This is a genomic window from Microbacterium sp. Marseille-Q6965, from assembly GCF_946151065.1.
In the GTDB taxonomy this organism is placed as follows: Bacteria; Actinomycetota; Actinomycetes; order Actinomycetales; family Microbacteriaceae; genus Microbacterium.
Genome location: NZ_CAMGZA010000001.1, coordinates 731,756 through 957,962, shown reverse-complemented (window position 1 = coordinate 957,962; position 226,207 = coordinate 731,756). Strand labels below are relative to the sequence as shown.

The window sequence follows — 226,207 nt, the reverse complement described above, 5'->3', positions numbered from 1 at the left end:
CGCGTGCTGCGCGCCTTCCAGCGCCCGCTCGCGGACGTGCGCGTGCTCGTCGTCGGCCAGGATCCCTATCCCACCCCCGGTCATCCGATCGGCCTGTCGTTCGCGGTCGAGCGTCACGTGAGGCCGCTCCCGCGCAGTCTCGCGAACATCTACCGCGAGCTCGAGGACGACCTGGGCATCCCGCCCGCCCCGCACGGCGACCTGTCGTCCTGGGCCGACCAGGGCGTGATGCTGCTCAACCGCGTGCTCACGGTGCGTCCGGGCGCGCCCGCCTCCCACCAGGGGTGGGGCTGGGAGCGCGTGACCGAGCACGCGATCCGCACCCTCGCGGCCCGCGGCGGCCCGCTGGTCGCGGTGCTGTGGGGCAACCAGGCCCGCTCGCTCGCGCCGCTGCTCGGAGACGTCCCGCGCGTGGAGTCGGCGCACCCGTCGCCGCTGTCGGCCAGCCGCGGCTTCTTCGGATCCCGCCCCTTCTCGCGCGTCGACGAGCTGCTGCGCGCCCAGGGCGCGGGTCCCGTCGACTGGCGCGTGAACTAGACCGCCGCCCGCGGCAACGTTCCCGTCGGGCGGCAGCGAAAACCGCTTGCCGGCGGGCAACAAGGTTGCCGCGCGCCGTCACGGACGGATGCCGTGTTCGAGCAGGAAGCGGCGGAAGCGCTCGCGGGTGGCGATCTCCGGCCATCCCCAGCGCAGCATCCGCTTGCCCGTCGCGGCGCGGACGCGGTCCTCGCGGCGCTTCTCATCCCACACGACCTGCTCGGCCGACCGGGCCCCGCGCATCCCGGCGTCGAGATACTTGGCCGCGCCGTCGAACTCGCCCAGGATGCCGGCGAACTCCAGGTCGACGACGTACACCGAGCCGCCCGCGGCCACGGCCACCTGCACGCCGATGCCGCGGAATCCCAGATCGTGCAGGTGCAGCCGGCTCACGCTCTCGCCGGGCGACTCCGCACGCGGATCCGCGAGCCCGATCACCTCGCGGGCGCGGCGGATGCCCGGGGCGCCGCGGGCGTCGTCGGCGAGGGCGAGCGCGTCGCGTCGGAGCGCCTCCGCCGCGCCGATGTCGAGCGCGCGGGTCCCTGGGATGAGCCCGACGCGGCGGAGGGCGGCGTCCGCGCACGCCAGGGCGGTGGTGCGGCGAGTGCAGCGCGCGACGTCCAGCACGGTTCGCGCCAGCGGGGTCACCCGGAGCCCCGCGAGCTCGACGGAGCATCCGTCCCAGCGGTCGCGGTGGCGAAGGACGGCCGCGTTGGACCCGCCGGATCGCGACTGCCTGGCCATCACGTGCGCGCGGTCGGCGTCGTGGTCGACGAGCGGGAGACCGTGGAGTGCCGCTGCCGTGGTGTGGGAGAAGACCGGCGCGAACCGCGCGGCGGCATGGGCCGCCTGGGCCAAGGCGCGTTCGTGCGCCTCGGCGTAGCCGGCCGACCAATCGGCGGCGTCGGCGCAGAAACCCCGCCTGATGCGACGCAGCGCGCCTTCGCGCACCGCCGCCCGGATCGCGCGGTCGCTCAGGCCGTCGGCGGCCAACAGTCGGCGCGGGGTCGGGATCATGGGCCCCAGCATGCCCGCGGACGCCCCGCTGGCGAGGATGCCTGTGGACTCTCGCCGCGCGGCAACGTTTGTGCCGCGCGGCAGCGAGAAATGCTTGCCACGGGACGGGAGCGTTGCCGCGCGGGGATGCGGCAGCGCGAGATGCTTGCCGCGCGACCGGATCGTTGCCGCGCGGGGGCGCGGCGGCGAGCGCGTAATCTGAGTGCATGCTCGACGAGTCGTACGAGAGGCGCCGCAGGAACCACCTGCGCACCCGGCAGGCGGGCGACGAGCGCCCGTTCTCGTACGAGATCCGCGCCGCACGGCTCGAGGACATCCCCGACATCCGGGAGATCTACAACTACTACGTCATGAACTCGGTCGTGACGTTCGACGAGAAGCGCTGGACGCACCGGCAGTGGGTCGAGAAGTTCGAGCACCTGCGCAAGCTGGGCCTGCCCTTCCTCGTGGCCGTCGCCCCGACGGGGCAGGTGCTCGGCTATGCGCTCGTCTCTCCGTGGGCCGGCAAGTCGGCGTTCCGCTACACCGTGGAGAACTCCGTCTACCTCGGGCAGGCCGCCACCGGGAAGGGACTCGGTCGCGCGCTGCTCGAGGCGCTCATCGAGGCCTGCGAGGAGGTCGGGCTGCACCAGCTCGTCGCGGTCATCAGCGACAAGGGCGCCGAGGCCTCGATCGCCCTGCACCGCAAGCTCGGCTTCGTCGAGGTGGGGCGGATGGGGCGCGTCGGCTTCAAGTTCGGCCGCTGGCTGGGCACCGTGTATCTGCAGAAGCAGCTCAAGCCCCGCAAGAAGCCGGGCGTGCTGTCCCGCATCTTCGGGCGAGGCACGTCGGAGCAGCCTGAGAACGCGGCGGACGAGCTCAGCGGCGACGCTCCTGCCCGCTGAGCGGCGCTGCGCCGCGGCGGCCGAGGCGGTGAGACGTCAGCGGCGCGGCTGGACCGCGGCACGCGGGGCGACGGGCGCCGGCTGCGTCAGCAGCGTCGGCAGATACGACAGCGGCACGGCGGGGGAGACCAGCTGCTCCCACGGCCAGCGGTCACGCGCCTCCGCGAGGTAGGCCACCGCCTCGGTGAGGTGCCGCGGCTCAGCGCCGAGGACCCCCGCGACGGAGAGCCGCCGCTCGACGAGCCGGGCGGTATCGAGCGTGAGCGGTTCGGCGGCGGCACGCGCGCCGACGAGCGCGAGCGTGCCGCCGATCGCGAGCGCATCGAACGCGGGGGCCGGCGACATCCGGAACACGATCGCGATGTCGACATCCGGCAGGGCGGCGCCGGGGGCGACCGCCTCGGTGGCGCCGAAGGCGCGGGCCATGGCGCGGCGGGAGGCGTCGGGATCGACGGCGACCACCGTGGAGGCGCCGCGGTCGGTCGCCACGGCCGCGGCGGTGAGGCCCAGCATGCCGGCGCCCCCGACGAGCACCCGCGCGCCGCGCATCGGGCCGACGACGTCGAGCGCGGCCATCACCGTGGCGGCGGCGCAACCGGCGGACGCCGCGACGGCGTCGCACAGCACGTCGGGCACGCGCGCGACGGCGGCGCCGCGCGGCAGCAGCAGGTGCGCCGAGAACGACCCGGACAGCGGCCACCCGCCGTCGACGGGTTCCTCTCCGAACCGGCGCAGCATACGACAGGCGGACGTGCGGCCGCCGCGGCAGCGGTCGCACCGGCCGCACGAGACGGTGGGCGCCCACACGACCCGATCCTTCACGCCGGCGGGGGCACCCGGACCGGCCGCGATGACGCGTCCGATCCCCTCGTGGCCCAGCACGCGCGCGGGGCCGGAGGTCGGTGTCGTGCGGTCGGAGGCGCACACGGTCGCGAGGTCGACTGCGACGAGCAGCTCACCCTGGCCGGGTTGCGGCAGCGCGAGGCGCTCCACCGAGACCATGCCGTCGCGCACCACGGCGGCGGCCGTGGTGCCGGTCGTCACCTCGCGTACGCTCACGCCGCCACCCCCTCGCTCGCCGACCGCGTCTCCCCAGGGTCGCCGCTCGTGCGGAACGCACCCGGTATGTCGGGTGAACGCGAGGTGAATTGCACGGATCGGATTCCCGACCCGGCCCGATGCGGGCGGGGCTCAGATCGTCGGGATCGACGCGAGCAGGCGGCGCGTGTAGTCCTCGCGGGGGCGCCGCAACACCTCGGACGTGGGACCGGACTCGATGACCGCGCCGTCCTTCATTACCACGACCGTGTCGCAGAGGTTCTGCACGACGCCGATGTCGTGCGACACCATGACGAGCGTGAGGCCCTCGCGCTCGCGCAGCCCGCGGATCAGTTCCAGGATCTGTGCGCGCACGGTCACGTCGAGCGCCGACAGGGGCTCGTCGCCGAAGAGCACCTGCGGTCGGTGGGCGATCGCGCGCGCCAGGGCGATACGTTGGCGCTGTCCGCCAGAGAACTCGTGCGGATGCCGCGCCGCCGCCTCGGGGTCGAGCCCCACGTCGGCGAGCACCTCCCGCACGCGGGCCCGGTGATCGCCGTCGACGCCCAGCGCCCACAGCGGCTCGGCGACGATGCGCTCGACGGTCATGCGTGGATCCAGCGACGCGTACGGATCCTGGAAGACGATGCCGGTCATGCGGCGCAGCCAGTGCAGCGAGCGGGCCGAGGCCCGCGCGTCGACGGCCCGGCCGTCCACCTCGACCGTGCCGGAGGTGGGGCGGTCGAGCCCCAGCAGCAGACGCACGAGCGTCGACTTGCCCGACCCCGACTCCCCGATCACGCCGACGGCCTCGCCGCGCGCGATCTCGAGGTCGGTCGGCTGCAGGGCCGTGGTGACGCGGCGGGGCGAGAAGGCGGTGAGCCGCAGCGCCGCGTACTCCCGGCTCAGGCCGCTGGCCCGGATCAGCACCTCGCTCATGCGCTCGCGCCCCCGTCCTGTTGCGCGCCGCCCCGCCACAGCGTCGCCGTGGCATCGCGGAGCAGCCCTCGCGTCACCGGGTGCTCCGGCGCGGTCAGCAGGCGGGGCACCGGCGCGGACTCGACGACGCGGCCGTGCTCCAGCACGATCCCCTCGGTCGCGACCTTCGAGAGCACGGCGAGGTCGTGGGTGATGAACAGCAACGACATGCCGGCATCGTCGACGAGGCCGAGGAGCAGATCGAGGATCTCCGCCTGGATCGTCACGTCCAGTGCGGTGGTGGGCTCGTCCGCGATGAGCAGGCGCGGGCCGCATGCGAGCGCCATGGCGATGGCGACGCGCTGGCGCTGCCCGCCGGAGAGCTGATGCGGGTAGCGGTGCACGATCGACTCCGGATCGGGCAGCCGCACGCGCGCCGCCTCCGAGACCGCGATGCGCCGCGCCTGCGCGCGCGAGACGCCGCGGTGAATCCGGACCGCCTCGGCGATCTGCCTGCCGACGGTGCGGATGGGGTTCAGCGCCGTCTGCGGCTCCTGGAACACCATCGCGAGCTGATCGCCCCGCAGGCGCGCGAGGTGCCGCTCCGGCATGCCGAGCAGTTCCGCGCCGTCCCAGCGGACCGATCCGGTCGCGGCGGCGCCCTCGGGCAGCAGCCCGAGGATCGCCAGCGCGGTGAGGGACTTGCCCGATCCCGACTCGCCGATCAGGCCGACGCGCGACGCGTCGGGCACGTCGAACGAGACGCCGTCCACCACGCGCCGGCCGTCGATGTCGATCGTGAGGTCACGGACCTCGAGGCTCACGCGACCACCCCCGGCGTGGTGTGCGGGATCCGTTGACGGTCGCCGTGACGCAGCGTGGGATCGGTCGCCTCGCGCAGCGCGTCGCCGAGCAGGTTGAGCGCCAGCACCGTGAGGGTGATCGCCAGGCCCGGCCACAGCACCGACGTGGGGTGGAGGGCGATGTAGCGCTGCAGCTCGCTCAGCAGCAGCCCCCATGACGGCTCCGTCACCGTCGCGCCGAAGCCGAGATACGACAGGCCCGCCTCGGCGAGCACCGCCACGGCCATCCCCCACGACAGCTGCACGATGAAGATCGGCGCGACGTTGGGCAGCAGGTGCCGCGTCAGGTTCTGCCACGGCGTGAGCCCGGCGGCGCGGCCCGCGAGCACGAAGTCGCTGCGCTGCACGCGCCGCAGCTCGGGCCGGGTGACGCGGGCGATGTTGACGCCGAACCCGATGCCGACCGCCCAGACGACCACCCACAGCGAGCCGCCCCACACCGACGAGATCATCATCGCGATGAGCAGGACGGGGAAGGCGATGAGGATGTCGATGAGCACCGCGACGGCCTCGCGCGTCCAGCGGGGGGTGAGCGCCCCGAGCGCCGCGAGGACCAGGCCGAACAGCGTGGCGACGAGCCCGGCGCCGACGGCGACGAAGACCGTGGTGCGCGCGCCCACCATGAGCAGGCTCAGCACGTCGCGCCCGGTGTTGTCGGTTCCCAGCAGGTGGGGCCAGCTCGGGCCGGCCCAGCGGGCGCTGGTGTCGACGGCGCGCGGGTCGAACGGCGTCCAGAACAGCGACACGACGGCCGTGGCCGCGACCGCCGCCACCACGAGGAGCCCGAAGCGGCCGGTGCTTGAGCGCCAGAGCCTCGCGAGCGCGCTCATGTCGCCTCCCGCTGCCGGGGGTCGACGGCATGGTGCAGCAGGTCGACGAGGAACCCGATGACGAGCACGAAGCCCGTGAGCACGAGCAGCTCGCCCTGCACCTTCTCGAGATCGCGCGCGCCGACATCGGTCACGAGCATGCGGCCGATGCCCGGCAGGTTGAACACCTGCTCGATGACGACGGCGCCCACGATGATCCCGGCCACCTGCACGCCCAGCACCGTGACGACCGACAGGCCGACGCTCGGCAGGCCGTGGCGCACGAGCGCTCGCGTGCGGGTGAGGCCCTTCGCCGCTGCGGTGCGAACGAAGTCCTCACCCATCGCCTGCAGCGTCGCGCTGCGCACGAAACGCAGCAGCACCGCGCCCTCGACGATGCCGATGGTCAGGGCGGGCAGGATGAGCGACCGGAGTGCCTCCCCCGGGGTGGACCAGCCGGTGCGGGTGGGGAAGCTCTGGGAGGGCAGCCAGCCGAGGCCCACCGCGAAGACGACGACGAGCATCATGCCCGCCCACACCACAGGCACGGCGGCCAGGCCCTGGGCGATCACGCTGATGGCCGTGCCGGAGGCCGTGCCGCGGCGAAGGGCGGAGAGCACGCCGAGCGGCAGCGCCACCAGCAGGGCGACGAGCAGGGCGAGCAGCCCCAGCGGCACGGTCACCTCCGCCTTGCGGACGAGCTCGTCGGCCACCGGCGCGCCGGTCAGGAAGGACGAGCCGAGATCGCCCCGCAACACTCCGGCGATCCAGTCCGCGTACTGCGTGAGCAGCGGGCGGTCGAGCCCGAGCTCGGTGCGGATGCGTGCCGCCTGCTCGGGGGTGCCGTTGGTGCCGGCGATCAGTTGCGCCACGTCGCCGGGCAGCACCCTCAAGGTCAGGAAGATGATCGCGCTCGCGACGACGAGGCCCACCGCGAGCAGCAGCAGCCTCGTCAGCGCGTAGCGGATCACGTTCGCTCCCCGTCCGCCGTCAGCCCGCGAACGTCACGCCGGCCAGCGGCAGGCGCGTGCTCGTGGCGTCGGCGGGGAAGCCCTCGACTCCCGGGGCCACCGCGACGATGTCGGCGCGGGTGTAGAGCCAATCGGCCGGGTGGTACTCCGCGACGATCCGGGCGGCCTCCGCCAGCAGCTGCGCCGACGCGTCCGGATCGGTCTCGCGCATGGCATCGGCGTACAGGCCCTGCACCTGCGTGAGGACCTCCTCGTCCGAGATCGCGTAGTAGTAGTCCGGGTCGGTCCAGGTGTCGAAGTCGCGCGGTTCGACGTGGTTGACGTAGCTGAGCTCGTAGTCCTGGTTGGTGTACACGTCGTTCAGCCACGTGGAGAACTCGACCGGCTCGACGCTCAGCTGAACGCCGATCTCGTCGAACGCACCCACGAGCAGGGTGGAGACCGTCGTGCCGTACACATTCGGGATCGTCAGCTCCAGCTCGATGTTCTCCGCACCGGCCTCGGCGAGCAGCTCGCGCGCGGCCTCGGGGTCGTAGCCGACGACGTCCGACAGGTCCTCGTAGCCCGGGTCGAGCTCGGGGATCGGGCCGAACTGAGGGGTGCCCGCGCCGACCGTCTCGACGATCGCCTGATGATCGATCGCCATCCGCAGCGCCTCCCGCACGCGGGGGTCGTCGAGCGGCGGCGCGGCGTCGTTGAAGGCGAGGATGAACTTGTCGGTCGTGAGCCCCTCGCTCACCTCGAAAGAGCCCTCGAGCTCCGGGACGAACTCCGGGTCGACGGCCGTGATCGCGTCGAGGGATCCGTCCAACCCGGCGTTGACGAGCGCGGTGGCCTCGGGAATGTACTGCAGCACCACCTCCGCGACGCCCGCCGGGTCGCCCCAGTACGCGTCGTTGCGCGCGAGCGTCACGTGGTCGCCGTCGACCCACTCCGCGACCGTGAACGGTCCGGTGCCGTTGGCGGCCGTGCGGAGGTCTGTCTCGTCGCCCTCGTCGAACACGAGGCCGGCGCGCCCCGCGAGCGCGAAGAGGAAGTTCTGGTTCGGCTCGTTCAGCGTGATCACCACGGTCGTGTCGTCCGGCGCCTCGACCGACGCGACATTGGCGAGCACTGCATGATCGACGTAGGACTCGTCCGCCCGCACCGCTTCGAGGGACGCGACGACGTCCTCGACCGTGAGCTCCCCGCCGTCGTGGAACGTCACGCCGTCGGCGATCGTGAAGGTGTAGGTCAGGCCGTCGGGGGAGACCTCGTACTCCGTTGCGAGGCGCGGCACGACCTCGCCCTGCGGCGTGCGACTGACGAGGCCCTCGTAGACGTTGTCGATCAGGGCCTGCTCGAGCGCCGCTCCCGAGGTGCGGCGGATGTCGAGGTTGTCGGGCTCCAGGACGAGGCCGACTCGCAGCGTGGCGTCCGCATCGGGCTCGGTCGGTTCGGGAGAAGGACCGCTCGCGGAGCAGGAGGCGAGGGCGAGAGCCCCGGCGAGCACGGAGGCGATGGCTGCCGCGCGGATGCCGCGGCGAGGAGTGAGCGACATGGTGTCCTTTCGGGGGAGCGCGTCAGGCGACGCCCTCCGGTGCGGTCGAGGAGAGCGTGGAGCGGATGAGCGCGGCGAGAGCGTCGGGCGCGACCTCCTGCACGTTGTGGGGAGCCTCGAGCTCCACGACATCGGCCTGGGGCAGTCGGGATCGGAAGCGGTCGAGGGCGGCAGGCGAGACGAACCCGCGGGTGCCGCGCACGAGCGTGAGGGGCGCGCGCACCGCCTCGAGGTCTGCCCAGCGCTCGCCGTCGTCCGTGCGTGCTGCCGGCGCGAGGGCCGAGGCCGCGATGCGGGCGAAATGGTGCTTCCACTCCACCGTGCCGTCGGGCAGCACGCGCGAGTTCAGCACGACGCCGCGTCGGGCCTGCTCGCGCCCGCCGCCCAGTCCGAACGCGACGACATGGTCGAGCAGGTCTTCGCGGGAGGGGAAGGTGAGGCGCTCGTAGAAGCGGCGCAGCTCCGCGGGGCCGGATTCGTCGATGCCCGGGACGATGTCGACGAGCATGACGGCGCGCACGAGATCGGGCCGGGCGGCGGCCACCGCGGCGGCCGTGGCACCGCCGAGCGACTGGCCGACGAGCACGACGGGGCCGGCGGCCCACTCCTCGATGCCGCGGACGACGTCCGGGGCGAGCAGGCGCGGCGCATAGGCGGCGTCGTCGCGCCACGACGAGTCGCCGTGCCCCGGCAGGTCGATCGCCACCGCCGGCGCGCCCAGGGCCAGCACCGTCGCGTCCCACGTGTGGGCGTTCAGTCCGGCGCCATGCAGCAGTACGACGCGCGGCGCACCCTCGCCGAGCGCCACGCCGCTCAGCACGCGGCCGTCGGGCAGGGTGAGGTCGAGCCGTCGGGCCGCCGGCACGGCGACGCCGAGGTCGGCCGCCTGCTGCGCCAGAAACGAGAACTCGTCGATGTCGTCGTGGCGCGGGCTGTCAGAGCTCACAGCGGGTCCCTTCGTGGCTGGCCGTGAATCGCTCCATTGTGATGCCAGCACGTGCTCGCGTGGAAATCGCGGATCAATCTGCCACATTTCGGCGCGTGAACATTAGGCGAAATGGCACCGAATCGGTCGCTCTAACGTGCATACTGATTTCGGCCTTCCTGCGGCACGCGCGCGGTACTGTCGTCCCAGGCGTCCACGACGGCCGCAGAGCGAGGAGGATCGATGTCCGAGAAGCGCGTGCACCTGTCGAAGGCGGCGCCGGCGGCGTACCAGGCGCTCGACGCCTTCGCCGACACGGCGGCGCGGATCGCGCGCGAGAACGGCGTCGACGAGCGCATGAAGGAGCTCGTGTTGCTGCACTGCTCGCAGCTGAACGGCTGCGCGTACTGCGCGCGCGTGCACGCCGACCGCGCCGCGAAGGCGGGGATCACGTACGACGACCTCGCACAGCTGCCGGTGTGGCGCGAGTCGGGTGTGTTCTCGGAGCGGGAGCGTGCGGCGCTCGAGCTGGCGGAGGCGCTCACCTTCATCCACCGCGGCGGCGTCTCGGACGACGTCTATGACCGCGTGGGCGCGGTGCTCACCGAGCCGGAGTACGTGGGCGTGAGCTGGCTCGCCGTCCAGATCAACGCGTTCAACCGCATCGTCATCGCCGGTCGCTACCCGGTGCCGCCGCGTCCCTGATCCGCGCCGATCACAGGTCGTCGAGCAGCCGCCGCTGCTCGACGGTGAGACCATCGCGCAGCTCGCGCCGCCCCGCCTCCGCGGCCGGGTTCGGTCCGGGCGCCGCGGGGGGCGCCTGCGGCGCGCCGCCCGTCGCGCGGTCGTACAGCGCGCCGGTGTGCGCCTCGATCCGGTCGTCGACGACGTCGTAGATCGCCCACCCGATCAGGAGGATGAACGGCGGCAGGATCCACCCGCCGAAACCGCCCGCGTCTGAGCCGGAGAAGAGGAGAGTCACGACCCAGATGCCGAGCGCGACGAGGTAGACCACGGCGTACTCGGTGAGGCGTTCGCCCATCCCGGCGCGGCGGGCCATCCCCGCCGTCGCGCCCCGGAAGACCCTCGCCAGCAGGGGCTTGAGGAAGATCGTCGCGAGCGTGAGGATCACCGCCGACCACAGCGCATTCCAGCCCACGCGCGCCGGCGTCAGCCAGCCGGCCACCAGCAGCACGAGCACGTTGAACGCGTACATGCTCCCGAAGCGCACGACCCAAGCCCTCATGACGTCAGGATGTCACGCCCCGCTCGCCGCTTCCAGCGAGGGTCAGCTCTCGGCGTGGCGCTCGAGGAACTCGAAGACCGTGCTGTCGTCGACGCCCGGAAAGGTGCCGCGCGGCAGCGGCGTGAAGATGTGGGTGTGCACGCGCGCGCTCGGCCATGCCTTGCCGCGCCAGCGGTCGGCAAGCTCGTTCGGCGCGCGACGGCAGCACGACTCGTCGGGGCAGGTGGACGTGGCGCGATTGTGGGTCTCGCGCCCGCGCCACCACCGTGCGTCGTCGAACGGCACGCCCACCGTGATCGAGAAGTCACCGTCGTCGCGCGACCCCGTCTGCGTCGAGCACCAGTAGGTGCCCGCCGGGGTGTCGGTGTACTGATAGTGCTCGGTGGTGCGGTTCTGCTGCTCGAACGCGTCGCGTGCGGAGAACTTGCGGCACACGATCTGGCCCTCGATCGATCCGGTCACGTCCTCGGGCAGCGGCAGGCCGTCGTTCTCGTAGACGCGCTCGATCTGGCCGGCCGACCCGACCCGCAGGAAGTGCAGCGGCATGTCGAAGTGGGTCGTCATGAGGTTGGTCATGCGCATCGCCGCCGCCTCGTGAGTGACGCCGAAGGCGTCACGGAAATCCTCGACGGCGAGATTGCGGTCCTTCTTGGCCTGGTTCAGGTAGGCCACCGCCGCGGTCTCGGGCACGAGGCAGCACGACGCGTAGTAGTTGATCTCCAGACGCTGCTGCAGGAAGTCGGCGTAGTCGGTGGGCGGCTTGTGCCCCAGCAGGCGGTGGGCCATCGCCTGCAGCGCCATCGACCGCAGACCGTGGCCGCCCGGGATCGACGCCGGAGGCAGGTAGATGCGGCCGTTCTCCAGATCCGTGATCGATCGCGTGGCGGCCGGCAGGTCGCTCACATAGATGAGCTCGAACCCGAGCTGCTCCGCCATGATGCTGACGGTGCGGTGACTCAGCGCGCCGGCCGTGTGGCCCGCGGCGGCCAGCTGCTTCTCCGCGAGCCTCTCGATCTCGGGCAGGTAGTTGTTGCGCTCGCGCATGCGCAGCCGCAACTCGGTGTTGGCGCGGCGCGCTTCCTCGGGGGTGGCGATCGCCTCGCTCTCGCGGCGCTGCAGTTCCCGGTGCAGTCCGAGGATCGACTCGATGGTCTCGTCGCTGATCGACTTCGTCACCCGCACCGGGGGGATCCCGAGTTGGCGGAACACGGGACTGGACTGCGCCCGTTCCAGCTCGAGCTCCAGCGCGGCGCGGCGATTGGGCGGCCCGCCCGAGATGAGGTCGGCGACGCTCGTGCCCGTCGCCTCGGCGATGGCCTGCAACAGTGAGAGCTTCGGTTCGCGCTTTCCGTTCTCGATGAGGCTCAGCTGGCTCCCCGCCACTCCCACCGCCGCGCCCAGCTCGTCGAGGGTGAAGCCCTGCTGGGTGCGGTAATGGCGGATGCGGTGGCCGAGCGTGCGCAGCTCGAGCCCCTTCGAATCGGGCGCCGGAGTCATTCCTTGAGCATATCTAAAGATCGTGAAATCTTTCGGTGGCTTTCGCCGGTAAGCGGCCGCGAAGGGCGCTCATCCTGGAGTTACCCCCTCGTCCATTCAGCGAAGGAGCTCACGTGACGATCGACACGCACCCCGCCCCGACGGCCTCGGCGACCGCCCCGGCCGTCGCGGGTCCCGGCATGGCCGAGCTGCTCGCCTGGGTCGACGAGGTGGCCGCCCTCACGCGGCCCGATCGCATCCGCTGGGTCTCCGGCTCCGCCCAGGAGCACGAGGAGCTGCTCGCCGAGATGGTGGAGCGTGGCACCCTGCTGCGGTTGAACGACGCGAAGCGGCCGAACTCCTTCCTTGCTCGCTCCGATCCGGACGACGTGGCGAGGCTCGAGTCGCGCACCTTCATCTGCTCCACACGGGAGGAGGACGCCGGCCCGACCAACAACTGGGTCGCTCCCGACGACATGCGCGCCACCCTGAGCCCCCTGTTCGAGGGCTCCATGCGCGGACGCACCATGTACGTCGTGCCCTTCTCGATGGGGAAGGTCGGCGGTCCGATCTCACAGCTGGGCGTGCAGCTCACCGACAGTCCGTACGCGGTGGCATCGATCGAGATCATGACCCGCGTGGGCGACGAGGTGGTCGAGCTCATCGCCGAGGGGACGCCGTTCGTGCGCACCGTGCACAGCGTCGGCGCACCGCTCGTCGAGGGGGCGGACGACGTGCCCTGGCCCTCGAACCCCGAGAAGTACATCGTCCACTTCCCCGACTCGCTCGAGGTGTGGTCCTTCGGGTCCGGCTACGGCGGCAACGCGATCCTCGCGAAGAAGTGCTACGCGTTGCGCATCGCCTCGGTGCTCGGGCGCGACCAGGGCTGGATGGCCGAACACATGCTGCTCATCCGCGTGGTCGATCCGCAGGGGCGCGCCTTCCACGTGGCCGCAGCGTTCCCGTCGGCCTGCGGCAAGACGAACCTCGCCATGCTGCGCCCGACGATCCCCGGATGGAGTGTGGAGACGCTCGGCGATGACATCACCTGGATCCGCCCCGGCGAGGACGGGCGTCTGTGGGCGATCAACCCCGAGGCGGGGTTCTTCGGCGTCGCCCCCGGCACGGGCGCTGCGACGAACGTCACGGCCGTCGAGACGCTGCGGCGCGATGTCATCTTCACGAACGTTGCCCTCACGGACGACGGCGACGTGTGGTGGGAGGGCCTGACCGACGAGCCGCCCGCGCACCTCATCGACTGGCGCGGCGACGACTGGACGCCGCAGTCCGGGCGCCCCGCGGCGCACCCGAACTCGCGCTTCACGGTCTCGGCCGCTCAGGCGCCGTCCATCGCGGCGGACTGGGAGGAGGCCGTGCCGCTCGATGCGATCCTGTTCGGCGGCCGCCGCGCGACGAACGTGCCGCTCGTCGTGGAGGCCTTCGATTGGGAGCACGGGGTGTTCCTGGGATCGACCATCTCGTCCGAGCGCACGGCCGCCGCCGAGGGAACCGTGGGGGAGCTGCGCCGCGACCCCTTCGCCATGATGCCGTTCTGCGGCTACAACATGGCCGACTACTTCGCGCACTGGGTGGAGATGGGCCGCCGGGTGACGGCGCCGCCCGCCATCTTCCAGGTCAACTGGTTCCGCAAGGGCGCCGACGGCCGCTTCCTGTGGCCGGGCTTCGGCGAGAACGCGCGCGTGATCGAGTGGATCGTCCGGCGCCTGACGACCCAGACCGGTGCCGTCGCCTCACCGATCGGGCGCCTGCCCGAACCCGGCTCGCTCAACCTCGACGGCATCGAGGTGCCGCCGCCCGATCTCGAAGAGCTGTTCGCCATCGACCCCGACTCCTGGTTGGCGGAGACCGACCTGGTCGAGGAGTTCTTCGACACGTTCGGCGACCGTGTGCCCGCCGAGCTGCGCGCGCAGCTGGCGGCACTGCGCCGCCGCCTCCGAGCCGCGAAGGCCTGACCGCACGCAGGTCTTCGCCCGCGAACCCGGACCGCACGCCGGGATCGCGGACACAGCGGCCCGCCCCCTCTCCGATCCGGGGGCGGGCCGCTTCTCTGCGCGGGTGGCGGGTAATGTCGGGGCGATGAGGTTGTGGTCGCTGCATCCGCGATACCTCGATCGACAGGGCCTGACGGCCTGCTGGCGCGAGGGTCTGCTCGCCCAGGCGGTGCTCGCCGGGGGCACCCGTGGCTACACGCGCCATCCTCAGCTCGAGCGCTTCCGCACCTGCCCCGATCCGTTGGGCGCCATCGGCGCCTATCTTGAGGGCGTGGCGAGCGAGGCCGATCGCCGCGGGTATCGCTTCGACCGCAACCGCATCCGCGCCGCCGCCGATTTCGAGGGGCCGCTCACGGTCGCCGACGGGCAGCTTCGGTTGGAGTGGGCACTGCTCCTGGCGAAGCTCGGCGCGCGCAGCCCCGACACGGCGACCGCCTGGCGCGGGCTGCGCGAGCCCGACCCGCACCCGCTGTTCGTGCGCGTGCCGGGTGGCGTCGCCAGCTGGGAGAGGGCGGCCTGGCCGTCGGGGGAGGACGCGAGCGGCCCCGTATGATGGGCAACCGAGGGGAGTACTCCCGTTCGCGGTCAGCCGTCACCACGGATGCGTCGTCGCATCCCGGATGACCGGCCCGGTCCTCACCGGGTGGAGGAGACCTTGACGTCCGGGCCGTCCCGGCGCCGTGTGCGCCGACGACCCCGCGGAAGGGAACCTCATGAGCAAGCTGTCTCGTTTCATCGGCATGGCATCGAAGGCCATCGACAAGGCCGCGTCCTCGAGCGCCGCGCCCTCGTCCGGCTCGCCGACGAACGGGAGGGCGTCGGGCGCCGACTGGCGCTCGGTGGTCCGCACCATCGCCGACACGGTCACCGGCGACGCCGGATCGGCGCGACCGGACGACCCGGCGGCCGGCGCGACGTCGTCGAACCCCCACCGGTCGCATCGGTCGGGCCGCGAGCAGGCGGTGCCGTCGGCGCCGGCCGGGTTCCGGCACGGGCTCGTGCCCCCTCCGGCCGGCGCGACGGACGACGGCCGCGCCGTCGCCCGCTACCAGTACCTGCTGCGCACGGCCGAGCCGCACCAGGTCGAGCAGATCCACCGCGAGGCGTTCGAGCGGCTGACGCCTGCGCAGCGCGCCGAACTCGAGGCGGCGATGCGCTCCGAACTCGACCCTGCGGAACAGCCTCGCACCGCGGCCCCGGCCGATCTGGCGCGGGCGGCGACTCGGGCCGAGGTCCGCCGGCCCGGGCGGTTGGCGGGCCTGCTGGCGCGCGCGGGACGGGGCGGGCGCGCGAGGGGCGCCGCCTCCGGCCTCGCCGGAGCGGGCGGCCTCCTCGCGGCGGTGGCCGGGGGCGCGGTCGCGACGGCAGCGGGCGGCCAGCTGATCGAGCAGGCCCTCGCCGGCGGCATCGACGTCGATGCGCTCGCCTCGGGCGTCGACCTGCAGGGCCTCGCGGAGGGCGTCGGTGCGGATGTGGATGTCGCCGGCATGACCGAGGGGATCGGCGATGTCGCCGCGGGAGCCGGGGAGCACCTGAACGGACTCGGCGACCAGGTGTCCGGCTGGGGCGAGCACCTCTCGAACCTGCGGATTCCGGGGATCGACGACCTCTTCCGTCCCTGACCCCTCACCCTCCGGGCCGGTGCTGCGCGGGGGAGGAGCGTGTCACCCGTGGTTGCCTCGCGCCGCTCGCCTATCGCGGGCCCCAGAACACCCCGAGGGTCCCCAGCGCGGGAGCGGCACTCCACACCGCGATGACCGCCAGGGCGGCGCAGGCGAGCCACAGCCACCACCGTCGCGCCGCGTTCGCCACGGCGAGCCCCAGCAGGACCGGGACCGCCAGCTCCAGCGCCGCGATCCCGAGCAGCATCAGCGGGAAGCCGGCGGACCCGCCCACTGCGCCGCCCGCGACGAGCGTCAGGGACGGCGCGATGGAGAAGAGGGTCCACAGCACGCCCACCGTCGCCACCGCCCACCCCGCGAGACGCCGCGCGGCCACGTGCCGAGAGCCCTCGCCGCCCGTCATGCGCACGCCCACCCGACGGGCGCGCCGCTCGAGGGCGGGCGGGGGACGTCACGCGGGGTGCGGGCGAAGGAGGTCCCCGGGCCATGCTGGCGGAAGACGCAGCCGGCGGACAAGCACCACGGCCGGCGCCGTCATCCGTTCTGGCCGAGCACCTCCGGGTAGCCGCGCCGGTCACCGAGCACGTGCTCGGCGAGGAACGCGAAGATCGTCTCGTACCAGACCTTCGCGTGCTGTGGGGTGAGGACCCAGTGGTTCTCGTTGGGGAAGTACAGGAATCGGTGGGGCATCTCACCCTCGGGCGTGGCGTGGTGCGCGTAGAGGTCGCTCCACAGCCGCAGGCCCTCGCCGATCGGTACGCGATAGTCCTTGTCGCCGTGGATGACGAGCAGCGGGGTGCGGATGTTCTCGACGTGGCGGTGCGGCGAGTTCTCGACGAGGCCCTCGGGGGTGAACGTCGAGCGCCAATAGGTGGGGACATCGGTCGTGCCGCTGAACTGGTCCAGCGCCCACAGGCTGGCGTGCGTGACGATCGCCCGGAAGCGGTCGGTGTGACCGGCGACCCAGTTCGCCATGTACCCGCCGAACGAGCCCCCCATGGCGGCCGTGCGGGCGTCGTCGATGTCGTCACGCGCCACGACGGCGTCGGTGATCGACATGAGGTCGGTGTACGGCTTGCCGCCCCACGCGTTCCATCCGCGCGCGATGAAGTCGAGGCCGTAGCCCGTGGACAGCGCCGGATCCGGCAGCAGCACGGCGTAGCCCTTGGCGACCATGAGCTGCGGCGTCCACCGCCAGCTCCAGGCGTTCCAGCTGTTCAGCGGTCCGCCGTGGATCCACAGCAGCAGCGGGGAGGGGCTCGTCGCGCCTGCCGGCCTCAGCAGCCAGCCCCGCACGCGGGCGCCGTCCTCCGCGGTCGTCTCGACCTCCTCCATCGTCGCGTTCGGCGCGGGCACCGGGGCGGGCGTCGGCAGCGGCACGACCGAACCGTCCGGTCCGATCCGTACGGGGTGCGGCGGCTCGATCCAGTTCGAGCGCAGCGCCGTCATCGTGCCGTCGTCCGCGATGTCCAGCGAGGAGTAGGCGTAGTCGTCGTGGGTGAGCTGCGCCGGGGCGGATCCGTCCAGCGGGATCCGGAACACCGGTCCGCGGCCGTCGTGATCGGCGGTCGCGATGAGGGCGGCGTCGTCGGCGGCGAAGCGGAACGACGAGGGCCAGCGGTCCCACTCGGCGGCGAGGCGAACGGGATCGGAACCGTCGATCGCGGCGACCCACAGCTCCGAATCCGACGGCCCCTGGGGCGTCGTGCGTGCCGAGCGGATATACGCCACGCGGGTGCCGTCGCGGCTCACGACGGGGCTCTCGTACTCGAAGCCCGGCTCCGAGAGGATCGTCGCGCGCTCGCCGGTGGCGACGTCGATCGCGACGAGATCGCTCGTGAAGGCGCGGTCCTCCACCCGTCGGACGGAGCTGACGAGCGTGCGACCGTCGGGGGTGATCGACTGCTCGGCGCTGTCGAGCGACCGGCCCGGCCTCGGCGTGAGGTCGCGCAGCGCGGGGCGCGCGTGCTCACCCGCGGCGACCGCGGCCGCGAGGTCGCCGTCGACCGCGAGCAGGTGCGGCTCGGCGGGGCCGAGGTCGTGATCCCACAGCCGCACCGGCAGCGTCTCGTGCAGGATCGCCTGCACCTTGAGGTCGGCGCGCCTCTTGCGCAGTTCGCCCTCGCCGTCGAGGGTCTCCGCGCCGGGCAGCAGACCGGCGGACACGATCACGGTGCCCGCCTCTCGCGCGATCGCCGCGATCTGCCCCACCCCGCCCGCGAGCGACGTGAGGGCGCGGGCCTCGCCGCCCTCGCGCGGCAGCAGCCACAGCTGCGGCTTGTCCTCGGGTGCGTCCTTGTCCTCGGCGTCCGGCCGTGCGGAGGTGAACAGCAGATCGCCCGTCGGCAGGAAGGCCGCGCCGGCCTCGCCCTTGGCCGAGCGCGTCAGACGCACCGGTCGACCCTCGCCGCGCACCGGGACGCGCCAGATCGCGCGCTCCCACGCCGTCTGGTCGGCGCTGAGCGTGGCGACGGTCGCCGCCGCCCAGGAGCCATCCGGTGACAGCGCGAGCGATTCGACGCGAGGGAGGGCGATGAACTGGTCGAGGTCGTCGTACGGCGAGGTCATGCACTCACGCTAACGGAGCGCGCGTCGCCGTCGTCACGCCCAGCCGCCGGCGCCGACCCGCGCAGCGCCGCCATGGCGTGATCCAGCGCGGCCCGCACGGCCTCCTCGGGTGCGGGGCGGATCAGCTCGAACGTCGGCTCCGCGCTGGCGCGCTGGGTCGGCGGAGGGGGCTTCCACAGGCCGACGACCTCGCCCTCGTGGAGGAGCAGGGAACGCACCATGCCGTTCGCCCCCGGACCCGCCGCGCGCATCACGTCGAACGAGGCGACGCGGGAGCGGTCGGCGTAGGCGATGTAGTACTCCTCGAACGTCGGCAGAGCGTGCGTCGCGGGGGCGCCGGCCGAACGGCGCGGAGGCGACGACGACACGAAGAACGTGTCGCCCCCGGCCTCGACCATGCCCAGGCGATGCGCGGCGGCGGCCGCCGCTCGGCGGGCGTCGGTCTTCGTGATGCCCGCCCACCACGCGAAGTCCTCGGCCGTGGCGGGGCCGTGGCCCTCGACGTAGCGGGCGAACATCTCCGCGAGCGGATCCTCTGGCGCATCGTGGTCGGTGATCCACTCGTCGATCAGCACGATTCGCTGCTCCCGCGGCTCCAGCCCGTCGCGCCGGATCGCGGGTCCCCAGCAGATCACGCCGCTCAGTGCGATGTGGAACAGCAGGTGATAGCCGCGCCCACCGGACGTGGGGATGCCCGCGGCGTCCCACAGCGCGAGCGCCTCGGCGCGACTCAGCGCGCCACCACCGCGCAGCGCGCCGACGAGGGCCTCGCGTGCCCTCGCGACGGTCGCGTCATCCAGGCCCAGCTGAGCGCGTCGTGTGGCGCTCTGCGCGAGGGTGCGCTCCGCGGTGACCGACAGCACCCAGCGCAGGTCCCGCGCCGGCACGGTGTGGAGCGTGCCACGCTGCGTCCAGGCCCGCACCAGCTCGCCGCGATCGTACGCGGCGTCGACCTGACCGGCGATGCCGCCGCGCGCCCGCAGCGCGAGCGCGAGCCGCCCGCCCCAGTAGTCCTGCGACTGGACGCACAGCAGGTGCCGGGCGGCCGCGCTCACGCTGCGTGCCGGGGCGGTCAGCCGGTGGTGCCGCAGCCGGAGGGCGCGCAGCCTCGCGAGGTCCATGCGCCCATCATGCCGTCGGGGCCCGACATCGCGGACGCCTTAGACGAGCAGCTGGTGCTTCGCGAGCTCGCGGTAGAGCGGCGTGGACTCGACGAGCTCGCTGTGCGTGCCCTGCCCCACGACGCGGCCGCGATCCAGCACGACGATCCGGTCGCTGTCGACGACCGTCGACAGGCGGTGCGCGATAACGAGGAGGGTGCGCCCCTCCGCCACGGCATCGATCGCCTCGCGCATGCGCTGCTCGTTGACGCCGTCGAGCGAGGAGGTCGACTCGTCCAGCAGCAGGATGGGCGGCGCGGCCAGCAGGGCGCGCGCGATGGCGAGGCGCTGACGCTCGCCGCCGGAGAGCATCACGCCGTCCTCGCCCACGGCGGTGTCGATGCCCGCGGGGGAGCGGTCGATGACGTCGCCCAGGTTCACCTGCCGCAGCACGCGCTCGCAATCCTCGTCGGTGGCATCGGGCGAGGCGAGCCGCAGGTTGTCGGCGATGGTCCCGGCAAGCGTGGGAGCGTCCTGCTCCACGTAGCCGAAGCGGCGGCGCAGCTCGGCGCGCGGCAGATCGCGGATGTCGATGCCGCCGATGCGGATCGTCCCCGCCGTGGCGTCGTAGAAGCGCTCGATGAGCGCGAGGATCGTCGACTTGCCGGCGCCCGACGGTCCGACGAGCGCGACGCGAGCGCCGACGGGCACCTCGAACGAGACGCCGCGCAGTACCTCGTTCGGCTCGCCCGGCGCGGTGATCGACTCGGTGTCGAGGTGCGCCTCGGCTGCCAGGCTCAACGCCTCCTTCTCGGCCTCCGCACGCGCGGCGACCGCCGCCTCGGGATAACGGAACCGGACGTCCTCGAACGCGATGGCCGGGGCGTCCGCGCACAACGAAGGAGATCCGGCCGTTGCCGTGTCGGTCTCGGCCCCGCCGGTGCGCGCAGCCGGGCGGTCTTCCTTCGTTGCGCCGCCGGCGGTTTGGTCGCCGTCGTCCTCCAGGGGCAGGTCGAGCACCTCCTGGATGCGCCCGAGCGCGCCCAGAGCCTGGCCCACCGACGTCATGGCGCCGAAGAACGAGGCCAGCGGCATCACCATGAGGAACAGGAACATGACGAAGGTGATCAGGCTCGCGATCGAGATCGCGCCCGACGCCACGCGGAACCCGCCGACGCCGAGCACGACGAGCATCGAGGCCTGCAGGGCGATGCTCGCCACCGGCACGACGAGGGCCGAGGCCTTGGCGACGCGCACGCCGGCACCGTATGCCGCCTCGGCCATGCGTGCCACCGACTCCTTCTCGCGTTCGGTCGCCCCCGCCGCCCGCACGGTGCGGATCGCCCCGATCGCGCGCTCCACCCCGGACGCGAGCTCGCCCACGCGTTCCTGCTGCTCGGCCGTGGCCGTTCGGATCCGCCCGCTGAGCGATACGACGAGGGCGACGGCGACCGCGAGCACGCCGACGATCGACAGCAGCAGGATCGGATCGATGAAGATCATTGCGACGAGCGCCCCGATGAACAGCAGGGCGTTGCCGACGCTGTCGGCCAGACCCTGCGTCAGCACGGCGTAGAGCATGGTGGTGTCGGTGCCCACGCGCGAGACGAGGTCGCCCGTGCGACGGGCGTCGAACTCGCTGATGGGCAGGTGCAGCAAACGGCCGATGAGGCGCCGGCGGCTGGAGTACACGATCGCGGTGCCCGTGCGCTGCAGCAGGTAGTGCTGATAGGCGCCGACCGCGGAGGCGATGACCACCAGCCCGACGAGCAGCCACACGATGCCGCCGAGCGCTTCGCCGACCTGCACCCGCTCGATCCCCTGGCCGATCAGCAGCGGCTGGACGAGCGTGAACACCGCCTCGATCACGCTGAGCACCGCCACCACCGCGAGCACGGCCTTGTGCTCGAAGAGGAAGGGCAGCAGCTGCCGGAAGGTCGCGCGGGGGCCCTCGTGGGGCGGGGCGCGGCGGTGGGAGTGGCGGGGTGCGTCGGTGCTCACGGCTCTACTTTCGTCCGAACTTCTTGTGAGCCGCCTGCTTGCTCACGCCGAGCGCCATCGCGATCGCCTCCCATGAGTACCCGAGCACGCGGGCGCGCCGCACGAGCGCCTCCTCCTCGCGACTGAGCTCGCGGCGGCGCTCGGCGAGCCGGCGAAGTGCGCTGAGGGGCTGCTCCGGCCCCTGTTCGGATGTGGCGGTGGCGACCATGCGTCAACAGTAGTTGACGGCGCGGCGGGTCGTCAATCCTGGTTGACGCCGTGGTGGTGTGGCGGCTCGACCGATCCGGTCGCCGGGGCGGGGAGTTCTGCCCATGTGCGCTGGCGGGAGGGGCGAACGCGCCCTGGTTGACTGGTGCACGGCGCTCATCCGCGCGACCTCAGGGGGAACCAATGAAGAAGTCTGCACCGTTCGCTGTCATCGCCCTCTCGGCGCTCGCTCTCACCGCCTGCAGCGGTGGCGGATCGGGCGCGACCGGTGGCCCCGAGGTGGGCACGGAGCCGCCTGTGTCGTTCAGCGCGGCGGAGTGGGCGCTGCCCGTCGAGCCGCAGGGCACGTGGCTGAACTCGATGGCCAACGACACCGTGCGGGTGGACTTCTACCAGCTCGGGATCGAGGCGGCGACGGAGGACTCGGCGTGGGCCGATACCGAGACCGACGAGCCGCTGTTCGTCGCGGGCGACGACGTCGTGCTGCTGCAGACGGTCATCACGAACGTGGGCGAGGAGGAGGTCGTGCTGCCCCACGGCCAGGGTGACGGTCTGTTCGACTTCGCGGAGAACGAGTACCTGCAGGTCAGCCCCGAGTCGTACCTGACGGGGCTGCTCGAGGAGTACGGGGTCCCGTCCGACTCGCGGGATTTCGACAGCCCGGCCGTGCAGGAGCAGACGGGCAACGACAACATGGCGCTCGCGGCGGGCGAGTCCGCCTCCTACGGAGAGGTGTACTGGTACGCCGGAGAGCAGGACTACACGATGGGCTTCAGCATCGACCGGGTGGTCGACGGCGAGGTGCCCGACTATGAGGACCACATCATCTCGGGGAACGTGCCGCTGCCCATCGAGCCCTGACGCGCGAGCAGAGCGCAGCGGCGTCGGGGAGCGCGACCGCCCCGTTGTGCGCCGCGTGCAGCGCCCGTAGCGTCGGCGACATGCAGACGCGTGAGGTGGATGTCGTCGTCGTCGGTGCGGGACCGGTCGGCGAGAACGTGGCGGACCGCACGACGCGCGGTGGCCTGGAGACGGTGATCGTCGAGGCCGAGCTCGTCGGAGGCGAGTGCTCGTACTGGGCGTGCATGCCCTCCAAGGCCCTGTTGCGCCCGGGGGCCGCCCTGCGCGCCGCCAGAGCCGTCGCGGGCGTGACCGGCGGCGAGCTGGAGCCGGCGGCGATCCTCGCGCGACGAGACGCGTTCGCGGCGCACTGGCACGACGACGGTCAGGTCGAGTGGCTGCGCTCGGCCGGCATTGAGCTGATCCGCGGACACGGCCGGATCGCGGGGGAGCGCGTCGTGCGGGTGACGGGCGAGGGCGGCGAGACGGAGCTACGGGCGCGACATGCGGTCGTCGTGGCGACCGGGTCGGACGCGCGCATCCCCGACACGCCCGGGCTGCACGAGGCGCGCCCGTGGACGAGCCGCCACGTCACCTCCGTACGCCAGCCGCCCGCCCGACTCGCGGTGATCGGCGGTGGCGTGGTCGCGGTCGAGGCGGCGACATTCCTCCACGACCTCGGCAGCGCGGTGACCGTGCTGTCGCGCGGGCCGCTGCTGCGCGGGATGGAGCCCTTCGCGGGTGAGGCGGTGCGCGACGCGCTGCGCGCGCGGGGTGTCGAGGTGCGCGAGGGGGCGTCGGTCGCGTCTGTCGAGCGCGCCACAGAGGTGCGCATCGCGCTCGAGGGCGGCGGGGTCGTGAGGGCCGACGAGGTGCTCGTGGCGACCGGGCGCGCACCGCGCACCGAGGATCTCGGGCTCGAGAGCATCGGGCTCGCGCAGGGCGCCCCGATCGACGTCGACGACACGCTGCGTTCGACGCGGGTGCCGTGGCTCTACGCGGCGGGCGACGCGAACGGGCGCGCGCTGCTGACCCACCAGGGCAAGTACCAGGCCAGAGCCGCCGGCGAGGCGATCGCCGCCCGTGCCCGGGGCGAGCGGATCGAGGGGGAGGGCTGGACCCGCCACGCGGCGCCCGCGGATTACGATGCCGTACCCCAGGTCGTCTTCACGGATCCGGAGGTGGCCTCGATCGGGATCACCGCGGCGCAGGCGCGCGAGCGGGGCCTGCCGCACCGCGTGATCGACTACGACCTCGGGAGCATCGCCGGTGCCGGGCTGGTCGCCGACGACTACGCGGGTCGGGTGCGCGCGATCGTCGACGAGGACCGCCACGTGCTGGTCGGTCTCACGCTGGTGGGCGCCGGCGTGGGGGAGATGCTCCACGCCGCGACGATCGCCGTCGTCGGCGAGGTGCCGCTGGAGCGCCTCTGGCACGCCGTGCCGTCGTACCCGACGGTGAGCGAGTTCTGGCTGCGCCTGCTGGAGGAGTACGGGCTGTGACACGCACGAGGGGCGGCCGCGCGGCGCTCGCCGGCGCGACCGCCCCTCGTGCGCTCAGCCGAGGGCGGCGCGGCGGGCGGCCTGCTCCACGGGGTCGGGCACGGGCAGCGAGGCGATGAGCCGACGCGTGTAATCGTTCCGCGGGTCGCCGAGCACCTGGGCCGTCGGGCCCTCCTCGGCGATCTCGCCGTGGTGCAGCACCGCGACGCGGTGGGCGAGCAGGTCGACCACCGCGAGGTCGTGCGTGATGAACAGCGCCGCGAAGCCGAAACGCTCCTGCAGCTCCTGGAAGAGCTCGAGCACGCGCGCCTGCACCGACACGTCCAGCGCCGACGTCGGCTCATCCGCGATGAGCAGCTGCGGGTTGAGCGCGAGCGCGCGCGCCAGGCTCGCCCGCTGGCGCTGGCCCCCCGAGAGCTCGTGGGGGAAGCGATCGCCGAACTCCTTGGGCAGCTGCACCGCCTCCAGCAGCTCGTCCACACGATCGCGGGCGTCCGCGGGGGAGGAGGCCTCGCGGTGCACCACGAGCGGCTCGGCGATCGCGTCGGCGATCGTGAGCATCGGGTTGAAGCTCGAGGCGGGGTCCTGGAACACGAAGCCGAGCTCGCGGCGCGAGCGACGGAAGTCCCGTTCCCGACGGCCGTTCATCTCCGTGCCGAGCACGCGCAGCGAGCCGCCGGTGACGGGGGCGAGGCCGGCCATGGCGCGGCCGATCGTCGTCTTGCCCGATCCCGACTCGCCCACGAGCCCGAGGACCTCTCCGGGACGGATCGTGAAGTCCACGCCCTTGACCGCTCGGAACGGCTTCTGGCCGAAGCGCCCCGGGTACTCGATCTCGAGCCCCTTCGCCTCCACGATCGGAGGTGCTTCGGGGTCGCCGAGGTAGGCCCGATCGGCGACCTCCAGACGCGGCACGGCCGCGAGCAGCCGCTGCGTGTACTCGTGCTGAGGCGTCGCGAACAGCTCCCGCACGGGAGCCGTCTCGACGATGTCTCCGCGGTACATCACGGCCACGCGATCGGCCAGGTCGGCCACCACGCCCATGTTGTGCGTGATGAGCACGATGGCGGTGCCGAACTCCGTGCGCGCGCGCCGCAGCAGGTCGAGGATCTCCGCCTGCACCGTCACGTCCAGCGCGGTCGTCGGCTCGTCGGCGATGATCACCGAGGGCCGCAGTGCGAGCGCCTGTGCGATGACGATGCGCTGCTTCTGGCCGCCCGAGAACTGGTGCGGGTAGTGATCCACGCGCGTCTCGGGATCGGGGATCCCCACGCGGCCGAGGATGTCGATCGCGCGCCGCCTGGCCTCCTTCTTCGAGACCTCACCGTGGGCGCGCAGGCCCTCGGCGATCTGCCACCCCACCGGATACACCGGGTTGAGCGCCGTCATCGGCTCCTGGAAGATCATGGCCGCGTCGGGTCCACGCAGGGCGCGCAGCTTGTCGGGAGCGAGGCCGACCACGTCGGTGCCGTTGAGGACCACCGCGCCGCCGAGGCGCGCCGTCTCCGGCAGCAGGCCCAGGATCGAGCGGGCCGTGACGGTCTTGCCCGATCCGGACTCGCCGACGATCGCCAGCACCTCGCCCGGGCTCACATCGAGCGAGATGCCCTTCACGGCCGGCACGTCGCCGGCGTCGGTGGCGAAGGTGATGGACAGGTCGCGGATCTCGACCGCGGGTGCGATGCCGGTCATTCGACCTCTCCGATCTCGTTGCGGGCGGCGGGAGTGGTGGCGGCGACGGCGTCGGCCGGGGTGGCCGCCGCCGCCCGGCGGCGGGTGCGCAGGCGGGGGTCCGCCAGGTCGTTGAGCGACTCGCCGACGAGCGTGATGCCCATCACGACGAGCACGATCGCGATGCCGGGGAACACGGCGGTCCACCAACGACCCGCGGTGACGTCCTCGATGGCGCGGTTGAGGTCGTAGCCCCACTCCGCGGCCGCGCTCGGCTCGATGCCGAAGCCGAGGAAGCCCAGACCGGCGAGGGTGAGGATGGCCTCCGACGCGTTCAGCGTGAACACCAGCGGCAGCGTGCGCGTGGCGTTGCGGAACACGTGGCGCGCCATCACGCGCCAGGTCGAGGCGCCCATCACCTGTGCGGCCTCGACGAAGGCCTCCGACTTGATGCGCACCGTCTCCGCGCGGATGACGCGGAAGTACTGCGGGATGAACACCACCGTGATCGAGATCGCGGTGGCGAAGATGCCGCCCCACAGATCGGAGCGGCCGCCCGAGATGATGATCGCGCTCACGATGGCCAGCAGCAGCGACGGGAAGGCGTACACGGCATCGGCGATCACGACGAGCACGCGGTCGACCCAGCCGCCGATGTAACCGGAGACGAGGCCGAGCAGCACGCCCAGCAGCATCGACATGAGCACCGAGATGACGATCACCAGCAGCGCGGTGCGCGCGCCCCACAGCACGCGCGAGAACACGTCGTAGCCGGCGATGGTGGTGCCCCAGATGTGCTCGGCACTGGGCGCCTGGCGCGGGGCGAAGGTCTCCCCGGCCGCGTCGCGCAGCTGGTTGAACTCATACGGCGCGATGAGCGGCGCGAAGATCGCCGTGAGCAGGAACACGCCGCAGATGACGAGTCCCGCCGTGAGCATGCCCCGCTGCAGTCCCACGGACTGTCGGAACTGGTGGACGATGGGCAGCCGCGTCCAAAGGGGCGGGCGGCGCCGGCTTGCGGTCTTCGGCACGTCAGTACCTCACCCTCGGATCGATGAACGCCGCGATGATGTCGACGATGAAGTTGGTCAGCGCCACGATCACGGCCAGCAGCGCCACGATGCCCTGCACGGCGACGTAGTCGCGCGCCTTGAGGTACTCGCTCAGCTGATAGCCCAGGCCCATCCATTCGAACGTGGTCTCGGTCAGCACCGCGCCGCCGAGCAGCATCGCGATCTGCAGGCCGATCACCGTGATGATCGGGATGAGGGCCGGCTTGTAGGCGTGCTTGCGCACGAGGCGGTACTCGCTGATGCCGCGCGAGCGGGCGGCGTCGACGTAGGGCATCGCCAGCGTGCCGATGACGTTGGTGCGCACGAGGCGCAGGAACACGCCCGCGGTGAGCAGGCCGAGTGCGACGCCCGGGAGGATCGCGTGCTGGAGCACATCGCCGATGATCGCCGGGTTGCCCGTGCGGATCGCGTCGATGGTGAAGATGCCGGTCGAGTTGTCGAGCCGGTTCAGCTGCAGCTCGATGCGGGGCGACGCGCGTCCCGACGAGGGCAGCACGCCCAGCCACACGGAGAAGACGAGCTTCAGGATCAGGCCCGCGAAGAAGACCGGCGTGGCGTAGCAGAGGATGGCGAACACGCGCAGCACGGCGTCGCCCCAGCGGTCCCGCAGGGCCGCGGCGAGCATGCCGAGGGGGATGCCGACGACGAACGCCACGATGAGCGCGTAGAACGCCAGCTCCAGCGTGGCGCCGCCGTAGCGCGCGAGCACGCCGACGACGGGCTGGCCGTCGAGGGTGGTGCCGAAGTCGCCCCGCAGGATCTGACCCAGGTACTCGAGGTACTGCACGATGAGCGGCCGGTTGTAGCCGGCGGCCTCGATGCGCTCCTCGAGCTGAGCGGGGGTGAGCTGCCCGCCGAGCGCGGCCGTGATCGGGTCGCCCGTCACGCGCATCATGAGGAACACGGTCGTGACGAGGATGAAGATCGTCGGGAAGATCAGCAGGAAGCGGATGAGGACGTAACGCCAGAGCGTCGCCCCGCCACGCGCGCCCTTGCGGGCGGCGGCGGGAACGGCCTCGGGCGGAGCCGTTGCGGTGTCTGCCACGGAGGAATCCTAGTCGTGAGGAAGGGGCGGTCCCGATTCGGGACCGCCCCCTCGTGAGAGTGGATCAGCGGGTGAGCGACGCCATGCGCAGCTTGAACGAGGCGTCGAGGACGATGCCCTCGACGTCCGAAGCGCTCACCGCGACCTGGGCGCCCTGCAGGTAGGGCACCGTCGAGAGGTCCTCGGCCACGAGCTGCTGGATCTGCTCGATGAGCGCCTCACGCTCGGCCTGGTCGGGCGTCGACGCCTGCTGCAGGATCAGGTCGTTGACCTCCTGGTCCTCGTAGTGGTTCACGAGGAAGTTCTCGATCAGGAAGAACGGCGTCAGGTAGTTGTCGGCGTCCGAGTAGTCCGGGAACCAACCCAGCTGGTACGCGGGGTAGACGTCGTTGACGCGGTCGTCCGAGTACTGCGTCCACTCGGTGCCGGCCAGCGTCACGTCGAACAGGCCGTCGGCCTCGAGCTGCTGCTCGATGAGCGCGTACTCGTCCGCCGAGCTCGGGCCGTAGTGGTCGGGGCTGTACTGCAGCGCCAGCGGCACGGGGGTCTCGACGCCGGCGTCGGCCAGGAGCTGGGCGGCCTTCTCGGCCGAGGGGCCGCCCTCACCGTCGCCGTACAGCTCCTTCAGCGGCTCGATCGCGCCCGCGAAGCCCTGCGGAACGTGCGAGTAGAGCGGGGTGTAGGTGCCGTCGTACACGTCCTCGCTGAGCGCCTCGCGGTCGATCAGCGACGCGACCGCCTGGCGCACGGCCAGCGCCTTGGCCGGGTCGGCCTCGTCCGTGGTGGCGCCGTAGGGCTGCGTGTTGAAGTTGAAGACGATGTAGCGGATCTCGCCACCGGGGCCCTCGTGCACCGTGAGGTTCTCGTCGCCCGAGAGGTCGGCGACGTCGCTGGCCGACAGGCTGCGGTAGGCCACGTCGACCTCGCCCTCCTGCACGGCGAGCTTCAGGTTCGACGACTCGGCGTAGTAGTTGATGATGACGCCCTCGTTCGCGGCGGCGTCGTGCAGGCCCTGGTAGTTCTCGTTCGGGGTCAGCTCGACGAGCTCGTTGAACGTGTAGTCGGTGATCGAGTACGGGCCGCCGAAGGCGTTCGCCTCGACGATGTACTCGTCCGGGGTGACCGCGTCGGCCGCGAACGTCTCCTCGTCGACGATCGCGCCGGGGAACGAGGTGAGGACCATGGGGAAGGTCTGGTCGTTCTCGCTCTTGAGGTGGAACACCACGGTGGTCTCGTCCGGCGCCTCGACCGAGTCGAGGTTGAACAGCAGCGACGAGGGGCCGTTCGGGTCGGCAATGGCGAGCTGGCGGTCGAACGTGAACTTGACGTCGCTCGACGTGAGGTCGTTGCCGTTGGCCCACTTCAGGCCCTCGGGCAGCGTCACCGTGTACTCGGTGGGGCCCGTGAACTCGGCCGTCTCGGCGAGGTCGGGCACGACCTCGGTGCTGTTCTCGGCCGTGTTGACGAGGTACGGGAACACCTGCGTCTGCAGCGTGAGCGAGCCGTTGTCGTACGAGCCGGCGGGGTCGAGGTGCGTGACGGCGTCGGTGGTGCCGACGAGGATCACGTTGTCGCCCGCGGCGTCGCCGCCGTCGGTCGAACCGCCGGCGCAGCCCGCGAGGGCGAGCACGGCCACGGTCGGGAGGGCGACGGCCACGGCGCGCGAGCGCGCCTTGTGGGGGAGTGTCATGCGGTGTCCGCTTTCTGATCAGGACGGCTGTGTCTTGGTGCCCGCACCGGGTTGCGGGCGCACGCGTCGCGGGAACGGCACGTGTGTGAGCGATCTTCGCACATGCCGCGACGGGTGTGTGCGTCGGTGCACGATTCGACACATGGCCGAAACGTTGCGTGACGCGCGCGAGGGCGCAGCGCCGCCCGGTCGAGACGACGGAGCGCCCTCGGCGGTGCCGGGGGCGCTCCGTCGTCGGAGGTGAATCAGAGCATCGCGGCTTCCTTGGCCGCGAACTCCGCGCCCTCGTCGCCCTCGTCGGTTACCCCGTCGTCGTCGATGTCGATGTCCTTGGTCTCCTTGCCGAGGATGAGCGCGATGAGCGTCAGGGCACCGGAGGCCGACAGGTACACGCCCACGAGCCAGGGGTTGCCGTCGCCGAGCTCCCACAGCCACAGCGCGACGATCGGCGCGAGCGCGGCGCCCAGGATCGATGACACGTTGTACGCCACGGCGGAGCCGGTGTAGCGCACGTTGGTCGGGAACAGCTCGGGCAGCAGCGCGCCCATCGGCCCGAACGTCATGCCCATGAGCAGGAAGCCGAAGATCAGGAACGACTGCGTGAGCGCACCCGTGAACTGCGTGTCGCCCTGCGGCAGCAGGAACAGCGGGAACAGCAGGCCGAGCACGATGATGAACGACGTCACCCAGATGAGCAGCTTGCGGCGGCCGATCGCGTCGGCCAGCGGGCCCGAGGCGAGCGTGCAGATGCCGAAGAAGATGACGCCGATGATCTGCATCAGCACGAAATGCACGTACGTGAAGCCGAGGCCGGGCACGAACGTGTCGGGGTCGACGCCCTCCGGGGCGACCTGCGCGCGCGTGCCGTACGTGAGCGTGAAGTTCGTCATCAGGTAGAACAGCACGTACGTCGCGAGCATGAAGAACGTGCCCAGGATCAGGTGCCACCAGTGCTTGCGGAACACGTAGCCGATCGGGGCCTTCTTGATCTGGCCCTTCGCCTCGGCCTTCTTGAACGCGTCGGACTCGACGAGCTTCAGCCGCACCCACAGGCCGATGATGACCATCACGGCCGAGAAGAGGAACGGGATGCGCCAACCCCAGCTGAGGAACGCCTCGCTGGCCGCGCCGGCCTCACCGGGCAGCGCGAAGTTGATGACGAGGAACAGCGAGTTGGCGATGATGAAGCCGATCGGGGCGCCGAGCTGCGGGAAGGTGCCGAACAGCGCGCGGCGTCCCTTCGGGGCGTTCTCGGTGGCCACGAGGGCGGCGCCGGACCATTCGCCGCCGAGCGCGAAGCCCTGCGCGAGCCGGCAGAGCAGCAGCAGCATGGCGGCCCAGACGCCGATCTCGTTGTGGGTGGGCAGGCAGCCGATGAGGAAGGTGGCGATACCCATCGTCAGCAGGGAGGCGACGAGGGTGCCCTTGCGGCCGATGCGGTCGCCGAAGTGGCCGAAGACCACCGCGCCGACCGGACGGGCGATCATGGCGGCGCCGAACGTCGCGAACGAGGCGAGGAGCGCCGCGGTCTCGTTGTCGCTGGGGAAGAAGAGGATCGGGAACACGAGCACGGCCGCCGTGGCGTACGCGTAGAAGTCGTAGAACTCGATCGTGGTGCCGACGAGGCTCGCCGTGATCACGCGACCGCGTGAGTTCGCCGGCTTCGGCTCGGTGGATGCTGTGGACGTCATGATGCCTTCTGAAACAGAGCGAGGTGAAGCCGAGGGGCCTGCCCGGGTGTGCCGCGCCTCGTGCTCGGGGGTGCCGGACGCGGCGCGCCGCGGGGTGATGCGGCTTTCGCGTTCCGGTCGACGCCCCGCGCGGTGAGCGGGACGCAAAGGACCATCCTATCCCTCCGGTTGAGCAATCTGCGCACCGTCGCGCGCGGGGCCGGCCCGCACGTGAGGCGGATCGGGGCGCAGAACGCCCCCGCCGATCAGATTGACCAGCGGGGGCGTGCGAGCGGGGTGATTGCTTCATCGGCGTGGTGCGACGCGGCGCACCGCGCCCGTCATCGCCAGATCAGTGCGAGTCCGGCGTTGAGCAGGGTGAGCGCGCCGATGAGCCAGAACACTGCAGACGGCAGCGGGTTTCCCTTGCGCGCGCGGCTCGTGCTGATGCCCACGAGCGCGCCGATGACGATCAGCACCACGAGCTTGATGCCGATCTTCACGTAGTTGAGGTCGTGGTCGAGCCCCCACGGCGCCGCCAGCGCGAGCCCCGCGACGCCCGCGACGAGCACGCCGAGGTCCATGAGCCGCGTCGCCTGATACCGCCGCGACGCCGCCTCGACGACCCATGCGCCGAAGAGGATGGCGAAGCCGGTGAGATGGACGAGCAGGACGACGTTCCGCAGGATCTCCATGACTTCTACCTTATGTAGAGAACGTCGTCGGGCCGTGCACGACGCGCGCGTGCCACGGGGCGCGCGGGGGACGCTCAGCCGCGCAGCGCGCGGAGGGTGAGGGCGGTACGCAGCGCCGCGTCGGCGGCCTCGGCGCCCTTGTCCTCCTGGGAGCCGGCCAGGCCGGCGCGATCCAGGCCCTGCTGCTCGTCGTCCAGCGTCAGCACGCCGAAGCCCACCGGCTTGCCCGTGTCGAGCGCCACCCGGGTGAGGCCGTCGGTGGCCGCGGACGAGACGAACTCGAAGTGCGGCGTGCCGCCCCGGATGATCACCCCGAGCGCCACGACCGCATCGGCGCCGGCCTCAAGCGCCGCCTTCGCGACGACGGGCAGCTCGAACGAGCCGGCCACGCGCACGAGACGATGGTTCGCCCCGGCCGCCTCGAGCGTGCGCCGTGCACCCGCAATCAGGCCGTCCGTGATCTGCTCGTGCCAGGTGCCCGCGACGATGACGACCTCCAGGCCCTCGCCGTCGATCCGATCGCGCTCGGGCGCGCCCTTTCCGCTCACTTCGCCTCTCCCGTCTGCACGGTGTTCTCGTGCGCTCGTGCGGTGTCCTCGTCCGCCTGCATCTGCGCGATCGCCTCGGCCAGCTCGGTCTCGCCGATGATGTGGCCCATACGGTCGCGCTTGGTCTCCAGGTACTGGTGATTGTTGGGGCCGACGCCCACGATGAGGGGCACCTGCTCCGCCACGTCGAGGCCGAAGCCGCGCAGCTGGCGCACCTTGTCGGTGTTGTTGGTCAGCAGCCGGATGCGCGAGACGCCGAGGTCGGCGAGGATGCCCGCCGCGGCGGCGTAGTCGCGCGCGTCCGCGGGCAGGCCGAGAGCCGTGTTCGCGTCGACCGTGTCGAGCCCCTCCTCCTGCAGCGCGTATGCACGCAGCTTGTTGATGAGCCCGATGCCGCGGCCCTCGTGCCCGCGCATGTAGATCACCACGCCGCCCTCGCGATCGATCGCGTCCAGCGCCGCCTCGAGCTGCGGCCCGCACTCGCACTTGAGCGAGCCGAAGGCCTCACCCGTGAGGCACTCCGAGTGCACGCGGACGAGCGGGGCGGGGTTCGCCGACAGGTCGCCCGAGACGACGGCCATGTGGTCCGTGCCCGTGATCCGATCCTTGTAGGCCAGGAACCGGAACGTTCCGTGCGATGTCGGCACCAGCGCGTCGGCACGCAGGCTGACCGCGCGCCGCGCGGGCGCCTCGTCACGGTCGCGCGGGTCGACCTCGTCGAGGTGCGCGACGAGCTGCTCGATCGTGATGACGGGCACGTTCTCGCGTGCGCCCATGTCGATCAGGCCCGGAAGGCGCATCATGCTGCCGTCCTCGGCCACGACCTCGGCGATCACCCCGACGGGCTGCAGGCCCGCCAGCCGCATGAGGTCGACGGCGGCCTCGGTGTGGCCTCCGCGCTGCCGCACGCCGCCCGGCACGGCCCGCAGCGGAAGGATGTGACCGGGGCGGATCACATCGGCCGGGCCGGCGTCGGGGTCGGCGAGCACCGTGAGCGTGCGGGCGCGGTCGGCCGCGCTGATGCCGGTCGTGACCCCCGAAGCGGCGTCCACGCTCACCGTGTACGCGGTGCCGCGCGCGTCCTCGTTGTTGGTCACCATGGGCGGCAGGTCGAGGCGGTCGGCCCAGTCCTGCGGCATCGGCGCGCACAGGTACCCCGACGTGTACCGCACGGTCCATGCGATCCACTCGGGCGTGGCCAGCTGCGCCGACAGGATGACGTCGCCCTCGTTCTCGCGGTCGGCGTCGTCCGCGACGATCACGGGGCGGCCGGCGCGGAGCGCGTCGAGCGCCTCCTCGATCGTCGACAGGGGCAGGGGGTCGGTCAGGCTCATCGGGAGCCTCCTTCGAAGGGTGCGGAGAGGATCGTGTAGTCGGCGGGCGGCACGTCGGTCGTGCTGAAGGCGCTGTCGGGTCGGCGGCGCGTCGGGTCGGGCTCCGGTGCCGGCACCGGCGCGGCGCGGAACGCCAGCAGGCGCTGCACGTGACGCGCGAGGATGTCGGTCTCGAGGTTCACGTGCTGTCCGGGCGCGAGCGCTCCCAGCGTCGTTGCCTGCAGCGTCTCGGGGATGAGCGACACCTCGAACCAGGGGGTGGGGGAGCCCGCCGGGCTGACGGCGCTCACGGTGAGCGACGTGCCGTCGACGGCGATGGAGCCCTTGTCGACCACGAGCGGCGCGAGATGCGCGGGCAAGCCGATCCGGATCACGCGCCACTGGGCGCCCGGACGCACCTCGGCCACGGTGCCGGTGCCGTCGATGTGGCCCTGCACGATGTGGCCGCCGAGGCGACCGCCCGCGGCCGTGGCGCGCTCGATGTTGACGCGGGCGCCCGGGGCGAGCAGCCCCAGGGTGGACATGTCGAGGGTCTGCCGCATCACGTCGGCGGTGAAGCCGCGGGCGTCCCACGCCACGACCGTGAGGCACACGCCGCTGACGGCGATCGAGTCGCCGTGCTGCACCCCGTCGATCGCTTTCGGCGCGATCACGCTCAGGCGCACGCCGTCCCCCGACGGCTCCACGGCGGCGACCTGGCCGATCTCCTCGATGATCCCGGTGAACATCAGCTGTCTCCCTCGTGCAGGCGGGCTTCGAACAGGACGTCGGCGCCGAGCGGCACCATGCTCTCGACGACGAGCCGGCGGGCGGCGCCGATGGTCTCCACGCCGATGTCGTCGAGCGCCGTGCGCGGCCCGCCCAGCAGGACCGGGGCGACGTAGGCGAGCACCCGGTCGGCCAGGCCCGCGCGGAGGAAGGCGCTGGCGAGCGTCGGACCACCCTCGACGAAGACGCGGTGCAGCCCCCGTTCGCGCAGATCGGCGAGCACGGCCGCGAGGTCGCGCGTGGCGTAGGCCAGCGGCTCGCCCGTCTCGGCGACGGCGGGATGGGAACGCACGGCGGCGTGGGGCGGAACGGGGCGCGTGCCGATCACGACGGGTACCGGCTGTGCCGGCGCGAGCGCGCCGTCGAGGCGCGCGGTGAGCTGCGGGTCGTCGGCGAGCAGGGTGCCGGTGCCGATGACGATCGCATCGGCCTCCGCCCGGCGGCGGTGCACGTCGGCGCGGGCCTCGCCGCCCGTGATCCACTGGCTCGTCCCGTCGGCGGCCGCGGCGCGGCCGTCCAGGCTCTGCGCCCACTTCACCGTGACGTGTGGACGCCCGAGGCGCGTTGCGGTGATCCAGGGGCCCACCAGGGCGTCGCCCTCCTCCGCCATGAGGCCACCCTCGGCATCGACACCGGCATCGCGCAGGCGCCGGGCACCGCCGCCCGAGATCACTCCGGGGTCGGTCACGGCGTAGACGACGCGCGCGACGCCCGCGGCGATGAGCGCCTCGGCGCACGGCCCCGTGCGGCCCGTGTGGTTACAGGGTTCCAGGGTCACCACGGCGGTGGCCCCGCGCGCGCCGCCCTCGGGCAGGTGCGAAAGCGCGTCGACCTCGGCGTGGGCGGTGCCGGCGCCGCGGTGCCAGCCTTCCGCGAGGACGTCGCCGTGGGGGGAGAGGATGACGGCGCCGACCTGCGGGTTCCGGCTGCGCGGACCGCGGGCGGCCAGCTCGAGCGCGCGCGCCATCGCGCGGCGCTCCGCGTCGCTGAATGCCATCCGTTCCTCCGGTTCTGGGCGCCCGGGGTCGTCGAACGGCGTCGCGCGGCTGCGCCGCGCGGTCGCCGCGTGCTTCCTCTCATCCGGACTCGCAGGCCCTGCCTGCATCACCGTCGGTCCCGGAATTCCACCGGATCGGCCTCGGGATCGCTCCCTCGGTTCGCGGACTGTCACCGCCGGTTCGGATTCTCACCGACCCCGGAGCACGTGTGCTCTTTCAGCCTAGTCAACGCGCGCGGCCCCCGCGTATTCCGCTACTTCAGAAGACGCGAGAGTCGCCGGTCGGCCAGCGGCTTGCCGCCGGTCTGACACGTGGGGCAGTACTCCATCGATCGGTCGGCGAAGAAGACCGATCGCACGGTGTCGCCGCACACCGGGCACGGGTGACCGGCGCGCGCATGAACCGCCATGCCGCGGCGCTTGGCGTCCTTCAACTCGGCCGGCGGCCTGCCGGACGCCGCCTCGACGGCCTCGGTGAGGACCGAGCGCATCGCCGCGTACAGCCGCGCCACGTCATCGGCGCCGAGCGTCGCCGCGATGGCGTAGGGCGACATGCGCGCCGCGTGCAGGATCTCGTCGGAGTAGGCGTTGCCGATGCCGGCGATGACGGACTGCTCGCGCAGCAGGCCCTTGATCTGGGTGCGGCGGCCGGCGACCGTGCGGGCGAACGCCTCCTCCGTGAACGCCTCGTCCAGAGGATCGGGACCGAGGCTCGCGATCCCGGGCACCTCTCCCGGCCCGCGGGCGACGTACACCGCGAGGGACTTCTTCGTGCCGGCCTCCGTGAGGTCGAAACCGGATCCGTCGTCGAACCCCACGCGCAGCGCGATGGGGGAGCGGCCGGGCTTGATCACCGTGTCGGGGAGGCGATCGGACCACCGCAGCCACCCCGCCTTCGCGAGGTGGAAGATCAGATGGAGCTCGTCGCCCAGCACGAGGTCGACGAACTTGCCGTGCCGCTGGGCTCCCGTCACGGCGGCGCCGACAACCGCGGTGACCGGCGGGTCGAAGGTCTTCAGCGCGGCGACCTGCGCCACCTGAGCCTTCGCCACGCGCAGTCCGGCGGTGCGTTCCCGCAGGAACCGCACCAGCCCCTCCACCTCGGGCATCTCCGGCATGCCGCCATCCTGCCACCACCCGGTGACATCCCGCCCTGCTGCTTCGCCGAGATGCACAACGAAGGAACGCGGTTGTTGCTCGCCCCTCCCCGCCCGCCGATCCCGGCCGAACGGGCGTTCTCGGCTCGATTCTCCTTCGTCGTGCAGATCGACCGTCGCATCACCGCCCGCTTCGGCGGCAGAAAGCGTCCACCGACCCGGCTATCGTGGCGGGATGGGGGATCGACGGTGGCCGGCGGCGACCGCGCGGCTGCGATTCCGGGAGCTCGAGGAGGCCGACCTCGACGACATGGCCGCGCTGCTGGGCGATCCGCGGGTGATGGCGTTCTACCCCGCGCCGAAGACCCGCGACGAGGCGGCCGGATGGATCGCGCGCAACCGGGCGCGGTACGCGGAGGAGGGCTTCGGGCTCTGGGCCGTCGAAACGCATGAGGGCGACTTCGTCGGCGATTGCGGGCTGACGTGGCAACAGGTGAACGGGCGCCGGGTGCTCGAGGTGGGCTACCACGTGCGCGCCGAGTTGCAGGGCCGCGGTTACGCCACCGAGGCCGCTCGCGCGTGCGTCGAGGAGGCCCGCCGCCGCTTCGCGACGGGGGTGCTGACGGCGATCATCCACCCCGAGAACATCGCGTCGCGTCGCGTGGCCGAGAAGCTCGGCATGGCGCACACGGAGGACGACCGAGCGCACCCCTGGATCGTGCGCGCGGTGATGTCGCTGCGCTTGGGCTGAGTCAGATCGGCCAGGGCTGTGGGGTGCGCGCGTCGGCGGCCAACAGGCCGGCGATGTGCCCGTCGCGGCGCTCGTTGCCCGGTCCGATCCGGCCCAGGCCCAGTCGCAGCATGCCCTCGTACCGGAAACCGAGCTTCTGGGCGATGCGCATGGACGCGGGATTGTCGGTGACGGCGCGCCACTCCACGCGCTGCAGCCGCATGGGGCCGAACGCGAAGTCGAGCACGGCGTGGGCGGCCTCCGTGAGGTATCCGCGGCCGCGCGCGGGTGCGGCCACCCAGTAGCCGATCTCGGCGGCGCCGTCGCGCACGCCGTGCAGCGCGATCATGCCGACGAGGGCGCCCTGCGTCCGGATCGCCCAGGTGCACTCGTCGCCCGTGGCCCACCACGCCGCCACGAGGTGGACGAACGCCTCCGCGTCGGTGCGTTGGTAGGGCGCCGGCACCGTCGTGAAGCGCTGGATGTCGGGGTCCTGGCACGCCGCGTAGATCGCGTCGATGTCGGCCTCGGTCGGGGCGGAGAGGACGAGGCGCTCCGTTGCGAGCTCGACGGGATCGGCCATCACACCGCCCGCCGCAGCAGCCCGACCTTGCCGTACACGTCGGCGAGTGTCGCGTCGGCGACCGCCTCGGCCTTGGCGGCGTTGACGGCGAGCACGCGGTCGAGCTCGGCGGGATCGTCGAGCAGCTCGAGCGCGCGGGCGCGCACGGGCTCGAACTCCGCCACGACCACGTCGCGCAGGCCCTTCTTGAAGTCTCCGTAGCCGCGGCCGGCGTACTCGTCCTCGATCGCGGAGACCGGGCGGCCCGTGAGGGCGGCGTAGATCGTCAGGAGGTTGGACACGCCCGGCTTGGCCTCACGGTCGTACCTCACGACGCCGTCGTTGTCGGTGACGGCGCGCATGATCTTCTTCGCCGTCACGTCCACCTCGTCGAGCAGCCACAGCACGCCCGCGTGCGACTCCGCCGACTTGGACATCTTCGCCGTCGGGTTCTGCAGGTCGTAGATGCGCGCGGTCTCCTTCTGGATGACCGGCTTCGGGATCGTGAAGGTCTCGCCGAAGCGCGCGTTGAACCGCTCGGCCAGGTCGCGGGTGAGCTCGACGTGCTGCTTCTGGTCGTCCCCGACCGGCACGACGTCGGTCTGGTACAGCAGGATGTCGGCGGCCATGAGGATCGGGTACGTGAAAAGGCCGACGCTCGCGTTCTCGGCGCCCTGCTTCTGCGACTTGTCCTTGAACTGCGTCATGCGCCCGGCCTCGCCGAAGCCGGTGATCGTGGAGAGGATCCACGCCAGCTCGGCGTGCGCGCGCACGTGCGACTGCACGTACAGCGTGGACTTCGAGGGCTCGATGCCGGCGGCGATGTACTGCGCGGCCGTGCGCCGGGTCTTCTCCCGCAGCTCAGCCGGATCCTGCGGGGCGGTGATCGCGTGCAGGTCGACGACCGAGAAGAACGCGTCGTACTCGCTCTGCATCTCGCGCCACTGCAGCAGGGCCCCGATGTAGTTTCCGGCCTGGAGTGAGTCGGCCGAGGGCTGCATTCCGGAGTAGAGGCGCTGCTGAGTCACCCGTCGATCCTACGCCGCACCGCGCAACCGCCCGATCGCGCCGGCGTCAGCCGATCGCGTAGTCGGCCACGACCGGGGCGTGGTCGCTCCACCGTGTGTCATACGACGGCGCGCGATGCACGCGGTAGTTCGAGGCGCGGGGAGCCAGCGCGGGCGAGGCGAGGTGGTAGTCGATTCGCCAGCCCGAGTCGTTGTCGAAGGCCTTTCCGCGCATCGACCACCACGTGTACGGGCCATCCACCTCGCCGGCCGCGGCCCGGCCCACGTCGACCCAGCCGAGGCCGGTGGCTCCGGCGCTGAAGGCGCGGGTGTCGCTCAGCTCGGCCACCATGCCGCGGCCGATGCCCTCCTGACCCGTCACGGGGCTGCCGGCGGGGGTGAGGATGCGGTCGAAGTAGGCGCGCTCTCGCGCGAGGAAGCCGGCCTTCTTGACGTTGCCCTTCCAGTTCCGGATGTCGAGCGGGCGGTGCCCCACGTTCAGATCGCCCGTCACGAGTGCCAGCGCGCCGTCGGACGACAGCTGCGACATCCGGTGCTCCATCGCGTCGAGGAACGCCCACTTCGGGTCCTGCTTGGCGGGGTCGTCCGCCTCGCCCGTGAAGACGTATGCGCTCACGACGGTGAGCGTCTCGCCGCCGACCTCGAAGTCGGCCTCGATCCAGCGGCCATGGGACTCCAGGCCGTCGTCCCCCAGCTCCACGCGCGAGATCGCGCACTCCTCGCGCGATGCGATGGCGACGCCCGCGCGCCCCTTCTGCAGCGAGGCGTCGGCGATCACCCGCCAGCCGGGCAGCGCCTCTTCGAGGTGCTCGAGCTCGCCGCGCACCTCCTGCAGCGTGAGGATGTCGGGCGCGGACTCCTCGAGCCAGGCGGCCATGCCCTTGCGGGCCGCCGCGCGGATGCCGTTGACGTTGACGGAGGCGACGCGGAGGGAGCGAGAGGTCATGATCTCCACCCTAGGTCGGGCGTCCGACACCGGCCGGCGTCGGGAGCGCCGCCAGCAGCGCCCGCGTGCTCAGCCTTCCCGGACCATCCGTGCCAGCTCCTCGAGCACCTCTCGCCGCCGCTCGGCGGGGAAGGGTGCCTGGAGCGTGGCCTCGTCGAGCCAGATGCCGTCCGCGGCGACGAGCGCCACCTGCTGTCGGACCGTGAGATCGGCGACATCGCCGACCCACCGGTCCCGCAGCTCGCGCCAGCGGCGCACATACCGCTCGTCACGCGCGACGTCGACCATGACCATGAGATCGGCCGTCGCGTCGAACTCCGTCCCCGACTCCGTCGCGGCGAGCAGGAATGCCACGATCCGCTCCTCGCGCGTGGCGGTCTCGAACGGCTTGCCGAGGTGCCGCAGCGCGTCGGCGTCCCAGGCGCCGATGAGCTCCGCGATGACGGCCTCGATCAGGTCATCCTTGGAGGGGAAGTGATAGAGCACGCCGCCCTTTGTCTTGCCCGCGGCCTCGGCGACCGCCTCGAAGGTCAGCGCGCGCGTGCCCACCCGGCCCGCCAGGCGCAGCGCGGCCTGGACGACCTCGTGCTTGGCGCTCGGGCGGTTCATCGCTCTCCTCCTCGCGGGCGGGTGCGCCCGGATCGCTGGGAGGCCACGTTACCGCGAGCTGCTCAGGAGCCGCCCAGTTTCTAAACTGACCGGACGGTACAGTAATCGATATGTCTCACACCGCCACGATCGTCGCGCGCCGCGCGGGCGCCCGGGAGTGGGTGGCCCTCGTCGTGCTCACCCTCGCCGTCATGCTGCTCGCCGTGGACGCCACGGTGCTCGCGCTCGCGGTGCCGGCGCTCACCGAGGCGCTGCGGCCCACGGCCCTCGAGGTGCTCTGGATCGGCGACATCTACTCGTTCGCCATCGCCGGCCTTCTCGTCACCATGGGGAACGTGGCCGACCGCATCGGCCGCAAGCGCCTGCTCATGATCGGTGCCGTCGCGTTCGGGGCTGCCTCGGTGCTCGGCGCGTTCTCGGCGACGCCGGCGGTCCTCATCGCCGCCCGTGCCCTGCTCGGCCTCGCGGGCGCGACGATCATGCCGTCCACCCTGGCGATCATCCGCGACATGTTCCGCGACGACCGTCAGCGCACGCAGGCGATCGCCGTGTGGTCGGTGGGCTTCACGGTCGGATCGGCCGCGGGACCGCTCGTCGGCGGGCTTCTCCTCGAGCACTTCTGGTGGGGGTCGGTCTTCCTCATCAACGTGCCCGTCATGGTCCTCGTCGTCGGCCTCGGCATCTTCCTGCTGCCCGAATCGCGCAACCCGAACCCCGGCCCCATCGATCTGTGGTCCTCGGCGCTGTCGCTCCTCGCGATCGTGCCGGTCGTGTACGGCATCAAGCACGCCGCCAAGGGCGATCTCGGCGCGCTCACGTTCGCCGCGTTCGCGCTGGGCATCGGGGCAGGATGGGCCTTCGTGCGGCGGCAGCGGCGGCTGGATCATCCGCTCGTCGACGTCGAGCTGTTCCGCAACCCCGCCTTCAGCGGCGCGATCGCCGCCAACGTCGTCTCGATCTTCGCCGGGACCGGCCTGCTGTTCTTCTTCTCCCAGTACCTCCAGCTCGTGCGCGGGTTCTCACCGTTGCAGGCCGGGCTCGGCGAGCTGCCCATGGCGATCGGCGCCGTGACCATCGTGGCCGCGGTCGCGCTCCTCGTGGCCCGGTGGGGGCGCGGGAACGCGATGGGCGCGGGACTGGCCGTGATGGCCCTCGGCCTGGCTGCGCTCGTCGTGGCCGAGTCGCTGCCCGGCTACGCGTGGTTCGCCGTGGCGCTCGTCGTGATCGGCACCGGGATGGGCCTGGCGGGCGCGGTCGCCACCGACGCCGTCGTCGGAGCCGTGCCGAGAGAGCGCGCCGGAGCGGCCTCGTCGATCTCCGAGATGGGGATCGAGCTCGGCGCCGCCCTGGGAATCGCGGTGCTGGGTTCGCTGCAGACGGCCATCTACCGCGGCGCGCTCGCGCTGCCGCCGGACGCTCCCGCGCCGCTGCGCGCGGCGGCGGGCGAGTCCCTGCCGCAGCTGGCGGATGCCGCGCACCGGACGGGCGGTGCCGAGGCGGTGCTCGCGGCGGGGCGTGAGGCGTTCACGGTGGCCATGCAGTCCGCCACGGGCATCGCGGCGGTGCTGACCGCGGCGGCCGCTGTCATCGCGTGGCGGTTCGTGCCCTCCGAGAGGCACGCGCCGTCGGCCGCGCACTGATCGCGCGAAAACGACGCGAGCCGAGGCGGGGACGAATCCCGGGCCTCGGCTCGCGTGGGGGAGCGCGGGGTTCAGCGGCTGCCGCGGAGGACGGCCTGCTTCACCTCGGCGATCGCCTTGGTCACCTCGATGCCGCGCGGGCACGCCTCGGTGCAGTTGAAGGTCGTGCGGCAGCGCCACACGCCTTCCTTGTCGTTGAGGATGTCGAGGCGCACCTGCGCCTCGTCGTCGCGCGAGTCGAAGATGAAGCGGTGGGCGTTGACGATCGCGGCCGGGCCGAAGTACTGCCCGTCCGTCCAGAACACCGGGCACGACGTGGTGCACGCCGCGCACAGGATGCACTTGGTGGTGTCGTCGAAGCGCTCGCGGTCGGCGATCGTCTGCAGGCGCTCCTTGCCCTTCTCGGGCGCCGACTTCGCCTGCAGGAACGGCTGCACCTCGCGGTACGCGTCGAAGAAGGGATCCATGTCGACGATCAGATCCTTCTCGAGGGGCAGACCCTTGATCGCCTCCACGTAGACGGGCTTCGAGATGTCGAGGTCCTTGATGAGCGTCTTGCACGCCAGGCGGTTGCGGCCGTTGATCCGCATGGCGTCCGAACCGCAGATGCCGTGCGCGCACGAGCGGCGGAACGCGAGCGATCCGTCGATGTCCCACTTGATGCGGTGGAGGGCATCGAGCACGCGATCCGTCGAATACATCTCGACGTCGTAGTCGACCCACCTCGGCTCGCTGTCGACCTCGGGGTCGAAGCGGCGGATCATGAACGTGACCAGGTAGGACTGGATGGCCTGCTCCTCGGCGGGAGCCTCGGGTGCGGCGGACGACATCAGTACTTCCTCTCCATCGGGGCATAGCGGAGCTCGCCGGCGTCATCCTTCGTGAACACCACGGGCTTCCAGTCGAGCTTGATGTGGTCCTCGGGGTCCGGCGAGTGCGGGTCGCCGGTGAGGTACGCCATCGTGTGCTGCATGTAGTTCGCGTCGTCGCGGTCGGGGAAGTCCTCGCGCATGTGACCGCCGCGGCTCTCCTTGCGGTTGCGCGCCGCATAGGCGACGATCTCGGCCAGGTCGAGCAGGAAGCCCAGCTCCACGGCCTCGAGCAGGTCGGTGTTGTACCGCTTGCCCTTGTCGTCGACGTACACGTTCTGGTAGCGCTCGCGCAGGTCGTGGATCGTGCCGAGGACGTTCGTGAGCGTCTCCTCGGTGCGGAACACCTGGGCGTTCTTGTCCATCTCCTCCTGGAGCTTCGTGCGGATGTCCGCGACGCGCTCCGTGCCCTTGCGGGTGCGGAGCGTCTCGAGCATCTCGCGCACCTCCTTGGCGGGGTCGTCCGGGAGGGGGACGAAGTCGGCGCTCTGCGCGTACTTCACGGCGTTGATGCCCGCGCGCTTGCCGAACACGTTGATGTCCAGCAGCGAGTTGGTGCCCAGGCGGTTCGCGCCGTGCACCGAGACGCACGCGCACTCGCCCGCGGCGTACAGGCCGGGGACGACGGTCTCGTTGTCGGCGAGGACCTCGGCGTCGTTGTTCGTCGGGATGCCGCCCATCGCGTAGTGCGCGGTCGGCATCACCGGCACCGGCTCGACGACGGGGTCGACGCCCAGGTAGGTGCGGGCGAACTCCGTGATGTCCGGCAGCTTCGTCTCGAGCACCTCGGCGCCCAGGTGGGTGCAGTCCAGGTACACGTAGTCCTTGTTCGGACCGGCGCCGCGGCCCTCGAGGACCTCCTTGACCATGCAGCGGGCGACGATGTCGCGCGGCGCGAGGTCCTTGATGGTCGGGGCGTAGCGCTCCATGAAGCGCTCGCCCGAGGCGTTGCGCAGGATGGCCCCCTCGCCTCGGGCGCCCTCGGTGAGGAGGATGCCGAGGCCGGCGAGGCCGGTCGGGTGGAACTGGAAGAACTCGATGTCCTCGAGCGGCAGGCCCTTGCGCCAGATGATGCCGACGCCGTCGCCCGTGAGGGTGTGGGCGTTCGAGGTGGTCTTGAACATCTTGCCGAAGCCGCCGGTGGCGAACACCACCGACTTGGCGTGGAAGACGTGCAGGTCGCCCGTGGCGAGCTCGTACGCCACGATGCCGGCGATGCGCGTGCGGCCCTCGTCGTCCTTCACCGTGATGAGGTCGAGCGCGTAGAACTCGTTGTAGAACTCGATGCCCAGCTTCACGCAGTTCTGGAACAGGGTCTGCAGGATCATGTGGCCGGTGCGGTCCGCCGCGTAGCAGGCGCGGCGGACGGGCGCCTTGCCGTGCTCGGCCGTGTGGCCGCCGAAGCGGCGCTGGTCGATCTTGCCGTCGGGCGTGCGGTTGAACGGCAGGCCCATGTTCTCGAGGTCGATGACGGCGTCGATCGCCTCCTTGGCGAGGATCTCGGCGGCGTCCTGGTCGACGAGGTAGTCACCGCCCTTGATGGTGTCGAAGGTGTGCCACTCCCACGAGTCCTCCTCGACGTTCGCGAGCGCCGCGGCCATGCCGCCCTGCGCCGCGCCCGTGTGCGAGCGGGTGGGGTAGAGCTTGGTCACCACCGCGGTCTTGGCGCCGGGGCCGGCCTCGATGGCCGCGCGCATGCCGGCGCCGCCCGCGCCGACGATCACGACGTCGTACTGGTGGTGGTAGACGCCGTTCTTCAGCTCGGCGTCGGGGTACTTCGTAGTCACAAATCCGCCTTACGCAGTCGGGAGGGTCACGCGGCCTGGCAGGCGTCCCACAGGACGCTGTCCGGGGTCACGCCGAGGCACGCGTCGAAGGTGAACACCACGAGGGTGCCGAGGACGATCATCAGCGCCGACGCGAGCCAGACCGCCCACACCAGCGCGCGCCGCAGCCGGCGGCCCTGCACGTAGTCGTTCACGATCGTGCGCATGCCGTTCGCGCCGTGGATGAAGGCCAGCCACAGCATCAGCACGTCCCACCACTGCCAGAACGGCGAGGCGAGCTTGCCGGCGACGAACGCGAAGTTGATCGCGTGCACGCCGCCCTCGGGGATGATGAGGTTCGAGATGAGGTGCCCGAAGATGAGCACCACCAGGAGCACGCCGGAGACGCGCATGTAGAGCCAGCCCCACTTCTCCCAGTTCGCCCCGCCGTTGCGGGCCGAGCGCGGAGCGGCGATGGTGTCGGCGGTCATCAGTGTCCACCTCCCGTGAAGACGTTGATGAGGTGGCGCGGGGTGAAGCCGGCCATCACGACCACCCAGACGGCGATGACGCCCCAGAACAGCCACCGCTGGTACTGGGTGCCCTTGGTCCAGAAGTCCACGAGGATGATCCGCAGCCCGTTGAAGGCGTGGAACACGATCGCGCCGACGAGTGCGACCTCGCCGAGGCCCATGATGGGCGTCTGATAGGTGCCGATGACGGCGTCGTACGCCTCGGGCGAGACGCGGATGAGGGCGGTGTCGAGCACGTGCACCAGAAGGAAGAAGAAGATGGCGACGCCGGTGATGCGGTGCAGCACCCACGACCACATTCCTTCGCGGCCGCGGTAGAGCGTGCCCCGCGGCGTCTTCGAGGTGGTCTCCGACACCGACAGCGTCTGACGTGCGCTGGTAGACACGACGGCCTCCTTGTCGATGCGAGGATTCGCGGACGGCGGAACCGAAGCGTCCCTGCCGAACGTCTTCATCCTATTCCCGCCCGGGGGATGGGGCGACGAAGGGGACCCTAAGTATCTCGACGTCGAGATGAATCCGTGACCGTCGCCCGGGTCCCGAGCAGGCGCGCGGGTGGCGGCGGCTAGCCTGGTCGGCATGACCGACACGATCCCCGACTTCTTCGCCGTCATCCCCGCGGGGGGCATCGGCTCGCGGCTGTGGCCGCTGTCTCGGGCGGAGGCGCCGAAGTTCCTCCACGATCTCACCGGGTCGGGGGTGTCGCTGCTGCGGGAGACGTGGGACCGCCTGTTGCCGCTGACCGGGCCGGAGCGCATCTCGGTGGTCACGGGCGTCGCGCATGGCCCGGCGGTCGAGAAGACGCTGCCGGACATCCCGGCGGTCAACGTCTTCCACGAGCTCGACCCGCGCGAGTCCGCCGCGGCCATCGGCCTGGCGGCCGCGGTGCTGCACCGCCGCGATCCGCACGTCGTGATCGGGTCGTTCGCCGCCGACCACGTCATCCGACGTCAGCGCGCGTTCGAGTTCGCCGTCCGCCAGGCGGTGGCGGTGGCGCGCGAGGGGTTCATCTGCACGATCGGCATCACCCCGTCCGAGCCCTCGGTCGGCTTCGGCTACATCAAGACGGGCGAGGAGCTCGACATCACCGACGCGCCGATGGCGTCGCGGGTGGAGCGCTTCGTCGAGAAGCCCGATCTCGACACGGCGCGCCAGTACTACGCCGACCGCTCCTTCCTCTGGAACGCCGGAATGTTCATCGCCCGCGCCGACGTGCTGCTGGGCGAGCTGGAGGCCAACGAGCCGGGGCTGCACGCCGGACTGGTCGAGATCGCCGCGGCCTGGGACACCGACGCTCGCGACGAGGTGCTCGGGCGCGTGTGGCCGTCTCTGAAGAAGATCGCCATCGACTACGCCGTCGCCGAGCCCGCGGCCGAGAAGGGTCGGCTCGCGGTGGTGCCCGGCCAGTTCGACTGGGACGACGTGGGGGACTTCGCCAGCCTCTGGAACCTCGTCTCCAACGGCCGCCGCCACGAGATGTCCATCCTCGGCGACAACAGGGGAGTGCTCGCGGACGAGTCGCACGGTCTCGTCGTGTCGCAGACCGACCGCGTGATCGCGGTCGTCGGGCTCGACGACGTCATCGTCGTGGACACCGCGGACGCGTTGCTGGTGACCACGAGCGCCCACGCACAGCGCGTGAAGAGCGTCGTCGGCGCCCTGCACGAGCGCGGGCGCGACTCCGTGCTGTAGCCCTCTCCCCGCCCCCGCGGGACGAGGGGCGATAATCGAGCGATGGACATCGACTGGGACCGGCTGCGCGACGCGGCCACCGCCATGCTTGAGCGGGCATACGCCCCCTACTCCCGCTATCCCGTGGGCGCCGCGGCGCTCGCGACCGACGGGCGGATCGTGACGGGCTGCAACGTCGAGAACGCCTCCTATGGTCTCGGCCTCTGCGCCGAGTGCGGGCTCGTCTCGAACCTCGCGGCCACCGGCGGCGGGCAGCTGGTGGCGTTCGTGTGCGTGAACAAGGACGGTGACGTCATCATGCCGTGCGGCCGCTGCCGGCAGCTGCTGTACGAGTTCTCCGTGCCCGGGATGCTGCTTGAGACGGTGTCGGGCATCCGCACCATCGACGAGGTGCTGCCCGACGCGTTCGGGCCCCGCGACCTGGAGACCGTGCGGTGACGGAGCCGTTCGACGCCGTCGACGTCATCCGCGCCAAGCGAGACGGCGGCGAGGTGCCCGAGGCCGCGCTGCGATGGATGATCGACGCCTTCACCCGCGGCTACGTCGCCGACGCGCAGATGTCGGCGTTCGCGATGGCGGTGCTGCTCAACGGCATGACGCGCGACGAGATCCGCGTGATGACCGACGCGATGATCGCCTCGGGGGAGCGGATGAGCTTCGCGGGTCTCGGCAGGCGGACGGTCGACAAGCACTCCACCGGTGGCGTGGGCGACAAGATCACCCTGCCGCTGGCGCCGCTCGTGGCCTCGTTCGGCGTGGCGGTGCCTCAGCTGTCGGGGCGCGGCCTCGGCCACACCGGCGGCACGCTCGACAAGCTCGAGTCGATTGCCGGCTGGCGGGCGGCGATGTCGAACGACGCGCTCATGGCGCAGCTGCGCGAGGTGGGCGCGGTGATCTGCGCGGCGGGCGCCGGCCTGGCGCCCGCCGACAAGAGGCTCTACGCGCTGCGCGACGTGACGGGCACCGTCGAGGCGATCCCGCTGATCGCCTCGAGCATCATGTCGAAGAAGATCGCGGAGGGCACCGAGGCGCTCGTCCTCGACGTCAAGTCGGGCTCAGGCGCCTTCATGAAGGACCCCGAGCGCGCTCGCGAGCTCGCCCGCACGATGGTGGAGCTCGGCGAGGACTCCGGCGTGCGCACGACGGCGCTTCTGACCGACATGGACACGCCCCTCGGCCTGGCGATCGGCAACGCCAACGAGGTGCGCGAGGCGGTCGAGGTGCTGGCCGGCGGCGGCCCCGCCGATGTGGTGGAGCTCACCGTGACCCTCGCGCGGGAGATGCTGGCCCTCGCGGGGCTGCCCGACGCCGACCCGGCGGCGGCGCTGCGCGACGGGCGAGCCATGGACACGTGGCGAGCGATGATCGCGGCACAGGGTGGCGACCCCGAGGCGCCAATGCCGGCGCCGCGGGAGACGCACACCGTGACCGCGCCCCGAGCCGGCGTCGTGGAGCGGATGGACGCGCTGGGCTTCGGCGTGGCGGCCTGGCGCCTCGGCGCCGGCCGGGCGCGGGCGGAGGATCCGGTCGCGCACGCGGCCGGGATCGATCTGCACGCCAAGCCCGGCGATCGTGTCGCGGCCGGCCAGCCGCTTTTCACGCTGCGCGCCGACGATGCGTCGCGCTTCGAGCGTGCGCTCGACGCGCTGCGCGACGCGTGGCAGGTCGCCGACGAGGCACCCGATCCCCGTCCGCTCGTGCTGGGGCGGATCGCCGCGTGAGCGGGGCGATCGGCGACCTGCCCAAGGTCTCGCTGCACGATCATCTCGATGGGGGCCTGAGGCCGCAGACCCTCCTCGAGCTGGGCGAGGAACTCCGCCTGGAGCTGCCCGCCTCCGAGCCGCGCGCGTTGGCGGACTGGTTCGTGCGGGCGTGCACCTCCGGCTCGTTGCCGGAGTACCTGCGCACGTTCGACCTCACCCTCGCCGTGATGCAGACGAGGCGCGGCCTGGAGAGGGTGGCGCGCGAGTTCGTGGAGGACCTCGCGGCGGACGGCGTCGTCTACGGCGAGGTGCGCTGGGCGCCCGAGCTGCACCTTTCCGGCGGGCTGACGCTCGAGCAGGCCGTGGCGGCCGTCGCCGACGGCTTCGCCCAAGGGGAGCGGGCGGCCGCCGAGGCGGGGCGCCCGGTGCGCGCGCGCCAGCTGCTGACGGCGATGCGGCAGGGTACGCGCTCGAGCGAGATCGCGCGCCTGGCGATCGCGTCACGCGACGCCGGCGTGGTGGGCTTCGATCTCGCCGGGCCGGAGGACGGCTTCCCGGCCTCCGCCCACACCAAGGCGTTCGACCTGCTCGCCGACGCCCTCGTGCCCGCGACGGTGCACGCGGGCGAGGCGGCCGGCATCGACTCCATCCGATCGGCCCTGCACGACGGGCGCGCCGTGCGCCTGGGGCACGGCGTGCGCATCGCGGACGACCTCGCCGTGCCCGGGGAGCGCAGGGGCGCCGCCCGGCGCGGTCGCACCGATGAGGCGGCCGTGCGGCTCGGCGAGGTGGCCGCGTGGGTGCGGGACCGGCGCATTCCGCTCGAGCTGTCGCCGTCCTCGAACGTGCAGACGGCCGGGTTCGCCGCCTGGGGTGCGGAACTCGCCGACCACCCCTTCGACCTGCTGCGGCGCCTCGGCTTCGCCGTGACGGTGAACACGGACAACCGCCTCATGAGCGGCACGTCGCTCACGCGAGAGCTGACCCTGCTGAGCGAGGCCTTCGACTACGGGCTGGCCGAGCTGGAGCGATTGCAGCTCAACGCGGCCGAGGCCGCGTTCCTGCCGCTGCCCGAACGCGAGGAGCTCGCCGACCTCATCCGCGCGGGCTTCCGCTCCTGAGCGAGGCCCCGCGCCCGACGTGCGCCTCGCGGACCCGTGAGGATCGGGGAGATCTCCCCGCCCGCCGGGGCGGACGAGGCAGGGCGCGCGCGCTACCGTGAGAGGGTCCCGCGCACCGCATCGCGCGGCCCCGCACCTCCGACATCCGGGAGAACATCATGAGCAACGACTATCCGCCGCCGCCGCCGTCCCCCGACAACTCCGGCTACCCCGGTGCGGGCGCCGGGCAGCACGGCCAGCCGGTGCCGCCGGCGTACCCCGAGCAGGGCGGCTACCCCGGCTCGTACGGCCAGCCCGGCTACGGCCAGCCCGCCTACGGTCAGCAGGGGTACGGCCAGCAGGCGTACACGCCCGATGACTACCCCGGCAAGACGCTCGGCATCGTCGGACTCGTCTTCGCGTTCGTCTTCGCCCTCGCCGGACTCATCATCTCGGCGATCGCGCTGAACCAGTCCAAGCAGGCCGGCTTCAAGAACACGCCGGCGAAGATCGGCCTGATCCTGAGCATCGTGTTCCTTGTGATCTCGATCATCGCCATCATCGCCTGGGTCGCGTTCGTGGCGTGGGCCTTCTCGCAGTACCCCTACGGCTACTGATTCCCCGCCTACGCAAAGCGGCCGCCCGGAATCCCGGGCGGCCGCTTCGTCGTCGGGGTCGCGTCACCGCGCGGCGATGACCACCTCGACGAGGCGCTCGAAAAGCGGGTGCGACGGCTCGAGGCCCGACACGCGCTCGACGAACGCAGGCGGGTCGAGCTCGCCGAGCAGCCGACGCATCTCGACGGCCTGGTCGTCCTCAGGGTCGTCGAACGCCAGCGCGGCGCCGACTGCGGCGAGCAGAGCGTCGACGGTCAGACCGCGCTCCGCGGCCTCGGCCGCCGGGCCCACGAACCGCTCGTGCCGCGACAGCTTGCGCAGCGGCTGGCGGCCGACGCGCCGCACCGTGTCGGGGAGGGCCGGGTTGCGGAACCGCCCGAGGATGGTCGCGCGGTACTCCGCCAGATCCGCCGCGCTGAAGCCGTGCTTGGCCTCCAGCAGCGCCGAAGTTTCCTCCAGCGCCGCGGCCACACCGGCCGCCACCGCCTCGTCCGCGAGGGCGTCGGCGATGCGCTCGACGCCGGCCCGAGCCCCGAGGTAGGCCGCCGTCGCGTGACCGGTGTTGACCGTGAACAGCTTGCGTTCGATGTACGGCCCGAGGTCGTCGACGAAGTGCGCGCCGGGGATGTGCGGCGGGGTCTCGCCGAAGGGGGCGCGCTCGATCGCCCACTCGTAGAACGGCTCGACGGTGACGTCGATGCCCGCGCCGGTCGGCTGCCCGGGGACGATCCGATCCACGGCGGTGTTCGCGAACACCGCGCGCCGGGCCAGCTCATCCCACTCGTCGCCGGCGACCGCCGCCATCTCGGCCCGCAGGCTGTCGGTGGCGCCGATCGCGTTCTCACACGCCATCACCTGCAGGGGAGCCGCGGCCGGATCCCGCCGGCGCAGCCCCGCCACGAGGTGCGGCGCGATGAAGCGCAGCACGGTGGGGCCCACGGCGGTGGTGGCGACGTCAGCCGCCGCCACCTCCGCCGCGACCGCATCCGGGTCCTGCGCACTGTCGACCGCGCGGAAGCCGGTGACCACGTGGTCACGGCCGCCGTCGCCCACCTCGTGCACCGTGTACTCGTCGGCGGCGTTGATGGCGTCGACGAGCGACGCCGCCACGTCCGAGAACACGAGCTCGTAGCCGCCCTGGTGGAGCAGCAGCCCCACGAAGCCGCGGCCGATGTTGCCCGCGCCGAAGTGCACAGCCTTCATGCGATCAGCCCTCGTTCACCGTCTGGAGCAGCGCGTACAGCTCCTGCGGGGTCGAGGCGGCCTTGAGCCTCGCGATCTGCTCCTCATCCGAGAACAACGTCGCGACGTTCGACAGCAGCGCCAGGTGCTCGTCGCCCTTGCCGGCGATGCCCACGACGAAGGTCGCCGTGTCGCCGTCCCAGTCGACGCCGCCGTCGTAGCGCACCACGGTCAGGGCCGAGCCGAGCACGGCCGACTTCGCGTCGTTCGTGCCGTGCGGGATCGCCAGCTCGTTGCCCATGAACGTCGACACCGTGCGCTCGCGGGCGAGCATCGCATCGAAGTACGCCGGGGTGACCGCGCCGGCCGCCTCCAGCATGTCGGCTGCCTCCCGCAGGGCCTCCTCGCGCGTGGCCGAGCCGGAGTGGATGCGCACGCGCTCGAGCGAGAGCACACCGCCCGCGCCGGCGGCTGGGGCGGCCTGCGCCTCGGCGGCGCCCGTTGCCTCGGGCTCACCCGCCGCGCCGCCGCCCTGCTGCTGCTGCACCAGCAGCTGGGTGATCTCGTCGTAGCGCGGCGAGTTCATGAAGTTGTCGACCGAGACGTGCAGGGCCGCCTGCTCGCGCTGCTTGGCGCGATCGGTCAGCTGCTGCTGCGTGACGACGAGGTCGGCCGTGCCGTCGAGCGCGGCGATCGCCTTGTTGCTGACGGTGACCCCCTCGATGCCGGCCGCCTTGAACTTGTTGCGCAGCACGCTGGCGCCCATCGCCGAGGAGCCCATGCCCGCGTCGCACGCGAACACGACCTTCTGGATCGGCTTGGTCGCCGTGGCGGTCGCGCCGCCGACGAGGCCGCCCAGCACGCTCGACGAGCGGCCCTTGTTGGCCTCGGTCTGGGCGACCGCGGCGGCGAAGCCGTCGCCGCCGGCCGCCTCGGCCGCGAGGTCGCGCTTCCGGCTGGCGAGCAGGAACAGCATGCTCACGAGGAAGGTCACGCCGGCCGACAGGATCACCGAGAGGATGACGCCGATGTGGCTGCCGGGGGCGGTCTGGATGAGCACGGCGAAGATCGAACCGGGCGAGGCCGGTGCGACCAGGCCCGACTGGAAGATCACGTTGGTCAGCACGCCCGTGGCGCCACCGGCGATGAGGCCCACGAGCAGGATCGGCTTGGCGAGGACGTACGGGAAGTACACCTCGTGGATGCCACCGAGGAACTGGATGATCCAGGCACCGGGGGCGGTGGCGCGCGCCGCGCCGACGCCGAACAGGGCGATCGCGAGAAGCAGGCCGGCGCCGGGTCCGGGGTTCGCCTCGACGAGGAACAGCAGGCTGCGGCCCGTCTCCGTGGACTGCTCGCTGCCGATGGGCGTGAACACGCCGTGGTTGATGGCGTTGTTCAGGAACAGCACCTTGGCGGGCTCGACGATGATGCTCGCCAGCGGGATCAGGCCGGTCTCGACGAGCCAGCCGACGACGGCGCCGAGCAGGTCGGTGAGCCACCGCATGACGGGCGCGAGCCAGAAGAACGCGGCGAGAGCGGTGAAGAACGCGACGAACCCGGCGGAGAAGTTGTTGACCAGCATCTCGAAGCCGGTCTTGATCTTGCCCTCCCAGAGCCGCTCGACCTGCTTCAGGATCCAGGCGGCGAGCGGGCCGGCGATCATGGCGCCGAGGAACATGATCGTCCCCGCCGCGCCGATGATGACGCCGAACGCCGCGACGGCTCCGACGACGCCGCCGCGGTGGCCGAAGACCATCTGGCCGCCCGTGAAGGCGATGAGGAGCGGAAGGAGGTACGTGATGATCGGGCTGACGAGACCGATCCACTCGGTGCCGTCGGGGGTGGTGCCCCCGCCGAGCATGGCCGAGTCGGCCCAGCGCCAGGCCTCGACTGGGCCGGTGTTGCCCAGCCAGCCGGTGTCGATGAAGAGGGCGGTGAGAAGACCCCAGGCGATGAAGGCCGCGATGTTCGGCATGATCATGCCCGAGAGGAACGTGCCGAACTTCTGCACGCCCACGCGAACGGCGCCCGGCGACTTCGCCGGAGCTGCGGTGTCGGTCATTGGTGACTCGTCTTTCTGAATGGGTATGGGGTTATCGGGTAGGGGAGGAAACGATCAGGCGACGGCGGTGCGCGCGGCCTCGCGGGCGGCCTCGGCGTCGGTGGTGGCGAGGGCGGCGCGCGCGATGCGCCGGGCGTCGTCGAGGGAGTGCTGCTTCAGCTCGGCGCGCACGTCGACGAGCGCGCGCGGCGACATCGACAGCGTCGTGGCCCCCAGGCCCACCAGCACCACGGCCAGCAGCGGATCGGCGGCCGCCTGGCCGCAGATGCCCACGGGCTTGCCGTGCCGCTCGCCGGCGGCGCCCACCTCGGCGATGAGCCGCAGCACGGCCGGGTGCCACGGGTCCTGGAAGGACGACACCGTGCCGAGCAGGCGGTCGGCCGCCATCGTGTACTGCACGAGGTCGTTCGTGCCGATGGACCCGAAGTCCGTATGCTGCAGGATGGCGTCGGCCAGCAGGGCAGCGGCGGGCACCTCCACCATGACGCCGGCCGTCTTCAGCCCGTGCTCGTGCGCGAGGTCGGTGAAGTACCGCGCCTCCTCGACGTTCGAGACCATGGGCGCCATGACCCACAGGTCCGCGTCGGTGGCGGCGTCGGCCTGCGCCAGCGCGGTGAGCTGGTCGCGCAGGATCTGCTCGTGCGCGCGCAGGCTGCGCAGCCCGCGCAGTCCGAGCGCGGGATTCTGCTCGTCGTCGTCGGTGAGGAACTTCAGCGGCTTGTCGGCGCCGGCATCGAGCACGCGCACGACGACCTTCTTGCCGGGGAACGCCGTCAACAGCTTCTCGTACGATGCGCGCTGCGCCTCCACCGTGGGGGCCTCGTCGGCGCTGAGGAAGAGGAACTCCGTGCGGAACAGGCCCACGCCCTCCGCGCCGAGCTCGACCGCCTCGGCCGCCGCGTCCGGGCTGCCGAGGTTGGCCAGCAGCGGGATCGCCGTGCCGTCGGCCAGCTCGCCGGGGGTGACGGGGGCCGCCGCGGCGGCGCGGCGGCGCGCGGTGCGCTCGTCGGCCTCGGTGAGCTGTTCCTGGGTCGGGTCGAGCACGACGAGGCCGGCGGCGGCGTCGACGAGCGCGGTCGCGCCGTCGACGAGATCGGGGTGCTCGCCCGTGCCGACGACGGCGGTGATGCCCTTGTCGCCCGCGAGGATGGCGGTGTGCGACGTCGGCCCGCCCTCGGTCGTGACGACGGCGAGGACCTTCTCGAGGTCGAGCAGCGCGGTGTCGGCCGGGGCGAGATCGTCCGCGACGAGCACGAACGGGTGGTCGAGCTCGGGCACGCCCGGCGCGGGCACGCCGCGCAGCTGGGCGATCACGCGCTGGGAGACGTCGGCGAGGTCGGCCGCGCGCTCGCCGAGGTAGCCGCCCATTTCCTGCAGCGTCTGCGCGAAGCCGGCGAACGCCGTGTGGACGGCGTACTCGGCCGTGTGGCCCTCGTCGATGAGCGCGCCCACCTGCTCCTCGAGGGTGGGGTCCTCGGCCATCATCGCCTGAGCCTCGAGCACCTCCTGCGCCGCGCCTCCCGCGCGCTCCCCGCGCGCGTTCAGCTCGGCGGCCACGGCGGCCACGGCCTGCGCGGCCGCCGCCTTCTCCTCGTCGGGGGTGCGGGTGCTGCGGGCGTCGCTGGGCGCCTCGAGCCGCGGCGCCATGCGGGCGATCGGGCCGTGGGCCACGCCCTGGCCGATGCCGACGCCGCGGATCTCGGTCATGGCGGTCACTCCGCGTCCTGGTCGGTCTCGAGCATCGCGACCAGGCGGTCGAGCGCCTCCTCGGCGCCCTCCCCGGTCGCCTCGAGGGTGACCTCGTCGCCCGTGTTGGCGCCGAGGGCGATCACGCCGAGGATGCTCGCGGCGTTGACCGGCTTTCCGTCACCCTTGGCGATCGTGACCTGGACGCCGGAGTCCTTCGCGGCCTGCGAGAACAGCTTGGCGGGGCGCGCGTGCAGGCCGTGCGAGGCGGCGATGCGGACGGTGCGGGAGATGGTGCTCATGGGCATCCCTTCGTCAGGCGGACGCCGGGTCGGCGCCCTGATCGGCGACGGCGCGGGCCAGCGCGAGAGCGCGGCTGCCGTCGAGGTCGGTGAACACGTCGTCCGGGAGGACGCCGACGGCCACGCCGCGCGGGGCCGCCAGGGCGCGCACCTCATCGAGGGAGCGATGCAGGTGCGGGCCGAGCAGCACGACGTCCGTGGAGTCGAGGTCGATCGGGAGGGAGCGCTCCGTGCCGGCGAACGCGGCGAGGTCGAGCCCCGCGGCGTGGGCGGCGCGGCGGATGCGAAGGGCGACGAACGTGCTGGACGCGCCGGCGCCGCACACCACAAGGATCCTCATCGATCTCCAACTTTCCCTTCCGATCGATCCTCCGCGCGCGCGGGGGCGGCCGGCAACCAGGCTTCTTTCCTCCCGTGCGGAAGATCGGGTCGCGGTCGCGCGTGATTGACTGATCGGGACGACGGGAGAGGCGCACATGACCAGGCGACGGCAGGACCGGATGCTCGGCATCCTGCTGCGTCGCGGCGACTGGGTGACCGCGGCGACGCTGGCCGATCAGCTCGGCGTCACGCCGCGCAGCGTGCGCTCGTACGTGACCGCCGTGAACGCGCGTGTGCCCGGCGGCGACGCGATCGAGTCGGGGCCGGCCGGCTACCGCGCGCTGCCCGGCGCGGCCGCGGCGCTGCGCGCCGACGCCGAGCCCGGCACGCCGCGCCAGCGGCTGCACGAGATCGTGCGCGCGCTGCTCGAGACCGACGGCGGCATCGACGTGTTCGACACCGCCGACCGTCTGCACGTCAGCTCGGCGACGTTGGAGGCCGACCTGGGACGCGTGCGCGGGCTGCTGAGCGGAGCCGGCCCGGCGGCCGAGGGAACCGGCCTGGCGCTGGAGCGACACGGATCGCGCCTGAGGTTGACCGGTTCGGAGCTGGCCAGGCGCCGGTTCGTGAGCCGCCTCGTGCACGACGAGATGGAGGACGGCGCCTTCGACCTCGCGTCGCTGCGCCGCGCGGCCGATGCCCTCGCCATCCCCTCCGGCGCGCTCGGCGCGTTCAAGGCCGACCTGGTGGCCGCGCTCGGGCGGCTGGGTTACTTCGTCAACGAGTTCGCCGCGTCCGACGTCGTGCTGCACGCCGCGATCGCCGCCGACCGCGTCGCGCAGGGGCACGCCCTCGAAGCCGCGCACGGTGACACGGACCCCACCAGGGAGCGGATCGCCGACGCGATCGGCGATCTCGCGCGCACGCACTTCGGCGTCGAGCTCGGCCGCGGCGACCGGGTGCACCTGGCCGCGCTCGTGCTCACCCGCATCGTCGTGCCGGGCGCGCCGGGAGAACCCGGCGGTGCACGCCCCGATCCCCAGATCGCGGCGGCCGTGTCGGCGGCGGTGACGCGCGCCGCGGAGGGGTATCTCGTCGACATCGCGCACGAGGACTTCGTGCAGCGGCTCGCCCTGCACGTGCAGAACCTCGTGTACCGGGCGCGTGAGCAGGCGTGGTCGCGCAACCCGCTCACCCGCACCCTGAAGTCGGCCTACCCGATGATCTTCGACGTGGCCGTCTCGATCGCCGGCGAGCTGTCCGAGACCCTCGGAGTGCCGATCCGCGATGACGAGATCGCCTACATCGCCATGCACGTGGGTGGTCGCCTCGAGCGCAGCCGCCGCGCCGAGACCGTGCTGAGCGCCACGATCGTGTGCCCGGGCTACTACGAGCTGCACGAGCTGCTGCGCTCGAGCGTGGACCGCTCGCTGGGCCGCGCCGTGGAGGTGACGAGCGTCGAGACCCGGGTGGACGTGGACTGGGACGACATCGGCACGGACCTCGTGCTGACGACGATCGACCCGCCCGTGCCGTCCGACCGCATCGTGCGCATCCAGCCCTTCCTCACCGACGCCGACGTGGAGCGCGTCACCGCCGCCGCCGCCCGCGTGCGCCGGGCGCGGCGCCTGGGGCGGCTGCGCGCCGAGCTGGCCCGCTACTTCGCCCCGGGAGCGTTCGTGCGAGGACTCGACGCGGACGGCGGCGAAGAGGGCGTCATCCGTCGACTGGGCCAGTTGCTCGTGGCGCAGGGCGTCGTCGGCGAGGACTACGTGGAGAGCTCCATCGAACGCGAGCGGCTCTCGTCGACCGCGTTCACCGAGACGCTCGCCGTGCCGCACGCCCTCCGGATGACCGCCACGCGCACGGCCATCGCGCTCGGGATCGCGGAGCAGCCGATCCCGTGGGGCGACGGGCGCGTGGCCGTCGTGGCGCTCGTGGCGTTCAGCGAGAGCGACCGCGAGGCGTTCCAGACGGTGTTCGAGCAGTTCGTGGAGGTGTTCGGCGAGCCGGAGAACGCTCAGCGTCTCATCCGCCGCGGCACCGACCTGTCGTCGTTCCTCGACGAGCTCGCCGCCGTCATCGACGGCTGAGCCGGAAGAGCGCTCGTCGAGCAAGGACCGGCGCGGATGGTTGCGGTCGCCCGGTGTCGCGCCCGGGTCAGCCGGCGGAGCCGGGCGCGAGGATCGCGGCGGCGGCGTCGAGGGCCGCCTCGGCCGCCGGGCCGTCGGCGTCGAGGACGACGCGCATGCCCGGCGCGAGCTCGAGATCCATCACGGCCAGCACGCTCGCGGCGTCGACCACGCGGTCACCGACCGACAGGCGCAGCGCACCGGGCAGACCCTGGGCGAGCTGAGCGAGCTGGGCGGCGGGACGCGCGTGCAGCCCATCCGGCGCCGTCACCACGATGATCCGCTGCACGCCCCCACGCTACCGCCCCGCCCGCGCCGCGAACCGGCCGGGATCGGCCCGTCCGGGAAAGAGCGGCCCGGTGAGGACGACGGTTCGGCCCGGGCGATCAGGAGAGCCTACTGAGCAGGTCGCGCACGGCGGCGTCGAGCGCGGTGAGGCGGGCGGCGGCCTCGGCGGCGTCCGCGCCGCGCACGTCGAGGTAGACCTTGAGCTTCGGCTCGGTGCCGCTGGGGCGCACGATGACCCGCGAACCGTCGTCGATGGCGTAGCGGAGCACGTCTCCCGACGGGAGCCCGGCGGCACCGGCCGCGAGGTCGTCGCCGCGCACGACGGCGCGCTCGCCGAAGGCCGCGGGCGGGTCGGCGCGCAGCGCGGCCATGATCCGCCCGATGACGGCCACATCGTCCACCCGGATCGATACCTGACCGTCGCGGTACACGCCGATCTGCGCCGTCAGCTCGTCGAGCAGGTCGGCGATCGTGGCGCCGCGGCCGCGCGCCTCGGCGGCCAGGCCGAGCACCGCGACCGCGGCGGAGACGCCGTCCTTGTCGCGTACCGTCTCGGGGTTCACGAGGTAGCCCAGCGCCTCCTCGTACCCGTACACGAGGCCGGGGGCGCGCGAGATCCACTTGAACCCGGTCAGCGTCTCGCGGAAGTCGAGCCCGTATCGCTCGGCGATCGCCGCCAGCCCGGGGGACGACACGAGGGAGCATGCCAGCGTCGCGCGCGCCCGGCCCTGCGCGCGGCGTGCCGCGCGCAGCCCGAGCAGAAGACCGATCTCGTTGCCGGTGAGGCGTCGCCAGCCGTCGCCGTCGGGGATGGCGACAGCGAGGCGGTCGGCGTCGGGATCGTGCGCCAGCACGAACTCCGCGCGGGCGGCCGTCGCGGTCGCGAAGACGAGATCCATGGCCCCGGGTTCCTCCGGGTTGGGGAAGGCGACGGTCGGGAAGGCCCCGTCCGGCTCGATCTGCGGGGTCGTCAGCGCGGGGCGGGGGTAGCCGGCCGCGTCGAGCACCCGTGCGAACGTCTCCCATCCCACGCCGTGCATCGCCGTGTACGCCCAGTTCATGCCGTCGGCGGCATCGGGCGCCGGCGCCACGGCGGCGGTGGCGGCCACGTAGGCGTCGACGACCGATTCTGGCGCGAGCTCGTACTCGCCGCGCGGCAGGTCGCCCACGCGCGCCGTGTCGGCGATCCGCTGGATGTGGGCGGCGATCTCGGCGTCGGCGGGCGAGACGATCTGCGAGCCCCCGTCGTCGCCGCCCAGGTAGACCTTGTACCCGTTGTCGTCCGGCGGGTTGTGGCTGGCCGTCACCATGACCCCCGCGTCGGCGCCGAGGTGACGCAGCGCGAACGCCAGCACCGGCGTGGGCAGCAGCCGCGGCAGCAGCACCGCTCGCAGCCCGGCACCGGCGAACAGCTCGGCCGAGTCCCGCGCGAAGACGTCGGAGTTGCGGCGCCCGTCGTAGCCCACGACCACGACCGGGGTGCGGTCGGGGATGCGCTCGCGCAGGTACGCGGCGAACCCGGCGGCCGCCTGCGCCACGAGCACCCGGTTCATGCGTCGCGGCCCCGCCCCGAGCGCGCCGCGCAGGCCGGCGGTGCCGAATTGCAGCCGGCCCGCGAAACGCGCCTCCAGGTCCGCCGCCGCGGCGGCATCGCCGGCCTCGGAGGCGGCGATGATCGCCTCGAGCTCCGCGCGCGTGGCGGGATCCGGATCCTGCGCCGCCCACGCGCGCGCGCGATCGAGCGCCGTCACGATGCGACCCGCCCGATCACGTCCGCCAGCAGGCGGGAGATCCGGCCCTCGGCCTCGCGGCCCGCCTCGATGACCTCCTCGTGGCTGAGAGGGGTCGGCGAGATGCCCGCGGCGAGGTTGGTGATGAGCGAGAAGCCGAGCACCTCCATTCCGGCCTGGCGCGCGGCGATGGCCTCGAGCGCCGTCGACATGCCGACGATGTCGCCACCGATCGCGCGTGCCATGCGCACCTCGGCCGGCGTCTCGTACTGCGGCCCGCGGAACTGGCAGTACACGCCCTCGTCGAGAGTCGGATCCACCTCGCGCGCGACGGCGCGCAGGCGAGCGGAGTACAGGTCGGTCATGTCGATGAACGTCGCGCCCTCGAGCGGGGTGTCGGCCGTGAGGTTGATGTGGTCGCTGATGAGCACGGGTTGGCCGGGCGCCCACGTCTCGCGGATGCCGCCGGCGCCGTTGGTGAGCACCATGGTGGTGGCCCCCGACGCGGCCGCCGTGCGCACGCTGTGCACCACCCGCCGCACCCCGTGGCCCTCGTAATAGTGGGTGCGCGCGCCGATCACGAGCACGTGGCGTCCCTGCGCCGTGCGCACGGAGCGCAGCGTGCCCACGTGACCCTCCAGCGCCGGCCGGGAGAACCCGGTGACCTCGGTGGCGGGGACCGTCGCCACCGTCTCGCCGATGAGATCGGCGGCCTTGCCCCACCCGCTGCCGAGGGTGACCGCGATGTCGTGCCGCTCCACGCCCGTGAGGCTCGCGATGTCGTCCGCTGCCCGGCGGGCGACCTCGAACGGGTCGGCCGGGGGATCGAGGGGATGCGTCATAGGGCAACGATAGTCACGCGCCACGCCGTCGGTGGCGGGCGGGCGCGGGGAGCGTGGGGCGGAGAGGGGATAGGGAAGAATGGGCGGCATGACCTTCGACTTCGAGCGCAAGCAGCGGATCGCGATCATCGGGGGCGGCCCCGGCGGATACGAGGCGGCGATCGCCGGCGCGCAGCTGGGCGCCGAGGTGACGCTCATCGAGAGCACGGGTGTCGGGGGATCGGCCATCCTCACCGACGTGGTCCCCTCGAAGACCCTCATCGCCACGGCCGACGCGGCGCGCTCGATCGGTGACGCCGGCGACCTCGGGGTGCAGTTCTACGCCAGGGGAGAGAACGGCAAGCCGCTCAAGCCCGAGGTCGCCATCAACCTGCTCGCCGTGAACAAGCGCATCCTGGCGCTGGCCGGCCAGCAGTCCGAGGACATCCGCGAGCAGCTCCTGGAGGCGGGGGTCAAGGTCATCTCCGGTCACGGTCGGCTCGAGGGCGACGAGGCGGTCGTCGTCTCCACCGGCCCGAAGGGCACCGACTTCGACCGGATCGAGGCCGACACCTTCGTGATCTCGGTGGGCGCCTCGCCGCGCGAGCTCCCCAACGCCCGCCCGGACGGCGACCGGATCCTCACCTGGAAGCAGCTGTACGACCTCGAGTCCGTGCCCGAGCACCTCGTCGTCGTCGGCTCGGGCGTGACGGGCGCCGAGTTCGCCTCCGCCTACATGAACCTCGGGTCGCAGGTGACGCTGGTCTCCAGCCGCGACCAGGTGCTGCCCGGCGAGGACCCCGATGCCGCGAAGGTGCTCGAGAAGGTCTTCCGGCGCGGCGGCATGAAGCTGCTCGCGAAGTCGCGGGCCGAGAAGGTCGTGAACACCGGCGAGGGCGTCATCGTGACCCTCTCCGACGGGTCCACCGTGGAGGGGTCGCACTGCCTCATGGCGGTCGGGGCCGTGCCGAACACGAAAGACCTGGGGCTCGAGACCGCGGGAGTGCAGCTCGCCGACTCGGGTCACATCATGGTGAACAAGGTCGGCCGCACGTCCGTCCCGAACATCTACGCGGTCGGGGACTGCACGAACCTCGTGCCGCTGGCCTCCGTCGCCGGCATGCTCGGGCGCACCGCGGTGTTCCACGCGATGGGCGACGCGGTCATCCCGTTCTCCGAGCGTCGGATCGCGTCCAACATCTTCACCAGCCCCGAGATCGCCACGGTCGGCTGGACGCAGGAGGAGGGTGCGGCCGTCTACAAGCTCCCCCTCGAGGCCAACGCGCGCGCCAAGATGATGGGCGTCAAGGACGGTTTCGTGAAGCTGTTCGCGCGCGAGGCATCGGGCACCGTGATCGGGGGCGTGGTCGTCGCGCCCAAGGCGAGCGAGCTCATCTTCCCGATCGCCATCGCGGTCGAGCGCCGACTGACGGTGGATCAGGTGGGGCGCGTGTTCGCGGCCTACCCGTCGCTCACCACGTCGATCACCGACGCCGCCCGCGCCATGCACGGCGTCGACCTCCGCGGCCGCTCCTGACGCCGCGGGCTCAGTGGCCGTCGGCGGGAGGGCACCCGCCGTCCGTGATGATCCCGCCGACCCCGACGTTCGCTCCCTAGCAGCAGCGCCGCCGCGGCCACGGCCAGGACGACGGGAACGCGGTGCACCCGCTCACGGGAGCGGTCGCGGGCGTGGGCCGGAAGCGCTCGTCGATCCCGCCGTCGCGCGAGCTGCCGCCGCGCGGTCGGCGTCCCGGGAAATCAGACGATCTGCAGGAGCTGGTGGCCGGCCGGGACGGTGGTTCCGGGCGTGGCGTCGACCGCGGCGATGACACCGTCCTTGTGTGCCTGCAGAGGCTGCTCCATCTTCATCGCCTCGAGCACCACGACGAGGTCGCCCTTGACGACCTGCTGGCCCTCCTCGACGGCGACCTTCACGACCGTGGCCTGCATCGGCGACTTCAGCGCGTCGCCGGACGCGCCGGTCGAGACCGACCCGGTGCTGTGCGAGCGGCGCGACGGGGGAGCGGCGGCCGGGCGGCCGGCGGGCGCGACGGAGGCGGTGATCCGATCGGGCAGGCTCACCTCGAGGCGCTTGCCGGCGACCTCGACGACCACGGTGTGGCGCGGCTCGGGGGCGGCCGGCGGCTCGAGCTCGCCATCCCAGGCCGGGATGTCGTTGTCGAACTCCGTCTCGATCCAGCGGGTGTAGACACCGAAGGTGCCGTCCTCGGCCGTGAACGCCGGTTCCCGCACCACCTTGCGGTGGAAGGGCAGCACGGTGGGCAGGCCGGTGACCTCGAACTCGTCGAGCGCGCGGCGCGAGCGCTCGAGGGCCTCGGCGCGGTCCTTGCCGGTGACGATGATCTTCGCCAGCAGCGAGTCGAAGGCGCCCGAGACGCTGTCGCCGGCGGTCACGCCCGAGTCGAGGCGAACGCCCGGGCCGCCGACGGTGGTGAAGACGTGGATCGGGCCGGGCTGCGGCAGGAAGCCGCGACCCGGGTCCTCGCCGTTGATGCGGAACTCGATGGAGTGGCCCTGCGGCGTCGGGTCGTCGTAGTCGATCGTGCCGCCCGCGGCGATGCGGAACTGCTCGCGCACGAGGTCGATCCCCGTGACCTCCTCGGAGACGGGATGCTCCACCTGCAGTCGCGTGTTCACCTCGAGGAACGAGATCGTGCCGTCCGCGCCGATGAGGAACTCGCAGGTGCCGGCGCCGGTGTACCCGACCTCGCGGAGGATCGCCTTGGACGCGTCGTAGAGGATGCGGTTCTGCTCCTCGCTGAGGAACGGCGCCGGGGCCTCCTCGACGAGCTTCTGGTGGCGCCGCTGCAGCGAGCAGTCGCGCGTGGAGATGATGACGACGTTGCCCTCGGCATCGGCCAGGCACTGGGTCTCGACGTGGCGCGGCTTGTCGAGGTACTTCTCGACGAAGCACTCGCCGCGGCCGAAGGCGGCGATCGCCTCGCGGGTGGCCGACTCGAACAGCTCGGGGATCTCCTCGAGCGTGCGAGCCACCTTCAGACCTCGGCCGCCGCCGCCGTACGCGGCCTTGATCGCGATCGGCAGGCCGACCTCCTTGGCGAAGGCGACGACCTCCTCGGCGGTGTCGACGGGTCCGGGCGTGCCGGGCGCGAGGGGCGCTCCCACCTTCTCGGCGACGTGGCGCGCGGTGACCTTGTCGCCGAGGGCCTCGATCGCCTCGGGCGAGGGACCGATCCAGATCAGGCCGGCGCCGATCACGGCGCGGGCGAAGTCAGCGTTCTCCGCGAGGAAGCCGTACCCGGGGTGCACGGCGTCGGCGCCCGAGCGCCGGGCCACGGCGAGGATCTTGTCGATCTTCAGGTAGGTCTCGGCGCTCGTCTCCCCGCCGAGGGCGTATGCCTCGTCGGCGAGCTTCGCGTGCTGCGCGTCGCGGTCCTGGTCGGCGTACACGGCGACCGAACCGAGACCGGCGTCGCGGGCGGCCCGGATGATGCGGACGGCGATCTCGCCACGGTTGGCGATGAGGACCTTGCGGAGCGCACGAGCGTCGGACATGGATTTCAGCCTAGTAACGGTGGCCCCCGCTCCTTTGAGCGCCCCCGACAACAAAGCGCCGAAATCGTGTCGTGATGTCTACGACCGGTGTCCGCGCGAGGCCGGAACCGCGGATAGTGCGGGCGTCGCTCGCGGCGCGGGCACGTGTGCCGATCGTGCCCGCTCGTCAGGCCCGGTTCCAGAGGTCGGTCCAGGTGATGCCGAGGTCCCGGACGAGGCGGCGGACCGTGGACAGCGACATCCCCACGACGGTGGAGGGGTCGCCCTCGACGCGTTCGATGAAGGCGCCGCCCAGGCTGTCGACCGTGAAGGCGCCGGCGACCTGCAGCGGCTCTCCCGTGGCGACGTAGGCGGCGATCTCGGCGTCGTCCACGTCGGCGGCGAACGAGACCGCCGCCTCTGCCACGGCATGCACCTCGCGGGGTTCCGCGCCGGGCGAGACCCGGATGACGCTGTGGCCGGAGTGCAGCACGCCGGTGCGGCCGCGCATCTCGTGCCAGCGCGCTGTGGCCCTCTCGGAGGTGTGGGGCTTCCCGTAGACGACGCCGTCGAGCTCGAACATCGAGTCGCCGCCGATCACGATCCCGTCGAAGTCCTCGGTGGCAAGCCTGGACGCGACGTCCCGCGCCTTGAGGCGCGCGAGCACGAGCACGTGCTCGCCGGGCGGAAGGGTGCGGCTCTCGGCGGCCTCCACCGCGGCGATCTCCGCCTCCTCGTCCACCCCGGGCGCCTCCAGGCGCGGTTCGATGCCGGCCTGGCGCATGAGCATGAGGCGGGCGGGCGACGTGGAGGCGAGGCAGACCTGCATGGCTCCACGGTATCGACCGGGCGGCGCGGAGGGCGGTGGGCGCCGCCATGAAGCCCGGGTTGCGTCGTCCTCCCGCGGAGGAGTGGGGCGCCGTCCTCATCGGGCGGCGCCCGGCAATTCACGCGGGTGCGCCGCCCTAGACTTGAGGCCTATGAATCCCGATGCCCTCGCCGCCGCTCTGCTCGCCGTTCTCACGCCGATCGCCGAGCGACGTCGACCGGGCGAGGAGCTGGGGATCACGGCGGCCGACATCGCTTTCGAGCGCCCCAAGAACCGCGACCACGGCGACTGGGCCACGAACACCGCCATGAAGTTCGCCAAAAAGCTCGGCACGAACCCCCGGGAGCTGGCGCAGGAGATCGCCGACGGTCTCGTCGCCGTGGATGGGGTGGCCGGCGTAGAGGTCGCCGGGCCGGGCTTCATCAACATCCGCCTCGAGGCGGCCGCCGCCGGTGCGCTCGCGAGGACGATCGTCGATGCCGGCGCGTCGTACGGCACCGGCACGGCGTTCGCCGGGCAGAAGATCAATCTCGAGTTCGTGTCGGCGAACCCGACGGGGCCGATCCACCTCGGCGGCACGCGCTGGGCCGCCGTGGGTGACTCGCTCGCGCGCCTGTTGGCCGCCCAGGGTGGCGACGTGACGCGCGAGTACTACTTCAACGACCACGGCGCGCAGATCGACCGCTTCGCGCGCAGCCTCGTTGCCGCATACCGGGGCGAGCCCACCCCGGAGGACGGATACGGCGGGGCGTACATCGGTGAGATCGCGCAGCGTGTCGTCGCCGCATACGACGGCGACCTGACGGCGCTCGACGCGGACGAGCTGCAGGAGACCTTCCGCCGGATCGGCGTCGACTTCATGTTCGACGACATCAAGAAGAGCCTCCACGAGTTCGGCGTCGACTTCGACGTGTACTTCCACGAGAACGATCTGCACACCTCCGGCGCCGTGGCCCGGGCGGTGCAGCGGCTGCGCGACCTCGGTCGCATCTTCGAGCAGGACGGTGCGGTGTGGCTGCGCACCACGGACTACGGCGACGACAAGGACCGGGTCGTCATCAAGTCGGACGGGAAGCCGGCCTACATCTCCGGCGACCTCGCCTACTACCTCGACAAGCGCGAGCGCGGCTTCGATCGCTGCATCATCATGCTCGGCGCGGATCACCACGGCTACGTCAAGCGACTCATGGCGATGTGCGCGGCGTTCGGCGACGAGCCGGGCGTGAACCTGCAGATCCTCATCGGGCAGATGGTGAACCTGCTTCGCGAGGGCCAGCCCGTGCGGATGTCGAAGCGCGCCGGCACCGTCGTGACCCTCGAGGACCTCGTCGAGATCGTGGGCGTGGACGCCGCCCGCTACGCGCTCGTGCGCAGCTCGACGGATTCCAACCTCGACATCGACCTCGACGTGCTGCAGCGCCGCACCAACGACAACCCGGTGTTCTACGTGCAGTACGCCCACGCGCGCACGCACAACGTCGCGCGCAACGCCGTCGACGCGGGGGTGACCCGCGACTCGTTCGCCCCCGAGCTGCTCACGCACGAGACGGAGGCCGCCCTGCTGGGCGCCCTGCAGGAGTTCCCGCGCGTCGTGGCGTTCGCCGCCGAGCAGCGGGAACCGCACCGCGTCGCCCGCTACCTGGAAGAGATCGCCGGCCTGTACCACCGCTGGTACGACAACTGCCGCGTCACGCCGAAGGGCGACGAGCCCGTCGAGCCGGTGCACAACACGCGCCTGTGGTTGAACGACGCCACCGGGCAGGTGCTGCGCAACGGCCTCGGCCTGCTGGGAGTGAGCGCCCCCGAGCGGATGTGAACCGGTGTCGGACTCGGCGCCGCCGTCTCGGCCGGCTCCGGGCTCGGTGTGAGAGGGTGCCGCTATGAGGCGTCGTGGGCGGTGGGGATGGGTCGTCGCGGTCGTCGTGGTGATCGCGATCGCGGCCGGCGCTTTTGCCGCCGGTGAGGCCATCGCGCGCTCCGTCATCCGCGACCGCGTGCAACAGGCCGTGGAGGAGGCCGGCGCGCGCGTCGGGAGCCTCGACGTGGACATCCCGGGGCTCGTGATCCCGCAGCTGATCGGCGGCCGGATCGAGCACGCGCGCGTCACGGGTGAGCGGGTGGAGTACGAGGGCGTCACCGCAGACGTGCGCCTGGCGCTGCAGGGGGTGGACGTGCACGGCATGACCGCCGACGACGCGACGGCGACCGCGTCGCTCGAGGCCGCCGCCCTCGAGACCCTCGTGAGCCGGGCGAGCGCGGGCAGCGCGTGGGAGGCGCTCGGCGGGGCCGCCGCGATCGCCCTGGCGGAGCCCGATGTCGAGGTCTCCGGCGACGTCCCGATCCTCGGCGCCCTGCACCTCACCCTGCGCCCCTCGGCCTCGGAGGGGCGGCTCCTGCTGTCGCCCACGGAGGTCGCGCTCGGGCAGTGGCGGCTCGAGCTGCCGGGGGCACTGCCGCCCGGTGTGCCGACGACGCTCACCCAGCCGATCCCGGTGTGCCTGGCCGAGGCGTTGCCTGCGGGCGTCACGCTGTCCGACGCGCGCGTCGAGGGGGAGCGGCTCATCGCTCATCTCGTCGTCGACGGCGGGCTGCTGAACGATCCGACGCTGCAGCGGCCCGGCGGCTGCGCATAAGGCTCAGTGCGCGCCGGGCCCCCGGCGGAGTCGTCCTAGACTCGTCGGGTGACTCACAGCTCCGCCGGGGCCGTCGCGCCCGAGTGGCTCGCCGTGCCCGACGACCCGAACGATCTCGCCGAGGCGGTGTGGCCCGCCGGCGCGGACCGGGATGCCGACGGCGTGCTGCGGATCGGCGGCATTCCCGCCTCCCAGCTCGCCCGCGACTTCGGCACGCCGCTGTACGTGCTCGACGAGGATGGCGTGCGCGCGCGGGCGCGCGAGGTGCTCGCCGCGTTCCGCGACGCCGCGGCTCGCCACGGCACCCGCGCCCGCGTGTACTACGCGGGCAAGGCGTTCCTCAGCGGCGCGGTCGCGCGCTGGGTGCGCGAGGAGGGCCTCGCGATCGACGTGGCCACCGGCGGGGAACTCGCCATCGCGCTCGCCGCCGGCGCCGACCCGCAGTACATCGGCCTGCACGGCAACAACAAGTCGGTCGCCGAGCTCGAGCACGCCGCGTCGGTGGGCGTGGGATCGGTCGTCGTCGACAGCGCCATCGAGATCGAGCGGCTCGCCGCGGTGGCCGAGCGCCTGGGCGTCGTGCAGCGGGTGCTCGTCCGCGTGAACAGCGGCGTGCACGCCGAGACGCACGACTTCCTCGCCACGGCGCACGAGGACCAGAAGTTCGGCTTCGCGCTGGCACAGGCGCCCGACATCGTGGCGCGCATCCGCGAGCTGCCCCACCTGCGGTTCGCGGGGCTGCACTGCCACATCGGATCGCAGATCTTCGGGCCCGCCGGATTCGCCGAGTCGGCCGCACGCCTCGTCGAGGTGCACGCGCGGTTGCTCGAGGGCGGCGACGTGCCGCAGCTGAACCTGGGCGGCGGCTACGGCATCGCGTACACCCGTGCCGACCACCCGACCCCCATCACGCAGCTCGCCGGTGACATCGTCGACGCCGTGGCGCGGGAGTGCTCGGCCCGCGGCATCCCGGTGCCCGAGCTCGCCTTCGAGCCGGGGCGCGCGATCGTCGGCCGCGCCGGCGTCACGCTGTACGAGGTCGGCACGGTCAAGCCCGTGCAGGTGAGCGACGCCCTCAGCCGCCTCTACGTGAGCGTGGACGGCGGCATGAGCGACAACATCCGCACCGCCCTGTACGGCGCGCAGTACTCCGCGCGGATCGCGTCGCGCACCAGCGGCGCCGCGCCCGCGCTCGCGCGCGTCGTCGGTCGCCACTGCGAGTCGGGCGACATCGTCGTGGACGCCGAATACCTGCCCGGCGATGTCGAGCCCGGTGACCTGCTGGCCGTGCCCGCGACGGGCGCGTACTGCTACTCGCTCGCCAGCAACTACAACGCCGTGCCTCGCCCGCCCGTGGTGGCGGTGTCGGGCGGATCCGCCCGCGTGATCGTGCGCGGCGAGAGCATCGACGACCTGCTTGCCCGCGACCTGGGCCTGGACCCGCGCGCGGCGCGCCCGAACGAGGAGAAGGCATGATCGAGAAGCGCACGCTCCGGGTCGCGCTGCTGGGCGCCGGCTCGGTCGGATCGCAGGTGGCGCACCTGCTGCTCACCCATCGCGAGGAGCTGGCCGAGCGTGCCGGCGCCGAGCTGGAGCTCGCGGGCATCGCCGTGCGGAACCTCGACGCGCCGCGCGACGTCGAGCTGCCGCGCGAGCTGCTCACCACCGACGCCGAGAGCCTCATCGTCGGCAGCGATATCGTCATCGAGCTGATGGGCGGCATCGAGCCCGCGCGCACGCATCTGCTCACGGCGCTCACGTCGGGCGCCGACGTCGTCACCGGCAACAAGGCGCTCCTGGCCACCCACGGCGCGGAGATCTTCGACGCCGCCGATCAGGTCGGCGCGAGCGTGTCGTACGAGGCGGCCGTGGCGGCCGCGATCCCGATCATCCGGCCGCTCAAGGACTCGCTCGCGGGCGACCGGATCCAGCGCATCTTCGGCATCGTCAACGGCAGCACTAACTTCATCCTCGACAAGATGGACCGGGAGGGGCTGAGCGCCGAGGAGGCCCAGCGCATCGCCACCGACCTGGGCTACCTCGAGGCCGACCCCACGCTGGATCTCGAGGGCTACGACGCCGCGCAGAAGGCGGCGATCCTCGCCAGCCTCGCGTTCCACACGAAGGTGTCGCTGGAGGACGTGCACCGCGAGGGCATCGAGAACGTCACGGCCGACATGATCGAGGGGGCCCGCAGGGCCGGGTTCGTCGTCAAGCTGCTGGCCGTGTGCGAGCGCCTCGAGGACGAGGGCGAGGAGGCCATCTCGGTGCGCGTGTACCCCGCGCTCATCGAACGTGACCACCCGCTGGCCAGCGTGCACGGCGGCAACAACGCCGTCTTCGTGGAGGCGGCCGCCGCCGGCGCGCTCATGTTCTACGGCGCGGGCGCCGGCGGTCTCGAGACCGCCTCGGCCGTGCTCGGCGACGTCGTCTCGGCCGCGCGTCGCCACATCGCCGGGGGTGTGGGGGTGGGCGAGTCGCCGCGCATGAGCCTGCCGACCGCACCCATCGGGCGCATCCTCACCCGCTACCAGGTGCGCCTCGAGGCCACGGACGAGCCCGGTGTGCTCGCGACGATCGCCGGCATCTTCGCCGAGGGCGGGGTGTCCGTCGCCACGGTGGACCAGAGCCAGGGCGACGAGGGGCTGGCGTCGATCGTGATCGGCACCCACCGCGCTCGGGAGCAGGCGCTGAGCGACACCGTCGCCCGACTGGCCGCCAGCGACGCCGTCGAGCGCGTGGTGTCGGTGCTGCGCGTGGAAGGGGAATGAGCGCCGCAGCCGCCGAGACGCGCACCGTGCACGTGCGCGTCCCGGCCACCAGCGCCAACCTCGGTCCGGGCTTCGACACGCTCGGGCTCGCCCTCAGCGTGTACGACGAGGTCGAGGTGACGGCACTCCCGCCCGGCGAGCTCGAGATCGAGGTCTCGGGCAGCGGCGCCGAGCACATCCCGCGCGACGACTCGCACCTGATCGCTCGCACCATCCGGTACTGCTTCGAGGCCGCCGGCCGCCGGGCGCCTGGCCTGCGGATCGTCGCACACAACGGGATCCCGCACGGCAAGGGCCTGGGATCGTCGGGGGCCGCGGTCGCCGCGGGCGTGCTCGCGGCCAACGGGCTGCTCGACGGGCAGCTCACCGACGCCGACCTGCTGCGTCTCGCGACCGAGCTCGAGGGACACCCCGACAACGTCGCGCCGGCACTGTTCGGCGGGCTGACGATCGCGTGGACCGAGAACGGCGTTCCCCAGCACAAGAAGCTGCTCGTGCATCGCGGCGTGGCCCCCGTGGTGTTCGTGCCTGACCGCACGATGTCGACGTCCATGGCGCGCAGCGTGCTGGCCGCCGAGGTGTCGCGCGAGGACGCCGTGTTCAACGTCTCGCGCTCCGCGCTGCTGATCGCGGCGCTCACGCAGAGCCCCGACCTGCTGATGTCGGCGACCGAGGACAAGCTGCACCAGGAGCGCCGGGCGCAGGCGATGCCCGAGACCTTCGCGCTCGTCAACGCGCTGCGGGCCGCTGGTTTCGCCGCCGTCGTGTCCGGGGCTGGCCCCAGCGTCCTCGTGCTCGCCGACGGTCCCGGGCGCCGCCTCGAGGCCGCCGCCGTCGCCGCGGAGGCGGCGGACGGATCGTGGCAGCCCCTCATGCTGGCCGTCGACTTCTTGGGCGGGACGACCTGGACGGCAGACGACCCCAGAATGGACATGTCCCGCACGGCGGGATGACGCGAGGAGCGGATCGATGAACTACATCTCCACCCGGGGCGGTGCCGAGCCGCTGACGTTCAGCGAGGCGCTGCTCGAGGGGCTCGCCCCCGACGGCGGGCTCGCGGTGCCCGCGGCCTTGCCGGAGGTGGACGGCGAGACGCTCGAACGCTGGCGGGCGCTGACCTACCCGCAGCTGGCCACCGAGGTGATCGGCCTGTTCGCGACCGACATCCCGCGCGAGGACCTCGCGCGAATGGTCGCCGCGGCATACGAGCCGTTCCCGGCGGAGGTCGTGCCGCTGCGCCGGATCGGCGAGGGGATCGAGCTGGTGGGCCTCTCGGAGGGGCCGACGCTGGCGTTCAAGGACCTCGCCATGCAGTTCCTCGGTCAGGTGCTGGAATACACCCTCGAGCGTCGCGGCGCCGTGCTCAACGTGCTCGGTGCCACGTCGGGCGACACGGGATCCGCGGCGGAGCACGCCCTGCGCGGCAAGGAGCGCATCGCCGTGTTCATGCTGTCGCCGCAGGGGCGGATGAGCGCCTTCCAGCGCGCGCAGATGTTCTCGCTGAACGACCCGCACATCCACAACATCGCGATCGACGGCGTCTTCGACGACTGCCAGAACCTCGTCAAGCAGCTCGCCGGGGACCTGCAGTTCAAGCGCGAGCACAGCCTCGGTGCCGTCAACTCCATCAACCTCGCCCGCATCACCGCTCAGGTCGTCTACTACTTCTGGGCGTGGCTGCGCGCCACCGACGCGGGCGGCTGGACCGAGCTGTCGTTCACCGTGCCGTCCGGCAACTTCGGCAACATCCTCTCCGGCTTCTACGCGCGGCAGATGGGCCTGCCCATCCGCCGGCTCGTGCTCGCGACCAACGAGAACAACGTGCTCGACGAGTTCTTCCGCACCGGCATCTACCGGCCGCGCGGCGCCGCTGAGACGCTCGCCACCTCGAGCCCGTCGATGGACATCTCCAAGGCGTCCAACCTGGAGCGCTTCATCTTCGAGCTCGCGGGCCGCGACGCCGCGCGCGTCCTCGCCGCCTGGCGGGAACTGGAGGGCGGCTCGTTCGACTTCTCGAGCGAGCAGCCGCGGTTCGCCGAGGAGTTCGGCCTCGTCAGCGGCACGTCGACGCACGCGGACCGTCTCGCGACCATCCGCTCCGTGCACGAGGCATCGGGCGACATCATCGATCCCCACACGGCGGACGGCGTGAAGGTCGCCCGCGAGTACGTCGAGCCGGGCGTGCCCATGCTCGTGCTCGAGACCGCGAAGCCCCAGAAGTTCGCCGAGACGATCCGCGAGGCGATCGGCGTCGACCTGGAGCTTTCGCCCGAACTGGGCGAGATGATGGCCGCACCGCAGCATGTCGTCGAGATGGCGAACGACGCGCGGGCGCTGCAGGACTACATCGCGTCGTCGGCGCTGCGACAGGTGGTACAGTGAGGATCACAGCGGAGGGTGCCTCAGAGCACGAATTCTGACCTCCGTCGCAATCTGCGAAGCCCCGCACGGTCACCCGACCGTCCGGCCGAGTGTGTTCTCTTCGGTGCGGCAACCGGTTGACCGGCGCACGACGTGGCGCGCGCACGGCGGATCCTTCTGACGGATCCCCCTGCGGATGGCTGAGAATCCACGACCCGATGAGGAGTCACGTTGGAGTCCATCTCCGAGATCCAGTCCGAAGCCCCCGAGGCGAAGGGCGACGAGAGCGGCACCGCTCTCGCTACTGCTGAGGCCCCCGCGGCCGAAGCGCCGGCGAAGGCGCCGCGCAAGCGCGCCCCGCGTCGCGCGAAGGCCGCTGCGAGCGACGCGGCCGTCGAGACCGTGACGGACGAGGGCGCCGCCCCCGCCGCTGCGAACGCCGACGCGGCCACCGCCGACGCGCCCGCCGCCGAGGCGCCCGCCGCCGACGAGGCGCCCGCCGAGAAGCCGAAGCGTGCCCCGCGCCGCCGCGGCAAGGCCGCCGAGGCGGAGGCGCCCGAGGGCGAGAAGCCCGCCGCCGAGGCCGACGCGCCGACCGCGGTCGCCGACACGCCCGCCGAGGGCGAGGAGCCGGCAGACGCCGGCAAGCCCGCCAAGGCTCCGCGCTCGCGCGGAGGCCGCGGCACCAAGGCCGCCGCGAGCGACGCCGCCGAGGCGCCGCGGACCGACCAGGCCGAGGGCGACGCGGCTCCGGCCGAGGCCTCGAACGCGGAGGCCGCGAAGGGCGAGACCGCGAAGGCCGACGCCGGCAAGAACGAGGCCGAATCCGGCGACGAGCAGGACGGCGAGGGCGGCGAGGAGGGCTCCGGCCGCAGCCGCCGCAGCCGCAGCCGCAGCCGCAACCGCAACAAGAACAAGGGCGAGGCGCCGCAGAACGGCGGCCAGCCCGCGCCGGAGGCGCAGCCTCAGGAGGAGCGCAACCGCCGCGGCAAGCGCACGCGCGGGGTGCAGCAGGACGAGTTCGAGCCGGAGATCGGCGAGGACGACGTGCTCATCCCGATCGCGGGCGTGCTCGACGTGCTCGACAACTACGCCTTCGTGCGCACCACGGGCTACCTGCCCGGTCAGCAGGACGTGTACGTCTCGCTCGGCCAGGTCAAGAAGTACAACCTGCGCAAGGGCGACGCGGTCGTCGGCGCCATCAAGCAGCCCCGCGAGGGCGAGCAGCAGGGCCGCCAGAAGTACAACGCGCTCGTCAAGGTCGATTCGATCAACGGCCTGTCGGTGGACGATGCGGCGAACCGCGTCGAGTTCGGCAAGCTCACGCCCCTCTACCCGCAGGACCGCCTGCGCCTCGAGACGGCCCCCGAGAAGCTGACCCAGCGGATCATCGACCTCGTCGCGCCGATCGGCAAGGGACAGCGCGGCCTGATCGTCGCGCCGCCGAAGGCGGGCAAGACGATCGTGCTGCAGCAGATCGCGAACGCGATCGCGCAGAACAACCCCGAGGTGCACCTCATGGTCGTGCTCGTCGACGAGCGCCCCGAGGAGGTCACCGACATGCAGCGCACGGTCAAGGGCGAGGTCATCGCCTCGACCTTCGACCGCCCCGCCGAGGACCACACGACCGTCGCCGAGCTCGCCATCGAGCGCGCCAAGCGGCTCGTCGAGCTGGGCCGCGACGTGGTCGTGCTGCTCGACTCGATCACGCGCCTCGGACGCGCCTACAACGTCTCGGCGCCCACCTCGGGCCGCGTGCTCTCGGGCGGCGTCGACGCGTCGGCGCTGTACCCGCCGAAGCGCTTCTTCGGCGCGGCGCGCAACATCGAGAACGGCGGATCGCTCACGATCCTCGCCACGGCGCTCGTGGAGACCGGGTCCAAGATGGACGAGGTCATCTTCGAGGAGTTCAAGGGCACCGGCAACATGGAGCTGCGCCTGTCGCGCCAGCTCGCCGACAAGCGCATCTTCCCGGCGGTCGACGTGAACGCGTCGAGCACCCGCCGCGAGGAGATGCTGCTGAACCCGGACGAGGTGAAGATCACCTGGAAGCTGCGCCGCGCGCTGGCCGGCATGGACCAGCAGCACGCGCTGGCGGTCATCCTCGAGAAGCTCAAGGAGACGCAGTCGAACGTCGAGTTCCTCGTTCAGATGCAGAAGAGCATCCCCTCGGCCGGCGGGCGCTCCTCCGGATCCGAGAACGAGATCCGCTGACCCGCGCGTGTTCGAGTCCGTCGATGCGCTGATCGACGAGCACCGCCGGGTGCAGGAGGAGCTCTCCGACCCGGCGGTGCACGCCGATGCCGCGCGCGCCAAGCGCGTCAACCGGCGCTATGCCGAGCTGTCGCGCATCGTCGCCGCGCACCAGGCGTGGGTGGGCGCGGGGGAGGACCTCGAGGCCGCGCGCGAGCTGGCCCGTGAGGACGAGGCGTTCGCCGACGAGATTCCCGCGCTCGAAGAGCACCTGGCCGAGACACAGGAGAGGCTGCGCCGGCTGCTGATCCCGCGCGACCCGGACGACGCTCGCGACGTGATCATGGAGATCAAGGCGGGGGAGGGCGGCGCGGAGAGCGCCCTGTTCGCCGCCGACCTGCTGCGCATGTACCTGCAGTACGCGGCCTCGCGCGGGTGGAAGACGGAGATCCTCGAGCGCGACGAGTCCGACCTCGGCGGCTACAAGAACGTGCAGGTGGCAATCAAGGGGTCGTCGTCCGACCCCGCACAGGGCGTGTGGGCGCACCTGAAGTACGAGGGTGGCGTGCACCGCGTGCAGCGGGTGCCGGCCACCGAGTCGCAGGGCCGCATCCACACGTCGACGACCGGCGTACTCGTCTTCCCCGAGGTGGACGAGCCCGAGGAGATCGCGATCGATCCGAACGACCTGAAGATCGACGTGTTCCGCTCCTCGGGGCCGGGCGGGCAGTCGGTGAACACGACCGACTCCGCCGTGCGCATCACGCACCTGCCCACCGGGATCGTCGTGTCGATGCAGAACGAGAAGTCGCAGCTGCAGAACCGCGAGGCGGCACTGCGCGTGCTGCGTGCACGGCTGTTGGCGAAGCAGCAGGAGGAGCTGGCCGCCGTCGCGGCCGACGCGCGCAAGTCGCAGATCCGCGGGATGGACCGTTCCGAGCGGATTCGCACCTACAACTTCCCCGAGAACCGGATCGCCGATCACCGCACGGGCTACAAGGCCTACAACCTCGACCAGGTCATGAACGGCGCACTCGAGCCCGTCATCCAGTCCTGCATCGAGGCCGACGAGGCCGAGCGCCTCGCCGCCCTCGGCGACTGACCCGCTCCCCGCCGGGCGTCGCCTCGGCATGCGCCGGAAAGAAGCGCACGCCCACGTATCAGGCGCGGCGGGCGGCACTCCTCACGCATGAGGAGCGCCCGCATCGGGGTGGGCGCCGGAGGGGACGGGTCGACGTGCACGCCATGATCGGTGCCGCAACGGTCGCACTGCTGCTGGGTCCGGGGTCCGCGGCGGGTGTGGATGATGGCCTGTACGCGCCCTACCAACCCCCCGGCGAGACGGAGCCGTCGTTGAACGCCACGGCGCACGCGGAGTGCATCCGCGACGCGCCATGGATCTTCTACGACGTCACGCTCGTCGATCCGGACGGGCTCGCCACGTCGAACGACGTGTCGCTCGTCTTCTCGGAAGGCGCCGAGCGTGTCGCTGTCCCCCTCGGCACGCTCGGCGCCGACAACACGCTCTCCGGCAGCGTCCTCTGGCCGGGCGCGGGCGTGGACGAGAGCGGGACGGGCGTGCAGTGGCCGGGCTGGGTCACGCATCCCGACGGTTCGTATGAGGACGTGGGCGATGCGAACCACGGCTGGACCCGGCAGGGCGCGGGGGTCTCGATCGTGGTGAATCCCGAGATCGCGGTCGCGGTGAGCTACCCGCCGGGAACGCCGACGTGTTCCGTCTCGCCGCGCATCGACGGTGCGCCGTCGACGGTCGAGGCCGCGCTTCCCGCTACCGGTGTCGATCCCGCGGGGCCGCTCGTGCTGGGCGGCGCGCTGCTGGCCGGGGGCGGACTGCTCACCTGGATGGCCCGCCGTCGCCGCGCCCGCCGATGACCGACAAGCCGGCGCTCGCCAGCGGGTCTGATGCCCGTCGGCGGACACCGTCCCGGCGCCGAGTGATGCGACGCGTCGCCGGTGCCTTCGGCCTGGCGCTCGTCGCCGCGCTCGCGTGGCTCGGCGTGAGGGCGGTGCTCGCCGCCGGTGAGGCGGTGGCGCTCGTCGACACGGCGGGGCGCCTCGAGGCGACGGCGACGGCCCCGACCCTCGATCTCGGCGCGGTGCGGGAGGAGGCGGCGCAGCTCGCGTCGCACGCCGAGGCGCTGGCCGGGCACACCGCCGATCCGCTGTGGCGGGCCGCCGAGCTCGTGCCGGGGATCGGGCCGACCCTGGCCGCGGTGCGGGTCACGGCCGGTGCGGTCGACCATGTGGCCGCGCGTGGGGTCACCCCCACCGCGGCGGCCGCGGCGGATGTCGTCGCGGCCTTGCGGCTGGACGGCGAGCGCGTCGACGTGGGAGCAACGGACGAGCTGGCGGTGGCGCTCACTGCCGCGAGGCGGTCCGTCGACGTGGCACGCGACGACCTGGCGCGGCTGGACATGACCGGAGTCGTCGGTCCCGCCGCCCGGCTGGTGGAGCGGGTGGACACGGCCCTCTCCGCCGCGCAGCCCGTGCTGTCGTCCGTGGAGCCGGCGGCGCGGCTGCTGGCCGCGTTCCTCGGGGACGGCGAGCCCCGCCGCATCCTGCTGATGGTGCAGAATCCCGCGGAGCTGCGGGCGGCCGGTGGCCTCACGGGTACCTTCCTCTCGCTTGAGGCCTCCGACGGGCGGATCGAGCTCGTCGACCATGCCGACGGTGCGGCCTTCCCCGTCGTCGATGCCCCCGCGATCCCCCTGCCGCCCGACACCCGGGCGGCGCGGCGACGGGGCGCTTCGTGCAAAACCTCACGATGACCCCCGACTTCCCCCTGTCCGCGCGCCTGGCCGCGCAGTTCTGGCGACTCGAGAAGGGCGAGGGCGTCGACGCGGTCGTGTCGATCGACCCGATCGTGCTGCGGGAGGGGTTGCGGGTGACCGGCCCCGTCGAGGTGGGCGGCGTGGCGATCGGCGCCGAGAATCTGCTCGACGAGCTGTTGCGCGCGCCCTACCTCCGCCTCACCCAGGACGAACAGACCGGCTACTTCCGGGAGGTCGTGCGCGCCGCCACGGAGCGGCTGATCGCGTCGGCCGGACAGCTGCCGCGCCTCGGCGCCATGCTCGGCCCGCTCACCGACGCGGGGAGGATCGCCGTGTGGAGCGCGGACGCCGACGAGCAGCGGATCCTCGCGCAGACCTCGGCCGCGGGCATGCTCGCCCGGCTCGACGCCGCGGGGGAAGACGGCTACGGCCTGCTGCTCGACAACGTCTCGGGCAGCAAGCTCGACGCCTACCTCGACGCCTCCTTCGCCGCGGAGTCGGAATGTAGGCCAGACGGGCGCGCGGCCGTCACGCTGACCGCGACGATCCGCAGCGGGGTGCCGGCCGGAGTCGACTTCCCCTTCACCATGGCGCCGGGGTTCTCGGGGGTCGAGCGCACCGACCTGGGGCTGCACGTGACCGCGCTCGCGCCGCCCGGCGGTGTCGTCGAGGGGGTGTGGATCGACGGTACGCCCGCACAGGCGTCGTACGGGACCGCGCACGGGCACCCCTCCGCAGGCGCCCGCGTGACCGTCGACCCCGGGGCGGACGCGACCGTGTCGTTCCGGATCGTCGCCCCGGCGCGCCGGGGAGCCGCACCGGTGCTCATCCATACGCCGCTCCTCGTCGACCCGGCCGTGCACACCGGGGAGGTGGCGTGCCGATGAGCGTCGACCACGTCCTCCTCACGCGCTTCAACCTGCCCTCCGCGGGACGGGAGGGGGTCATCCGGGCCCAGGAGGGCTGGCTGCGCGAACGCGTGGAGCTCTTCCTGCGCTACACGGTGCCCACGGTGGCGGCGCAGACGGCGCCGGTGAGCTGGGTCGTGTACTTCGACCCGGCGAGCCCCGAGTGGCTCCGCGCCCGGCTCGCGCCGCTCGTCGAGGCGGGTGCCTTCGTCCCGGTGTACGCCGAGGCGGTGACGTCCGCCCAGGTGGCAGACGACGCGCGTCGCGCGAGCGGCGGCCGGGGCCGCATGCTGCTGACGACGAATCTCGACAACGACGACGCGATTGCCATCGACTTCGCCGAGCGACTGCAGCGCCTCGTCGTGCCGGGAGAGCGGCGTGCCCTCTACCTGGGCAACGGGCTGATCCGGCAAGGCCCGCGCGTGTACCTGCGCCGCGACCGGCACAACGCGTTCGTCTCCGTCGCCGAGGGCTGGCATGCCCCGCGGACGGCATGGTGCGACTGGCACACCCTCGTGCCCCGCCACATGCCCACGGTCTCGACCGGCGGGGCGCCGGGCTGGATCCAGGTGGTGCACGCACGCAACGTGAGCAATCGGGTGCGCGGACGGCTCGCCGACCCCGCTCGCCACCGCGCGCTCTTCCCCGGCATGCTCGACGACCTCGACGCCGCCCGACGCGCGGACGTGCTCGCAGACGCTCTCGTGCGGCGGCCTCTGCGCGAGTCGCGGGAACTGGCGCGGGGCGCGGTGAAGGGAGCCGTCATGGCGGCGGTGGGACGGGACGGACTGGATCGGCTGAAGGACCGCGTGCTGCGGTGAGGCCGTATCAGAAGCGGCATCGCCTGCTCCTGACGGGGGTGGGGACGACAAGGGGTGAGGGATGAACCGGACAGGGCAGAGCGCGGTGCTGGGCGCCGTGTGCGCGGCGCTGCTGACGAGCGTGATGGGAGCGCCCACGGCGGCCGCCGCGGAACAGCGCACCCCACCGGAGATCGAGGTGGGTCCCGCCCAGCTCGTCTTCTCGGCCGTCGAGGGAGAGGCGTGCCCCGAGGAGCAGCTGCTGTCGGTCGTGACGTTCGTCCTGGCGGAGTTCGCCTGGACGGCGCGCAGCGAGGCCCCGTGGGCATCGCTGCCGGAGCCCGCGGGGATGACGCCCTCGCAGGCGCCCGTCGTGGCCGACTGCGCCGGCCTGCCGGTCGGGGTGCACGAGACCCGCATCGTCGTGACGAAGGACGACGACCCCGAGGTGACGGCGGCGATCCCCGTGGTGGCGATCATCAACCCCGCCGTCCCGGTGCGCGCCGCCACCTGGCGCGACGGTCACGCCGGGGCCTTCAGCGCCTCCACGGATGACGGGCGCAGCTCGGGCGCCCTCGACCTCACGATCAACGGCGCCTCCGGCACGTTCGTGATGAACGGCACGCAACCGCCGCCGGACTACGCGGCGCTGCACGCGGACGGACACGAGATCGGATCGCACCTCGTGAACCATCGCTGCGCGAAGACCGACTATCAGACCCTCATCGACGACATCGTTCCGAGCATCGACGGCGCGGCGCTGGCCACCGGAAACGCCGACGAGGTGGTCTCCCTCGTGTGGCCGTGCGGGTGGCGCGACGCCGAGTTCGGCGTGGTCGCCGACGACTACTTCCTCTCCGCCCGTGGCTACAACATCAACGCGCTCGAGGACGCCGTCCCGCAGGACTACATGAACCTGAAGAGCTTCAACTCGCACGAGCACACGCCGTACCCTCCCGCCGACCTGAAGACGATCGTCGACGCCGCCGAGGCGCAGGGGAAGTGGGCCAACCTCGTGCTGCACGACATCCCGAACGATGACGGGGCCATCACCTATGCCACGGAGCGGGACGTCTGGGTGGCGCCGATCGGCGATGTCGTCCGCTACATCCTGCAGCGCGAGCGCACGGTGCTCTCGGCCTATGCGGCCGCGCCCGGCGAGGTCTCCTTCGCCTTCCATCGCATCGGGATGCCGCCCTCCCCGGTCCGCGACTTCGAGCGTTCGCTCTCGCCGGAGGACGTCGTCACCTTCGAGACGGATCTGGGCGCGGGTCAGCACGCGGCGGACGTGAGGATCGGCGACGCCTCGGTGCCGTTCACGCAGGACGGATCGACGGTGACCTTCTCGGCGCCGGTGGGACACGACCCGCAGACCGCTCGCATCGCGGTGGGGTCCGCTCCCGCGCCCGCCGTCGCCGTCGACGCGGCGGAACTGCGCTTCGTCGCGGACGACGCCGGCGCCGCGCCCCAGGAACTGACCATCACCGAGGCGGCCGGGGGAGCGCTGCAGTGGACGGCGACGAGCGCCGAGCCGTGGCTCTCCGTGTCGCCCGGCGCGGGCGCCGACGGCGAGCGCGCGACCGTGTCCGTGGACGCGAGCGGGCTGGATGAGGGGGTGCACCGCGCGGTGGTCACGGTCGGATCCACGTCCAACGCGAACACCGTCACCGTGCCGGTGACGCTCATCGTGCGCGGTGGGGCCGCGGAGGTGCTTCCGCTGGACTATGCCGACGCCGCGGCTCTCGCCGCCGACGGTTGGGACTTCCTCGGGCGCACGCGCGACGGCGCGGCCCGCGACACCGAGACGGGGGTCGCCCTGCGCTTCACGCGGGAGGGCGTGCGCGTTCCGGTCGACACCGGCGACCTGTGGCGGTCGGCGAACGACACGCGCAACACCCTGTTCCGCGACCTGCCCGAGGACTGGTCGCGCGTGCAGGTGCGGGTGCGGTTCGAGCCGTACCAGCACGCGCAGCACGCGGGGATCGCCATCTACGGTTCGGACGACGACTACGCCGAGATCTCGAGGGCGTACAACGCGTATGCCGGCGGGAACGGCGTCGTGACCATCACGGAACGCGACGGCGACGCCGCCGACGCGGGACGGGTGCCGACCGGCGCGCGCTCGCTGCTGCTGCGGCTCGAACGACCGGCTTCGGGCGAGATCTCCGGCTCCTTCTCCACGGACGACGGCGCCACCTGGACGGCCGTGGGCGGCGCGATGCCAAACGTCGACGACGCCCGTCTCGCCCTCGTGACGGCCGCATCGCCGTCCGGGTTCCCGTATGCGACGTTCTCGGATCTGCGGGTCGCGGCAGGTGGGCAGGGGCCCGAACCGACCCCGACGCCGACCCCCACGCCGACCCCACGCCGACCCCCACGCCGACCCCGACACCGACGCCGACCCCCACACCGACGCCGACACCCACCCCGGTGCCGGGGGAGGGGTCGACCCACACCTTCGATTACGCCGATCGGGCGGCACTCGTCGCCGACGGCTGGGACTTCGTCGCGCGCACCTCCGCGGGCGCCCCGCGGGACACCGAGATCGGCTGGGGCTACGGCGTGGTCTACGGCGACGACGGCCTCGACGTCCCCGCGTTGCCCGGCGATCTCTGGGAGGGCCCGAACAACACGTACAACACCCTCTTCCGCGATCTGCCCGAGAACTGGAGCAGCGCCCAGGTGTCGCTGAGCTTCGCGCCCGAGGCGAACACGCAGCACGCCGGGATCGTGCTCTACGGCCACGACGACGAGTACATCGAGCTCACCCGCGCGTACAACTCGTGGGTCGGGGGCCACGCCATCGCGCTGATCGACGAATCCGGTGGGCGCGCCACCGACCTGCCGCGGCTGCCCAGCAACGCCACAGAGCTGGTGCTGCGTCTGCAGCGCGACGCGGGCACCCACACGATCGTCGCCTCCGTCTCGACAGACGACGGCTCAACGTGGACGCAGGTGGGCACCGTGGCGCGCGACATCTCCGGGGCGCGGCTCGCGATCAACGTGGCGGGCTCCTCCGGCGTCGGCCCGATGGCGACCATCCACGAGGCTCGCATCACGACCGACTGAGCGCGAGATGCGTGCTGCCGCCGGACGTGCCGGCAGCGGCCGCACCGCGCCGCCTCCGCGCCCACTCAGCGGGCGTCGACCGCCTGGAGCGCGCCGTCGGTCTCGCGGTATCGCTCTCCCGTGACGGGGCACGCCCACTCGCCTCCGCCCTCCGCGACGAGCGGGCGGCCCGCCGGATCGGATGGGTGGGGCGGCACCCCGACGACGAGCGCGTGCGCGGGCACGTCGCGCGTGACGACGGCTCCGGCGGCGACGAGCGCCCACGCGCCGATCCGCACGGGCGCGACGCAGACGGCACGGGCGCCCACCGAGGCGCCGCGCTCGATCGTCACGCCCACCGCCGTCCAGTCGGACGCGTCCTTCAGGCGTCCGTCCGGCGTGACGGCGCGCGGGAACTCATCGTTCGTCAGCACGACGGCGGGGCCGATGAAGACGCCGTCCTCGAGCCGGGCCGGCTCGTACACCAGCGCGTGGTTCTGGATCTTGCAGCCATCGCCCACCTCGACGCCGGGTCCGATGTACGCCCCGCGGCCCACGATGCAGTCCGCGCCGATCCGGGCACCCTCGCGCACCTGTGCGAGATGCCAGATGCGCGTGCGCTCGCCCACCCGGGCATCGGGTGAGACGTCGGCGGAGTCGGGGATCGCGGGAAAGGTCATCGGCGTCTCTTTCGTATCAGCGGCGGCGGGCGCCGCTCTGTGTAGTCGTGGCCCGCTGGGGCCGCAGCCCCGGACCGCGGCGCCAGGCGCCGTCCCCCGATAGGAGAACAGCTGTGACGGAGAGATACAACGCGGCGGTCATCGGCGCCGGCTACTGGGGACCGAACCTGGCGAGGAACCTCCGCGCCGCCGACGACTGGAACCTCGCCGGCATCTGCGACCTCGACCGGGCGCGCGCGGCGCGGGTGGCCGAGTCCGTGGGCGGCGCCCCCGTGTGGACCGATATCGACGAGGTCCTCGGCGACCCGCTCATCGACGCGGTCGCCATCGCGACGCCCGCGCGCACGCATCGGGCGTTGGTGTGCCGCGCACTGGAGGCCGGCAAGCACGTCATGGTCGAAAAGCCGCTGGCGGACGGTCGCGAGGCGGGCGAGACGATGGTCGCTCTCGCCCGCGAGCGCGGCCTCGTGCTCATGACCGATCACACGTACTGCTACACGCCCGCGGTGATGAAGATCCGCGAGCTCATCGCGCAGGGCCGACTCGGCGACATCCTCTACGTGGACTCGACCCGCATCAACCTGGGACTCGTGCAGTCCGACGTCGACGTGTTGTGGGACCTCGCGCCGCACGACCTCGCGATCCTCGACTTCGTGCTGCCGGGAGGCCTGCCCCAGACCACGGTGTCGGCGCTGGGAGCGGATCCGCTCGGCACCGGGCGCGCCTGCGTCGGCTTCCTCGCCATGCCGCTGCCCGGTGGTGGCATCGCGCACATCCAGGTGAACTGGCTCAGCCCCACGAAGATCCGGCGCATGGTGATCGGCGGCACCCGCAGCACCCTGGTGTGGGACGACCTCAACCCGCAGCAGCGCGTCAGCGTGTTCGACCGCGGCGTCGACCTCGCCAGCCACGGCGTGGAGGCGGTGCGGTCGGCGCAGGTGTCGTACCGGATCGGTGACACCTGGTCTCCCGCGCTGCCGGAGCGGGAGGCGCTCGCCGGGGTCGTCGCCGAGTTCGCCGCGGCCATCCGTGGTCGCCGTGCGCCACGCACGGACGGCGCCTCGGGACTGCGAGTGCTGTCGGTGCTCGCCGCCGCCACGCAAAGCCTCGAGCGTCACGGCGAACCCGTCGCGGTGGCCGCGCCCACGCCCGTCCCCGCCGCCGTTCCCGCACTCGAGGGCTGAGGGGGCGTGCGATGTTCAACCGGCTCATCGATGTGACGCGGCTCGACCTCAACGCCATGCGGGTCCTGCGCGCCGCGGGCCTGAGCGGCAAGGTGTACCGCGAGACCCGCGTCGGCCTGCACGGCGAGCTGCGTGGCAGCGGCACCCTCAACATCGGCGTGAAGTGGGAGGCGCTCAAGACGACGCCGCTGCCCGGCACGTTCTACCTCTCCCGAGGTGCCACGCTCATCGTCAACGGCAGCGTGGACGTGCACGCCGGGTGCCGCGTGATCGCCGATCCCGGCGCCACCCTCGAGTTCGACCGCTCGCTCGGCATGAACAACGGCGCGCGCATCCTCTGCTTCGAGGAGGTGCGCATCGGCAGGGGGACCGGCCTGGCCGACGAGGTGATCGTGCGCGACAGCGACAGCCACGCCATGGAGGGGGGCCGCGGCGTCATGTCGGCTCCGATCATCATCGGCGACGACGTGTGGATCGGCACGAGGGCGGTCGTCCTCAAGGGCGTGACGATCGGGGACGGCGCGGTCGTCGCGGCAGGGGCGGTGGTCACCAAGGACGTGCCGCCCCGAACGCTCGTCGGCGGCGTCCCCGCCGTCCCGCTTCGCAGCGGCGTCAGCTGGGCGCTGTGACATGGCAAGCATGACGCCCCTGTCGTCTGCCACCTCGCCGCTGGGCGGCACGCCCGCCGCGCGTGCGCACGGCTCGGACGACGAGCTGCGCCACAACGACGCCGTGATGCATGCCGCGCTGCGGATCGCCGAGCGGCGCCTCGCGAGCGGTCGGGCCGTCACCGCCATGGAATGGTGCCGCGTCGCGATGACCTTCGCCATGACCAACCCGACCGGCCGGCTGCGCTCGGCTCGGTTCGAGCGCGTCGCCGACCGCATCGCTCAGCGGGCGCTGGCGCCGTCCGCCCCCGTCGCGCCGCGCGCGGGCGGGCGGCGACGCGTGCTGCACGTGCTCACCGAGGCCGCGTCGATCGGCGGGTTGAGCAAGCTCGCCGAGCGCTGGATCCGCCGCGACACCGCCAGCCGTTCCGACGTCGTCGTGGTGCGCCAGGACGACGTGACCGCCGGGCTGCGCGAGGCCTGCGCCGCCGTCGGCGGCACCGCGCGGGCGCTCGGCGCCGGCGATCCCCTCGCCCGGGCCGCGAGGCTGCGCGAGCTCGCCGGGGGCGTCGACATGGTGGTGTGCCACCTGCAGCCGGACGACCCCGTGTCGGCCGTCGCCTTCGGCAGTGGGTACGCGGGCGCGCCGGTGATCGTCTTCGACCACGCCGACCACCTCATGCTCGCCGCGCCGACGCGTGCGACGACGATCGCCGAGTTCCGGGCGGCGGGCGCGGCCCTCACGCGGCGCCTGCGCGGCTACGACGACGACGCCGTGGTCCGCCTGCCCCTGCTGGTGCCGGCTGTCCCCGACGTGCGCCCGGCAACTCGCGAGGAGCTCGGCATGGCACCGGGCACCGTCGTGGCGATGACCGTCGCACGTGCGGTGAAGTTCGGCGACACGCGGATGCGGCCCTCGTTCGGCGAGCTCATCGCTGCGGCGCTCGAGGCCGAGCCCTCGCTGGCGTTCTGCGCGATCGGCCCGGGCGAGGACGACGGTCCGTTCCCCTGGCTGCGCCGCCGCTTCCCGGGCCGCGTGCGGGCGCTCGGGCCCGTGACCGATCCGGCACCGTACCTGCGCGCCGCCGATCTCTACCTCGACACGTTTCCGTTCTCGTCCCTCACCTCGCTGCTGGAGGCGTGCGGGGCCGGCCTGCCGGCGGTGACCCTCGACGCGCACGAGGGGCATGCCCGGGCGCTGGGGATCGCGGACTTCGTCGTCGATGAGCGTGACCGCCCCCGCGACCCGGACGCGCTCGTCGCCCGGATCGCGCAGCTCGTGCGCGACGCGGGCGAGCGCGCCGAGGCCTCCGTGCGGGCGCGCCGCGCCGCCGACGCGCTCGCGGCCGAGGAGGAATGGCTCGCGTGGCTCGAGGTCGCCTACGCAGCCACAGCTGAGCGCGCAGCCCGCGGTGCCCGGCTGACCGACGCGCCGCCGCCCAAGCCCGACGACGACGCCAGGGCGTACGGCCGGGCGCTGCTGGCGATCGAGGCGAACGCACCGCTGCTGTGGCGCATCCAAGAGGCCCTGCCGCGCTTCGACCGGCGCGATCGGCGCGCCCTGCGGGCCCGCGCGGTGCTGGTCCGCGTGCTGCGCAAGATCGCCGCCGTCGCGGGCGCGTCCCCCCGGCCCCTCGACCGCATCCTGCTGCCCGGGCAGCGGCTCGCCACCGGTGGCCACCGATGAGCGTGCGGCGGCACATCGCGATGTGCGTGGACCGGGACTTCGCGCTGCCACTCGCCGTCGCGCTGGCGAGCATCGACGCCTCGCCGGGCGCGGAGGACATCACCGTCCACATCCTGCAGCCGGGCCTGCCCGCCGATGTGCGCGCGCGGGTGCAGGCAGGCGTGGCCCGCGCCACGGTGTCGTGGATCACGGTGGACGAGGCGCGGCTGCGCGGCGCCCACTACACGACCTCACTGTCGATCGCGGCGCTGTACCGCTTGCTGCTCGACGAGCTCCTGCCCGACGAGGTCGAGCGGGTGCTCTATCTCGATGCCGACACGGTCGTCGAGGACGCGCTGGATGAGGTGTTCGCCGCCGACCTGCGCGGCGGCGTGCTCGGGGCGGTGCGCGATGCCAACACCCCGTGGGCCGCCACGATGAACGGCTCTCCGTGGCGGCAGCTCGGGCTGGACCCCGGCGGGCTGTACTTCAACTCGGGAGTGCTGCTGATCGACCGAACGGCCTGGCGAGACGCCGACGTCGGCTCGCGCTGTCTGCGCCTGCTGCGCCGATCCCCCCTGCGCTGGGGCGATCAGGACGCGCTCAACGGCATCGTCGGGCCCGGTTGGACCGAGCTCCCCCTGCGGTGGAACGTGCAGACGAGCCAGTACCGGGGCGACTGCGCCGGGTGGGCGCTGTGGCCCGACGAGGTGGCGCGAGCGATCGAGCACCCCGGCGTCATCCATTTCACCGAGACCGCCAAGCCGTGGCACCACGGCAGCGAGCATCCGGCGGCCGCGCGCTGGGAGCGCTGGCTGGAACGGACCGCATGGGCGGGGTGGCGGTCGCTTCCGATCCGCGATCCCGCCGCCGTGCGCGCGGCCCGGCGTCTTCTCGCGGCGTTGCGACGGGCTCGTGCCGCGTCGCAGCGCCGCGCCCTGCGCGGGGTCGGATCGTGACCGCATCCCAGGCGTCGCGCGCCGCCTCGGGCGGCGAACAGGGGCTGGCGGGGAAGGCCGCCACGAGCGCGGCGTGGACGATGACGCAGCAGTGGGCCGTGCGGATCTTCGGGTTCCTCACCGTCGCGGTGCTCGCCCGCCTGCTCACGCCCGAGGACTTCGGCCTCGTCGCGCTCGCCGGGTCGCTGCTGCCGCTCGTCCACACGCTTGCGGACCTGGGGTTCTCGACGTACCTCGTGCAGGCGGCCGACCCCCGCCCGCGCACCTTCCGCACGGCGTTCTGGTACGCGGCGGCGGTGGGCCTGGCGCTGAGCGCTGCGCTCGCCCTCGCGGCGCCCGCGATCGCCGCCGTGCTGCAAGAGCCGGCGGCCGCCGACGTGATCCGCGCGCTCGCACCGGCGGCGTTCATCGTGTCACTCAACGCCGTGCCCATGGCGATCCTGCGGCGCGAGTTGCGGTTCCGCGCCATCGCGATCCAGTCGGTCGCGGCGGGCGTTGCCGGCCAGGCGGTCGCGATCGTGCTCGCGTTCGCCGGGTGGGGCGTGTGGGCGCTCGTGTGGCAGACGCTCGTCTACCAGGTGATCGTCATGGTGATGGCGTGGACGGCCGCGCGCTGGCGCCCCGGCCTCGGCTTCTCGTGGCGGGAGTTCCGGGAGATGCTGCACTTCGGCAGCAAGGTGATCGCGGCCGACCTCGTGGGCCAGGGGCGTGTCTGGCTCGAGAACGCGATCGTCCTCCTGTTCCTCGGCGTGCAGGGGCTGGGATACCTCAACGTCGCGCAGCGCCTCGTCACCATCGCCTACGAGCTCACCGCGAACGCCGTCCAGCCGGTGTCCGTCGTGCTGTTCGCTCGCATCCGCGACGCCGCCGACCGGTTGGCGGCCGGCTACATCCGCGTGCAGGGCGTCGCCCATGCGCTCGTCGTGCCGGTGATGGTCGGCATCGCCGTCTCGGGCGCGCACCTGTTCCCGCTCGTCTTCGGCGAGCAGTGGGATGCCAGTGTCGTCCCCGGAGCGATCTACGCCGTCGCCGGTGCCTTCGCGCTGAGCGGGATGGATCGGGGACTGCTCTCGGGCGTCGGCCGACCCGGCGTGTGGCTGGCGTACGTCGTCGTCGTCGACGCCGTCACCGTCGTGACCACCTGGTTCGTCGCCCCGCACGGCCTCGCCGCCGTCGCGACGGGCTTCCTCGCCGTGGCGATCGCCGCCACGGCCACGCGCTGGATCATCGTCTCGCGCGTGCTCGGGATCCCCTGGTGGACGGCGGCGTCGCCGCTGGCGCGCACGCTTCCCGCCGTCGCGGCAGCTCTCGCCGCGGGGGTGCCCATCGCCCTGCTCTGCGACGACCTGCCGCATCCGGCGGCGGTCGGGCTGATCGCGCTCGGGATGATCGCCGCCTACCTTCCCGTCGCGCGCTGGACGATGCCCGCGGTGTTCGGCGAGCTGCAGGGCCTCGTCGCACGCGTGACAGGGCGCCTCGTCACCCGGCGTCGACCCGCGCCGTCCGACCCCGCTCCGTCGCCTGTCGACGGCACCTCGTGAGGAGCAGAACCATGGCAATCAGCCTGCGCACCACCGTCCCGTTCGTCGACCTCGTCGCACCCTCGGAGGAGGTGGCGGACGACGTGCTCGCCGTGTGGCGTCGGCAGCTGCTGTCGGCGGAGTTCATCGGCGGCGAGGAGATCGCCGCGTTCGAGCGCGAGTACGCCGACTTCATCGGCGTGGCGCACGCCGTCGGCGTCGGCAACGGCACCGACGCGCTCGAGCTCGCCTATCGCGCCGTGGGCGTGGGCCCGGGCGATGAGGTGATCCTGCCGGCGAACACCTTCATCGCCACGGCCGAGGCGGCCTCCCGCCTGGGCGCAGTGCCGGTGCCGGTCGACGTCGACGAGGAGCACCTTCTCATCGACCCCGATGCCGTCGAGGCGGCCGTCACACCGCGCACGCGGGCGATCGCGCCCGTGCACCTGTTCGGGCAGACAGCGCCGGTGGAGGCGCTGCACCGGATCGCGCGGCGGCACGATCTGGCGATCGTCGAGGACGCCGCGCAGGCGCAGGGGGCGTCGTCGGCCGCGGGGCGCGCGGGCGCGCTCGGCACGGTGGCCGCCACGAGCTTCTACCCCGGCAAGAACCTCGGTGCCGCGGGCGATGCGGGAGCGGTGCTCACCGACGACCCCCTCATCGCCGAGATCGTGCGCAGCACGGCAGCCCACGGCAGCACCGTGAAGTACGTGCACGACCGCGTGGGCATGAACTCGCGGCTCGACGCCGTGCAGGCCGCCGTGCTGCGGGCCAAGCTGCGCCGTCTGCCCGCGTGGACGGAGGCGCGCCGCCGCGCGGCCGCGCGATATGACGAGCTGCTTCGCGATGCGCCCGGTGTGCGGGTCCCGTCGGCGCGAGCCGGCAACGACGACGTGTGGCACCTCTACGTGGTGCGCGTCGCCGCGCGCGACCGCGTCAGGGCGGTCCTCGAGGCCGAGGGCATCGGCACCGGCATCCACTACCCGACGCCGCTGCATCTTACGGGCGCCTACGCCCACCTGGGCCTGGCCCGCGGCAGTTTCCCGGTGGCCGAGGCAGCGGCCGATCAGATCCTGTCGCTGCCCATGCACGCGCACCTCACGGCCGCGCAGCAGGAGCGCGTGGCGGAGGCGCTGTGCGCGGCGACGGCGACAGGGGCGAAGCGGTGAGCGCCCGCCGGCTGCGGGTGGGCCTCGTGCAACCCCACCGGGGCGCCATCACGCCCGACCTGTGGTCGGGAACACCCCACGGGCTGCTGGGCGGGCTGCGGCAGCACGGCGCCGACGTGGTCGAGATCGGCTACGACGTGCCCCGCGCGGTCACGGCGCCGATCCACCTCGCCGCCACCCTCCGCCACCGCGAACCGGGCGCCGCGGAACACGACGCGCTCAAGATGGCCGCGCGCGAGGCGGCGTTCACCCGAGCGATCCTTCGCCGCGGGCCCCTCGACCTCGTGCTCGCGACGGGCACCGACGCCTACCGCCTGGATCGCGTGCGCACGGCGGGTGCCATGGTCGCCACGTATGACGATGCGACGCTGCAGAGCATGTGGGCGCACGAGCACTCCGACACGCGCGCCGCTGGTTTCCGCGCGGCCGCGGTGGCTCGCTGGATCGCGGTGCAGCGACGATCGTCCCGCCGGGCGGACCTCAACCTCGTGAGCACCCGCTGGGCCGCCGAGACGCTGCGCGCCGACTACGGCATCCCTGCCGATCGGGTGCACGTGGTCGGCATGGGACACCGGCCGCGCGCCACCGCGCGACGGCCGGCGCGGGGCGCCGCTCCCGTGTTCCTCTTCGTCGGTGTCGACTGGCGGCGCAAGAACGGCGAGCGGGTGCTCGAGGCCTTCCAACGCGTGCGGGCCGTGCGTCCCGACGCGGTGCTGCACCTCGTCGGCCGGCACGACCGCGTCGAGGCCCCGGGCGTCGTCGACCATGGCCTGCTGCCGCGCCACGACGCGCGTGCCCAGGCCGTCCTGGACGGGTTGTACGCGCAGGCGACCGCGTTCGTCCTGCCGAGCCTGTTCGATCCGTCGCCCATCGCCTACCTGGAGGCCGCCTCCGCGGGGCTGCCCGTCATCGCCACGTCGCAGGGCGGGGCCTCCGAGATGCTGGGCACGGGCGCGATCGTCGTCGACCCGTGGGACGAGCGAGCCCTTCACGCGGCGATGCTGGCGCTGTGTGATCGGCGCGAGGCCCAGCGCAGGGGAGCGGCCGCGCGGGAGGCGGCGTCGCGCGCCACGTGGGCGGATGTCGCGGAACGGATCCTCGAGACCGTCCGCGAGCATCCTCGGGTATCAGGGGGCGCACTCGTCCACTCCTCGTCATAGGACGAAGGGGGAGTGCGGCGAATGGACGGCGCGGGCGCCACGGCGCTGAGGGGGATGCGGGTGCTGGCCCGCGAGGGATCGCGTGGCGTGCTGCGGCGCGCCGCGAGCCGCCTCGCGGGAGCCCTGGGCGACGCGGGGAGCGTGCTCGGGCTGCCCGACGCCGACATCGCCGATTCCGCCGACCTGCGGCTCGCCGCCCCCACAGCGGCCCCACCCCACGGCGTGCCCCTCGCCGTGGGGTGGGTGCTGACACCGCCCGGTCCCGGATCGGGCGGCCACACCACTCTCTTCCGCATGGTGGAAGCGGTCGAGGCGCGGGGGCACCGCTGCGTGCTGTTCCTCGACGAGCGGCACGGCGGTGACCCCGCGGAGCGCGCGCGGGTCATCCGCGAGTGGTGGCCGGCGGTGCGAGCCGAGGTGCGCGACGCCCGTGACGGCATCACCGGCGTCGATGCCGCCGTCGCCTCCTCATGGGAGACGGCCCACGTGCTGGCCGTGCACGGCCGTGCGCCGATGCGGCGACTGTACTTCGTGCAGGACTTCGAACCGTGGTTCCACCCCCGCGGCGCCGCGTACGCGCTGGCCGAGGACACCTATCGCTTCGGTTTCCGCTGCGTCGCGCTCGGGGAGGCCGTCGCGCACGCCCTGCGCACGGAGGTGGGCATCGAACCCGATGTCACCTCGTTCGGCTGCGACACGACGGTGTACCGGGCGGCGCCCGATGCGCATCGCGACGGCGTCGTCGCGTACGCCCGCCCGGGCGTCGCGCGCCGCGGGTGGGAGCTCGCGCGGCTCGCGCTGACACGCTTCCACGCCGCACGGCCCGAGGTACCCATCCACGTGTACGGCGAGCACGTGCGCGACCTGCCGTTCCCGGCGACGCGGCACGGCAGACTCGCACCCGCCGCGCTCAACGAGCTGTACGGACGCTGCGTGGCGGGCCTGGCGATGTCGTTCACCAACATCTCCCTCGTGGCCGAGGAGATGATCGCCGCGGGCGTCGTGCCCGTCGTCGGCGACACGCCCTCGGCGCGTGCCGATCTGCCGGGCCCGGCGCCGGCATGGGCGCGTCCGACCCCTGCCGGCATCGCGGCCGCCCTCGTCGCGGCCGTCGACCGGCCCGACCGTCAGGCGCACGCGCTCCGCATCGCCGCGACGGCGCGGTCGGGGTGGGACCGGGCGCAGGCCGACATCGTGCGCATCCTCGAGGACGAGGTGTGGGGCGCCGGCAGGCCGGGCGCGCCCGCGGCCCCGGGCGACCGGGCGGAGGCATCGTGACGCTGCGTGAGCTGCTCGTCACCCTGGGTCGGCGGTGGTACGCCGCAGCTGCGGCGCTGGGTGCCACCGCGCTGCTCGCGTGGTACCTCGTCGCCTCCGCTGCCGGCGGCGTGTACACGACGCGCACCACCGTCATGTTCCTGTGGGGCACCGACAACGCGTTGGGCGTGGAGCAGTCGATCAAGGATCAGAACGTGATCGCGTTCGCGGGCGCCGTCGCCTCGGAGGTGGTGCCCGGCCAGCCCACCGTGCGATACGCCCGCGCCGACGCCCCCTACCACGGCGCCGGGCTGCGCCAGGGCGTGCAGGTGGGGCTGACCGATTACGGCAACCAGTGGAAGCCGAGCTACGCGGCGGCGGAGATCGTGGTGCAGATCGTGGGCCCTTCTCGCGCATGGGTGGAGGAACGCCAGCGCGAGGCGCTGGCCCGGATCTCGCACAGCACCGCGCTGCACCGACAGCCCGGCCAGATCACCGACATCAAGGCCGAGGTCGATCCGCTCAGCACGCGCATCGACCACATCGCGCCGTCGCGCACCGGCCAGCTCGCGGGGCTCGGCGCTCTCGGAGCGGCGGGCCTGATCGCCGCCGGAGGCGCGGCGGTCGCGACGGATCGGGCCGCCCACGCGTGGCGCCCGCGTGCGAGGACGAATGCTCGCGAAAGGGGAGACGAATGAACATCGCAGAAACGCTTCGAGGGCTGGTGCGGAGGTGGTACATCGTGCTGCCGGGCGCCCTCCTGGCCGCGGGCGCGGCGCTGGCGGTATGGACGCACACACCGCCGACGTATCAGCGCACCGCGACCCAGATGCTGCTGCCCGGCGAGGCAAGCATGCCGGTGACCGTGGTGGAGGTGGACGGCGAGGAGGTGGAGACGGAGCCGAACCCCTTCCTCTACCTCGGCGGCCTGGGCACGGCTGCGGACGTGCTCGTGCGGGTCGCCGGGGCGGAGGCCTCCGTCGCCGAGGTCCTCGAGCCGTACGACGGCGCCGAGGTGCAGGTGGCGCGCGATCACACCAGCTCCGCGCCGATGATCCTCATCACGGCGAGCGCGGCGGACGACGGCGACGCCGCCCGGATCGTCGACGAGATGCTGCAGCGCACCGAGCACGTCTTCGGAGAGATCCAGGACGAGCAGGAGGTCTCCTCCGAACTGCGGATGAGCATCTGGACCGTCGCCGTCTCGTCCGAGGGCACCCTGTCGAACCGTGACCGACTCATGGCCGCCGGCCTCACGGGAGCCGGCTCGCTGCTTCTCGTGCTGCTCGTCGCGGCCGCGGTGGACGGGCTCGCGCGCAGGCCGCGTCGCAAGCGGGCGGTGAGGGGCGACGAGCCGGATGACACGACCACCGGGGCCGAGGCCGTCCGTTCCGAGGTGACCACGGCTGAGGAGGACGAGGGCGTCGACGTGGAGGTCGACGTCGACGAGGCGATCGAACGAATGCTCGTGGAGGAGCGCCCCGCACCGGTTCCCGCGCGCGGCGACGGCGGACGGGCGGGACGACGGCGATGAGCTCGGGCCGCCCGGTCGCGCTCCCGCCCCCGGTCTCGGCCGCATGGGGCCGGTGGGTGCGCCCTGCGCGCACCGGCACGGCGTTGACGATGATCACCGTCTACGTCGTGCTGCTGTTCGCCGTCCCGTCGAATCTCGTGATCGCGGGGCTGGGCTCGATGGGGCGGCCCGCCATGCTGTGGGGGCTCGTGCTGCTGCTGTGGTGGGTGATCGCCCGCCTGCAGGCGCGCGAGGTCGACGTGGTGCGCGCGGCCCACCCCGTGCGCTGGGCGCTCGCGGCGCTCCTGCTCGTCGCGCTGGTCAGCTTCGCCGCCGCGATGCTGCGCGGGCAGCCGCACGACCAGATCGGATCGGCCGTGTCGGCGATCGCCCGCCTGCTGTCGTGGACGGGCGTCGTGCTCGTCATGATCGACGGCCTGCGCACGCTGCGCGACGTGGACGCGTTGCTCGGGCGCATCGTCGTCGCCGGCACGCTCGTCGCGCTGCTCGGCCTGGCGCAGTTCGTGACGAATCAGACGCTGCTGGATGTGACCGCGCTGATCCCGGGCGTGCAGGTGGAGGACGGGGGCGTCATCGCCCGGGGGGAGTTCACCCGGCCCACGGGCACCGCCACCCATCCCCTGGAGCACTCCGCGGCGATCTGCTCGATCGTGCCGCTGGCCATCACCATGGGCGTGACGCGAGCCGAGGCCGGTCGAGGGCGCCTGCCGTGGACATGGCTGCCGGCCGCCCTCATCGTCTTCTCCGCGATCCTCTCCGTCTCGCGCTCGAGTCTTGTCGGACTGGCCGCCGCGATCGTGCTGTCGCTGCCCGCGCTGCCCGCCGCGTATCGGGTGGCGGTCGCCATCGGCGCCGCTCTCGCCGGCGCCGCCGCCGTGGTGGTCGTGCCGGGCCTGTACGGCACCATCGTCGGCCTGTTCCTCGGCATCGGGAGCGACCCCAGCACGGAGTCCCGCACCGACGGCCTCGCGCGCATCCCCGAGTTCCTCGCCGCCAGCCCGGTTCTCGGCGTCGGCCTCGGCACGTTCCTGCCCCGGTACTACATCTTCGACAATCAGTGGGCTCTGCTGCTGCTCGAGCTCGGGGTGCTGGGCGCGCTCGCCGCCGGCGCGGTGGTGGTGGCGGCGCTGTGGGGCGCCGTCCAGACGATCCGTCGCTCTCCCTACGCCGACATCGCGGCCCTCGGCCGCGGGATCGCGGCGGCGCTGGGCACGACCGTCATCCTGTTCGCGTTCTTCGACGGCCTCAGCTTCCCCATCTCGGCGGGCATGTTCTTCCTGCTGGTGGGGCTCGCGGGCGCGGTGCGCGCGATCGGGCGCGCCGATGAGTCGCTGGCGCGTTCGCACCGCCCCGTACGCGCCGCCGCGCTGCGAGGCATCGCGTGACCGGCTTCATCGCGCGTGCGTCGCCGCCCGGTCGCCGCGCGCGGCGCTCGTCGGACGGGCGCGTCGCGGCTTCCGCCGCGTCATCCCGCAGGCCCCGCGTGCTCGTGCTCGCCAACACGCTGTTCCCGACGCCCGACCCGTCGATGCCGGGCGGGGGGCCGCGCTCGTGGATGCTCGACGTCGACGCAGACATCGTCTACGTCGACCGTGCCCTCGGCACCGATCCTCCGCGGTGGCTGCGCGCCCTGTACCGGCGTGTGCCGATGAGACTGGTTCAGGTGCTGGAGGCGCTGCGCGTCGGTCCACGCTTCGATGCCGTCTTCTGCTGGAGCGTGGCGGACGTGGCCCTCGTCCTCGCACTGCTGTGCCGGATCTCGCGGCGGCGCATGCGCATCGTCGCGCTGCTGACCCGGATCTCGGAGCGCAAGAAGGCGGTGCTGCTCCGCGCGGCGCACCCGCGCCTGGACCGCATCATCCTGCCGCCCGTGACGCAGCGCGAGTTCGCGGTGCGATCCGTCGGCGTGCCGGCCGACGCGCTCGTCGCGTTGCCCTGGACGCTCGATACCGCGTTCTGGGCGCCCGTTCCCGCCGACGGGCTCCACACGATCTGCGCCGCGGGGGGCGAGATGCGCGACTACCCGACGCTCGTGCGCGCACTGGACGGACTCGACATCCCGTGCCACATCGCCGGGGTCCTCGACACCTCACGACCGGACTGGTGGAACGCCGCGGACGGCGACCGCCGCGGCGAGGCCGACGCTCCGCCGCACGTGACCTTCGGCACGATGAGCGCCGAGGAGCTGCGCGACCTGTACGCGCGCTCGCGCTTCGTCGTCGTCCCGCTGCGCCCCACCGACAGCGACAACGGCATCACCTGCATGAACGAGGCGTGGGCGATGGGTAAGGCCGTCATCGTCTCGGCGGTCGCCGGGCAGCGCGGCGCGTTCGTCGACGGCGTGGAGGGCGTGTGGGTGCCCGCCGGCGATCATGCGGCGCTGCGGCAGGCGATCCTCGCCCTGTGGCGCGACCCCGAGCGCGCGGCACGCATGGGGGCGGCGGGACGGCGCAAGGTCGAGGCCGCGCGTGACCACCGCGTGTTCAGCGAGGGTGTGAGCGCCGTGCTGCACGAGGTGGCGGGGCTGTCGCGACGCGCGGACCGCGCCGGGGCGATCGCGCCCCCGCCGTCGACCCACTCGGCGTGACGCCCTCGTCGCCCCTCACGCGGCCGCGACGCGGCTGGACGCGTCGCGCTCCCACGCGCCCGGTCGAGAGCGGCTCGCTCGCCGTCGGGCGACGGCGGCGAGCACCGCGTAGACGACGGCGTCGCGCGCTGATGCGGGGCCCGCGATCGTCCGCAGGAGGCCGCGCATCGTGCGCCGCCCGGTGTCGATGCCGAGCTCGGCCGGGCCCCGGCGGACGCGCACCAGCGTCGCCAGCAGATCGCGCGTCGTGGTGGGCACGCGCACGCGCACGGCGGCGAGGGGAGGGATCGCCGTCGTGCCGGCCAGCGTCGTCTCGACGTGCACGTCATCGGCGGTCACGAGCGGAAAGGGCGCAACCCGGCGTTCCCCCTCGGGGGCGAGGGCGTAGACGCCGGCGCCCCACATGGCGGCGCTGAGCTCGGGCACCCGGGTGCGCGCTCGATAGTAGGCGCGCACGAGCGGCCCGGCCGACGAGACGTCGTATGCGAATGGCGGCCGGGCGGCGAGCACGGCCGGGCGGCGCAGGGCCCGCAGGACCCCGGGGATGGCGCTGGGCGGTAGCTCGATGTCGGCGTCGAGGACGATGACGGGCCGCACCCGCGCCGCCGCGATCCCGGCATTCAGCGCTCGGGGCTTGGAGCCCTCCGTCATCTCGAGCACCCGCACGCCGGTGAAGCGCCGGGCGCGCGCGGCCGTGTCGTCCGTGCAGCCGTTGCACACGACGAGCACCTCGAGGGAGCCGGCGGCCGCCGGCTCGCGCAGCCGCGCCAGCGTCCGCTCGATGACGGCGGCCTCGTTGTGGGCGGGGATGACGACGGCGGCGGCGGGGGAGCCGTCGCCGCGCCAGGTGGCCGCCGGCAACCGGTCCCATCGCGACTCACGGCACAACGCGGCCACGAGGTGGCGATTCCGCGCCGACCACGGTGCCCGCAGCGCCGTGCCCAGCAGTCGCGCCGCGCGATAGAGGCCCGCTCGCCGCGGCGCGTGCGCGCGCATGTACCGCACGCGATTCACCTCGAGGAGGCACTCCAGCGCGCTCGACGTTCCCGATCCGCCCTGGGCATGCGCGACCACCGCGGCCGGGGTGAAGTGCACACGCCATCCCGCGTCGCGCACGCGGCGCAGGTAGTCGGTCTCCTCCGAATAGAGGAAGTACCGCTCGTCCCACTCGCCTACGCGCGCCATGGCGGTCGCCGAAAGGAGGATCGCCGCCCCGGTGGCCCAGTCCACGTCGTGCGCGCGCTCATACGCCCGCGGGTCGCGGACGGATTCCGACAGGGCGGGCGGTCGCCGGCGCCACAGCCGCCCGAGCAGCGCGTCGCCGAGCGCTCGGCTCAGGGTGGGCTCGCGGAACAGCGATGCCGAGGTGCGGCCGCCCGCGTCGACGATCCGCGGCACCACGGCCCCACGACGGGCGTCGGCGCGAAGGGCGCCCAGCATCGCGTCCAGCGCGCCCTCGCGCACGCGCAGGTCGGGGTTGAGCACGAGCACGCTCTCGGCGTCGCCCACGTGCTCGGCGCCGGCGTTGATTCCCCCGGCGTAGCCGAGGTTGCCGCCGGTGGGCACGGCGATGACGTCGGGATGCGCGCGGGCGACGCGCAGCGTCGCGTCGTCGGGGGAGTTGTCGGCGACGATCACCCGCAACGCGAGCGTGGTGGCCTCACGGCGCAGCGTCGCCAGCAACGGCCCCAGGTCGCGCGCGCTGTCGTAGGTGACGACGATCGCGGCGATGTCGGCGTGCCCGTCGCGGGCGAACGAGCCGTCCGCCTCACGCACCGCGCACCCCCTCACGAAGGGCGTGGGGCGACCGGTGCAGCGCCACATAGGCAGGCGGGCCCTGCACAAGATAGCGACGCGCGAGCCGTCGGGGCTCGCGCGCGAGCCGCCAGGCCCACTCGAGGCCGGACTCGGAGACCCATCGCGGGGCCCGCGCCGCAGCGCCCGCGAGGAAGTCGACCACGGCTCCGAAGGCCAGGAGCGCGCCTGCGCCGGTGCGTGCGCCGTGCGCGCCGATCCACGTCTCCTGCCGCGGCTTGCCGAGGCAGACGAGCAGGATGTCGGGCCCCGCCGCGCGGATGCGCCGCGTCAGCTCGGCGGCCGCGGCGGGGTCGTCCAGCTCCGCCGGGGACGGCGTCCAGTGACCCGCGAGACGCAGGCTCGGCCAGCGCTCGGCGAGCCGCCGCCGCAGCGGCTCCGACACCGAGGGCCGCCCACCCAGCACGGCGACGGAGAGGCCGCGCTCGCTTGCGCGATCGAGGACGGCGTGGACGAGGTCGCTTCCCGACAGCTTGGGGTGCGCCTGCCCCGTCGCCCGGCGCGCGAACGCCGCGATGGGAGAGCCGTCGATGAGGTTGAGCCACTCGACGTCGTCGGACGGCGGGCCGGAACGGCGCGTGTGGCGGCCGAAGTGGTGCAGGTGGTCGAGGTTGATCGAGGCGACGGCGAGAGGACGCTGTGGATGTCGCTCCGCGGCCGCGACGATGACGTCGAGCGCCGGGACGGCCGCCACGAGGTGGATCGGCACGCCGTCGGTGTCGAGCGTGGGGATCGCCGCGGTGAACGCGGGGGCCTGCGTCATGATGCTCCTCCTGCTCGGGTGCGCGCAGCCGCGCGGGGTGCTGCCGCTGCCGGCGTGCGCTGCGAAGGATCACGCGGCGCCCCGTCTGATACGAGGGACCCGGGCACCCGCACCGACTGCTTGCCCGATCCACGCCGGCCCGGGCACACTATGGGGAGCAGTAGCCCGACATTCGCTCCGACGATTCGGCGGTCGATACCCGCGCCGTGATCTCGGCTGACGCGGGAGGTGCCGATGCCCATGGAGGTGGATGCCGCGCCCGCGGACGACATCGGCGAGTCCGCCCCGCGGTGGGAGCAGGCGGCGCGCTGCTTCGTGCGCTGGCGAGACGGTGACTCCCGGGCTTTGGACGAGCTGGTGAGGATCATGACACCGGTCCTGTGGCACACCGTCCGGGCGTACGGGCTCTCGACGTCGGCTGCCGAGGACGTCGTGCAGTCCACCTGGCTCGCCTTCGTGCGTAAGCACGATTCCGTGCAGGATGCGCAGGCCGTCTCCGCCTGGCTCACGATCACGGCCCGACGCAACGCGTGGCAGTCGGTGCGCATGGCGTCACGATCGGACGCGACCGAGGACGAGATCCTCGAGGTACGGCTGCCGGCGCAGCCGTCGGCGGAGGATGAGGCGGTCGAGAGCGTCGCCGCGCAGCGCCTGTGGCGCGCGGTCGGCGAGCTGGATGACCGGTGCCGTCGCCTGCTGCGCGTGGTCGCCTTCGACGAGCGGCCCGATTACCGCCGCATCGCCGACGATCTCGGCATGCCGATGGGCAGCATCGGACCGACGCGCGGTCGATGCCTGGCGAAACTCCGAGGCCTCATTCAGGGGACCGGACTGGATTCGGGAGCAGAATGACGTCTGTGGAGAGTATGTCGACCGGCGGTGGCACGGATGAGGAGCTGTTCGCGGCCATCCGCGAGCTCTGGGAGCGCCGCGACGCGCCGCCGGCGGACCTCACCGAGCGCATGATCGCGTCGGTGGCGATCGACGATGTCTCGCGCGAGTACGCGTTGCTCACCCTGGAGAGCTCGCTCGAGGGCGCCGTCCGCAGCGAGCAGTCGCGGCTCACGTTGCAGTTCAGCGACGGCGAGACGAGCGTGCTGCTGCACGTGTCGGTGACCGAGTCGGGCGGGCGCCGCGTCGACGGTTGGTCGGATCCGGCCGTGCTGGCGGCCCGGATGACGCAGGACGACGGGGAAGACCGCGTGGCGGAGGTCGGCAGCGAGGGGCGGTTCGCGTTCCCCGAGGCGGCCCCGGGTCTCGCCACGGTACGGGTGATCGTGCGACAGGACGGGGAGCTGAGGGAGTTCGTCACACCGCAGTTCGAGGTGTGATCCCTCCGCGCCGCGTGTCACCGGGGAGGGGTGAGCGCGATGGTGGGAGAGGGCGCCCAGCCGCCGGGCTGGACGTGGCGTGACCGCGCGGCCGGCTCGATCCCTCCGGGACGCATTCTGGAACCCACCGCGGAGGACGCACCCGGGATCACCCCCTTCCCGACGGTCTATGTTCCCGACCGGCTGCTCGTCACGGGCGACACCGCCGCCGCCCGCGGTGCGAATCTGCGCGCGCTGGCCGATGCGGCCGGAGAGCTCGGCTGGGTTCTGACCGCGGAGAGCCTGCGCGGCGAGGTGCTGCCCGAGCTGGGGACGCAGCCCGCCCCGTTGCTGCCCGGTGTGCCGGGCGTGACCCGGGTGATCCTCGCCGCGGACGCGGACCGTCGCGACCCGCTCGCCGCGCCCGACGCCTGGCGCCTGTTGCAGCGGGCTCGGCGGCTCTCGCGGTCGCCGCTGACGGGGGTGGGCCTGGACCATCTCATCGCGATCGATCCGGTGGGCGTGAACCCCTTCACGAGGGCGAACCCGTTCACATCCTCCAACCCGTTCACCTCCTCGAACCCCTTCACGTCCAGCAACCCGTTCACATCGAGCAACCCGTACGGGGCCGCCGAGTACGCGCGAGCGGGCTGCGGCGGCCGTCAGCCGGTCGCCCGGATCGGCGCCGCGCCGGCTCGCGCCGCGGTGCCGCCGGGGCACCGGCGTCCCGTCGTGGCGGTCCTCGACACGGGATGCGGTGCCCACGACTGGTTGCCGGATGACGTGGTCACGCGGCACCTCGAGATCGACGGGCGCCCGATCGGACTTACGGACGACGCCGATCCGGAGCGGTTCGGTGACCTCTACGGGCAGCTCGACGGCGCCCTCGACCCCGTCGCGGGGCACGGGACCTTCATCGCGGGGATCGTGCGCCAAGTGGCGCCGGACGCCGACATCGTCTCGGTGCGCGTGGCGGACGCCCTGGGGCTCGTGTCCGAGAGCGCGCTCCTGGCCACCCTCGCCGACGTCGTGGAACTCCTGCGCCGCCACCAGGAGGGCGCGCGTGACGGCCTCGCGGTCGACGTGCTCAATCTCTCGCTCGGCTACTACCACGAGACACCGGAGGACGGGCACTACTCGACCACGCTGTTCGACATCCTGCGCGTCGCCCGCGAGCTCGGATGCGTCGTCGTCTGCTCCGCAGGCAACGACGCGATCGATCGGCCGGCGTTCCCCGCCGCCCTCTGGCCGTGGCCCGGCTCGGACAACGGCATCAAGCCCGACGAGTTCGCGGATCACGTCTCGGTGGGCGCCCTCAACCCCGGCGGCGACTCCGTGGCGCTGTTCTCGAACGTGGGGCCCTGGGTGCGCGTCTACGCTCCGGGCGCCGCCGTGGTCAGCACGAGTCCGGACTTCGAGGGTGGCAGGCAGGCGACGACGCGCTCGGATGAGTACCGGCTCCGTCGCGAGACGATCGCTCCCGAGAGCTTTCGCGGCGGGTTCGCCGTGTGGAGCGGCACGTCGTTCGCCGCACCGTACGTGGCGGCGATGATCGCCGCGGAACTCGCAGCGCAGCCGGTCAAGCGCGAGCGGAACGCTGCCGCGCGCGTCGCCCGGTCGCGGCGCGCGACCCACGCGGCGCTCGCGGCCAGGGGAATCGACGGCGGATCGACGACCCCGCAGGAGTCTCGGTGAGCGCGACCGTGGTCTGGGTGAAGGGCATCAGGGTGGACCTTTCCGTGCAGCCGACGCATGACGCCGGGAGCGGTGTGACGCTGCGCGTGTCGGGTGTCGCGAGCGTCGGGGAACATGCTGCTCCCGATTCCCACCGGGGCGGAAGAGCGCGCTCGGCATTAGGCAGTTCTGCCCGGGCACTGCGATTCCGAGCGGCATGAAACATGGGGCGGACACCCGAGGAGCTGCACGAGCGCGGCATCACCTTCATCAATCAGGGGAGGGTGGCTGAAGCGTGGCGGGCGGTTTCCGCGGCGTACGAGCGCGCGGAATCGCTCGAGCTGGAGGCGCGCATCGCGGGCACGCTCGCGTACATCCTCACCCGAAGCGGTCAGCCCGACCTGGCCCTCAGGATCTGCCAGGAGGCGCTGGAGGCGGGGCGCGCGGCGGGCCTGAGCGACGCGACGATCTCGGTGCTGGAGGGGCAGCTCGGGGCGATGGCGGTCGAACGCGGCGACTACGCCGAGGCGCTTGCACGGCTCGGTCGCGCGCTCGCGACGCAGCGGGATCCCGTCCGGCGCGGCCACATGCTCATCAACAAGAGCGTCGCGCTGATGCACCGCGGCCGACTCGCCGAGGCGCGGCAGGCGCTCGACGAGGCCGCCCGTGCCTTCGGTGAGGCCGGCCTGGAGCAGGACCGCGCCCGTGCCATCCACAACATCGGCTACGTCGCCTTGCTCGAGGGTGATCTCATCACCGCGCTCGAGCGCATGGCGGAGGCCCGTCCGCTCGCCGCGTCGTCTCCCGTGAATGCCGCGATCTGCGACCTCGACCGTGCGGAGGTGCTGCGCGAGGCGGGCAACATCGTCGACGCCGAGCGGACGCTGGCAGAGGTCGCGCGCTCCTTCGGGGCGGCGAGGGTGCCCCAGTCGCGGGCCGAGGCGGAGCTGCAGCTGGCGCGGTCGCTCGTGACGCACGACCGGCCGCGGGCGGCGACGACGGCGGCGGCCGCCGCGCGCCGCTTCCGTGCCCTCGGCAGCACGACGTGGGCCGCCCGCGCGGAGGGCGTGCGACTGCGCGCGCTCCTCGAGCTCGGTCCCGCCGCGCGCCGTCGTGCCCCGTCGGCCGAGCAGGTGGACGAGGCGGCACGGGAGCTGGAGCGCACGGGGTTCCGCGAGGAGGCGCTGTCGCTGCGGCTTGCCTGGCGCATCGCCCGAGCGCGAGCGGGCGATGCGTCGGGACCGCCGCTTCGCCTGCGGTCTCGGGATCCGCTCACCGTCCGGCTGCTCGTGCACGAGGCGCGGGCGGCCCGAGCCGCAGCCCGCGGCCGGTACACCGAGGTCAGGCGTCACGCGGCGGAGGGGCTGGAGAGCCTCGCACGCTGGCAGCGCTCGTTCGGATCTCTCGACATGGCGTCGTCATCGGGCATGCACGGCGCACAGCTGATCTTCGACGGTCTCGATGCGGCGATGCGCTCGCGTCGCCCCGAGATCATGTTCGACTGGTCGGAGCGCGCCCGGCACTTCGCCCACCAGGTCACACCGGTCCGCCCGCCACCGGACCCCGCGCACGCGCGGGACCTCGCCCAGTTGCGCCTGCTCTACGACGAGGTGGGGGAGCAGGATGCGGCGAGCGACCCACGGATCCGCGCCATCCGTGAGCGGCTGCAGAACCGGCAGTGGGCCACCGTGGGCGGCCCCGAACCCATCCCGCGAGCCGATCTCGACCAGGTGAGGGCGGGGCTGGATCGCGAGACCGCCTTCGTGACCTACCTGTTCAGTCGCGGGCGGCTCGCCTGTCTCGTCGTACCGCAGGAGCGCCCCCCGCGCGCTTTCGAGATCGCCTGGCCGCAGGTGCGGCGTGAGCTGCAGGGCCTTCGGGCGGACCTCGACGTGTCGGCCGCGATCCGCTCCGGTCCCATGGCGCGTGCGGTCGCCGCGGCGCTGGACGCGCGCCTGGCCACCCTGTCTCGCCTGCTCGTCGAGCCCGCGCTGGATGCGGCCGGCGATCCGCGCCGCGTGCTCATCACGGCACCGGGCTCGCTCGCCGGGATGCCATGGGCGATGCTGCCCGCCACGCGGGGACGCGCCGTCACGCTTGCGCGGTCCGCTTCACGCTGGCTCGCCTCGCGCGGCGCGTGGGCCTCTGCTCGCTCGGTGGGGTTCGCGGTCGGCCCCGCCGTCGCTCGCGGCCTCGAGGAGGTCGAGCGCGCCTCGTTCGCCTGGGAGGTCGAGCGTGGTCCGGTCGCCAGTGGGCGCGCCGATCCACCCCGGGTGCTGCACGGGCCGGACGCCCGCGTCGACGCGGTGACGGGGCTCGCGCACGAGGTGGAGGTGCTGCATGTCGTGGCCCATGGACGGCACGCGCCCGGCTCTCCGATGCTGTCGGGTCTGAGCCTGGCCGACGGCACGCTCTTCGGCTACGACATCGACCTCATCCCCGATCCCCCCGCCACCGTGGTGCTGTCGGCGTGCGAGCTCGGGCGCTCGTCCGTGCGATGGGGGTCCGAGGCGCTGAGCATGGCCAACGCCTGGCTGCACGCGGGCGCGGTCAGCGTGGTCGCCGCCCCCGTGATGGTCGCCGACGACGTGGCGGCCGAAGTGCTCAGCGCGTTCCACGGCGGCCTCGCGGCCGGCCTCGCCCCCGCGGAGGCGCTCGCCCTGGCCGGACAGGAGACCGGGCTCGCCTCGCCGTTCCTGGCCCACGGCAGCGGCTTCACCCCGGCCTGACCCTCGGGCGACCGCCCGCCGGGTGTCAGATCTGAGATCCGGCTTGCGCCGGCCGGTATTCAGTGTCACTATGTAGTAGTAGTCAGCATTGCTAGGTACTAGTACGTAGCAACACCGAGTAGCAGGAGGACGATATGGGCAGGCAGACGACGGAGATGCTCAAGGGCGTGCTCGAGGGCATCGTCCTGGGGATCCTGTCGGCGCGCCCCGCATACGGATACGAGATCACCGCTTGGCTGCGCGACCGGGGCTTTGCCGGGATCGCGGAGGGCACCATCTACGCCCTGCTCGTGCGCATCGAGCAGCGCGGGCTGGTGGACGTGGAGAAGGTCCCGTCGGAGAAGGGGCCGCCTCGCAAGGTGTACTCGCTCAACGCGAGCGGGCACGAACGACTGAACGAGTTCTGGAACGACTGGAGCTTCCTGGCCGCACGGCTGGAGGAGCTCCGCACCGACAAGGGAGAGAAGTGATGGCTGCGGGTTGGATCGAGAAGCTCACGGGCTCGCTCGAGCAGAAGAAGCAGTATCGGCAGTACAAGGCGCGGGTGGAGGCGCTGCCCGGCGAATACCGCACGGCGGCGCAGGCGCTCGACCGCTACGTCATGTACGCCGGCGGTGTGGCCGACGGCGAGGTCGTGCTCCGGATGCTCGGCGACCTCGCCGACCTCTTCGAGGAGCATGCCGCGAACGGCACGCCGGTGCGCGACATCGTCGGGGATGACCCGGTGGAGTTCGCGGAGGAGTTCGTCGCGAACTATTCCGACGGCGCCTGGATCAACAGGGAGAAGGAGCGCCTCAAGAAGGCGATCGATCGTGCCGAAGAGGGGACGGAATCATGACCGCCGCCATCCGGGTCGCCGGGATCGAGAAGTCGTTCGGCGAGCTGCAGGTGCTTCGAGGCGTCGACGTCGAGGTGGAGCAGGGCAGCATCTTCGCCCTCCTCGGCTCGAACGGGGCGGGCAAGACGACGCTCGTGCGCATCCTCAGCACGCTGCTGAGGGCCGACGCGGGCACGGGCTCGGTCATGGGGTATGACCTCGTGGCCCAGTCGCGGGAGGTGCGCGAGGCGATCAGCCTCACGGGGCAGTTCGCGGCCGTGGACGAGGTGCTCACCGGGCGCGAGAACCTCGCGCTCGTGGCACGGCTGCGGCACCTGCCCGCCCCGGGGAGGATCGCGGATGAGCTGCTGAAGCGCTTCTCGCTCACGGAGGCGGGCGACCGCCGGGCCGGAACGTACTCGGGAGGCATGCGCCGCCGGCTCGACATCGCCATGAGCCTCATCGGGGAGCCGCCCGTCGTGTTCCTGGACGAGCCCACCACCGGACTGGACCCGGAAGCGCGCATCGAGGTCTGGGACGCGGTGCGCGAGCTCGCCCGCCGCGGCACGACCATCCTGCTCACCACGCAGTACCTCGAGGAGGCCGAGCAGCTGGCCGACCGCATCGCGATCCTGCACGAGGGTCGGATCCTCGTGCAGGGCACACTCGCCGACCTCAAGGCGCTCATGCCGCCCGCGAAGGTCGAGTACGTCGAGAAGCAGCCGAGCCTGGAGGACGTGTTCCTGCGGCTCGTCGGAAGGAAGGAGGCCGCCTGATGGCCATGGCACACGCGCTCGGCGACACCGCCGCGCTCACGGGGCGTTCGATGCGACACATCCTGCGCAGCCCCGACACGATCATCACCACGGCGGTCACCCCCATCGCCATCATGCTGCTGTTCGTCTTCGTCTTCGGGGGCGCGATCGACACGGGTTCCCAGCCGTATATCGACTACATGCTGCCGGGCGTCCTGCTCATCACGATCGCCTCGGGCATCGCCTACACGGCGTACCGGCTGTTCCTCGACATGCAGGGCGGGCTCTTCGAGCGCTTCCGCTCCATGCCGATCGCGCGTTCGAGCGTGCTGTGGTCGCACGTGCTCACCTCGGTGGCCTCGAACCTCGTGTCGGTCGCCCTCGTGATCGGCGTGGCGCTCCTCATGGGCTTCCGCACGGGTGCGAGCCCGCTCGCGTGGCTCGGAGTGTTCGGGATGCTGGCGCTGTTCACGCTGGCGCTCACCTGGATCGCGGTGGTCGCCGGGCTGTCGGCCAAGTCGGTGGACGGGGCGAGCGCGTTCTCGTACCCGCTCATCTTCCTGCCGTTCGTCAGCTCGGCCTTCGCTCCCACCGATTCCATGCCGGGGCCGGTGCGCTGGTTCGCGGAGAACCAGCCGGTCACGTCGATCGTCGACTCGATCCGCGCGCTGTTCTCGGGCTCGCCGGTCGGCGGCGAGATCTGGGTCGCGCTGGCGTGGTGCGTCGGCATCCTCGCCGTCGCGTGGATCGGCGCCACGGTGATCTACCGCCGCAAGGCCAACTGAGCCGCCCACGCCGCGAAAGCGCCTCTTCCTCGGAAGGGGCGCCTTCGCGCGTCTACCGCCAGGGGCGGCCGAAGCGCGCCAGGCAGTGCCAGACCTGCTTCAGGTCCTGCGGGTCGTGCGCGCCCGAGACGCGGGCGCGGGCGAGGACGGCCGGGGTCAGGCGGCCGCCGACCGCCAGGAGCGACGCCAGCCGCACGATCGCCGCCCCGCGATAGCCGGGATCGATCTGCTCGGGCGAGACGAGATAGCCCCCGTGCCGCTCGACGCGAATGCCGAGTCGGCGGGCAGCGGCGAGCGCCCCGTCGTCCTCGAAGGAGGGGTCCAGCACGACCGCCTCCACGTCGTCCGGCACACGGACGCCGCCGTGAACGTGCGCCTCGACGTAGTGGTCGAGCGGGTCGCCGATGGCGGCGCGCCGGAACTCCGCAAGCACGCCGAGGCGATCGGGCACGCCGAAGTGCGCCGGCCCCCACGCGCTGTCGGGATACGCGAAGGTGGTGCGCGACAGCACGGTCGGGCGCAGACGGAGGTACGCCGGGCCGAACCGTGCAGCGGCGCCATAGCGGTCACCGTTCAGCAAGAGCGCGCCGTACACCGGACGATCCTCGGCAGCGGCGGCGTCATAGGCGCCGTCGAAGAGGCGGGACTCCCAGAGCCAGCGTGCCCCGCCCGGCATCGCCGTGAGGCCGCCGTTGCTCGTGCCGGTGACGAACTGGGGGAGGTAGCGTCCCGATTCGAGAATCCGGATGAGCACCGCATCGCCGCGCAGATCCGCCTCCGGGTGGAAGTGCAGCACCACCCGCGCGTGCGGCGGGAGCGCGCCCCCGGGCGTCGCGCGCGACCGCACGCTGGCCACGGCGGCACGCGCTTCCGCTCCCAGCCGATCCATGCCCCCGAGTGTCGCATGCCGCCGACGGGGTCGAGCGAACGCGACCCCGTCCCGCCGGTCGCGAGAGGATGGCGGGGTGGAGCTGCACGAACTCGGGTTGATCGGTCTTGCGGAGGCGCTGCGGCGCGGGGAGGTGTCGCCGCGCGAGGCGGTGGATCACTTCCTCCAGCGCATCGCCGAGCGGGATGGTGCGCTGGCGGCCTTCGTAGAGGTCACCGCCGATCGTGCGCGAACGGCGGCCGCCGGGCTGCGGGCACCCGGGCCGGACGCGCCACCGCTGTGGGGTGTGCCGCTCGCCGAGAAGGACCTCACCGCCCGCGCCGGGGTTCCCACCCGCTACGGATCGCGGGCGTTCGCCGATTTCGTGCCGGAGGTGTCGGACCCGATCGCGACCGCCCTGGACCGCCTGGGCGCGGTGAGCCTCGGCAAGACCAACACGCCCGAGTTCGGCCTCACCGGCTACACCGAGTCGCTGGTCGCGCCGCCCGCACGTAACCCGTGGGACACCGCGACGGGCGCCGGCGGCTCGAGCGGGGGAGCGGCGGTCGCGGTCGCCGCGGGCCTGCTGCCGGCGGCCCCCGCCTCGGACGGGGGCGGTTCCATCCGCATCCCCGCCTCCACGGTCGGCGTCGTGGGCCTGAAGCCGTCGCGGGGAAGGCTGCCGGTCGGATCGGGCATGGATTCCCCGGGCGGTCTGGCCGTCGCGGGACCCGTCGCCCGCTCCGTCGCCGACGCCGCGTACCTGCTCGACGCCCTCACCGCATCGGAGCCGTACTCCTACGCCACGCGCGCGCCCGGAGCCGGTCCGTTCCTCGACGCCGTGCGGCGCCCGTCGCGAGGGCTGCGCGTCGGCGTGACGACGGCCACGCCGTGGGACGGGTGGACGGACACGACGCTGTCGGCGTCGGCGCGCGACGCACTCGACCGTGCCGCAGGCATGCTCGTGGAGCACCACGTGGAGCCGCTCGACTGGCACCCCCGCGGCTACCCTGAGCTGTTCACCACGATCTGGCGGGCTTCCGCCGCGCGGATCCCCGTCGCGGAGGAGGATCTCGACGCGCTCACGGAGCCGCTCACGGCGTGGCTGGTGCGGGAGGGGCGCGCTCTGCCGGCCGAACGCGTCATCGGCGCGTATCAGGCCGCCACCGCGTTCGAGCGCGACACGATCGCGGCGTTCGCGCCGTTCGACGCCGTGCTCACCCCCGCCCTCGCGCGGGATCCGCAGCCCGTCGGGTGGTTCACCGACGGCACCGACCCCGAGCAGAACTTCGCGCGGCAGTGCCAGTACGCACCCCACACCAGCTTCGTGAACGTGGCGGGCCTTCCCGCGGTCACCGTGCCGGTGACGGCGGCGCCGGGGGAGCGCCCGGTGAGCGTACAGCTGATCGGCCGGCCGGGCGGGGAGGCCGCGATCCTCTCGCTCGCCGCCGAGCTGGAGTCCCGGAGGGGGCCGCTGCCGTGGCCGTCCGTGGCGTCGTGGGGCAGCGCGGCGAGCGCCGCACCGCTTTCGACGGGTACCTCTGCACCCTGAATGGGCGCGGCGCCGTCACCCGAGGCCGGTGGCGTCGTTCGGCGTGATCGGGTCGGGAAGCGACCGTCGTTGCACGCGCCGCCGGTCCGCCAGATGCGCCAGCCGGAGCGCCTGGAGGGCGCTGTCCAGCGTCGCCGCGCCAGGGTTCACGATGCAGATCCATCCGAAGGGCCCGTACACCGGGTGAGGGGTGATGACGTCCTCGGCGCTGTAGTCGACGTCCGACTCGTCGATCCTCTCGGGCGGGTACCCGAGCAGTTCGGCGAACACGCGCGATCCGACGTGGACGTTCAGCCTCCAACGGCCGGGTCGGTCGAGCCCGGAGCGCGCGTCTTCGGGGTAGTTCTTCGTGACGATCGTCGCGTAGGGCTGACGGTTGCGCGGCAGCTGGCCGTCAGGGGCGTAGTAGAAGAAGTGGTCGCCCCACGAGAGCTCCGGGTACTCGCTGCCCACCGTGGGAGCGAGCTCGAGGACGCCGTCGTAGGTTCGGACTTCTGACAGGATCCGTTCCATCATGGTTCAAGTGTGAAGTTGAAGCGCTAGTGGAGGGTTTCGGTCATGGAGGATCCGGTGGAACCCGGTCCCGCGCGGTACACGACGAGCGGTCTCGCCGCCGCCGCCGGCTGCTCCGTCCAGCAGGTTCGCGATCTCGAACGACTCGGCGTGATCCCCCCGGCGGCACGACGGCCCAACGGCTACCGGGAGTTCGCCGGCGCACACGTGACCGCGCTGCGCGCGTATCGCCGCCTGGCGATCGCCGTCGGACCGGTCATCGCGCGCGCCACGCTGCGTGAGGTGCGCGGTCTTCCGCACGACGAGGCCATCGCACGCATCGTGGCACTGCACGCGGGCCTTGCGCGCTTTCGCGACGACACTCTGTCGGCCCTCCGCGCCCTCGACAGCATCGTCGACGAAAGCGCCCACGAGGCGGCTCCCGCACCGGAGGATTCGATGAGCATCACCGAACTGTCGACGGCGCTCGGTGTGCGCGCATCCACCCTCCGCTTCTGGGAAGAGCAGGGCCTGATCACTCCGCAACGGCTGACGCGCGGCGGCGCCCGACGCTATCCACCCGACGCCGTTCGGGACGGACGCATCGTCGCCGCCCTCCGTGCCGGTGGTTACGGCATCCCGGCGGTGCGGGCGGTCATGGCGTCGCTGCGCGAGGTGGCCGCCACGGCGGACGCGCGCGCGGCGCTCCAGGCGCGCTTGGAAACCATCGCGTCACGATCTGAGGCGCTGCTCATGGCCGGATCGGACATCGTCGCGCTGCTGCGCCTCCGCGAGGCGACGACTGGTCCTCCTGCGGCGAGCTGACTCTGCCGGCGGGCCCGCACGGGGCCGCCGCGCCGGCCGGTCAGATCATGTACTCCGGGGCCTGCAGATACCGGCGGGCGTCCTCGCCGGTGCCGAGGGCGCGTACCTTCGCGGGGATCCCGAGCAGCACGCTGTGCTCGGGAGCGTCGCGCGTGACCACGGCGTTCGCCCCGACGACGGAGTGCGCGCCGATGGTCACCGGACCGAGGACCTTCGCTCCGGCGCCCACCGCCACGCCGTCACCGAGCGTGGGGTGTCGCTTGCCCTTGCTGAGCGTGCGGCCGCCGAGGGTGACGCCGTGATAGAGCATGACGTCGTCGCCGATCTCGGCCGTCTCGCCGATCACCACCCCCATGCCGTGGTCGATGAAGAAGCGGCGCCCGATGCGGGCGCCCGGATGGATCTCGATCCCCGTGAGCCAACGCGCGAGCTGCGACCCGGCGCGCGCGGCGAAGCGCAGCCCGCGCCGCCACAGCCAGTGGTTCACGCGGTGCGCCCACACGGCGTGCAAGCCGGGGTAGAGCAGCGCGATCTCAAGGAAGCCGCGCGCCGCAGGATCCCTGCGGCGCGCGGCTTCGACATCCTCCCGGATGTGCAATCCCATGGAGTCGATTATTCCGGGATCAGTCCTCGCGAAGGTCCTCGAACAGCGGCGTCGTGATGTAGCGCTCGCCGGTGTCGGGGATGACCACGACGATGGTCTTGCCCGCGTTCTCCGGCTTCTTGGCCTCCTGGATCGCCGCCCAGGCGGCGGCTCCCGACGAAATGCCGACGAGCAGGCCCTCCTGCGCGGCGAGGGCACGCGCCGTGGCGATCGCGTCCTCGAACTCGACGGTGGCGACCTCGTCGTACACCTCGGTGTCGAGGATCGGCGGCACGAAGTTCGGGCCGATGCCCTGGATCTTGGCCGGCCCGGGCGTGCCGGTCGACAGCAGCGGGGAGGCCGTGGGCTCGACCGCGACGATCTTGACCTCCGGGTTGCGCTCCTTGAGCACCTGGCCGACGCCCGTGATGGTGCCGCCCGTGCCCACGCCTGCGACGAAGACGTCGACGGTGCCGTCGGTGTCGCGCCAGATCTCCTCGGCGGTGGTGCGACGGTGGATGGCGGGGTTGGCGGCGTTCTCGAACTGCTTCGCCATGATGGCGCCCGGAGTGTCGGCGACGATGCGCTCCGCCTCGGCGACGGCGGCCTTCATGCCGCCCGAGGGGTCGGTGAGCACGAGCTCGGCGCCGAAGGCCTTGAGCAGCACGCGGCGCTCCTTCGACATCGACGCGGGCATCGTCAGCACCACCTTGTAGCCGCGTGCCGCGCCCACGAGCGCGAGGGCGATGCCCGTGTTGCCGCTCGTGGCCTCGACGATCGTGCCGCCCGGCTTCAGGGCGCCCGCCTCCTCCGCCGCGTCGACCAGCGCGATGCCCAGGCGGTCCTTCACGCTCGATCCCGGGTTGTAGTACTCGAGCTTCGCGAGCACCGTGGCGCCCGCGTCGCCGGTGACGCGGTTCAGCCGGACGAGGGGGGTGTTGCCGAACGCAGAGGTGATGTCGTTGTGAATTCCGGGCATCGTGGGCCTTTCGCACGATCGGGTGGGGTCCCCGCCAGATTAGGACCAATCGGACGGCTGAGGGAGGAGATGACGGAAAACGACGCGTTCGTGCAGCGGGCGGGGATAGGCTTCCCCCTCGTGACCACCGCCGTCGACCCCGCTTTCGAGGCGGCCGTGCCCGTGCGCGCTGCGCTCGGGGCCGCGGCCGAACGCCTCGCGGTGGCCGGCGTGCCCGATCCGACCGTCGACGCGGAGCTGCTGCTCGCGCACGTGATCGGCGCGGGCCGCGGCGAGGTGCAGGCTGCCGCGCTGCGCGGCGACGAGCTGGACGGGGGCGAGGCGGCGGCGTTCGCCGATGCCGTCCAGCGGCGCGCGAGCCGCGAACCGCTGCAGCACATCACCGGTGTCGCGCCGTTCCGCCATCTCGAGCTGCTCGTGGGGCCGGGTGTGTTCGTGCCGCGCCCCGAGACCGAGATGGTCGCGCAGCTCGCGATCGACGCCTTGCGGGCCGTTCCCGAGCCCGACCCCGTGGCCGTCGACCTCTGCACGGGCAGCGGAGCCATCGCGCTGGCCCTGGCGACGGAGGTGCCGCACGCCCGCGTGCACGCCGTGGAGAACTCGGTCGACGCCTTCATCTGGGCGAAGGAGAACGCCGCGCGCGTCGGGGCCCCCAATCTGCGGCTCGTCTTCGACGACGCCACGCGCGCCCTGCCCGAGCTCGACGGAACGGTGGCCGTGCTCGTCACCAATCCGCCGTACGTGCCGGACGACGCGATCCCCCGCGACCCCGAGGTGCGCCTGCACGACCCGGAGGCGGCCCTCTACGGCGGGGCCGACGGGCTCGACGTCGTGCGCGGCATCAGCCGGCGCGCGCTGGCCCTCGTGCGTCCGGGCGGATCGCTCATCATCGAGCACGGGGAGTGGCAGGGCGAGTCCATCCGCGAGCTGCTCACGGCCGATGGGTGGCGTGCCGCCGCCACCCATCCCGACCTCACCTCGCGTGATCGGGCCACGACCGCGCTCCGCCCCTGATGCGTCCTCTCGGTGGCGCGGGGCGCGGGAAGTAGACTGAGGCCGCTATGTCCCCTGTCTTCGACTGCGCCGATGAGGCGCAGCTGCTCACCGGAATGCGCCAGGCGCGCCAGGCCATCGCGCGCGGGCAGCTCGTCGTCATCCCCACCGACACCGTCTACGGCGTCGCCGCCGACGCCTTCAGCCCCGCCGCGGTCGCCCGGCTGCTGAAGGCGAAGGGCCGCGGCCGGCAGCAGCCGCCGCCCGTGCTCGTCGCGGGCCGAGCCGCCCTGGCCGCGCTGGTCGAGGCGGTTCCTCCGGAGGTCGACGCGTTGGTCGAGCGGTTCTGGCCGGGCGGGCTCACGATCGTGTTGCCGGCGCAGGCGTCGCTCACGTGGGACCTCGGCGACACCGAGGGGACGGTCGCGGTGCGCATGCCCGACCACCGCATCGCGTTGGAGCTGCTGGAGGAGACGGGTCCGCTCGCGGTCTCGAGCGCCAACCTCACGAAGAAGCCCGCGGCGGTGACGGCCGGCCAGGCTCAGGACATGCTTGCCGACTCGGTGGCGGTCTACCTCGACGCGGGCCCCAGCGAGACGGGCATCGCCTCGACGATCATCGACGCCACCTCCCTGGTGACCGCGGCGGGCGTCGAGGACCGACAGGTGCGGGTGCTGCGCGAGGGTGCCGTGTCGCGCGACCAGTTGCGCGAGGTGCTGGGCGACCTTCTCGCCGCGGCCGACGACGACGAGCACGCCGACCACGCACACCCGGACGGTGCGCGCAGCGGCGCCGAGGAGGCGCCGTCGCCGTCCGCCGCCGCCCCGGCCGACCCCCGCGCCGCGTTCGCGGCCGCACTGCGCCGCAGCCAGGAAGGCGAGCAGGGCCGCGGTGAGGCGGCCGAGCAGGGGGACGGTCAGGGGAGCGCGTGAGGCAATACGTCTTCACGCTGATCCTCACGGCGGCGCTCACCCTCGCGCTGGCCTGGGGGATCTGGCGACTCGCGCTGCGCTTCAAGCTGTACCCCGGCATTCGCGAGCGCGACGTGCACACGGTGCCGACGCCCCGGCTGGGCGGCGTCGCGATGTTCGTCGCGATGGTCGTGGCCATGCTCGTCTCGGCGGCCAATCCGTTCTTCGGCATCGTCTGGGCCGACCCGCGCGTGATGTGGTCGATCCTCGCGGCCATGGGCCTCACGGTCGTCGTGGGCGTGCTCGACGATCTCCTCGACCTGGACTGGATGATCAAGCTGGCCGCCCAGTTCCTCGCGGCCGGCATCATCGCCGTCGGCGGCGGCCTGCAGATCTACGCGCTGCCGCTCGGAGATCTCTGGGTGGGGTCCAGTTGGCTCAGCATCGCGCTGACGATGTTCGCGATCGTCGTCGTGATGAACGCCGTGAACTTCATCGACGGCCTGGACGGCCTCGTGGCCGGCGTGTGCCTGATCGCCAACACCGTCTTCTTCGTGTACTCGTACGTGCTCGTGCGCGACATCGGGGCGAGCACCTACTTCAACCTCGCCACCTTCCTCGCCGTCGTGCTTGTGGGCGCGTGCGCGGGCTTCCTGCCGATGAACTGGAACGGCGCCAAGCTGTTCATGGGCGACGGCGGCGCCCTCGTGCTCGGCCTGCTCATGGCGACCAGCGCCATCGCGATCACCGGCGTCCTCGACCCCGCCATGTTCGCGCAGGATGAGTTCGGCCGCTCGCAGCTGGTCGGTGCCTTCCTGCCGATCCTGCTGCCGATCGTCGTCGTCATGCTGCCGCTTCTCGACTTCGGGCTCGCGGTGATCCGCCGGCTGCGGGCGGGCAAGTCCCCGTTCTCGGCGGACCGCAAGCACCTCCACCACCGGATGCTCGACATGGGCCACAGCGACCGCGACGCCGTGCTCATCTTCTACGCCTGGACCGGCGTCGTCAGTCTCGCGGTGCTGCTGATGTACCTCGGCGCGCGCGAGGACTGGCCGGGGGAGTATCTGCCCGGCGTCGCCTTCGGCCTGCTCGGCGTGGCCGCCTGCCTCGTCGTGACCCTGACCCCCAGCCGGCGCAGCGAGCCGGCGCGACCCGCCCACAGCCACCCGACCCCGTGAAGGCCCCCTGATGCCCCGCAAGACCATCTCCAGCAATCCCACCTTCCGCGCCGGACTGATCTGGACGACGGCGGCCGGCGTCGTCGTCCTCGTGGCGGCGGCCGTCATCGGTCTGCTCGTCGACGGGTCTCAGGGCCTGTGGAGCGGCGTCCTGGGCGCCCTGATCGGGGCCCTGTTCCCGATCATCACCGTCGCGAGCATGCTCTTCGGCAATCGCTGGTACGGCACGCCACGCTTCCTGACCATGTTCTTCGGCATCACGATGGGCGTCTTCATCGTGAAGGTCATCGTGTTCCTCATCGCGATCGCGGTCGTCGTCGGCCTGCCGTGGGTGAACCTGCTGGTGTTCTACTTCGCCCTCGTCGCCGCCGCCGTGGCCTCGCTCGTCATCGACGTCATCACCGTCACGCGCATGCGGATCTCCGGCGCCAGCGACGTCGCCCTCCCCGGCGACGACGACTGACGCGCGGCGTCACCACCGGCGCCGTTCGATTTCTACAGCGTGTCAAAAGGCGCGCCGAACTTTGATAGGGTGGAGTAGTCACCGTGGCTGGCGAGCGGCGCACAGCGCTGTGGTCCCGCGAATGACACCCCCACCACCGACTTACCCGCCTGGATACCCTCTGGGCGAGAAGCTGGAGCCACTGAGTTGACTCAAGCGACGATGATCGTCCCGATGGCCGACGGCAACGAGTTCACCCCGCCGTCGATCACCGACTTCTTCCCGGACGCGATCCTCACCATCGGTGGCGTCGACATCATGACGCGCATCAACCTCGCGCAGGTGCTGGCGACGATCGTCCTGGTGATCATCCTCGTCCTCGGCACGCGCCGGCTCACGGTGGTGCCCGGCCGGTTCCAGAGCGTGCTCGAGTTCGGCTTCGGCTTCGTGCGCAACAACATCGCGTACGACCTGCTGGGCGAGAAGGACGGCAAGCGGTTCGTGCCGCTGCTGACCGCGATGTTCTTCACGATCCTCTTCATGAACGTCACCGGCGTGGTGCCCGGCATCAACCTGGCCGGCACCTCCGTGATCGGCGCGCCCCTGGTGTTCGCCATCGTCGCGTACGTCGTGTTCATCTACGCGGGCATCAAGAAGCACGGCGCCTTCCACTTCCTGAAGGCCTCGCTGCTCCCGGGCGGAGTGCCGATCTACCTCGCCCCGATGATCATGGTCATCGAGTTCATCTCGACCTTCATCGTGCGGCCGGTCTCGCTCACGCTGCGACTGCTCATGAACATGATGGTCGGCCACTTCATGCTGTCGCTGTTCTTCGCGGCCACCAACTTCTTCATCCTCAGCGGCACCTGGATGTCGCTGTTCTCGGTGGGCTCGGGCGTCATGGGCCTCGCCTTCATGCTCTTCGAGCTCTTCGTCGCCTTCCTGCAGGCCTACGTCTTCACGATCCTCACCGCGGTGTACATCCAGCTGTCGCTCGCGGACGAGCACTGACGGTCAGTCAACCGGCTGATCGCCCTACGAAAGGAAATATCCAGTGGACGCAACGACGGTTCTCGCCGCCATTGAGGGAAACATCGCCACCGTGGGTTACGGCCTCGCGGCGATCGGCCCGGCCATCGGTCTGGGCATCCTCTTCGGCAAGGTCATCGAGTCGACCGCCCGTCAGCCCGAGCTCGCCGGCCGGTTCCAGCAGACCATGTGGATCGGTCTCGCCTTCATCGAGATCCTGGCGCTGATCGGCATCGTCACGCCGTTCATCTTCGCCGCGGTCTGATCCCCTTCCGCGACTTCACAGATAAGGAGACAGGATGCTGAACGCTCTTGTCACCGTCGCGGCCGAGGACGGTCACAGCGCGAACCCGCTCCTTCCGCACGGGTACGACATCGTCTGGTCGGCGATCTGCCTGGCGATCGTGCTGCTGGTCGTGATCTTCGTCGCCCTGCCGCGCCTGAACAAGGTGCTGGACGCGCGCGCCGAGGCCATCGAGGGCAACATCGCCAAGGCTGACGCGGCGCAGAAGGAGGCCGAGGCGGCGCTCGAGGAGTACACCAAGCAGCTCGCCGAGGCCCGCGTGCAGGCCGGCGAGATCCGCGAGGCAGCTCACGAGGACGCGAAGAAGATCGTCGCAGAGGCGAAGGCCACGGCATCCGCCGAGGCCGAGCGCATCGCGGCGTCCGCCCAGGCGCAGATCGAGGCCGAGCGCCAGGCGACCCTGATCTCGCTGCGCGGCGAGGTGGGCGGCATCGCCCTCGACCTCGCGGGCAACGTCATCGGTGAGACGCTGAGCGACGACGAGAAGGCGAAGGCGGTCGTCGACCGCTTCCTCGCCGACCTCGAGGCGGCTCAGGAGACGGCGAAGTAATGGGCAGCGCGACCACTCAGGCCCTCGCGGCATCGGCCGCCGTGCTCGACAAGCAGCGGGTCGGCGCCGCCACGGCGCGCGACCTGTTCGCTGCCGCGCGCGCCGTGGCCGGCTCGCCGCAGCTGAGCGGCGCGCTCGCCGATCGCACCACGGCTCCTGACGCGCGCGCGGCGCTCGTCGGCGCGGTGTTCGGCAAGCTGTCGGCCGGCGCCCGCAACGTCGTCACGGCCGTCGTCTCGCAGCGCTGGTCCGACACGACGGATCTCGTCGACGCGCTCGAGGAGCTCGCGATCCGCGCGGCCGCGAAGGCGGAGAAGACCGCGGATCTGTCGGGCGAGCTGTTCGGGGTGTCGCGCGTGATCGCCTCCAACCCGGAGCTGGAGCTCGCGCTCGGCAGCACCCTGGGCGACCCGGCCGCCAAGGTGGCCCTCGTCGAGAAGCTGCTGTCGGGCCGCGTGAGCGACGCCACCCTGCTGATCGTCTCGGAGCTCGTGCGCGAGCTGCGCGGGCGACGCCTGCGTGGACTGCTCAACCACGTCATCCGCGTGGTCGCGGCGCAGGCGGACCGCACGGTCGCCACCGTGACCACGGCGCGTCCGCTCACGGACGAGCAGGCGGATCGCCTCACGGCGAGCCTCGCGCGCCGGTACGGCGGCCAGATCGCGCTCAACCAGATCATCGACGCCGACGTGGTCGGCGGCATCCGCGTGCAGATCGCTGACGACATCATCGACGGCAGCATCTCCTCGCGACTCACCGACCTGCGCCAGAGACTGGCCGGCTGACACCGACTTCCCGCCCCGGCGGAGACTTCGGGACCCAGGGTCCCACGAACGAAGGAAGACAATGGCAGACATCACCATCAGCCCCGACGTCATCCGTGACGCGCTGAAGGACTTCGCCGCCGCGTACGAGCCCAGCGGCTCGCCTGCGACCGAGGTCGGCACCGTCGTCGACGCCGCTGACGGCATCGCGCACGTGGAGGGCCTGCCCGGCGTGATGGCGAACGAGCTCATCCGCTTCGAGGACGGCACCCTCGGCCTCGCGCAGAACCTCGACGAGCAGGTCGTCGGCGTGGTCGTGCTCGGCGAGTTCGCCGGCATCGAGGAGGGCCAGCAGGTCACCCGCACCGGCCGCGTCCTCTCGGTTCCCGTGGGCGAGGGCTACCTCGGCCGCGTGGTCGACCCGCTCGGCAACCCGGTCGACGGCCTCGGCGAGATCACGGGCATCGAGGGCGAGCGCGAGCTCGAGCTGCAGGCCGCCGGCGTCATGCACCGCAAGTCGGTGCACGAGCCGATGCAGACCGGCATCAAGGCGATCGACGCCATGATCCCGATCGGCCGCGGCCAGCGCCAGCTGATCATCGGCGACCGCCAGACCGGTAAGACGGCCATCGCGATCGACACGATCATCAACCAGAAGGCGAACTGGGAGTCGGGCGACCCGAACAAGCAGGTCCGCTGCATCTACGTGGCGATCGGCCAGAAGGGCTCGACGATCGCGTCGGTCAAGGGCGCGCTCGAGGACGCCGGTGCGATGGAGTACACGACCATCGTCGCGGCTCCCGCGTCCGACCCCGCCGGCTTCAAGTACCTCGCGCCGTACACCGGCTCGGCCATCGGCCAGCACTGGATGTACCAGGGCAAGCACGTCCTGATCGTCTTCGACGACCTGTCGAAGCAGGCCGAGGCGTACCGCGCCGTGTCGCTGTTGCTGCGCCGCCCGCCGGGCCGCGAGGCGTACCCCGGCGACGTCTTCTACCTGCACTCCCGTCTGCTGGAGCGCTGCGCGAAGCTGTCGGACGAGCTGGGCGCCGGCTCGATGACCGGTCTGCCGATCATCGAGACGAAGGCGAACGACGTCTCGGCGTACATTCCGACCAACGTGATCTCCATCACCGACGGCCAGATCTTCCTGCAGTCCGACCTGTTCAACGCGAACCAGCGCCCCGCGGTCGACGTGGGCATCTCGGTCTCGCGAGTCGGCGGTGACGCGCAGCTGAAGCACATCAAGTCGGTCTCCGGCACGCTCAAGCTCGAGCTGGCGCAGTACCGCTCGCTCGAGGCCTTCGCGATGTTCGCGTCCGACCTCGACGCCGCGTCGCGTCGTCAGCTCGACCGCGGTGCGCGCCTGACCGAGCTCCTCAAGCAGCCGCAGTACTCGCCGTACCCGGTGGAGGAGCAGGTCATCTCGATCTGGGCAGGAACCAACGGCAAGCTCGACACCATCCCGGTGGAGGACGTGCTGCGTTTCGAGCGCCAGCTGCTCGACCACGTGCGCCGCAACACCTCGATCCTCGACACCCTTCGCGAGACGGGCAAGCTCGAGGACGCGACGAAGGCGGAGCTCGAGAAGGTCGTCGACGCGTTCGTGCTGGAGTTCCAGTCGGGCAAGGGCGTGAGCATCGCGGCCCCCGGCAGCGAGGAGTACGAGGCCGCCGAGCAGCAGGACGTGGGCCAGGAGCAGATCGTCAAGGGCCGCAAGGCGTAACGCCTTCCGGAGAAGACGCATATGGGCGCACAACTCAGGGAGTACAAGCAGAAGATCGCTTCTGCTCAGACGACCAAGAAGATCACGAAGGCGATGGAGCTCATCGCGGCTTCGCGGATTCAGAAGGCGATGGCGCGCGTGCGCGCGTCGTCGCCCTTCTCCCGCGCGGTCACGAACGCGGTGTCGGCCGTCGCCACGCACAGCGACGTGGATCACGTCTTGACGCGCGAGCCCGAGTCGATCACGCGATCGGCGATCGTGCTCATGACGAGCGACCGCGGCCTCGCCGGCGCGTTCAACTCGCAGGTGATCCGCGAGGCGCTGGAGCTCGCCGAGCTCCTGCGCTCGGAGGGCAAGGAGATCGTCTTCTATCTCTTCGGTCGCAAGGCGGTCGGCTACTTCCAGTTCCGGCGCATCGCGAGCGCGCAGCAGTGGACGGGCGACGCGGACACCCCGCACTTCGGCACGGCCGAGGAGATCGCCCAGGCGGTGCTCGACGCCTACCTTCTGGACGAGTCCGAGGGCGGCGTCAACGAGATCCACATCGTCTACAACCGCTTCGTCAGCATGATGACGCAGTCGCCCGAGTCGGTGCGCCTGCTGCCGCTGCAGGTCGTTGATGCGGACCAGGCCGACGTGCCGACAGAGCCGGAGGTCTCGCCGCTGTACGAGTTCGAGCCCGATCCGGACGCGGTGCTCGACAAGCTGCTGCCGCTGTACATCCAGAGCCGCATCTTCAACGCGCTGCTGCAGTCGGCGGCCGCGAAGCAGGCGGCCACGCAGAAGGCGATGAAGTCGGCCAGCGACAACGCCGACAAGCTCATCACCGACTACACCCGCCTGCGCAACAACGCGCGCCAGGCCGAGATCACGCAGCAGATCGCCGAGATCGTCGGCGGTGCCGACGCGCTGGCCTCCTGAACGCGACATTCGATTTCCAAGAAGGAAGAGACAACATGACCTCCACCGCCACGGCTGAGACCAGCACCGCGGTCGTCGGGCGCGTCGTTCGCGTCACGGGGCCGGTCGTCGACATCGAGTTCCCGCACGACTCGATTCCCGACATGTACAGCGCCCTGAAGACCACGATCACGATCGGCGAGACGTCGACCGAGATCACGCTTGAGGTCGCCCAGCACCTCGGCGACGACGTCGTGCGTGCCATCTCGCTGAAGCCGACCGACGGCATGGTCCGCGGCCAGGAGGTGCGCGACACGGGCGCGCCGATCTCGGTTCCCGTGGGCGACATCACCAAGGGCCGGGTGTTCAACGTCACGGGCGAGGTCCTCAACCTCGGTGAGGGTGAGACCTTCGAGGTGACCGAGCGCTGGCCCATCCACCGCAAGGCGCCGAACTTCGACCAGCTCGAGTCGAAGACCCAGATGTTCGAGACCGGCATCAAGTCGATCGATCTGCTGACCCCGTACGTGCAGGGTGGCAAGATCGGCCTCTTCGGCGGCGCGGGCGTCGGCAAGACGGTCCTCATCCAGGAGATGATCCAGCGCGTGGCGCAGGACCACGGCGGCGTGTCGGTGTTCGCCGGTGTCGGTGAGCGCACCCGTGAGGGCAACGACCTCATCCACGAGATGGAGGACGCGGGCGTCTTCGACAAGACCGCCCTGGTCTTCGGCCAGATGGACGAGCCGCCGGGGACGCGTCTGCGCGTGGCGCTGTCCGCCCTGACGATGGCGGAGTACTTCCGCGACGTTCAGAAGCAGGACGTGCTGCTGTTCATCGACAACATCTTCCGCTTCACGCAGGCGGGCTCCGAGGTGTCGACCCTGCTGGGCCGCATGCCGTCGGCCGTGGGCTACCAGCCCAACCTCGCCGATGAGATGGGTGTGCTCCAGGAGCGCATCACCTCGACGCGCGGCCACTCGATCACCTCGATGCAGGCGATCTACGTGCCGGCCGACGACTACACCGACCCGGCGCCGGCCACGACCTTCGCGCACCTCGACGCGACGACCGAGCTGTCGCGCGAGATCGCGTCGAAGGGTCTGTACCCGGCCATCGACCCGCTCACCTCGACGAGCCGCATCATGGACCCCCGTTACCTTGGCGAGGACCACTACCGCGTCGCGACGGCCGTGAAGCAGATCCTGCAGAAGAACAAGGAGCTGCAGGAGATCATCGCGATCCTCGGTGTCGACGAGCTCTCGGAAGAGGACAAGATCGTCGTCGCCCGCGCGCGCCGCATCCAGCAGTTCCTCTCGCAGAACACCTACATGGCCAAGAAGTTCACGGGCGTCGAGGGCTCGACCGTGCCGCTCAAGGAGACCATCGAGTCGTTCGACGCGATCGTCAAGGGCGAGTTCGACCACGTCGCCGAGCAGGCGTTCTTCAACGTCGGTGGCATCAGCGACGTCGAGGCCAAGTGGGCGCAGATCCAGAAGGAGAACGGCTGATCATGGCCCTTCAGGTCAGCCTGGTCTCCGCCGAGGCGGAGGTCTGGACCGGCGAGGCGAAGCTCGTGGTCGCCACGACCACGGAGGGCCAGATCGGTTTCATGACCGGTCACGAGCCCGTGCTGGCGCTTCTCGGCGACGGCCCCGTGCGCATCACGCAGGAGGACGACACCGTCGTGGAGGCCTCCGCGCGCGATGGCTTCGTCTCGGTGGAATCCAATCGGGTGACGATCGTCGCGGGTCACGCCGCGCTCGCGTCCTGACCACGATCCTGCTGCCCCCTTCGGAGACGAAGCGGGCAGGCGGATCGGGCGAGCCGCTCGCTTTCGACGGCCTCGCACTGCCGGTGCTCGCACCGCAGCGCGAGGCCGTCGTGGCGTCTCTGGTTGCCCTCTCGGCCGATCCCGAGGAGGCGGCGCGCGTGCTGAAGCTCTCGGAGCGCCAGCGCGGCGCCATCGCCGACAACGCCGCGCTGCGCAGGGCGCCGACCATGCCGGCGGCCGATCGCTACACCGGCGTGCTCTTCGACGCCCTCGACGCGTCGTCGCTGGACGACGCGTCGCGCGCCTGGCTCGGCACGCACGCGCTCATCCATACCGCGCCCTTCGGTCCGGTCGGCGCCCTTGACGCGATCCCGGCGTACCGGCTCGCCGCCGGGGCCTCCCTGCCCGGCCTGCCGTCGATGCGGCGCGTGTGGTCCGAGCCGACCAGTGCCGCGCTGGCGGAAGTGGCTCCGCTCGTGGTCGACCTGCGCTCCGAGGCCTACGCGTCACTGGGACCGGTGCCCCCGGGCGTGCCCTCGACGTACGTGCGGGTCGTGACGGAGGGCGCCGACGGGGCGGTGCGCGCCCTGAATCACTTCAACAAGAAGGCCAAGGGCGAGCTCACGCGCCGCCTGGCAACCGACCGCCCGCGCCTCACGACGCCCGCCGATCTCGTCGCGTGGGGGCGAGCGGCCGGCCTGAGGCTGCGCCCGGGCGCGCGGGCGGGCGAGACCGAGCTCGTCGTCTGAGCCCGTCGGCGCCGCGGCACGCCGGCGCCGGGCGGCCCGTGTGCCGGCCCCTGTGGGCGGTCGGCCCGCTCGGTAAGGTGGGTCACGGCGCCGCGGCGCGCGGCCCTGCGACCTCACCAGGAGGAGAACGATGAGTCCGTACGACGACGACTTCACAGCCGTCTACGCCGCCGCGCTGGTCGCCGCGGCCGTCATCACGATCGCGGTGTGCGCGGTCGCCTACCTGCTCTGGTCGTGGTTCGCCATGAAGCTGTACGAGAAGGCCGGGGTACAGGGGCGCTGGCGCGCCTGGGTGCCCGTCTACAGCCAGATGATCTTCCTGAAGCTCGGCGACGTGAACCCGTGGCTTTTCCTGCTGCACTTCGCCTGGATCCTCCCTCTCGTCGGTCCCTTCCTGGGCTCGGTCGCGAGCCTCGCCGTGACGGTGCTGATGTTCATGGCGGCTTACCGGATCGGGCAGAAGCTCGGCAAGGATCCCGCGTTCACCGCGCTCTTCCTTCTTGCGGTCATCTGGCTCGGCATCGTGGCGCTGGACAGCTCCCGCTGGAACCCGCACGTGCCCCGCGCGCCGTGGGCGGGCACCGGGCTGCTTCGCGACAGCACCCGGTGGGACGGCGTGCCCTCGCCGTCCGACGCCGTCGGCGCGGCGGCGTACCCGCCCGCACCCGGCTACCCGGCAGCCGCTTTCCCCTCCGCGGGCATGGGATACCCCGGCACGGGACCGGCTCCGGCGCCGCCGTATGGCGTCACGCCGCCGCCTCATGACCCGACGACGCCGCCCCCGGGACCCCGGCGCCGCCGACGCAGCCCCACGCAGCCTCCCGCGCCGCCCATGCAGCCTCCCGCGCCGCCCACGCACCCGCCTGCCTGATCCGGCGCGGATCGCCGCGACGCCGTCGCGCCACGGGCGCCCGATGCGGCGTCGCGAGGCAGCCCGACAGGCCCGCGACGACGCGATGGAACGACAGTCGTCGTGTTTCGCCATGGGCGGTACTCCCCATGGTGCGGCAGGGGGTGACGGTCGCCTCGCGACTATGATGTGAGCACCGACGTCGCCACGCCCGCACGGGATTCCATACGAGCGGGGTCGACCGATTCAGGAGGCCGATTCGTGCCCGACGCCACCATCACGGCACAGTCGCAGACGGTGCCGCTGCCGAGCGGATCCTCGGTGCTGCTCTCCTGGGCAGGCACGACGCACCGCGGTCGCAAGCGCGAGGCGAACCAGGACGCGATCCTGATGTCGTGCCCGCTGTTCGTCGTCGCGGACGGCATGGGCGGGCACATCGGCGGCGAGATCGCGAGCGCCCGCACGGTCGCCCGCCTGAGCGACATGGCGGACGCCGGCGACGTCACGACGGACGGCATCGAGGCGGCCCTGGACGCCGCCGTGCGCGACATCGCGGACCACCCCGACACGACCGATGACGGCACCGGCACGACGGTGACGGGGCTCTACCTCGACCCCCACGCGGAGCAGCCCTCGTGGGTGGTGCTGAACATCGGCGACTCCCGCGTGTACCTCATGCGCGACGAGGCGCTCGTGCAGGTGACGACCGACCACTCGCTCGTGCAGGAGCTCGTGCAGGCGGGGCGCCTCAGCCCCGAGGAGGCCGAGAGCCACCCGTACGGCAACGTCATCACCCGTGCCGTGGGGCCGACGGAGAGCGTCGTGCCCGACTACGTGCGCGTCGACGTGGTCGACGGCGACCGCTTCGTCGTGTGCTCGGACGGCCTCACCAAGGAGCTCACGGATTACGGGATCCTGCACTTCCTGCGGGAGAACCGCGATCCGGCCGCGGCCGTCGAGGCGATGCTGGCTGCCGCGCTCGAGAACGGCGGGCGCGACAACGTGTCGATCGTCGTCGTCGACGTCGCGGTCGACGCCGCCTCGCGCTCCACGGACCGCGCGGCCGACGCGGAGGCGGCGCCGGGGACCGGCGGCGGCTCCGACCGCGACGGCGGCCCAGCGGACGCATCCGCGACCGACGCGGCGGCTGAGCACGGTCCCGGCGTCGACTAGGGTCCGCGCCTGCGGCGCCCGCGACCTTCTGCGCCCGCCCACAGCCGTTCCTCCTCCCGGACGCCCTCCACACCCGCCCGCACGGCGTGGCGGGCGTGGTGCGCAGCCGCTGGGCTGGTCCCATGACAGACACGCCCGCCGTCACGCCCATCGTCCTGCCGACCTCGCAGGAGCCGCCACGCCGCGGCCCGCTGCCGCTCGTGGCATCGGTCGTGCCCGTGCTCGCCGCGGTCGTGATGTGGCTCGTCACGGGCTCGGTCCTCATGCTCTGTTTCGCTGCGCTCGGCCCGCTCATGGCCATCGCCTCGCTCGCCGACGGCGCCCGCGGCCGCAGGCGGGACCGGCGAGCGGCGGCGCGGCAGCTCGACGAGGCGTGCGACCGCGCCGAGGCGGAGATCGAGCGCCGGCATCGCTCCGAGCGGATGCTGCTCGAGCGCTCCCGCCCCGATACGGCGGGGCTCGCGGCGGAGAGGGCGTCGTGGGCGCGCGGGCCGCACGAGCTCGTCGTGGGCAGGGGGCGCGTCGCGGCGCAGACACGCGTGAGCGGGGGAGAGGGGGAACGTGCCGAGCGGCTTCGCGAGCGCGCCGGGTGGATCACGGACGCCCCCGTGGTGGTTCCGGCCCGTGGCGGCGTGTGCGTGCAGGGCGAGGTCGTTGCCGCGCGCGCCGTGGCGCGTGCCCTGCTCCTGCAGTTGTGCTTGCGCGCGGCGCCGGAGGACCTCGCCGTCGTCGCCGTACCGGAGACCGAGGAGGGGGCGCTGGGGGAGCTGCCGCACGTGCGTTCGGGCGCCGCGCTGCGCACCGCGCTGGCGTGGGGAGCCGCGCCCTCGGGCGGCGCCGACATCCTTGTCGTCGCGGTGGGGCCGGGCGAGGCGGCACCGGCGGGTTGCGCGCGGGTCCTCGAGCTGGACGCGCGGCAGCCGTTGACAGCACGCATGCATGATGCGCAGGGGGAGGAACGGGAGGTGGCGGTCGAGGCGCTCTCGGCCGCGCAGGCGGGTGCGCTGGCCCGGAGTCTGCACGGACGGGCGCGCGGCGGGGTGCCCGCCCCGCTGACGCTCGCGGAACTGCCCGATCCGACCGGCGACGGCAACGACCTCTCGGCGACGATCGGACGCGCGGCGAGCGCCGAGGCAACGGTAGACCTCGTGACCGACGGCCCCCACGCCGTCGTGGTCGGCATGACGGGGTCAGGCAAGAGCGAGTTGCTGACGACCTGGGTCGTGTCTCTGGCGCGGCGGCTCGGACCCGAGCGGGTCACCTTCCTGCTGGCCGATTTCAAGGGCGGCACGGCGTTCGAGGCGCTCGCGGCGCTCCCGCACGTGACGGGCGTCGTCACCGATTTGGACGGCGCGGGGGCGCGCCGGGCCGTCGAGAGTCTGCGCGCGGAGCTCCGACGCCGAGAGGCGGCGCTGGCGCGCGCCGGCGCGCGCGACGTGGCCGACCCGCGCGTCGCGATGCCGCGGCTCGTCATCGTCGTCGACGAGTTCGCCGCGCTGCTACAGGATCATGCCGATCTGCACGCGGTCTTCACCGACATCGCCGCGCGCGGCCGAGCGCTCGGCATGCACCTCATCCTCGGCACTCAGCGGGGCGGGGGCGTGCTGCGCGAGGCGCTGTTGGCGAACTGCCCGCTGCGCGTCGCCCTGCGGGTCGCCGACGCGGCCGACAGCAGGCTCGTGGTCGGCACCGATGCGGCCGCCGCGTTGGCGGGCGACCCGGGCTCTTGCGGCGTCGCGCTGATACGGCGGGCTGGAGACGCGGCGCCTCGACTGTGTCGGATCGCCCGGACGCAGCCGTCCGACCTGTCGCGGATCGCCCCGGCCGGAGCCGTGCCCGCTGCTCCGTGGTTGCCGCCGCTGCCGGCGCTCCTGTCGCTCAGCGACCTGCGCCAACGCCACGACGCCGGTGCCGGCATCCTGCTGGGGCTGGCGGACGAGCCGGAGCAGCAGCGGCAGGTTCCCGTCGTCCTGCGCCCCGGCGCCGATCGTGGGCTTGCGATCCTCGGGGGCGCGGGGACGGGCCGCACCGCCGCCATCCGGCTCGTCGCCGCGCAGGCCGAATCCGCCGGTGTGGGCGCGCTCGTCCTGCCGGCTGATCCCGAGGCGGCATGGGATGCCGTCGCGGCGGCGGCACGGCGACCCCCGGGCATCGTCGCGGTCGACGACCTCGACGCGCTTCTCGCGCGGTTCCCGGCCGACTATGCCGGCGAGCTGCTGGCACGCGTCGAGGCGCTCGCACGCGATGCCGGTGCGCTCGGCACAACGCTCGTGTGCTCGGCGGCGCGCGCAGTGGGGCCGGCGGCGCGAGTGCTCGAGCTCATGCCGCGCCGGGTCCTGCTGCGCCTTCCATCGCGCGCCGATCACGTGGCCGCTGGTGGCGAGGGATCCTCCTACGACGCCTCCAGACCCGCGGGGCGGGCGGTGATCGACGGGCGGGAGGTGCAGCTGGCGTGGCCCGGCCCGGCGGTGGTCGTGCCCGAGCCGACCGGACCCGAGAAGCCGTGGCGGCCGGAGGCCGCGGCGACGGCCCTCGTGCTGCGCGGCGCCGTGGCGCGCGCCGGCCTCATGGCCGAGGCATGGGGTCGCCGGGTGCGGGTCGTCGCGCTCGACGGCCTCGACCCCGGCACCCGCCTGTCGGAGCTCGCCGCCGGTGCGGAGCGGATCGCGATCGCCGGAGACGGGGAATCGTGGCTCCGCCACGGCGCGCTGCTGCGCGAGGTGCGGTCCCGCGGCGAGCTGGTCATCGCCGCCGAGTGCGCGGCCGAACTGCGAACGATGGCCGGGGAGCGGGAACTGCCGCCCTACGCGCTGCCGCGTGCGTCGCGCGCATGGGTCGTGCGGGACCGGCATGCGCCGCGGCGGGTGCTGCTGCCGTGAGCGCCGCGAACCGGCGCGCCGCGGTCAGGGGCCGCGCGGGTCAGCGTGTTCAGACCGTGGCCCGCACGCGGCCGACCTCTCGGCCACCGCCGAGCACGGCGAACAGCGGGTGGGTGGCGAGCATCTCCGCGACCTCCGCCGCGGGCAGCGCCCCCGCTTGCGCGAGCAGCGACAGGGCGATCGCGATCGTGGCGCGACCCCCACCGTCGAGCACCTTCACGGCGACCGTCGTGCCGTCGGGTGCGACCATCACCTGGACCGCCTCGGCGCCGAACTTGGAGAAGACGCCGAAGCGCTCGATCGCGACCGTGTCGGCCAGGCCCGGGCCGGCGATCGTCCACGGGTTCTCCCGTACGGCGCGCACGAGCGCGCCCGCCACCCGGTGCAGAGCGAATGGCGATCGCTCGGAGGACGTGCCGATGCGCTGGATGCCTCGCGCCAGGGCGGTGAGCGGCAGCGCGTGCACGGGGGCGCCGCAGCCGTCCACGACCGTCGCCGAGACCTTGACGCCGCACAGTCGCTCCACGACGTCGCGGATGTGGGTCTGCAGGGGGTGGGCGGCATCGAGGTAGGTGGCGGTGTCCCAGCCCGTGGCCACGCAGGCGGCGAGCATCGCGGCGTGCTTGCCGGAGCAGTTCATCCGCACCCGCGCCTTCGCGCCGTGGTCCCGCACGAGCTCGTCGCGTGTCGCCTGATCGCCGGGCCAGGCCGGCGGGCAACCGAGGTGATCCTCGTTCAGGCCCGAACCGGCAAGCATCTCGCGCACGACCTCCGCGTGGCGGTCGGTACCGCTGTGGCTCGCTGTCGCGAGAGCGAGCGCCTCGCCCTGCAGCGCCGCACCGGCCGTCACGCTGGCGACGGCCTGGAAGGGCTTCAGCGACGAGCGCGGCAGCACGAGCGCCTCGGCGTCGCCCAGGGTGCGGGCGATCTCGCCGTCCGGCGAGAGGACGACGGCGGCACCGGCGTGGCGGGACTCGACGAAGCCGCCTCGATCGGCCACGGCGAGTTCGACGGACTCGGTCACGGAGAGCGTCTCGGGCATGCCCACCAGCCTAGTTCGCGGGCGAAGGCGCACCCGCGCTCCTCTCGCGCCCGCTGCGCCGCGCGACCGAGATCTCCGCACGGCCGCGAACCGGGCGAGGACTGCGGGCACCGATGGGCCGCGACCGCGTCCGGGCGCGTGACGGACGCGGATCGGGCAGACTGGCGACATGGGTGGAGAGCACCGCTATGCGTTGACGGCGACCTGGATGGGCAACCGCGGCACCGGCACGTCCGGATATCGCGACTACGACCGCGATGTAGAGCTGGAGGTCGACGGCAAGCCGCGCCTGCTCGGGTCGGCCGACCGGCCGTTCCGAGGCGACCCGCAGCGATGGAACCCCGAGGACCTGCTCCTGGCCGCGCTCAGTCAGTGTCACCTGCTGTCGTACCTGCACGCCTGCGTCGTGCGCGGCGTCGTGGTGGTCTCATACGTCGACGAGGCAACCGGCGTGATGCGTCAGGAAGGCAACGGCGGCAGGTTCGAGAGCGTGACGCTGCGACCGAAGGTGACGGTGGCCGACGCGGCCATGCTCGACGACGCCGTTGCGGCCCACCGCGACGCCAACGAGTGGTGCTTCATCGCCAACTCCGTGAACTTCCCCGTGCGTCACGAGCCGACCGTGGAGGTCGCGAGCGCATAGGCGCGCGCGTGGCGGCGTGCGCGCTCGCCGACGCCGCCGAGCCCGCGCCCGCGAGAGTCTCGCGTGTCGCCGGCTCAGCGACGCTCGTGCGGGAGCGCGCGCTTGAGCTTCTCGATGGGCGTCTGGGCAGGCAGCTCGTTGTAGATGCCCGCAAGCTCCTGGCCCGAGAGTGCGTGGATGGCCGCCATGATCTCGTCGGTGGCGGTGCGCCGCGCCCGGCCCGATGACGCCGGGCCGTGATGGGAGAGGTCCAGCGGCTCGCCGAACCTCACGATGACGCGCTCCTTCAACGAGGGCACCTTCGCACCGACCGGCATGACCTTGTCGGTGCCGATCAGGCCGATGGGAACGACGGGCGCACCGGTCTCGAGGGCGAGGAACGCCACGCCCGTGCGTCCCTTGTACAGCCGGCCGTCGCGCGACCGGGTGCCCTCCGGATGCAGCGCCACGGCGGCGCCGGAGGCCAGAATCTGCCGCTGGCGCTCCAGCGCGTCGAGGGCAGCCTGCCCCGCGCCCCGGTCCACCGGCACCGCACCCACGGCGGTGAAGAACGCCCGCGAGAACCAGCCCTTCACGCCCTTGCCGGTGAAGTAGTCGGACTTCGCCAGGAAGTGCACGGGGCGGGGAGCGGCGGCCACCGGGATGGCGATGGAATCAATGAACGACAGGTGATTGCTGGCCAGGATCACGGGCCCCGAGGGCGGGATGTTCTCCCGGCCCTCCACGTGGGGCCGGTAGATCGCACGGGCCAGCGGCGCCACGGCGATGCGCCCGAAGGTGTAGAGCGCGCTCGGCTGCAGGGGCTTGGCGTCGCCGTCGGGAATGCCGTCGGAGGTCATCCTCTCAGCCTACCGAGCCGGGATTCCCCGGCCGGAATGCGCGGCGCGTCCCCGTGGCGCCCGGCGTTGTCAGCCGATGCCGCGCCAAGATGCGCAAGGATGGGGGCGTCCCCGAACGAAGAGGTGCTTCCGTGCGACGTCGATCCGCTGTCCTGCTCTCCACCGCCGCGCTCGCGGCCCTGGCCCTCGCGGGCTGCTCGAGCCCCGCGGAGCCCGACGCCGAGCCGACCGGCACGCCCGCCGACCTGTGCGCTGCGGCGGCCGACTCCGGCCCCGTCGTGGAGAGCCTCAGCGTGTCCGACGCGAGCCTCGATGAGGGCACGGTCACGGTCGACTTCGACACCCCGCTCGAGGTGACCGACTTCGAGCGCCAGGTGGTCGTCGAGGGCACCGGCGAGCCGATCGAGTCGGGGCAGTTCCTCGACGTGGCGCTCACCGCTTACAACGCCGAGACGGGCGAGCTGTACGGCACGGCGGGCTACCAGCCGGGCGAGCAGCTGCCGCAGCAGATCTCGCCCGAGAGCACGCTCGGGCTCGTGCTCGGCTGCGCGCCCATCGGGTCGCGCATCGCCGCGGTCTTCCCCGCATCGGATGCATCGCCGACGGCGCTCGTCTACACCTTCGACATCCTCGGCGTCACGCCCACCGCCGCATGGGGCGAGCCCCAGGAGCCCGTCGAGGGCATGCCGACGGTCGAGCTCGATGACGACGGCGCCCCGACCGTCACGCTGCCCGACGACCTGGCGATCCCGGAGACCACTCAGCTGGCCACCCTCAAGCAGGGCGACGGCGTCGAGGTGCAGGACGGCGACCAGGTGCTCGTGCAGTACCGCGGCGTACGCGCCTCCACCGGCGAGGAGTTCGACTCGAGCTGGTCGGGCGGCACGCCCGCGCAGTTCGGCACCGACCAGGTCATTCCGGGATTCACGAAGGCGCTCGTCGGGCACACCGTCGGCTCGCAGGTGATCGCGGTCATCCCGCCCGCCGAGGGCTACGGTGAGGGCGAGATCAACGAGGAGGACCTCACGGGCGAGACGCTCATCTTCGTCGTCGACATCCTCGCCACCCAGCACGCCGCGGCGGCCCCCGCGGAGTGAGCGCCATGCGCCGGATCCTGATCCTGGGGTCGACCGGATCGATCGGCACTCAGGCTCTCGACGTCGTCCGCGCCAACCCCGATCGCTTCCGGATCGTCGGACTCGCGGCCGGCCGCAGCTCGGACGCGCTGCGTGCGCAGGCCGAAGAGTTCGGCGTGACGCGCACGGCGCTCGGCGCGGAGGAGGCCACGCGTCTCGTGCGTGAGGTGGAGGCCGACGTGGTGCTCAACGGCATCACGGGGTCCGTCGGGCTCGGGCCGACCCTCGCGGCGCTCGAGGAGGGACGCATTCTCGCGTTGGCCAACAAGGAGTCGCTCATCGTGGGCGGACCGCTCGTCAAGGAGCGCGCGGCACCCGGGCAGATCGTGCCGGTGGACTCGGAGCACTCCGCGATCGCGCAGGCGCTGCGCTCCGGGCGGGCCGACGAGGTGCGCCGGCTCGTGCTGACGGCGTCGGGTGGCCCGTTCCGCGGCCGTGATCGCGCGGAGCTTGCCGATGTCACGCCCGCACAGGCTCTCGCGCACCCCACATGGGACATGGGACGCGTCGTCACCACGAACTCGGCGACCCTCGTGAACAAGGGGCTCGAGGTCATCGAGGCGCACCTGCTGTTCGACGTGCCGTTCGAGCGCATCGACGTCGTCGTGCACCCGCAGTCCATCGTCCACTCCATGGTGGAGTTCGTCGACGGGTCGACGATCGCGCAGGCCTCGCCGCCCGACATGCGGCTGCCGATCGCGCTCGGTCTGGGCTGGCCGGAACGGGTGGCGGGCGTGGGCGCCCCGATCGACTGGACATCTCCCGCGACCTGGACGTTCGAGCCCCTGGACGACGACGCCTTCCCGGCCGTCGCGCTCGCCAAACGGGTGGGCGAGGCAGGGGCCACCTACCCCGCGGTGTTCAACGCGGCGAACGAACAGGCGGTCGACGCGTTCCATGAGGGCCGGCTGCCGTTCCTCGGAATCGTCGCGACGGTGACGCGGGTGGTGGAGGCGCACGAGCCCCCGGCCGAGCTGACCCTGGCGTCGTTGGCGGCCGCCGAGCACTGGGCGCGTCAGGAAGCGGACCGCGCCATCGACACCGCCGGCTGAGGCGGCGCGCTCAGCGGATCCCCGCGCGGCGCGTGCGACGATAGACGACGATGTCGCACACGACCCGAAAGCGCCGGACACCGCCCACGATGCTGCGTCCCGCCACGCCGAACCGCCGGTTCCTGTCCGAGGTCGCCGAGCACGTCGGCGGCACCCTGCAGGGGCGCGATGTCGAGGTGCTCGGCGTCACGCTGTCGTCGACCGATCTGCGGCCAGGCGAGCTGTTCGTCGGGGTCCGCGGCGCGCACCGACACGGCGCGGAGTTCGCGGAGCAGGCGGCCGCCAACGGCGCCGCCGCGGTGTTGACCGACGCCGAGGGCGCGGCGATCGCCGCCGCGGCCGGCCTGCCCCTCGTCGTCGCGGACGACCCGCGCGGCGTGCTCGGCGAGGCGGCCATGTTCGTGCACGGGACCTCGCCGCACGACGAGCTGCCGCTGCTGCTGGGCACCACGGGCACGAACGGCAAGACGAGCGTGACGCACCTGCTCGAGGGCCTGCTGACGCAGATCGGCGTGGTCGCCGGGGCCTCCACCTCCGCCGAACGTGTGGTGGCGGGGGAGCGCGTGGTGTCGGGTCTCACGAGCCCCGAGGCGACGGAGTTCCACGCCCTGCTCGCGCTCCTGCGCGAGCGCGGTGTGGAGGCGTTCGCGGTGGAGGTGAGCGCGCAGGCGATCACACGGCGCCGGCTCGAGGGCGTGGTCTTCGATGTGGCCGCGTTCACGAACCTCACCCACGACCACCTCGACGACTACGGCGACATGGAGACCTACTACGCCGCCAAGGCGCCGTTCTTCACGCGCGCCCGATCGCGTCGCGCGGTCGTCTCGCTGGACTCGGGGCCGGGTTCGCGCATCGTCCAGGACGCCGAGGTGCCCGTCACGACGATCGCGGCGCGCGAGATCGCCGCGCCCGAGGCGGTCGAGCGGGCCGACTGGGTCGTCGCCGTCACCGAGGAGCGCCAATCGGGCACGTCGTTCACGCTCACCCACCGCGACGGTCGCAGCCTCGCCACGGTCGTGCCGGTGATCGGCGCGCACATGGCGGCCAACGCGGGTCTCGCGATCGTCATGATGCTCGAGGCGGGTTACGCGTGGGATCGCATCGTCGCGGCGCTCGAGCGCGACGGTGGCATCCGTGCCTGGGTCCCCGGCCGCACGCAGCTCGTGTCGGGCCGGGAGGGCCCCGCCGTCTACGTCGACTTCGGGCACACGCCCGACGCGTTCGAGAAGACGCTCGCCGCCGTCCGCCGCGTCACGCCGGGCCGCGTGCTCATGCTGTTCGGCGCCGACGGCGACCGGGACGCGCTCAAGCGCCCCGACATGGCGCGCACCGCGGTGGAGGGCAGCGACATCACGGTGATCACCGATCACCACCCGCGCTTCGAGAACGCCGCGGACATCCGCCGGGTGCTCGTGGACAGTGCGAGGGCGACCGACCCCGAGCACGAGCTCTACGAGGTCTCGCCGCCGGAGGCGGCCATCGTCAAGGCGGTCTCGCTCGTGGGACCGGGAGACGCGATCCTGTGGGCCGGTCCCGGTCACCAGAACTACCGCGACATCGAGGGCGTGCAGTACGCGTACTCCGCCCGTGAGCTGGCCCGTCGGGCGCTGATCGACGCCGGGTGGCCGGCGGGCGAGCGCACCTGGCCCAACCCGTACGAGGACTGATGGAGATCATCGCCTTCATCCTCGGCGTGCTCGTGATCGTCCTCGGTCTCGGGCTGTCGATCGGGCTGCACGAGATCGGGCACCTCGTGCCCGCCAAACGCTTCGGTGTGCGCGTGGGGCAGTACATGATCGGCATGGGGCCGACGGTGTGGTCCCGGCGGGTGGGCGAGACCGAGTACGGGATCAAGTGGCTGCCGATCGGCGGGTACATCTCGATGGCCGGCATGTACCCCCGCAGCGCCTCCGACGACGCGCCGCGCAGCGGGCTGTTCGCCACCCTCGTGCAGGATGCCCGCGCGGCCAACGACGAGAGCCTCGACGGCACCGACGACAGCCGCGCATTCTTCTCCCTTCCCACCTGGAAGCGGGTCATCATCATGCTGGGCGGGCCGGCGATGAACCTCATCCTGGCGATCGTCATGTTCTCGATCCTGGCCACGGGCATCGGGATCACCCAGAGCACGACGACGGTCGCTTCGGTGTCGGAATGCGTGCTTCCCGCCGGCACGACCCAGACGGAGTGCCGCGCCGACGATCCCGCCTCGCCCGCGGCTGCCGCGGGCCTCGAACCCGGTGACACGATCCTCTCCGTCGATGGCACGCCCGTGGAGAGCTTCGAGGAGGCCTCGGCCATCGTGCGCGCCCACCCGGGTGACGAGATCGCCGTCGTCGTCGAACGCGACGGCGCCGAGCACACGCTGCGTCTGACGCCCGTGCTCGCCGAGAACTCCTACCTCGACGCCGACGGTGAAAGGGTGGTCGGCGAGGTGGGCTTTGCCGGGTTCAGCCCGACGAGCGAGCGCGTGCGGCAGCCGATCTGGAGCGGCCCGCAGACGGCGCTGGAGAACACGCAGGCCGTGGTCGGGATCGTCGCGCAGTTGCCGGCGCGGCTGTGGGACACCGCCGTCGACCTCTTCACGGGGCAGGAGCGCGACCCGAACGGCCCCATCAGCGTCATCGGGGTGGGGCGTATCGCGGGCGAGGTCGCCGCCACGGAGGCGCCGATCCTCGACCGCGTCAGCGTCATGATCGCCCTGCTGGGATCCATCAACATCGCGCTGTTCGTCTTCAACCTGATCCCGCTGCTGCCGCTGGACGGCGGGCACGTGGCCGTGGCGTTGTGGGATGCGCTCAAGCGCGGCTGGGCCCGGTTGTTCCGGCGGCCGCCGCCCAAGCCGACGGACGCGACGCGGCTCGTGCCGCTCACGCTGGTCGTGGTGGTGCTGCTCGTCGGCATGGGCGCACTGCTCTTCGCCGCCGACATCTTCAACCCCGTCCGCCTCGGCGGCTGACCGGCCGACGAACGCGTCGGCGTTCGGGCAGACGGGCCGCCGCAGCGTTCGGGTTCGTCGTGCCCCCGTCGGCGCTCAGGCCAGCGCGTGCGCGGCGAGGCGGTGCAGGGTGTGGATGCCGTCGCGCGAGAGGATCGACTCCAGGTGGCCCTGCACGCCGGCGAACGCGGGCCCGCGCAGCGCGTACACGTCGCCCGTGGCGGGATCGGCTGCCACCTCCGCGGGGCCGACACGGCCCGTGCCGGGCTCCACGCGCGCCGTGAACGTGTTGTAGAAGCCGATCGCGGCCTCCTCGCCGAACACGTCGACGGTCAGCTGCACGCCCTGGTGGGGGCTTTCGAGCGAAGCCAGGTCGATGCCGAGCCGGTCGCAGAGGATCTGGTGGCTCAGACACACCGCCAGCAGCGGCCGGTCCGCGTCCAACCGGCGGGCGACGACCTCGCGCATGCGCTTGATGCGCGGGTTCCCGGCGTCCCGCGGGTCGCCGGGGCCCGGGCCCGAGACGACGAGCTCGGCGGCGTCGATCTGCGCGTCGGTCACGTCCGCCCAGTGCACGATGCGGGTGTCCAGCCCGAGGTGGCGCAGTTGGTGCGCCAGCATCGTCGTGAAACGATCCTCGGCGTCGACCACCAGGGCCGAGCGGCCTGCGAGCGGTCCGGGCCGGCCCTCTCCCTGCTCCTCGAGCCAGAACGGCGCGAGCCGCGCATTGCGAGAGGCGAGCAGCCGGACGATCTCCGGCTCGTCGGCCAGCCGGCGCGTGGCGGCGGGCGCGTCGGGGTCGACCGCGCGTGCCGGCACCGCCCGGGGCACCGCGCCGATCGCGCCGAGGACGCCCGCGGCCTTTCCGTGCGTCTCGCTGACCTCGCCGTACGGGTCGGAGTGCCGCACGAGCGTGGCCCCCACGGGCACGCGGAGGCGCCCGCGCTCGAGATAGGCGGTGCGGATGAGGATGGGCGCGTCGAGGTCGTGACCGCCCTGCGTGTCGGGGGTGAACAGCGCGGCCACACCGGAGTAGTAGCCGCGCGGCGTCGTCTCGTGGCGCCGGATCACGGTGCAGGCGTTCTGCATGGGCGAGCCCGTCACGGTGGGGGCGAACATCGTCTCGCGCAGGATGTCGCGCGGATCGAGTCGTGACGTGCCGCGGAGCATGTACTCCGTGTGCGTGAGGCGCGACATCTCCTTCAGGTGCGGACCGGTGATCCGCCCGCCGTCGCCGCACACGGCGCTCATCATCTTGAGCTCCTCGTCGACGACCATGAACAGCTCCTCGGTCTCCTTCGCGTCGGCGAGGAACGTCGAGAGCGTCTCGACGGTCGCCCCGCCCTGCGGATGCCGGAAGGTGCCCGAAATGGGGTTCATGGTGACGGTGCTCGACCCGTCGCCACGGGCCTGGGCGACGACGTGCGCCTCGGGGCTCGCGCCGACGAGGATCCGGTCACCCGCCACGACAAGGAACGTCCAATATGCGCCGCGCTCGTGCTCGAGCAGGGCACGGAACCACGTCAGCGCCGCGGTGCGCGGGTCGGCGTCGACCCCGGCCACGTAATCGCGGCGGATGACGAAGTTCGCGCCCTCGCCGCGACCGATCTCGTCCGCGATGACGCGCCGCACGATCGCCGCGTACTCCTCGTCGCTCAGGTCGAAGCCGGCGTCGGTGAGGGGCACGGTGTCGACGGGCAGAGCGGCGAGCACCTCGTCGACCGGGACGGCCTCGTGACGCTCGACGACGAGGCAGCGCAGGGGAGTGCCGTCGTCCTCCGCCTCGAACCCGCGCTCGCGCACCTGCCGATACGGCACCAGGGCGAGCACCTCGCGGGGCGCACCGTCGCGTCCGGTGAGGGGGATGTCGCGGAGCAGCTCGACGTCCACGATCGGGCCGGTGAGCAGCTCGACGTCGCGGCCCCCGCGCGCGATGAGCGCGAAGGAGGCGTCCGGGTCTGCTGCGAGGCTCAGGATGTGGTCGGCGGTCGCGGGGGATGCTGCCATCAGGGACTCACTTTAGGTTCGGGCGGTCTCCCGGAAAGCAGAACGACCGCCTGCGGTGGGCGGTCGTTTTCGTGTGCGCGAAAGGGGGCCGCCTCAGGCGAGCCACCACCACGTCCGGTTCTCGAGCACGAGGTCAACATATAGCGCCCGTCGCGCCCGGGCAAATCCGGGAGTCAGCGGGTAGCGCGTTCCAGCATCGCCGCGCCGTGGCGCCAGCCGACGGTCTCGTAGCCGACGACCACGACGGCGGGCGCGCAGGCGATGAACAGCAGGGACACGCCGATCGTGGCCCCCAGCGACGCCGCCACCACGCCGCACGCGAGAGCGGCGACCGATCCGAGGTACAGCCAGAGGTGGAGCGGATCGAACTGCATGACGGTGAGCGCGTAGATCCCGAAGAGGAACGTTTCGTACACCAGCACGGGGATCGCTATGGCCGCGACGGCAAAGGTGTCACCGACGTGGGCGTGCCCCGTGACGACGTTCGCTGCGACGTGCAGGCCGGCGCCGACCACGACGAGCGATCCGAACAGGAAGAGGTGCAGATACCCCCACGGGAATCCCCGCCGGCGGTGATGCTCCAGGAGCTGGCCGAACGGCAGCACGAAGTAGGACCACCACATGCCGAATGCGAGCGCGGTGCCACCGAAGGCGACGAGCCCGGCCTCAAGGGACCAGCCGTCTGCCTCGATGATCGCCGAGATGGCCACGATCGTGCCGAGGATCACCTCCCCGAGGGTGATGATGACGAGCAGCCCGTACCGCTCGGCGATGTGGTGGGGATGCCAGGGCGTCGCGCCGTAGCGCAGCTCGGCGTAGACCGGCCCGGCGAGCTCGAACAACGTCAGCGCCGTCGTCAGGATGAGCGTCGCACCCAGCGGCAGGTTCAGGAAGATGAGCGCGATCCAGCCGACCTGGGCGATCGAGATGTTGACGGCGTACGCCATGCACGTGCGACGCCGCTTCTCATCGTGCATCGCGGCGCGCAGCCACAACGCGATCGTGGCGATCCGCATGACGACGTAGCCGGCCACCATGACCGAGTTGTCGAGCACATGGCCCTCATCGAGCGAATGGAACACGTCGGGCACGCCCAGGGCCACGATGAGGACGCCGATCATGATCACCAGCGTGGAGATGCGGAAGAACGCGTCGTCGGTGTCGTACGCGGACGCCAGCCAGGAGTAGTTGATCCAGGCCCACGCCACGGCGAACGTCGAGAACCCGATGCCGCTCAGCGCGGTCGCGACGTGGCCGATCTCGAGCGCGTGCGCGGCCTGGGTTCCGATCTGGCTGAAGGCGACGACGAACACGAGGTCGAACAGGAGCTCGAGGGGTGTCGCGGCGCGATGAGGTTCGCGCGGGTCCCTGCCCGTCATGCGGCCGAGATGATGACTCAGGCTCATGGACGGCACGGTACACGCGCGCTCGGCTCATCCCCAGACCTCTCGCGCGCCGCGGCGCGCGAGCTGGGGGAGCGCCGTGCAAGGTGCGCGGTCGGGCCTTCCCTCAGGTGCGCGGCGTACGCTGGGAGACGTGCCAGCAGTGAACCTCGGTATGCCGCGTGTGCCCGAAACCCTCGCTCCCCGCCGCAAGAGCCGGCAGATCCGCGTGGGCAAGGTGCTCGTTGGCGGCGACGCTCCCGTCAGCGTCCAGTCCATGACGACGACGCCGACCACCGACATCAACGCGACGCTGCAGCAGATCGCCGAGCTCACGGCGTCCGGTTGCGAGATCGTGCGCGTCGCCGTGCCGAGTCAGGACGACGCGGATGTGCTGCACATCATCGCCAAGAAGAGCCAGATCCCGGTGATCGCCGACATCCACTTCCAGCCGAAGTACGTCTTCCAGGCGATCGATGCGGGCTGCGCGGGCGTGCGCGTGAACCCGGGCAACATCCGCAAGTTCGACGACCAGGTGGGCGCGATCGCCAGGGCCGCGAAGGACGCCGGAGTGTCCCTGCGGATCGGCGTCAACGCCGGATCGCTCGACCGCCGCCTGCTCGAGAAGTACGGCAAGGCGACGCCTGAGGCGCTGGTCGAGTCCGCCGTGTGGGAGGCGAGCCTGTTCGAGGAGCACGACTTCCACGACTTCAAGATCTCGGTGAAGCACAACGACCCGATCGTGATGGTGAAGGCGTACCGCCTGCTGGCCGAGCGCGGCGACTGGCCGCTGCACCTCGGCGTCACCGAGGCAGGCCCGGCCTTCCAGGGCACGATCAAGAGCGCCACGGCCTTCGGCATTCTGCTCGCGGAGGGCATCGGCGACACGATCCGCGTCTCCCTCTCGGCACCCCCGGCCGAGGAGGTCAAGGTCGGCCACCAGATCCTCCAGTCGCTCAACCTGCGCGAGCGCAAGCTCGAGATCGTCTCGTGCCCGTCCTGCGGTCGCGCGCAGGTCGACGTCTACACGCTCGCCAACGAGGTCACGGAGGGCCTGAAGGACATGACGGTGCCGCTGCGCGTGGCCGTCATGGGCTGCGTCGTGAACGGCCCGGGCGAGGCTCGGGAGGCCGACCTGGGCGTGGCCAGCGGCAACGGCAAGGGGCAGATCTTCGTGAAGGGCGAGGTGATCAAGACCGTCCCCGAGGCGGAGATCGTGCCGACCCTGATCGAGGAGGCCAACCGCATCGCGGAGGAGATGGGCCCGGGCGCGCCCCTCGGCACTGCGCAGGTCGTCACCGCCTGACCGCGTCGTCCCACAGCGACGAGTTGCCCGATCGTTATCGAGCTCGTCAGCTGCCGGAGCGCGGGCCTCTTAGGCTCAGCACGTGATCTCAGGCCTGCGTCGCTCGTCGATCCTCGTTCTGCTCTGCGCCCTCGCGATGACCGGTTGCGCCACGGCTGACGCGCGGGAGGTGGCCTCTCCCAGCCCCGCGCCCAGCGCCTCGACATCGAGCCCGACACCGACCGGGACGCCTGCACCTGAGCCTCGATCCGCCTTCGACGGGGACTGCACGGCTCTGCTCGGCGCGGACGAGGCGTCCGAGTTGCTCGGCGTATCCGTCACGCCGAGCGAGAGGTCCGGGCTCGACTGGGTCGAGCCAGACCGTGAGGCAACCGGGGCAATCACGCAGACACTCGACTGCAGCTGGCGTGGAGAGGCTGTATCGCTGACGATCGCGGTGTTCCCGGACGCCGTCGCAGGTGCCCGGTTCGTTGAGGGGCCCGAGTGCGGGCATGACAGCGCGACCGAGTTCTGCGGCGCAGCCGTCCGGACCGCGGGCTCGTGGACGTATGCCGAGCTGGCGGGCACGCCCTCGACACCGGAGCTGGCCGCCGCCGTCGCGGAGGTGGCGCGCGCCCGCGTCGATGCGGACGGCGGGCCCATCTCCGGCGTCCTGCCTGCCGCTACCCTCGACTGCGACGCCGTCGAGGGTGTCGTGACCGGGATGGGCTACCAGGTCCAGGACGGATACCCCTCCGATGTTCTTCCCGGTAGCTCGATCTGGCAGGTGCTGGCGGACGCCGGCACGCTCGAGTACTGCGGGTGGCACGGCAGCATCGGGCTCGAGGTGATCGCTCAGGCCGGCGTCGGCCTGCCGTCCGAGGTGCAGCTCGACGGTTGGGCGCCCGTCGAGGTCACCGGGGCGGACGCAGCCTGGGGCGGCGACAAAGAGATGAAGGGACTCGTCGTGGTCGTGGGGCAGGACCGGCTCTACGTGAGGGGTGGCTCCGACCTGGACGAGAGCGAACTCGTCGCGATCGCCGCGTCTGTTCTCGCGCTCTGAAGCGACGGCTGCGTCTCGGTGCGCGTCTTCGCGCTTTGCAATTCGTTCGGTGCGCGGCATATGCCGTGCCGGGCATCAAGCTGCGGATCGTTAGCAGCGTGTGACCGTACGCGGGATCAGCCGGACCTACCCTGATTCGGTGACCATCCGCCCGCGTCGGCTTTCGCTCGCCGTCCTCGCTCTCGTCCTCGCCCTCTCCGGATGCACTGGCGCCCCTGCGGCGCAGGAAACGTCGCCTGCGCGACCGGCGTCCCCGAACGCGCCCGCTCCCACGGAGACGTCCGTACCGGAGCCAGCGCGCAAAGCGCGTGCGGCTTTCGACGGTGATTGTGGGGCCGCGCTGAAGGTCGAAGAGGTGTCAGCGCTGCTCGGGGCGGAGGCCCAGGTCTTCGACCTCCTCTCGGGCCCTGCGGGATCCGGTGACCACATGACCGCCTGGAACACCCTTCAGTGCGAATGGGTGGCGGACGGAGAGTGGCGAGTGCTGACGCTCACTGTGGTGCCGGATGCGATTGCCGACGGTCGATTCGCGGAGGAGACGGAGTGCGGGTTGGCAGGGTACGGCGGCACGGATGACGACGTCTGCCGCCTCACCATGCGGACCGCTGCGTCATGGACGCAACTCACGCTGCAGCGGCTCCCAGCGTCGTCCGACGGTCTTGAGGCGATCGCCGACGTTCTACGACAGCGCCTGAGTGCCGACGGTGGGCCCGTCTTCGCGGCACCGGACGCTGACGACTGGTCCGCGCTGACCTGTGAGGATCTCGAACTCGCGTTCGCGTCCATCGGGAAGGAGGCCACGCCGGGCTACCCCGGCTTCGCCGGGCTGGAGGCGTTCTTCCCCTCGGGCCTCCCCGACGCTTTCGCTGCGGCGGGTGCTCACGTGTCCTGCGGCTGGGGCGGCGATCTCCCGGCGCAGGTGGACATTCAGATCGGCGCCGGTGCCCCGGCGAGCTCTCTCGACGGGTGGAGTCCGGTCGACGTTTCGGGCGCGGACGAGGCATGGTCGAAGGACGGGGAAGCGACACTCGTGGCCGTCCGCGACGACAACCGCCTGGTGATGAGCAGCGGGACCAATGCGACGGCCGCGGACCTCGTTTCCCTCGCCGAAGCCATCCTGCTCGTCGCCGGATCCTGACGGGGCGGGATTCCGCACAGGCCTACGCGGCGCGAGCGCGGGGTCGACGACGACTCCCGCGCCACCACCCGTCTCGGGTCCCACGGGCGCCGCGGGCTCGTGCACGGTGCCGGCGGCGTCCGCGCAGTCCGCGCCCACGGCCGCGAGGCCTCGAGCGTCTCCGCGCGTCCGAGCACGCCGGTATCGTGGCGGGATGCGCATCGTTCCCGACGACCTGACAGCGCCGGCGGTGCGCGACCTCATCGCCGAGCACCTCGACGAGATGTACGCCACGAGCCCGGCCGAGAGCGTGCACGCGATGCCGCTCGCCGCGCTCGAGTCGCCAGACGTCACGGTGTGGAGCGCCTGGGACGGCGACGAGGTGCTCGGCTGTGGTGCGCTCAAGCATCTCGAAGACGCGCACGGCGAGATCAAGTCGATGCGCACGCACCGCGCGGCTCGCGGCCAAGGGGTGGGTGCCGCCATCCTGGCGACCATCCTCGCGGAGGCGTCCGCGCGCGGATACCGACGCGTCAGCCTCGAGACGGGGTCACAGGACCACTTCGCCCCCGCGCGGCGCCTGTACGCCCGCCACGGCTTCGAGGAATGCCCGCCGTTCGCCGACTACACCGAGGATCCGAACAGCGTCTTCATGACGCGGCAGCTGACCCCGGAGGCGCCGGAGGCCCCTCACGACAGGTGAGCCCCCGCGCCGACGGCGTAGGCTTCGGCGACCCATCCGGCGAACTCGCCATCCATCTGTTCCGGCGACGTGATGGTGAGATGGTGCACGAACAGGCGGCTCGTGTACGGCGCGACGCTGTGGATGCGCGGATCGTCGAGGGCGCGCTGCAGGTCGAGGTAGACACGCAGACCCTTCGTGATCGGCCGTGCACCCGCGAATCCGCGGCGCTCGCCCTTGAAGGTGATCGACGACTTCGAGGGCGACACCGTGTACGGTCCGCAGCTCGCCACCAGCTCCTCGAAGCGGCGGTACAGCGCGACAGACGCTGCCGGCTTGTCGCGCAGGTGCTCGTCCACCGTCCATCCCGTCATGCGCCCACGGTAGCGGGCACCACCGACGCCGCCGGCGTGCCGGGATTATGTCGCGGGGAACGGTCGCTCAGAGCGACAGTTCGCCGCGGATCGTCGTGAGCGTGTCGCCCGCCACCCACACGGTCTCGCCCTCGCGGGAGACGTGGACGCGCCCGCGGCGGCGGAGCGCGGTACCCTGCGCGGCGACGTATGCGTTCGGGAGGAAGGATCCGGCCAGCCACTGGCCGATGGCGGCGTTGAGCGATCCCGTGATGGGGTCCTCGCCGAGCCCCATCACCGGGCGGCAGAAGGCCCTCACCTCGATGGCGCACTCGGACCCCTGAGGGTACGGCCCCACGACGCCCACATCGGCCGGCAGTGCCGCGAAGTCAGGCGCGAGGGCGAGCACGGTCTCGGCATCGGCCAGCCGCACACCGACCCATCCGGGGCCGTTGTCACACCACGCGGCCTCGAGAATCGCCTCGCGAGGGGCCCCGAGCGCCGCGGCGATCGCGACGACGAGGGTCTCGTCGACGGGGCCGGATCGCCGCAGCGCGGGTGCGGCGAAGGCGAGCCGGTCCCCGCTGCGGCGCAGCGTGACCAGACCCACGCCGCACTCCTGCACGATCACGTCGCCGGCGGGGGTGCCGCCGGCCTCGAGCCAGGCGTGCGCGGAGCCGAGCGTCGGGTGGCCCGCGAAGGGCAGCTCTCCGCCCGGCGTGAAGATGCGCAGGCGGTAGTCGGCCTCGGGGCGAGAGGGGGAGAGCAGGAAGGTCGTCTCGGACAGATTCGTCCAGCGGGCGAATGTCGCCATCTGCTCGTCGCTCAGACCGTCCGCGTCGTGGACGACCGCGACCGGGTTGCCGAGCAGCGGCTCGGGGCTGAACACATCGACCTGGCGGAAAGCGAAGCGCATCCCCTCAGACTGCCATGCCGCGGGGCGGGGCGTCGTGGGGCGGATGGCCGCGAACGACCACCGAGAACTCGTCGAGGTGCGCGAGGTGCGCGCGAGCCTCTCGCTCCGCGTCGTCGCGGATGCGGTCCGCCTCCGCGAGCGTGGCGGCACCCGTGGTGACGACGGCGTCGCCCTGCAGGCGGTGCCCCACCCAGCGCAGCCGGACCCGCTCGACTCGCGTGATGCCCTCGACGTGCTCGAGCGCGTGTCCAGCCCGACTCAGCAGAGCCGGGTCGATGCCATCGAGCAGGCGCCGGCCGACCGAGCGCACGGTGCCGGCGAGCAGGGCGAGGATGAACGCCGCGATGAGGAGGCCGACGATCGGGTCGGCGAGCGGGAAGCCGAGCGCCACCCCCAACCCTCCCAGCACGACGGCCAGTGACGTGGCGCCGTCCGCGCGCGCGTGCACGCCATCCGCGACGAGGGCTGCGGATCCGATGCGTCGCCCGACGCGGATGCGGTAGAGCGCCACGGCCTCGTTGCCCACGAAACCCACCACGCCCGCCGTCATCACCCACCCCACGTTCGATACGGGCTGCGGATCGACGATCCGCTCGATCGCCTGCCAGGCCGCTACGACGGCGGAGGCGCCGATGGCCACGACGATCACCAGTCCGGCGACGTCCTCCGCCCGGCCCAGCCCGTAGGTGTACGTCGCCGAGGGGCGGCGCCGGGCGAGGACGAAGGCGGCCCACAGCGGCACCGCGGTGAGCGCATCCGACAGGTTGTGAACGGTGTCGGCCAGCAGTGCCACCGATCCGCTCAACGCGACGACGACCGCCTGCGCCACGGTCGTGGCGAGCAGGATCGCCAGGCTCACCTTGAGCGCGCGCACGCCGGCGGTGTGCGAGGTGACCGCGTCGTCGATCGCATCGGCGGCGTCGTGCGTGTGCGGCACGAAGACCTCATGCAGGAAGCCCCGGACACCCCGGGGGTGCTCCCGGCCGTGACCGTGGTCGGGATCGTGGTCGCGTGTCCCCGCCGGTACGTGCCGGTGCGCGCTCATGGCATCACACCGTCTCCGGGAACCCCGCCCGCGCCGGACGGTCGGGTGCGACCCGGTGGTGGTGGGGGTGCCCGATCGTGTGCTCGGCCTGCTGGATCGCCTGCGTGACGAGCTGGGAGGCGTGCTCGTTCTCCAGCCGATAGAAGACGCGCTGGCCCTCCTGCCGGGTTGCGACGATGCGGGCCATCCGCAGCTTCGCCAGGTGCTGGGAGACGGCGGCGGGCGACTTGTCCACGATGTCGGCGAGGTGGTTGACCGACAGCTCGCCCGAACGCAGCGCGAGGATGATCCGCACGCGCGTGGCATCGGCGAGCATCTGGAACACCTCGACGGCCAGCTCCACGAACGTGCCGTCCGGATCCAAGCCGCACGTCTGCTTATCTGCGTTCATGCGCAGATAATGTCACGCGAGGCGCGTCACCCGCAACGGTGCCCGCGGTCAGCTCACGCGTGAGGCGACCTCGGTGAGGAACTGGTCGCCCAGATCGTTGATCTTGGCGACGTCGCGGATCGACGTCAGCGGCAGGATGTACTCGTCGACCCCCGCGTCCGCGTACGCCGCCATGGCGTCGACGAGCTGCTGCGCGGTACCGCCGATGGCGGGGCGCCCTCCCATGCCCGCGGCCTTGGCCGCGCCATCCGGCGACTGGAAGGTGAGGGCCTGCGTGGTGCGCCACAACGACTTCGGATCGCGGCGGGCCCGCTCGAGCGCCGCGGTGAAGACCTCGTTCTTCGGACCGTACTGCTCTGGCGTCGACCAGAAGTTCCACTCGTCGGCGAACTCGGCCACGAGCTTCGGCATGACCTTCTCGCCCTTGCCCCCGATCAGGATGGGCAGGGTCGCGTGCGGCTTCGGGTTCAGCGAGGCGCGCTGCACCGTGTAGCGCTCGCCGGAGAAGTCGAAGAACTCGCGGCCATCGTGTGCGCTGTCGCGCAGGCCCTTCCAGATGGTCAGCGCCTCGCGGAACCAGCGGATGCGGCTGGGCACGTCGCCGTACTCGATCCCGAACGCCCGGTGCTCGTTCTCCTGCCACCCGGCGCCCACGCCGAGCACGAACCGGCCCTGACTGATGTCGCTCAGGGCCGCCGCCTGCTTGGCGACCACCGCGGGGTGCCGATAGGTGTTTCCGAGCACCATGGACCCGAGGCGGATGCCCGGAACCGTCGCCGCCAGGGCCGTCAGCTGCGTGAGGCATTCGCCGCGGGACCCGCCGTTCGGCTCCGCCGTGTTGTCCATGAAGTGGTCCTCGATCCACACGCCGCGCCATCCCGCTTCGGCCGCATGCGTGGCGGCGGCGAGGAGGTCGGACCAGGGCAGATCGGCGGGCAGCCAGAGCGAGAACTTCATGGTCCCACGCTAGGGCACCCCCGGCCCGGTGCCGGCGCCGGCGCCTGGTCGCGCGACCGGTGTGCGAGCGGCGAGCGCGGGTGATCTCAGGACGCGAGCTCGAGGTCGACCTCGCCGGTGGCGATCCGCGTGTCGAGCACTCGCACGCGCACGCGCGAGCCGGGCTGGGGCTTCTCGCGAATGGTCGCGGTGACGAACGGATCGGCGATCTGCACGCGGGAACCGCCTTTGGTCTCGGCGAGCACGACGGCATCGAGTACCTGACCGATGCGTGCGTGCAACACGGCCGCCTCGATGCGGTCGAGCGCACCACCCTCGAGCCGGCTCGCGAGCGCCCCGGACTCCCGCATGATCGACGGCAGCTCGGGCAGAGACGCGCGCGCCCACTCGGGAGCGGGCCGGTGGTTCGCCTCGGCCTCGCAGATGGCCAGCACCCACCGGTCCACGAGCCGCCGCAGGGGAGCGGTGGCGTGCGCGTAGGGCGCCCCGATCGCCGCCTGCGTCTGCTGGGCGGGCGGTTCACCGTCGAACGACGCGTAGTCCGCGCCGCGGAACAGCGCCGACGCGGCCTGAAGCACTGCCGGTGTGGCGGGATCGGACGGATCCAGGTGCCGCAGGTAATCGCCGTACGCGATCCCGTCCCGCCAGGGCCGTTCGAGCAGCGCCACCTTGCGCCGAAACTCCGCCAGTGCGTCGGGCTCCGCCGGCGGCAGGGTGCGGAGGATGCCGACCCCCGCCGCGAGCATGAGCCGGGCCGCGGCCATGCCGGTCAGAAGCGACAGCTGCGCGTTCCACTCCTCGACGGGCAGCGGCGTGCGGCGGCGCAGCTCGTACCCGTCGGGGCCGGCGATGATCTCCTCCTCGGGCGAGTTCAGGCTCGCGCCACCCCGATCGGCCTCGCGGGCGATCCGCAGACGGCCGAGGTCGCGCAGCAGCGCGACCTCCGGGGGTGCCGAGCCGGCGTCGATCTCGCTCTGAGCCTCGGCGTAGGTCCACTGCCGCACGGACCGGATCCAGGACCGCGTCAGGTCACTATTTCGCTCCATGCCGTGCTCGTCCAGGTGGAAGGTCCACACGTAGGCGCGACGGCGCTCGCCGGGCAGAAGCGATGCGGCGCCGTGCGAGAGCACCTCGGGATGCAGGGGCACGGACCCGTCGGGGGCGTACAGCGTCTGGCCCCGGCGGCGCGTCTCCTCGTCGAGCGCGCCCCCGGGGGCCACAAAGGCCGCGAGGTCGGCGATCGCGTATCGCGCGACGAATCCGCGGCCGTCCCGCGCGAGATGCAGGGCCTGATCGAGATCGCGCGAGCCGGCCGGGTCGATCGTGTGGAAGGGCACGCCCGTGAGGTCGGTGCGAGCATCGTCCGACCCGTCGACCGCGGGCCCTGCGGCGACGCGGCGGGCCTCGTCGACGGCCGCTCTGGGGTAGTCGTCGGTCAGTTCCAGGTCGCGGCGCAGCTGCGCCAGGGCGTCCGCGAGGGCGGTGCGGACGGCGGACGGGCTGAGGTGCGGGCTGCGTGCCGTCATGGCGTCAGACTAGGGCCCCTCCCTGCGGGGCCGGGCATCCCGCGATGCCCGGCCCCGGGGGTGTGGTCAGCGCCGGGCGTCCTCCGGCTGGACCGTGCGCACGGTCGCCGACAGCGGCGAGGGGCCCTTGCCGTCGGCGGGCAGATCGGGCAGCTCCCCGTCGGCGAACTCCGCCTCTCGCGAGGAGAGATCGTGGTCATCGACCATCGCGCGCTCATCGAACGGCAGTCGGCCGGAGAGCACGTCGAGCGCCCGCGCCCGGTCGAACTCCCTCGTCCAGGTGCCCACGATGATGGCGGCGACCGCGTTGCCGGTGAAGTTCGTCAGCGCGCGGGCCTCCGACATGAACCGGTCGATCCCCGTGATCATGCCCACGCCGTCGACCAGGTCGGGGCGGTAGGTCTGCAGGCCGCCGGCGAGCGTCGCCAGGCCCGCGCCGGACACGCCCGCGGCGCCCTTCGACGCGATGATCATGAAGACGAGCAGGCCGATCTGCTCCGGCACGGTGAGCGGGGTGCCCATCGCGGTCGCGATGAACAGCGAGGCCATCGTGAGGTAGATGGCCGTCCCGTCGAGGTTGAACGAGTATCCGGTGGGCACGGTGATGCCGGCGACGGGCTTGGAGACGCCGACGTGCTCCATCTTCGCGATGAGGCGGGGGAGGGCCGACTCGCTCGACGAGGTCGAGACGATCAGCAGGTACTCGCGGCCCAGGTACTTCATGAGCGAGAAGATGTTGATCCGCGACACGGACCACAGCACCGCGGCCAGCACGATGCCGATGAAGAGGATGCACGTGACGTAGAAGCCGATCATCAGCGTTCCGAGCGACACGACGGCGTCCCAGCCGGTCTCGCCCACGACGCCAGCCATTGCGCCGAACGCGCCGATCGGGGCCACCCACAGCACCATCGTCAGCACGCGGAACACGACCGCCTGGACGTGGCGGATGCCCTCGAGGATCGCTTCGCCGCGGCGCCCGAGCTGCTGAATCGCGAACCCGACGAGCAGCGAGACGAACAGCACCTGCAGCACCGACTCGCCGGTGAGGGGCGAGAACAGCGTGGTCGGGATGATGCCCATGAGGAAGTCGGTGGTCGACTCGCCCTCGCCCTCTACCTCGTACGTCGACCCGGCGATGTTCAGGCCCTCACCGGGATGCAGCAGGTTGCCGACGACGAGGCCGATGACGAGCGCGAACGTCGACATGACGAGGAAGTAGCCCAGCGCGAGCCCGCCGACCTTGCCGACCGTGGCTGCCTTCGCGATGGAGCCGATGCCCAGCACGATCGTGCAGAAGATGACGGGGGCGATCATCATCTTGATCAGGGCGACGAAGGCCTTGCCGATCCAGGCGAGCGAGGCCCCGAAATCGGGCCAGATCAGTCCGACCGTGATGCCTCCCACGACGGCGATGATGACCGCGATGTAGAGCCAGTGCTGCTTGTCGATACCGCGCCGGGCGGCCGTCTTCTGTGGCGACGTTGCCATGGGGATCCCTCTCGTACGGGGCGCGGCCCGGAGGGGCACAGCGCCGGAGATGTGCGTCACGATCCTTCTGGGCGCCGCGCCGCACGCGCCCGTTGCGTGCATAGTGTTCGCGCGAGCGCGCTCGCGGACGGCGGCGGAGGGCGCCGGAGGCGGCAGGATGGATCCATGCCCACCGACGTCGCCGACGGAGCGCCTTCCCTCCCGGGAGCGGCTGCGGTCGAGGCCTCCCGCCGCCGCGCGAGGGACCGCACGCGCAGCGTCGCGCGATGGTTCCTCACGGTGCACACGATCGTGCTCCTGGTGGGCGGTGCCGCGGTCTTCGCCGCGCTGTCGCTCGACGCGCAGTCGACGGCGCAGGCCGCCGCGGGGGAGACCAGCCGGGACCTGGCGCTCGCGCTGGCGACCGAGCCGACGGTCGTCGAGGTGGTCGCTCGGGCGCACGAGCGCGCGGATCGGGAGCGCAAGGCCGCGACGGCGGAGGCGTCGGCGATCCTGCAGCCGTACGTGCAGCAGCTGCTGCACGCTACGGATGTCGATTACGTGACGATCATGGACACCGACCGCACCCGGTACACGCACCCGGTGGAGACGAGAATCGGCGGGCGCTTCGTCGGCACGATCGGGCCCGCGCTGGAGGGCGAGACGTTCACGGAGGTGTACACGGGGACCCTCGGCCCCTCGGTCCGGGCGGTCACCCCCGTCCGCGCGGAGGGGGAGATCGTCGGTCTCGTGTCGGCGGGCCTCACGGTCGGCAGCGTGCGCGAGACCGTGCTGGAGCGCATGCGCCTGGTGGGCGCGATCACCGCGGTCGCCGTGGCCGTCGGCGCCGCGGCGGCGGTGTGGCTCTCGCGCCGCCTGGACCGGGTGACCGACGGCCGCGCTCCCGACGAGCTCGCGCGGCTGTTCGCCGCGCACGAGGCGCTGCTGCACGGCCTCGAGGAGGGGCTGCTGCTCGTGGAGAGGGACGACGACGGCGCGGCACGCGTCGTGCTCGCCAACGACGAGGCGCTGCGCGCGATCGGCGAGGGCCTCGAGGTGCCGTTCGCGGTCGACGACGGCCGCGTGCACGAGACCGCTCGGGAGGTGCTGGCGGGCCGGAACCTCGACGATCTCGTGAGGATCGAGGGCCAGGAGCTGCTCGTCTCGCGCACCCGGACAGCCGTCGCGGGGCGCCACGCCGACATCCTCACCCTGCGCGACCGCACGGAGCTGAAGCACCTCACCGGGGAGCTCTCCTCCGTGCGCACGATCTCCGACGCCCTGCGTGCCCAGGCGCACGAGTTCGACAATCGCCTGCACACCATCGCCACGCTCATCGAGCTCGGGCGCAGCGACGAGGCGCTCGGGTTCGCCGCCTCAGAACGCGACCTGGGCCAGCGCCTCACCGACCGGGTGCTGGGGGCGATCGACGAGCCGGTCATCGCGGCCCTCGTGCTCGGCAAGGCGGCGCAGGCGCGCGAGCGCGCCGTCGAGATGCATTTCGAGACCCACCTGGCGCCGGGGACGCAGGGGCTGGAGCCCGCCGACGTGGTGACGATCCTCGGCAACCTCATCGACAACGCCATCGACGCGGCCGCGGCCCGCGCCGCGCGCACGAGAGAGACCGATGCGTGGGTGGAGGTGTACCTGGCCAGCGACGCCGACGCGCTGATCTTTCAGGTGACGGACTCGGGCGACGGGATCGACGACGCCGACCGCGAGCGCATCTTCGATCGCGGCTATTCGACCAAGGACGTGGCCGCTCTCGGGCGCGGCTATGGCCTCTCGCTCGTGCGTCAGGTGGTGCAGGGGCTGCGCGGCACCATCGAGGTGGGGGAGGCGCCGGCGGGGCGCGGTGTTCACGGTCACGCTGCCGCGCCCGGGTCAGGCGCAGACGGAGGAGGCATGAGCGACATCCGCGTTCTCGTGGTCGAGGACGACGCCCGCACGGCCGACGCCCACGCCGCCTTCGTCGAACGGGTGGAGGGCTTCGCGCTCGCCGGGGTCGCGCACACCGCGAGCGAGGCGCGTCGCGCGCTGCGCGCGGCGGCCGAGACCGGCGGCCGGATCCACCTGGTGCTCCTCGATCTCACCCTGCCGGACGGGCATGGGCTGGCCCTCGTTCGTGAGCTGCGCCAGGCACGCGTGCCGATCGACGTGATCGCGGTGACCGCCGTCCGCGAGCTCGAAGCGGTGCGCGAGGCCGTCGCGATCGGCGTGGTGCAGTACCTCATCAAGCCGTTCGTCTTCGGGGTGTTCCGCGAGAAGCTGCTGGCGTACCGCTCGTACTTCGAGCACATGCGCACGCCCGTCGAGTCGCTCAGCCAGCGCGAGGTCGACGGGGCGTTCGCCGCGCTGCGCACCTCGAACGCGCCCGGCCTGCCGAAGGGGCTTTCGCAGGTCACCCTCGACGGCGTGTCCGCCCTGCTGGCCGAGACCGAGGGCCCGCTGTCGGCCAGCGAGGTCGCCGAGGCGCTGGGGCTCTCGCGCGTCACCGCCCGCCGCTACCTTGAGTTTCTCGCCGACGGCGGGGTCGCCGTGCGGTCGCAGCGCCACGGATCGGTGGGCCGCCCGGAGCTGCAGTACGCGAGGCGCTGACCGCGCCGCGCCGGGATCAGTGGAGGGTGCCGGCGGTGACGGCGGCGTCGGCCGGCGCGTCCACGGCGATGCGCACGGCGATCCGCAGCGCGTGAGCGATGTCACGGGCGGGGAGCGATGGCGCATCGGCGGGCGCGGTGTCGGCCGACCACGGCACGTGGACGAATCCGGTGCGCATGCCGGGGCGACGGGACGCCTCGTCGGCGGCGACGTACATGACGTGGTTGCACACGAAGGTGCCCGCCGTGTGCGAGACGGCGGCCGGGACACCGGCCTCGCGGATCGCCTGCGCGATCGCCTTCACGGGAAGGGTCGCGAAGTACGCGGCCGGTCCGCCGGCGACGCTCGGCTCATCGAGCGGCTGCGCGCCCGCGTTGTCGGGGATGCGCGCGTCCCTCAGATTGATCGCGACCCGTTCCGGGGTGACCTGCGTGCGCCCGCCCGCCAGACCGCTGGCCACGACGATTTGGGGGTCGTGCTCGCCGATCAGGGCGCGCAGCTGTTCCGCGGCGGCGTCGAACGAGACGGGCAGGATCGCGGGGACGAGGCGCTCGGGCCCGTCCCACGCGCGGACGACGTGCTCGACCGCTTCGCCGGAGGGGTTGCGGGCGTCGCCGCCGAACGGCTCGAAGCCGGTGAGGAGGATCGTCACCATCAGTCCAGGGTAGGCGGACGGGGTGTCACGACGCTTGCATCCCGCGGATCCCCGTCCGCTCCACACTGTGTCGGGCCGGGGCCGCTGCCGGCTGCCGCTGGGGCGGACGCGGCGTGCTGGCGGTGTCGGCGCGCGCGTCGGCGGCGATGCGCTCCAGCCAGGCCGCGCGGCGTTCGCCGCCGGCGTGGCGCACGTCGGTGAACCGCGACGTGCGGACGGGCCGGATGCCGCAGAAGCGCATGGTCTGGTTGCGGACGTGCGTCACGGTGGAGTCGCCGGCCAGCGTCAGGAACCAGCGCGGTGAGTCGCTCGTGACGATGAGCCGGCCCGTCCGACCCTTGAGCAGGCCCTCGGGAAAGCCGTTCGGCCGGTACCGATACGCCACCTTGGGCAGCAGGATGCGGTCGAAGAACCCCTTGAGCAGCGCAGGGATCGATGCCCACCACACGGGCGTGGCGACGACGATGTGCGATGCGGCGAAGATCGCATCGAGCGCTTCCTGCAGGTCGGGTTCGAGCGGCTGCTCGGCGTGATATCCGCGGCGCAGCACGGGGTCGAACTCGAGGTCGCGCAACGCGAGGATTCGCGCGTCGCCGTGCGCCTGCGCGTAGTGGCGAGCGAGCGAGGCGACGAGCGAATCGGGGTCAGGGTGGCCATCGATGACGAGCGTGCGGGACATGGGATCTCCGTTCGAGCTGGTGAAATGGGCACTGTCCACATTCTGGGCACTGTCAGGATTCACTACCATCTTGCTGATGTCAACTTCCGGATCCCGCTACCACCACGGCGACCTCGCTGCCGCTCTGCTCGACGCGGCCGACGCGCTTCTGTCCGAGCGCGGTGCGAACGCGCTGAGCCTGCGTGAGGTAGCCCGGCGTGCCGGGGTGAGTCACAACGCGCCCTACCACCACTTCGCGGACCGCAAGGCGCTCATGAACGGGCTGGCACAGCGACACCTGCGCCGGATGCTGGAGGCTGAGCGTGAGGCCGTCGAGGCCGAGGCCGCTCCGGACGCGCGTGTGCGGGCACTGGGGCTCGCGTACGTGCGATACGCCCAGCGACACCCGCACGGATTCGCGATCGTCTTCGACCCGGAGATCTGCGATCCGGCCGCGCCCACCGAGGCGATGGCACCGCTCATCCGCGCGAACGAGGAACTGCTGGCCGATGCCGTCGCCGGGATCGCGCCCGATATGGCCGAAAGCGAGCGGCGGCATGCGGAGTCGGGGTTCTGGGCGCTCGTACATGGCCTTGCGCAACTGTCGGTCGCGGGGCACATCCCTCCCGACGCCGCGGTCGCCTTCGACGCGCTCGTCGCCGTGATCCGCACTCCGCCGGCGCGACGCTGACTCGGGGACGCCGCCGCGGGAACCCTAGACTTGACGCGTGGTCACCCGTCTCTCGCACTTCTTCCTCCGCACGCTCCGTGAGGACCCGGCCGACGCCGAGGTCACGAGCCACCGCCTGCTGGTCCGCGCCGGGTACATCCGGCGACAGGCCCCAGGGGTGTTCGCGTGGCTGCCGCTCGGCCTGCGCGTGAAGTCGAAGCTCGAGGCGATCATCCGAGAGGAGATGGCGGCGTCCGGCGCCTACGAGGTGCACTTTCCCGCGCTGCTGCCCCGCGAGCCGTACGAGGCGACGGGCCGCTGGGAGGAGTACGGCGACGCGTTGTTCCGCCTCAAGGACCGCAAGGGCGCCGACATGCTCCTCGCGCCCACCCACGAGGAGGTCTTCACGCTGCTCGTGAAGGACCTGTACTCGTCGTACAAGGACCTGCCGCTGACGATCTACCAGATCCAGGACAAGTACCGCGACGAGGCACGCCCCCGCGCGGGTCTGCTGCGCGGTCGCGAGTTCACGATGAAGGACGCGTACTCGTTCGACTACACGGACGAGGGCCTCGACGCGTCGTACCAGGCGCAGCGCGACGCCTACGAGCGCATCTTCCAGCGCCTCGGGCTGGAGTACGTCATCGTGCAGGCCGATGCCGGCGCGATGGGAGGATCGCGCAGCGAGGAGTTCCTGCACCCCACGCCCGTGGGCGAGGACACGTTCGTGCGCAGCGCGGGCGGGTACGCGGCCAACGTCGAGGCGTTCACCACCCTCGCTCCCGAGCCCCTCCCGTTCGACGGCAAGCCTGAGCCCGTCGTCTTCGACTCGCCGGGCACCACCACGATCGAGACCCTCGTCGCGCACGCGAACGAGGCTGTGCCCGGCGCCCCCGAGGGAGGCTGGACGGCCGCGCACACGCTGAAGAACGTCGTGCTGGCGCTGACGCACCTCGACGGCACGCGAGAGATCGTCGTCGTCGGTGTGCCGGGGGATCGGGACGTCGACCCCAAGCGCATCGAGGTCGCGTTCGCCCCCGCCGAGGTGGAGCAGGCGACCGCCGAGGACTTCGAGCGTCACCCGCTCCTGGTGCGAGGGTTCATCGGTCCGTGGACCGACAAGGGCGCGTTCCTGGGGGAGGACTCGGCCACCGGCATCCGCTACCTCCTCGACCCGCGGGTGGTGGACGGCACGGAGTGGATCACGGGCGCCAACGCCGACGACAAGCACGTCTCCGGCCTCATTGCCGGCCGCGATTTCACCGCCGACGGCTATGTCGAGGCGGCGACGGTGCGTGAGGGTGACCCGGCGCCGGACGGATCCGGCCCGGTCACGCTCGCCCGCGGCATGGAGATCGGTCACGTCTTCCAGCTGGGCCGCAAGTACGCCGAGGCGCTCGGGCTGAAGGTGCTGGACGAGAACGGCAAGCAGGTCACCGTCACGATGGGTTCGTACGGCATCGGCGTGACGCGCATCCTCGCGATCATCGCCGAGCTGTCCAATGACGAGCGCGGGCTCATCTGGCCGGAGTCGGTCGCGCCGTTCGACGTGCACGTGGTCGCCACCGGCAAGGGCGACGAGGCGTACGACCTCGCCGAGAGCGTCATCGCTCGGCTCGAGGCCGGCGGCAAGGATGTGCTGTACGACGACCGCCCGAAGGCGTCGCCGGGCGTGAAGTTCGGAGATGCCGAACTGATCGGCGTTCCCCGACTCCTCGTCGTGGGTCGCGGTGCCGGCGAGGGACTCGTCGAACTGTGGGACCGGCGCACCGGCGACCGCGAGACGGTGCCGGTGGATGAGGCCGTGGCGCGGCTGACCGCCTGAGGGATCACTCGGAAGGCCGTCGTGGGGGTGCACCGCGACGGCCTTCCGGCGTATCCCGGGGTGCTTCGCCACGGGGTGCCCGCTCCTGCCCAGGCCCCGCTGGGGCACGTTCAGGTGCGTGTCACCGCACCGTCGCACGGATGTCGAATGTCCATGCGAGCATGCGGCGTAACCCCCGCCCGTTCCCTCAGGGAGTCATCCATGCACCGCACCCCGTCCGCGACGCACCGGCGCTTCGCCGCCGCCGTCGCCGCGACCATGGCCACGGGTGGCATCGTCGCCCTCACCCCGATCGCCGCGTCCGCGGCTCCCGACGGATCGGATATCGTCATCGACGAGGTCTACGGGGGCGGCGGCAACAGCGGCGCCGCCTTCCAGAACGACTTCATCGAGCTGTACAACCCGACCGGCTCGGCCATCGACCTGGCGGGCCTGACGATCGAGTACAAGTCGGCAGCCGGGGGCTCCGGAGGCACGGTGGCGCTCGAGGGCGGCGTCGAGCCGCACGGCTCCTTCCTTCTGCAGCTGGCGGCGGGCAACGGCAACGGGCAGGCCCTGCCGGCGGCCGATCAGTCGGCCGCGCTCAACCTCTCGGCGTCCGGCGGGCGCGTCTACCTGCACGACGGCCCGGGCGAGTACGCCCCGACGACCGGCGACCTCGCCGGTGCGGCGGGACTGGTGGACATGGTCGGCTGGGGTGCGACAGCGGCGTCGTTCGAGGGTGCCGCCGCCGGCGGCACCGACAGCGGAACCAGCATCCAGCGCGCCGCCTCGGGGGTGGACAGCGACCGCAATGCCGAGGACTTCGTCGTTGCGGCGCCCACCCCGCAAGGCGCCGGCGGCTCGTCCGGCGAGCCCGGCGAGCCGCAGGAGCCGGCTGAGCCCGAGGCGCCGGCCGAACCGGTCTCGATCGCCGAGGCCAATGCGGCGCCGGTCGGCGCCGAGCTGATCGTCGAGGGCGTTGTGACCGCCGACTACCGCGAGGGCGGCTTCAACGGCTTCACGATCCAGGACCCTGCGGGAGACCCCGCCGACGGCGTCTCTGACGCGATCTTCGTGTACAACCCGCGCGCGGCCGTCACCCCCGCCGTGGGCGACGCCGTGCGGGTCACGGGGGATCGTGGTGAGTACAACGGGCTGCGACAGATCTACGGCGATGCCATCGAGATCACCGACGCGGACCTTGGTGAGGTGGTGCCGGTCACCTCGTGGGAAGCCATCGCCACGGACGAGGGCAGGCAGGCGCACATGAGCGAGCTGGTCCTGCTCGAGGACGAGTTCACGGTCACCGACAACTACGACGCGAACTGGTACGGGACGTTCTCGCTCGCGCAGGGCACCGAGCCGATCGCGCAGCTCACCTCATACCTGGACCCCCACGACGAGGGCGCGATCGCCGACCAGAAGGCGGCGGACGCGGCACGCACCATCACCCTGGACGACGGTCGCAGCACCAACTTCAACAGCCAGAAGAACCTGCCCCTGTCATACCTCACGCCGGACAATCCCGTCCGGGTCGGCGCAGACGTCGAGTTCCGCAAGCCGTTCGTGCTCGACTATCGCTTCGACGGCTGGAGCCTGCAGCCGACGACGCCGATCGTCGGCGACGGAGCCGAGCACGTCGTCTTCAGCGACGAGCGCCGGCCGAATGCGACACCGGAGGGCGTGCTCGGCGACGTCAGCATCGCCAACTTCAACGTGCTGAACTACTTCCCGACCACCGCCGAGGAGTACGTCTCGCTCGGCCTGGGCAGCTGCACGTACTACACCGACCGCGAGGGAAACAGGATCGGCGCGAACCGCTGCGATCCCGACGGCCCGCGCGGTGCCGCGACCGCCGAGAGCTTCGCGCGCCAGCAGGTCAAGATCGTCAAGGCCATCACCGCTCTCGACGCGTCGATCCTGTCGCTGCAGGAGGTCGAGAACTCCGCGGTGTTCGGCAAGGACCGCGACTTCGCGGTGGCGAACCTTGTCGAGGCGCTCAACGCGTACGCGGGCGAGGATGTGTGGGCATACGCGCCGAGTCCGCAGGTGCTGCCCGCGGACGAGGACGTCATCCGAAGTGCCTTCATCTACCAAAAGGACGAGGTCGAGCCGGTGGGTCCGTCGCGGATCCTGATCGACGACCCGGCGTTCACCAATGCGCGTGAGCCGCTGTTCCAGGCATTCACGCCGGTGGGGGCGGGAGACCCCGCCGCCTTCCTGGTCTCGGCCAACCACTTCAAGTCCAAGGGCTGCACCGACGCGACGGGCGAGAACGCCGCGCTCGACGAACAGAGCTGCTACAACGCCGACCGCATCGAGCAGGCGCAGGCACTCGTCGACTTCAGCACCGAGGTGCAGCAGGTCACGGGAATCGAGGCCGTCTTCCACACCGGCGACTTCAACGCGTACGCCACGGAGGATCCTGCGCGGCTGATCGAGGGCGCGGGTTACACCAACCTCAACTACGCGCTCAACGGGGGCGAGGCGACCTACGTCTATGACGGCATGTCGGGCTCGCTCGACCACGTGTTTGCGAACGCCGCCGCGCTGGACCTCGTCGCGGACGCCGACGTGTGGCAGATCAACGGGCAGGAGCAGGTTGGCTTCGAGTACAGCCGGTACAACGACAACGCGACGCTCCTGTACGACGAGTCGGTCTTCCGAACGGGCGACCACAACCCGATCGTCGTGGGGCTCGAGACCGACGACGTGGTCGACCTTCGGCTGCTGTCGATCAATGACTTCCACGGACGAGTCGAGGCGGACGGACAGTCGGCCGGTGCGGGGGTGCTCGCCGGAGCGGCCGACGTGCTCAGCGCGCAGAACCCGAACACCTTGCTCGTCTCGGCGGGAGACAACATCGGCGCGTCGACCTTCACCTCGTTCATCCAGCAGGACGAGCCGACGATCGCCGCGCTGAAGGAGGCGGGCCTGACGGTGAGCGCCGTCGGCAACCACGAGTTCGACCGCGGTTTCGCGGACCTCGCCGGTCGCGTCACCGACGCCTACGGCAGCGCGGACCTCGTGCTGGGGGCGAACGTGTACGAGAGGGGCACGCGGACCCCGGCATTGAAGGAGTACGCGATCCGCGAGATGGGCGGCGTCACCGTCGGCTTCATCGGCACCGTGACGGCCGACACCGCGACCTTGGTCAGCCCGACGGGCATCTCGGGGATCGAGTTCGGCGACCAGCTCGAGGCGGCCAACCGCGTCGCCGCGCAGATCGCGGATGAGACAGACGTCATCGTCCTGCTCACTCACGACGGCTCGGCCGGCGCGGACTGCTCGACCATCGCCAGCGAGGACACCGCCTACGGCGATCTCGTTCGCGGCGCGTCGGGCGACATCGACGCCATCGTGTCGGGCCACACGCACCAGCAGTACGCGTGCGACATTCCAGGCCCGGGCGGCGCGGAGCGTCCCATCGTGCAGTCCCACCAGTACGGCACGACGCTCGGCGTGCTCGACCTTCGTTACGACACGGCCGCCGACCAGCTCGTCGCCTTCTCTGCCTCGCACGTCGACCTGGTCGATGCGGAGGGCGCGCCGTACGCCGAAGCTGATCCGCGGGTGCAGGCGATCGTGGACGAGGCCGTGGCGCACGCCGACGTGCTCGGTGCCGAGAAGGTGGGCACGATCAGCGGTGACCTCACGCGGGGGAAGACCGCCGCCGGCGCCGAGGATCGGGGCATCGAGTCGACCGCGGGCAACTCGATCGCCGACGTGTATCTGTGGGCCGCCTCCGCGCAGAACCCCGCCTACGGCGGCTCCGCCGACGCGCAAATCGGCCTGATGAACCCGGGCGGCGTGCGCGCGGATCTTCTGCGCGGTGAGGACGGGGTCGTGACGTATGCGGAAGCGGCGGCGATGCAGCCCTTCGCCAACACGCTGATGACCACCACGCTCACCGGCGCCCAGCTGAAGCAGGTGCTGGAGGAGCAGTGGCAGCCGGACGGCTCGTCGCGGCCGAAGCTGCACCTCGGCGTGTCCGACGGGTTCTCGTACGAGTACGACCAGGAGGCCGCGAAGGGGGCGCGCATCCTCGAGATGACCTTGAACGGCGATCCGATCGCGGGGGACGAGGAGATCCTCGTGGTCACGAACTCGTTCCTGGCGGGCGGCGGTGACAACTTCGTCACCTTCGCCGAGGGCACGGGTACGGCCGACACCGGCCTGATCGACCTCACCGCCACGGTGGACTACTTCGCGGCGCATGAGGTCGTCGAACCCGCGCCGCTGGGGCGGGCGGTCGCGGTCGACGCGCCGGGCGACCCGGGTGACCCTGGCAACGGCAACGGCAACGGCAACGGCAACGGCAACGGCAACGGCAACGGCAACGGCAACGGGAACGGGAACGGCAACGGCAACGGGAACGGCAACGGGAACGGGAACGGCAACGGGAACGGGAACGGGAACGGCAACGGGAACGGCGACAGCAACGGGAACGGGAACGCGCCGGCCGAGGAGGACCTCACGCCTGAGCGTCGCGGCGGGCTGGTCGTGGAGGGCACACTGGAGCCGGGCGGGCGCATCACGGTTTACGTGGATGCGTCCTTCGCCGGGGAGACCCTCGGCGGGTGGCTGTTCTCGGAGCCGATCTCGCTCGGCACGGATGTGGCCGCCGGAGACGGGGCGCTCACCTACGTGATCCCCGAGGGCGTCGCTTCCGGCGTGCACCGGTTGGCCGTGGTCGACGCATCGGGCGCCGTGGTCGGATGGGTGTACGTGACGATCACGGCCGACGGCGCGCTGGCGGTGACGGGTGCGGAGCTGCCGCTGAGCATCGCTTTCGCGGCGGCCGTGCTGATCGTCACCGGCGGGCTCTTCACGGTGCTGCGGCGCCGACCGGTGCGCGCAGCCTGACGGGCGACGAAGGGCCGGGCGGGTGAGCCGCCCGGCCCTTCGCCATGCCGCCGAGAGGCGCGTCGGTGGCGCTCAGGCGCGCAGGCGCTGGCCCGACGGGCGTCGGCCGGTCGGCAGGTCGAGGGGGCCCGTGACCGTCGCCTCGTCCTCCCAGCACTCGATGCCGCTGACGTCCGGCAGCAGGTCGCGGGTGAAGACGGGGTCGCGCCCCTCGCGGCGCTGCCTCGTGTAATCGCGCAACAAGCGGAAGCCAAGGCCCGAGAGCAGCGCGAGCGCGATGAGGTTGGTCAGCGCCATCAGCCCCATGAGCGCATCCGCCAGGTTCCACACGACGGCCGCCGACGCCACGGCGCCCGCGAGCATCGCCAGGACCACGAGCACCCGGAAGGCCGTGAGCCATCCCCGCCGGGTGGTGATGAACTCCAGGTTCGACTCGCCGTAGTAGTAGTTGCCGATGATCGAGCTGAAGGCCAGCAGGAACACGATCACGGCGAGCGCGATGAGCGACCAATCGCCGAGCGTCGAGGCGAGGGCCGTCTGCGTGAGCGCGATGCCCTGCTCGGCACCGCCGAGGTCGGGCACCGCCACCAGGACGGTGAACGCGGTGATCGAGCAGACGAGGAAGGTGTCGAAGTAGACGCCGAGCGACTGGACCAGTCCCTGCTTGACGGGGTGCGTCACGGCGGCGGAGGCGCCGGCGTTCGGCGCGGAGCCGAGGCCCGCCTCGTTCGAGAACATGCCCCGCTTGACCCCCTGCAGCACAATGGTGCCCAACGCGGCGCCGACGACCTCGTTGAAGCCGAAGGCCTCCGTGTAGATGGACGCGAACGCGGCAGGCAGGCGATCGATCTCGATGACGACGACGGCCAGACCCAGCAGCAGGTACAGCAGCGCCATGAGCGGCACAATCGCCTGCGACACGTGCGCGATGCGACGCACGCCGCCGAAGATGACGGCACCGGTCAGCACGGCCACAACGACGCCCGATACGAGCGGCATCCACCCGGACACATCCGCGCCGACCAGGGACCCGACGGCCGCCGTGCTGGAGGCGGCGATCGTGTTCGCCTGCAGGGCGCTGAACGCGAAGGGGAAGCAGAAGATGAGGATCACGGCGAAGGTCACGCCCATCCAGCGCGCCTTCAGTCCACGCGCCATGTAGTACGCGGGTCCGCCGCGGAACGCGCCGCGGTCACGCACCTTGAAGACCTGGGCGAGGGTCGACTCGAAGAACGCCGACGATGCGCCGATGAACGCCATCAACCACATCCAGAACACCGCGCCCGGGCCGCCGATCGCGATCGCTGTGCCCACGCCCGCGATATTGCCCACGCCCACGCGCGACGCGGCCGAGATCGAGAAGGCCTGGAAAGCCGACACCGACTGCGGCTCGCCGTCGGCGGTGCGCGGGGTGCGGTCGGTGAGGGTCCGGAACATCTCGGGGATGAGGCGGAACTGCACCACGCCGGATCGCACGGTCAGATAGAGCCCGAGCAGCACCACGACGGGGAGCACGAGCCACGTCCAGAATCGGTCGCCCGCGGTGGCGAGCCAGTCAGCGAGAACGTCCATCGTGCCAGTCTGCCCCGGGTTGCGACGCACGCGCGAGCCGAGGGGCCGCTCCGGTGGGGCCCACCGCTCACAGCGGGTGCAGCGGGGCGTCGGGTAATGTCAGAGGGATATCGGTGAGCCGGATTGCCGATGAGAGCTGAATAGGGAGGCCGCTGTGGACATCGATCTCGGGCTGTTGCGCACCGTCGAGCGTGAGAGGGAGATCCCGTTCGACGAACTCGTGCGGATCATCGAGCAGGCGGTGCTCACCGCCTACGGCAAGCACGTCTCCCAGTCCGGTGAGGTGCCGGAAGGCGCCCGCGCGGAACTGGACCGCAAGACGGGCCACGTCGGGATCTACGTGCCGGTCACCGACGACGCCGGCGCCGTCATCGGCGAGGAGGAGGCGACACCCGAGGACTTCGGGCGCATCGCCGCCTACGCCGCCAAGCAGGTCATCAGCCAGCGGCTGCGCGACATCGCGGACGACGCCGTGCTGGGGGAGTTCCGCGGCAAGGAGGGCGACATCGTCGCGGGGGTCGTGCAGCAGGGGCCGAACCCGCGCATGGTCCACGTCGATCTGGGAACCGTGGAGGCGATCCTGCCCCCCGAGGAGCAGGTTCCCGGCGAGGACTACGGCCACGGCCAGCGCCTGCGCGTATACGTGACGAGCGTGTCGAAGGGTGCCAAGGGGCCGTCGATCACGGTGTCGCGCACCCACCCCGGCCTGGTTCGCAAGCTCTTCGCGCTCGAGGTTCCGGAGATCGCCGGCGGGCTCGTCGAGATCGCGTCGCTCGCTCGCGAGGCCGGGCACCGCACGAAGATCGCCGTGAAGGCCAACGACCCCTCGATCAACGCCAAGGGCGCCTGCATCGGCGAGATGGGTCGCCGCGTTCGCGCCGTGACCGAGGAGCTCAGCGGCGAGAAGATCGACATCGTCGACTACGACCAGGATCTTGCCACGTTCGTGGCGAACGCGCTCTCGCCCGCCAAGGTCACGTCGAGCTTCGTGCTCGACGCGTCGACGAAGGCAGTACGCGCGCTCGTGCCGGACTACCAGCTCTCGCTGGCGATCGGCAAGGAGGGGCAGAACGCCCGCCTCGCCGCCAAGCTCACCGGCGCGAAGATCGACATCCAGCCGGACTCGATTCTCGACTGAGGCGTGACACGCCCGGCTGGCCGGTCCGATCACAGGTGTAGGATGGAACCCGTACGAACGTGCGTCGGCTGTCGCACGCGTGCTCCCCGGGCCTCCCTCCTCAGGGTGGTGGCCGTCGGCTCCGAGCTCGTCCTGGACGAACGAGGGTCGATGTCGGGGCGCGGCGCGTGGGTGCATGCCACGCGCGAGTGTGTGGAGAACGCCATCCGGCGCCGCGCCTTCGTACGAGCTCTGCGCGTGTCGGGCCCGCTCGAGACGCAGACCTTCGAGAAACGGCTGAACAGCTATGGAAACCAAGTGAACGGCTCGAAATGAGACCCGTCCGCCTTTGATGGTCTGCCCCTGTCCGGGCAGGCCGCCCAGACAGGAGAATTGTGGCTAAACCACGCGTACATGAGATCGCAGCGGAGCTGGGAGTCGACAGCAAGGTCGCGCTCGCGAAGCTGAAGGATCTCGGCGAGTTCGTCAAGAGCCCGTCGTCCACCATCGAGCCCCCCGTCGCGCGCAAGCTGCGCGCCGCTCTGGAGGCCGAGGGCGTCGCCAAGCCCGCCGACGGCGATGCCAAGCCGGCAGACGCCCGCAAGAAGACCCCGGCGCGCCCCGCCGCGAAGCCCGGCCCGGCTCCCGCGCCCAAGGCCGAGCAGGCGGCACCCGCGCCCACCCCGGCACCGCAGCGTGCCGAGACCCCCCGCGGCTCCGGCCGCCCCGGCGCCCACCGCCGGTGCCAATGCCGGTGCGCCCAAGCCCGGCAGTGCCGCGCCCAAGCCGGGTGGCTCGGCGCCCACCCCGGGCACGGCGGCCCCCGGGCCGCGCCCGGGTGGACCGCGCCCCGGTAACAACCCGTTCAGCACGGCTCAGGGCATGGGCAAGCGCCCTGCCGGTCCGCGCCCCGGTAACAATCCCTTCGCCTCGGCGCAGGGCATGGGGCAGCGTCCCACACCCGGGAACATCCCGAAGCCGCAGCCGCCGCGCCCCGGCGCCCCGCGTCCCGGCGCCCCGCGCGTCGGTGGTCCCGGTCGTCCGGGCCGGCCCGGTGGTGGCGGTCGGCCTGGCGCGCCGTTCCAGCAGCGCCCGGGCGGTCCCGGCCGTCCCGGTGGCGGTGGCGGATTCCGTCCCGGCGGTCCCGGCGGTGCGCCCGGCGGCGGCTTCCCCGGTCGCCCCGGCCCCGGCGGCCGTGGGCGCGGCGGCACGGCCGGCGCCTTCGGTAAGGGCGGCGGCAAGTCGAAGCAGCGCAAGTCGCGTCGGGCGAAGCGTCAAGAGTTCGAGATGCGGGAGGCGCCCGTCGTCGGCGGCGTCAAGGTCCCGCGCGGCGACGGCAACACGATCATCCGCATGCGCCGCGGCGCATCGATCGCGGACTTCGCGGACAAGCTCGAGACGCTGCACGGCGTGAGCGTGCCCCCGGGCAACCTCGTCACCGTGCTGTTCCACCTGGGCGAGATGGCCACGGCCACCGAGTCGCTGGACGAGGCCACCTTCGAGGTGCTGGGCGCGGAGCTCGGCTACAAGGTGCAGATGGTCTCGCCCGAGGACGAGGACAGGGAGCTCCTGGAGGGCTTCGGTCTCGACCTCGAGAAGGAGGAACTGGAGGAGGACGAGGAGAACCTCGAGATCCGTCCTCCGGTGGTGACCGTGATGGGTCACGTCGACCACGGTAAGACGCGACTGCTCGACTCGATCCGTCAGACCAACGTGGTCGCCGGCGAGGCCGGCGGCATCACGCAGCACATCGGCGCCTACCAGATCTGGACCGAGCACGAGGGCATCGAGCGTGCGATCACCTTCATCGACACCCCGGGTCACGAGGCCTTCACGGCCATGCGTGCCCGCGGTGCCGAGGTGACCGACATCGCGATCCTCGTGGTCGCCGCCGACGACGGCATCATGCCGCAGACGGTGGAGGCGCTGAACCACGCGCAGGCGGCCGGCGTGCCGATCGTCGTCGCGGTCAACAAGATCGACAAGCCCGAGGCGAACCCGGCCAAGGTGCGTCAGCAGCTGACCGAGTACGGGCTCGTGGCCGAGGAGTACGGCGGCGATGTGATGTTCGTCGACGTGTCGGCCCGCGAGGGCATCGGCATCCAGGACCTCCTGGACGCGGTGCTGCTGACGGCGGACGCCGGCCTGGACCTCACGGCGAACCCGAACAAGGCGGCGCGCGGTGTCGCAATCGAGGCGAAGCTCGACAAGGGCCGCGGTGCGGTCGCGACCGTGCTCATCCAGTCGGGAACGCTGCGCGTGGGCGATGCGATCGTCGCGGGCACGGCTTACGGCCGTGTGCGCGCCATGATCGACGAGAACGGCGACACGGTCACCGAGGCCGCCCCGTCGCGCCCCGTCCAGGTGCAGGGTCTGAACTCCGTGCCGCGGGCCGGCGACATGTTCATCGTCACGGACGAGGACCGCACCGCCCGCCAGATCGCCGAGAAGCGTGAGGCCGTCGAGCGCAACGCCCAGCTGGCCAAGGCCCGCAAGCGCATGTCGCTCGAGGACTTCACCAAGGCGCTCGAGGAGGGCAAGGTCGAGTCGCTCAACCTCATCATCAAGGGCGACGTGTCCGGTGCCGTCGAGGCGCTGGAGGAGTCGCTCCTCAAGATCGAGGTGGACGAGAGTGTGCAGCTGCGGATCATCCACCGCGGCGTCGGCGCCATCACCGAGTCGGACGTCAACCTGGCCACGATCGACAACGCGATCGTGATCGGCTTCAACGTCCGGCCCGACACGAAGGCGCGTGAGGCCGCCGCTCGCGAGGGCGTGGACATCCGCTTCTACAACGTCATCTACAACGCGATCGACGACGTCGAGGCATCGCTCAAGGGCATGCTCAAGCCGGAGTACGAGGAGGCCCAGGCGGGACTCGCGGAGATCCGCGAGGTCTTCCGCTCCTCGAAGTTCGGCAACATCGCCGGTGTGTACGTCAAGAGCGGAACCATCACGCGCAACGCCAAGGCGCGCGTCATCCGCGATGGCGTCGTGCTGGCGGACGGCCTGGCGATCGAGTCGCTGCGCCGCTTCAAGGACGACGTCACCGAGGTGCGTACCGACTACGAGGCCGGTATCGGCCTCGGCAAGTTCAACGACATCCAGGTGGGTGACGAGATCGAGACCATCGAGATGGTCGAGAAGCCTCGCACCTGATCGGGAGTGATTCAATGGCTTCTGCCGGGCGGTCCTCCGACCGCCCGGCAGAAGCCTTTCCAGGAGGGAAATCATGGCTGGTGAGCGTCAGGCCCGTGTGGCCGACCGCATCCGGGTGATCCTGTCGGAGCGACTGCAGAAGGGATTGCGCGACCCGCGACTCGGCTTCGTCACGATCACGGACGTGCGCGTGACGGGAGACCTGCAGAGCGCCTCCGTGTTCTACACCGTGTACGGGACCGACGAGGAACGGGCCGGCACCGCCGCGGCGCTGCGGGCCGCGACCGGGCTGCTGCGCAGCGAGGTGGGCCGCAAGCTCAACACGCGACTCACGCCGACGCTCGAGTTCATCCCCGACGCGCTGCCGGAGGAGGCCTCGCACCTCAGCGAGCTGCTGCGGCGCGCCCGCGAGCAGGACGAGGCCGTGGCCAGCCTCGCGAAGGAGGGCCGCTACGCCGGCGAGGCCGACCCGTACCGGCGCGACGAGGACGACCTCGACCGTCGAGACGACGAGGATGAGCGCGAGGACTGATCGCAGCTCCCGCACGGACGGGCCAGCAATTCGTCCGTGCTCCCGTCGATAGCCGCCCGTCGGGAACCCGGGAGATGCCGGTCCTCGGCGGAGGCGGCGGTGCTCCGCAGCGAGGTCAGGATCGGTAGCCGACCATCCACGTCGGCTCGATGCGGTACAGCCGCACGTCGTCACCCCACGTCGTGGGATCGGTGCCGTAGTGCGTCGTCCAGTGCGAGATGGTTTCGTCCCACCGCTCGTCGTCGGGGGTGAGTCGAAGCGCGGTGCCGTGGCAGAAGACCCCGATCCGCTCGCCGTCCACGTGCGCGGCGCTCACCGCGGGACGGGCAGCGATGTGGCGGGCCTTCGCGGCGCGGCCGTCGGTGCCGAAGGTCCAGCGGCCGTGGAGGAAGTGCCCGTCCACCGCGCTCACGCGGGGCTCACCGTGCGCCGTGACCGTTGCGAGGGTCAGCACCCGCATGCCGGTCAGCTCGGCGACCAGCTGCGCGGCGGTCATGCGACGGTCGCCGGCGATGATCTCGCGCAGGTGCGCCGTGCCGCGCGCGTGGGAGGCATCCAGGAGCTGCTGCAGTGCCTCGATCTCGGACTTGGTCTCGTACATGCCGGCGACGATACGCCGGGGTTCCGACATGCGCTCAGGCGGGGACGCCCCGTCGCCGGAAGCCCCATGCGGCGAGCGCGATGAGTGCCACCGCGACGGCCGAGAGGCCCCAGAGCGCCGGTGCGGCCGCCACCTGATCGTCCGCGCCGCCGGCGCCGGTGAGCGGGTTCGGCGCCCACCAGAACGGGGACAGCGCGCGGGCGGCGTCGGGCAGGTCGAAGAGGCCGGAGAACATGCCGGTCATGACGCCCCACAGCACGGGCACCCATGCGATCCAGGCGATCCGCGGGAGCCAGGCGTAGGCGGCGGCGGCCACGCCGACCGCGACGGCGATGGCGGGCAGATGCGCCGCGCCGAGGGCGATCAGCTCGCCCGCGCCGGGCAGGTCTGTCGTGCCGCTCGCGGCGGCGCCCACCCACAGGAGGGCGGCCCCCGAGAGGCCGAGTGCCGCCACACCGGCCGCCGTGACCACGAATTGACCGGCCAACCAGCGCACGCGAGAGACCCGCGTCGCGAGCGCCGCCTCCGTGCGTCCGGAGGCCTCCTCGGCGTGCAGCCGCCCGATGGACGCGACGCCCCACGCCGCAGCGCCGATCGCGACCAACAGTGCCAGCAGGGCGAAGAAGCCGTCGACGATGTCGGCGCCCAGAACGGCGGCGTAAAGCGGGTTCTCCTGAAGCATCTCGCGAACGTCGCCGAGCGACCCCATCACGGTGCCCGACCCGAGCCACAGCAGCCCCAGGCCGAGCAGCGTCCACGACAGCCCCGCGCGTTGCGCGCGCCATGCGAGACCGGTGGGCGAGGCGAGTAGGGGCGAGGCATGGGCGCGGCCGGGGCGGCTCGGCAGGATGCCCGCGCCGAAGTCGCGCCGTGCGGAGAGCGCGTGGGCGGCCACGAGCGCGGCAGTCGTCACCGCCACCAGCAGCCCGAGCGGCCACCAGCGCACATCCGAGAACGCGCGCGTCTGCTGGACCCAGGCGATGGGGGACAGCCACGACAGCCACGACGTGTCGGCCGAGCCCGTCGCCGGGCTCTGCTGCGCGTCGCCGATCGCGCGCAGGGCGAATGCCGTGCCGAAGGCGGCGAGGGAGAGGCCGACCGCCGTGCGCGTATGCTCGACCAGCTGGGCCGCCGCGAGAGCGATCCCGGCGAAGGCGAGGCCCAGGAGCGCAAGCCCGCCGGTGAGCGCAAGGGTATCGGGAAGAGCGACGTGACCCAGGCCCACGATCACCGCGGTGGAGGCGAGCGCGATGGCCGCCTGGGCGATCGCCGCCAGCAGCAGTGCGGCGGCTGCGGCGGCGTGTCGGCCCACCGGTGCCGCGCGCAGCAACTCGGCCCGGCCGGACTCCTCCTCGGCGCGCGTGTGGCGCACGACCTCGAGGATCGACAGCACGGCGAGCGCCGCTGCCACCCATACCGTCACCTCCGTGGCGAGCGCGGCGCCGAGCGTGTAGTCATCGAGGCCGTAGCCAGGGCCGGTCATCATGATCATGGCCGGGCTGCGCAGCAGGAGCGCCCTGTCGGCAAGGGTGCCCTCCTCCTCGAGCAACGCGAGCTCGCCCACGAACGCCGCCCAGCATGCCGCGATCACCGCGAGCCACACCGCGAGGCGGACGCGGTCCCGGCGCAGCGCCAGTCGCAGCATGCGCCCCGTGCCCTCCAGCCCGCTCATCGCGCGGCGTCCTCGCGGTCGTAGAACCGCATGAAGAGCTCCTCCAGGCTCGCCTCGCCGCCGCCTTCGACCGTGGTGGCAGCGGCGATCCGCAGTCGTTCGAGCGGTCCCTGCTCCACGGTGCGGCCGCTGCGGATGATCGTCACGGTGTCGCACAGCCGCTCGACCTCCGAGAGGATGTGCGAGCTCAGCAGCACCGCCGCGCCACGCTCGCGCGCGGCACGCACCTCCTGCTGGAACACCGCCTCCATGAGGGGATCGAGGCCCGTGGTGGGCTCGTCGAGCACGAGCAGTTCCGCATCGGAAGCGAATGCGGCCACGAGCGCCACCTTCTGTCGGTTGCCCTTCGAGTAGGTGCGTGACTTCTTGCGCGGATCGAGCTGGAATCGCTCGAGCAGCTCCTCGCGTCGCGCGCGGTACCGCCGGCCGCGCGTCTCGGTGCGGCCACCGCGGAAGCGGGCGAGCAGGTCGATCGCCTCACCGCCCGTGAGGTTCGGCCACAGCGAGACGTCGCCGGGCACGTAGGCGAGCCGGCGGTGCAGCGCCACGGCGTCCCGCCACGGGTCGCCGCCGAACAACCGTGCGCTGCCCCCGGAGGCGCGCAGCAGCCCGAGAAGAACCCGGATGGTGGTCGACTTTCCGGAGCCGTTCGGCCCGAGAAAGCCCGCCACCTCGCCGGGCGCGACGGTGAGATCCAGGCCATCCAGCGCCTGCACGCGTCCGAAGCGCTTGCGCAGCCCCGCGACCTCGATGGGATTCATTGCTGGTCTCCTTCGTGCGTTCGGCGGAAGGCGTCATAGATGTCAGGCGAGGTGAGGTAGCCGTGCGTGAGCACCTCGAGAAGCGGCACGTAGACACGCTCTATAAGCCGGCGCGCCGACCCGCCCGCGCTCTCGTCGGCACGGCCGTCGGAATCGACGAGGTCGGAGAGGGTGAGTGCCCCGAGCACGGCCAGGACGAGCACACGGTTGCGGGCATGGGGATCGGGGCTGGGGTGAATGAGCCCGTCGGTGATGGCGGCGGGAGTGCGCGCGTCGGCGTCGGCGATCATCTCGCGGACGATGCGTCGCGCGGACTCGCCCCCCTCGCGGATCGTCTGCAGGAAGTACCCGAGCAGCGGTTCGTATCGGCCGAGCTCCGACAGCAGCGAGAGCGGGTCGCCGTCCCGCACCACCCGCTGGCCCTCGTCCTTGCCCGCGGCGTACTCGCGGAGCACCGCCGCGTCGCAGGCCTGCCGCAGCGCCGCCTTGGAACCGAAGTGATGGATGACCAGCGCGGGGCTGACACCGGCGTCCTCCGCGATCTGCCGCACCGAGGCGCCGAAACCGTCGCGGGCAAAACGCGCGATGGCGGCGTCGCGGATGCGCGCCCGCGGCATGCGGTCGTCGGCTGAACTCATGTTCAGCAGACTAAACGCGCGTTCAGTGTGCGTCAAGCGTCCTTCGCGCGGGCAGGAACTCCCGCCCGCCGCGTCGACGCGCGAGCGATCGCGTCAGCGGGGAAGGCGCACCGCGTCGCCGTCCACCTCGATGAGGCCGTCCTGCAGCAGAGAGAGGATGGCGCGGTCGCGCTGGGCGGGGTCGGGCCAGTCGACCAGCAGGTCGTGGGTCGGCACAGCCCCCTCCGCGGCGCGCAGCCCGCGAAGGACCGCACCTCGCGCCTGTCGGTCGCTGCCCTCGTATCGCGCCTGCTTGCGGCGCAGGTCGGGGGTGGAGGGGGAGCCGGCGGCGACCCACGCGCACACATCGCGAAGGGGGCACTCCGCGCAGCGCGGGGCTCGCGCGACGCACACCACCTGGCCAAGCTCCATCGTCGCGGCGTTCATGAGGGCGGCGTCGGCCGGCGATTCCGGCAGCGCCTCCTCCATGGCATCCAGGTCGCGACGATGCGGCGCCGCCGGGTGCTCCACACCGGCGACGGCACGCGCGAGCACGCGGCGCGTGTTCGTGTCGACCACCGGGTGCCGCTGGCCGTAGGCGAATGCCGCGACGGCACGGGCGGTGTAGTCACCGATCCCCGTCAGCGCGAGCAGAGCATCGAGCTCCCGCGGCACCACCCCACCGTGTCGGTCGCGGATCTCCGTGGCGGCCCGGTGCAGCCACAGTGCGCGGCGTGGGTACCCCAGGTTCGCCCAGGCCCTCACGGCCTCCGCGGGCGCCTCGTCGGCGAGGGCGGCGGGCGACGGCCACCTCCGCAGCCACGACTCCAGCAAGGGGATCACGCGCGCCACGGGCGTCTGCTGCAGCATGAACTCGCTGACGAGCACGCCCCAGGCGCCGAAGCCGGGTTCGCGCCACGGCAGAGCGCGCGCGTTCGCGCGGTACCACGGCAGCAGCCGCGGGGCGAGGGCGGTCGCGGACGTGGGCACCCCACCAGCCTAGGAGGCGGCGCCGGAAGCCCCCGCGTCGATCGCGACCGAACCGTGATGCGTCCGCGTCCCGACCGTAACCTGCGTTGCGTAGCGTCGGGGGCATGCTCCGGTTCGACCCCCGCTTCGCCCTGTTCGCCGGAGTCCTCACCACCGTCGCGGTGGCGGGCTGCGCGAGTCAGGAGGGCGACGCCACGCCGTCTCCGACGGCCTCCTCCTCCACCACCACGATGAGTTTCCCGTCCGATGCGGCCGTGACGATGGACGATCAGGACCCGGCGGATCCGGCGACGTGGGTGATCCACGGCGGCGCCGTCGGCCTCGTCCAGATGGGCGACTCGTACGACGCGACGCTCGAGGAGCTGTCGGACGCATGGGCCCCCGTCGAGGGCTGCGACGACGTCGCCGTGTGGAGCGGCGGCGACGGCATCTCGATCTGGTTCGTCGGCGGCTCCTCCGGTGACATCGAGACGATCGCCGTGGAGGGCGCCCTCGGAGACCCGGCGGGCGGGCCGCGCACGCCCGTGGGGATCGGGCTCGGTTCCACGCGGGACGAGGTGCGCGCCGCCTATCCGGCCTCCGAGGAGGTGCCCGCCGCGGTCGGTGGCGCCACCTACCTGCGCCAGTCAGACGGCGAGGCGGCCGACGGCGCGCTGTTCTTCGAGCTCGCCGAGGGTGAGGATCGCGTGTCGTCGCTCACCCTCACGCAACGCGACCAGCCGCCGTACGAGCCCTGCGCCTGAGGGCGCGCGTCGCCGCGGGTAGGCTGGAGCCCATGCATGCGGGTGTCCTCCTGGTCGACAAGCCGGGCGGGATGACCAGCCACGACGTCGTCTCCCGCGCTCGACGGGCTCTCGGCACCCGCAAGATCGGGCACGCCGGAACGCTCGATCCCATGGCCACCGGGCTGCTGATCCTCGGCGTGGAGGGGGCGACCCGCCTGCTGACCTACCTCGTCGGCCTCGACAAGACGTACCTCGCGACCATCCGTCTCGGGGTCGCGACCACGACGGACGACGCCGAGGGCGAGATCGTGGACGTCGCCGAGCCCGCAGCCGTCTCGGGCGCCAGCGACGAGCTCATCACCCAGGGAATCGCGGCGCTCACGGGAGAGATCTCGCAGGTGCCGAGCAGCGTCTCGGCCATCAAGGTGAACGGACGGCGCGCATACGACCTCGCCCGCGCGGGGGAGCAGGTCGAGCTCCGGGCCCGTGCCGTGACCGTCTCGCGTTTCGAGGTGCTCGAGACGCGCCGTCACGCCGACGCGGTCGAGCTCGATGTCGTCGTCGATTGTTCCTCGGGAACGTATATCCGCGCCCTCGCGCGCGACCTCGGTAACACGCTGGGCATCGGCGGCCACCTCACCGCGCTGCGGCGCACGCGGATCGGCCGCTTCGACGTCTCGGAGTCGGTCACGGCCGACGCGATCGCCGCGGAGGCGATGCTGGCCCCGGCCGAGGCCGCAGCGCGAGCGGTGGGGCGGATCGACGTGACGGCCGAGGAGGCACGGGATCTGCGGCACGGCAAGCGACTCGACGGTGCGGCCGCCCGCCTGTCCGGCGCCGTCGCCGCCGCCATCGACCCCGAGGGACGTCTCGTCGGCATCGTCGAGGCGCGCGGATCGGCGCTGAAGAGCGCGATGAACGTCTCCGAGACACAGGGAGAGCCCGCATGATCCTGTGGTTCACGGTCGTGCAGGTGATCGCCGCCGTCGGAGCGGGGCTGCTCTGCCTCGTGCTCGGACTGGCCGGCCGGCGGCCGAGCGACGTGAGCGTCGGCGCGCTCGCGATCGTCGAGCTGCTGCTCATCGCGCAGGTCGTCGTCGCCATCATCGCCCCGCTGGCGGGCAACCCGCCCACGGGCGACCTGCTCGAGTTCTGGATGTACCTGGTGTCGGCGGTGCTGCTGCCGCTGGCCGCCGTCGGCTGGGCGCTCGTGGAGCGCGGGCGTTGGAGCGTCGTCGTGATGGGCGTCGTGGGACTGTCGATCGCGGTGATGGTGTGGCGCATGCAGGTGATCTGGACCATTCAGGTCGCGTGATGCGCGCCGCCGGCGCGGAAGGGCCTGTCGGTACGCACCGCCCAGCGGGCCGACGGCGCCCGCGAACTAGAATCGAGGGGCTATGACTGATCCCGAGCGCTCCCGCCGCATCACCGGCATCGGCACCATCCTGGTCTGGGTCTACGGCGTGCTCGCGCTTGCCGCAACGGGCCGGTCGGTTTACCAGATGATCGCCCACTTCTCGCAGGCGCCGCTGGCGTACCTGCTCTCGGCGCTCGCGGCGGCCGTGTACGTGCTGGCGACGGCGGCGCTCGTCGTTTCCCGCAGCGATACCTGGTACCGGGTGGCGTGGGCCGCGGTCTCCTTCGAACTCGCCGGCGTGCTCGTCGTGGGCACCCTGAGCCTCGTCGCCCCTGATCTTTTCCACGCCGACGACACGGTCTGGTCCCGCTACGGCTCCGGCTACTTCTGGGTGCCGCTGGTGCTGCCGTTCCTCGGCATCTGGTGGCTGGCCACGCATCGGCCCGCCCGCGTCGCCGCCGGGGCGTCGGGATGATCCTGTTCGAGGATCCGTCGCAGATCCCGCCGGACTTCGGCCAGTCGATCGTCGCGATCGGCAAGTTCGACGGCGTGCACGCCGGCCATCGAGCGATCATCGAGCGCATGATCGCCGCCGCCGCGAGCAGCGGGCTGCGCAGCGTGGCGGTCACCTTCGATCGGAATCCGCTGGCGCTGCTCGCGCCCCAGCGCTGCCCTCGTCCGCTCGTGGGCAATCGCCAGAAGGTCGAGTTGCTCGCCGGCACCGGACTGGATGCCGCCCTCATGCTGCGCTTCGACGAAGCGCTCGCGGCCGAGGACGCCGGGGACTTCGTGCGGCGCGTGCTCGTGGGCGCCCTGCGAGCCCGACGGGTGCTCGTGGGGCGCGACTTCCGCTTCGGCCGCGCCGGCGCCGGCGACGTCGCGCTGCTGGAGCGCCTCGGTGGCGAGCACGGCTTCACGGTCGACGTGATCGATGACATCGCGAGCGCCGAGGACGGCCGGCGCGTGTCGTCGACGTGGATTCGGGAGCTGCTCACACAGGGTGACGTGAGCCGCGCCGCCACGCTGCTCGGGCGGCTGCCGGCGGTGTCGGGCGAGGTGGTGCACGGGCTCAAGCGCGGCCGCGAGCTCGGCTTCCCGACGGCGAACCTCTCGCCCGATGCCGAGGGCTTCGTGCCGGCGGACGGCGTGTACGCCGGGTGGCTCGTTGTGCGGGCGCCCGAGGGCCAGGCCGCCGGGCGGTACCCGGCGGCGATCTCGGTCGGCGCGAACCCCACGTTCGGCGACGTGGACGCGTCGCAGGTCGAGGCGTACGTGCTGGACCAGACCGACCTCGATCTCTACGACGTGCGGGTGGACGTGCTCTTCCAGGAGCGCCTGCGGGGCATGGTGGCGTTCGACGGGGTGGACGCGCTCATCGCTCAGATGAGCGACGACGTCGCCCGCACGCGCCGCATCTTGCAGGGGTGAGTGTTCGGTGGGGGATCAGTAGGAGCTGACGTCCTCGGCGCCCGACGACTCCTCGCCGGTCAGCCGGGCGCGCAGCTCGCCGAGAATGGTGGCGGTGGCGCTCGTGCCGAGGCGTGTCGCGCCGGCGTCGAGCATGGCGATCGCGGCGTCGAGGCCGCGCACGCCACCGGACGCCTTCACCTGCACGCCCGGAGAGACGCTCTCGCGCATGAGCCGCACGTGCTCGACCGTCGCGCCGCCGCCCGCGAAGCCCGTCGAGGTCTTCACGAAGGTCGCGCCGCCCGCCTCGGTGAGTCGGCTACCGCGCGCGATCTGCTCCTGATCGAGGTAGCTCGTCTCGAGGATCACCTTGCTGACGAACGGGCCGGCGGCCTCGACGACGGCGGCGATGTCGTCGCGCACGTAATCGTCCTCGCCCGAGCGGAGGGCGCCGATGTGCAGCACCATGTCGAACTCCGTGGCCCCGTCCTCCTGGGCACGTCGCAGCTCCGCCACCTTTGTCGCAGTGGACGTCGTCCCGTGCGGGAAGCCGATGACGGTGCAGACCCGCACGCCGGAGCCGTCGAGCCGGTTCACGGCGTAGGCGACGTCCGACGGGCGCACGCAGGCGCTCCACACGCCCCACTCCGCGGCGATGTCGAGCTGGCGGTCCACGTCGGCGCGCGTGAAGTCGGGCTTCAGGACGGCGTGGTCGATGGTCGCGGCGATCTGCGCTTCGGTGTAGGTGCCCGGCATTCCTCCAGCGTACGCCGGGATGGCAGGCGGAATACCCCCGGGGGGTATGCTGTTGGTGGGGATGACAAAGGAGGCCAAGATGGATCGAATGAGCGAGACCCGCGGCGTCGTCCTCGACATCGAGGGCATGACGTGCGCCAGCTGCGTGGCGCGCGTGGAGAAGCGGCTGCGCGCGGTTCCCGGCGTGGAGGCGGCGGTGAACCTCGCCACGGAATCGGCGCGGGTGTTCGCGCCGGAGGGCGTCGACGGCGAACGGCTGGTGGAGGCCGTGCGCTCTGCCGGTTACGACGCCCGTGTGCGCAGCGATGACGCGGCGCCGCGCGAGGCGCACGGCGGGCACGAGCACGCGTCGCATGGCCCCGGCGACGGCGGCCACTCCCACGATGTGGAGGACGCGCGTGGTGCGACGCCGCTGCGCACGCGCCTGATCGTGAGCGGGATCCTCGCGGTCCCCGTCCTCGCACTGTCGATGCTGATGCCGCTGCAGTTCCCCGGCTGGGAGTGGGTGGCCCTGGTGCTCGCGACACCGGTCGTGCTGTGGGGAGGATGGCCGTTCCACCGCGCGACGTTCGCGAATGCGCGCCACGGTGCCATGACGATGGACACCCTCATCACCCTTGGCACGCTTGCCGCCTTGTTGTGGAGCGCGTGGGCGGCCGCCACGGGCGGGCACGTTTACGTCGAGGTCGCCGCCGTCGTGACGGTGTTCCTGTTGCTGGGCCGGTTCATCGAGCAGCGTTCCAAGCGGCGAGCAGGCGCCGCCCTGCGGGCGCTGATGGAGCTGGGCGCCGACGAGGTGACGCTCGCCAGCGCGGACGGACGCGACGGTGAGACGGTACCTGTGGAGCGGCTCCGCACCGGCGACCTGTTCGTCGTACGCCCGGGGGAGCGGGTGGCCGCCGACGGCGTGATCGTGAGCGGAGACGCCGCCGTGGATTCGAGCATGATCACGGGCGAGTCGGCGCCCGTGCACGCCGGTCCCGGGGAGGACGTGACCGGTGGCACGATCGCCACGGACGGCCGACTGATCGTGCGCGCGACGGCGGTGGGCTCCGCAACCCGGTTGGCGCACATGGCGCGCCTCGTCGAGGACGCGCAGGCGGGCAAGGGGCGGGTCCAGCGCCTCGCCGATCGCATCTCGGCGGTGTTCGTGCCCGCCGTGATCGCCCTGTCGATCCTGACGCTCGTCGTCTGGCTGCTGGCCGGCGGCGGCGTGGATGCGGCACTCACGGCGGCGATCGCCGTCGTGATCATCGCGTGCCCGTGCGCCCTGGGCCTGGCGACGCCCGTCGCGATCCTGGTGGGCACCGGCCGTGGCGCGCAGCTGGGCGTGCTCGTCACGGGACCCGAGGCGATCGAGACGGCCGGTCGGATCGACACCGTCGTGCTCGACAAGACCGGGACCGTCACGCGCGGCCGCATGACGGTCGACGCGGTGGTGCCCGCCGAGGGCACGACGCGCGAGGAGCTGATGGCGCTCGCCGCGGCCGCGGAGTCGGGCTCGCAGCACCCCATCGCCCGGGCGATCGTGGCGGCCGCCGACGACGCGCGGGTCGCCACCGACTTCCGCAGCCACGCCGGGCGCGGCATCACCGCGCGCGTCGACGGGCGAGAGGTCTTCGCCGGCAGTCTCTCGTTCGCCCGAGAGCGCGGCGCACGGATCTCCGAGGACATCGCTCGGGCGGCCGAGGAGGCCGCGGGAACCGTGGTGGTGGTCGGTTGGCCCGCGTCCCGCGAGACGGCGCCCACGGCGCGTGGCGTGCTCGTCGTTGCGGACACGGTGCGCGACGACAGCGCGGAGGCGGTGGCGAGCCTGCGCCGGCTGGGCGTGGACGTCGTGCTGCTGACCGGTGACAACGAGCGCGTGGCGCAGGACGTCGCGGGCCGCGTGGGCATCGATCGCGTGGTCGCGGGAGCGTCGCCCGAGGACAAGATCGCGCACATCCGCGAGCTGCAGGCGAACGGACACCGGGTGGCGATGGTCGGCGACGGCATCAACGATTCCGCCGCACTGGCCGCGGCCGATCTCGGCATCGCGATGGGCGGCGGCACGGACGCGGCGCGGCACGCGAGCGACGTCACGCTCGTGCGCGAATCGCTCGCCGCCGTGGGCGATGCCGTCCGCCTGTCGCGCCGGATGATGTCGATCATCCGGGGCAACCTGTTCTGGGCCTTCGGCTACAACGTCGCCGCCATCCCGCTGGCTGCGCTGGGGCTGCTGAACCCGATGATCGCGGGCGCCGCCATGGCGTTCTCGAGCGTGTTCGTCGTGCTGAACAGCCTGCGTCTGCGCGCCTTCCACTGAGCGAGCCGCCGCGTCACGCCCCCGTCGGAGTTCCGCCGGGGGCGTGACGCATGCTGTGCCTGTCGAGGACCATGCCCTAGACTGAGAGCGGCTCGCCGCCATCCGTTCGACGCTCTGCGCCGGGTGAGCGAGCCGGCGCCTCCCCGGCCGGACCCGTCCTGGTCGTCCGAAATCCCTCGGCACGCGTGGGGCGCACGATTCTTTCGAACGGCCGCTCGACCGGCCGCATCGACGCTCAGGAGGAGCATGCCGACCACGGCACCCGCGCGACAGCGCAAGACGTCCTCGTCCGCACGACGCGACGACGAGGCACCTCTCATCCCGATCCTCGCCCGCAAGGTGCGCGAGGTCGAGGCCAAGGCCCAGCGCAACAAGCTGGGCCCCACGAACCGCGTCAAGTTCCAGGTGATCGCGTTCCTCGTGCGCGAGGAGCGCGCAAGGGTCAAGGCCGACCCCGAACTGACCGATGCCGCGCGGGCCGAGCTGCTCAAGCGCCTCGACGGGGTGGCGACGATCCTCGCCAAGACCGCAGCCCGCGACACGTCGCTCATTCAGCTGCTCGAGGCCGATCACGCCACCTCGCCCGTCGCGCAGCGCATGCGGCGCGACTGGCTGCTCGAGTCGGGCGCCGAGCTTCCGCCTGAGGAGCTCGTGATCTCGGATGCCAAGCCCGTCGTCGTGCCGCCGATGGTGCCTCAGGTCGCCACCGAGCGCGCCGTCGTGCCGCCGCAGATCGAGTCGCGCATCGCCGCGAACCCGTTCCTCGCGCCCGACCTCTCGCGCGTGCCGGCCCCCACGCCGCGTCGCCGCCTGGACGGCTGGGAGCTGATGGGCCCGCTGTACAAGGCGTTCGAGATGGGCGCGGGCGGGGGAGCGGCCACGATGCCGCTGCCGCCGGTGCCCGAGTTCGACCGCGTCTCGCCCAAGGGCCTCGAGGTCATGGTGCACCAGGCGCGCTTCCTCGAGGCGGTACGCGCCGGCCACCGCTCGTTCCTGCTCGCCGACGAGCCCGGTCTCGGCAAGACCGCCGAGTCGGTGCTTGCGGCGTCCGTCGCGAACGCCTACCCCCTGGTCGTCGTCGTGCCCAACGTCGTGAAGATGAACTGGGCGCGCGAGGTGGAGCGCTGGACGCCGCAGCGCCGCGCGACGGTGATCAACGGCGACGGCAACGACGTCGACGCCTTCGCCGACGTGTTCATCGTCAACTACGAGATCCTCGATCGGCACATCGGCTGGCTCGGCGCCATCGGGCTGCGCGGCATGGTGGTGGACGAGGCCCACTTCATCAAGAACCTCTCGTCGCAGCGGTCCCAGAACGTGCTCGCCCTTGCCCAGCGCGTCCGCGAGACGACCCCGGGTGGCCGGCCGCTGCTCATGGCGCTGACGGGCACGCCCCTCATCAACGATGTCGAGGACTTCGACGCGATCTGGCGCTTCCTCGGCTGGACCAACGGCGAGAAGCCCGGCCCCGAGCTCATGGAGAAGCTCGACGGCACCGGGCTCACTCCCGCCGACAAGGCGTTCTACCCCGAGGCGCGCGACGCGGTGATCTCGATGGGCATCGTCCGGCGTCGCAAGAAGGACGTCGCGAGCGACCTGCCCGACAAGCTCATCGCCGACATGCCGGTGCAGTTGGACGACGAGTTCGGCCGCGGCATCCGCGAGGCGGAGCGGCAGCTGGCCGAGCGCCTGGCGGCGCGGTATCGGCGCATCGTCGAGGCGCGCGGGGATCGCGGGCTCCAGCCGGGCGAGATCGACGACGACATCGTGCGCCTCGTGGCACAGGGCGAGCTGGACGAGTCCAAGGCCGCCGGCGCCGAGGGCGACAACGTCTTCGCCATGGTGCGCCGCATCGGCCAGGCGAAGGCCGGGCTGGCCGCGGACTACGCCGCGCAGCTGCAGCGCTCGGTGGGCAAGGTCGTGTTCTTCGCCAAGCACATCGACGTCATGGACCAGGCCGAGGCGCTGTTCGCCGCCAACGGCATCCGCGCGGTCTCGATCCGCGGCGACCAGACATCCACGGCCCGCCAGGAGGCGATCGACGCGTTCGTGAACGACCCCGCCGTCGGCATCGCCGTCTGCTCGCTGACGGCCGCGGGCGTCGGCGTGAACCTGCAGGTGGCGTCGAACGTCGTGCTGGCCGAGCTGAGCTGGACGGCGGCCGAGCAGACGCAGGCGATTGACCGCGTGCACCGCATCGGCCAGGACGAGCCGGTCACCGCATGGCGGATCATCGCCGCGCACACGATCGACGCCAAGATCGCGGAGCTCATCGACCAGAAGCAGGGCCTCGCGGCCCGCGCGCTGGACGGCGAGGCGACCGACGAGGCGGCGAGCGAATCGGTGCAGCTGGCCGCCCTCATGCACCTCACCCGCGAGGCGCTCGGCGGCGAGTGACCGAGCGCCGTTCCGGGGGCCGCGAGCGGCGCCCGGGGCGGCGACGAAGGCTCTAGGCTGGCGCCATGAAGATCGGAAACGTCACCTGCGTGCGGCAGTCGACCCGAACGGCTGTGGGGCGCGCATGAAGATCGGAATCCTGACCTCCGGCGGCGACTGCCCCGGCCTGAACGCGGTCATCCGCGGTGCCGTGCTGAAGGGCACCGAGACCTACGGCATCGAGTTCGTCGGCATCCGGGACGGCTGGCGCGGCCTCGTCGACGCCGACTTCCTCCCGCTCACGCGGCACGAGGTGAAGGGCCTGTCGAAGGTCGGCGGCACGATCCTCGGCACGAGCCGCACGAATCCCTACGAGGGCGAGCGCGGTGGCCCGGAGAACATCGCGAAGACGCTCTACGGGCACCGCATCGACGGGATCATCGCCATCGGCGGAGAGGGCACCCTGGCGGCCGCTCAGCGGCTCTACAACGACGGCATCAACGTGCTGGGCGTGCCGAAGACGATCGACAACGACCTGCGCGCGACCGACTATTCGTTCGGCTTCGACACGGCTGTGAACATCGCGACGGAGGCGATGGATCGCCTACGCACCACCGGCGACTCGCACCAGCGATGCATGGTGGCGGAGGTCATGGGCCGGCACGTCGGGTGGATCGCGCTGCACTCGGGCATGGCCGCCGGGGCGCACATCATCTGCATCCCCGAGGTGCCGCTGTCGATCGACGAGATCTGCGAGCAGGTGATCTCGGCGCACGACCGCGGCCGTGCGCCGCTCGTCGTCGTTGCCGAGGGGTTCAAGTTGAAGGGCCAGGAGGAGGCGTACAGCGACAAGGGGCTCGACGCCTTCAACCGCCCGCGCCTCGGCGGCATCGGCGAGGTGCTCGCTCCGCTGATCGAGGAGAAGACGGGCATCGAGACGAGGGCGACCGTGCTCGGCCACATCCAGCGCGGCGGCGCGCCCTCGGGATTCGACCGGGTGCTCGCCACGCGTCTCGGTCTGCACGCGATCGACGCGGTCGTGGACGGCGCCTGGGGCCAGATGGTCGCCATGCAGGGAACGGACATCGTGCGGGTGCCGTTCCAGGATGCGCTGGGCGAGCTGAACACGGTGCCCCTGTCGCGCTACGAGGAGGCCTCGGCGCTCTTCGGCTGAGCGCTCCGCGTCGACTGCGGGGCGGGACGGGAAAGGCGCCGGGGGGAGTCCCCGGCGCCTTCTCGTTCCCTCGACCGCTCAGGCGGCGACGAGACCGGCGGCGTCGCGCCCCTCGCCGTACAGGTCGAGGGGCTCGATGGGCTCGACCAGGGCGCGATACACGCGCTCGTAGCCCTCCGCCATCACCGCAAGGTCGAAGCGCTGCTCGGCCTGCCGTCGGCACTCGTGAGGATCCAGGCCCTCCGCGGCCACGATGGCATCCGCGAGACCACGCGCGTCCGCATCGCGGTCGACGATGATGCCCGTACGGTCATGGTCCACCACCTCGGGCACGCTGCCCCGACGGGTGGCGACGACCGGTGTGCCGCATGCCAGCGCCTCGACCATGACCATCCCGAACGGCTCCTCCCACTGGATGGGGAAGATCAGCGCGCGCGCCGCGGCGAACAGCTCGCGCTTCAGGGACGCGTCGGCCTCGCCGACGTACTCCGCGCCCCGGCCCAATCGCGGCCGGATCTCGGCGTCGAAGTAGGCGTGCTCGGCGCTCTCGTTGAGCTTGCCCGCCAGCACGACGCGACGGCCGGCCGCCCGTGCCGCGTCGATCGCGAGATGCGGCGCCTTGTCGGGGCTGAATCGACCGATCCAGAGGAGGAAGTCGTCCTTGCGCTCGCGCATCGGGAACGATGCGACGTCGATCGCGTTGTGGACGGTGCCGCACCAGTTGATCCGCGGGTTCGCGCGTCGCTGCGCGTCGGAGATCGCGACGACCGAGACGCTGCGCTCGAGTAGCTCGTGGTAGCGCCCGTTCTCGCCCGACACCGGTCCGTGCATCGTGACGACCGTGGGCGCCGCGCGCCCGCCGGCGAGCAGGGGGCCGCACAGCGTGTTGTCGTGGACGACATCCACCCCGGCCTCCTCGAGCGCGCGGCGCGCGAATGCGGCGGCGATCGCCTCGGGCACGGGCTCGCCGAGGCGCGAGGTGGGCGGCGTGTCGTACGCCGCGTGGAACTCCTGCGCCTTCGTGCCGTTGCGCCCCGCGCCGACGAGCACGACCTCGTGGCCACGCGCGACGAGCGCGTCGACCAGGCCGGCGACCACCGCCTCGGTCCCCCCGTATCCGGCGGGTGGCAGCGAGAACCAGGGTGGTGCCACCATCCCGATGCGCAACGAGGGGCGGGGCGACGCGTCGGGCCCTGTGATGGGGTCCGCGAAGGTGGCTGGAGTCGTCAACGGCATGGAACCTCCCTGCGACGAGGAGGCCGGCCGCAGCGGGCACAGCGTGGATCGCCTGGGCGGCGCCGCGGGGTGGAACGGCAGGCCGGCCTCCGAGACGGAGTGAAAGCAAACCTGCAACTTAAGTTATAAGATACCTGCGACCAAACCGCAAAAGACGGCGGAAGCAGCGTCGTCGCACGACGAAGGAACGGAAAGCACCGTGGGCGAGGGCGCCGCGCAAGGTGACGGACGCGCGACCGAACGGATCCTGTCGGACGAGCCGTTCTACACGATCGGTCAGGTCGCCACGCTGTTGGGCGTGCCCGCTGCGCAGTTGCGCCGCCTGGACGCGTTCGAGATCGTGCAGCCCGACCGCTCGCAGGGGAACCAGCGGCGCTACTCGGCGGACGAGATCGAGCGGCTGCGCGAGGTGCTCCGGCTGGGGGAGGAGGGCGTCTCGCTCCCGGGCGTGCGCAGGATCCTCGAGCTGCGCCGTCGCGTCGACGAGCTCGAGGACCGCCTCGCGCGCCAGTCGGACGAGCTGGCGGCGGCTCGTCGCATGGCGCGCGGCTCCTGATTCCCGCGCTCACAGGATCGCGAGTGAGGTCGCGCGCCAGCGCCGGTCCATCCCCTCCAGTCGCACCGCGACCGCCCGCATGCGGCCGGGCGTCGCGACGACCACAACCCCCTCGACGGCGCCGTCCGCCGGTGAGGACCAGCGCACCGACCGGATCGCGTAGGCGGGGTGCCGTGCCGGTTGCTGCCGCGCGCTGCGGGCGCGCTTGGCGAGATTGGCCCGGGTGAGCAGGGAGCGGTACGGCTCCTCGGCGAGCCAGCGCGCGAGCTGATCGACGTCGCGCACCCCGGCGAGTACCTCGAGCACGCCGCGCGCGAGTCCGTCGAGCAGCGGCGCGGGATCGGGCAGCTCGGCGGTCGGCGTGCGCTGCGGGGCGAACAGCTCGTTCACGTCGAGGGCGCTGCGGACGCGGCGTCTTCCGCTCCGCGACGTCATCGGCATCGACATGGTGCCCCTCCCTCCGCGTCCTCCGGTCCTTCGGCAGATGGCCAGCAGTTCAGCACGGCCCCTTCCGGGCCGGCACGAGGCATAGATGCCTGTGCAGGGCGGGTGCTGTGGAGAACCGACGGCGCGCCGTGGGCGGATCGCCTACGGTCGTGCCGTGCGATGGGAACGGTTCTTCCAGGACCTCGAGAACCAGCTCGCGGCGGAATGGGACGCCAAGCGTGCCGCGCTCGACTCCGAGTCCGAGCGGCTCCGGATCGCGGGGCTGGCGCTGCGTGACCGCCTGCGCGCCCTCGTCGGAACCGACCCCGTGGCGTTCGAGCTCGTCGACGGATCGCGGCACGAGGCGGCGATCGCCGCCGTGGGCGCCGACTGGATTGCGGGCCGTCCGCCGGCGGCCGGCGTGCTCATCGTGCCGCTCGCCGCGGTACGCCTGATCGGGGCCTCCGAGCCCGAGTTGCTGCGCAGCGCCCGGGCGAGTACCGGCCCCGACCTGCTGGCCGCACGGGTGACACTGGGCTTCGCGCTCCGCGACCTCGCCCGCCGCCGCGTGCCCGCGACGCTCGGGCTGCGGGGCGGCCGCACGGCCACCGGCACGCTCGACCGCGTCGGCGCGGACCACCTCGACCTCGCCGTGCACGCCCTCGACGCGCCGCGGCGCCCGGCGGAGGTGGTGGGCTTTCGCCTCGTGCCTCTCGCATCGCTGGCCTGGCTGCGCGTCGACGCGGACGCGTCACCCGTGCTGACGTGACCCTACGGTCGCGTGCCTCGGGCGCCCCAGACCTCGGGGAAACTCGCGATCTGCGACTCGTGCCACAGTGCGATCCGTCGGGCCTCCTCCGCCTGCTCGTCGAGGTACGCCTCGACGCTGGACTGCTCGATCCGCCACACAGCGGGCGACCCGAGGCGTGCGCCGCTCAGCCGGCCTTCGTGGACGAGGGCCATGACGGAGTCGACATCGAGCGCGAGCAGTTCCGCCACCTGCGCCGGCGCGAGGTGGCGGGCCACAGGTGCGTCGCCGAGACCGGGGCCGGGTTCCGCCATGAGGCCATTATCCGTCTCTACCCGGGTCGGGGCATCACCTACGCGGGTCTGTGGAGAACTTCCGCGGCCCTTGCGGTTGCCCTGGCACCATGAACGCCATGATTCGCAAGCGCGCCTTTTGGAGCGACGCCCGATTCTTCGTCGGCGTCGCGCTCATCGCGGCGTCGGTGGCGGGCGTGTGGGGGGTGGTCGCGGCGTCGCGACAGACCGTGCCGGTGCTCGCGGCGTCGTCCACCATCGTCCCCGGCCAGGCGGTCACCGCCGCGGATCTGCGGGTGGTCGATGTCGGCCTGGGCCAGGCCGACGGCGTCTATCTGACCCCCGATGGGCTGGGCGACGGGCTCGTGGCGGAGCGCACCATCGGGGCGGGCGAGCTCGTGCCCGCCGGGGCTGTCGGCCGGTCGGCCGCCGTGACGACCGTGGTCGTCCGCAGCGCCGCCGACGTGCCGACATCGGTGGCCGAGGGCAGCGCCGTGGAGCTGTGGGTCGCCCCCGCCGCCGACGACGGCTTCGAGCCGCCGCGTGTGCTCGTCGCGGACGCCACCGTCGCGACGGTCGTGCGGGACGACGCCGTGATGGCGGCGGGTGGGACGAGCGTGGAGCTCGTCGTCTCGCGCGCCGACGTCGCCGACGTGCTGGCCGCCGTCGCGGCAGGGTCCGCGCTCTCGGTGATCCCGACGGGGAGCGCGGGATGAGGATCCTGCTCGCGCTCGGGGAGCCGCACGCCGCGCGCATCGCGGCGGACCTGCGCCGCGACGGCCACGAGGCCGTCAGCCTGCCGACGCCGCTCGCGGCGCGGGACGCGGCGGACGGTCGGTCGCGGCTTCACGCCGCACTGGCGTACGCCGACGTGCTCGCCCTCGCCGTCGAGCGCGACGTGCTGACGCCGGAGCTCGTCGCCGCGTGCGACCGGCACGCGGTGCGGATCGTGCCCCTCGCGTCGGGGGAGAGCGAGGCCCGGCTGGCGCGCGCGTTCGGCCTGACCTCGCCTCTGCCGCTGGAGTCGGGCGGCGCCGACATCGCCGCGGCGGCGAGCGGCGGCATCCCGCCGGGCACGTCCGCGCCGGACGGTGCCGTGACGGCGGTGTGGGGACCCCACGGCGCTCCGGGCCGGACCACCCTCGCGATCGAGCTCGCCGTGGCACTCGCGAGGCGAGGCCGGCGCGCCGCCCTGGTCGACGCCGACACGCATGCGCCCGCGATCGCCGTGGCCCTCGGGCTGCCCGAGGAGAGTCCGGGCGTCGCGGCCGCCTGCCGCCGGGCGGCGGAGGGGATCGATGCCGCGGAGCTGAGTCGGATCAGCGCGCCGCTCGGCGGGCCTGCGGCCGATGTCGATGTGCTGACGGGGCTCAACCGGCCCTCACGGTGGCCCGAGCTCTCGCGCGCCCGCCTGGGCGCCGTCCTCGAGGCATGTCGGAGGTGGTCGCCGCACACGGTCGTCGACGTTGCGGCACCCCTCGAGCGAGATGAAGAGATCGTGAGCGACCTCGAGGGGCCGCGTCGCAACGCCGCGGCCCTGACGGCGCTGGAGCGGGCCGACCAGGTCGTGGCGGTCGCGTCGGCCGACCCGGTCGGCATCGGTCGGTTCATCCGCGCGCACGCCGAGCTGCGTGCGCTCGTCGGGCCCAAGCCCGTGCACGTGGTCGTGAACCGCCTTCGCACGGGCGCGCTGGGGATCGACGCGCGCGGCCAGGTGCGTCGCACCCTGGAGCGATTCGCCGGGCTCACCGACGTCTCGTTCGCGCCCCACGACCCCCGGGCGGCCGATGCGGCGCTGCTCGCGGCGCGGCCGATCGGCGAGATCGCACCGCGCTCGGCATTCGCCCAAGCCGCGCGCCGCCTCGCCGAGCGGTTGGACGCCCCCTCCGTGACGGCCGCGCGGCGTGGAGGGGCGGAGCGGGGGCGCCGCGCGCTGCGCCGAAGCGCCGCCTGATCAGCGCCCCGCTCCCACGGGTGCACGCTGACGCGAGCCTAGACTGGAGCGGTGTCGACCCTCAGCGATCTCGTCTCGGCCCAGGGCATTCAGAGCGAATCGGACATCGAATGGCTCCACAAGGTGGCGGCCGACGGCCAGCTGCTCGCCGACCTGTCCTTCGCGGACATCGTGCTGTGGGCGCCCACCGCGGACGACGCGTACCTCGCCGTCGCACACGTCCGCCCCAGCGGTGCGGCCACGCTGTTCTACCGCGACATCGTGGGGGAGCGCGTGCGGCCCCAGTGGCTGAGCCAGGTGCGCGAGGCCGTCACGACGCGGAACATCGTCGACTCAACCTCACCGGAGTGGTTCGAGGAGACGCCCACGCGCGTGCGCGCCGTACCGATCGTGCGGCGCGGTGAGGAGGGGGCGCGAGTGCTCGGCGTGCTCACGCGTCACAGCAACCTCGGCGAGCTGCGGGCGCCCTCCCGGCAGCAGCTGACGTTCAACGAGTGCGCCGACGAGATCTTCGCCATGATCGCCACGGGCGGCTTCCCGGACGCCGACGCGCCGACGGGGGCGCGTCGCGGTGCGCCGCGCGCGAACGACGGCCTCATCCGGCTCGATGCCGACGGAGTCGTGACGTTCGCCAGCCCGAACGCCCTCTCGGCGTTCACCCGCCTGGGCTTCGCGGACGAGCTCGAGGGTGAGTCGCTGGCGGAGGTCACGGCCGCGCTTTCGGACGCCTCCATCGACGCGGACGAGTCGCTCCCCGTCGTCGCTTCCGGTCGCGCGCCGTGGCGCACCGACATCCATGCCCGGGGCGTGGCGGTGGCGCTGCGCACCATCCCGCTCAGCGAGAACGGCCGCCGCACGGGTGCCATCGTGCTCTGCCGCGACGTGACCGAGCTGCGCAACCAGGAGCAGGAGATCCTCACGAAGGACGCGACGATCCGCGAGATCCACCACCGGGTGAAGAACAATCTGCAGACGGTCGCCTCGCTGTTGCGCATCCAGGCGCGCCGCACGCCGTCCGACGAGGCGCGGGATGCGCTCGGACAGGCCATGCGTCGCGTCGCATCGATCGCGGTCGTTCACGACACGCTCTCGGAGGGGCTCAGCCAGAACGTCGACTTCGACGTCGTGTTCGATCGGGTGCTGCGGCTGGTCGCCGAGGTGGCCGCCGCTCCCAACACCCTGGCGCGCACGCACCGGACGGGCGAGTTCGGGGTGCTGCCCAGCAAGTACGCCACGCCGCTGGCGCTGGCGCTGACCGAGATCGTCACGAACGCGGTGGAGCACGGGCTGAAGGACACGGACGGCGACGTGGAGATCAGTGCCGACCGCAGCGAGGAGCGCCTCGAGGTGCGGGTGCGCGACACCGGCGCGGGGCTACCGGCGGGGCAGGTCGGCCGGGGGCTGGGAACGCAGATCGTGCGGACCCTCATCCAGGGGGAGCTGGGCGGCTCGATCGACTGGACCTCGCCCGAGGGCGGTGGCACCGAGGTGATCGTCGACATCCCGCTGCGCTGGATCGCGCGCTGAGAAGCGTCCGTCCGCGGTGCCGCCGCGACACCCGAGGCGCCGGGCGGACGCGAAAAACGGCCCCGACGAGGGACCGTGATCGCGCGGTGCTTGTGCCGCGGAGGTGTCAGCTGGCGCGGCGGGCGCGGGCGGCGCGGCGCTTCAGAGCGCGACGCTCGTCCTCGCTGAGGCCGCCCCACACGCCCGAGTCCTGACCGGTCTCGAGGGCGTACTGCAGGCAGACCTCGGTGACGGTGCAACGGGCACAGACGGACTTGGCCTTCTCGATCTGGTCGATGGCCGGCCCGGTGTTCCCAACGGGGAAGAAGAGTTCGGGGTCAACGGTGAGGCAGGCGGCCTTATCGCGCCAGTCCATGATGGTGCTCCTCGGTGTGGTGGGAAAGGGTTGCGATGCCAGCGGCGATTCGGGTGAGGATTACGCTGGGATATGCCGCGAGCGCCGCTCGCTCCCACCACGCTGTGGGGAAACATACCGTTAACAAGTCTCTTACAGATGGAGACGCGAGTCAACGGTTTTCTGAATGGATCAAGAATCGAATCGCGCATGACGACCCCTTCTCCGGCCCCCCTTCCGGCACGCCTGGCAGCCGCGCTGTTGGCGCTCGAGGCGCTCGCGCTGCTCGTGCTGGCCGGCTGGCAGGTCGTTGCGATGCTCGGCGGCGACACCACGTCGCTGCCCACGGCCCTCGCGCTGCTCGTGTTCACGCTCGTGGGTGCGGCGGGGGTCGGCGCCTTCGCGTACGCCGTGGTCACCGACCGTTCCTGGGGTCGTTCCGGGGGCATCGTGACGCAGCTGCTCGTGCTGGCGGTCGCGCTGGGCGCGCTCACGGGTCAGTACGGTCACCCGCTGGTCGCGCTCGGGCTGGCGGTTCCCGCCGTGGTCGGGCTGGTGCTCATCGCCCGCGCGGCGAAGGCCGCCGCGCCGGGGGTCGAGCGCTAGAGGGCTCGGCGAGCTCCCGCGCGAGCAGGGCGGCGCCGGCGACGGCCGCCGGCATCACGGCGATCGCCCCGCCCGGCACGAGGAAGCACAGCTGGGTCGCGACCCCGAAGCCGAGCATGCGCGCCCGCGCGCCGCGACGAAGCCGCCGCCGCTCGGCAGGCCCGAGGCCGCGCGCCGTCAGTCCCCGCTGCGTGAGTTCGTCGGCGAGCGTCCATCCCGTCAGGCAGACACCGAGAACGGCCGCGAGCGCCGTGCCCGCCACCGGGACGAGGCCGACCAGCAGCGACGCGAGCGCGATCGCCGCGCCCCTCAGAACGAGCGAGAGGGCGTCGCCCGCTGCGTGCCGCATCGAGTAGCGCGCCTCGGGCACCGCACCGCCGGTGTCCCGTTCCACCGACTGCCAGATCCGCTGGTACACCAGCTCCCCGACGAGCAGCACGACCGCCGTGAAGGTCGTGACGGCCAGCGCGATCGCCCCCGCGAGGACGGCGAGGGCGATCAGGACGCGCAGCGCCACGGCCCAGAACCCGTCCCAGTGCTCGGCGAAAGGCGTCGCCCACTCCACGAGGCCGGGGAGCGCGAATCCGAGGGCGAGCAACCCGACCGCGAACACCACGGCGACGACCGCCGCGGGCGCCAGACCCATCGCCATCAGACCCGGGCGCCGTCGCCACCAGGCGAAGCCGCGACCGAGCGTCGCCACCCCTCGCCAGAACTCCCGCATGCCGCCAGTCTAGGAAGGGCTCAGGCGAACCCGAACAGGAAGGGGAAGGCCAGCGCCACGACCGCCGCCCACAGGGGGTACAGCGGCAGGAAGGATGTCTGCCAGCGTTCCAATGCCGCGAACCCGGTGCGGCGGCGCAGGAAGCGAAGCGTGAGCCACGCCTGCCACGTCAGATGCACGAGCAGGAGCAGGTTGAGTCCGAGAGCCGCCGTCTTGTTGGCGCTCACGCCGAACTCTGCGATGCGCGTGATCATCGCCGTCAGGGCGATGAGGTCGACCGCGATCGCCGTGACAAGCATCCCGAGCTGCAGGCCGTCGAACGCTCCGGCTGGGGCGAGCGCCTCACGCGCCGAGATCGTGTAGAGGGTTAGCGCGAGCACGAGGATGAGCACGCCGTCCATGAGGATCAGCAGCTCGCGGTCGACGGCGGCCAACGGACCGGCCGTGGCGAGCGCGACGAGCATCCACAGCAGCGCGAGCGTGGCGATCGGCGTGAAGACACGCGTGAGCACCGGCACGATGTTCTCGATCACGTTCTGCTTGGCCTCCACCAGCCAGGCCGCGACGAGGACCGCACCGGGAATGCACAGGCGCAGGATCCATTCGATGGGCGTGGTCGGATCCGTTCCCGCCAGCGACAGCACGGCGCTCGTCAGGCCGATGAGCAGCCCGCCGCCCAGCGCGAGGAGGACGAAGTACACGACGAACTCGCCCGTGAACCGCACGAAGTCCATGCGCGCGGTGTGGTCGCGCCAGCGTCCTCCCGCATAGGCGAGACCGACGAGACCCCACGCGGCGACGGGCAGATGGATCACCGCAAGCAGATGGGTCGCACCGGCATCGGCGCCGAAGGGCGTGAACACCTCGGCCGCTGCCAGGAGCGTGAACGCGATGGCGAGCGCGGCGATCGCGCGCGGGGCGGGGCGGCGCTTCCACGCGAAGTATGCGCCCAGGAAGGCGAGGACCACGAGCGGCAGGATGCGAAACAGCGCGTGGTCCGCGGCCGCGCTGCCCAACGGGCCGCCCCACGAGAACACCAGGATGAGCAGAGTGACGCAGACGCCGGCACCGGCACCCAGCCCGACCGCGACGGCGGGCTCCCTGCGGTCCGGGGGCGTGTCCTCCGCCGTCGCGGTGAGCTGCTTCCACATGCGCTCCGTGTGCTCCCTGGCGAACTCGCGCGAGATGGCATCGGAGCCGCCCATTCGCCGGATGGCCACGAGGAAGGCCTCGTCGTCGGCCAGCCCCGCCGACCGGAGATCGTCGATCTGCGCGCGCAGATGGTCTTCCAGCTCGTCCAGGTCGGCGACGGCGATGGCGCGATGATGCTGCAGGTAGCCGCGCCACTGCCCGATCTGTTCCTCGACCTCGGCACGCAGCGCCATCAGGCCCACGCTCCCGCGTCGGTCGCCATCGTAGGGCGGGCCTCCCACACGTGCCGCATGACATCCGCCACCACCTCCCACTGCGCGCGGCGCTCCTCGAGCAGTGCGCGACCCGCGTCGGTGATGGCGTAGTGCTTCCGTCGTCGGCCGCTCTCCGATGCGCCCCACGACGCCGTCAGCAGCCCGGCCCGTTCCAGTCGGTGCAGCAGGGGATACAGCATGCCGTCGGTCCATTCCATGCGGCCGCCCGACAGCTCGCTCACCCGCTTCAGGATGGCGTAGCCGTAGAGCTCGCCGTCGGCGAGGATCCCCAGCACGAGGGGAGTGGCGGAGGCCGCCACGAGGTCCTTGTCGATGCGCATCCGCGCCTCCCTGATGCCTTGTACCTCTAGGTAACACAAACCTAGCGCATCTAGGTATGAAACGGGAGGGGCGCCGGTGCGGGAATAGGCCGAGCAGCGTCTCGGTTCAACTTGATACAACCGCACTCAACTTCTAAAGTTGATTGTGCACCGCTCAAGTTTTAGGAGACAGGAATGCCCGACTTCCCCCAGGACGGTCTCGGCGCGTTCGACGAGTTCCTCGCGCGCTATCTGCAGGGCGAGCGCGCCCGCTCGGCGCGGTCGATCGACCTCAGTCGCTTCCTCAGCGCACGCACACAAGACCTGCTGCAGCGCGCCGCCGCGTTCGCTCACGCCCGCGGCCAGCAGGAGATGGACGCTCTCCACGTGCTGCGTCTGCTCCTGGACGACGACACGATCGTGCAGGCCGCCTCGCGCACGGGGGCGGACCTCGACGCTCTGCGCGCCGAGACGGAACAGCGCCTGCCGCAGGAGGGTGCGCCGGTGCACAGCGCCGAGGCGGTCATCACGCCCGCGGTGCAGCGTGCGATGTTCCACGCGTACCAGGTGGCCCGCTCCGCCGGTGCCACGTACATCGACCCCGAGCACGTCTTCTTCGCCCTCGTACTGGCGCAGGACTCCCCGGCCGGGCAGATCCTCGCGCGCGCCGGCGTGACGGCCGAGGCGCTCACACAGGGCGCCCGCGAGGCGGTGACGCCGCAGGGCGCGCCGGAGGCGCCGCCGTCGGGCGGCGGCTCGATGCTCGAGAAGTACGGCCTCGACCTGACTGCGCGCGCGGAGGCGGGGGAGCTCGATCCCGTGATCGGCCGGGCGGACGAGATCGAGCAGACCATCGAGATCCTCTCGCGCCGCACGAAGAACAACCCGGTGCTCGTCGGCGAGGCCGGTGTCGGCAAGACCGCGATCGTGGAGGGGCTGGCGCGTGCGATCGTGGCGGGCGAGGTGCCGGAGCAGCTCCGTGACAAGCGCGTCATCGCGCTCGATCTGCCCGCCATGCTCGCCGGCACCCGCTACCGGGGCGACTTCGAGGAGCGTCTCACCCAGACGATCGACGAGGTCGCGGAGCGCAAGGGCGAGCTGATTCTGTTCCTCGACGAGATCCACACGGTCGTGGGCGCGGGCGGCGGGGGCGAGGGCGCCATGGACGCGGGCAACATCCTCAAGCCCCGCCTGGCGCGCGGCGAGCTGCACCTCGTCGGCGCCACGACGCTCAAGGAGTACCGCACCATCGAGAAGGACGCCGCGCTCGAGCGCCGCTTCCAGCCGGTGCGCGTGGGGGAGCCCTCGCTCGCCGACGCGATCGAGATCCTGCGTGGTCTGCGCCCGGCGTACGAGGAGCACCACGGCGTCTCCTACACCGACGACGCCCTGCGCGCGGCCGTGGAGCTGAGCGACCGGTACCTGACCGAGCGCGTGCTGCCGGACAAGGCGATCGACCTGATCGACCAGGCCGGCGCGCGCCTCCGGCTGCGCCTGGGCGCGCCCGTCGACACGTCGGAGCTCATGGAGAAGCTCGCCACGCTCGAGTCGGAGAAGAACGCTGCCGTCGCGACGGAGCGCTACGAGGAGGCGTCGCGGATCCGCGATGAAATCGCCGCGGTCCAGAGCCGACTCGAGGAGGCCGCCGCCGGCGGGAGCCGCCGGGAGGCCGTCGTGGACGAGCCGGAGATCGCCGCCGTGGTGAGCCGCGCCACGGGCATTCCCGCCAGCCGCATCACCGAGACGGAGCGGGCGCGCCTGGCCGGCCTCGAGGACGAGCTGCATGCGCGGGTCATCGGGCAGGACGACGCCGTGCGCGCGGTGGCGCGTGCGGTGCGCCGCAGCCGCACCGGCATGGGCGATGCCCGCCGGCCCGTCGGCTCGTTCCTCTTCCTGGGCCCCACCGGCGTCGGCAAGACCGAGCTGGCCAAGGCGCTCGCCGCGAGCCTGTTCGACGACGAGGGCGCCATCGTGCGCTTCGACATGAGCGAGTTCGGCGAGCGTCACACCGTCGCCCGACTGGTCGGTGCCCCTCCCGGATACGTCGGATATGACGAGGCGGGGCAGCTGACCGAGCGGGTGCGGCGCAACCCGTACTCGATCGTCCTCTTCGACGAGATCGAGAAGGCGCACCCCGACGTGTTCAACCTGCTGCTGCAGGTGCTCGACGACGGCCGCCTGACCGATGGGCAGGGACGCACGGTGGACTTCCGCAACACCGTGGTCGTGATGACCTCGAACCTCGGCTCGGAGTTCCTCGCCGCGCGCGGCGGCGCCATCGGGTTCTCGGCGAGCGGTGCCGAGTACGACGAGAAGGACCTGCACGATCGGGTGATGGGCCGGCTGCGCGAGTCGATGCGTCCGGAGTTCCTCAACCGGATCGACGAGATCGTGCTGTTCCGCAAGCTGGACCGCGAGCAGCTGCGGCGCATCGTCGAGCTCATGCTCGGCGCCACGCGCTCCCGCCTGGCCGCGCGCGAGGTGTCGCTCGAGGTCACGTCGTCTGCCGTCGACTGGCTCGCCGAGCACGGCTACGAGCCGGAGTACGGTGCGCGCCCGCTGCGCCGCCTCATCCAGCGCGAGGTCGATGACCGGATCGCGGATCTGTTCGTCTCGGGTGAGTTGACCGACGGTGGGCGCGTGCGCCTCGACGCCGTGGGTGGCGAGCTCGTGGTGACCGCCGCGGCGCTTCTGGCCTCCTGAGTCGTCCCACGCCGAACCCGCCCCCGCCTCGGGGCGGGTTCGGCGCATCGCGGCGACGTTCCGCGGGAAACTAGGATCGACCGGTGACCACCAGCATCATCCTCGACGTCGACACCGGGGTGGACGACGCCCTCGCCATCCTGACCGCCGCGCTGTCCCCGCAGATCGAGCTCGTCGCATGCACCACGACGTGGGGCAATGTGGACGTGGACACGGCGGCGCGCAACACCGCGTACGTGCTGACGATGGCCGGCCGCACCGATGTCCCCGTCGCGCGCGGCGCGGAGGGGCCGTCCAACGGCGCGCCCGCGACGTTCTCGACCGGCGTGCACGGCGAGGACGGGCAGGGCGGTCAGGCCGACACGTCCTTCGTGCCCACCCTCACCGCCGAGAGCGCGCCGGAGCTCATCATCCGCTTGAGCCACGAGCGGCCGGGCGAGCTGCACCTCGTCGCGGTCGGTCCGCTCACCAACGTCGCCGACGCGCTGGCCGCCGACCCGACGCTGCCGGAGCGGATCCGCGAGGTCACGATCATGGGCGGTAACTTCCTCGCCCCCGGCAACATCACCCCGGCGGCCGAGGCGAACATCTGGCACGACCCGGAGGCGGCTCAGCGGGTCGTCGAGGCGGGGTGGGCGTGCACCTTCGTCGGGCTGGACGTGACCATGCGCGACATGCTCGAGGAGCACCACCTGTCCGAGCTCGCCGCGGGAGGCGAGATCGGCCGGTACTGCGCGCGCATCCTCGACGCGTACTACGACTTCTACCGGGGCGAGACCGGCCGGCGCTGTGCCGGCAACCACGACGCGCTCGCCGTGGGCGTGGCGGCCGGCCTGGCGACGGCCACGCTCGCGCCCGTCGTGCCGATCGAGATCGACACCACCGTCGGACCGAACCGGGGCCGCACCACCGCCGACCTGCGCGGCATCCACAACGCCTGGCCGGTCGTCGCCGGCGCCCGCCACCGTGCCGTGCTCGCCACGGAGCCGGGCTTCACCGAGCGGATGACGCGCCTCCTGGCCGGCGCCTGACCGCGCCGCCGCACGGCACGGCCGAGCGCGGCGCCGACCGGCGCTTCAGTCCTTCAGGCGTACGAGACGCTCGTGGCCGCTCTCCTGCACCTCTGCGAGCTGATCGCGCGACTTCACGAAGTCCGTGAAGGAGCGGAAGCCGAGCTTCTTCTCGCTGAAGGACGGGTCCATCCGGCGCATGTGCTGCTTGATCGCCGAGGTGTGCAGCCACTCGGCGTCGTCGCCCTTGTCGCGCCCCAGACGCAGGGCCCGCTCCAGCAGGCGCGACGCGGCGGCGTGCAGGTCCTCGGGCGGGATCTCGTCGAAGGGAACCATCGTGTCCTCGTCCACGGGCTCCTGCTTGGCGCGAGAGGAGCGGCGGCTGCGCTTGGCCTCGCCCTCGGCCTTCGGCGCCGACTCCGCCTTCTCCGCCGGCGCGGGCTTCGAGGCGGCGCCGGACCTCGCGGTGGCCTTCGGCTTCTCCGGCACCGTCACGCCCGGCAGCGTGTCGTAGGACTCGAACTCGTCGCACGCCGCCGCGAGAGACTTCGCGGTCGACCCCGCCACGCCGACGCCGACGACGTAACGGCCGAGCCGCCGGCAGCGCTGCGCGAGGGGCACGTAATCGCTGTCGCCGCCCACGATGACGACGTGCGTGAGATCGGGCAGCCGGAACATGTCCTCCACCGTGTCGACGGCAAGGCGGATGTCGGCGCCGTTCTTGGCGTACGCCGCCGCGGGGAACAGCTGCACGAGGTCGACCGCGCGGGCCACCAGCTGCTGCCGGTACTCGGCGTTGACGGGCGAGGACCAGTCGGCGTACGCGCGGGTGAGCACGAGCGTGCCGAACGACGCGGCGTAGTCGATGATCGCCCCCACATCGATCGTCGCGCGCTGCAGCCGCTCCGCGATCTCGGGGTCGGTGGGGTCCTCCGCGATGCGCGAGCGGTCCCGCGAGTACGAGTTGCGCCCGTGGACGCGGTCGTACCAGCTCATGACGATGTTGTCGAAGTCCAGGTAGACGGCGACGCGGGTGTCGGTCACTTCGGCTCCATTCGGTCGCTGACGGCGTCGGCGGGCAGGTCGGTCTCCGAGGGGTAGGACACCCCGATCTGGCGGCGGATCTCGTCGAGGGTGCCCATGATGGCGACGGTCTCGTCGATGGGGAGCACGTCGCCGGCGAGGTTGCCGTCCGCGACGAGGCGCTCCGCGGCACGGGCCTCGAAGTGCATGCCGCGCCCCTCGATGCGCGTGGCGAATGTCTCGAGCACCTCGCCGGAGGGGTCGCTGAGCCGGAACGAGGTGGGGCCGTAGAAGGCGCGGTCGATGTCGATGCGAGCCTCGGTGCCGATGATGTGCGCGGTGGTGGGACCGGCAGCCCGCGACGACGACAGCGTGGTCGACAGCGCGCCGCCCTCGTGCGTCATGATCGTGGCCACCTCGGTGTCCGCGCCCGTCTCGCCCAGGCGCCCCGTGGCCGTGATGCTCGTGGGAGCGCCCAGCACGTCCCACACGAAGGAGATCGGGTAGACGCCGAGGTCGAGCAGCGCGCCGCCGCCCAGCGCGAGGGCGTTGAGGCGGTGGGCGGGGTCGCTGGGCAGCTTCTGCGTGTGGTCCGCGTGCATCGCGCGGATCTCTCCCAGCGCCCCGGACGTGACGAGCTCCCGGATGCGCACCATGTGCGGCAGCCAGCGGGTCCACATCGCCTCCATGACGAGCAGACCCCGCTCGGCGGCCAGGTCGCGCAGGGCGGCGGCCTCCGCCTGGTTCACCGTGAAGGCCTTCTCGACGAGCGCGTGCTTGCCGTGCTCGAGGGCGAGCCGGGCGGCGGCGTAGTGCATCGGGTGCGGCGTGCCGATGTAGACGATGTCGACGTCGGGATCCTCGACGAGTGATTCGTAGGAGGCGTGCGCGCGCGGGATCTCGAACTCGCGCGCGAACGCCTCGGCGCTCGCGGCGGAGCGCGATCCGACGGCACGCAGGTCGTGCCCCGCGATGCGCAGGTCGCTCGCGAACACGCCGGAGATGCGGCCGGTGGCGAGGATTCCCCAGCGAAGTCCTGTCATGCTCCCGAGCCTACGCGCTCGCCGAGCGGGCGCCCGGCGCGTCGCCGTCCCGGACGCACGGAGCGTGCGGGAAGGAGGCGCACGACGCCCGCCGCGGCCCGCGTCAGAGGCGGTCGAGTGCCTGAGCGAGGTCGGCGATGAGCTCCGACGGGTCCTCCAGCCCGACGGAGAGCCGGACGGTCGCGTACGAGATGCCCGCCGCGGACAGCTGGTCGCGCGTGAGGTGGTTGTGGGTCATCGTCGCGGGGTGGCAGGCCAGCGAACGCGCGTCGCCGATGTTCGCGACGAGACGGATGACGCGCAACGCGTCGATGACGGCCTCCGCCCGGGCGTAGTCGGCCTCGTCGTCGCCCATGCTCTCGAGCTCGAACGCGAACACCGACGGCACGCCGCGCGGCAGGTACCGGTCGGCGAGCGGGTGCCAGGGGCTGCTGTCGAGGCCGGGGTGATGCACGGCGGCGACGGCCGGGTGCCGCGAGAGGAAGCGAGCCACCGCGAGGCCGGAGGCCGCGTGACGGTCCACCCGGAGGTTGAGCGTCTCGATCCCCTCGATGATCTGGAACGCGTTGAACGGCGACAGGGCCGGCCCGAGGTCGGCGATGTACTTGGACTTCACGAGGGTGGTGAACGCCCCCTCGCGCCCGAAGGCCTCCCACAGCGGCACCCCGCCGAAACGCCAGTGGGGCTCGGTGAGCGCGGGCCAGCGCTCCGGCTGCGCCCCGAAATCGAAGGTGCCGAGATCGACGACGACCCCGGCGAGGGATGTGCCGTGCCCGCCGAGGAACTTCGTGGCGGAGTGCACGACGATGTCGGCGCCGAACCTCTTCGGGCGCAGAAGGGCGGGCGTCGCGACGGTGTTGTCGATGACGAGCGGCACACCGGCGGCGTGCGCGATCTCCGCGACCGCGGCCATGTCGAGCACCTGCGCCACCGGATTCGCGACGCTTTCGGCGAAGAACGCGCGCGTCTGCGGGCGCACGGCGTCGTGCCAGGCGTTCAGGTCGTCCTGGTCCACGAACGTCACGTCGATGCCGAAGTCCGCGAGGGTGTCGTGGAACAGGTCGACGGTGCCGCCGTACAGCTGGCTGGCCGCGACGATGTGCCCGCCGTGCCCCGCCAGCGCGAGCGTCGCGACGGCGGTCGCCGCCTGGCCCGATCCCGTTGCCGCCGCCGCGACACCGTCCTCCAGCGCCGCCACCCTCTGCTCCAGGACCGCCTGGGTCGGGTGGGAGTTGCGGCTGTAGATGAAGCCCTTCTCGCGCAGCGCGAAGCGCTCGCGCGCCTGCCGCAGCGAGTGGAACTGGTACGCCGATGACTGGTGGATCGGCACGGCGACGGTCTGCTGCGCCACGGCGCCCGGCTCGTAGCCCGCTCCGAGCTGGGCGGTGACGAATCCTTCGGGCAGCGCGTCGGTCATCCTCCCATCCTGACGGACGGCCGCGCGCGACCCGGAATCGGGCCGTCACACGGCGACACGGATCCGCCGCATCGGTCGCTCGCTCGTCCGTGGTCGAGCCGAGAGACCGACGACGGCGCGCCGGTCAGGGCACGACGACCAGCTTGCCCGGGGCGCCGGCCTCGCTCGCGCGCTGCGCCTCGGCGGCCTGGTCGAGTGCGTAGCGCTCGCCGAGCTCGATGCTGAACCGGCCGGCGGCCATCAGCGCGAGGGTCACGGGAATGGCCTCGGCGCGCAGCGCCTTCTGACGCTCCGTGAGGGGAGTGGGGGATCCGGCGCTGAACGCGCGGATGCCGAGGTCGGGTGCCTGGGAGCCCGCCACGATCGTCGCGATCCGGGATCGATCCGCCAGCAGCTCGAGCGACTGCGCCAGCGCCTCGTCCGTGCCCGCGCAGTCGAGGATCACCGTCACACCGTCGGGCGCCGCCTCGCGCACGGCGTCGACAAGGCCCGGCCCGTAGGGGAGCGGCTCCGCTCCGAGCCCGGCGACCCGCTCGGCACGGGCGGGGCTCGTCGTCGCGATGACGCGCGCCCCCCACATCACCGCGAACTGGATGGCGGCCTGTCCGACCGACCCGGAACCGCCGTGGATGAGCAGGGTGTCGTCGGCGCGCAGCCCGAGCGAGCGCAGCGCCTGATACGCCGTGCCGCACGGGATCGGCACGCCGGCGCCCTGCGCAGCCGAGACGCCCGGCGGGCGGAAGGAGACCTTGCCGGCATCGATCGCGATGTCGGTGGCGTACGACCCGCCGGCGCTGGTGAAGACGACGGCGTCGCCCACCCGGAAGCCGTCGACCCCCTCGCCCACGCTCGTGATGTACCCGGCACCGTCCTGCCCCGTGCCGCGGGGCGCGGTGAGAGGACCCGCCGTCCCGCGACGGCGCATCTTCGCGTCGACCGGATTGACGCCGGCGGCTTCCACGCGAACGGTGACCTGCCCGGGGCCTGCCACGGGGTCGGGGATCTCCTCGATCCGCAACACCTCGGGGCCCCCGTGCTCGCTGTATCGGATCGCGCGTGCCATGCCCCGAGCGTAGCCAGATCGTGCCCGCCGTGCGGCGCCCGCGAGGCCCACTATTCGTTTTGCGGATACCCCCGATCGTCGAGACGTGCTTCTGCCTGGCGGATCACCCCCGATAGCGTCCTCACAGTCGCCACCCCGCCGTGGCGCAACGTGCCGATCACCCGAGGGCACATCCGTTCACAGTGTCGTGAAAGGGACTGACATGAAATCCACGCTGTTCCGCGCCGGGGCCGCCTTCGCCGCCGCCGGCCTTCTGCTGGCCGTTGCGGCTTGTTCGTCGCCGTCCCCGGCGCCGGCGCCCGCCGACGGCGGCGACGGTGAGGCCGCGGACGACGTGACCGTCACCGCCGGCTGGGTGAGCGCGATCGATCAGATCGGCCTGCCCGCCGCGCTCGATCAGGGCTTCTTCGAGGAGGCCGGGCTGGACGTCGAGATCGCCGAGCCGTTCGCGACCGGCGTCGATCAGCTCAACGCGCTCGAGACCGACCAGATCCAGTTCGCCCAGGTGGGGGCGCCGTACATCGGGGCGAAGCTCTCCGGCGCCGACTACGTGCTCGTGGGCAACTACACCGGAAGCGCGTCGCAGTTCGGTATCGACGAGACCATGGCGGTCGTGGCCCGCGACGGATCCGGTGTCGCGGAGGGCGACCTCGCCACCCTCGAGGGCAAGAAGATCGGGGTCGCCGTCGGCTCGATCAATCACCTGTACCTCCTCGCCGTACTCGAGGACCTCGGGCTGCCGTCGGACAGCGTCGAGATCGTCAACACCGCTCCGCCGGACCTCGGGGTGGCACTGCAGACCGGCGGCATCGATGTCGCCATCGTGTGGGACCCCTGGCCGTTGCAGATCCTCGAGCAGGTCGAGGGCAGCTACGAGGTCGCCCGCGGCGGCGGGTACATCGGGTACCTCGGGTACATCGTCACCAAGCGGGCGTTCGCGGAGGAGAACCCGGACGTGGTCGAGCGGTTCCTCACCGCCCGGGCGGCGGCCGACCAGTGGATGCGGGAGAACCCCAGCGAAGCCGCGGGCGTCGCCGCACGATGGCTGTCGAGCCTCGACCCCGCCATCGCCCAGGCGGCCATGGAGTTCAACATCAAGCAGCTCGACCCCCGCATCTCGGCGTGCAACTACGCCGCCCTCGATGCCGCGCAGACGACGCTCCACGAGCTCGGCTCGATCGACGGCACGTTCGACGTCAACGAGGCGTTCCTGCCCGGGCCGATGACGAACGTCCTGGCATCGTCCCCGGAGCTCTTCGACGACCTCAGCGCGATTCCCGGGAGCGCGCAGATCGGCGACGGCTTCGCGTTCGATCCGGCGGGCGGCCAGTGTCCGCGGTGAGCGCGCGGGGCGTGGGGGTCTTCGCCGCGAAGACCCCCACGCAGCGGGTGAAGGCCCGCGCCGCCGATGTGGCCTGGTTCGTCAGCCCGTTCCTCCTGCTGCTGATCCTGTGGCTCCTCGTCATCCCGCTCGGGGGAGTCTCGCCCCGCACCTTCCCCTCCGCGCAGGCGGTGTGGGCACGGTTCATCGAGATGACGGCCGACGGCACGCTGTGGCTGCACCTCGGAGCCACCCTGAACCGCGTGTTCCTGGGCGCCGGCGCGGCCGTGCTCCTCGGTGTGCCGTTCGGGATTTTGATGGGCATGAGCCGGGCCGTGGCCGGATTCTTCGAGCCGCTGCTGCGCTTCTCCGTCGCGCTGGCGGGCATCGCGTGGATCCCCTTCGCCACCCTCGCCTTCGGCTACGGCGACGGCGCCGTCATCTTCGTCGTCTTCAACGCGGTGTTCTTCGCGATCGTCTACCAGACGCTGCTGGGCGTGCGACAGATCCCGATCTCGCTGCTGCGGGCGGCGCGCAGCCTCGGGGCGCACCCCGTGCGGATGGTCTGGGAGACGTATCTGCCCGGCGCCGCGCCGAGCATCGCGGTCGGGTTGCGGGTGGGCCTCGGATTCGCCTGGCGCGGCGTGATCGCCGCCGAGATCATCGCGACGAGCCTCGGGCTGGGCTACAGCCTGTTCCTCGCCCGGCAGTACTACGAGACCGACGTCATCATCCTCATGATGGTCATCATCGGCGTGCTGTGGATCCTGATGGATCGTCTCCTGCTCGCACCCTTGGAGCGGCGAACCGTCGAGCGCTGGGGCGGAAAGAGGGCCGACGCATGACCACCACCGGAATCGCCGTCGCCCGCGTGGGCTTCTGGCCCCGTCTCCAGCACGGCCTCCTGCGCGTCCCCGGAATCCGCACGTGGGGCCCCTTCGCCGTCGTCGCGGCGCTGTGGGCGGCAATCGCGGCGGCTCAGGTCTTCCCGGACGCCTTCTTCACCGGCCCCGCGACGGTGTGGGACACCACGGTCGAGCTCGTCCGCAAGGGCATCCTCCCCTCGTACATCGCGGATTCGGCCGCCCGCCTGGCGATCGGTGCGCTCTACGGGCTCGCCATCGGCATCCCCCTGGGATTCCTCGTGGGCCTCAACCGATACGTTCGCCGCTTCACCTGGCCGGTGCTGCTGTTCTTCCAAGCGATCGGAGACATCGCGTGGTTGCCGATCCTCATCATCTGGTTCGGGTTCAGCCTGACGTCCGTCACGATCGTCATCGTCTACACCGTCGTGTTCCCGCTCATCATCAGCATCGTCGCCGCGATCGACGGGATCCCGCAGAACCTCCTGCGCGCCTCGGGCAGCCTGGGCGCGGGGCGGTGGCAGCGGGTGCTCTACGTCGTCCTTCCGGGCGCGCTGCCCGGCGTGTCGAGCGGCATCCGCACGGGGCTCGGGTACGGGCTGCGGGCGCTCATCGCGGCGGAGATCATCATCGGGACGAGCGGCGTCGGGTTCATGATGTTCGACGCCCGCCGCCAGGGGGAGATATCGCAAGTGTTCGTGGGGATGATCGTGCTCGGCATCCTCTGGTACCTGCTGGACGCGCTGGTTCTCGCACCGTTCGAGAAGCAGACGGTCGAGCGTTGGGGAATGGTCGAAGGAGTAGGACGATGAGCAGCACGCTCAGCATCGAGAACCTGAATCAGACGTACATCGATCCGTACTCCGGCGAGGCCACCATCGCGGTGGGGGACGTGTCCTTCACGATCCCGGAGGGACAGTTCGTCTCCCTCATCGGACCGTCCGGATGCGGCAAGACGACGGTGCTCAACACCGTGGCGGGGTTCATCCCCGCGACCGCCGGCCGCGTGCGGGTGGGGGGCAAGGACGTCGCCGGCCCCGGACCGGACCGGGGCGTCGTCTTCCAGGACTTCGCGCTGTTCCCGTGGATGACCGTGGAGGCGAACATCGCCTTCGGGCTCAAGATGCGGGGCGTGCCCAAGGCCCAGCGCCGCACCACGGCGCGAGAGATGGCCGCGCTGGTGGGCCTCGGCGGGTTCGAGAAGAAGTTCCCGCACGAACTCTCCGGCGGCATGCGGCAGCGTGCCGGTGTGGCCCGTGTCCTCGCGACCGAGCCGACGATCATGCTCATGGACGAGCCCTTCGCGTCCATCGACGCGCAGACGCGGCGCCTGCTGCAGCAGGAGGTGCTCGGCATGTGGGAGTCCCAGCGCCCCACCGTGCTCTTCGTCACGCACGACGTCGAAGAGGCGATCTTCATGGCGGATCGCGTGATCGTGCTCAGCGCCCGACCGTCCGTCGTCGCCGCCGACATCGCGGTCGAGCTGCCACGGCCGCGGGCCTGGCGCGACGTCCAGACCCACCCCCGCTTCCTGCACCTGCGCGCGGAGTTGCTCGCCATGCTCGGTGTGGAGGACGACGCCGAGATCTCCGTCGCCCCCGGATCGGCCGGCTGATGATCGCGCGCATGCTGCGTACCCGCCTCGTGCGGGTCCTCGCCGTCGTCGCGATCCTCGCCGCCGCGTGGCAGGCCTTCCTCGCCTTCCGCGCGCCCGGGGTCGTCGACCCCGCGGTCGCGGCGGAGGTGCCCGTGGAGAGCTCGCTGCGCGTCGAGGTGGTCATGGACTTCGCTCCGGAGCGGTTCCACACGCTCTTCCTGCAGTCCTACGGCCGCATCAGCGGCTCGGGGGAGGACTTCGTCCGGCTGCGCGACGTGCGGCCCGAGTCGGTCGGCATGCTGGCGCGGGTCTACTGGATCGAGTCGATCCGGCCGTGGAGCGAGGGATGACCGCGTCGGCCGCGCTCTCGCGACTCGGCACCGAGCGCCTGATCATGGTGGTGCGGGGCGCGCACGTCGCCGCGGCGCGCGCGGCGATCGATGCCGCCGTCGCCGGTGGTCTCCGCGCGGTCGAGGTCACGTTCACCGTGCCGGGCGCGCTGGAGCTCATCCGCAAGGTGCGGGACGCGCACCCGGACGTGCTCGTCGGCGCCGGCACCGTCGTCGATCCAATGATGGCGCGCGACGCCGTCGACGCCGGCGCGCGGTTCCTCGTGAGCCCGGGCCTGGATGAGCGGGTCGTGGCGCTCGCCCGGGAGCGGGACATCCTCATGCTGCCCGGCGTGCTCACCCCCACCGAGGTGCAGCGGGCGCTCGCCGCCGGTGCCCTTGCGGTGAAACTCTTCCCCGCCGACGCCCTCGGCCCCCGCTACCTCCGCGCGCTCGCCGGCCCCTTTCCCCAGCTGGCGGTGGTGCCCAGCGGCGGCATCTCCGCCGCCGATGCGGGGGAGTGGATCGCCGCCGGCGCGCTCGCCGTGGGGGTGGGCGGCGGGCTCAGCCCCGCGGCGGCTGAGCCCGACACCGCGGCCGTCCGTCAGGAGGCGGAACGGCTGCTCGCGGCCGTTCACGTCGCCTGACTCCGATCTTCACGTTGACCTTTGACAAGGAGGACCCATGTCCATCGAGTTCCCCGACGAGATCATCGCGGCCTTTCACCGCATCACGACCCCCTCCGTCTCGGACGCGCTGCAATCGCTCGGCGTTCACGGGTACGTGTCCTCGCGTATCCACCGGATCACCGGCACGAAGATCGTGGGGCCCGCCGTCACGGTGAAGGAGGAACCGACGGACGAGCACGTGCCGCCGGTGCACGCGCTCGAGGCCATCGACGAGGCACCCGCGGGAGCCGTCATCGTCATCGACAACGGCGGCGAGGCCGAGGTCGCCGGCTGGGGCGGGATCATGACCGCCGGCGCCGTGGCGAACAAGCTCGCGGGCGTGGTCCTCGACACGGGAGTGCGCGATGTCGACGAGATCGAGCGCGACTACGGGTTCACCGTGTTCGCCGTATCACAGAGCCCGTCGACGACGCTGGGGCGATTCCGGACGGTGTCGAAGGGGGAGCCGGTGCACATCGGCGGTGTCGCGGTGGCCCAGGGCGACCTCGTCGTCGGCGATCGGGACGGCGTCGTGATCGTGCCGCGCGCCCTCGTCGACGAGGTGCGCCGGATCGCCGAGGACATCGAGGAGCGGGAGCGCCAGCAGGCTCGGCTCATCCTCGAATCCGGCTCGCTGGCGCAGGGCATCGCTACCTACAACCGCATCTGAGAGGCAGATCCATGCCCGATATCGTCTCCTTCGGGGAACCGATGGTGGAGTTCAATGCCGAGGCCGTCGGCGGCCCCCGCTCGGGCTCCGTGTTCACGGTGGGCTACGGCGGCGACAGCTCGAACTTCGCCGTCGCGGCGAGCCGCCTGGGCGCGCGCTCCGGCTATCTCACGCGCGTGGGTGCCGACCCGTTCGGGGCCATGCTGCAGGGGTTGTGGCACGACGAGCGCGTCGACGGCTCCCACGTCATCGTGGACGAGCGTCATCCCACCGGTCTCTACTTCATCCTGCGCCATGGCGCGATGAGCGAGTTCGTGTACCGCCGCACCGGCTCGGCCGCTTCGCACCTTTCCGCCGACGACATCCCGCACGGCTGGATCGAGTCGGCGCGGATCCTGCACGTCACCGGCATCACGCAGGCGATCAGCACGTCGGCCCGTGAAGCGGTCTTCGCGGGCATCGAGCGGGCACGGGCGGCGGGCGTGACGGTCACCTACGACCCCAACATCCGTCCGGCGCTGTGGTCGCTCCACGCCGCCCGCGCCACGGCGCGCTACACGATCCCGCTCTGCGATGTGGTGCTTCCCAACCTCGAAGAGGGTCGCATGCTCACGGGGAAGGAGGATCCGCGCGCGATCACGCGCGAGCTGCTCGCGATCGGGGCGAAGATGATCGTTCTCAAGATGGGCGGATCGGGCGCCGTCGTCGCGACACAGGACGACTACATCCCTGTGCCGACGCGCGCCGTGCTGGCCAAGGACGCCACGGGCGCGGGCGACACCTTCGACGCCGGTTTCGCCGTCGCGCTGCTCGAAGGCCGCGCGCCCCGGGAGGCGGCGATCTTCGCCGCGGCCGCCGCGTCGCGGGTGGTGGAAGGGCTCGGCGCCGTCGGTCCCATTCCCCGCCGACACGAGGTCGACGGGCTCGTGGAGGAGCTGCTCGCGGCGCTCTAGCGGGTCATGCCCGCCGCTGGTAGCTGCTCACCTCCGCCGGCACGGGCACCTGCACGAGGAGGTCCATCAGGGCGCGGGCCGCCGGCTGCATGGGGCGCGACGAGTTCCAGAAGACGCTGACCAGTCGGCGATTGCCCGAGTCGAGCAGCGGGATCACCGTGAGATCGCCGGCGGCCGTCCCGCTGAGCAGGTCGCACACGCCCACGCCGAGGCGCCGTCGCACCAGGCCCGCCAGCGTGGCCGGCTCCCGCGTGCGCAGGACGACGCGCGGCGACACCCCGGCGGTGCGGAACGCGCGGCGGATCTCGTCGGGGTGGTCCGGGTCGCCGTGGGCGTCGCCGAGCAGCACGAGAGGATGCGCCGCCAGCTCGGCCACGGAGATGTACTCCGACGCGGCAAGGGGATGATCGGGCGGGGTGAGAGCGACCAGCGGCTCCTCCCAGAGCGCCTGGTAGAGCAGCGACGCGTCGCGCACGGCCGGAAGCACGGGCCGGATCGCGAGGTCGATGTCGCCGGACCTCAGCGCGGCGGCGAGGGCCTCCGACTCGTCCTCGACGAGCTCGACCTCGATGTGCGGGTGCAGCCGTCGGAACGCCTCAAGCGACGCGGCGACGAAGGTGGGTCCGGCGCCGGCGTAGCTGCCGAGGCGCACGTGGCCGCGGAGCATTCCGAGCACCGCCTGCACCGACGCGGTACCCGTCTCCAGTGAGCGGACGACCGCCCTGGCATGCTCGAGGAACGCGATGCCCGCCTCGGTGAGGCGCACGGGGCGCTCGTGGCGATCGATCAGCACGACGCCGAGGTGCCGCTCGAGCTGCGCCACGTGGGTGCTGACGCGCGGCTGAGAGCGATAGGTCGCCTCCGCCCCCGCCGCGAACCCGCCGAAGTCGACCACGGCCAGAAAGCTCGTGAGCCACTCGAGGCGGTAGCCGTCGATGCTGCGCGTGTTCATCGGACTACGAGCGGATCCGCACCACGAGTTTCCCTCGCACGTGCCCGGTCTCCGCGCGGCGATGGGCGTCCGCGACTCGTTCGAGCGGAAACACCTCGTCCACGTGAACGCGGAGGCGACCCTGCTCGATGAGGTCGGTGATCTGCGCGAGCCGGCGCCCGTCGGGCGACACCTTGTAGGTCGTCCCCCGCAGCCCGGCCGCCGCGGCCTCCTCGTGGAAGGTCGGCCAGCTGCCCGTCGGGACGTTGACGATGATGCCGTCGGCGGCGAGCACCTTCAGGGACCGGCTGCCGGTGTCGTCGGCGACGTTGCCGATGAGATCGATGACGGCGTCGATGTCGCCGACGACCTCCTCGAAGCGCTCGCTGCGGTAGTCGATCACACGATCGGCGCCGAGGCTGCGCACGAAGTCGGCGTTCGCGGCGGACGCGGTCGCGATGACCTCGGCGCCCGCGATCTTCGCCAGCTGCACGGCGAAGTGGCCGACGCCACCCGCGCCGGCGTGCACGAGCACGCGCTGCCCGGCCTGCACGCCCGCGCCGTCGTGCAGGGCGCCCCATGCCGTGAGAGCGGCGAGCGGCACGGCGGCGGCGTCCACCAGTTCGAGGTTCTGGGGCGCCCGCGCCACGCCGAGCGCCGAGATCGGCGCGTATTCGGCAAGGCTCCCGCTGGTGCGGGGCACGGGGATCATGCCGTACACGCGGTCGCCGGGTTGCAGCGGGTACGCGTCGTAGGGGCTCGCGGCGACCACTCCCGCGAAATCGCTTCCCAGGATCGCGGGAAAGGCCGGGATCGCGGCCGAGACGCCCTTGCCGCCGCGCGTCTTCGCGTCGATGGGGTTCACGCCCGCCGCGTGCACCTCGACGAGCAGCTCCGCGCTGATCGGGAACGCGCGAGGGACCTCCGCGATGCGGAAGACCTCGGGGCCGCCGGTTGCGTCGATCACGGCGGCGCGCATCGTCTCGGGCAGGGCAGAGTTCATGGGAAGAGCCGTCCTCTCTGGCGGGCACTCGGGTCGCGCGGCGACAAGGTCCACCATACTGACCGGCTCCGCGCCGTCCCGGAAGGACGAACGGCCCGCCCTCGCAAGGAGGGCGGGCCGTTCGAGAGCCTGCGCGATTACAGCGCGTCGATGGCCGCGTTGAACGTGGCGGAGGGGCGCATGACCGCCGCCGTCTTGGCCACGTCCGGGCGGTAGTAGCCGCCGATGTCGGCGGGGTTGCCCTGCACCGCGACCAGCTCGTCGACGATCGTCTGCTCCTGCGCCGTCAGCTTCTCGGCCAACGGGCCGAACGCCGCCGCCAGCTCGGCGTCGGTCGTCTGCCGCGCCAGCTCCTGCGCCCAGTACAGGGCGAGGTAGAAGTGCGAGCCGCGGTTGTCGATCGTGCCGAGCTTGCGGCCCGGCGAGCGGTCGTTCTCGAGGAACGTCGCCGTGGCGGCGTCGAGCGTGTCGGCGAGCACCTGGGCCTTCGCGTTGTCCTCGCGCTGTGCGAGGTGCTCGAAGGAGGCGGCAAGCGCGAAGAACTCGCCGAGCGAGTCCCACCGCAGGTAGTTCTCCTCCACCAGCTGCTGCACGTGCTTCGGGGCCGAGCCACCGGCGCCCGTCTCGAAGAGGCCGCCCCCCGCCATGAGCGGAACGATCGAGAGCATCTTCGCCGACGTGCCCACCTCGAGGATCGGGAACAGGTCGGTGTTGTAGTCGCGCAGCACGTTCCCGGTGACCGAGATGGTGTCGAGCCCCTGGCGAAGGCGGTCGAGCGAGAACTTCGTCGCCTCGGCCGGCGCCATGATCCGGATGTCCAGGCCCTCGGTGTCGAACTCCGGCAGGTAGGCGTTCACCTTGGCGATGAGGTTCGCGTCGTGGGCGCGCGTCTCGTCGAGCCAGAACACCGCGGGGGTGTTCGACAGGCGGGCACGTGTCACGGCCAGCTTCACCCAGTCCTTGATGGGCTCGTCCTTGGTCTGGCAGGCCCGCCAGATGTCGCCCGGCTGCACGTCGTGGCTCAGCACCACGTCACCGGCGGCGTTCACGATGCGTACCGTGCCGGCCGCGGCGATCTCGAAGGTCTTGTCGTGCGAGCCGTACTCCTCGGCCTTCTGCGCCATGAGGCCGACGTTCGGCACGGTGCCCATGGTCGTCGGGTCGAGCGCGCCGTTGGCCTTGCAGTCCTCGATCACCGTCTGGTACACGCCGGCATAGGACGAGTCGGGGATGACCGCGAGGGTGTCCGCCTCCTTGCCGTCCGGGCCCCACATGTGGCCGCCGATCCGGATCATGGCGGGCATGGAGGCGTCGACGATCACGTCGCTGGGCACGTGCAGGTTGGTGATGCCCTTGTCGCTGTTGACCATCGCGAGGGCCGGGCCCTCGGCCAGCTGCGCGTCGAACGCGGCGCGGATCTCGGCGCCGTTCGGCAGCTGCTCGAGGCCGGCGAAGATCGCGCCCAGGCCGTCGTTGGCGGACAGGCCGGCGGCCTCCAGATCGGCGCCGTACTTCTCGAACACGGGGGCGAAGTAGGCGCGCACGATGTGGCCGAACAGGATCGGGTCGCTGACCTTCATCATCGTGGCCTTGAGGTGGGCCGAGTAGAGCACGCCCTCCTCCTTGGCCTGTCGCACCGTCTCGGCGAGGAAGGCGTCGAGGGCGGCGGCGCTCATGAAGGTCGCATCGACGACCTCGCCGGCCAGCACCGGGAGCTTCTCCTTGAGCACCGTCACGGTGCCGTCCTCCGCGACGTGCTCGATGCGCAGGGTGTCGTCGCCGGCGGAGACGAAGGACTTCTCGTTCGAGCGGAAGTCGTCGTGACCCATCGTCGCCACGCGGGTCTTCGAGTCCGCGCTCCAGGCGCCCATCGAGTGAGGGTGTGCCTTGGCGTACGCCTTCACCGCGCCGGGCGCGCGGCGGTCGCTGTTGCCCTGACGCAGGACGGGGTTCACGGCCGAGCCCTTGACCTTGTCGTAGCGGGCCGCGATGTCTTTCTCCTCGGCCGTCTGGGGGTCCTCCGGCAGGTCGGGCACGTCGTAGCCCTGCGCCTGCAGCTCGGCGATGGCGGCCTTCAGCTGCGGCACCGACGCCGAGATGTTGGGCAGCTTGATGATGTTCGCCGAGGGCTCGAGCGCGAGCTCGCCAAGCTCGGCCAGCGCGTCGCCGATCCGCTGCTCCTCGGTGAGGCGCTCGGGGAACTGCGCGATGATGCGGCCCGCGAGGGAGATGTCGCGGGTCTCGAACTCCACCCCCGCCTTCGCCGCGTATGCCGAGATGATCGGCAGCAGCGAGTACGTCGCCAGCAGCGGCGCCTCGTCGGTGTGGGTGTAGATGATCTTCGACATGCGGTGGCGCTCCAGTGATCGGGGATGTGCCGGGAAACTATCTCGATATCAAGATACCTGAGGCGGGTCGCCGGACCCGACGTCCATCCTCCCGGGTGGCCGCGCGCCGGGCAACTCGCGCCGGCGATCCGCACCCGGCCACCTCGCCCCTGGGGTCACGCCTCGCCGGTGGCCACGGGGCGGCCGGGGGAGTTGGACCACTGCGACCAGGAGCCCGGATAGAGGGCCGGTCGCAGGCCCGCGAGGGTGGCGGCGACGAAGGCGTGGGAGGCGCTCACGCCCGAGCCGCAGTAGAGCCCCACCGGCGCATCGGGCCCGGCGCCGACGCTCGCGAACCGGGCGCGGATCTCCTCGGCGGGCAGGAACCGCCCGTCGTCGCCGATGAGGCCGGCGGTCGGCAGGTTGCGGGCGCCCGGGATGTGTCCCGCGACGGGGTCCATGGGCTCGACCTCGCCGCGGAAGCGCTCGGGGGCGCGCACGTCGAGCAGCACGCCCGACCGGCCGAACTCCGCCGCGTCGTCGATCGCGAGCCGCGGCAGCCGACCTAACGCGAGCGTGATCGAGCCCGGTTCCGGGGCATCCTTGCCGGTCTCCAGCGGATGCCCGGCGCGGATCCACGCCGACAGCGCACCGTCGAGGAGGCGCACGTTCACGCCGGCGTCCGCGAGCATCCACCACGCCCGCGCGGCCGACATCGAGCGGGTGTTGTCGTAGACGACCACCTCATCGCCGTCGTTCAATCCCCAACGGCGCGCGGCCGCCTGCAGAGCGGCCGTCTCGGGCAGGGGGTGGCGCCCGTCCGAGGGCGCGCGGTGGGCGGACAGTTCGGTCTCGAGGTCGACGTAGACCGCGCCGGGGATGTGCCCGGCCTCGAAGTCGGGGCGTCCGTCGGGTCGGTCGAGCCACCACCGCACGTCGAGCACGCGCAGCGTCGGTTCGCGCCCGATGCGCGCGGCCAACTCGTCGACGGTGATGAGGATGTCGCTCATGAGGCCACGATAGGCGCTTGCCCGGGCGTCCGGATCACGCCTTCAGTGCCTTCTGCACGCGCTGAACCGACACGGCCTCCGCCGTGCCGAGGCGCTGCGCGAAGAGGCTGACGCGCAGCTCCTCGAGCAGCCAGCGCGCCGCGACGAGCCGAGGGGCTGCGTCACCGGGGAGCGGGACGGTCCCGCCCGCCTCGGTGAAGGCCGCCGCGGCGCGCTCGTACTCCGTCATCCAGGCGCGGTCTCTGCCCGGGTTGTCGGGCAGCTGCTCGAGCCGGATGCGCGCGGCCTCCAGGTAGCGCGGCAGGTGCCGCAGGCGCTCGAGACCCGTGGCCAGGACGAACCCCGGATGAACGAGCCCGGCGAGCTGGCCGCGGACGTCATTGAGGGCGCCGAGCAGCGTCATCGAGGTGGCGCGCTTCATGGCCTTCTCGACGTCGCGCGCGGCCGTGAGGATGCGCGCGACGAGCGAGACCGTCGCGAGCACGTCGTCCACCGAGCCACGGCTGACCTCGTCACGCACCGCCTCGAACTGCGCGCGCGTGCGGACGGCCCCGTGGCGGTCGAGCACGGCATCGGCGACGGCGGCGCGGCAGTCCTCGATCACCGCGCGCGCGGACGGGTAGGGCGAGGCGGCCAGCGCGAGCTTCTCGTTCGCCGTGAGGTGGTCCTGGATGTACGACACGGGGCTCGGCACCTGCAGCAGCACGAGTCGCCGCACGCCGGTGCGGCTTGCCCGCTGTGCGGCCTCGGCCGTGGCCTCCACGCGCAGCGCCACGCCGTCCTTCGTGTCGACCAGGGCCGGGTACCCGCGCACCACGCCTCCGGCCACGCGCGTGTCGACCACCTCGGGCAGGTCGCCGAGATCCCAGTCCGTCAGACCGGTGCGCTCGATGGAGGAGTGCACGGTGGTCGCCTGCGCGACCCGGTCGGCGCCCTTCGCGGCCCGCTGGCCCGCGCGGTCCAATTGTCGCGCCACGCTGTCGCGCGCCTTCCCCTCGAGCCGCCGCTTCAGCGCCTCGAGGTCGCGGTCCGATCCCACCGCGCGTCCGCGCGGGTCGACGGCACGGAACGACATGCGCAGGTGCTCGGGCACGCGATCGAACTCGATGTCCGCCGCGCTCACGGGCTGATTCGCCTGCCGCTGCACGAGACGGGCGAGAGCATCCGCCAGGGGGAGCGGCGGGCGGCCGGCGTGGTCCTCGGGGCCCTGCCCCCGCAGCTCCTCGGAGAATCGCGCGGCCCAGTCCGCGGCGGGGACGACGTGGCGGCGCATCGCCTTCGGCAGCGCCTTGAGCATCGCCGTGATCAGCTCGTCGCGCATGCCGGGCACCTGCCAGTCGAACCCGAGGGGTTCGACCTGCGCGAGCAGGGGGAGCGGGATCACCACCGTCACACCGTCGTCGGGGGCGCCCGGCTCGAAGCGATAGGCGAGCCCCAGCGTCTGGTCGCCCTGGGTCCACTTCGTCGGGAAGTCCCGCGCGTCCGCCGTCGCGGCGCCGTCGACGAGGTCCTCCTCGCGCATGGTCAGCAGCCTCGGCTGCCGCTTCAGGCCCTCCCGCCACCAGGCCTCGAAGGAGCGCACGTCGTAGACGTCCTGCGGGATCCGCGCGTCGTAGAAGGCGAAGACGGCCTCGTCGCCGGCGAGGATGTCGCGGCGGCGCTCGCGCTCCTCGAGCTTCTCGAGTCGGCGGCGCAGCTCGGCGTTCTGCCGCAGGAACTGAGTGACGTTCTGGGGCAGCACGGAGGGATCCCACTCGCCCTCGACGAGAGCGTGGCGCAGGAACAGCTCGCGCGCGGCGGGCCGGTCGACGCGGGCGAACGGGATGCGTCGGCGCGGCACGATCTCGACGCCGAACAGCGTCACCTTCTCCGAGGCGATCGCGGCGCCGGCGTCTTTGGACCAGTGCGGCTCCGACACCTGGCGCTTGGCCAGGTCGCCGGCCAGCGGCTCGGCCCACGCCGGGTCGATGCGCGCCACGGTGCGAGCGAACAGGCGCGAGGTCTCCACGAGCTCGGCGGCCATGAGGGCCTGCGGGCGCTGACGCCGCAGGGCCGATCCGGGGAAGATCGAGAAGCGGATGCCGCGCGCGCCGCGGTACTCGGCCGGAGCCGGCCGGCCCTTCCGCGCCGACGGGGCTTCTCGGGTGTCGAGCGTGCCGATCTGCGACAGCAGCCCCGCCAGCAGGGCGCGGTGGATCGCGTCGCCCTGCGGGTGACCGGTCTCGGGGCCGGCACGGTCCGTGCCCGCCTCCGCGCCCGCGGCGCCGCGCGGGTCACGAGCGCGCGCCGCCGGGTCGGGCTGGGGGGAGCGGCCCCGGCGCGGGGCGGCCTGACCCGCCGCGCCGTCGCCGCGCGTCGGCTTCGGGAGCATGCCGCGCAGCTGGCGGTGCACGTCGAACCACTCGCGCACGCGCACGTAGTTGAGGAACTCCTGCCGGCACATCCGACGGAAAGCGCTCGAGCCCAGCTCGCGCTGCTTGGCGCGCAGGTACTCCCACAGCCGCAGCAGCCCCAGGAAGTCGCTGGCCGGATCGGCGAAGCGGGCGTGTGCCTGATCCGCCTGCTCGCGCTGGTCCTCGGGGCGTTCGCGCACGTCCTGGATCGACAGCCCCGACACGATCGCGAGCACCTCGTCCTGGACGCCCGTGCGTCCCGCCTCGACGAGCATGCGCGCGAAGCGGGGATCGATCGGCAGGCGGGCGATGTCGCGGCCGATGCGCGTCAGGCGAGGCTCGCCGCGGCCCAGCTGTACGGCACCGAGCTCGACGAGCAGGTCGAGCGCGGCCTTGACGCCCCGCGAGTCGGGCGGGGTGAGGAAGGGGAACTCGCTGATGTCGCCGAAGCCGAGCGCGAGCATCTGCAGGATCACCGAGGCGAGCGAGGTGCGCAGGATCTCGGGCTCGGTGAACTCGGGTCGCCGCGCGAAGTCCTCCTCCGCGTAGAGCCGGATCGCGATGCCCTCGCTCGTGCGGCCCGCACGTCCCGAGCGCTGCTGCGCGGAGGCCTGGGAGATGGGCTCGATCGGCAGGCGCTGCACCTTCGCGCGGTTCGAATACCGCGAGATGCGCGCCGTGCCCGTGTCGATGACGTACTTGATGCCCGGCACCGTCAGCGACGTCTCGGCCACGTTGGTCGCGAGCACCACCCGGCGGCGCAGGCCCGCGACGGTCGACCGCTCGAAGACGCGGTGCTGCTCGGCGGCGCTCAGGCGGCCGTACAGCGGCAGCACCTCGGTCGGCGCGGCCTGGTTCGCGAAGGCACCCCGTACGGCGTCGGCGGCGTCCCGGATCTCGGCCTCGCCGGGCAGGAACACGAGCACGTCTCCCGGCGCCTCGCGGTCGAGCTCGCGCAGCGCGGCGACGATGCCCGACACCTCGTCCTCCGCTGCATAACGAAGGAGATCCGCGCCGGAAACCGCGGAGCCGGGGGACTCGGCCGGTGCGGGCAACGAGTCTTCCTTCGTTGTGCCGACGGTGTCATTCGCGACGAGCGGCCGGTAGCGGATCTCGACGGGGTAGGTGCGGCCGGAGACCTCGATGATCGGGGCGGGGGTGCCGTCCGGTGACGCGAAATGCGCCGCGAAGGACTCGGGGTCGATCGTCGCCGACGTGATCACGACCTTGAGGTCGGGCCGCTCCGGCAGGAGGCGCTTGAGGTAGCCGAGCAGGAAGTCGACGTTGAGGGAGCGCTCGTGCGCCTCGTCGACGATGATCGTGTCGTAGCGGCGCAGCAGCCGGTCGCGGTGGATCTCGTTGAGCAGGATGCCGTCGGTCATCAGCGCGATCCGCGTGGCGTCGGAGACCTGGTCGGTGAAGCGCACCTTGTACCCGACGAGCCCTCCGAGCTCCACCTGCAGCTCCTCGGCCACGCGCTCGGCGATCGTGCGGGCCGCCAGCCGCCGCGGCTGCGTGTGGGCGATGCGCTCCCGGCCCAGCTCGAGCGCGATCTTGGGCAACTGCGTCGTCTTGCCCGATCCGGTGGCGCCGGCGACGATCACGACCTGATGGGCGCGCAGCGCCGCGGCGATCTCGTCCCGCGCGGCGCTGACGGGCAGCTCCGGCGGATAGGCGATCGTGGGCTCGGGCATAGCCCTCCAGTCTATGGCCGATGCACCGCGCCCCTGGCGTTCAGCCGACGTTCCTGGTTCCGTAACACGCATGACGCATTCGAACCCGCAGACTGGCGCGATGAGCCGTCGACTCGTCATCGTCGTCCGTGCCGATCCCGTCATCTGCGGGCACTCCGGCGAAGCCCGCAACCTCGCGGAGGCCGCGCTGCTGCGCGGCTTCGACGACGTGCGCATCGTGACCTGGCCGATCGAACGGCTCGAGTCCGCCGGGCTGCCGCTGAAGCCGCTCGACACGGTGCTGCCCTACAGCGAGGGCATCACCGTGGAACGGCCCGAGCCTGTGGGCGACTACAAGGTCGTGGACGGCCGCTACATCGGCGGCCTCGTCGGGCGCCTGGTGGAGCTGTTCACCGACGGCGTGCCGACGGTCGCGATGTCGCTCTACCTCTCGCCGCACACCACCGCGGTGACCGACGCCGTCGAGGTCGCCCGCCGCACGGGGCTGCCCGTGAACGTCATCACGGTGGCGGAGGCGGTCGGATCCGACATCACCAACGTCGTCCGCCAGTGCATCGAGGCGGATCGCTTCGGCGCGGCCGCGCACGTGCTCGAGTCGTACCTGGCCAGCGACGTCTGCGTCGCGGTGAGCCAGTACACGAAGGACCTCATCGTCGAGGAGGCGCGTCACCTCGACGCACGCCACGGCACGAACTACGCGGCGCGGTGCCAGGAGCGCGTGGCGATCTCCTACCCCGCCATCAACGCGGCGCTGTTCATCGGTCTCGACCCGGAGGAGGTGGATCGGCATCTCGCACGCCGAGGCCTCGCGCGCGACGGGTACGTCTTCTACCTCTCCCGCCTCGCCCGCGCCAAGGGCGTGGATGACCTCATCGCCGGTTTCGCCGCGTCGGAGCAGGCCTCGGATCGCGAGCTGGTGATCGCGGGCCGCGGGCCCGAGGAGGGAGAGCTGCGCGAGATCGCCGCGGCCTCTCCGGCCGCCGATCGCATCCGCTTCCTCGTCGACGTGGACGACGCCGAGAAGCCGTTCCTCTTCGCCGGCGCGGCGGCGTATGTGCTGCCGACGAAGCCGCGCCCCGAGTTCATCGAGACCTTCGGCATCGCGCTCGCCGAGAAGGCGCTCTCCGGCGGAGGGCCCGCCATCACGACCCTCACCGGGGGAGTGGGTGAGGCGGTGGGCGATACGGCGATCATCATCGACGTGGACGCGCCCGACCAGATCGCCGCGGCCATCGACCGGGCGCTCGCGATGGACGCGCAGGAGCGCGCCGCCTGGGAGGGCCGTGCCCGCGAGTACGCGCTGCAGTTCGACCGGGCGAGCGTGTTCGACGCGCTGTTCGAGCGCGTCGCGGCGGTCGAGGCCGAGCGCGAGCGGGTGCGCGCGCTGTCGTGATCGCCCCGTCCGCGCCGGTCGCAAGGCGCGGGAGCGCCGGCACGTCAGCCCGTGCCGTCGCGGGTCTTAGGCTGGTGGCATGACCGTTCCCACCGTGAAGCTCAACTCCGGTTACGACATCCCCCAGCTCGGTTTCGGCGTCTTCCTCGTGCCGCCGGCAGAGGCCGAGAAGGCCGTCAGCGAGGCCCTGGAGGTCGGCTACCGCCACATCGACACCGCCGCGATCTACAAGAACGAGGAGGGCGTCGGCGCCGCCATCGCGAAGAGCGGCATCGCTCGCGAGGAGCTCTTCATCACGACGAAGCTGTGGAACGACCGCCAGTCGGGCGACCAGCCGCACGACGCGATCCGCGAGAGCCTCGACAAGCTGGGCCTCGAGTACGTCGACCTCTACCTGACCCACTGGCCGACGCCGCAGCGCGACACCTACTCGAACGCCTGGCAGAAGCTCATCGAGATCCGCGACGCGGGCCTGTCGCGTTCCATCGGCGTCTCCAACCACCTGCCCGAGCACCTCGACCGCATCGTCAAGGACACCGGCGTGGTGCCGGCCGTCGATCAGATCGAGCTGCACCCGGCGTACCAGCAGGCCGACGTGCTCGCGTGGGGCGAGGCGAACGGCATGAAGATCGAGTCGTGGGGCCCGCTGGGCCAGGGCAAGTACCCGCTGTTCGAGAACCCCGCCGTCGCGTCGGCGGCCGAGGCGCACGGCAAGACCCCCGCGCAGGTGGTCATCCGCTGGCACCTGCAGCGCGGCTTCATCGTCTTCCCGAAGTCGGTGCGCAAGGAGCGCATGGCCGAGAACTTCGACGTGTTCGGCTTCGAGCTCACCGACGCAGAGATGGACGCGATCACCGCCCTCGACCCGGGCGACGGCTCGGGCCGGGTGGCGACGCACCCGCTCGAGTTCAACTGAGCGCGTCCGCGCGACCCGCGGCGAAGGGCCGGTCCTCGTTCGAGGACCGGCCCTTCCGCGTCATACCCAGCCGGGAAGCCACATGTGCAGATACCAGAGCCGGTAGGGCTCGAGGATGCCGGTCGACAGCGGCAGGAACCACACGGCGTTCGCGCCCGCGAGGGCGAGGTAGGCGGCCGACGCGACCATCCATGCCCGGCGCTGACGGCCCGCGTGCGCCACGGCCAGGGCGCGCTCGTCGGCCGTCGGGTCGGGAAGCAGGACCGGCTCGCGCTCGCGGCACAGGTACTGCAGCGCCAGAGCGAGCCCGAGGCACACGAACGGCAGCATCGCGATGGAGTAGAACTGGAACGTCGTCCGCTCGGGGTACAGCAGCCACGGCAGCCAGGTGACGCCGACGCCCACGAGGGGCACGGCGAAGCGCGTGCGGCGGGTGCGGACCAGCGCGACCGCCAGCACGATCAGCGCCGCCATGCCCGCGTACCAGACGACCGGGTTCGGCAGGCTGGTGATCACCGCGAGGCAGTCGTCGCTGCCCAGGCACGACGCCTGCCCGACGTCGGGGCGATCCGTCCACATCGCCGTGGGCCGCAGCAGCAGCGGCCACTGCCATGCGGGGCTCTCGTACGGGTGGCTCGTGCTCAGGCCCACGTGGAAGCCGTAGACGGCGCGATGGTAGTTCCACAGGGCGACGAGGGCGTTCGGGTCGGACTGGCGGTCGTAGCCGCCCGCGGTGGCGAGCCACCCGGTCCACGACGCGAGGTACGTCGCCGCGGCCACGGGAACGAGAAGCAGGAACGAAGCGGGGCCCTGTCGCACCACCGCCGACGGCAGCCAGCCCTCGATCCGTGCCCGTCGCCGGTCGAGCGCGTCGCGGGCGACCAGCCACAGCCCGAGCCCGGCCAGTGCGTACAGGCCGGACCACTTCACGGCCGTCGCCGCCCCGAGCGCCACGCCCGCGGCCAGCACCCACGGCCGTCTCCACAGGACCGGTCCGAGCGCCGTCCCCTGCGCCGCCTGGAGGCGTCGGCGGGCGCCCTCGTGATCCATCACGAGGAACAGCACGGCGATCAGGACGAACAGGGCGAGGAAGCCGTCCAGCATGGCCACGCGGCTCATCGCGATGCCCAGCCCGTCGATTGCCATCAGGCCCCCGGCGACCGCGCCGACCACCACCGACCCCGAGAGGCGTCGAGCGATCGCGTAGAGCACCGGGACCATCGCGATGCCGGCCAACGCCACGGCGATCCGCCATCCCGCGGGCTCGCCGGGCCCGAAGGCCGCCATTCCCAGGCCGATCAGCCACTTCCCGAGCGGCGGATGAACGACGAAGGACGGGTCGGAGGTGAACGCCTGCGTGTCTCCCGCGGCGAAGGCGGCGTCGATGTCATCCGGCCAGCGGGCCTCGTAACCGAGGTTCCACAGCGACCACGCGTCCTTGACGTAGTAGGTCTCGTCGAACGCGAGCTCCGGCGGGCGGCCCAGGGCGATCAGGCGAGGCAGCGCCGCCAGGACCGTGACGAGCACGGGTGCGATCCACTCCCACGCCCGCGCTCGGATCCTCACCGCTCCAGCCTATTGCCGGACCTCGCGCGCCCTACGCAGTGGCGGGGGACGCCGGAGCGTGCGACGGTCAGAAGACGTCGCGGTGCGAGAACTGCTCGCGTCCGATGATGCGATGCCGCACGGCCGCCGAGAGCTGATCGACGACGATCGTGACGACCACCGTGACGAGAAGCGCGATCCCCGCGCGCGCCCACTCGCGGCCGTTGAAGAGCTGGTCGAAGAGGAATCCGATGCCGCCGAGGCCCAGCATGCCGAGGATCGCGCCGGCGCGGATGTTCACCTCGAAGCGGTAGAGCCAGAACGAGACGATCTCGGGCATCACCTGCGGCAGCATGCCCCACCGCAGCACCGACAGACCCGATGCGCCCGCGGCGCGCAGTGCCTCGACGGGGCCCGGCTGCAGGTCCTCCAGCGCCTCGCTCGTGAGCTTGCCGAGCGTGCCGATCGATCCGACGCCGAGGGCGATCGCGCCGGCAGCGGGGTGGAAGCCGAACAGCGGCAGGAGGAACACGATCGCGAGGATGAACTCGGGGATCGCGCGGATCACGTTCAGGATCGTGCGGCTGATCCACACGAGCCACGCCGGCGCGACGTTGCGCGCCGCGGCGAACCCGAACGGCACCGACAGCAGGGCGCCGATGAGCGTGCCGATCCACGCGATGGAGAGGGAGTCGAACATGAAGTCGAACGCCACGGTCCACCACTCGCGCTGGGGATCGGCGAACGGGTTGGCCCAGAAGCCCTCGGTGAGCAGGCGGGTGTAGGTGACGATGCGCTCCGGCAGGCCGAGCAGTGCCGGCCAGTCGGCGCGCAGCGCCACGGCGCACACGACGACGACGGCGGCGACGGCGACGAAGGCGAGGGTGGCGGGGAGCTTCGACGGCGCGGGAGGGCGCGCGGCGGGGAGGCCGGCGGCGCTCACATCAGCCTCCTTCGCAGGGTCTGCGAGACGATGTCGAGCACGATGACGATGACGATGAAACCGACGACGATGGCCGAGACGTTGTCGTAGTTGAATCGGGCGCGCTCGACGTTGAGGGCCTGACCGATGCCCCCGGCCCCCACCATGCCGATGATCGCGGAGGCGCGCAGATTGATCTCGAACACGTACAGCACGTAGGAGAAGTACCCGGGCCAGATCTGGGGCAGCACCGCCGTGGCGATGCGCTGCATCGTCGACGCCCCCGCCGCGTCGGCGGCCTCGACGGGGCCGCGGTCGATGCCGTCGATCGTCTCGCTCGTGAGCTTGGCGATGATGCCCATGTTGAAGACGACGAGTGCCAGCACACCGGCGAGCGAGCCGATCCCCACCATGGCGACCATGAGGTACGCCCACCCGATCTCCGGCAGTGAGCGCAGCACCGACAGGAGCGCTCGCACCGCCCGGAGGAACCAGGCAGAGCGGTTCGAGCGATGCGAGCCCATGAGCGCGAAGACGAGCCCCAGCACGGCACCGGCGAAGGAGGCGATCACCGCCATCAGCAGCGTCTCGAGCCACTGCGGCCACACCTGCAGCACGAAGGCCCAGTTGGGGTTGAGGTACTGCTCGATGATGCCCGCGGCACGCGGATTGCCCTCGAGGAGGGGCATGAGCGTGAAATCGATCTGGACGGCCGACCACACGGTCATGGCGACGGCGACGATGCCCGCGACGATGAAGAACGGCCGGGGCGCCGGCTTGCGCGGCCGGGGCGAGACGCGGGCGGGTGGCGCGCTCATGCGCCGTCCGGCAGGTCGATCTGCGCGGCGGGCGAGCCGGGCAGCACATCCTCGGCGCTGAGCGAGCGGCCGTAGATCTGCTCGAAGACGGCGTCGTCAGCCTCGGACGCCGAGCCGTCGAAGACGACGGCGCCCGCGCGCATGCCGATGATCCGATCGGCGTACCGGGTGGCGAGGTCGAGGAAGTGGAGGTTCACGATGACCGTGATGCCGAGCTCCCGGTTGATGCGCTGCAGGTCGCGCATCACCATGTTGGCGGTCGGTGGGTCGAGCGAGGCGACGGGCTCGTCGGCGAGGATGACCGACGGCTCCTGCGCCAACGCCCGGGCGATCGCCACGCGCTGCTGCTGGCCGCCCGAGAGCGCGGACGCCCGGTTGTAGGCCTTCTCGACGATGCCCACCCGCTCGAGCGCCTGGAAGGCCAGCTCCGTGTCGGCCTTGCGCCACCACCCGAGCAGCGCTCGCCACCAGGGCGTCGTGTGCAGGCGGCCCGTGAGGACGTTGTTCAGGACCGTGGACCGCGGCACGAGGTTGAACGACTGGAAGATCATGCCCACGCGCGAGCGGAGCTGCCGCAGCCGTCGCGGCGAGGCACCGTCCACCCGGAAACCGTCGACCTCGAGGCTGCCGGCGCTCGTGCGCACGATCCCGTTGATGGCGCGGATCAGGGTCGACTTGCCCGCTCCGGACAGCCCGACCACGACGACGAACTGACCGTCGGGGATCTCGAGGCTCACGCCGTCGAGCCCCTTCGTGCCGGTGGGATAGGTGACGGAGACGTCGTCGAATCGGATCACGTGTCGTTGCAATCGCCGAGGGGATGGGGTGGCGGGCTCGGCCGGGGCCGGAGGGTCACTGCTCGCCGAAATTCGCCTCGACCTCGCGCGCGGCGTCGAGCGCATCGAGGTCCGCCGCGACGAGGCCGTCGATGTTGTAGACGGCCTGCAGCACGGCGACGCCCTCCTCGGTGTCGGCGATCGCCAGGAACGCATCGGAGATCTTCTGCTGCCACTCCTCCGACAGGTCGCTGGAGACGGCGACGCCGTCGTTGGGGATGTTCTGCGACCACGCGAAGACGGTCACGTCCTCGCCGATCGTCGGGCGCTCTGCCACGACCTCTGCCCGGGCGTCGTCGAAGCTCACGCCCACCGTGGCGTCGCCGTCGTCGACCGCGATGACCGCGTTCGGGTGGCCGCCCGCGAAGGTGGCCCCCGTCAGCGCAAACGGGTCGAGGCCCGCCACCTCCTGCAGCTGCGTGGCCGGGTAGTAGTAGCCCGAGGCCGACCCCTCGTCGACGAACGCGATCCTCTCGTCCTGCTCGATGAGGGCGATCGCCTCCTCGCCCTTCGGGCCGCTGACCTCGTCCGCGTCGGTGCCGTTGCAGAAGGTGAAGACGCCGTCCTCGGTCTCCTTCTCGACGATCTCGTCGAGGCAGAAGCGATCGGTGTCCGTGGTGAACCACTGCGTCACATACGTCGACGAGCCGTAGCGGACCGATTGCAGGATCGGCACGGCGCCGGCCTGGTCCGCCGCCTGGACGAGGGCGATGGGGCCGAACATGCCGATGTCGGCCTGCCCGGCCTGCATGGCGGTGACCAGCGCGGCGTAGTCGGTGGTCACCTCGGCGGTGACGGGAATGTCGAGCTCGGCGGAGAGCATCTCGCCGAGCTCCTCGGCGTCGAGCACGAGCTGGTCGACGTCCTGGGAGGGGACGAGGCCGAGGACGAGCTCCGAGGGCGCGTCGCCCGTGCCGGCGTCGCCCTGGCCGGATCCACCGCAGCCGGACAGGAGGAGGGCAAGCGTCGCGGCACTCGTGACGGCGATGGCCGCGCGCTTCGTGAACGTGCTGTCAGTCAAGGTTCTTCCTTCGGGACGGCGCGCGATGCAGGCGCGGTGCGAGCGGAGCGCGCCCGGGAGCAGGGCGCCCACTCCAGACGGTAACGCGCGCCGTGCGCATCGGACAGGGCCTTCACGAGGATGTAACCGGCCGGTGCCGCCGCGGACCCGGATCCCGCCGTGGCGTCGCTCAGGGGTGCAGCGGCCGTCCGCCCCACTCGCGCAGGAACGGCAGGAGCTCCTCGAAGGAGCGCGCCCGCACGTCGGGGGTGCCCGCGGCTCGGCCGAAGGGATCGATCAGTGCCGTGGCCGCGCCGCGCTCGGCGGGGACGGCCAGATCGTTGACCCAGATGTCGCCGACGCTCAGCACACGGTCCTTCGAGACGGGATGCCCCAGCCGGTCGATCACGTCGCCGAGGCCCGAGGGCTTGCGTGCCTCGGCGACGACCTCGTCGAAGGAGTCGGCGAGTCCGAGGCGCGCGAGCATGCGGTCCAGGCCCACCTCCGGCGCGTTCGTCACGAGCAGCACACGTGTGCCGTCGGCGCGAAGCTCGTCGGTCAGCGCCGCCAGACCCTCTGGCGCGCGGGTGCCCAGACCGTCCTCCGCCAGCTGCCGGCGCGCTTCGAGGAAGGCGGCCTGCAGCCGCGAGACGGGAACGCCGAGCGCGATGGCCGCGTCGGCCACGGCGAGGTAACCGTCCAGTGCACCCTCGAGACCGGGCACCTGCTCACCCGCGCAGTAGCGCGCCACCCGGTCCGGAAGGTCGGCCAGGTCGGCGTGCAGGCCGGACGCCTCGCGCGCGTACGCGAGGGCCGGTCCGTGCCCGACGCACACCGTGCCGTCGAAGTCCAGGATGAGGGTGCGCCCGATCACTCGCAGAACGCTACCCGGCGTAGCCTGGGGGCGTGATCATCCTCGCGGCCACGCCCATCGGCAACCTCGGGGACGCGTCCCGCCGCCTCATCGAGGCGCTCGAGGCGGCACCTCTGGTCGCGGCGGAGGACACCCGCACGGCCCAGCGCCTGTTCGCGGCGCTCGGCATCGCCAATCGCCCCCGTCTCGTGGCCCTGCACGACCACAAC

201 protein-coding genes and 4 pseudogenes (2 of these 205 cut by a window edge) are annotated in these 226,207 nt (G+C 72.1%); 112 read left to right on the top strand and 93 right to left on the bottom strand.

Features of this window, described 5'->3' with window-relative positions; all coding sequences use genetic code 11:
- A protein-coding gene (locus N8N77_RS04625) for a uracil-DNA glycosylase (protein WP_396652779.1) crosses the window boundary here: on the top strand, positions 1-537 show its 3' portion. 147 nt of this gene lie to the left of the window's left edge; the window shows 537 of its 684 coding nt (coding positions 148-684); its start codon lies beyond the left edge, outside the window; its stop codon occupies positions 535-537.
- A gap of 78 nt (positions 538-615) precedes the next feature.
- Here N8N77_RS04625 and N8N77_RS04620 read toward each other — a convergent pair whose 3' ends face one another.
- Complete coding sequence (locus tag N8N77_RS04620; protein WP_261165011.1) at positions 616-1,554, bottom strand: hypothetical protein; 939 nt, start codon at positions 1,552-1,554, stop codon at positions 616-618.
- A gap of 206 nt (positions 1,555-1,760) precedes the next feature.
- Here N8N77_RS04620 and N8N77_RS04615 point away from each other — a divergent pair, with 206 nt between their 5' ends.
- Positions 1,761-2,438, top strand: coding sequence for a GNAT family N-acetyltransferase (locus tag N8N77_RS04615; RefSeq protein ID WP_261165009.1), 678 nt, complete (start codon positions 1,761-1,763; stop codon positions 2,436-2,438).
- Positions 2,439-2,474: 36 nt separating this feature from the next.
- On the opposite strand, the gene N8N77_RS04610 is transcribed toward N8N77_RS04615, so the two are convergent.
- The 7 genes from N8N77_RS04610 to N8N77_RS04580 all read right to left on the bottom strand — a co-directional run bounded on the left by N8N77_RS04610 (position 2,475) and on the right by N8N77_RS04580 (position 9,523).
- Positions 2,475-3,497 (bottom strand): alcohol dehydrogenase catalytic domain-containing protein, encoded by a 1,023-nt coding sequence (locus N8N77_RS04610; protein ID WP_261165007.1) that lies wholly within the window; start codon positions 3,495-3,497, stop codon positions 2,475-2,477.
- Positions 3,498-3,629: 132 nt separating this feature from the next.
- Positions 3,630-4,415: an ABC transporter ATP-binding protein gene (locus tag N8N77_RS04605; RefSeq protein ID WP_261165006.1), complete on the bottom strand. Its 786-nt coding sequence runs from the start codon at positions 4,413-4,415 to the stop codon at positions 3,630-3,632.
- Positions 4,412-5,218, bottom strand: a complete 807-nt coding sequence (locus N8N77_RS04600) for an ABC transporter ATP-binding protein (protein ID WP_261165005.1) — start codon at positions 5,216-5,218, stop codon at positions 4,412-4,414. Before N8N77_RS04600 ends, N8N77_RS04605 begins: the two co-directional genes overlap by 4 nt.
- Positions 5,215-6,087, bottom strand: a complete 873-nt coding sequence (locus N8N77_RS04595; protein WP_261165004.1) for an ABC transporter permease — start codon at positions 6,085-6,087, stop codon at positions 5,215-5,217. The genes N8N77_RS04600 and N8N77_RS04595 overlap by 4 nt, the downstream gene beginning before the upstream one ends.
- Positions 6,084-7,037, bottom strand: coding sequence for an ABC transporter permease (locus N8N77_RS04590; RefSeq protein WP_261165002.1), 954 nt, complete (start codon positions 7,035-7,037; stop codon positions 6,084-6,086). The genes N8N77_RS04595 and N8N77_RS04590 overlap by 4 nt, the downstream gene beginning before the upstream one ends.
- Before the next feature lie 19 nt (positions 7,038-7,056).
- Positions 7,057-8,577, bottom strand: a complete 1,521-nt coding sequence (locus N8N77_RS04585) for an ABC transporter substrate-binding protein (RefSeq protein ID WP_261165001.1) — start codon at positions 8,575-8,577, stop codon at positions 7,057-7,059.
- Positions 8,578-8,599: 22 nt separating this feature from the next.
- Positions 8,600-9,523 carry an alpha/beta fold hydrolase gene (locus N8N77_RS04580; RefSeq protein WP_261164999.1) on the bottom strand — a complete coding sequence of 308 codons (924 nt, stop codon included), beginning with the start codon at positions 9,521-9,523 and terminating at the stop codon, positions 8,600-8,602.
- Positions 9,524-9,745: 222 nt separating this feature from the next.
- Here N8N77_RS04580 and N8N77_RS04575 point away from each other — a divergent pair, with 222 nt between their 5' ends.
- On the top strand, positions 9,746-10,207 hold the full coding sequence (locus N8N77_RS04575) for a carboxymuconolactone decarboxylase family protein (protein ID WP_261164998.1): 462 nt from the start codon (positions 9,746-9,748) through the stop codon (positions 10,205-10,207).
- 10 nt (positions 10,208-10,217) lie between these two features.
- Here the strand turns inward: N8N77_RS04575 and N8N77_RS04570 are convergent, their stop codons facing one another.
- Positions 10,218-10,748, bottom strand: a complete 531-nt coding sequence (locus N8N77_RS04570) for a hypothetical protein (protein ID WP_261164996.1) — start codon at positions 10,746-10,748, stop codon at positions 10,218-10,220.
- Positions 10,749-10,790: 42 nt separating this feature from the next.
- A complete protein-coding gene (locus N8N77_RS04565; RefSeq protein ID WP_261164994.1) occupies positions 10,791-12,245 on the bottom strand; it encodes a helix-turn-helix domain-containing protein in 1,455 nt (484 codons plus the stop codon).
- A 179-nt stretch (positions 12,246-12,424) separates the two neighbouring features.
- Here N8N77_RS04565 and N8N77_RS04560 point away from each other — a divergent pair, with 179 nt between their 5' ends.
- The 3 genes from N8N77_RS04560 (at position 12,425) to N8N77_RS04550 (ending at position 15,858) form a co-directional block, all read left to right on the top strand.
- A complete protein-coding gene (locus tag N8N77_RS04560; RefSeq protein WP_261165615.1) occupies positions 12,425-14,197 on the top strand; it encodes a phosphoenolpyruvate carboxykinase (GTP) in 1,773 nt (590 codons plus the stop codon).
- A gap of 124 nt (positions 14,198-14,321) precedes the next feature.
- Positions 14,322-14,789, top strand: coding sequence for a pyrimidine dimer DNA glycosylase/endonuclease V (locus tag N8N77_RS04555; RefSeq protein ID WP_261164992.1), 468 nt, complete (start codon positions 14,322-14,324; stop codon positions 14,787-14,789).
- A 160-nt stretch (positions 14,790-14,949) separates the two neighbouring features.
- Positions 14,950-15,858, top strand: coding sequence for a cation-transporting ATPase (locus N8N77_RS04550; RefSeq protein WP_261164990.1), 909 nt, complete (start codon positions 14,950-14,952; stop codon positions 15,856-15,858).
- Positions 15,859-15,928: 70 nt separating this feature from the next.
- Here the strand turns inward: N8N77_RS04550 and N8N77_RS04545 are convergent, their stop codons facing one another.
- The 5 genes from N8N77_RS04545 to N8N77_RS04525 form a co-directional block, all read right to left on the bottom strand.
- On the bottom strand, positions 15,929-16,261 hold the full coding sequence (locus N8N77_RS04545) for a hypothetical protein (RefSeq protein ID WP_261164988.1): 333 nt from the start codon (positions 16,259-16,261) through the stop codon (positions 15,929-15,931).
- Positions 16,262-16,392: 131 nt separating this feature from the next.
- The gene (locus N8N77_RS04540; RefSeq protein ID WP_261164987.1) at positions 16,393-18,426 is read right to left on the bottom strand and encodes an alpha/beta fold hydrolase; all 2,034 of its coding nucleotides are present in this window, start codon (positions 18,424-18,426) and stop codon (positions 16,393-16,395) included.
- The gene (locus N8N77_RS04535) at positions 18,423-19,547 is read right to left on the bottom strand and encodes a winged helix DNA-binding domain-containing protein (protein ID WP_261164985.1); all 1,125 of its coding nucleotides are present in this window, start codon (positions 19,545-19,547) and stop codon (positions 18,423-18,425) included. Before N8N77_RS04535 ends, N8N77_RS04540 begins: the two co-directional genes overlap by 4 nt.
- 39 nt (positions 19,548-19,586) lie before the next feature.
- Positions 19,587-21,527 carry an ABC transporter ATP-binding protein gene (locus N8N77_RS04530; RefSeq protein ID WP_261164984.1) on the bottom strand — a complete coding sequence of 647 codons (1,941 nt, stop codon included), beginning with the start codon at positions 21,525-21,527 and terminating at the stop codon, positions 19,587-19,589.
- A gap of 4 nt (positions 21,528-21,531) precedes the next feature.
- Positions 21,532-21,735, bottom strand: a complete 204-nt coding sequence (locus N8N77_RS04525; protein WP_261164982.1) for an AsnC family protein — start codon at positions 21,733-21,735, stop codon at positions 21,532-21,534.
- Positions 21,736-21,917: 182 nt separating this feature from the next.
- Between N8N77_RS04525 and N8N77_RS04520 the strand changes: the two genes are divergently transcribed.
- On the top strand, positions 21,918-22,595 hold the full coding sequence (locus N8N77_RS04520) for a hypothetical protein (protein ID WP_261164981.1): 678 nt from the start codon (positions 21,918-21,920) through the stop codon (positions 22,593-22,595).
- A gap of 80 nt (positions 22,596-22,675) precedes the next feature.
- Entirely contained in the window at positions 22,676-24,076 is a 1,401-nt protein-coding gene (locus tag N8N77_RS04515) for an NAD(P)/FAD-dependent oxidoreductase (RefSeq protein ID WP_261164979.1), read from the top strand.
- A gap of 54 nt (positions 24,077-24,130) precedes the next feature.
- On the opposite strand, the gene N8N77_RS04510 is transcribed toward N8N77_RS04515, so the two are convergent.
- From N8N77_RS04510 to N8N77_RS04460, 11 genes are all read right to left on the bottom strand, one after another.
- The gene (locus N8N77_RS04510) at positions 24,131-25,768 is read right to left on the bottom strand and encodes an ABC transporter ATP-binding protein (protein WP_261164977.1); all 1,638 of its coding nucleotides are present in this window, start codon (positions 25,766-25,768) and stop codon (positions 24,131-24,133) included.
- Positions 25,765-26,778 carry an ABC transporter permease gene (locus N8N77_RS04505; protein ID WP_261164975.1) on the bottom strand — a complete coding sequence of 338 codons (1,014 nt, stop codon included), beginning with the start codon at positions 26,776-26,778 and terminating at the stop codon, positions 25,765-25,767. Before N8N77_RS04505 ends, N8N77_RS04510 begins: the two co-directional genes overlap by 4 nt.
- 1 nt (position 26,779) lies before the next feature.
- A complete protein-coding gene (locus N8N77_RS04500) occupies positions 26,780-27,865 on the bottom strand; it encodes an ABC transporter permease (protein WP_261164973.1) in 1,086 nt (361 codons plus the stop codon).
- Positions 27,866-27,929: 64 nt separating this feature from the next.
- Complete coding sequence (locus N8N77_RS04495) at positions 27,930-29,555, bottom strand: ABC transporter substrate-binding protein (RefSeq protein ID WP_261164972.1); 1,626 nt, start codon at positions 29,553-29,555, stop codon at positions 27,930-27,932.
- 245 nt (positions 29,556-29,800) lie between these two features.
- Entirely contained in the window at positions 29,801-31,246 is a 1,446-nt protein-coding gene (locus N8N77_RS04490; RefSeq protein ID WP_261164970.1) for an MFS transporter, read from the bottom strand.
- 320 nt (positions 31,247-31,566) lie between these two features.
- Positions 31,567-31,920 (bottom strand): Fe-S protein, encoded by a 354-nt coding sequence (locus tag N8N77_RS04485; RefSeq protein WP_261164968.1) that lies wholly within the window; start codon positions 31,918-31,920, stop codon positions 31,567-31,569.
- Between the two features lie 74 nt (positions 31,921-31,994).
- On the bottom strand, positions 31,995-32,468 hold the full coding sequence (gene ribH / locus N8N77_RS04480; RefSeq protein WP_261164966.1) for a 6,7-dimethyl-8-ribityllumazine synthase: 474 nt from the start codon (positions 32,466-32,468) through the stop codon (positions 31,995-31,997).
- Positions 32,465-33,784 carry a GTP cyclohydrolase II gene (gene ribA / locus N8N77_RS04475; RefSeq protein ID WP_314732516.1) on the bottom strand — a complete coding sequence of 440 codons (1,320 nt, stop codon included), beginning with the start codon at positions 33,782-33,784 and terminating at the stop codon, positions 32,465-32,467. The genes ribH and ribA overlap by 4 nt, the downstream gene beginning before the upstream one ends.
- A gap of 14 nt (positions 33,785-33,798) precedes the next feature.
- Positions 33,799-34,530 carry a riboflavin synthase gene (locus N8N77_RS04470; RefSeq protein ID WP_261164962.1) on the bottom strand — a complete coding sequence of 244 codons (732 nt, stop codon included), beginning with the start codon at positions 34,528-34,530 and terminating at the stop codon, positions 33,799-33,801.
- Positions 34,530-35,567 (bottom strand): bifunctional diaminohydroxyphosphoribosylaminopyrimidine deaminase/5-amino-6-(5-phosphoribosylamino)uracil reductase RibD, encoded by a 1,038-nt coding sequence (ribD, locus tag N8N77_RS04465; RefSeq protein ID WP_261164961.1) that lies wholly within the window; start codon positions 35,565-35,567, stop codon positions 34,530-34,532. Before ribD ends, N8N77_RS04470 begins: the two co-directional genes overlap by 1 nt.
- 254 nt (positions 35,568-35,821) lie before the next feature.
- Positions 35,822-36,685, bottom strand: a complete 864-nt coding sequence (locus N8N77_RS04460) for an Fpg/Nei family DNA glycosylase (protein ID WP_261164959.1) — start codon at positions 36,683-36,685, stop codon at positions 35,822-35,824.
- A 214-nt stretch (positions 36,686-36,899) separates the two neighbouring features.
- Between N8N77_RS04460 and N8N77_RS04455 the strand changes: the two genes are divergently transcribed.
- Positions 36,900-37,415, top strand: coding sequence for a GNAT family N-acetyltransferase (locus N8N77_RS04455; RefSeq protein WP_261164957.1), 516 nt, complete (start codon positions 36,900-36,902; stop codon positions 37,413-37,415).
- Position 37,416: 1 nt separating this feature from the next.
- Here the strand turns inward: N8N77_RS04455 and N8N77_RS04450 are convergent, their stop codons facing one another.
- From N8N77_RS04450 to N8N77_RS04435, 4 genes are all read right to left on the bottom strand, one after another.
- Positions 37,417-37,977 carry a GNAT family N-acetyltransferase gene (locus N8N77_RS04450; RefSeq protein ID WP_261164955.1) on the bottom strand — a complete coding sequence of 187 codons (561 nt, stop codon included), beginning with the start codon at positions 37,975-37,977 and terminating at the stop codon, positions 37,417-37,419.
- Positions 37,977-38,984 (bottom strand): tryptophan--tRNA ligase, encoded by a 1,008-nt coding sequence (gene trpS, locus N8N77_RS04445; protein ID WP_261164953.1) that lies wholly within the window; start codon positions 38,982-38,984, stop codon positions 37,977-37,979. The genes N8N77_RS04450 and trpS overlap by 1 nt, the downstream gene beginning before the upstream one ends.
- 46 nt (positions 38,985-39,030) lie before the next feature.
- Complete coding sequence (locus N8N77_RS04440; RefSeq protein WP_261164951.1) at positions 39,031-39,930, bottom strand: exodeoxyribonuclease III; 900 nt, start codon at positions 39,928-39,930, stop codon at positions 39,031-39,033.
- Positions 39,931-39,999: 69 nt separating this feature from the next.
- On the bottom strand, positions 40,000-40,539 hold the full coding sequence (locus N8N77_RS04435; protein ID WP_261164950.1) for a TetR/AcrR family transcriptional regulator: 540 nt from the start codon (positions 40,537-40,539) through the stop codon (positions 40,000-40,002).
- Positions 40,540-40,649: 110 nt separating this feature from the next.
- Here N8N77_RS04435 and N8N77_RS04430 point away from each other — a divergent pair, with 110 nt between their 5' ends.
- Positions 40,650-42,179, top strand: coding sequence for an MFS transporter (locus tag N8N77_RS04430; RefSeq protein ID WP_261164948.1), 1,530 nt, complete (start codon positions 40,650-40,652; stop codon positions 42,177-42,179).
- Between the two features lie 71 nt (positions 42,180-42,250).
- On the opposite strand, the gene N8N77_RS04425 is transcribed toward N8N77_RS04430, so the two are convergent.
- The 4 genes from N8N77_RS04425 to sdhC are packed head-to-tail and all read right to left on the bottom strand — an operon-like array spanning position 42,251 to position 45,733.
- Positions 42,251-43,009, bottom strand: a complete 759-nt coding sequence (locus N8N77_RS04425; RefSeq protein WP_261164945.1) for a succinate dehydrogenase iron-sulfur subunit — start codon at positions 43,007-43,009, stop codon at positions 42,251-42,253.
- Entirely contained in the window at positions 43,009-44,835 is a 1,827-nt protein-coding gene (sdhA, locus tag N8N77_RS04420) for a succinate dehydrogenase flavoprotein subunit (RefSeq protein ID WP_261164943.1), read from the bottom strand. The genes N8N77_RS04425 and sdhA overlap by 1 nt, the downstream gene beginning before the upstream one ends.
- A 26-nt stretch (positions 44,836-44,861) precedes the next feature.
- Positions 44,862-45,305, bottom strand: a complete 444-nt coding sequence (locus N8N77_RS04415) for a succinate dehydrogenase hydrophobic membrane anchor subunit (protein ID WP_261164941.1) — start codon at positions 45,303-45,305, stop codon at positions 44,862-44,864.
- Positions 45,305-45,733, bottom strand: coding sequence for a succinate dehydrogenase, cytochrome b556 subunit (gene sdhC / locus N8N77_RS04410; protein WP_261164939.1), 429 nt, complete (start codon positions 45,731-45,733; stop codon positions 45,305-45,307). The genes N8N77_RS04415 and sdhC overlap by 1 nt, the downstream gene beginning before the upstream one ends.
- A 193-nt stretch (positions 45,734-45,926) precedes the next feature.
- Here sdhC and N8N77_RS04405 point away from each other — a divergent pair, with 193 nt between their 5' ends.
- The 5 genes from N8N77_RS04405 to N8N77_RS04385 all read left to right on the top strand — a co-directional run bounded on the left by N8N77_RS04405 (position 45,927) and on the right by N8N77_RS04385 (position 50,459).
- Entirely contained in the window at positions 45,927-47,039 is a 1,113-nt protein-coding gene (locus tag N8N77_RS04405) for a mannose-1-phosphate guanylyltransferase (RefSeq protein WP_261164938.1), read from the top strand.
- A 42-nt stretch (positions 47,040-47,081) separates the two neighbouring features.
- Positions 47,082-47,477 (top strand): cytidine deaminase, encoded by a 396-nt coding sequence (locus N8N77_RS04400; protein WP_261164935.1) that lies wholly within the window; start codon positions 47,082-47,084, stop codon positions 47,475-47,477.
- Complete coding sequence (locus N8N77_RS04395; protein ID WP_261164933.1) at positions 47,474-48,760, top strand: thymidine phosphorylase; 1,287 nt, start codon at positions 47,474-47,476, stop codon at positions 48,758-48,760. Before N8N77_RS04400 ends, N8N77_RS04395 begins: the two co-directional genes overlap by 4 nt.
- Positions 48,757-49,863 carry an adenosine deaminase gene (locus N8N77_RS04390; RefSeq protein WP_261164932.1) on the top strand — a complete coding sequence of 369 codons (1,107 nt, stop codon included), beginning with the start codon at positions 48,757-48,759 and terminating at the stop codon, positions 49,861-49,863. Before N8N77_RS04395 ends, N8N77_RS04390 begins: the two co-directional genes overlap by 4 nt.
- 158 nt (positions 49,864-50,021) lie before the next feature.
- Positions 50,022-50,459 carry a DUF4190 domain-containing protein gene (locus N8N77_RS04385; RefSeq protein WP_261164930.1) on the top strand — a complete coding sequence of 146 codons (438 nt, stop codon included), beginning with the start codon at positions 50,022-50,024 and terminating at the stop codon, positions 50,457-50,459.
- Positions 50,460-50,522: 63 nt separating this feature from the next.
- Here the strand turns inward: N8N77_RS04385 and N8N77_RS04380 are convergent, their stop codons facing one another.
- The 5 genes from N8N77_RS04380 to N8N77_RS04360 are packed head-to-tail and all read right to left on the bottom strand — an operon-like array spanning position 50,523 to position 56,034.
- Positions 50,523-51,662: a mannitol-1-phosphate 5-dehydrogenase gene (locus tag N8N77_RS04380; RefSeq protein ID WP_261164928.1), complete on the bottom strand. Its 1,140-nt coding sequence runs from the start codon at positions 51,660-51,662 to the stop codon at positions 50,523-50,525.
- Between the two features lie 4 nt (positions 51,663-51,666).
- Positions 51,667-53,706, bottom strand: coding sequence for a PTS mannitol transporter subunit IICBA (locus N8N77_RS04375; RefSeq protein ID WP_261164927.1), 2,040 nt, complete (start codon positions 53,704-53,706; stop codon positions 51,667-51,669).
- Between the two features lie 54 nt (positions 53,707-53,760).
- On the bottom strand, positions 53,761-55,413 hold the full coding sequence (ptsP, locus tag N8N77_RS04370; protein WP_261164925.1) for a phosphoenolpyruvate--protein phosphotransferase: 1,653 nt from the start codon (positions 55,411-55,413) through the stop codon (positions 53,761-53,763).
- A gap of 5 nt (positions 55,414-55,418) precedes the next feature.
- On the bottom strand, positions 55,419-55,694 hold the full coding sequence (locus N8N77_RS04365) for an HPr family phosphocarrier protein (RefSeq protein WP_261164923.1): 276 nt from the start codon (positions 55,692-55,694) through the stop codon (positions 55,419-55,421).
- A gap of 13 nt (positions 55,695-55,707) precedes the next feature.
- Positions 55,708-56,034: a PTS sugar transporter subunit IIB gene (locus N8N77_RS04360; protein ID WP_261164922.1), complete on the bottom strand. Its 327-nt coding sequence runs from the start codon at positions 56,032-56,034 to the stop codon at positions 55,708-55,710.
- 136 nt (positions 56,035-56,170) lie between these two features.
- Here N8N77_RS04360 and N8N77_RS04355 point away from each other — a divergent pair, with 136 nt between their 5' ends.
- Positions 56,171-58,108 (top strand): transcription antiterminator, encoded by a 1,938-nt coding sequence (locus tag N8N77_RS04355; RefSeq protein ID WP_261164920.1) that lies wholly within the window; start codon positions 56,171-56,173, stop codon positions 58,106-58,108.
- Positions 58,109-58,175: 67 nt separating this feature from the next.
- Here the strand turns inward: N8N77_RS04355 and N8N77_RS04350 are convergent, their stop codons facing one another.
- From N8N77_RS04350 to N8N77_RS04340, 3 genes are all read right to left on the bottom strand, one after another.
- A complete protein-coding gene (locus tag N8N77_RS04350; RefSeq protein WP_261164919.1) occupies positions 58,176-58,436 on the bottom strand; it encodes an HPr family phosphocarrier protein in 261 nt (86 codons plus the stop codon).
- A 97-nt stretch (positions 58,437-58,533) separates the two neighbouring features.
- Positions 58,534-60,186, bottom strand: a complete 1,653-nt coding sequence (locus N8N77_RS04345) for a phospho-sugar mutase (protein ID WP_261164918.1) — start codon at positions 60,184-60,186, stop codon at positions 58,534-58,536.
- Positions 60,183-61,007, bottom strand: coding sequence for a purine-nucleoside phosphorylase (locus N8N77_RS04340; RefSeq protein ID WP_261164917.1), 825 nt, complete (start codon positions 61,005-61,007; stop codon positions 60,183-60,185). Before N8N77_RS04340 ends, N8N77_RS04345 begins: the two co-directional genes overlap by 4 nt.
- A gap of 88 nt (positions 61,008-61,095) precedes the next feature.
- On the opposite strand from N8N77_RS04340, the gene N8N77_RS04335 reads away from it, so the two are divergent.
- On the top strand, positions 61,096-62,523 hold the full coding sequence (locus N8N77_RS04335; RefSeq protein ID WP_261164915.1) for an NAD(P)H-quinone dehydrogenase: 1,428 nt from the start codon (positions 61,096-61,098) through the stop codon (positions 62,521-62,523).
- Positions 62,524-62,744: 221 nt separating this feature from the next.
- Here the strand turns inward: N8N77_RS04335 and N8N77_RS04330 are convergent, their stop codons facing one another.
- Positions 62,745-64,523 (bottom strand): biotin carboxylase N-terminal domain-containing protein, encoded by a 1,779-nt coding sequence (locus tag N8N77_RS04330; protein WP_261164913.1) that lies wholly within the window; start codon positions 64,521-64,523, stop codon positions 62,745-62,747.
- A 166-nt stretch (positions 64,524-64,689) separates the two neighbouring features.
- Positions 64,690-65,331 carry a nucleoside triphosphate pyrophosphatase gene (locus N8N77_RS04325; protein WP_261164911.1) on the bottom strand — a complete coding sequence of 214 codons (642 nt, stop codon included), beginning with the start codon at positions 65,329-65,331 and terminating at the stop codon, positions 64,690-64,692.
- Positions 65,332-65,482: 151 nt separating this feature from the next.
- Between N8N77_RS04325 and argS the strand changes: the two genes are divergently transcribed.
- The 13 genes and pseudogenes from argS to N8N77_RS04255 all read left to right on the top strand — a co-directional run bounded on the left by argS (position 65,483) and on the right by N8N77_RS04255 (position 82,858).
- Complete coding sequence (argS, locus tag N8N77_RS04320) at positions 65,483-67,147, top strand: arginine--tRNA ligase (protein WP_261164909.1); 1,665 nt, start codon at positions 65,483-65,485, stop codon at positions 67,145-67,147.
- A 64-nt stretch (positions 67,148-67,211) separates the two neighbouring features.
- A complete protein-coding gene (locus N8N77_RS04315; RefSeq protein WP_261164907.1) occupies positions 67,212-67,964 on the top strand; it encodes a DUF2993 domain-containing protein in 753 nt (250 codons plus the stop codon).
- 48 nt (positions 67,965-68,012) lie between these two features.
- A complete protein-coding gene (lysA, locus tag N8N77_RS04310) occupies positions 68,013-69,440 on the top strand; it encodes a diaminopimelate decarboxylase (protein ID WP_261164905.1) in 1,428 nt (475 codons plus the stop codon).
- Positions 69,437-70,735 carry a homoserine dehydrogenase gene (locus tag N8N77_RS04305; RefSeq protein ID WP_261164904.1) on the top strand — a complete coding sequence of 433 codons (1,299 nt, stop codon included), beginning with the start codon at positions 69,437-69,439 and terminating at the stop codon, positions 70,733-70,735. Before lysA ends, N8N77_RS04305 begins: the two co-directional genes overlap by 4 nt.
- The gene (gene thrB / locus N8N77_RS04300) at positions 70,732-71,688 is read left to right on the top strand and encodes a homoserine kinase (protein WP_261164902.1); all 957 of its coding nucleotides are present in this window, start codon (positions 70,732-70,734) and stop codon (positions 71,686-71,688) included. The genes N8N77_RS04305 and thrB overlap by 4 nt, the downstream gene beginning before the upstream one ends.
- 16 nt (positions 71,689-71,704) lie before the next feature.
- Entirely contained in the window at positions 71,705-73,117 is a 1,413-nt protein-coding gene (gene thrC, locus N8N77_RS04295; RefSeq protein WP_261164900.1) for a threonine synthase, read from the top strand.
- A gap of 210 nt (positions 73,118-73,327) precedes the next feature.
- Positions 73,328-75,310 (top strand): transcription termination factor Rho, encoded by a 1,983-nt coding sequence (gene rho, locus N8N77_RS04290; RefSeq protein WP_261164899.1) that lies wholly within the window; start codon positions 73,328-73,330, stop codon positions 75,308-75,310.
- 7 nt (positions 75,311-75,317) lie between these two features.
- Entirely contained in the window at positions 75,318-76,391 is a 1,074-nt protein-coding gene (gene prfA, locus N8N77_RS04285) for a peptide chain release factor 1 (RefSeq protein ID WP_261164898.1), read from the top strand.
- Between the two features lie 143 nt (positions 76,392-76,534).
- Positions 76,535-77,182, top strand: a complete 648-nt coding sequence (locus N8N77_RS04280) for an LPXTG cell wall anchor domain-containing protein (RefSeq protein ID WP_261164896.1) — start codon at positions 76,535-76,537, stop codon at positions 77,180-77,182.
- Positions 77,179-78,968 (top strand): annotated as a pseudogene (locus tag N8N77_RS13445) (DUF4012 domain-containing protein). Before N8N77_RS04280 ends, N8N77_RS13445 begins: the two are co-directional and overlap by 4 nt.
- The gene (locus N8N77_RS04265) at positions 78,965-79,810 is read left to right on the top strand and encodes a putative rhamnosyl transferase (protein ID WP_261164890.1); all 846 of its coding nucleotides are present in this window, start codon (positions 78,965-78,967) and stop codon (positions 79,808-79,810) included. The pseudogene N8N77_RS13445 and the gene N8N77_RS04265 overlap by 4 nt, the downstream one beginning before the upstream one ends.
- Before the next feature lie 61 nt (positions 79,811-79,871).
- Positions 79,872-82,481, top strand: coding sequence for a BACON domain-containing protein (locus tag N8N77_RS04260; RefSeq protein WP_261164887.1), 2,610 nt, complete (start codon positions 79,872-79,874; stop codon positions 82,479-82,481).
- Entirely contained in the window at positions 82,472-82,858 is a 387-nt protein-coding gene (locus tag N8N77_RS04255; RefSeq protein WP_261164885.1) for a hypothetical protein, read from the top strand. Before N8N77_RS04260 ends, N8N77_RS04255 begins: the two co-directional genes overlap by 10 nt.
- A 65-nt stretch (positions 82,859-82,923) precedes the next feature.
- Here N8N77_RS04255 and N8N77_RS04250 read toward each other — a convergent pair whose 3' ends face one another.
- Entirely contained in the window at positions 82,924-83,517 is a 594-nt protein-coding gene (locus tag N8N77_RS04250) for an acyltransferase (RefSeq protein WP_261164884.1), read from the bottom strand.
- 113 nt (positions 83,518-83,630) lie between these two features.
- On the opposite strand from N8N77_RS04250, the gene N8N77_RS04245 reads away from it, so the two are divergent.
- The 12 genes and pseudogenes from N8N77_RS04245 to N8N77_RS04190 all read left to right on the top strand — a co-directional run bounded on the left by N8N77_RS04245 (position 83,631) and on the right by N8N77_RS04190 (position 97,161).
- Positions 83,631-84,701, top strand: coding sequence for a Gfo/Idh/MocA family protein (locus N8N77_RS04245; RefSeq protein ID WP_261164882.1), 1,071 nt, complete (start codon positions 83,631-83,633; stop codon positions 84,699-84,701).
- 452 nt (positions 84,702-85,153) lie between these two features.
- Positions 85,154-85,294: pseudogene (locus tag N8N77_RS13440) on the top strand (DapH/DapD/GlmU-related protein); the annotation flags it as partial.
- Between the two features lie 37 nt (positions 85,295-85,331).
- The gene (locus tag N8N77_RS04235; protein WP_261164880.1) at positions 85,332-86,996 is read left to right on the top strand and encodes a glycosyltransferase; all 1,665 of its coding nucleotides are present in this window, start codon (positions 85,332-85,334) and stop codon (positions 86,994-86,996) included.
- Positions 86,993-87,934, top strand: coding sequence for a glycosyltransferase (locus N8N77_RS04230; RefSeq protein ID WP_261164878.1), 942 nt, complete (start codon positions 86,993-86,995; stop codon positions 87,932-87,934). The genes N8N77_RS04235 and N8N77_RS04230 overlap by 4 nt, the downstream gene beginning before the upstream one ends.
- Positions 87,931-89,475, top strand: coding sequence for a lipopolysaccharide biosynthesis protein (locus N8N77_RS04225; RefSeq protein WP_261164877.1), 1,545 nt, complete (start codon positions 87,931-87,933; stop codon positions 89,473-89,475). The genes N8N77_RS04230 and N8N77_RS04225 overlap by 4 nt, the downstream gene beginning before the upstream one ends.
- Positions 89,476-89,486: 11 nt before the next feature.
- Positions 89,487-90,623 carry a DegT/DnrJ/EryC1/StrS aminotransferase family protein gene (locus N8N77_RS04220; RefSeq protein WP_261164875.1) on the top strand — a complete coding sequence of 379 codons (1,137 nt, stop codon included), beginning with the start codon at positions 89,487-89,489 and terminating at the stop codon, positions 90,621-90,623.
- Positions 90,620-91,783 carry a glycosyltransferase family 4 protein gene (locus N8N77_RS04215; protein ID WP_261164873.1) on the top strand — a complete coding sequence of 388 codons (1,164 nt, stop codon included), beginning with the start codon at positions 90,620-90,622 and terminating at the stop codon, positions 91,781-91,783. Before N8N77_RS04220 ends, N8N77_RS04215 begins: the two co-directional genes overlap by 4 nt.
- A gap of 21 nt (positions 91,784-91,804) precedes the next feature.
- The gene (locus tag N8N77_RS04210; protein WP_261165614.1) at positions 91,805-93,061 is read left to right on the top strand and encodes a glycosyltransferase family 1 protein; all 1,257 of its coding nucleotides are present in this window, start codon (positions 91,805-91,807) and stop codon (positions 93,059-93,061) included.
- Positions 93,058-93,738 (top strand): hypothetical protein, encoded by a 681-nt coding sequence (locus N8N77_RS04205; protein WP_261164871.1) that lies wholly within the window; start codon positions 93,058-93,060, stop codon positions 93,736-93,738. Before N8N77_RS04210 ends, N8N77_RS04205 begins: the two co-directional genes overlap by 4 nt.
- A complete protein-coding gene (locus tag N8N77_RS04200) occupies positions 93,735-94,574 on the top strand; it encodes a hypothetical protein (protein WP_261164869.1) in 840 nt (279 codons plus the stop codon). Before N8N77_RS04205 ends, N8N77_RS04200 begins: the two co-directional genes overlap by 4 nt.
- Positions 94,571-95,959: an O-antigen ligase family protein gene (locus N8N77_RS04195; RefSeq protein ID WP_261164867.1), complete on the top strand. Its 1,389-nt coding sequence runs from the start codon at positions 94,571-94,573 to the stop codon at positions 95,957-95,959. Before N8N77_RS04200 ends, N8N77_RS04195 begins: the two co-directional genes overlap by 4 nt.
- Positions 95,956-97,161 carry a glycosyltransferase family 4 protein gene (locus N8N77_RS04190; protein WP_261164864.1) on the top strand — a complete coding sequence of 402 codons (1,206 nt, stop codon included), beginning with the start codon at positions 95,956-95,958 and terminating at the stop codon, positions 97,159-97,161. The genes N8N77_RS04195 and N8N77_RS04190 overlap by 4 nt, the downstream gene beginning before the upstream one ends.
- 15 nt (positions 97,162-97,176) lie before the next feature.
- Here the strand turns inward: N8N77_RS04190 and N8N77_RS04185 are convergent, their stop codons facing one another.
- Together N8N77_RS04185 and N8N77_RS04180 are read right to left on the bottom strand one after the other, a co-directional pair.
- Positions 97,177-98,937, bottom strand: a complete 1,761-nt coding sequence (locus N8N77_RS04185; RefSeq protein ID WP_261164863.1) for a glycosyltransferase — start codon at positions 98,935-98,937, stop codon at positions 97,177-97,179.
- A complete protein-coding gene (locus N8N77_RS04180) occupies positions 98,930-99,739 on the bottom strand; it encodes a WecB/TagA/CpsF family glycosyltransferase (protein WP_261164861.1) in 810 nt (269 codons plus the stop codon). Before N8N77_RS04180 ends, N8N77_RS04185 begins: the two co-directional genes overlap by 8 nt.
- 234 nt (positions 99,740-99,973) lie before the next feature.
- Here N8N77_RS04180 and N8N77_RS04175 point away from each other — a divergent pair, with 234 nt between their 5' ends.
- The 8 genes from N8N77_RS04175 to N8N77_RS04140 all read left to right on the top strand — a co-directional run bounded on the left by N8N77_RS04175 (position 99,974) and on the right by N8N77_RS04140 (position 107,809).
- On the top strand, positions 99,974-100,591 hold the full coding sequence (locus N8N77_RS04175; protein ID WP_261164859.1) for an RNA polymerase sigma factor: 618 nt from the start codon (positions 99,974-99,976) through the stop codon (positions 100,589-100,591).
- 14 nt (positions 100,592-100,605) lie between these two features.
- The gene (locus tag N8N77_RS04170; protein WP_261165613.1) at positions 100,606-101,070 is read left to right on the top strand and encodes a hypothetical protein; all 465 of its coding nucleotides are present in this window, start codon (positions 100,606-100,608) and stop codon (positions 101,068-101,070) included.
- A gap of 39 nt (positions 101,071-101,109) precedes the next feature.
- A complete protein-coding gene (locus tag N8N77_RS04165; RefSeq protein WP_261164857.1) occupies positions 101,110-102,744 on the top strand; it encodes a S8 family serine peptidase in 1,635 nt (544 codons plus the stop codon).
- A 203-nt stretch (positions 102,745-102,947) separates the two neighbouring features.
- Positions 102,948-105,452, top strand: coding sequence for a CHAT domain-containing tetratricopeptide repeat protein (locus N8N77_RS04160; protein ID WP_261164855.1), 2,505 nt, complete (start codon positions 102,948-102,950; stop codon positions 105,450-105,452).
- Positions 105,453-105,586: 134 nt separating this feature from the next.
- On the top strand, positions 105,587-105,922 hold the full coding sequence (locus N8N77_RS04155) for a PadR family transcriptional regulator (RefSeq protein WP_261164854.1): 336 nt from the start codon (positions 105,587-105,589) through the stop codon (positions 105,920-105,922).
- On the top strand, positions 105,922-106,290 hold the full coding sequence (locus N8N77_RS04150; RefSeq protein ID WP_261164852.1) for a DUF1048 domain-containing protein: 369 nt from the start codon (positions 105,922-105,924) through the stop codon (positions 106,288-106,290). The genes N8N77_RS04155 and N8N77_RS04150 overlap by 1 nt, the downstream gene beginning before the upstream one ends.
- Entirely contained in the window at positions 106,284-107,045 is a 762-nt protein-coding gene (locus tag N8N77_RS04145) for an ATP-binding cassette domain-containing protein (protein WP_314732515.1), read from the top strand. Before N8N77_RS04150 ends, N8N77_RS04145 begins: the two co-directional genes overlap by 7 nt.
- Positions 107,045-107,809, top strand: coding sequence for an ABC transporter permease (locus N8N77_RS04140; RefSeq protein WP_396652776.1), 765 nt, complete (start codon positions 107,045-107,047; stop codon positions 107,807-107,809). Before N8N77_RS04145 ends, N8N77_RS04140 begins: the two co-directional genes overlap by 1 nt.
- Positions 107,810-107,861: 52 nt before the next feature.
- Here N8N77_RS04140 and N8N77_RS04135 read toward each other — a convergent pair whose 3' ends face one another.
- Entirely contained in the window at positions 107,862-108,698 is an 837-nt protein-coding gene (locus N8N77_RS04135) for a DUF3626 domain-containing protein (RefSeq protein ID WP_261164847.1), read from the bottom strand.
- 76 nt (positions 108,699-108,774) lie between these two features.
- Here N8N77_RS04135 and N8N77_RS04130 point away from each other — a divergent pair, with 76 nt between their 5' ends.
- Positions 108,775-110,229: an amidase gene (locus N8N77_RS04130; protein ID WP_261164846.1), complete on the top strand. Its 1,455-nt coding sequence runs from the start codon at positions 108,775-108,777 to the stop codon at positions 110,227-110,229.
- 15 nt (positions 110,230-110,244) lie between these two features.
- On the opposite strand, the gene N8N77_RS04125 is transcribed toward N8N77_RS04130, so the two are convergent.
- Positions 110,245-110,745: a DUF6194 family protein gene (locus N8N77_RS04125; protein ID WP_261164844.1), complete on the bottom strand. Its 501-nt coding sequence runs from the start codon at positions 110,743-110,745 to the stop codon at positions 110,245-110,247.
- Positions 110,746-110,787: 42 nt separating this feature from the next.
- Here N8N77_RS04125 and N8N77_RS04120 point away from each other — a divergent pair, with 42 nt between their 5' ends.
- A complete protein-coding gene (locus N8N77_RS04120) occupies positions 110,788-111,546 on the top strand; it encodes a MerR family transcriptional regulator (RefSeq protein ID WP_261164842.1) in 759 nt (252 codons plus the stop codon).
- 40 nt (positions 111,547-111,586) lie between these two features.
- Here N8N77_RS04120 and epsC read toward each other — a convergent pair whose 3' ends face one another.
- Positions 111,587-112,150 carry a serine O-acetyltransferase EpsC gene (gene epsC, locus N8N77_RS04115; protein ID WP_261164840.1) on the bottom strand — a complete coding sequence of 188 codons (564 nt, stop codon included), beginning with the start codon at positions 112,148-112,150 and terminating at the stop codon, positions 111,587-111,589.
- Positions 112,151-112,169: 19 nt separating this feature from the next.
- A complete protein-coding gene (cysK, locus tag N8N77_RS04110) occupies positions 112,170-113,108 on the bottom strand; it encodes a cysteine synthase A (protein WP_261164838.1) in 939 nt (312 codons plus the stop codon).
- Positions 113,109-113,177: 69 nt separating this feature from the next.
- Between cysK and prmC the strand changes: the two genes are divergently transcribed.
- The 16 genes from prmC (at position 113,178) to N8N77_RS04030 (ending at position 129,327) form a co-directional block, all read left to right on the top strand.
- On the top strand, positions 113,178-114,122 hold the full coding sequence (gene prmC, locus N8N77_RS04105; protein WP_261164836.1) for a peptide chain release factor N(5)-glutamine methyltransferase: 945 nt from the start codon (positions 113,178-113,180) through the stop codon (positions 114,120-114,122).
- Positions 114,123-114,169: 47 nt separating this feature from the next.
- A complete protein-coding gene (locus N8N77_RS04100; RefSeq protein WP_396652775.1) occupies positions 114,170-115,033 on the top strand; it encodes an L-threonylcarbamoyladenylate synthase in 864 nt (287 codons plus the stop codon).
- The gene (locus tag N8N77_RS04095; protein WP_261164835.1) at positions 115,030-116,190 is read left to right on the top strand and encodes an MraY family glycosyltransferase; all 1,161 of its coding nucleotides are present in this window, start codon (positions 115,030-115,032) and stop codon (positions 116,188-116,190) included. The genes N8N77_RS04100 and N8N77_RS04095 overlap by 4 nt, the downstream gene beginning before the upstream one ends.
- A 10-nt stretch (positions 116,191-116,200) precedes the next feature.
- The gene (locus tag N8N77_RS04090) at positions 116,201-116,653 is read left to right on the top strand and encodes a hypothetical protein (protein ID WP_261164833.1); all 453 of its coding nucleotides are present in this window, start codon (positions 116,201-116,203) and stop codon (positions 116,651-116,653) included.
- A gap of 213 nt (positions 116,654-116,866) precedes the next feature.
- Positions 116,867-117,643 carry a F0F1 ATP synthase subunit A gene (gene atpB, locus N8N77_RS04085; RefSeq protein ID WP_261164832.1) on the top strand — a complete coding sequence of 259 codons (777 nt, stop codon included), beginning with the start codon at positions 116,867-116,869 and terminating at the stop codon, positions 117,641-117,643.
- A 43-nt stretch (positions 117,644-117,686) separates the two neighbouring features.
- Positions 117,687-117,926, top strand: a complete 240-nt coding sequence (gene atpE, locus N8N77_RS04080) for an ATP synthase F0 subunit C (RefSeq protein WP_261164830.1) — start codon at positions 117,687-117,689, stop codon at positions 117,924-117,926.
- Positions 117,927-117,960: 34 nt separating this feature from the next.
- Complete coding sequence (locus tag N8N77_RS04075; protein ID WP_261164828.1) at positions 117,961-118,515, top strand: F0F1 ATP synthase subunit B; 555 nt, start codon at positions 117,961-117,963, stop codon at positions 118,513-118,515.
- Complete coding sequence (locus N8N77_RS04070; protein WP_261164827.1) at positions 118,515-119,300, top strand: F0F1 ATP synthase subunit delta; 786 nt, start codon at positions 118,515-118,517, stop codon at positions 119,298-119,300. Before N8N77_RS04075 ends, N8N77_RS04070 begins: the two co-directional genes overlap by 1 nt.
- Positions 119,301-119,361: 61 nt before the next feature.
- Positions 119,362-121,005: a F0F1 ATP synthase subunit alpha gene (gene atpA, locus N8N77_RS04065; RefSeq protein WP_261164825.1), complete on the top strand. Its 1,644-nt coding sequence runs from the start codon at positions 119,362-119,364 to the stop codon at positions 121,003-121,005.
- Positions 121,006-121,026: 21 nt separating this feature from the next.
- Complete coding sequence (locus N8N77_RS04060; protein WP_261164824.1) at positions 121,027-121,926, top strand: F0F1 ATP synthase subunit gamma; 900 nt, start codon at positions 121,027-121,029, stop codon at positions 121,924-121,926.
- 35 nt (positions 121,927-121,961) lie between these two features.
- On the top strand, positions 121,962-123,413 hold the full coding sequence (atpD, locus tag N8N77_RS04055) for a F0F1 ATP synthase subunit beta (protein WP_261164822.1): 1,452 nt from the start codon (positions 121,962-121,964) through the stop codon (positions 123,411-123,413).
- Positions 123,414-123,415: 2 nt separating this feature from the next.
- Positions 123,416-123,676 carry a F0F1 ATP synthase subunit epsilon gene (locus tag N8N77_RS04050; RefSeq protein ID WP_261164820.1) on the top strand — a complete coding sequence of 87 codons (261 nt, stop codon included), beginning with the start codon at positions 123,416-123,418 and terminating at the stop codon, positions 123,674-123,676.
- Positions 123,673-124,425: a YaaA family protein gene (locus N8N77_RS04045; protein WP_396652799.1), complete on the top strand. Its 753-nt coding sequence runs from the start codon at positions 123,673-123,675 to the stop codon at positions 124,423-124,425. The genes N8N77_RS04050 and N8N77_RS04045 overlap by 4 nt, the downstream gene beginning before the upstream one ends.
- A 130-nt stretch (positions 124,426-124,555) precedes the next feature.
- Complete coding sequence (locus tag N8N77_RS04040; protein WP_261164818.1) at positions 124,556-125,296, top strand: DUF5684 domain-containing protein; 741 nt, start codon at positions 124,556-124,558, stop codon at positions 125,294-125,296.
- 240 nt (positions 125,297-125,536) lie between these two features.
- On the top strand, positions 125,537-126,448 hold the full coding sequence (locus N8N77_RS04035; RefSeq protein WP_261164817.1) for a PP2C family serine/threonine-protein phosphatase: 912 nt from the start codon (positions 125,537-125,539) through the stop codon (positions 126,446-126,448).
- A gap of 122 nt (positions 126,449-126,570) precedes the next feature.
- A complete protein-coding gene (locus tag N8N77_RS04030) occupies positions 126,571-129,327 on the top strand; it encodes an FtsK/SpoIIIE domain-containing protein (protein WP_261164815.1) in 2,757 nt (918 codons plus the stop codon).
- 49 nt (positions 129,328-129,376) lie between these two features.
- On the opposite strand, the gene N8N77_RS04025 is transcribed toward N8N77_RS04030, so the two are convergent.
- Entirely contained in the window at positions 129,377-130,369 is a 993-nt protein-coding gene (locus N8N77_RS04025) for an asparaginase (RefSeq protein ID WP_261164813.1), read from the bottom strand.
- Positions 130,370-130,538: 169 nt separating this feature from the next.
- Here N8N77_RS04025 and N8N77_RS04020 point away from each other — a divergent pair, with 169 nt between their 5' ends.
- Positions 130,539-131,012 (top strand): OsmC family protein, encoded by a 474-nt coding sequence (locus N8N77_RS04020; protein WP_261164811.1) that lies wholly within the window; start codon positions 130,539-130,541, stop codon positions 131,010-131,012.
- Positions 131,013-131,086: 74 nt separating this feature from the next.
- Here N8N77_RS04020 and N8N77_RS04015 read toward each other — a convergent pair whose 3' ends face one another.
- On the bottom strand, positions 131,087-131,851 hold the full coding sequence (locus N8N77_RS04015; protein ID WP_261164810.1) for a 1-acyl-sn-glycerol-3-phosphate acyltransferase: 765 nt from the start codon (positions 131,849-131,851) through the stop codon (positions 131,087-131,089).
- Positions 131,852-131,982: 131 nt separating this feature from the next.
- Between N8N77_RS04015 and N8N77_RS04010 the strand changes: the two genes are divergently transcribed.
- From N8N77_RS04010 to N8N77_RS03995, 4 genes are all read left to right on the top strand, one after another.
- On the top strand, positions 131,983-132,948 hold the full coding sequence (locus N8N77_RS04010) for an FKBP-type peptidyl-prolyl cis-trans isomerase (protein ID WP_261164808.1): 966 nt from the start codon (positions 131,983-131,985) through the stop codon (positions 132,946-132,948).
- Between the two features lie 5 nt (positions 132,949-132,953).
- Positions 132,954-134,039 carry a 1-deoxy-D-xylulose-5-phosphate reductoisomerase gene (gene dxr, locus N8N77_RS04005; protein ID WP_261164806.1) on the top strand — a complete coding sequence of 362 codons (1,086 nt, stop codon included), beginning with the start codon at positions 132,954-132,956 and terminating at the stop codon, positions 134,037-134,039.
- 89 nt (positions 134,040-134,128) lie between these two features.
- Positions 134,129-135,706: a Mur ligase family protein gene (locus N8N77_RS04000; RefSeq protein ID WP_261164805.1), complete on the top strand. Its 1,578-nt coding sequence runs from the start codon at positions 134,129-134,131 to the stop codon at positions 135,704-135,706.
- Positions 135,706-136,998 (top strand): RIP metalloprotease, encoded by a 1,293-nt coding sequence (locus tag N8N77_RS03995; RefSeq protein ID WP_261164803.1) that lies wholly within the window; start codon positions 135,706-135,708, stop codon positions 136,996-136,998. Before N8N77_RS04000 ends, N8N77_RS03995 begins: the two co-directional genes overlap by 1 nt.
- Before the next feature lie 75 nt (positions 136,999-137,073).
- On the opposite strand, the gene N8N77_RS03990 is transcribed toward N8N77_RS03995, so the two are convergent.
- Both N8N77_RS03990 and N8N77_RS03985 read right to left on the bottom strand, forming a co-directional pair.
- Positions 137,074-138,984, bottom strand: coding sequence for an anthranilate synthase family protein (locus tag N8N77_RS03990; RefSeq protein ID WP_261164802.1), 1,911 nt, complete (start codon positions 138,982-138,984; stop codon positions 137,074-137,076).
- A 173-nt stretch (positions 138,985-139,157) separates the two neighbouring features.
- The gene (locus N8N77_RS03985; RefSeq protein ID WP_261164800.1) at positions 139,158-140,390 is read right to left on the bottom strand and encodes a low temperature requirement protein A; all 1,233 of its coding nucleotides are present in this window, start codon (positions 140,388-140,390) and stop codon (positions 139,158-139,160) included.
- 151 nt (positions 140,391-140,541) lie between these two features.
- Here N8N77_RS03985 and ispG point away from each other — a divergent pair, with 151 nt between their 5' ends.
- The 4 genes from ispG (at position 140,542) to N8N77_RS03965 (ending at position 144,534) form a co-directional block, all read left to right on the top strand.
- Positions 140,542-141,672, top strand: a complete 1,131-nt coding sequence (gene ispG / locus N8N77_RS03980) for a flavodoxin-dependent (E)-4-hydroxy-3-methylbut-2-enyl-diphosphate synthase (protein ID WP_261165610.1) — start codon at positions 140,542-140,544, stop codon at positions 141,670-141,672.
- Positions 141,673-141,754: 82 nt separating this feature from the next.
- Complete coding sequence (locus N8N77_RS03975) at positions 141,755-142,714, top strand: hypothetical protein (RefSeq protein WP_261164799.1); 960 nt, start codon at positions 141,755-141,757, stop codon at positions 142,712-142,714.
- 427 nt (positions 142,715-143,141) lie between these two features.
- Positions 143,142-143,852: a hypothetical protein gene (locus tag N8N77_RS03970; RefSeq protein WP_261164797.1), complete on the top strand. Its 711-nt coding sequence runs from the start codon at positions 143,142-143,144 to the stop codon at positions 143,850-143,852.
- A 193-nt stretch (positions 143,853-144,045) separates the two neighbouring features.
- Positions 144,046-144,534, top strand: a complete 489-nt coding sequence (locus N8N77_RS03965; protein ID WP_261164796.1) for a GNAT family N-acetyltransferase — start codon at positions 144,046-144,048, stop codon at positions 144,532-144,534.
- On the opposite strand, the gene N8N77_RS03960 is transcribed toward N8N77_RS03965, so the two are convergent.
- The 7 genes from N8N77_RS03960 to N8N77_RS03930 form a co-directional block, all read right to left on the bottom strand.
- Complete coding sequence (locus tag N8N77_RS03960; protein WP_261164795.1) at positions 144,522-144,887, bottom strand: DUF5655 domain-containing protein; 366 nt, start codon at positions 144,885-144,887, stop codon at positions 144,522-144,524. The genes N8N77_RS03965 and N8N77_RS03960 overlap by 13 nt on opposite strands.
- Positions 144,888-144,954: 67 nt before the next feature.
- A complete protein-coding gene (locus N8N77_RS03955) occupies positions 144,955-145,782 on the bottom strand; it encodes a PhzF family phenazine biosynthesis protein (protein WP_261164793.1) in 828 nt (275 codons plus the stop codon).
- A gap of 4 nt (positions 145,783-145,786) precedes the next feature.
- Positions 145,787-146,719, bottom strand: coding sequence for a cation diffusion facilitator family transporter (locus N8N77_RS03950; RefSeq protein ID WP_396652774.1), 933 nt, complete (start codon positions 146,717-146,719; stop codon positions 145,787-145,789).
- A 112-nt stretch (positions 146,720-146,831) separates the two neighbouring features.
- Positions 146,832-147,218, bottom strand: coding sequence for a metalloregulator ArsR/SmtB family transcription factor (locus N8N77_RS03945; protein ID WP_261164790.1), 387 nt, complete (start codon positions 147,216-147,218; stop codon positions 146,832-146,834).
- Between the two features lie 48 nt (positions 147,219-147,266).
- Positions 147,267-148,175, bottom strand: coding sequence for an LLM class flavin-dependent oxidoreductase (locus tag N8N77_RS03940; RefSeq protein WP_261164788.1), 909 nt, complete (start codon positions 148,173-148,175; stop codon positions 147,267-147,269).
- Between the two features lie 86 nt (positions 148,176-148,261).
- A complete protein-coding gene (locus N8N77_RS03935; protein ID WP_261164786.1) occupies positions 148,262-149,701 on the bottom strand; it encodes an RNB domain-containing ribonuclease in 1,440 nt (479 codons plus the stop codon).
- Between the two features lie 66 nt (positions 149,702-149,767).
- The gene (locus tag N8N77_RS03930) at positions 149,768-151,192 is read right to left on the bottom strand and encodes a cation:dicarboxylate symporter family transporter (RefSeq protein WP_261164784.1); all 1,425 of its coding nucleotides are present in this window, start codon (positions 151,190-151,192) and stop codon (positions 149,768-149,770) included.
- A 165-nt stretch (positions 151,193-151,357) separates the two neighbouring features.
- Here N8N77_RS03930 and N8N77_RS03925 point away from each other — a divergent pair, with 165 nt between their 5' ends.
- On the top strand, positions 151,358-153,769 hold the full coding sequence (locus N8N77_RS03925; RefSeq protein WP_314732508.1) for an ATP-binding protein: 2,412 nt from the start codon (positions 151,358-151,360) through the stop codon (positions 153,767-153,769).
- A gap of 16 nt (positions 153,770-153,785) precedes the next feature.
- Here the strand turns inward: N8N77_RS03925 and pcp are convergent, their stop codons facing one another.
- A complete protein-coding gene (gene pcp, locus N8N77_RS03915; protein WP_261164782.1) occupies positions 153,786-154,424 on the bottom strand; it encodes a pyroglutamyl-peptidase I in 639 nt (212 codons plus the stop codon).
- 25 nt (positions 154,425-154,449) lie between these two features.
- Positions 154,450-155,103, bottom strand: coding sequence for an NAD(P)H-dependent oxidoreductase (locus N8N77_RS03910; RefSeq protein WP_261164780.1), 654 nt, complete (start codon positions 155,101-155,103; stop codon positions 154,450-154,452).
- A gap of 76 nt (positions 155,104-155,179) precedes the next feature.
- Between N8N77_RS03910 and N8N77_RS03905 the strand changes: the two genes are divergently transcribed.
- The 3 genes from N8N77_RS03905 to N8N77_RS03895 all read left to right on the top strand — a co-directional run bounded on the left by N8N77_RS03905 (position 155,180) and on the right by N8N77_RS03895 (position 162,425).
- Positions 155,180-155,773: a TetR/AcrR family transcriptional regulator gene (locus tag N8N77_RS03905; RefSeq protein WP_261164779.1), complete on the top strand. Its 594-nt coding sequence runs from the start codon at positions 155,180-155,182 to the stop codon at positions 155,771-155,773.
- A gap of 37 nt (positions 155,774-155,810) precedes the next feature.
- Positions 155,811-157,577: a proline--tRNA ligase gene (locus N8N77_RS03900; RefSeq protein ID WP_261164777.1), complete on the top strand. Its 1,767-nt coding sequence runs from the start codon at positions 155,811-155,813 to the stop codon at positions 157,575-157,577.
- 201 nt (positions 157,578-157,778) lie between these two features.
- Positions 157,779-162,425 carry an ExeM/NucH family extracellular endonuclease gene (locus N8N77_RS03895; protein ID WP_261164775.1) on the top strand — a complete coding sequence of 1,549 codons (4,647 nt, stop codon included), beginning with the start codon at positions 157,779-157,781 and terminating at the stop codon, positions 162,423-162,425.
- Positions 162,426-162,497: 72 nt separating this feature from the next.
- Here N8N77_RS03895 and N8N77_RS03890 read toward each other — a convergent pair whose 3' ends face one another.
- Complete coding sequence (locus N8N77_RS03890; protein ID WP_261164773.1) at positions 162,498-163,997, bottom strand: alanine/glycine:cation symporter family protein; 1,500 nt, start codon at positions 163,995-163,997, stop codon at positions 162,498-162,500.
- 154 nt (positions 163,998-164,151) lie between these two features.
- Between N8N77_RS03890 and nusA the strand changes: the two genes are divergently transcribed.
- From nusA to rbfA, 4 genes and pseudogenes are all read left to right on the top strand, one after another.
- Entirely contained in the window at positions 164,152-165,135 is a 984-nt protein-coding gene (nusA, locus tag N8N77_RS03885) for a transcription termination factor NusA (protein WP_261164772.1), read from the top strand.
- A gap of 42 nt (positions 165,136-165,177) precedes the next feature.
- Positions 165,178-165,450 (top strand): YlxR family protein, encoded by a 273-nt coding sequence (locus N8N77_RS03880; protein WP_261164771.1) that lies wholly within the window; start codon positions 165,178-165,180, stop codon positions 165,448-165,450.
- A 59-nt stretch (positions 165,451-165,509) separates the two neighbouring features.
- Positions 165,510-168,273: pseudogene (gene infB, locus N8N77_RS03870) on the top strand (translation initiation factor IF-2).
- 73 nt (positions 168,274-168,346) lie between these two features.
- On the top strand, positions 168,347-168,805 hold the full coding sequence (gene rbfA / locus N8N77_RS03865; protein ID WP_261164768.1) for a 30S ribosome-binding factor RbfA: 459 nt from the start codon (positions 168,347-168,349) through the stop codon (positions 168,803-168,805).
- Positions 168,806-168,920: 115 nt separating this feature from the next.
- Here rbfA and N8N77_RS03860 read toward each other — a convergent pair whose 3' ends face one another.
- From N8N77_RS03860 to N8N77_RS03840, 5 genes and pseudogenes are all read right to left on the bottom strand, one after another.
- On the bottom strand, positions 168,921-169,436 hold the full coding sequence (locus N8N77_RS03860; protein ID WP_261164766.1) for a pyridoxamine 5'-phosphate oxidase family protein: 516 nt from the start codon (positions 169,434-169,436) through the stop codon (positions 168,921-168,923).
- Between the two features lie 4 nt (positions 169,437-169,440).
- A complete protein-coding gene (locus N8N77_RS03855; RefSeq protein WP_261164765.1) occupies positions 169,441-171,078 on the bottom strand; it encodes an ABC transporter permease in 1,638 nt (545 codons plus the stop codon).
- A gap of 68 nt (positions 171,079-171,146) precedes the next feature.
- Positions 171,147-171,839, bottom strand: a pseudogene (locus N8N77_RS03850) (ABC transporter ATP-binding protein); the annotation flags it as partial.
- On the bottom strand, positions 171,836-172,477 hold the full coding sequence (locus N8N77_RS03845; protein ID WP_261164764.1) for a TetR family transcriptional regulator: 642 nt from the start codon (positions 172,475-172,477) through the stop codon (positions 171,836-171,838). The pseudogene N8N77_RS03850 and the gene N8N77_RS03845, both read right to left, overlap by 4 nt.
- 93 nt (positions 172,478-172,570) lie before the next feature.
- Complete coding sequence (locus N8N77_RS03840) at positions 172,571-173,446, bottom strand: A/G-specific adenine glycosylase (RefSeq protein ID WP_261164762.1); 876 nt, start codon at positions 173,444-173,446, stop codon at positions 172,571-172,573.
- A 104-nt stretch (positions 173,447-173,550) separates the two neighbouring features.
- On the opposite strand from N8N77_RS03840, the gene N8N77_RS03835 reads away from it, so the two are divergent.
- From N8N77_RS03835 to N8N77_RS03815, 5 genes are all read left to right on the top strand, one after another.
- Positions 173,551-174,189 (top strand): hypothetical protein, encoded by a 639-nt coding sequence (locus tag N8N77_RS03835; RefSeq protein ID WP_261164760.1) that lies wholly within the window; start codon positions 173,551-173,553, stop codon positions 174,187-174,189.
- A 32-nt stretch (positions 174,190-174,221) separates the two neighbouring features.
- On the top strand, positions 174,222-175,121 hold the full coding sequence (gene truB, locus N8N77_RS03830) for a tRNA pseudouridine(55) synthase TruB (protein WP_261164758.1): 900 nt from the start codon (positions 174,222-174,224) through the stop codon (positions 175,119-175,121).
- Complete coding sequence (locus N8N77_RS03825) at positions 175,118-175,486, top strand: hypothetical protein (protein WP_261164756.1); 369 nt, start codon at positions 175,118-175,120, stop codon at positions 175,484-175,486. Before truB ends, N8N77_RS03825 begins: the two co-directional genes overlap by 4 nt.
- Before the next feature lie 82 nt (positions 175,487-175,568).
- The gene (locus N8N77_RS03820) at positions 175,569-176,003 is read left to right on the top strand and encodes a hypothetical protein (RefSeq protein ID WP_261164755.1); all 435 of its coding nucleotides are present in this window, start codon (positions 175,569-175,571) and stop codon (positions 176,001-176,003) included.
- A complete protein-coding gene (locus N8N77_RS03815) occupies positions 176,000-176,956 on the top strand; it encodes a bifunctional riboflavin kinase/FAD synthetase (RefSeq protein ID WP_261164752.1) in 957 nt (318 codons plus the stop codon). The genes N8N77_RS03820 and N8N77_RS03815 overlap by 4 nt, the downstream gene beginning before the upstream one ends.
- A gap of 15 nt (positions 176,957-176,971) precedes the next feature.
- Here N8N77_RS03815 and deoC read toward each other — a convergent pair whose 3' ends face one another.
- On the bottom strand, positions 176,972-177,691 hold the full coding sequence (gene deoC, locus N8N77_RS03810) for a deoxyribose-phosphate aldolase (protein WP_261164750.1): 720 nt from the start codon (positions 177,689-177,691) through the stop codon (positions 176,972-176,974).
- Positions 177,692-177,770: 79 nt separating this feature from the next.
- Here deoC and N8N77_RS03805 point away from each other — a divergent pair, with 79 nt between their 5' ends.
- The 3 genes from N8N77_RS03805 to N8N77_RS03795 all read left to right on the top strand — a co-directional run bounded on the left by N8N77_RS03805 (position 177,771) and on the right by N8N77_RS03795 (position 183,546).
- On the top strand, positions 177,771-179,996 hold the full coding sequence (locus N8N77_RS03805) for a heavy metal translocating P-type ATPase (protein ID WP_396652773.1): 2,226 nt from the start codon (positions 177,771-177,773) through the stop codon (positions 179,994-179,996).
- A 246-nt stretch (positions 179,997-180,242) separates the two neighbouring features.
- Positions 180,243-182,393 carry a DEAD/DEAH box helicase gene (locus N8N77_RS03800; RefSeq protein WP_261164747.1) on the top strand — a complete coding sequence of 717 codons (2,151 nt, stop codon included), beginning with the start codon at positions 180,243-180,245 and terminating at the stop codon, positions 182,391-182,393.
- A gap of 124 nt (positions 182,394-182,517) precedes the next feature.
- Positions 182,518-183,546 carry a 6-phosphofructokinase gene (locus tag N8N77_RS03795; protein ID WP_261164745.1) on the top strand — a complete coding sequence of 343 codons (1,029 nt, stop codon included), beginning with the start codon at positions 182,518-182,520 and terminating at the stop codon, positions 183,544-183,546.
- Between the two features lie 78 nt (positions 183,547-183,624).
- On the opposite strand, the gene N8N77_RS03790 is transcribed toward N8N77_RS03795, so the two are convergent.
- Complete coding sequence (locus tag N8N77_RS03790) at positions 183,625-184,701, bottom strand: glycosyltransferase family 4 protein (RefSeq protein ID WP_261164743.1); 1,077 nt, start codon at positions 184,699-184,701, stop codon at positions 183,625-183,627.
- A gap of 280 nt (positions 184,702-184,981) precedes the next feature.
- Between N8N77_RS03790 and N8N77_RS03785 the strand changes: the two genes are divergently transcribed.
- Positions 184,982-185,338, top strand: coding sequence for a MerR family transcriptional regulator (locus N8N77_RS03785; RefSeq protein WP_261164741.1), 357 nt, complete (start codon positions 184,982-184,984; stop codon positions 185,336-185,338).
- 9 nt (positions 185,339-185,347) lie between these two features.
- Here N8N77_RS03785 and N8N77_RS03780 read toward each other — a convergent pair whose 3' ends face one another.
- Complete coding sequence (locus N8N77_RS03780; protein WP_261164739.1) at positions 185,348-185,773, bottom strand: heat shock 70 family protein; 426 nt, start codon at positions 185,771-185,773, stop codon at positions 185,348-185,350.
- A gap of 166 nt (positions 185,774-185,939) precedes the next feature.
- Between N8N77_RS03780 and N8N77_RS03775 the strand changes: the two genes are divergently transcribed.
- Positions 185,940-186,533 carry a hypothetical protein gene (locus tag N8N77_RS03775; RefSeq protein WP_261164738.1) on the top strand — a complete coding sequence of 198 codons (594 nt, stop codon included), beginning with the start codon at positions 185,940-185,942 and terminating at the stop codon, positions 186,531-186,533.
- A 2-nt stretch (positions 186,534-186,535) separates the two neighbouring features.
- Here N8N77_RS03775 and N8N77_RS03770 read toward each other — a convergent pair whose 3' ends face one another.
- A complete protein-coding gene (locus N8N77_RS03770; protein WP_261164737.1) occupies positions 186,536-186,826 on the bottom strand; it encodes a helix-turn-helix domain-containing protein in 291 nt (96 codons plus the stop codon).
- A 98-nt stretch (positions 186,827-186,924) separates the two neighbouring features.
- Here N8N77_RS03770 and N8N77_RS03765 point away from each other — a divergent pair, with 98 nt between their 5' ends.
- From N8N77_RS03765 to N8N77_RS03755, 3 genes are read left to right on the top strand one after another with little or no spacing between them, the layout of a single operon-like run.
- Positions 186,925-187,521, top strand: coding sequence for a hypothetical protein (locus N8N77_RS03765; RefSeq protein ID WP_314732507.1), 597 nt, complete (start codon positions 186,925-186,927; stop codon positions 187,519-187,521).
- Positions 187,518-188,759 carry a hypothetical protein gene (locus tag N8N77_RS03760; protein ID WP_261164732.1) on the top strand — a complete coding sequence of 414 codons (1,242 nt, stop codon included), beginning with the start codon at positions 187,518-187,520 and terminating at the stop codon, positions 188,757-188,759. Before N8N77_RS03765 ends, N8N77_RS03760 begins: the two co-directional genes overlap by 4 nt.
- Before the next feature lie 51 nt (positions 188,760-188,810).
- Complete coding sequence (locus tag N8N77_RS03755) at positions 188,811-190,286, top strand: sensor histidine kinase (RefSeq protein WP_261164730.1); 1,476 nt, start codon at positions 188,811-188,813, stop codon at positions 190,284-190,286.
- A gap of 106 nt (positions 190,287-190,392) precedes the next feature.
- Here the strand turns inward: N8N77_RS03755 and N8N77_RS03750 are convergent, their stop codons facing one another.
- Positions 190,393-190,641, bottom strand: coding sequence for a WhiB family transcriptional regulator (locus N8N77_RS03750; RefSeq protein WP_067025888.1), 249 nt, complete (start codon positions 190,639-190,641; stop codon positions 190,393-190,395).
- A gap of 189 nt (positions 190,642-190,830) precedes the next feature.
- Here N8N77_RS03750 and N8N77_RS03745 point away from each other — a divergent pair, with 189 nt between their 5' ends.
- A complete protein-coding gene (locus tag N8N77_RS03745) occupies positions 190,831-191,226 on the top strand; it encodes a histidine kinase (RefSeq protein WP_261164725.1) in 396 nt (131 codons plus the stop codon).
- Here the strand turns inward: N8N77_RS03745 and N8N77_RS03740 are convergent.
- The 3 genes from N8N77_RS03740 to N8N77_RS03730 are packed head-to-tail and all read right to left on the bottom strand — an operon-like array spanning position 191,180 to position 193,697.
- A complete protein-coding gene (locus tag N8N77_RS03740; protein WP_261164723.1) occupies positions 191,180-191,950 on the bottom strand; it encodes an EI24 domain-containing protein in 771 nt (256 codons plus the stop codon). The genes N8N77_RS03745 and N8N77_RS03740 overlap by 47 nt on opposite strands.
- A 20-nt stretch (positions 191,951-191,970) precedes the next feature.
- Positions 191,971-193,335: a permease prefix domain 1-containing protein gene (locus N8N77_RS03735; RefSeq protein WP_261164721.1), complete on the bottom strand. Its 1,365-nt coding sequence runs from the start codon at positions 193,333-193,335 to the stop codon at positions 191,971-191,973.
- The gene (locus tag N8N77_RS03730) at positions 193,335-193,697 is read right to left on the bottom strand and encodes a PadR family transcriptional regulator (protein ID WP_261164719.1); all 363 of its coding nucleotides are present in this window, start codon (positions 193,695-193,697) and stop codon (positions 193,335-193,337) included. The genes N8N77_RS03735 and N8N77_RS03730 overlap by 1 nt, the downstream gene beginning before the upstream one ends.
- Positions 193,698-193,871: 174 nt before the next feature.
- Between N8N77_RS03730 and N8N77_RS03725 the strand changes: the two genes are divergently transcribed.
- Positions 193,872-196,379: an ATP-dependent Clp protease ATP-binding subunit gene (locus N8N77_RS03725; protein WP_261164717.1), complete on the top strand. Its 2,508-nt coding sequence runs from the start codon at positions 193,872-193,874 to the stop codon at positions 196,377-196,379.
- An 83-nt stretch (positions 196,380-196,462) separates the two neighbouring features.
- Positions 196,463-197,410, top strand: a complete 948-nt coding sequence (locus N8N77_RS03720; protein WP_261164716.1) for a nucleoside hydrolase — start codon at positions 196,463-196,465, stop codon at positions 197,408-197,410.
- Positions 197,411-197,455: 45 nt separating this feature from the next.
- Here N8N77_RS03720 and N8N77_RS03715 read toward each other — a convergent pair whose 3' ends face one another.
- From N8N77_RS03715 to N8N77_RS03700, 4 genes are all read right to left on the bottom strand, one after another.
- A complete protein-coding gene (locus tag N8N77_RS03715) occupies positions 197,456-198,385 on the bottom strand; it encodes an NYN domain-containing protein (RefSeq protein ID WP_396652798.1) in 930 nt (309 codons plus the stop codon).
- Between the two features lie 44 nt (positions 198,386-198,429).
- Entirely contained in the window at positions 198,430-199,455 is a 1,026-nt protein-coding gene (locus N8N77_RS03710) for a Gfo/Idh/MocA family protein (RefSeq protein WP_261164714.1), read from the bottom strand.
- A 103-nt stretch (positions 199,456-199,558) separates the two neighbouring features.
- Positions 199,559-200,872, bottom strand: a complete 1,314-nt coding sequence (locus tag N8N77_RS03705) for an O-acetylhomoserine aminocarboxypropyltransferase/cysteine synthase family protein (RefSeq protein WP_261164713.1) — start codon at positions 200,870-200,872, stop codon at positions 199,559-199,561.
- 124 nt (positions 200,873-200,996) lie between these two features.
- Complete coding sequence (locus N8N77_RS03700) at positions 200,997-201,935, bottom strand: NADP-dependent oxidoreductase (RefSeq protein ID WP_261164711.1); 939 nt, start codon at positions 201,933-201,935, stop codon at positions 200,997-200,999.
- Positions 201,936-202,137: 202 nt separating this feature from the next.
- Here N8N77_RS03700 and N8N77_RS03695 point away from each other — a divergent pair, with 202 nt between their 5' ends.
- From N8N77_RS03695 to N8N77_RS03660, 8 genes are read left to right on the top strand one after another with little or no spacing between them, the layout of a single operon-like run.
- A complete protein-coding gene (locus tag N8N77_RS03695) occupies positions 202,138-203,277 on the top strand; it encodes an ABC transporter substrate-binding protein (RefSeq protein ID WP_261164709.1) in 1,140 nt (379 codons plus the stop codon).
- Positions 203,274-204,101, top strand: coding sequence for an ABC transporter permease (locus N8N77_RS03690; RefSeq protein WP_261164707.1), 828 nt, complete (start codon positions 203,274-203,276; stop codon positions 204,099-204,101). Before N8N77_RS03695 ends, N8N77_RS03690 begins: the two co-directional genes overlap by 4 nt.
- Positions 204,098-204,931 carry an ABC transporter permease gene (locus tag N8N77_RS03685; protein ID WP_261164706.1) on the top strand — a complete coding sequence of 278 codons (834 nt, stop codon included), beginning with the start codon at positions 204,098-204,100 and terminating at the stop codon, positions 204,929-204,931. Before N8N77_RS03690 ends, N8N77_RS03685 begins: the two co-directional genes overlap by 4 nt.
- Positions 204,928-205,734, top strand: a complete 807-nt coding sequence (locus tag N8N77_RS03680; protein WP_261164705.1) for an ABC transporter ATP-binding protein — start codon at positions 204,928-204,930, stop codon at positions 205,732-205,734. The genes N8N77_RS03685 and N8N77_RS03680 overlap by 4 nt, the downstream gene beginning before the upstream one ends.
- An 11-nt stretch (positions 205,735-205,745) precedes the next feature.
- Entirely contained in the window at positions 205,746-206,066 is a 321-nt protein-coding gene (locus N8N77_RS03675; RefSeq protein WP_261164703.1) for a hypothetical protein, read from the top strand.
- Positions 206,063-206,692, top strand: a complete 630-nt coding sequence (locus N8N77_RS03670; RefSeq protein ID WP_261164701.1) for a bifunctional 4-hydroxy-2-oxoglutarate aldolase/2-dehydro-3-deoxy-phosphogluconate aldolase — start codon at positions 206,063-206,065, stop codon at positions 206,690-206,692. The genes N8N77_RS03675 and N8N77_RS03670 overlap by 4 nt, the downstream gene beginning before the upstream one ends.
- A gap of 37 nt (positions 206,693-206,729) precedes the next feature.
- The gene (locus tag N8N77_RS03665; RefSeq protein ID WP_261164699.1) at positions 206,730-207,383 is read left to right on the top strand and encodes an RraA family protein; all 654 of its coding nucleotides are present in this window, start codon (positions 206,730-206,732) and stop codon (positions 207,381-207,383) included.
- 11 nt (positions 207,384-207,394) lie between these two features.
- The gene (locus N8N77_RS03660) at positions 207,395-208,336 is read left to right on the top strand and encodes a sugar kinase (protein ID WP_261164697.1); all 942 of its coding nucleotides are present in this window, start codon (positions 207,395-207,397) and stop codon (positions 208,334-208,336) included.
- 4 nt (positions 208,337-208,340) lie between these two features.
- On the opposite strand, the gene N8N77_RS03655 is transcribed toward N8N77_RS03660, so the two are convergent.
- The 5 genes from N8N77_RS03655 to hrpA all read right to left on the bottom strand — a co-directional run bounded on the left by N8N77_RS03655 (position 208,341) and on the right by hrpA (position 217,694).
- A complete protein-coding gene (locus N8N77_RS03655; RefSeq protein WP_261164695.1) occupies positions 208,341-209,288 on the bottom strand; it encodes a LysR family transcriptional regulator in 948 nt (315 codons plus the stop codon).
- A 4-nt stretch (positions 209,289-209,292) separates the two neighbouring features.
- On the bottom strand, positions 209,293-210,270 hold the full coding sequence (locus tag N8N77_RS03650; protein WP_261164693.1) for an NADP-dependent oxidoreductase: 978 nt from the start codon (positions 210,268-210,270) through the stop codon (positions 209,293-209,295).
- Positions 210,271-210,407: 137 nt separating this feature from the next.
- Positions 210,408-212,618: an NADP-dependent isocitrate dehydrogenase gene (locus tag N8N77_RS03645; protein ID WP_261164691.1), complete on the bottom strand. Its 2,211-nt coding sequence runs from the start codon at positions 212,616-212,618 to the stop codon at positions 210,408-210,410.
- 155 nt (positions 212,619-212,773) lie between these two features.
- Entirely contained in the window at positions 212,774-213,607 is an 834-nt protein-coding gene (locus N8N77_RS03640; RefSeq protein ID WP_261164689.1) for a sulfurtransferase, read from the bottom strand.
- Positions 213,608-213,641: 34 nt separating this feature from the next.
- Positions 213,642-217,694 carry an ATP-dependent RNA helicase HrpA gene (hrpA, locus tag N8N77_RS03635; RefSeq protein WP_396652771.1) on the bottom strand — a complete coding sequence of 1,351 codons (4,053 nt, stop codon included), beginning with the start codon at positions 217,692-217,694 and terminating at the stop codon, positions 213,642-213,644.
- A gap of 100 nt (positions 217,695-217,794) precedes the next feature.
- Between hrpA and N8N77_RS03630 the strand changes: the two genes are divergently transcribed.
- Entirely contained in the window at positions 217,795-219,087 is a 1,293-nt protein-coding gene (locus N8N77_RS03630; protein ID WP_261164685.1) for a glycosyltransferase, read from the top strand.
- 79 nt (positions 219,088-219,166) lie between these two features.
- Positions 219,167-220,003, top strand: a complete 837-nt coding sequence (locus N8N77_RS03625; RefSeq protein WP_261164684.1) for an aldo/keto reductase — start codon at positions 219,167-219,169, stop codon at positions 220,001-220,003.
- Between the two features lie 60 nt (positions 220,004-220,063).
- On the opposite strand, the gene N8N77_RS03620 is transcribed toward N8N77_RS03625, so the two are convergent.
- The 6 genes from N8N77_RS03620 to N8N77_RS03595 form a co-directional block, all read right to left on the bottom strand.
- Entirely contained in the window at positions 220,064-221,569 is a 1,506-nt protein-coding gene (locus N8N77_RS03620; protein WP_261164682.1) for a dolichyl-phosphate-mannose--protein mannosyltransferase, read from the bottom strand.
- Positions 221,570-221,636: 67 nt separating this feature from the next.
- Positions 221,637-222,491 carry a phosphonate ABC transporter, permease protein PhnE gene (gene phnE, locus N8N77_RS03615; protein ID WP_261164680.1) on the bottom strand — a complete coding sequence of 285 codons (855 nt, stop codon included), beginning with the start codon at positions 222,489-222,491 and terminating at the stop codon, positions 221,637-221,639.
- Complete coding sequence (gene phnE, locus N8N77_RS03610) at positions 222,488-223,288, bottom strand: phosphonate ABC transporter, permease protein PhnE (protein ID WP_261164678.1); 801 nt, start codon at positions 223,286-223,288, stop codon at positions 222,488-222,490. Before phnE (N8N77_RS03610) ends, phnE (N8N77_RS03615) begins: the two co-directional genes overlap by 4 nt.
- Complete coding sequence (gene phnC / locus N8N77_RS03605) at positions 223,285-224,085, bottom strand: phosphonate ABC transporter ATP-binding protein (RefSeq protein WP_261164677.1); 801 nt, start codon at positions 224,083-224,085, stop codon at positions 223,285-223,287. The genes phnE (N8N77_RS03610) and phnC overlap by 4 nt, the downstream gene beginning before the upstream one ends.
- Positions 224,086-224,140: 55 nt before the next feature.
- Positions 224,141-225,145: a phosphate/phosphite/phosphonate ABC transporter substrate-binding protein gene (gene phnD / locus N8N77_RS03600; RefSeq protein ID WP_261164675.1), complete on the bottom strand. Its 1,005-nt coding sequence runs from the start codon at positions 225,143-225,145 to the stop codon at positions 224,141-224,143.
- Between the two features lie 169 nt (positions 225,146-225,314).
- Positions 225,315-225,998: an HAD family hydrolase gene (locus tag N8N77_RS03595; protein WP_261164674.1), complete on the bottom strand. Its 684-nt coding sequence runs from the start codon at positions 225,996-225,998 to the stop codon at positions 225,315-225,317.
- A gap of 32 nt (positions 225,999-226,030) precedes the next feature.
- Here N8N77_RS03595 and rsmI point away from each other — a divergent pair, with 32 nt between their 5' ends.
- A protein-coding gene (rsmI, locus tag N8N77_RS03590) for a 16S rRNA (cytidine(1402)-2'-O)-methyltransferase (RefSeq protein ID WP_261164672.1) crosses the window boundary here: on the top strand, positions 226,031-226,207 show its 5' portion. 639 nt of this gene lie beyond the right edge of the window; the window shows 177 of its 816 coding nt (coding positions 1-177); its start codon is at positions 226,031-226,033; its stop codon lies off the right edge, out of view.

Excerpts from the sequence above, each read along its gene's own strand:
- N8N77_RS04620 (WP_261165011.1), bottom strand. The coding sequence starts at position 1,554 with ATGATCCCGACCCCGCGCCGACTGTTGGCCGCCGACGGCCTGAGCGAC.
- N8N77_RS04615 (WP_261165009.1), top strand. The coding sequence starts at position 1,761 with ATGCTCGACGAGTCGTACGAGAGGCGCCGCAGGAACCACCTGCGCACC.
- N8N77_RS04605 (WP_261165006.1), bottom strand. The coding sequence starts at position 4,415 with ATGAGCGAGGTGCTGATCCGGGCCAGCGGCCTGAGCCGGGAGTACGCG.
- N8N77_RS04595 (WP_261165004.1), bottom strand. The coding sequence starts at position 6,087 with ATGAGCGCGCTCGCGAGGCTCTGGCGCTCAAGCACCGGCCGCTTCGGG.
- N8N77_RS04585 (WP_261165001.1), bottom strand. The coding sequence starts at position 8,577 with ATGTCGCTCACTCCTCGCCGCGGCATCCGCGCGGCAGCCATCGCCTCC.
- N8N77_RS04575 (WP_261164998.1), top strand. The coding sequence starts at position 9,746 with ATGTCCGAGAAGCGCGTGCACCTGTCGAAGGCGGCGCCGGCGGCGTAC.
- N8N77_RS04570 (WP_261164996.1), bottom strand. The coding sequence starts at position 10,748 with ATGAGGGCTTGGGTCGTGCGCTTCGGGAGCATGTACGCGTTCAACGTG.
- N8N77_RS04565 (WP_261164994.1), bottom strand. The coding sequence starts at position 12,245 with ATGACTCCGGCGCCCGATTCGAAGGGGCTCGAGCTGCGCACGCTCGGC.
- N8N77_RS04560 (WP_261165615.1), top strand. The coding sequence starts at position 12,425 with ATGGCCGAGCTGCTCGCCTGGGTCGACGAGGTGGCCGCCCTCACGCGG.
- N8N77_RS04555 (WP_261164992.1), top strand. The coding sequence starts at position 14,322 with ATGAGGTTGTGGTCGCTGCATCCGCGATACCTCGATCGACAGGGCCTG.
- N8N77_RS04550 (WP_261164990.1), top strand. The coding sequence starts at position 14,950 with ATGAGCAAGCTGTCTCGTTTCATCGGCATGGCATCGAAGGCCATCGAC.
- N8N77_RS04545 (WP_261164988.1), bottom strand. The coding sequence starts at position 16,261 with ATGACGGGCGGCGAGGGCTCTCGGCACGTGGCCGCGCGGCGTCTCGCG.
- N8N77_RS04540 (WP_261164987.1), bottom strand. The coding sequence starts at position 18,426 with ATGACCTCGCCGTACGACGACCTCGACCAGTTCATCGCCCTCCCTCGC.
- N8N77_RS04535 (WP_261164985.1), bottom strand. The coding sequence starts at position 19,547 with ATGGACCTCGCGAGGCTGCGCGCCCTCCGGCTGCGGCACCACCGGCTG.
- N8N77_RS04525 (WP_261164982.1), bottom strand. The coding sequence starts at position 21,735 with ATGGTCGCCACCGCCACATCCGAACAGGGGCCGGAGCAGCCCCTCAGC.
- N8N77_RS04520 (WP_261164981.1), top strand. The coding sequence starts at position 21,918 with ATGAAGAAGTCTGCACCGTTCGCTGTCATCGCCCTCTCGGCGCTCGCT.
- N8N77_RS04515 (WP_261164979.1), top strand. The coding sequence starts at position 22,676 with ATGCAGACGCGTGAGGTGGATGTCGTCGTCGTCGGTGCGGGACCGGTC.
- N8N77_RS04510 (WP_261164977.1), bottom strand. The coding sequence starts at position 25,768 with ATGACCGGCATCGCACCCGCGGTCGAGATCCGCGACCTGTCCATCACC.
- N8N77_RS04495 (WP_261164972.1), bottom strand. The coding sequence starts at position 29,555 with ATGACACTCCCCCACAAGGCGCGCTCGCGCGCCGTGGCCGTCGCCCTC.
- N8N77_RS04490 (WP_261164970.1), bottom strand. The coding sequence starts at position 31,246 with ATGACGTCCACAGCATCCACCGAGCCGAAGCCGGCGAACTCACGCGGT.
- N8N77_RS04485 (WP_261164968.1), bottom strand. The coding sequence starts at position 31,920 with ATGGAGATCCTGCGGAACGTCGTCCTGCTCGTCCATCTCACCGGCTTC.
- N8N77_RS04470 (WP_261164962.1), bottom strand. The coding sequence starts at position 34,530 with ATGTTCACCGGGATCATCGAGGAGATCGGCCAGGTCGCCGCCGTGGAG.
- ribD (WP_261164961.1), bottom strand. The coding sequence starts at position 35,567 with ATGGCATTCAGCGACGCGGAGCGCCGCGCGATGGCGCGCGCGCTCGAG.
- N8N77_RS04460 (WP_261164959.1), bottom strand. The coding sequence starts at position 36,685 with ATGCCGGAGATGCCCGAGGTGGAGGGGCTGGTGCGGTTCCTGCGGGAA.
- N8N77_RS04455 (WP_261164957.1), top strand. The coding sequence starts at position 36,900 with ATGGGGGATCGACGGTGGCCGGCGGCGACCGCGCGGCTGCGATTCCGG.
- N8N77_RS04450 (WP_261164955.1), bottom strand. The coding sequence starts at position 37,977 with ATGGCCGATCCCGTCGAGCTCGCAACGGAGCGCCTCGTCCTCTCCGCC.
- N8N77_RS04440 (WP_261164951.1), bottom strand. The coding sequence starts at position 39,930 with ATGACCTCTCGCTCCCTCCGCGTCGCCTCCGTCAACGTCAACGGCATC.
- N8N77_RS04435 (WP_261164950.1), bottom strand. The coding sequence starts at position 40,539 with ATGAACCGCCCGAGCGCCAAGCACGAGGTCGTCCAGGCCGCGCTGCGC.
- N8N77_RS04430 (WP_261164948.1), top strand. The coding sequence starts at position 40,650 with ATGTCTCACACCGCCACGATCGTCGCGCGCCGCGCGGGCGCCCGGGAG.
- N8N77_RS04425 (WP_261164945.1), bottom strand. The coding sequence starts at position 43,009 with ATGTCGTCCGCCGCACCCGAGGCTCCCGCCGAGGAGCAGGCCATCCAG.
- N8N77_RS04415 (WP_261164941.1), bottom strand. The coding sequence starts at position 45,305 with ATGACCGCCGACACCATCGCCGCTCCGCGCTCGGCCCGCAACGGCGGG.
- N8N77_RS04405 (WP_261164938.1), top strand. The coding sequence starts at position 45,927 with ATGACCGACACGATCCCCGACTTCTTCGCCGTCATCCCCGCGGGGGGC.
- N8N77_RS04400 (WP_261164935.1), top strand. The coding sequence starts at position 47,082 with ATGGACATCGACTGGGACCGGCTGCGCGACGCGGCCACCGCCATGCTT.
- N8N77_RS04385 (WP_261164930.1), top strand. The coding sequence starts at position 50,022 with ATGAGCAACGACTATCCGCCGCCGCCGCCGTCCCCCGACAACTCCGGC.
- N8N77_RS04380 (WP_261164928.1), bottom strand. The coding sequence starts at position 51,662 with ATGAAGGCTGTGCACTTCGGCGCGGGCAACATCGGCCGCGGCTTCGTG.
- N8N77_RS04375 (WP_261164927.1), bottom strand. The coding sequence starts at position 53,706 with ATGACCGACACCGCAGCTCCGGCGAAGTCGCCGGGCGCCGTTCGCGTG.
- ptsP (WP_261164925.1), bottom strand. The coding sequence starts at position 55,413 with ATGACCGAGATCCGCGGCGTCGGCATCGGCCAGGGCGTGGCCCACGGC.
- N8N77_RS04365 (WP_261164923.1), bottom strand. The coding sequence starts at position 55,694 with ATGAGCACCATCTCCCGCACCGTCCGCATCGCCGCCTCGCACGGCCTG.
- N8N77_RS04360 (WP_261164922.1), bottom strand. The coding sequence starts at position 56,034 with ATGAGGATCCTTGTGGTGTGCGGCGCCGGCGCGTCCAGCACGTTCGTC.
- N8N77_RS04355 (WP_261164920.1), top strand. The coding sequence starts at position 56,171 with ATGACCAGGCGACGGCAGGACCGGATGCTCGGCATCCTGCTGCGTCGC.
- N8N77_RS04340 (WP_261164917.1), bottom strand. The coding sequence starts at position 61,007 with ATGACGCATCCCCTCGATCCCCCGGCCGACCCGTTCGAGGTCGCCCGC.
- N8N77_RS04335 (WP_261164915.1), top strand. The coding sequence starts at position 61,096 with ATGACCTTCGACTTCGAGCGCAAGCAGCGGATCGCGATCATCGGGGGC.
- N8N77_RS04330 (WP_261164913.1), bottom strand. The coding sequence starts at position 64,523 with ATGTCCGACGCTCGTGCGCTCCGCAAGGTCCTCATCGCCAACCGTGGC.
- N8N77_RS04325 (WP_261164911.1), bottom strand. The coding sequence starts at position 65,331 with ATGCAGGTCTGCCTCGCCTCCACGTCGCCCGCCCGCCTCATGCTCATG.
- argS (WP_261164909.1), top strand. The coding sequence starts at position 65,483 with ATGAATCCCGATGCCCTCGCCGCCGCTCTGCTCGCCGTTCTCACGCCG.
- N8N77_RS04315 (WP_261164907.1), top strand. The coding sequence starts at position 67,212 with ATGAGGCGTCGTGGGCGGTGGGGATGGGTCGTCGCGGTCGTCGTGGTG.
- N8N77_RS04305 (WP_261164904.1), top strand. The coding sequence starts at position 69,437 with ATGATCGAGAAGCGCACGCTCCGGGTCGCGCTGCTGGGCGCCGGCTCG.
- thrB (WP_261164902.1), top strand. The coding sequence starts at position 70,732 with ATGAGCGCCGCAGCCGCCGAGACGCGCACCGTGCACGTGCGCGTCCCG.
- thrC (WP_261164900.1), top strand. The coding sequence starts at position 71,705 with ATGAACTACATCTCCACCCGGGGCGGTGCCGAGCCGCTGACGTTCAGC.
- N8N77_RS04280 (WP_261164896.1), top strand. The coding sequence starts at position 76,535 with ATGATCGGTGCCGCAACGGTCGCACTGCTGCTGGGTCCGGGGTCCGCG.
- N8N77_RS04265 (WP_261164890.1), top strand. The coding sequence starts at position 78,965 with ATGAGCGTCGACCACGTCCTCCTCACGCGCTTCAACCTGCCCTCCGCG.
- N8N77_RS04260 (WP_261164887.1), top strand. The coding sequence starts at position 79,872 with ATGAACCGGACAGGGCAGAGCGCGGTGCTGGGCGCCGTGTGCGCGGCG.
- N8N77_RS04250 (WP_261164884.1), bottom strand. The coding sequence starts at position 83,517 with ATGACCTTTCCCGCGATCCCCGACTCCGCCGACGTCTCACCCGATGCC.
- N8N77_RS04235 (WP_261164880.1), top strand. The coding sequence starts at position 85,332 with ATGGCAAGCATGACGCCCCTGTCGTCTGCCACCTCGCCGCTGGGCGGC.
- N8N77_RS04230 (WP_261164878.1), top strand. The coding sequence starts at position 86,993 with ATGAGCGTGCGGCGGCACATCGCGATGTGCGTGGACCGGGACTTCGCG.
- N8N77_RS04220 (WP_261164875.1), top strand. The coding sequence starts at position 89,487 with ATGGCAATCAGCCTGCGCACCACCGTCCCGTTCGTCGACCTCGTCGCA.
- N8N77_RS04210 (WP_261165614.1), top strand. The coding sequence starts at position 91,805 with ATGGACGGCGCGGGCGCCACGGCGCTGAGGGGGATGCGGGTGCTGGCC.
- N8N77_RS04200 (WP_261164869.1), top strand. The coding sequence starts at position 93,735 with ATGAACATCGCAGAAACGCTTCGAGGGCTGGTGCGGAGGTGGTACATC.
- N8N77_RS04195 (WP_261164867.1), top strand. The coding sequence starts at position 94,571 with ATGAGCTCGGGCCGCCCGGTCGCGCTCCCGCCCCCGGTCTCGGCCGCA.
- N8N77_RS04180 (WP_261164861.1), bottom strand. The coding sequence starts at position 99,739 with ATGACGCAGGCCCCCGCGTTCACCGCGGCGATCCCCACGCTCGACACC.
- N8N77_RS04175 (WP_261164859.1), top strand. The coding sequence starts at position 99,974 with ATGCCCATGGAGGTGGATGCCGCGCCCGCGGACGACATCGGCGAGTCC.
- N8N77_RS04170 (WP_261165613.1), top strand. The coding sequence starts at position 100,606 with ATGTCGACCGGCGGTGGCACGGATGAGGAGCTGTTCGCGGCCATCCGC.
- N8N77_RS04165 (WP_261164857.1), top strand. The coding sequence starts at position 101,110 with ATGGTGGGAGAGGGCGCCCAGCCGCCGGGCTGGACGTGGCGTGACCGC.
- N8N77_RS04160 (WP_261164855.1), top strand. The coding sequence starts at position 102,948 with ATGGGGCGGACACCCGAGGAGCTGCACGAGCGCGGCATCACCTTCATC.
- N8N77_RS04155 (WP_261164854.1), top strand. The coding sequence starts at position 105,587 with ATGGGCAGGCAGACGACGGAGATGCTCAAGGGCGTGCTCGAGGGCATC.
- N8N77_RS04150 (WP_261164852.1), top strand. The coding sequence starts at position 105,922 with ATGGCTGCGGGTTGGATCGAGAAGCTCACGGGCTCGCTCGAGCAGAAG.
- N8N77_RS04140 (WP_396652776.1), top strand. The coding sequence starts at position 107,045 with ATGGCCATGGCACACGCGCTCGGCGACACCGCCGCGCTCACGGGGCGT.
- N8N77_RS04135 (WP_261164847.1), bottom strand. The coding sequence starts at position 108,698 with ATGGATCGGCTGGGAGCGGAAGCGCGTGCCGCCGTGGCCAGCGTGCGG.
- N8N77_RS04125 (WP_261164844.1), bottom strand. The coding sequence starts at position 110,745 with ATGATGGAACGGATCCTGTCAGAAGTCCGAACCTACGACGGCGTCCTC.
- N8N77_RS04120 (WP_261164842.1), top strand. The coding sequence starts at position 110,788 with ATGGAGGATCCGGTGGAACCCGGTCCCGCGCGGTACACGACGAGCGGT.
- epsC (WP_261164840.1), bottom strand. The coding sequence starts at position 112,150 with ATGGGATTGCACATCCGGGAGGATGTCGAAGCCGCGCGCCGCAGGGAT.
- cysK (WP_261164838.1), bottom strand. The coding sequence starts at position 113,108 with ATGCCCGGAATTCACAACGACATCACCTCTGCGTTCGGCAACACCCCC.
- prmC (WP_261164836.1), top strand. The coding sequence starts at position 113,178 with ATGACGGAAAACGACGCGTTCGTGCAGCGGGCGGGGATAGGCTTCCCC.
- N8N77_RS04100 (WP_396652775.1), top strand. The coding sequence starts at position 114,170 with ATGTCCCCTGTCTTCGACTGCGCCGATGAGGCGCAGCTGCTCACCGGA.
- N8N77_RS04090 (WP_261164833.1), top strand. The coding sequence starts at position 116,201 with ATGCCCCGCAAGACCATCTCCAGCAATCCCACCTTCCGCGCCGGACTG.
- atpB (WP_261164832.1), top strand. The coding sequence starts at position 116,867 with ATGGCCGACGGCAACGAGTTCACCCCGCCGTCGATCACCGACTTCTTC.
- N8N77_RS04075 (WP_261164828.1), top strand. The coding sequence starts at position 117,961 with ATGCTGAACGCTCTTGTCACCGTCGCGGCCGAGGACGGTCACAGCGCG.
- N8N77_RS04070 (WP_261164827.1), top strand. The coding sequence starts at position 118,515 with ATGGGCAGCGCGACCACTCAGGCCCTCGCGGCATCGGCCGCCGTGCTC.
- atpA (WP_261164825.1), top strand. The coding sequence starts at position 119,362 with ATGGCAGACATCACCATCAGCCCCGACGTCATCCGTGACGCGCTGAAG.
- N8N77_RS04060 (WP_261164824.1), top strand. The coding sequence starts at position 121,027 with ATGGGCGCACAACTCAGGGAGTACAAGCAGAAGATCGCTTCTGCTCAG.
- atpD (WP_261164822.1), top strand. The coding sequence starts at position 121,962 with ATGACCTCCACCGCCACGGCTGAGACCAGCACCGCGGTCGTCGGGCGC.
- N8N77_RS04050 (WP_261164820.1), top strand. The coding sequence starts at position 123,416 with ATGGCCCTTCAGGTCAGCCTGGTCTCCGCCGAGGCGGAGGTCTGGACC.
- N8N77_RS04040 (WP_261164818.1), top strand. The coding sequence starts at position 124,556 with ATGAGTCCGTACGACGACGACTTCACAGCCGTCTACGCCGCCGCGCTG.
- N8N77_RS04030 (WP_261164815.1), top strand. The coding sequence starts at position 126,571 with ATGACAGACACGCCCGCCGTCACGCCCATCGTCCTGCCGACCTCGCAG.
- N8N77_RS04025 (WP_261164813.1), bottom strand. The coding sequence starts at position 130,369 with ATGCCCGAGACGCTCTCCGTGACCGAGTCCGTCGAACTCGCCGTGGCC.
- N8N77_RS04020 (WP_261164811.1), top strand. The coding sequence starts at position 130,539 with ATGGGTGGAGAGCACCGCTATGCGTTGACGGCGACCTGGATGGGCAAC.
- N8N77_RS04015 (WP_261164810.1), bottom strand. The coding sequence starts at position 131,851 with ATGACCTCCGACGGCATTCCCGACGGCGACGCCAAGCCCCTGCAGCCG.
- dxr (WP_261164806.1), top strand. The coding sequence starts at position 132,954 with ATGCGCCGGATCCTGATCCTGGGGTCGACCGGATCGATCGGCACTCAG.
- N8N77_RS04000 (WP_261164805.1), top strand. The coding sequence starts at position 134,129 with ATGCTGCGTCCCGCCACGCCGAACCGCCGGTTCCTGTCCGAGGTCGCC.
- N8N77_RS03995 (WP_261164803.1), top strand. The coding sequence starts at position 135,706 with ATGGAGATCATCGCCTTCATCCTCGGCGTGCTCGTGATCGTCCTCGGT.
- N8N77_RS03990 (WP_261164802.1), bottom strand. The coding sequence starts at position 138,984 with ATGGCAGCATCCCCCGCGACCGCCGACCACATCCTGAGCCTCGCAGCA.
- N8N77_RS03985 (WP_261164800.1), bottom strand. The coding sequence starts at position 140,390 with ATGAGCCTGAGTCATCATCTCGGCCGCATGACGGGCAGGGACCCGCGC.
- ispG (WP_261165610.1), top strand. The coding sequence starts at position 140,542 with ATGCCGCGTGTGCCCGAAACCCTCGCTCCCCGCCGCAAGAGCCGGCAG.
- N8N77_RS03970 (WP_261164797.1), top strand. The coding sequence starts at position 143,142 with ATGACCGCCTGGAACACCCTTCAGTGCGAATGGGTGGCGGACGGAGAG.
- N8N77_RS03965 (WP_261164796.1), top strand. The coding sequence starts at position 144,046 with ATGCGCATCGTTCCCGACGACCTGACAGCGCCGGCGGTGCGCGACCTC.
- N8N77_RS03960 (WP_261164795.1), bottom strand. The coding sequence starts at position 144,887 with ATGACGGGATGGACGGTGGACGAGCACCTGCGCGACAAGCCGGCAGCG.
- N8N77_RS03955 (WP_261164793.1), bottom strand. The coding sequence starts at position 145,782 with ATGCGCTTCGCTTTCCGCCAGGTCGATGTGTTCAGCCCCGAGCCGCTG.
- N8N77_RS03945 (WP_261164790.1), bottom strand. The coding sequence starts at position 147,218 with ATGAACGCAGATAAGCAGACGTGCGGCTTGGATCCGGACGGCACGTTC.
- N8N77_RS03940 (WP_261164788.1), bottom strand. The coding sequence starts at position 148,175 with ATGAAGTTCTCGCTCTGGCTGCCCGCCGATCTGCCCTGGTCCGACCTC.
- N8N77_RS03935 (WP_261164786.1), bottom strand. The coding sequence starts at position 149,701 with ATGACGGCACGCAGCCCGCACCTCAGCCCGTCCGCCGTCCGCACCGCC.
- N8N77_RS03930 (WP_261164784.1), bottom strand. The coding sequence starts at position 151,192 with ATGGCAACGTCGCCACAGAAGACGGCCGCCCGGCGCGGTATCGACAAG.
- N8N77_RS03925 (WP_314732508.1), top strand. The coding sequence starts at position 151,358 with ATGCCCACCGACGTCGCCGACGGAGCGCCTTCCCTCCCGGGAGCGGCT.
- pcp (WP_261164782.1), bottom strand. The coding sequence starts at position 154,424 with ATGGTGACGATCCTCCTCACCGGCTTCGAGCCGTTCGGCGGCGACGCC.
- N8N77_RS03910 (WP_261164780.1), bottom strand. The coding sequence starts at position 155,103 with ATGTCCCGCACGCTCGTCATCGATGGCCACCCTGACCCCGATTCGCTC.
- N8N77_RS03905 (WP_261164779.1), top strand. The coding sequence starts at position 155,180 with ATGTCAACTTCCGGATCCCGCTACCACCACGGCGACCTCGCTGCCGCT.
- N8N77_RS03895 (WP_261164775.1), top strand. The coding sequence starts at position 157,779 with ATGCACCGCACCCCGTCCGCGACGCACCGGCGCTTCGCCGCCGCCGTC.
- N8N77_RS03890 (WP_261164773.1), bottom strand. The coding sequence starts at position 163,997 with ATGGACGTTCTCGCTGACTGGCTCGCCACCGCGGGCGACCGATTCTGG.
- N8N77_RS03880 (WP_261164771.1), top strand. The coding sequence starts at position 165,178 with ATGGAACCCGTACGAACGTGCGTCGGCTGTCGCACGCGTGCTCCCCGG.
- rbfA (WP_261164768.1), top strand. The coding sequence starts at position 168,347 with ATGGCTGGTGAGCGTCAGGCCCGTGTGGCCGACCGCATCCGGGTGATC.
- N8N77_RS03860 (WP_261164766.1), bottom strand. The coding sequence starts at position 169,436 with ATGTCGGAACCCCGGCGTATCGTCGCCGGCATGTACGAGACCAAGTCC.
- N8N77_RS03855 (WP_261164765.1), bottom strand. The coding sequence starts at position 171,078 with ATGAGCGGGCTGGAGGGCACGGGGCGCATGCTGCGACTGGCGCTGCGC.
- N8N77_RS03845 (WP_261164764.1), bottom strand. The coding sequence starts at position 172,477 with ATGAGTTCAGCCGACGACCGCATGCCGCGGGCGCGCATCCGCGACGCC.
- N8N77_RS03835 (WP_261164760.1), top strand. The coding sequence starts at position 173,551 with ATGCTCCGGTTCGACCCCCGCTTCGCCCTGTTCGCCGGAGTCCTCACC.
- truB (WP_261164758.1), top strand. The coding sequence starts at position 174,222 with ATGCATGCGGGTGTCCTCCTGGTCGACAAGCCGGGCGGGATGACCAGC.
- N8N77_RS03825 (WP_261164756.1), top strand. The coding sequence starts at position 175,118 with ATGATCCTGTGGTTCACGGTCGTGCAGGTGATCGCCGCCGTCGGAGCG.
- N8N77_RS03820 (WP_261164755.1), top strand. The coding sequence starts at position 175,569 with ATGACTGATCCCGAGCGCTCCCGCCGCATCACCGGCATCGGCACCATC.
- N8N77_RS03815 (WP_261164752.1), top strand. The coding sequence starts at position 176,000 with ATGATCCTGTTCGAGGATCCGTCGCAGATCCCGCCGGACTTCGGCCAG.
- deoC (WP_261164750.1), bottom strand. The coding sequence starts at position 177,691 with ATGCCGGGCACCTACACCGAAGCGCAGATCGCCGCGACCATCGACCAC.
- N8N77_RS03805 (WP_396652773.1), top strand. The coding sequence starts at position 177,771 with ATGGATCGAATGAGCGAGACCCGCGGCGTCGTCCTCGACATCGAGGGC.
- N8N77_RS03800 (WP_261164747.1), top strand. The coding sequence starts at position 180,243 with ATGCCGACCACGGCACCCGCGCGACAGCGCAAGACGTCCTCGTCCGCA.
- N8N77_RS03795 (WP_261164745.1), top strand. The coding sequence starts at position 182,518 with ATGAAGATCGGAATCCTGACCTCCGGCGGCGACTGCCCCGGCCTGAAC.
- N8N77_RS03790 (WP_261164743.1), bottom strand. The coding sequence starts at position 184,701 with ATGGTGGCACCACCCTGGTTCTCGCTGCCACCCGCCGGATACGGGGGG.
- N8N77_RS03780 (WP_261164739.1), bottom strand. The coding sequence starts at position 185,773 with ATGACGTCGCGGAGCGGAAGACGCCGCGTCCGCAGCGCCCTCGACGTG.
- N8N77_RS03770 (WP_261164737.1), bottom strand. The coding sequence starts at position 186,826 with ATGGCGGAACCCGGCCCCGGTCTCGGCGACGCACCTGTGGCCCGCCAC.
- N8N77_RS03765 (WP_314732507.1), top strand. The coding sequence starts at position 186,925 with ATGATTCGCAAGCGCGCCTTTTGGAGCGACGCCCGATTCTTCGTCGGC.
- N8N77_RS03760 (WP_261164732.1), top strand. The coding sequence starts at position 187,518 with ATGAGGATCCTGCTCGCGCTCGGGGAGCCGCACGCCGCGCGCATCGCG.
- N8N77_RS03750 (WP_067025888.1), bottom strand. The coding sequence starts at position 190,641 with ATGGACTGGCGCGATAAGGCCGCCTGCCTCACCGTTGACCCCGAACTC.
- N8N77_RS03745 (WP_261164725.1), top strand. The coding sequence starts at position 190,831 with ATGACGACCCCTTCTCCGGCCCCCCTTCCGGCACGCCTGGCAGCCGCG.
- N8N77_RS03740 (WP_261164723.1), bottom strand. The coding sequence starts at position 191,950 with ATGCGGGAGTTCTGGCGAGGGGTGGCGACGCTCGGTCGCGGCTTCGCC.
- N8N77_RS03735 (WP_261164721.1), bottom strand. The coding sequence starts at position 193,335 with ATGGCGCTGCGTGCCGAGGTCGAGGAACAGATCGGGCAGTGGCGCGGC.
- N8N77_RS03730 (WP_261164719.1), bottom strand. The coding sequence starts at position 193,697 with ATGCGCATCGACAAGGACCTCGTGGCGGCCTCCGCCACTCCCCTCGTG.
- N8N77_RS03725 (WP_261164717.1), top strand. The coding sequence starts at position 193,872 with ATGCCCGACTTCCCCCAGGACGGTCTCGGCGCGTTCGACGAGTTCCTC.
- N8N77_RS03715 (WP_396652798.1), bottom strand. The coding sequence starts at position 198,385 with ATGAGCTGGTACGACCGCGTCCACGGGCGCAACTCGTACTCGCGGGAC.
- N8N77_RS03710 (WP_261164714.1), bottom strand. The coding sequence starts at position 199,455 with ATGACAGGACTTCGCTGGGGAATCCTCGCCACCGGCCGCATCTCCGGC.
- N8N77_RS03705 (WP_261164713.1), bottom strand. The coding sequence starts at position 200,872 with ATGACCGACGCGCTGCCCGAAGGATTCGTCACCGCCCAGCTCGGAGCG.
- N8N77_RS03700 (WP_261164711.1), bottom strand. The coding sequence starts at position 201,935 with ATGGCACGCGCGATCCGATACAGCGAGCACGGGGGCCCCGAGGTGTTG.
- N8N77_RS03695 (WP_261164709.1), top strand. The coding sequence starts at position 202,138 with ATGAAATCCACGCTGTTCCGCGCCGGGGCCGCCTTCGCCGCCGCCGGC.
- N8N77_RS03685 (WP_261164706.1), top strand. The coding sequence starts at position 204,098 with ATGACCACCACCGGAATCGCCGTCGCCCGCGTGGGCTTCTGGCCCCGT.
- N8N77_RS03680 (WP_261164705.1), top strand. The coding sequence starts at position 204,928 with ATGAGCAGCACGCTCAGCATCGAGAACCTGAATCAGACGTACATCGAT.
- N8N77_RS03675 (WP_261164703.1), top strand. The coding sequence starts at position 205,746 with ATGCTGCGTACCCGCCTCGTGCGGGTCCTCGCCGTCGTCGCGATCCTC.
- N8N77_RS03670 (WP_261164701.1), top strand. The coding sequence starts at position 206,063 with ATGACCGCGTCGGCCGCGCTCTCGCGACTCGGCACCGAGCGCCTGATC.
- N8N77_RS03665 (WP_261164699.1), top strand. The coding sequence starts at position 206,730 with ATGTCCATCGAGTTCCCCGACGAGATCATCGCGGCCTTTCACCGCATC.
- N8N77_RS03660 (WP_261164697.1), top strand. The coding sequence starts at position 207,395 with ATGCCCGATATCGTCTCCTTCGGGGAACCGATGGTGGAGTTCAATGCC.
- N8N77_RS03655 (WP_261164695.1), bottom strand. The coding sequence starts at position 209,288 with ATGAACACGCGCAGCATCGACGGCTACCGCCTCGAGTGGCTCACGAGC.
- N8N77_RS03650 (WP_261164693.1), bottom strand. The coding sequence starts at position 210,270 with ATGAACTCTGCCCTGCCCGAGACGATGCGCGCCGCCGTGATCGACGCA.
- N8N77_RS03645 (WP_261164691.1), bottom strand. The coding sequence starts at position 212,618 with ATGTCGAAGATCATCTACACCCACACCGACGAGGCGCCGCTGCTGGCG.
- N8N77_RS03640 (WP_261164689.1), bottom strand. The coding sequence starts at position 213,607 with ATGAGCGACATCCTCATCACCGTCGACGAGTTGGCCGCGCGCATCGGG.
- hrpA (WP_396652771.1), bottom strand. The coding sequence starts at position 217,694 with ATGCCCGAGCCCACGATCGCCTATCCGCCGGAGCTGCCCGTCAGCGCC.
- N8N77_RS03630 (WP_261164685.1), top strand. The coding sequence starts at position 217,795 with ATGAGCCGTCGACTCGTCATCGTCGTCCGTGCCGATCCCGTCATCTGC.
- N8N77_RS03625 (WP_261164684.1), top strand. The coding sequence starts at position 219,167 with ATGACCGTTCCCACCGTGAAGCTCAACTCCGGTTACGACATCCCCCAG.
- phnE (WP_261164678.1), bottom strand. The coding sequence starts at position 223,288 with ATGAGCGCGCCACCCGCCCGCGTCTCGCCCCGGCCGCGCAAGCCGGCG.